Source organism: Viridibacillus sp. FSL E2-0187 (assembly GCF_038006425.1).
GTDB classification, from domain to species: Bacteria; Bacillota; Bacilli; order Bacillales_A; family Planococcaceae; genus Viridibacillus; species Viridibacillus arvi.
Genome location: NZ_JBBOVG010000001.1, coordinates 2,422,203 through 2,652,888, shown reverse-complemented (window position 1 = coordinate 2,652,888; position 230,686 = coordinate 2,422,203). Strand labels below are relative to the sequence as shown.

Annotated in this window: 217 protein-coding genes, 4 tRNA genes, 2 pseudogenes, 5 riboswitches and 2 other annotated features (2 of these 230 only partly in view); of the genes and pseudogenes, 174 read left to right on the top strand and 49 right to left on the bottom strand. The window is 34.2% G+C overall.

Features of this window, described 5'->3' with window-relative positions:
* The 7 genes from MHH85_RS13005 to MHH85_RS12975 all read left to right on the top strand — a co-directional run.
* Nucleotides 1–50, top strand: the 3' portion of a protein-coding gene (locus MHH85_RS13005; protein ID WP_340708170.1) for a M48 family metallopeptidase. It extends 1,216 nt beyond the left edge of the window; only the last 50 of its 1,266 coding nucleotides appear in the window; its start codon lies beyond the left edge, outside the window; it ends in the stop codon at nucleotides 48–50.
* Between the two features lie 260 nt (nucleotides 51–310).
* A complete protein-coding gene (locus MHH85_RS13000) occupies nucleotides 311–1,120 on the top strand; it encodes a YitT family protein (protein ID WP_193741195.1) in 810 nt (269 codons plus the stop codon).
* 470 nt (nucleotides 1,121–1,590) lie between these two features.
* Nucleotides 1,591–2,439 (top strand): MurR/RpiR family transcriptional regulator, encoded by an 849-nt coding sequence (locus tag MHH85_RS12995; protein ID WP_340707405.1) that lies wholly within the window; start codon nucleotides 1,591–1,593, stop codon nucleotides 2,437–2,439.
* A gap of 46 nt (nucleotides 2,440–2,485) precedes the next feature.
* Nucleotides 2,486–3,319, top strand: coding sequence for a GNAT family N-acetyltransferase (locus MHH85_RS12990; RefSeq protein WP_340707404.1), 834 nt, complete (start codon nucleotides 2,486–2,488; stop codon nucleotides 3,317–3,319).
* Nucleotides 3,316–4,464, top strand: coding sequence for an o-succinylbenzoate synthase (menC, locus tag MHH85_RS12985; RefSeq protein WP_340707403.1), 1,149 nt, complete (start codon nucleotides 3,316–3,318; stop codon nucleotides 4,462–4,464). The genes MHH85_RS12990 and menC overlap by 4 nt, the downstream gene beginning before the upstream one ends.
* Before the next feature lie 204 nt (nucleotides 4,465–4,668).
* A complete protein-coding gene (locus MHH85_RS12980; protein WP_340707402.1) occupies nucleotides 4,669–5,694 on the top strand; it encodes a dipeptidase in 1,026 nt (341 codons plus the stop codon).
* Nucleotides 5,695–5,804: 110 nt separating this feature from the next.
* Nucleotides 5,805–7,223: a serine hydrolase domain-containing protein gene (locus MHH85_RS12975; protein ID WP_340707401.1), complete on the top strand. Its 1,419-nt coding sequence runs from the start codon at nucleotides 5,805–5,807 to the stop codon at nucleotides 7,221–7,223.
* 297 nt (nucleotides 7,224–7,520) lie between these two features.
* On the opposite strand, the gene MHH85_RS12970 is transcribed toward MHH85_RS12975, so the two are convergent.
* On the bottom strand, nucleotides 7,521–7,847 hold the full coding sequence (locus MHH85_RS12970; protein WP_340708169.1) for a YnfA family protein: 327 nt from the start codon (nucleotides 7,845–7,847) through the stop codon (nucleotides 7,521–7,523).
* Between the two features lie 631 nt (nucleotides 7,848–8,478).
* Here MHH85_RS12970 and MHH85_RS12965 point away from each other — a divergent pair.
* Nucleotides 8,479–10,770: a bifunctional metallophosphatase/5'-nucleotidase gene (locus MHH85_RS12965; RefSeq protein WP_227752021.1), complete on the top strand. Its 2,292-nt coding sequence runs from the start codon at nucleotides 8,479–8,481 to the stop codon at nucleotides 10,768–10,770.
* 353 nt (nucleotides 10,771–11,123) lie between these two features.
* Here MHH85_RS12965 and MHH85_RS12960 read toward each other — a convergent pair whose 3' ends face one another.
* Complete coding sequence (locus MHH85_RS12960; RefSeq protein ID WP_340707400.1) at nucleotides 11,124–12,383, bottom strand: MFS transporter; 1,260 nt, start codon at nucleotides 12,381–12,383, stop codon at nucleotides 11,124–11,126.
* Nucleotides 12,384–12,715: 332 nt separating this feature from the next.
* Here MHH85_RS12960 and MHH85_RS12955 point away from each other — a divergent pair, with 332 nt between their 5' ends.
* A complete protein-coding gene (locus MHH85_RS12955) occupies nucleotides 12,716–13,324 on the top strand; it encodes a histidine phosphatase family protein (RefSeq protein WP_340707399.1) in 609 nt (202 codons plus the stop codon).
* 170 nt (nucleotides 13,325–13,494) lie between these two features.
* Complete coding sequence (locus MHH85_RS12950; RefSeq protein WP_340707398.1) at nucleotides 13,495–14,145, top strand: SIMPL domain-containing protein; 651 nt, start codon at nucleotides 13,495–13,497, stop codon at nucleotides 14,143–14,145.
* Nucleotides 14,146–14,304: 159 nt separating this feature from the next.
* On the opposite strand, the gene MHH85_RS12945 is transcribed toward MHH85_RS12950, so the two are convergent.
* Nucleotides 14,305–15,138: an aldo/keto reductase gene (locus MHH85_RS12945; protein ID WP_340707397.1), complete on the bottom strand. Its 834-nt coding sequence runs from the start codon at nucleotides 15,136–15,138 to the stop codon at nucleotides 14,305–14,307.
* Complete coding sequence (locus MHH85_RS12940) at nucleotides 15,110–16,327, bottom strand: MFS transporter (RefSeq protein ID WP_340707396.1); 1,218 nt, start codon at nucleotides 16,325–16,327, stop codon at nucleotides 15,110–15,112. The genes MHH85_RS12945 and MHH85_RS12940 overlap by 29 nt, the downstream gene beginning before the upstream one ends.
* A 167-nt stretch (nucleotides 16,328–16,494) precedes the next feature.
* On the opposite strand from MHH85_RS12940, the gene MHH85_RS12935 reads away from it, so the two are divergent.
* The 8 genes from MHH85_RS12935 (at nucleotide 16,495) to MHH85_RS12900 (ending at nucleotide 24,202) form a co-directional block, all read left to right on the top strand.
* Nucleotides 16,495–16,860, top strand: a complete 366-nt coding sequence (locus MHH85_RS12935) for a winged helix-turn-helix transcriptional regulator (protein WP_053418264.1) — start codon at nucleotides 16,495–16,497, stop codon at nucleotides 16,858–16,860.
* Between the two features lie 178 nt (nucleotides 16,861–17,038).
* Nucleotides 17,039–17,116: riboswitch (ZMP/ZTP riboswitch) on the top strand.
* Nucleotides 17,117–17,181: 65 nt separating this feature from the next.
* A complete protein-coding gene (locus MHH85_RS12930) occupies nucleotides 17,182–18,237 on the top strand; it encodes a solute carrier family 23 protein (protein ID WP_340707395.1) in 1,056 nt (351 codons plus the stop codon).
* Between the two features lie 17 nt (nucleotides 18,238–18,254).
* Complete coding sequence (locus tag MHH85_RS12925; RefSeq protein WP_193739071.1) at nucleotides 18,255–18,794, top strand: phosphoribosyltransferase family protein; 540 nt, start codon at nucleotides 18,255–18,257, stop codon at nucleotides 18,792–18,794.
* 90 nt (nucleotides 18,795–18,884) lie between these two features.
* Nucleotides 18,885–19,126 (top strand) — a binding site (T-box leader).
* A 38-nt stretch (nucleotides 19,127–19,164) separates the two neighbouring features.
* Nucleotides 19,165–19,405: a binding site (T-box leader), on the top strand.
* Between the two features lie 334 nt (nucleotides 19,406–19,739).
* Complete coding sequence (gene thrS, locus MHH85_RS12920) at nucleotides 19,740–21,677, top strand: threonine--tRNA ligase (RefSeq protein WP_340707394.1); 1,938 nt, start codon at nucleotides 19,740–19,742, stop codon at nucleotides 21,675–21,677.
* A 111-nt stretch (nucleotides 21,678–21,788) separates the two neighbouring features.
* A complete protein-coding gene (locus tag MHH85_RS12915) occupies nucleotides 21,789–22,541 on the top strand; it encodes an amidohydrolase family protein (RefSeq protein ID WP_340707393.1) in 753 nt (250 codons plus the stop codon).
* Between the two features lie 340 nt (nucleotides 22,542–22,881).
* Nucleotides 22,882–23,076, top strand: a complete 195-nt coding sequence (locus MHH85_RS12910; protein ID WP_340707392.1) for a hypothetical protein — start codon at nucleotides 22,882–22,884, stop codon at nucleotides 23,074–23,076.
* Between the two features lie 27 nt (nucleotides 23,077–23,103).
* Nucleotides 23,104–23,478, top strand: a complete 375-nt coding sequence (locus MHH85_RS12905) for a DUF2178 domain-containing protein (protein WP_340707391.1) — start codon at nucleotides 23,104–23,106, stop codon at nucleotides 23,476–23,478.
* 118 nt (nucleotides 23,479–23,596) lie between these two features.
* Nucleotides 23,597–24,202, top strand: coding sequence for a DUF2812 domain-containing protein (locus tag MHH85_RS12900; RefSeq protein WP_340707390.1), 606 nt, complete (start codon nucleotides 23,597–23,599; stop codon nucleotides 24,200–24,202).
* A gap of 1,432 nt (nucleotides 24,203–25,634) precedes the next feature.
* Here the strand turns inward: MHH85_RS12900 and MHH85_RS12895 are convergent.
* Entirely contained in the window at nucleotides 25,635–25,757 is a 123-nt protein-coding gene (locus tag MHH85_RS12895; protein ID WP_340707389.1) for a transposase, read from the bottom strand.
* 99 nt (nucleotides 25,758–25,856) lie between these two features.
* On the opposite strand from MHH85_RS12895, the gene MHH85_RS12890 reads away from it, so the two are divergent.
* From MHH85_RS12890 to MHH85_RS12880, 3 genes are read left to right on the top strand one after another with little or no spacing between them, the layout of a single operon-like run.
* Nucleotides 25,857–26,186 carry a PadR family transcriptional regulator gene (locus MHH85_RS12890; RefSeq protein ID WP_340707388.1) on the top strand — a complete coding sequence of 110 codons (330 nt, stop codon included), beginning with the start codon at nucleotides 25,857–25,859 and terminating at the stop codon, nucleotides 26,184–26,186.
* On the top strand, nucleotides 26,164–26,742 hold the full coding sequence (locus tag MHH85_RS12885; RefSeq protein ID WP_340707387.1) for an HAAS signaling domain-containing protein: 579 nt from the start codon (nucleotides 26,164–26,166) through the stop codon (nucleotides 26,740–26,742). Before MHH85_RS12890 ends, MHH85_RS12885 begins: the two co-directional genes overlap by 23 nt.
* Nucleotides 26,739–27,338, top strand: coding sequence for an NDxxF motif lipoprotein (locus MHH85_RS12880; RefSeq protein WP_340707386.1), 600 nt, complete (start codon nucleotides 26,739–26,741; stop codon nucleotides 27,336–27,338). Before MHH85_RS12885 ends, MHH85_RS12880 begins: the two co-directional genes overlap by 4 nt.
* Before the next feature lie 637 nt (nucleotides 27,339–27,975).
* Here the strand turns inward: MHH85_RS12880 and MHH85_RS12875 are convergent.
* The gene (locus tag MHH85_RS12875; RefSeq protein ID WP_340707385.1) at nucleotides 27,976–28,860 is read right to left on the bottom strand and encodes a helix-turn-helix domain-containing protein; all 885 of its coding nucleotides are present in this window, start codon (nucleotides 28,858–28,860) and stop codon (nucleotides 27,976–27,978) included.
* 485 nt (nucleotides 28,861–29,345) lie between these two features.
* Here MHH85_RS12875 and MHH85_RS12870 point away from each other — a divergent pair, with 485 nt between their 5' ends.
* The 12 genes from MHH85_RS12870 (at nucleotide 29,346) to MHH85_RS12820 (ending at nucleotide 36,029) form a co-directional block, all read left to right on the top strand.
* A complete protein-coding gene (locus MHH85_RS12870) occupies nucleotides 29,346–30,029 on the top strand; it encodes a trypsin-like serine peptidase (RefSeq protein ID WP_340707384.1) in 684 nt (227 codons plus the stop codon).
* A gap of 31 nt (nucleotides 30,030–30,060) precedes the next feature.
* Nucleotides 30,061–30,198, top strand: coding sequence for a class III lanthipeptide (locus MHH85_RS12865; RefSeq protein WP_340707383.1), 138 nt, complete (start codon nucleotides 30,061–30,063; stop codon nucleotides 30,196–30,198).
* 61 nt (nucleotides 30,199–30,259) lie between these two features.
* The gene (gene lanKC, locus MHH85_RS12860; RefSeq protein ID WP_340707382.1) at nucleotides 30,260–32,857 is read left to right on the top strand and encodes a class III lanthionine synthetase LanKC; all 2,598 of its coding nucleotides are present in this window, start codon (nucleotides 30,260–30,262) and stop codon (nucleotides 32,855–32,857) included.
* 136 nt (nucleotides 32,858–32,993) lie between these two features.
* Nucleotides 32,994–33,110, top strand: coding sequence for a class III lanthipeptide (locus tag MHH85_RS22290; RefSeq protein ID WP_368540147.1), 117 nt, complete (start codon nucleotides 32,994–32,996; stop codon nucleotides 33,108–33,110).
* Nucleotides 33,111–33,151: 41 nt separating this feature from the next.
* Nucleotides 33,152–33,271: a class III lanthipeptide gene (locus tag MHH85_RS12855; protein ID WP_340707381.1), complete on the top strand. Its 120-nt coding sequence runs from the start codon at nucleotides 33,152–33,154 to the stop codon at nucleotides 33,269–33,271.
* A 41-nt stretch (nucleotides 33,272–33,312) separates the two neighbouring features.
* Nucleotides 33,313–33,432, top strand: a complete 120-nt coding sequence (locus MHH85_RS12850) for a class III lanthipeptide (RefSeq protein WP_340707381.1) — start codon at nucleotides 33,313–33,315, stop codon at nucleotides 33,430–33,432.
* Between the two features lie 41 nt (nucleotides 33,433–33,473).
* Complete coding sequence (locus tag MHH85_RS12845) at nucleotides 33,474–33,593, top strand: class III lanthipeptide (protein WP_340707380.1); 120 nt, start codon at nucleotides 33,474–33,476, stop codon at nucleotides 33,591–33,593.
* 41 nt (nucleotides 33,594–33,634) lie between these two features.
* On the top strand, nucleotides 33,635–33,754 hold the full coding sequence (locus tag MHH85_RS12840; RefSeq protein WP_340707380.1) for a class III lanthipeptide: 120 nt from the start codon (nucleotides 33,635–33,637) through the stop codon (nucleotides 33,752–33,754).
* A gap of 41 nt (nucleotides 33,755–33,795) precedes the next feature.
* Nucleotides 33,796–33,915 (top strand): class III lanthipeptide, encoded by a 120-nt coding sequence (locus tag MHH85_RS12835; protein ID WP_340707380.1) that lies wholly within the window; start codon nucleotides 33,796–33,798, stop codon nucleotides 33,913–33,915.
* 41 nt (nucleotides 33,916–33,956) lie between these two features.
* Nucleotides 33,957–34,076: a class III lanthipeptide gene (locus MHH85_RS12830; RefSeq protein WP_340707380.1), complete on the top strand. Its 120-nt coding sequence runs from the start codon at nucleotides 33,957–33,959 to the stop codon at nucleotides 34,074–34,076.
* A gap of 41 nt (nucleotides 34,077–34,117) precedes the next feature.
* Nucleotides 34,118–34,237: a class III lanthipeptide gene (locus tag MHH85_RS12825; RefSeq protein ID WP_340707380.1), complete on the top strand. Its 120-nt coding sequence runs from the start codon at nucleotides 34,118–34,120 to the stop codon at nucleotides 34,235–34,237.
* A gap of 85 nt (nucleotides 34,238–34,322) precedes the next feature.
* Nucleotides 34,323–36,029, top strand: a complete 1,707-nt coding sequence (locus MHH85_RS12820; RefSeq protein WP_340707379.1) for an ABC transporter ATP-binding protein — start codon at nucleotides 34,323–34,325, stop codon at nucleotides 36,027–36,029.
* A gap of 277 nt (nucleotides 36,030–36,306) precedes the next feature.
* On the opposite strand, the gene MHH85_RS12815 is transcribed toward MHH85_RS12820, so the two are convergent.
* Nucleotides 36,307–39,090: a dynamin family protein gene (locus MHH85_RS12815; protein WP_340707378.1), complete on the bottom strand. Its 2,784-nt coding sequence runs from the start codon at nucleotides 39,088–39,090 to the stop codon at nucleotides 36,307–36,309.
* 389 nt (nucleotides 39,091–39,479) lie between these two features.
* On the opposite strand from MHH85_RS12815, the gene MHH85_RS12810 reads away from it, so the two are divergent.
* The 8 genes from MHH85_RS12810 to MHH85_RS12775 all read left to right on the top strand — a co-directional run bounded on the left by MHH85_RS12810 (nucleotide 39,480) and on the right by MHH85_RS12775 (nucleotide 48,884).
* Nucleotides 39,480–40,709 (top strand): right-handed parallel beta-helix repeat-containing protein, encoded by a 1,230-nt coding sequence (locus MHH85_RS12810; protein ID WP_340707377.1) that lies wholly within the window; start codon nucleotides 39,480–39,482, stop codon nucleotides 40,707–40,709.
* A gap of 178 nt (nucleotides 40,710–40,887) precedes the next feature.
* A riboswitch (cobalamin riboswitch) is annotated at nucleotides 40,888–41,075 on the top strand.
* Between the two features lie 153 nt (nucleotides 41,076–41,228).
* On the top strand, nucleotides 41,229–42,860 hold the full coding sequence (nikA, locus tag MHH85_RS12805) for a nickel ABC transporter substrate-binding protein (RefSeq protein WP_340707376.1): 1,632 nt from the start codon (nucleotides 41,229–41,231) through the stop codon (nucleotides 42,858–42,860).
* Nucleotides 42,861–42,896: 36 nt separating this feature from the next.
* Nucleotides 42,897–43,835: a nickel ABC transporter permease gene (nikB, locus tag MHH85_RS12800; RefSeq protein WP_340707375.1), complete on the top strand. Its 939-nt coding sequence runs from the start codon at nucleotides 42,897–42,899 to the stop codon at nucleotides 43,833–43,835.
* Nucleotides 43,832–44,683, top strand: coding sequence for a nickel transporter permease (gene nikC / locus MHH85_RS12795; protein ID WP_403977860.1), 852 nt, complete (start codon nucleotides 43,832–43,834; stop codon nucleotides 44,681–44,683). Before nikB ends, nikC begins: the two co-directional genes overlap by 4 nt.
* Nucleotides 44,680–45,657: an ABC transporter ATP-binding protein gene (locus tag MHH85_RS12790; protein ID WP_340707374.1), complete on the top strand. Its 978-nt coding sequence runs from the start codon at nucleotides 44,680–44,682 to the stop codon at nucleotides 45,655–45,657. The genes nikC and MHH85_RS12790 overlap by 4 nt, the downstream gene beginning before the upstream one ends.
* A 3-nt stretch (nucleotides 45,658–45,660) precedes the next feature.
* A complete protein-coding gene (locus MHH85_RS12785) occupies nucleotides 45,661–46,455 on the top strand; it encodes an ABC transporter ATP-binding protein (RefSeq protein ID WP_403977866.1) in 795 nt (264 codons plus the stop codon).
* A 643-nt stretch (nucleotides 46,456–47,098) separates the two neighbouring features.
* The gene (locus MHH85_RS12780; RefSeq protein ID WP_340707372.1) at nucleotides 47,099–47,845 is read left to right on the top strand and encodes an SDR family NAD(P)-dependent oxidoreductase; all 747 of its coding nucleotides are present in this window, start codon (nucleotides 47,099–47,101) and stop codon (nucleotides 47,843–47,845) included.
* A gap of 94 nt (nucleotides 47,846–47,939) precedes the next feature.
* Entirely contained in the window at nucleotides 47,940–48,884 is a 945-nt protein-coding gene (locus tag MHH85_RS12775) for a DMT family transporter (protein WP_340707371.1), read from the top strand.
* A 110-nt stretch (nucleotides 48,885–48,994) separates the two neighbouring features.
* On the opposite strand, the gene MHH85_RS12770 is transcribed toward MHH85_RS12775, so the two are convergent.
* The gene (locus MHH85_RS12770; protein ID WP_340707370.1) at nucleotides 48,995–49,312 is read right to left on the bottom strand and encodes a hypothetical protein; all 318 of its coding nucleotides are present in this window, start codon (nucleotides 49,310–49,312) and stop codon (nucleotides 48,995–48,997) included.
* A 79-nt stretch (nucleotides 49,313–49,391) separates the two neighbouring features.
* On the opposite strand from MHH85_RS12770, the gene MHH85_RS12765 reads away from it, so the two are divergent.
* The 17 genes from MHH85_RS12765 to MHH85_RS12685 all read left to right on the top strand — a co-directional run bounded on the left by MHH85_RS12765 (nucleotide 49,392) and on the right by MHH85_RS12685 (nucleotide 60,995).
* The gene (locus tag MHH85_RS12765) at nucleotides 49,392–49,916 is read left to right on the top strand and encodes a DUF6886 family protein (RefSeq protein WP_340707369.1); all 525 of its coding nucleotides are present in this window, start codon (nucleotides 49,392–49,394) and stop codon (nucleotides 49,914–49,916) included.
* Nucleotides 49,917–49,941: 25 nt separating this feature from the next.
* Nucleotides 49,942–50,640 (top strand): Type 1 glutamine amidotransferase-like domain-containing protein, encoded by a 699-nt coding sequence (locus MHH85_RS12760; RefSeq protein WP_340707368.1) that lies wholly within the window; start codon nucleotides 49,942–49,944, stop codon nucleotides 50,638–50,640.
* Between the two features lie 34 nt (nucleotides 50,641–50,674).
* Nucleotides 50,675–51,172 carry an NUDIX domain-containing protein gene (locus MHH85_RS12755; RefSeq protein ID WP_340707367.1) on the top strand — a complete coding sequence of 166 codons (498 nt, stop codon included), beginning with the start codon at nucleotides 50,675–50,677 and terminating at the stop codon, nucleotides 51,170–51,172.
* Between the two features lie 26 nt (nucleotides 51,173–51,198).
* A complete protein-coding gene (locus tag MHH85_RS12750; protein WP_340707366.1) occupies nucleotides 51,199–51,687 on the top strand; it encodes a DinB family protein in 489 nt (162 codons plus the stop codon).
* A 38-nt stretch (nucleotides 51,688–51,725) separates the two neighbouring features.
* Nucleotides 51,726–52,145 (top strand): GNAT family N-acetyltransferase, encoded by a 420-nt coding sequence (locus MHH85_RS12745; RefSeq protein WP_193739090.1) that lies wholly within the window; start codon nucleotides 51,726–51,728, stop codon nucleotides 52,143–52,145.
* Between the two features lie 67 nt (nucleotides 52,146–52,212).
* Nucleotides 52,213–52,806, top strand: coding sequence for a DUF1697 domain-containing protein (locus tag MHH85_RS12740; protein ID WP_340707365.1), 594 nt, complete (start codon nucleotides 52,213–52,215; stop codon nucleotides 52,804–52,806).
* An 11-nt stretch (nucleotides 52,807–52,817) separates the two neighbouring features.
* Nucleotides 52,818–53,228 carry an NUDIX hydrolase gene (locus MHH85_RS12735; RefSeq protein WP_340707364.1) on the top strand — a complete coding sequence of 137 codons (411 nt, stop codon included), beginning with the start codon at nucleotides 52,818–52,820 and terminating at the stop codon, nucleotides 53,226–53,228.
* A gap of 64 nt (nucleotides 53,229–53,292) precedes the next feature.
* Nucleotides 53,293–53,745, top strand: coding sequence for a GNAT family N-acetyltransferase (locus tag MHH85_RS12730; protein ID WP_340707363.1), 453 nt, complete (start codon nucleotides 53,293–53,295; stop codon nucleotides 53,743–53,745).
* 93 nt (nucleotides 53,746–53,838) lie between these two features.
* Nucleotides 53,839–54,723, top strand: a complete 885-nt coding sequence (locus MHH85_RS12725; protein ID WP_340707362.1) for a hypothetical protein — start codon at nucleotides 53,839–53,841, stop codon at nucleotides 54,721–54,723.
* A gap of 92 nt (nucleotides 54,724–54,815) precedes the next feature.
* Nucleotides 54,816–55,505, top strand: coding sequence for an aspartate/glutamate racemase family protein (locus MHH85_RS12720; RefSeq protein ID WP_340707361.1), 690 nt, complete (start codon nucleotides 54,816–54,818; stop codon nucleotides 55,503–55,505).
* Between the two features lie 71 nt (nucleotides 55,506–55,576).
* Nucleotides 55,577–56,107 carry a GNAT family N-acetyltransferase gene (locus MHH85_RS12715; RefSeq protein WP_340707360.1) on the top strand — a complete coding sequence of 177 codons (531 nt, stop codon included), beginning with the start codon at nucleotides 55,577–55,579 and terminating at the stop codon, nucleotides 56,105–56,107.
* A 182-nt stretch (nucleotides 56,108–56,289) separates the two neighbouring features.
* The gene (locus MHH85_RS12710) at nucleotides 56,290–57,441 is read left to right on the top strand and encodes an MFS transporter (RefSeq protein WP_340707359.1); all 1,152 of its coding nucleotides are present in this window, start codon (nucleotides 56,290–56,292) and stop codon (nucleotides 57,439–57,441) included.
* Between the two features lie 379 nt (nucleotides 57,442–57,820).
* On the top strand, nucleotides 57,821–58,036 hold the full coding sequence (locus tag MHH85_RS12705; RefSeq protein ID WP_340708167.1) for an NAD(P)-binding domain-containing protein: 216 nt from the start codon (nucleotides 57,821–57,823) through the stop codon (nucleotides 58,034–58,036).
* Between the two features lie 436 nt (nucleotides 58,037–58,472).
* The gene (locus MHH85_RS12700) at nucleotides 58,473–59,282 is read left to right on the top strand and encodes a DUF3100 domain-containing protein (RefSeq protein ID WP_340707358.1); all 810 of its coding nucleotides are present in this window, start codon (nucleotides 58,473–58,475) and stop codon (nucleotides 59,280–59,282) included.
* A 29-nt stretch (nucleotides 59,283–59,311) separates the two neighbouring features.
* A complete protein-coding gene (locus tag MHH85_RS12695) occupies nucleotides 59,312–59,755 on the top strand; it encodes a hypothetical protein (RefSeq protein ID WP_193739098.1) in 444 nt (147 codons plus the stop codon).
* Between the two features lie 151 nt (nucleotides 59,756–59,906).
* Complete coding sequence (locus MHH85_RS12690; RefSeq protein ID WP_340707357.1) at nucleotides 59,907–60,392, top strand: GNAT family N-acetyltransferase; 486 nt, start codon at nucleotides 59,907–59,909, stop codon at nucleotides 60,390–60,392.
* A gap of 156 nt (nucleotides 60,393–60,548) precedes the next feature.
* Entirely contained in the window at nucleotides 60,549–60,995 is a 447-nt protein-coding gene (locus MHH85_RS12685) for a hypothetical protein (RefSeq protein WP_340707356.1), read from the top strand.
* A gap of 145 nt (nucleotides 60,996–61,140) precedes the next feature.
* On the opposite strand, the gene MHH85_RS12680 is transcribed toward MHH85_RS12685, so the two are convergent.
* Together MHH85_RS12680 and MHH85_RS12675 are read right to left on the bottom strand one after the other, a co-directional pair.
* The gene (locus tag MHH85_RS12680; protein ID WP_340707355.1) at nucleotides 61,141–62,646 is read right to left on the bottom strand and encodes a succinate CoA transferase; all 1,506 of its coding nucleotides are present in this window, start codon (nucleotides 62,644–62,646) and stop codon (nucleotides 61,141–61,143) included.
* 509 nt (nucleotides 62,647–63,155) lie between these two features.
* Nucleotides 63,156–63,407 carry a GlsB/YeaQ/YmgE family stress response membrane protein gene (locus MHH85_RS12675; RefSeq protein WP_340707354.1) on the bottom strand — a complete coding sequence of 84 codons (252 nt, stop codon included), beginning with the start codon at nucleotides 63,405–63,407 and terminating at the stop codon, nucleotides 63,156–63,158.
* Nucleotides 63,408–63,691: 284 nt separating this feature from the next.
* Here MHH85_RS12675 and MHH85_RS12670 point away from each other — a divergent pair.
* A pseudogene (locus MHH85_RS12670) lies at nucleotides 63,692–64,077 on the top strand (transposase); the annotation flags it as partial.
* 416 nt (nucleotides 64,078–64,493) lie between these two features.
* On the opposite strand, the gene MHH85_RS12665 reads toward MHH85_RS12670, so the two are convergent.
* Nucleotides 64,494–64,997: a hypothetical protein gene (locus tag MHH85_RS12665; RefSeq protein ID WP_340707353.1), complete on the bottom strand. Its 504-nt coding sequence runs from the start codon at nucleotides 64,995–64,997 to the stop codon at nucleotides 64,494–64,496.
* Between the two features lie 653 nt (nucleotides 64,998–65,650).
* On the opposite strand from MHH85_RS12665, the gene MHH85_RS12660 reads away from it, so the two are divergent.
* The 3 genes from MHH85_RS12660 (at nucleotide 65,651) to MHH85_RS12650 (ending at nucleotide 68,078) form a co-directional block, all read left to right on the top strand.
* Nucleotides 65,651–66,232: a TetR/AcrR family transcriptional regulator gene (locus tag MHH85_RS12660; RefSeq protein ID WP_340707352.1), complete on the top strand. Its 582-nt coding sequence runs from the start codon at nucleotides 65,651–65,653 to the stop codon at nucleotides 66,230–66,232.
* A gap of 25 nt (nucleotides 66,233–66,257) precedes the next feature.
* Nucleotides 66,258–67,460 (top strand): MFS transporter, encoded by a 1,203-nt coding sequence (locus MHH85_RS12655; protein ID WP_053417041.1) that lies wholly within the window; start codon nucleotides 66,258–66,260, stop codon nucleotides 67,458–67,460.
* Nucleotides 67,461–67,898: 438 nt separating this feature from the next.
* Nucleotides 67,899–68,078 carry a hypothetical protein gene (locus MHH85_RS12650; protein ID WP_193739105.1) on the top strand — a complete coding sequence of 60 codons (180 nt, stop codon included), beginning with the start codon at nucleotides 67,899–67,901 and terminating at the stop codon, nucleotides 68,076–68,078.
* Nucleotides 68,079–68,543: 465 nt separating this feature from the next.
* Here the strand turns inward: MHH85_RS12650 and MHH85_RS12645 are convergent, their stop codons facing one another.
* Both MHH85_RS12645 and MHH85_RS12640 read right to left on the bottom strand, forming a co-directional pair.
* Nucleotides 68,544–70,340, bottom strand: a complete 1,797-nt coding sequence (locus MHH85_RS12645) for an ABC transporter ATP-binding protein/permease (RefSeq protein ID WP_340707351.1) — start codon at nucleotides 70,338–70,340, stop codon at nucleotides 68,544–68,546.
* Nucleotides 70,340–72,283 carry an ABC transporter ATP-binding protein gene (locus MHH85_RS12640; protein ID WP_340707350.1) on the bottom strand — a complete coding sequence of 648 codons (1,944 nt, stop codon included), beginning with the start codon at nucleotides 72,281–72,283 and terminating at the stop codon, nucleotides 70,340–70,342. Before MHH85_RS12640 ends, MHH85_RS12645 begins: the two co-directional genes overlap by 1 nt.
* Before the next feature lie 204 nt (nucleotides 72,284–72,487).
* Between MHH85_RS12640 and MHH85_RS12635 the strand changes: the two genes are divergently transcribed.
* From MHH85_RS12635 to MHH85_RS12610, 6 genes are all read left to right on the top strand, one after another.
* The gene (locus MHH85_RS12635) at nucleotides 72,488–73,168 is read left to right on the top strand and encodes a response regulator transcription factor (RefSeq protein ID WP_340707349.1); all 681 of its coding nucleotides are present in this window, start codon (nucleotides 72,488–72,490) and stop codon (nucleotides 73,166–73,168) included.
* Nucleotide 73,169: 1 nt separating this feature from the next.
* Complete coding sequence (locus MHH85_RS12630; protein WP_340707348.1) at nucleotides 73,170–74,345, top strand: sensor histidine kinase; 1,176 nt, start codon at nucleotides 73,170–73,172, stop codon at nucleotides 74,343–74,345.
* 257 nt (nucleotides 74,346–74,602) lie between these two features.
* Entirely contained in the window at nucleotides 74,603–74,848 is a 246-nt protein-coding gene (locus MHH85_RS12625; protein ID WP_409351181.1) for a hypothetical protein, read from the top strand.
* A gap of 120 nt (nucleotides 74,849–74,968) precedes the next feature.
* A complete protein-coding gene (locus MHH85_RS12620; protein WP_193739110.1) occupies nucleotides 74,969–75,154 on the top strand; it encodes a hypothetical protein in 186 nt (61 codons plus the stop codon).
* A gap of 105 nt (nucleotides 75,155–75,259) precedes the next feature.
* Nucleotides 75,260–75,451 (top strand): hypothetical protein, encoded by a 192-nt coding sequence (locus tag MHH85_RS12615; protein ID WP_193739111.1) that lies wholly within the window; start codon nucleotides 75,260–75,262, stop codon nucleotides 75,449–75,451.
* A gap of 352 nt (nucleotides 75,452–75,803) precedes the next feature.
* Nucleotides 75,804–76,025: a hypothetical protein gene (locus MHH85_RS12610; protein WP_340707347.1), complete on the top strand. Its 222-nt coding sequence runs from the start codon at nucleotides 75,804–75,806 to the stop codon at nucleotides 76,023–76,025.
* Between the two features lie 78 nt (nucleotides 76,026–76,103).
* Here the strand turns inward: MHH85_RS12610 and MHH85_RS12605 are convergent, their stop codons facing one another.
* Complete coding sequence (locus MHH85_RS12605) at nucleotides 76,104–76,247, bottom strand: hypothetical protein (RefSeq protein WP_340707346.1); 144 nt, start codon at nucleotides 76,245–76,247, stop codon at nucleotides 76,104–76,106.
* Between the two features lie 365 nt (nucleotides 76,248–76,612).
* Here MHH85_RS12605 and MHH85_RS12600 point away from each other — a divergent pair, with 365 nt between their 5' ends.
* The 8 genes from MHH85_RS12600 (at nucleotide 76,613) to MHH85_RS12565 (ending at nucleotide 83,496) form a co-directional block, all read left to right on the top strand.
* A complete protein-coding gene (locus MHH85_RS12600) occupies nucleotides 76,613–77,050 on the top strand; it encodes a BrxA/BrxB family bacilliredoxin (RefSeq protein WP_053417032.1) in 438 nt (145 codons plus the stop codon).
* Complete coding sequence (locus tag MHH85_RS12595) at nucleotides 77,038–77,829, top strand: class I SAM-dependent methyltransferase (protein ID WP_340707345.1); 792 nt, start codon at nucleotides 77,038–77,040, stop codon at nucleotides 77,827–77,829. The genes MHH85_RS12600 and MHH85_RS12595 overlap by 13 nt, the downstream gene beginning before the upstream one ends.
* 266 nt (nucleotides 77,830–78,095) lie before the next feature.
* Nucleotides 78,096–79,364 (top strand): helix-turn-helix transcriptional regulator, encoded by a 1,269-nt coding sequence (locus MHH85_RS12590; protein ID WP_340707344.1) that lies wholly within the window; start codon nucleotides 78,096–78,098, stop codon nucleotides 79,362–79,364.
* A gap of 1 nt (nucleotide 79,365) precedes the next feature.
* Nucleotides 79,366–79,497: a hypothetical protein gene (locus MHH85_RS12585; protein WP_340707343.1), complete on the top strand. Its 132-nt coding sequence runs from the start codon at nucleotides 79,366–79,368 to the stop codon at nucleotides 79,495–79,497.
* 73 nt (nucleotides 79,498–79,570) lie between these two features.
* Nucleotides 79,571–80,368 carry a PhzF family phenazine biosynthesis protein gene (locus tag MHH85_RS12580; protein WP_340707342.1) on the top strand — a complete coding sequence of 266 codons (798 nt, stop codon included), beginning with the start codon at nucleotides 79,571–79,573 and terminating at the stop codon, nucleotides 80,366–80,368.
* 697 nt (nucleotides 80,369–81,065) lie between these two features.
* Nucleotides 81,066–81,668, top strand: coding sequence for a YpjP family protein (locus MHH85_RS12575; RefSeq protein ID WP_340707341.1), 603 nt, complete (start codon nucleotides 81,066–81,068; stop codon nucleotides 81,666–81,668).
* A gap of 391 nt (nucleotides 81,669–82,059) precedes the next feature.
* Nucleotides 82,060–83,004, top strand: a complete 945-nt coding sequence (locus tag MHH85_RS12570) for a thymidylate synthase (RefSeq protein WP_340707340.1) — start codon at nucleotides 82,060–82,062, stop codon at nucleotides 83,002–83,004.
* A 12-nt stretch (nucleotides 83,005–83,016) separates the two neighbouring features.
* Nucleotides 83,017–83,496 carry a dihydrofolate reductase gene (locus MHH85_RS12565; RefSeq protein ID WP_193739119.1) on the top strand — a complete coding sequence of 160 codons (480 nt, stop codon included), beginning with the start codon at nucleotides 83,017–83,019 and terminating at the stop codon, nucleotides 83,494–83,496.
* A gap of 115 nt (nucleotides 83,497–83,611) precedes the next feature.
* On the opposite strand, the gene trhA is transcribed toward MHH85_RS12565, so the two are convergent.
* Nucleotides 83,612–84,247 carry a PAQR family membrane homeostasis protein TrhA gene (gene trhA, locus MHH85_RS12560; RefSeq protein ID WP_340707339.1) on the bottom strand — a complete coding sequence of 212 codons (636 nt, stop codon included), beginning with the start codon at nucleotides 84,245–84,247 and terminating at the stop codon, nucleotides 83,612–83,614.
* A 191-nt stretch (nucleotides 84,248–84,438) separates the two neighbouring features.
* Between trhA and MHH85_RS12555 the strand changes: the two genes are divergently transcribed.
* From MHH85_RS12555 to MHH85_RS12530, 6 genes are all read left to right on the top strand, one after another.
* A complete protein-coding gene (locus MHH85_RS12555) occupies nucleotides 84,439–85,278 on the top strand; it encodes a DegV family protein (protein WP_340707338.1) in 840 nt (279 codons plus the stop codon).
* A gap of 74 nt (nucleotides 85,279–85,352) precedes the next feature.
* A complete protein-coding gene (locus MHH85_RS12550) occupies nucleotides 85,353–86,123 on the top strand; it encodes a GDSL-type esterase/lipase family protein (RefSeq protein WP_340707337.1) in 771 nt (256 codons plus the stop codon).
* A 7-nt stretch (nucleotides 86,124–86,130) separates the two neighbouring features.
* Entirely contained in the window at nucleotides 86,131–86,706 is a 576-nt protein-coding gene (locus MHH85_RS12545; protein WP_193739122.1) for a YpmS family protein, read from the top strand.
* 12 nt (nucleotides 86,707–86,718) lie between these two features.
* The gene (gene msrA, locus MHH85_RS12540) at nucleotides 86,719–87,240 is read left to right on the top strand and encodes a peptide-methionine (S)-S-oxide reductase MsrA (RefSeq protein ID WP_340707336.1); all 522 of its coding nucleotides are present in this window, start codon (nucleotides 86,719–86,721) and stop codon (nucleotides 87,238–87,240) included.
* The gene (gene msrB / locus MHH85_RS12535) at nucleotides 87,240–87,665 is read left to right on the top strand and encodes a peptide-methionine (R)-S-oxide reductase MsrB (RefSeq protein WP_193739124.1); all 426 of its coding nucleotides are present in this window, start codon (nucleotides 87,240–87,242) and stop codon (nucleotides 87,663–87,665) included. Before msrA ends, msrB begins: the two co-directional genes overlap by 1 nt.
* 286 nt (nucleotides 87,666–87,951) lie before the next feature.
* On the top strand, nucleotides 87,952–88,926 hold the full coding sequence (locus MHH85_RS12530) for a hypothetical protein (protein WP_340707335.1): 975 nt from the start codon (nucleotides 87,952–87,954) through the stop codon (nucleotides 88,924–88,926).
* Nucleotides 88,927–88,954: 28 nt separating this feature from the next.
* Here MHH85_RS12530 and MHH85_RS12525 read toward each other — a convergent pair whose 3' ends face one another.
* The 3 genes from MHH85_RS12525 to MHH85_RS12515 form a co-directional block, all read right to left on the bottom strand.
* Entirely contained in the window at nucleotides 88,955–89,644 is a 690-nt protein-coding gene (locus tag MHH85_RS12525; protein ID WP_340707334.1) for a YoaK family protein, read from the bottom strand.
* A 211-nt stretch (nucleotides 89,645–89,855) separates the two neighbouring features.
* Nucleotides 89,856–91,034: a cystathionine beta-lyase gene (gene metC, locus MHH85_RS12520; RefSeq protein WP_445684126.1), complete on the bottom strand. Its 1,179-nt coding sequence runs from the start codon at nucleotides 91,032–91,034 to the stop codon at nucleotides 89,856–89,858.
* A complete protein-coding gene (locus tag MHH85_RS12515) occupies nucleotides 91,030–92,160 on the bottom strand; it encodes a methionine biosynthesis PLP-dependent protein (protein WP_193739128.1) in 1,131 nt (376 codons plus the stop codon). Before MHH85_RS12515 ends, metC begins: the two co-directional genes overlap by 5 nt.
* A gap of 71 nt (nucleotides 92,161–92,231) precedes the next feature.
* Nucleotides 92,232–92,336: riboswitch (SAM riboswitch) on the bottom strand.
* A gap of 171 nt (nucleotides 92,337–92,507) precedes the next feature.
* Here MHH85_RS12515 and MHH85_RS12510 point away from each other — a divergent pair.
* Nucleotides 92,508–93,437, top strand: coding sequence for a tetratricopeptide repeat protein (locus MHH85_RS12510; protein WP_340707332.1), 930 nt, complete (start codon nucleotides 92,508–92,510; stop codon nucleotides 93,435–93,437).
* A gap of 173 nt (nucleotides 93,438–93,610) precedes the next feature.
* Here MHH85_RS12510 and MHH85_RS12505 read toward each other — a convergent pair whose 3' ends face one another.
* Nucleotides 93,611–95,458 carry a methyl-accepting chemotaxis protein gene (locus tag MHH85_RS12505; protein WP_340707331.1) on the bottom strand — a complete coding sequence of 616 codons (1,848 nt, stop codon included), beginning with the start codon at nucleotides 95,456–95,458 and terminating at the stop codon, nucleotides 93,611–93,613.
* Between the two features lie 120 nt (nucleotides 95,459–95,578).
* Between MHH85_RS12505 and MHH85_RS12500 the strand changes: the two genes are divergently transcribed.
* From MHH85_RS12500 to MHH85_RS12440, 13 genes are all read left to right on the top strand, one after another.
* Nucleotides 95,579–95,800 carry a YozE family protein gene (locus MHH85_RS12500; RefSeq protein WP_340707330.1) on the top strand — a complete coding sequence of 74 codons (222 nt, stop codon included), beginning with the start codon at nucleotides 95,579–95,581 and terminating at the stop codon, nucleotides 95,798–95,800.
* Nucleotides 95,801–95,969: 169 nt separating this feature from the next.
* Nucleotides 95,970–96,674 (top strand): purine-nucleoside phosphorylase, encoded by a 705-nt coding sequence (deoD, locus tag MHH85_RS12495; RefSeq protein WP_340707329.1) that lies wholly within the window; start codon nucleotides 95,970–95,972, stop codon nucleotides 96,672–96,674.
* A 435-nt stretch (nucleotides 96,675–97,109) separates the two neighbouring features.
* Nucleotides 97,110–97,952: an alpha/beta fold hydrolase gene (locus MHH85_RS12490; RefSeq protein ID WP_340707328.1), complete on the top strand. Its 843-nt coding sequence runs from the start codon at nucleotides 97,110–97,112 to the stop codon at nucleotides 97,950–97,952.
* A 158-nt stretch (nucleotides 97,953–98,110) separates the two neighbouring features.
* Entirely contained in the window at nucleotides 98,111–99,886 is a 1,776-nt protein-coding gene (locus MHH85_RS12485; RefSeq protein ID WP_340707327.1) for an aminopeptidase P family protein, read from the top strand.
* 29 nt (nucleotides 99,887–99,915) lie between these two features.
* Nucleotides 99,916–100,362: a YtoQ family protein gene (locus tag MHH85_RS12480; protein ID WP_340707326.1), complete on the top strand. Its 447-nt coding sequence runs from the start codon at nucleotides 99,916–99,918 to the stop codon at nucleotides 100,360–100,362.
* Between the two features lie 558 nt (nucleotides 100,363–100,920).
* Nucleotides 100,921–101,667, top strand: coding sequence for a helix-turn-helix transcriptional regulator (locus MHH85_RS12475; protein ID WP_340707325.1), 747 nt, complete (start codon nucleotides 100,921–100,923; stop codon nucleotides 101,665–101,667).
* 110 nt (nucleotides 101,668–101,777) lie between these two features.
* Nucleotides 101,778–102,659 carry a DMT family transporter gene (locus tag MHH85_RS12470; protein ID WP_340707324.1) on the top strand — a complete coding sequence of 294 codons (882 nt, stop codon included), beginning with the start codon at nucleotides 101,778–101,780 and terminating at the stop codon, nucleotides 102,657–102,659.
* Between the two features lie 277 nt (nucleotides 102,660–102,936).
* Nucleotides 102,937–104,448 carry a lmo1851 family serine protease gene (locus tag MHH85_RS12465; RefSeq protein WP_340707323.1) on the top strand — a complete coding sequence of 504 codons (1,512 nt, stop codon included), beginning with the start codon at nucleotides 102,937–102,939 and terminating at the stop codon, nucleotides 104,446–104,448.
* A gap of 100 nt (nucleotides 104,449–104,548) precedes the next feature.
* On the top strand, nucleotides 104,549–105,442 hold the full coding sequence (locus MHH85_RS12460) for a CobW family GTP-binding protein (protein ID WP_193739137.1): 894 nt from the start codon (nucleotides 104,549–104,551) through the stop codon (nucleotides 105,440–105,442).
* A 199-nt stretch (nucleotides 105,443–105,641) separates the two neighbouring features.
* Nucleotides 105,642–106,379 carry a CAP domain-containing protein gene (locus MHH85_RS12455; protein WP_340707322.1) on the top strand — a complete coding sequence of 246 codons (738 nt, stop codon included), beginning with the start codon at nucleotides 105,642–105,644 and terminating at the stop codon, nucleotides 106,377–106,379.
* A gap of 123 nt (nucleotides 106,380–106,502) precedes the next feature.
* Nucleotides 106,503–107,921, top strand: coding sequence for a spore germination protein (locus MHH85_RS12450; protein WP_340707321.1), 1,419 nt, complete (start codon nucleotides 106,503–106,505; stop codon nucleotides 107,919–107,921).
* A complete protein-coding gene (locus tag MHH85_RS12445; RefSeq protein WP_340707320.1) occupies nucleotides 107,918–108,964 on the top strand; it encodes a GerAB/ArcD/ProY family transporter in 1,047 nt (348 codons plus the stop codon). The genes MHH85_RS12450 and MHH85_RS12445 overlap by 4 nt, the downstream gene beginning before the upstream one ends.
* Nucleotides 108,937–110,025, top strand: a complete 1,089-nt coding sequence (locus MHH85_RS12440; RefSeq protein WP_340707319.1) for a Ger(x)C family spore germination protein — start codon at nucleotides 108,937–108,939, stop codon at nucleotides 110,023–110,025. Before MHH85_RS12445 ends, MHH85_RS12440 begins: the two co-directional genes overlap by 28 nt.
* A gap of 28 nt (nucleotides 110,026–110,053) precedes the next feature.
* On the opposite strand, the gene MHH85_RS12435 is transcribed toward MHH85_RS12440, so the two are convergent.
* Nucleotides 110,054–111,430 (bottom strand): MATE family efflux transporter, encoded by a 1,377-nt coding sequence (locus MHH85_RS12435; RefSeq protein WP_340707318.1) that lies wholly within the window; start codon nucleotides 111,428–111,430, stop codon nucleotides 110,054–110,056.
* Nucleotides 111,431–111,553: 123 nt separating this feature from the next.
* Here MHH85_RS12435 and MHH85_RS12430 point away from each other — a divergent pair, with 123 nt between their 5' ends.
* Entirely contained in the window at nucleotides 111,554–112,630 is a 1,077-nt protein-coding gene (locus MHH85_RS12430; RefSeq protein ID WP_193739143.1) for an undecaprenyldiphospho-muramoylpentapeptide beta-N-acetylglucosaminyltransferase, read from the top strand.
* Between the two features lie 331 nt (nucleotides 112,631–112,961).
* Nucleotides 112,962–113,534, top strand: a complete 573-nt coding sequence (locus tag MHH85_RS12425; RefSeq protein WP_340707317.1) for a dihydrofolate reductase family protein — start codon at nucleotides 112,962–112,964, stop codon at nucleotides 113,532–113,534.
* A gap of 972 nt (nucleotides 113,535–114,506) precedes the next feature.
* On the opposite strand, the gene MHH85_RS12420 is transcribed toward MHH85_RS12425, so the two are convergent.
* Nucleotides 114,507–115,055, bottom strand: a complete 549-nt coding sequence (locus MHH85_RS12420) for a GNAT family N-acetyltransferase (protein WP_053416998.1) — start codon at nucleotides 115,053–115,055, stop codon at nucleotides 114,507–114,509.
* Nucleotides 115,056–115,407: 352 nt separating this feature from the next.
* Between MHH85_RS12420 and dapF the strand changes: the two genes are divergently transcribed.
* The 6 genes from dapF to odhB all read left to right on the top strand — a co-directional run bounded on the left by dapF (nucleotide 115,408) and on the right by odhB (nucleotide 124,838).
* Nucleotides 115,408–116,376, top strand: a complete 969-nt coding sequence (dapF, locus tag MHH85_RS12415; RefSeq protein WP_340707316.1) for a diaminopimelate epimerase — start codon at nucleotides 115,408–115,410, stop codon at nucleotides 116,374–116,376.
* A 13-nt stretch (nucleotides 116,377–116,389) separates the two neighbouring features.
* Nucleotides 116,390–118,423, top strand: coding sequence for a PAS domain S-box protein (locus MHH85_RS12410; protein WP_340707315.1), 2,034 nt, complete (start codon nucleotides 116,390–116,392; stop codon nucleotides 118,421–118,423).
* Between the two features lie 18 nt (nucleotides 118,424–118,441).
* On the top strand, nucleotides 118,442–119,116 hold the full coding sequence (locus MHH85_RS12405; protein WP_340707314.1) for a response regulator transcription factor: 675 nt from the start codon (nucleotides 118,442–118,444) through the stop codon (nucleotides 119,114–119,116).
* A complete protein-coding gene (locus MHH85_RS12400) occupies nucleotides 119,113–120,519 on the top strand; it encodes a HAMP domain-containing sensor histidine kinase (protein WP_340707313.1) in 1,407 nt (468 codons plus the stop codon). The genes MHH85_RS12405 and MHH85_RS12400 overlap by 4 nt, the downstream gene beginning before the upstream one ends.
* A gap of 245 nt (nucleotides 120,520–120,764) precedes the next feature.
* Nucleotides 120,765–123,563 (top strand): 2-oxoglutarate dehydrogenase E1 component, encoded by a 2,799-nt coding sequence (locus tag MHH85_RS12395; RefSeq protein WP_340707312.1) that lies wholly within the window; start codon nucleotides 120,765–120,767, stop codon nucleotides 123,561–123,563.
* A gap of 30 nt (nucleotides 123,564–123,593) precedes the next feature.
* Entirely contained in the window at nucleotides 123,594–124,838 is a 1,245-nt protein-coding gene (odhB, locus tag MHH85_RS12390) for a 2-oxoglutarate dehydrogenase complex dihydrolipoyllysine-residue succinyltransferase (protein ID WP_340707311.1), read from the top strand.
* Between the two features lie 539 nt (nucleotides 124,839–125,377).
* Here odhB and MHH85_RS12385 read toward each other — a convergent pair.
* Together MHH85_RS12385 and MHH85_RS12380 are read right to left on the bottom strand one after the other, a co-directional pair.
* Entirely contained in the window at nucleotides 125,378–126,199 is an 822-nt protein-coding gene (locus MHH85_RS12385) for a methyl-accepting chemotaxis protein (protein ID WP_340707310.1), read from the bottom strand.
* A gap of 182 nt (nucleotides 126,200–126,381) precedes the next feature.
* The gene (locus MHH85_RS12380; protein ID WP_340707309.1) at nucleotides 126,382–126,753 is read right to left on the bottom strand and encodes a potassium channel family protein; all 372 of its coding nucleotides are present in this window, start codon (nucleotides 126,751–126,753) and stop codon (nucleotides 126,382–126,384) included.
* Between the two features lie 319 nt (nucleotides 126,754–127,072).
* Between MHH85_RS12380 and MHH85_RS12375 the strand changes: the two genes are divergently transcribed.
* Complete coding sequence (locus MHH85_RS12375; protein ID WP_340708166.1) at nucleotides 127,073–127,915, top strand: CAP domain-containing protein; 843 nt, start codon at nucleotides 127,073–127,075, stop codon at nucleotides 127,913–127,915.
* A gap of 138 nt (nucleotides 127,916–128,053) precedes the next feature.
* Entirely contained in the window at nucleotides 128,054–128,833 is a 780-nt protein-coding gene (locus MHH85_RS12370) for an ABC transporter ATP-binding protein (RefSeq protein WP_340707308.1), read from the top strand.
* Between the two features lie 64 nt (nucleotides 128,834–128,897).
* Here MHH85_RS12370 and MHH85_RS12365 read toward each other — a convergent pair whose 3' ends face one another.
* Nucleotides 128,898–129,080: a DUF4083 domain-containing protein gene (locus tag MHH85_RS12365; RefSeq protein WP_340707307.1), complete on the bottom strand. Its 183-nt coding sequence runs from the start codon at nucleotides 129,078–129,080 to the stop codon at nucleotides 128,898–128,900.
* A 233-nt stretch (nucleotides 129,081–129,313) separates the two neighbouring features.
* Nucleotides 129,314–129,491, top strand: a riboswitch (cobalamin riboswitch).
* Nucleotides 129,492–129,713: 222 nt separating this feature from the next.
* Here MHH85_RS12365 and MHH85_RS12360 point away from each other — a divergent pair.
* Together MHH85_RS12360 and MHH85_RS12355 are read left to right on the top strand one after the other, a co-directional pair.
* Entirely contained in the window at nucleotides 129,714–131,522 is a 1,809-nt protein-coding gene (locus MHH85_RS12360; RefSeq protein WP_340707306.1) for an Ig-like domain-containing protein, read from the top strand.
* 511 nt (nucleotides 131,523–132,033) lie between these two features.
* Nucleotides 132,034–132,891 carry a patatin-like phospholipase family protein gene (locus MHH85_RS12355; protein WP_340707305.1) on the top strand — a complete coding sequence of 286 codons (858 nt, stop codon included), beginning with the start codon at nucleotides 132,034–132,036 and terminating at the stop codon, nucleotides 132,889–132,891.
* A gap of 136 nt (nucleotides 132,892–133,027) precedes the next feature.
* Here MHH85_RS12355 and MHH85_RS12350 read toward each other — a convergent pair whose 3' ends face one another.
* Both MHH85_RS12350 and MHH85_RS12345 read right to left on the bottom strand, forming a co-directional pair.
* Entirely contained in the window at nucleotides 133,028–134,119 is a 1,092-nt protein-coding gene (locus MHH85_RS12350; RefSeq protein WP_340707304.1) for a DNA alkylation repair protein, read from the bottom strand.
* A gap of 133 nt (nucleotides 134,120–134,252) precedes the next feature.
* On the bottom strand, nucleotides 134,253–135,671 hold the full coding sequence (locus MHH85_RS12345; protein WP_340707303.1) for a GGDEF domain-containing protein: 1,419 nt from the start codon (nucleotides 135,669–135,671) through the stop codon (nucleotides 134,253–134,255).
* 243 nt (nucleotides 135,672–135,914) lie between these two features.
* On the opposite strand from MHH85_RS12345, the gene MHH85_RS12340 reads away from it, so the two are divergent.
* The 3 genes from MHH85_RS12340 to MHH85_RS12330 all read left to right on the top strand — a co-directional run bounded on the left by MHH85_RS12340 (nucleotide 135,915) and on the right by MHH85_RS12330 (nucleotide 138,804).
* Nucleotides 135,915–137,897 (top strand): site-specific DNA-methyltransferase, encoded by a 1,983-nt coding sequence (locus MHH85_RS12340; protein WP_340707302.1) that lies wholly within the window; start codon nucleotides 135,915–135,917, stop codon nucleotides 137,895–137,897.
* Nucleotides 137,898–137,972: 75 nt separating this feature from the next.
* The gene (locus MHH85_RS12335) at nucleotides 137,973–138,128 is read left to right on the top strand and encodes a hypothetical protein (protein WP_193739163.1); all 156 of its coding nucleotides are present in this window, start codon (nucleotides 137,973–137,975) and stop codon (nucleotides 138,126–138,128) included.
* A 193-nt stretch (nucleotides 138,129–138,321) separates the two neighbouring features.
* Complete coding sequence (locus MHH85_RS12330) at nucleotides 138,322–138,804, top strand: GNAT family N-acetyltransferase (protein ID WP_340707301.1); 483 nt, start codon at nucleotides 138,322–138,324, stop codon at nucleotides 138,802–138,804.
* Between the two features lie 111 nt (nucleotides 138,805–138,915).
* Here MHH85_RS12330 and MHH85_RS12325 read toward each other — a convergent pair whose 3' ends face one another.
* From MHH85_RS12325 to MHH85_RS12315, 3 genes are all read right to left on the bottom strand, one after another.
* Entirely contained in the window at nucleotides 138,916–139,644 is a 729-nt protein-coding gene (locus MHH85_RS12325) for an amino acid ABC transporter ATP-binding protein (RefSeq protein WP_340707300.1), read from the bottom strand.
* A 15-nt stretch (nucleotides 139,645–139,659) separates the two neighbouring features.
* Nucleotides 139,660–140,322: an amino acid ABC transporter permease gene (locus MHH85_RS12320; protein ID WP_038189810.1), complete on the bottom strand. Its 663-nt coding sequence runs from the start codon at nucleotides 140,320–140,322 to the stop codon at nucleotides 139,660–139,662.
* A gap of 110 nt (nucleotides 140,323–140,432) precedes the next feature.
* Nucleotides 140,433–141,266, bottom strand: coding sequence for a transporter substrate-binding domain-containing protein (locus MHH85_RS12315; protein WP_340707299.1), 834 nt, complete (start codon nucleotides 141,264–141,266; stop codon nucleotides 140,433–140,435).
* A gap of 234 nt (nucleotides 141,267–141,500) precedes the next feature.
* On the opposite strand from MHH85_RS12315, the gene MHH85_RS12310 reads away from it, so the two are divergent.
* A complete protein-coding gene (locus MHH85_RS12310) occupies nucleotides 141,501–142,235 on the top strand; it encodes an SH3 domain-containing protein (protein WP_340707298.1) in 735 nt (244 codons plus the stop codon).
* A gap of 52 nt (nucleotides 142,236–142,287) precedes the next feature.
* Here the strand turns inward: MHH85_RS12310 and MHH85_RS12305 are convergent, their stop codons facing one another.
* Nucleotides 142,288–142,782 carry a DUF1648 domain-containing protein gene (locus MHH85_RS12305; protein WP_340707297.1) on the bottom strand — a complete coding sequence of 165 codons (495 nt, stop codon included), beginning with the start codon at nucleotides 142,780–142,782 and terminating at the stop codon, nucleotides 142,288–142,290.
* 155 nt (nucleotides 142,783–142,937) lie between these two features.
* Between MHH85_RS12305 and ade the strand changes: the two genes are divergently transcribed.
* On the top strand, nucleotides 142,938–144,689 hold the full coding sequence (ade, locus tag MHH85_RS12300) for an adenine deaminase (RefSeq protein WP_340707296.1): 1,752 nt from the start codon (nucleotides 142,938–142,940) through the stop codon (nucleotides 144,687–144,689).
* Nucleotides 144,690–145,086: 397 nt separating this feature from the next.
* Nucleotides 145,087–145,419, top strand: coding sequence for a GNAT family N-acetyltransferase (locus MHH85_RS12295; RefSeq protein ID WP_340707295.1), 333 nt, complete (start codon nucleotides 145,087–145,089; stop codon nucleotides 145,417–145,419).
* Nucleotides 145,420–145,539: 120 nt separating this feature from the next.
* Here the strand turns inward: MHH85_RS12295 and MHH85_RS12290 are convergent, their stop codons facing one another.
* Nucleotides 145,540–146,361 (bottom strand): exonuclease domain-containing protein, encoded by an 822-nt coding sequence (locus MHH85_RS12290; protein WP_340707294.1) that lies wholly within the window; start codon nucleotides 146,359–146,361, stop codon nucleotides 145,540–145,542.
* Nucleotides 146,362–146,512: 151 nt separating this feature from the next.
* Nucleotides 146,513–146,986, bottom strand: coding sequence for a low molecular weight protein-tyrosine-phosphatase (locus tag MHH85_RS12285; RefSeq protein ID WP_193739173.1), 474 nt, complete (start codon nucleotides 146,984–146,986; stop codon nucleotides 146,513–146,515).
* Nucleotides 146,987–147,402: 416 nt separating this feature from the next.
* Between MHH85_RS12285 and MHH85_RS12280 the strand changes: the two genes are divergently transcribed.
* The 3 genes from MHH85_RS12280 to MHH85_RS12270 all read left to right on the top strand — a co-directional run bounded on the left by MHH85_RS12280 (nucleotide 147,403) and on the right by MHH85_RS12270 (nucleotide 149,767).
* On the top strand, nucleotides 147,403–148,506 hold the full coding sequence (locus MHH85_RS12280; RefSeq protein ID WP_340707293.1) for a GGDEF domain-containing protein: 1,104 nt from the start codon (nucleotides 147,403–147,405) through the stop codon (nucleotides 148,504–148,506).
* A gap of 29 nt (nucleotides 148,507–148,535) precedes the next feature.
* Nucleotides 148,536–149,090, top strand: coding sequence for a DUF402 domain-containing protein (locus MHH85_RS12275; RefSeq protein WP_340707292.1), 555 nt, complete (start codon nucleotides 148,536–148,538; stop codon nucleotides 149,088–149,090).
* Between the two features lie 350 nt (nucleotides 149,091–149,440).
* Nucleotides 149,441–149,767, top strand: coding sequence for a hypothetical protein (locus MHH85_RS12270; protein ID WP_340707291.1), 327 nt, complete (start codon nucleotides 149,441–149,443; stop codon nucleotides 149,765–149,767).
* Nucleotides 149,768–149,901: 134 nt separating this feature from the next.
* On the opposite strand, the gene MHH85_RS12265 is transcribed toward MHH85_RS12270, so the two are convergent.
* Nucleotides 149,902–150,852 (bottom strand): MBL fold metallo-hydrolase, encoded by a 951-nt coding sequence (locus tag MHH85_RS12265; RefSeq protein WP_340707290.1) that lies wholly within the window; start codon nucleotides 150,850–150,852, stop codon nucleotides 149,902–149,904.
* A gap of 244 nt (nucleotides 150,853–151,096) precedes the next feature.
* Nucleotides 151,097–152,782, bottom strand: coding sequence for a methyl-accepting chemotaxis protein (locus MHH85_RS12260; protein ID WP_340707289.1), 1,686 nt, complete (start codon nucleotides 152,780–152,782; stop codon nucleotides 151,097–151,099).
* Nucleotides 152,783–152,989: 207 nt separating this feature from the next.
* Here MHH85_RS12260 and MHH85_RS12255 point away from each other — a divergent pair, with 207 nt between their 5' ends.
* Complete coding sequence (locus MHH85_RS12255; RefSeq protein ID WP_340707288.1) at nucleotides 152,990–153,469, top strand: GNAT family N-acetyltransferase; 480 nt, start codon at nucleotides 152,990–152,992, stop codon at nucleotides 153,467–153,469.
* Between the two features lie 72 nt (nucleotides 153,470–153,541).
* Here MHH85_RS12255 and MHH85_RS12250 read toward each other — a convergent pair whose 3' ends face one another.
* The 3 genes from MHH85_RS12250 to MHH85_RS12240 all read right to left on the bottom strand — a co-directional run bounded on the left by MHH85_RS12250 (nucleotide 153,542) and on the right by MHH85_RS12240 (nucleotide 156,337).
* Complete coding sequence (locus MHH85_RS12250) at nucleotides 153,542–154,303, bottom strand: glucosaminidase domain-containing protein (RefSeq protein ID WP_340707287.1); 762 nt, start codon at nucleotides 154,301–154,303, stop codon at nucleotides 153,542–153,544.
* A gap of 235 nt (nucleotides 154,304–154,538) precedes the next feature.
* On the bottom strand, nucleotides 154,539–155,099 hold the full coding sequence (locus MHH85_RS12245) for a cupin domain-containing protein (RefSeq protein ID WP_340707286.1): 561 nt from the start codon (nucleotides 155,097–155,099) through the stop codon (nucleotides 154,539–154,541).
* 272 nt (nucleotides 155,100–155,371) lie between these two features.
* Nucleotides 155,372–156,337 carry a DMT family transporter gene (locus MHH85_RS12240; protein WP_340707285.1) on the bottom strand — a complete coding sequence of 322 codons (966 nt, stop codon included), beginning with the start codon at nucleotides 156,335–156,337 and terminating at the stop codon, nucleotides 155,372–155,374.
* A gap of 160 nt (nucleotides 156,338–156,497) precedes the next feature.
* On the opposite strand from MHH85_RS12240, the gene MHH85_RS12235 reads away from it, so the two are divergent.
* The gene (locus tag MHH85_RS12235) at nucleotides 156,498–157,064 is read left to right on the top strand and encodes a helix-turn-helix domain-containing protein (RefSeq protein WP_193739182.1); all 567 of its coding nucleotides are present in this window, start codon (nucleotides 156,498–156,500) and stop codon (nucleotides 157,062–157,064) included.
* 102 nt (nucleotides 157,065–157,166) lie between these two features.
* Nucleotides 157,167–157,859: a PdaC/SigV domain-containing protein gene (locus tag MHH85_RS12230; RefSeq protein ID WP_340707284.1), complete on the top strand. Its 693-nt coding sequence runs from the start codon at nucleotides 157,167–157,169 to the stop codon at nucleotides 157,857–157,859.
* A 100-nt stretch (nucleotides 157,860–157,959) separates the two neighbouring features.
* On the opposite strand, the gene MHH85_RS12225 is transcribed toward MHH85_RS12230, so the two are convergent.
* Nucleotides 157,960–158,850: a LysR family transcriptional regulator gene (locus MHH85_RS12225; protein WP_340707283.1), complete on the bottom strand. Its 891-nt coding sequence runs from the start codon at nucleotides 158,848–158,850 to the stop codon at nucleotides 157,960–157,962.
* Nucleotides 158,851–158,973: 123 nt separating this feature from the next.
* On the opposite strand from MHH85_RS12225, the gene MHH85_RS12220 reads away from it, so the two are divergent.
* From MHH85_RS12220 to MHH85_RS12155, 14 genes are all read left to right on the top strand, one after another.
* On the top strand, nucleotides 158,974–159,717 hold the full coding sequence (locus tag MHH85_RS12220; protein ID WP_193739185.1) for an SDR family NAD(P)-dependent oxidoreductase: 744 nt from the start codon (nucleotides 158,974–158,976) through the stop codon (nucleotides 159,715–159,717).
* Nucleotides 159,718–160,515: 798 nt separating this feature from the next.
* Nucleotides 160,516–162,657, top strand: coding sequence for a penicillin-binding protein (locus MHH85_RS12215; RefSeq protein ID WP_340707282.1), 2,142 nt, complete (start codon nucleotides 160,516–160,518; stop codon nucleotides 162,655–162,657).
* 372 nt (nucleotides 162,658–163,029) lie between these two features.
* Complete coding sequence (locus tag MHH85_RS12210; RefSeq protein ID WP_038189766.1) at nucleotides 163,030–163,179, top strand: hypothetical protein; 150 nt, start codon at nucleotides 163,030–163,032, stop codon at nucleotides 163,177–163,179.
* A 364-nt stretch (nucleotides 163,180–163,543) separates the two neighbouring features.
* Nucleotides 163,544–164,059 carry a hypothetical protein gene (locus tag MHH85_RS12205; protein ID WP_340707281.1) on the top strand — a complete coding sequence of 172 codons (516 nt, stop codon included), beginning with the start codon at nucleotides 163,544–163,546 and terminating at the stop codon, nucleotides 164,057–164,059.
* A gap of 977 nt (nucleotides 164,060–165,036) precedes the next feature.
* Nucleotides 165,037–166,467, top strand: coding sequence for a MocR-like pyridoxine biosynthesis transcription factor PdxR (gene pdxR / locus MHH85_RS12200; protein ID WP_340707280.1), 1,431 nt, complete (start codon nucleotides 165,037–165,039; stop codon nucleotides 166,465–166,467).
* 364 nt (nucleotides 166,468–166,831) lie between these two features.
* Complete coding sequence (locus tag MHH85_RS12195; RefSeq protein WP_340707279.1) at nucleotides 166,832–167,278, top strand: YfmQ family protein; 447 nt, start codon at nucleotides 166,832–166,834, stop codon at nucleotides 167,276–167,278.
* Nucleotides 167,279–167,497: 219 nt separating this feature from the next.
* A complete protein-coding gene (locus MHH85_RS12190; protein WP_076035079.1) occupies nucleotides 167,498–167,677 on the top strand; it encodes a MarR family transcriptional regulator in 180 nt (59 codons plus the stop codon).
* A 573-nt stretch (nucleotides 167,678–168,250) separates the two neighbouring features.
* Nucleotides 168,251–168,337: riboswitch (cyclic di-GMP riboswitch) on the top strand.
* A gap of 129 nt (nucleotides 168,338–168,466) precedes the next feature.
* Entirely contained in the window at nucleotides 168,467–168,835 is a 369-nt protein-coding gene (locus tag MHH85_RS12185) for a hypothetical protein (RefSeq protein WP_053416945.1), read from the top strand.
* 57 nt (nucleotides 168,836–168,892) lie between these two features.
* The gene (locus MHH85_RS12180) at nucleotides 168,893–169,603 is read left to right on the top strand and encodes a hypothetical protein (protein WP_340707278.1); all 711 of its coding nucleotides are present in this window, start codon (nucleotides 168,893–168,895) and stop codon (nucleotides 169,601–169,603) included.
* Between the two features lie 39 nt (nucleotides 169,604–169,642).
* Entirely contained in the window at nucleotides 169,643–170,767 is a 1,125-nt protein-coding gene (locus tag MHH85_RS12175; RefSeq protein WP_227752029.1) for a methyl-accepting chemotaxis protein, read from the top strand.
* A 332-nt stretch (nucleotides 170,768–171,099) separates the two neighbouring features.
* Nucleotides 171,100–172,749, top strand: coding sequence for a pyridoxal phosphate-dependent decarboxylase family protein (locus tag MHH85_RS12170; RefSeq protein ID WP_340707277.1), 1,650 nt, complete (start codon nucleotides 171,100–171,102; stop codon nucleotides 172,747–172,749).
* Between the two features lie 1,193 nt (nucleotides 172,750–173,942).
* The gene (locus tag MHH85_RS12165) at nucleotides 173,943–174,557 is read left to right on the top strand and encodes an AmiS/UreI family transporter (RefSeq protein ID WP_340707276.1); all 615 of its coding nucleotides are present in this window, start codon (nucleotides 173,943–173,945) and stop codon (nucleotides 174,555–174,557) included.
* A gap of 403 nt (nucleotides 174,558–174,960) precedes the next feature.
* Entirely contained in the window at nucleotides 174,961–175,287 is a 327-nt protein-coding gene (locus MHH85_RS12160; protein ID WP_340707275.1) for a nucleoside triphosphate pyrophosphohydrolase, read from the top strand.
* Nucleotides 175,288–175,629: 342 nt separating this feature from the next.
* Nucleotides 175,630–175,929, top strand: coding sequence for a DUF3817 domain-containing protein (locus MHH85_RS12155; protein WP_193739196.1), 300 nt, complete (start codon nucleotides 175,630–175,632; stop codon nucleotides 175,927–175,929).
* 101 nt (nucleotides 175,930–176,030) lie between these two features.
* Here MHH85_RS12155 and MHH85_RS12150 read toward each other — a convergent pair.
* A pseudogene (locus tag MHH85_RS12150) lies at nucleotides 176,031–176,271 on the bottom strand (transposase); the annotation flags it as partial.
* Nucleotides 176,272–176,581: 310 nt separating this feature from the next.
* Nucleotides 176,582–177,313 carry an IclR family transcriptional regulator gene (locus tag MHH85_RS12145; protein ID WP_340707274.1) on the bottom strand — a complete coding sequence of 244 codons (732 nt, stop codon included), beginning with the start codon at nucleotides 177,311–177,313 and terminating at the stop codon, nucleotides 176,582–176,584.
* Between the two features lie 134 nt (nucleotides 177,314–177,447).
* Here MHH85_RS12145 and MHH85_RS12140 point away from each other — a divergent pair, with 134 nt between their 5' ends.
* From MHH85_RS12140 to MHH85_RS12105, 8 genes are all read left to right on the top strand, one after another.
* Nucleotides 177,448–178,317, top strand: coding sequence for a dimethylarginine dimethylaminohydrolase family protein (locus tag MHH85_RS12140; protein ID WP_340707273.1), 870 nt, complete (start codon nucleotides 177,448–177,450; stop codon nucleotides 178,315–178,317).
* Between the two features lie 13 nt (nucleotides 178,318–178,330).
* Nucleotides 178,331–179,092, top strand: a complete 762-nt coding sequence (locus MHH85_RS12135) for a dimethylarginine dimethylaminohydrolase family protein (protein ID WP_340707272.1) — start codon at nucleotides 178,331–178,333, stop codon at nucleotides 179,090–179,092.
* Nucleotides 179,093–179,116: 24 nt separating this feature from the next.
* Complete coding sequence (locus MHH85_RS12130; protein ID WP_193739199.1) at nucleotides 179,117–180,547, top strand: amino acid permease; 1,431 nt, start codon at nucleotides 179,117–179,119, stop codon at nucleotides 180,545–180,547.
* A complete protein-coding gene (locus tag MHH85_RS12125; RefSeq protein ID WP_340707271.1) occupies nucleotides 180,544–182,151 on the top strand; it encodes a M20/M25/M40 family metallo-hydrolase in 1,608 nt (535 codons plus the stop codon). Before MHH85_RS12130 ends, MHH85_RS12125 begins: the two co-directional genes overlap by 4 nt.
* 611 nt (nucleotides 182,152–182,762) lie before the next feature.
* A tRNA-Gly gene (locus tag MHH85_RS12120) sits at nucleotides 182,763–182,837 on the top strand.
* A gap of 6 nt (nucleotides 182,838–182,843) precedes the next feature.
* Nucleotides 182,844–182,936 (top strand) — tRNA-Ser (locus tag MHH85_RS12115).
* Nucleotides 182,937–182,966: 30 nt separating this feature from the next.
* Nucleotides 182,967–183,043 (top strand) — tRNA-Met (locus tag MHH85_RS12110).
* A gap of 3 nt (nucleotides 183,044–183,046) precedes the next feature.
* Nucleotides 183,047–183,119: transfer RNA gene (locus MHH85_RS12105), tRNA-Phe, on the top strand.
* A 175-nt stretch (nucleotides 183,120–183,294) separates the two neighbouring features.
* Here MHH85_RS12105 and MHH85_RS12100 read toward each other — a convergent pair.
* Complete coding sequence (locus tag MHH85_RS12100; RefSeq protein WP_193739201.1) at nucleotides 183,295–183,894, bottom strand: TetR/AcrR family transcriptional regulator; 600 nt, start codon at nucleotides 183,892–183,894, stop codon at nucleotides 183,295–183,297.
* Between the two features lie 220 nt (nucleotides 183,895–184,114).
* Between MHH85_RS12100 and MHH85_RS12095 the strand changes: the two genes are divergently transcribed.
* The 6 genes from MHH85_RS12095 (at nucleotide 184,115) to MHH85_RS12070 (ending at nucleotide 192,804) form a co-directional block, all read left to right on the top strand.
* The gene (locus tag MHH85_RS12095) at nucleotides 184,115–185,668 is read left to right on the top strand and encodes an AMP-binding protein (protein WP_340708165.1); all 1,554 of its coding nucleotides are present in this window, start codon (nucleotides 184,115–184,117) and stop codon (nucleotides 185,666–185,668) included.
* A gap of 24 nt (nucleotides 185,669–185,692) precedes the next feature.
* Entirely contained in the window at nucleotides 185,693–187,030 is a 1,338-nt protein-coding gene (locus MHH85_RS12090) for an MFS transporter (protein ID WP_340707270.1), read from the top strand.
* A gap of 221 nt (nucleotides 187,031–187,251) precedes the next feature.
* Nucleotides 187,252–189,357 (top strand): DUF2339 domain-containing protein, encoded by a 2,106-nt coding sequence (locus MHH85_RS12085; RefSeq protein WP_340707269.1) that lies wholly within the window; start codon nucleotides 187,252–187,254, stop codon nucleotides 189,355–189,357.
* A 341-nt stretch (nucleotides 189,358–189,698) separates the two neighbouring features.
* Nucleotides 189,699–191,402 carry a methyl-accepting chemotaxis protein gene (locus MHH85_RS12080; RefSeq protein ID WP_340707268.1) on the top strand — a complete coding sequence of 568 codons (1,704 nt, stop codon included), beginning with the start codon at nucleotides 189,699–189,701 and terminating at the stop codon, nucleotides 191,400–191,402.
* 291 nt (nucleotides 191,403–191,693) lie between these two features.
* Nucleotides 191,694–192,239: an AbrB/MazE/SpoVT family DNA-binding domain-containing protein gene (locus MHH85_RS12075; RefSeq protein ID WP_340707267.1), complete on the top strand. Its 546-nt coding sequence runs from the start codon at nucleotides 191,694–191,696 to the stop codon at nucleotides 192,237–192,239.
* The gene (locus MHH85_RS12070; protein ID WP_340707266.1) at nucleotides 192,229–192,804 is read left to right on the top strand and encodes a hypothetical protein; all 576 of its coding nucleotides are present in this window, start codon (nucleotides 192,229–192,231) and stop codon (nucleotides 192,802–192,804) included. Before MHH85_RS12075 ends, MHH85_RS12070 begins: the two co-directional genes overlap by 11 nt.
* 351 nt (nucleotides 192,805–193,155) lie before the next feature.
* On the opposite strand, the gene MHH85_RS12065 is transcribed toward MHH85_RS12070, so the two are convergent.
* Nucleotides 193,156–194,070 carry a LysR family transcriptional regulator gene (locus MHH85_RS12065; protein ID WP_193739208.1) on the bottom strand — a complete coding sequence of 305 codons (915 nt, stop codon included), beginning with the start codon at nucleotides 194,068–194,070 and terminating at the stop codon, nucleotides 193,156–193,158.
* 351 nt (nucleotides 194,071–194,421) lie between these two features.
* Here MHH85_RS12065 and MHH85_RS12060 point away from each other — a divergent pair, with 351 nt between their 5' ends.
* Together MHH85_RS12060 and MHH85_RS12055 are read left to right on the top strand one after the other, a co-directional pair.
* Nucleotides 194,422–195,216 (top strand): MerR family transcriptional regulator, encoded by a 795-nt coding sequence (locus MHH85_RS12060; protein ID WP_340707265.1) that lies wholly within the window; start codon nucleotides 194,422–194,424, stop codon nucleotides 195,214–195,216.
* A 109-nt stretch (nucleotides 195,217–195,325) separates the two neighbouring features.
* Nucleotides 195,326–196,159 carry a CPBP family intramembrane glutamic endopeptidase gene (locus MHH85_RS12055; protein WP_340707264.1) on the top strand — a complete coding sequence of 278 codons (834 nt, stop codon included), beginning with the start codon at nucleotides 195,326–195,328 and terminating at the stop codon, nucleotides 196,157–196,159.
* 186 nt (nucleotides 196,160–196,345) lie between these two features.
* Here the strand turns inward: MHH85_RS12055 and MHH85_RS12050 are convergent, their stop codons facing one another.
* The gene (locus MHH85_RS12050; protein WP_340707263.1) at nucleotides 196,346–197,581 is read right to left on the bottom strand and encodes a YhgE/Pip domain-containing protein; all 1,236 of its coding nucleotides are present in this window, start codon (nucleotides 197,579–197,581) and stop codon (nucleotides 196,346–196,348) included.
* A 209-nt stretch (nucleotides 197,582–197,790) separates the two neighbouring features.
* On the opposite strand from MHH85_RS12050, the gene MHH85_RS12045 reads away from it, so the two are divergent.
* The 11 genes from MHH85_RS12045 to MHH85_RS11995 all read left to right on the top strand — a co-directional run bounded on the left by MHH85_RS12045 (nucleotide 197,791) and on the right by MHH85_RS11995 (nucleotide 209,752).
* Nucleotides 197,791–198,441: a TetR/AcrR family transcriptional regulator gene (locus MHH85_RS12045; protein WP_340707262.1), complete on the top strand. Its 651-nt coding sequence runs from the start codon at nucleotides 197,791–197,793 to the stop codon at nucleotides 198,439–198,441.
* A 300-nt stretch (nucleotides 198,442–198,741) separates the two neighbouring features.
* Entirely contained in the window at nucleotides 198,742–199,977 is a 1,236-nt protein-coding gene (locus MHH85_RS12040) for a M20 family metallopeptidase (RefSeq protein WP_340707261.1), read from the top strand.
* Nucleotides 199,970–201,076 (top strand): tartrate dehydrogenase, encoded by a 1,107-nt coding sequence (locus tag MHH85_RS12035; RefSeq protein WP_340707260.1) that lies wholly within the window; start codon nucleotides 199,970–199,972, stop codon nucleotides 201,074–201,076. Before MHH85_RS12040 ends, MHH85_RS12035 begins: the two co-directional genes overlap by 8 nt.
* Nucleotides 201,067–201,813: an SDR family NAD(P)-dependent oxidoreductase gene (locus MHH85_RS12030; RefSeq protein ID WP_340707259.1), complete on the top strand. Its 747-nt coding sequence runs from the start codon at nucleotides 201,067–201,069 to the stop codon at nucleotides 201,811–201,813. Before MHH85_RS12035 ends, MHH85_RS12030 begins: the two co-directional genes overlap by 10 nt.
* Nucleotides 201,814–201,834: 21 nt before the next feature.
* Entirely contained in the window at nucleotides 201,835–203,280 is a 1,446-nt protein-coding gene (locus MHH85_RS12025) for an aldehyde dehydrogenase family protein (protein WP_340707258.1), read from the top strand.
* Nucleotides 203,281–203,301: 21 nt separating this feature from the next.
* On the top strand, nucleotides 203,302–204,333 hold the full coding sequence (locus tag MHH85_RS12020; protein ID WP_340707257.1) for an ABC transporter ATP-binding protein: 1,032 nt from the start codon (nucleotides 203,302–203,304) through the stop codon (nucleotides 204,331–204,333).
* On the top strand, nucleotides 204,330–205,367 hold the full coding sequence (locus MHH85_RS12015) for an ABC transporter ATP-binding protein (RefSeq protein WP_340707256.1): 1,038 nt from the start codon (nucleotides 204,330–204,332) through the stop codon (nucleotides 205,365–205,367). The genes MHH85_RS12020 and MHH85_RS12015 overlap by 4 nt, the downstream gene beginning before the upstream one ends.
* Nucleotides 205,368–205,398: 31 nt before the next feature.
* Complete coding sequence (locus MHH85_RS12010; protein ID WP_340707255.1) at nucleotides 205,399–206,388, top strand: P1 family peptidase; 990 nt, start codon at nucleotides 205,399–205,401, stop codon at nucleotides 206,386–206,388.
* Nucleotides 206,389–206,421: 33 nt separating this feature from the next.
* Nucleotides 206,422–207,960 carry an ABC transporter substrate-binding protein gene (locus MHH85_RS12005; RefSeq protein WP_340707254.1) on the top strand — a complete coding sequence of 513 codons (1,539 nt, stop codon included), beginning with the start codon at nucleotides 206,422–206,424 and terminating at the stop codon, nucleotides 207,958–207,960.
* 15 nt (nucleotides 207,961–207,975) lie between these two features.
* On the top strand, nucleotides 207,976–208,917 hold the full coding sequence (locus MHH85_RS12000) for an ABC transporter permease (protein WP_193739221.1): 942 nt from the start codon (nucleotides 207,976–207,978) through the stop codon (nucleotides 208,915–208,917).
* Between the two features lie 10 nt (nucleotides 208,918–208,927).
* Nucleotides 208,928–209,752: an ABC transporter permease gene (locus tag MHH85_RS11995; RefSeq protein WP_340707253.1), complete on the top strand. Its 825-nt coding sequence runs from the start codon at nucleotides 208,928–208,930 to the stop codon at nucleotides 209,750–209,752.
* Nucleotides 209,753–209,781: 29 nt separating this feature from the next.
* Here MHH85_RS11995 and MHH85_RS11990 read toward each other — a convergent pair whose 3' ends face one another.
* On the bottom strand, nucleotides 209,782–211,437 hold the full coding sequence (locus MHH85_RS11990; protein ID WP_340707252.1) for a PucR family transcriptional regulator: 1,656 nt from the start codon (nucleotides 211,435–211,437) through the stop codon (nucleotides 209,782–209,784).
* Nucleotides 211,438–211,584: 147 nt separating this feature from the next.
* Here MHH85_RS11990 and MHH85_RS11985 point away from each other — a divergent pair, with 147 nt between their 5' ends.
* From MHH85_RS11985 to MHH85_RS11975, 3 genes are all read left to right on the top strand, one after another.
* Nucleotides 211,585–213,051: a CoA-acylating methylmalonate-semialdehyde dehydrogenase gene (locus MHH85_RS11985; protein ID WP_340707251.1), complete on the top strand. Its 1,467-nt coding sequence runs from the start codon at nucleotides 211,585–211,587 to the stop codon at nucleotides 213,049–213,051.
* A gap of 20 nt (nucleotides 213,052–213,071) precedes the next feature.
* Nucleotides 213,072–214,430, top strand: a complete 1,359-nt coding sequence (locus tag MHH85_RS11980; protein WP_340707250.1) for an aspartate aminotransferase family protein — start codon at nucleotides 213,072–213,074, stop codon at nucleotides 214,428–214,430.
* An 82-nt stretch (nucleotides 214,431–214,512) separates the two neighbouring features.
* Nucleotides 214,513–214,668, top strand: a complete 156-nt coding sequence (locus MHH85_RS11975; protein WP_340707249.1) for a hypothetical protein — start codon at nucleotides 214,513–214,515, stop codon at nucleotides 214,666–214,668.
* 193 nt (nucleotides 214,669–214,861) lie between these two features.
* On the opposite strand, the gene MHH85_RS11970 is transcribed toward MHH85_RS11975, so the two are convergent.
* Nucleotides 214,862–215,896, bottom strand: coding sequence for a PTS transporter subunit IIC (locus tag MHH85_RS11970; RefSeq protein WP_340707248.1), 1,035 nt, complete (start codon nucleotides 215,894–215,896; stop codon nucleotides 214,862–214,864).
* A 206-nt stretch (nucleotides 215,897–216,102) separates the two neighbouring features.
* On the opposite strand from MHH85_RS11970, the gene MHH85_RS11965 reads away from it, so the two are divergent.
* Nucleotides 216,103–216,543 (top strand): hypothetical protein, encoded by a 441-nt coding sequence (locus MHH85_RS11965; RefSeq protein WP_193739227.1) that lies wholly within the window; start codon nucleotides 216,103–216,105, stop codon nucleotides 216,541–216,543.
* Nucleotides 216,544–216,595: 52 nt separating this feature from the next.
* Here the strand turns inward: MHH85_RS11965 and MHH85_RS11960 are convergent, their stop codons facing one another.
* Nucleotides 216,596–217,501, bottom strand: a complete 906-nt coding sequence (locus MHH85_RS11960; RefSeq protein ID WP_340707247.1) for an EamA family transporter — start codon at nucleotides 217,499–217,501, stop codon at nucleotides 216,596–216,598.
* Between the two features lie 248 nt (nucleotides 217,502–217,749).
* Between MHH85_RS11960 and MHH85_RS11955 the strand changes: the two genes are divergently transcribed.
* Nucleotides 217,750–218,115 (top strand): hypothetical protein, encoded by a 366-nt coding sequence (locus MHH85_RS11955; protein WP_340707246.1) that lies wholly within the window; start codon nucleotides 217,750–217,752, stop codon nucleotides 218,113–218,115.
* Between the two features lie 189 nt (nucleotides 218,116–218,304).
* Here MHH85_RS11955 and MHH85_RS11950 read toward each other — a convergent pair whose 3' ends face one another.
* A complete protein-coding gene (locus tag MHH85_RS11950; RefSeq protein WP_157059281.1) occupies nucleotides 218,305–218,751 on the bottom strand; it encodes a MarR family winged helix-turn-helix transcriptional regulator in 447 nt (148 codons plus the stop codon).
* 190 nt (nucleotides 218,752–218,941) lie between these two features.
* On the opposite strand from MHH85_RS11950, the gene MHH85_RS11945 reads away from it, so the two are divergent.
* Together MHH85_RS11945 and uvrA are read left to right on the top strand one after the other, a co-directional pair.
* On the top strand, nucleotides 218,942–220,465 hold the full coding sequence (locus MHH85_RS11945) for an MDR family MFS transporter (RefSeq protein ID WP_340707245.1): 1,524 nt from the start codon (nucleotides 218,942–218,944) through the stop codon (nucleotides 220,463–220,465).
* 99 nt (nucleotides 220,466–220,564) lie between these two features.
* Complete coding sequence (gene uvrA, locus MHH85_RS11940) at nucleotides 220,565–223,069, top strand: excinuclease ABC subunit UvrA (RefSeq protein ID WP_340707244.1); 2,505 nt, start codon at nucleotides 220,565–220,567, stop codon at nucleotides 223,067–223,069.
* A gap of 84 nt (nucleotides 223,070–223,153) precedes the next feature.
* On the opposite strand, the gene MHH85_RS11935 is transcribed toward uvrA, so the two are convergent.
* Nucleotides 223,154–223,600, bottom strand: coding sequence for a DinB family protein (locus tag MHH85_RS11935; RefSeq protein ID WP_340707243.1), 447 nt, complete (start codon nucleotides 223,598–223,600; stop codon nucleotides 223,154–223,156).
* Between the two features lie 104 nt (nucleotides 223,601–223,704).
* Nucleotides 223,705–224,220: a nucleoside 2-deoxyribosyltransferase gene (locus MHH85_RS11930; protein WP_340707242.1), complete on the bottom strand. Its 516-nt coding sequence runs from the start codon at nucleotides 224,218–224,220 to the stop codon at nucleotides 223,705–223,707.
* A 539-nt stretch (nucleotides 224,221–224,759) separates the two neighbouring features.
* On the opposite strand from MHH85_RS11930, the gene MHH85_RS11925 reads away from it, so the two are divergent.
* The 6 genes from MHH85_RS11925 to MHH85_RS11900 form a co-directional block, all read left to right on the top strand.
* Nucleotides 224,760–224,915 carry a hypothetical protein gene (locus MHH85_RS11925; protein WP_340707241.1) on the top strand — a complete coding sequence of 52 codons (156 nt, stop codon included), beginning with the start codon at nucleotides 224,760–224,762 and terminating at the stop codon, nucleotides 224,913–224,915.
* Nucleotides 224,916–225,165: 250 nt separating this feature from the next.
* Nucleotides 225,166–225,600, top strand: a complete 435-nt coding sequence (locus tag MHH85_RS11920; RefSeq protein WP_340707240.1) for a hypothetical protein — start codon at nucleotides 225,166–225,168, stop codon at nucleotides 225,598–225,600.
* A gap of 98 nt (nucleotides 225,601–225,698) precedes the next feature.
* Nucleotides 225,699–226,274, top strand: coding sequence for a DUF3841 domain-containing protein (locus MHH85_RS11915; RefSeq protein ID WP_340707239.1), 576 nt, complete (start codon nucleotides 225,699–225,701; stop codon nucleotides 226,272–226,274).
* Between the two features lie 256 nt (nucleotides 226,275–226,530).
* On the top strand, nucleotides 226,531–228,300 hold the full coding sequence (recQ, locus tag MHH85_RS11910) for a DNA helicase RecQ (RefSeq protein WP_340707238.1): 1,770 nt from the start codon (nucleotides 226,531–226,533) through the stop codon (nucleotides 228,298–228,300).
* A gap of 241 nt (nucleotides 228,301–228,541) precedes the next feature.
* The gene (locus MHH85_RS11905; RefSeq protein WP_340707237.1) at nucleotides 228,542–228,724 is read left to right on the top strand and encodes a hypothetical protein; all 183 of its coding nucleotides are present in this window, start codon (nucleotides 228,542–228,544) and stop codon (nucleotides 228,722–228,724) included.
* 674 nt (nucleotides 228,725–229,398) lie between these two features.
* A protein-coding gene (locus MHH85_RS11900; RefSeq protein ID WP_340707236.1) for a glutathione ABC transporter substrate-binding protein crosses the window boundary here: on the top strand, nucleotides 229,399–230,686 show its 5' portion. Its footprint extends 299 nt past the window's final position; the window shows 1,288 of its 1,587 coding nt (coding positions 1–1,288); it begins with the start codon at nucleotides 229,399–229,401; its stop codon lies beyond the right edge, outside the window.

The window sequence follows — 230,686 nt, the reverse complement described above, 5'->3', positions numbered from 1 at the left end:
TGCTAGAAAGAATTTATAAAGTTGCCGATCAAACAAGTGTAGAAGAGTAATGAAGGCTATACATGAATTGTTCATTTATTTATACTTTTGAACAATTCATGTTGTTACTGCTGGGCTATAGTTATTCCTATTTTTCAGAAAAAACTATTAAATTTTTTATTCGTTAAAACTCAACTATAATATAATTCAATTGCGCTTATGACATGGTCAACGAGTTAAGATTCGGAAGCGCTAGTATGAAATGTTGTGTGATTTTTTTATAATGAATAAAAAAATGGAGGCACAGGATTATTTGGTAGGGAGAGTAGCTATGCGCAATATTTTTATCATTACAATTGGTTCTATTTTAGTTGGGTTTGCTTATAACTTTTTGTTAATTCCTCATGAAATTCTCAGCAGTGGATTAAGTGGTATTGCAATCATGCTTGGTCTTGTAACGCCTTTAAATACAGGTCTGTTAAACTTTTTATTAAATCTGCCTTTACTTATTATAGGTGTAATGAAATTAGGCAAACGATTTATTGGATATACGATTCTTTCCGTACTAGTACTTTCAGTCAGTTTGTATGTGATTCCGGTTTATCAAGTAACACATGAGCCACTCCTAGCATCACTGTTTGGTGGTGTTATTACTGGAATTGGTATTGGAATAATTTTTAAAGCATCTGGATCATCAGGTGGCTTTGATATTATTGCGATGCTCCTAAATAAGAAAAGAGATTTTCCACTTGGAGCAATGATATCTGCAATGAACGCGATCGTTGTAATAATTTCAGGTTTTGTATTTAGCTGGGATGCAGCTTTATATACGCTTGTAACGATCTATGCGACTGGGAAAGTTATTGATACGATTCATACGAATCACATTAAACTCACTGTTATGATTATTACCGGTAAAGGTGACGAAGTGAAGGAGAAGTTACTTGCAAATCTTTATCGTGGAGTGACAATTATGGATGGTGAGGGAGCCTATACTGGTGAAGGTAGAAAAGTTCTTATTACTGTTATCACTCGTTATCAATTATCAGAAGTTAAAGAAATGATTAATGAAGTCGATCCAAATGCGTTTGTAAACATTACAGAGACAAAAGAAGTTATAGGGATGTTCCACCGTGGATAAGAGTTATTAAATATAGAAGCAGTTATCTCAGTGAATCATTTAGAATGATAAGAGGTAATTGCTTTTAATTTTTGAATAGAGGAAAAAATACAGACGTGTTAAATTTTAATGCCAGCAATATTATTAAACATCTGTATTCTTCAGGAAAACCTCGCGATGTAATTGAACATGATAAATTAAAGTGTCTTTAGAAGGAAGGTCATTCCTTTTATAGACACTTTTTTTATGAATACGTTCAATTTTTTATTTTATTTAGCCGTAAATCTCTATTTCAAATGAAACCTTGAATGCATTGTATGTTTTAAGATGGATGAAGATAAATTTGTATACGATTGAAATAAATCATTTCTAAATCAATGGGCAAATTATTTTATAATTTTCAGAATTTATTGTAATTTTAATTGAAAAGAAGAATAAACTTCATTATGATGAAAAAAAAGGAAATCCTTCGAGAAACAGGAGTTAGATAAATGGATGCATTAAAGTCTAAAGTTCAATCCAAATATGATGAATTTTCAAAAGGTTTAAAGATGGTAGCAAAGTATTTTCTTGCAAATCCAGAGGCGTTTGCGATGAACTCAGGTGTTCAAGTAGGACAGGAGATTAATGTCAGTGAAACTACGGTTATTCGATTTTGTCACGCACTTGGATATAGTGGCTACAGCGCTTTGCAAAAGGATGTTCAAGAACAACTGCTTAATAAGAAAAGTAGTTTGTTTGAATTCCACTATATGAAAAATTCCACTGAGATGGATCAAGAATTTTCAAAAAAAATGATGGTAAAGGATGCTGAGGTGATATTGCAAACAGCTGAGAGGCTAAATGGAGAAGATTTTACTAAAGCAGTTGATCATTTAGCACAATCAGAAAGAGTTCTTGTATCAGGTGTTCGATCATCTCATGCAATGGCTCAGTGGTTTTCGTTCACTCTCGATTTAATGCGTGGGAATGTAAGATTATTCAGGCCTGATACAGATGATATTATGTTGCGTATTAGTGAAATGAATGAGGGAAGCACTTTTGTTGCATTTTCATTTCATCGTTATACTTTGGAAACCATTTACATGGCGAAAGAAGCAAAGCGTCAAGGTGCGTTTGTCATTGGTATTACTGATTCAGAGGTTGCTCCAATTCGAGAACATGCGGATATCTTATTTACTGTACAGCTACCAATTAAATCTACATTAGATGTCGCACCTGCAGTATTTTCATTGATGAACGCTATAGTTGGTGCTGTAGCAGTAAAAAATTCAGAACAGTTTGCAAAAAGGACAAAAGTATACGAAGAGCTACAATTAAACCGTTTTTTTGGAGAATGAGAAAAACTCTGTTGATGCTTATATTGAGAAATAGGCGAGGTGTAGAATGTTGCAGATTAAAAAGTTAGTAGATATCGAAGAGATAAGAGCCACACAGCTTATTGAAGAACAGGTTTGGAACTTGCCAGTTACACCAATACACCAAACGTATACAGCATCTAAGAATGGTGGAATGATACTAGGCGCTTATGATAATGATGAATTAGTAGGCTATCAATATAGCTTCCCAGGATTTAAGAATGGCAAAGCATATTTATGTTCTCATATGCTCGGTGTTTTACCAGCTTATCAAAAGGGTGGATTAGGAGAAAAATTAAAAGCTGCTCAGAAGGAATGTGCGCTTAAAATGGGCTATTCATTGATTGTGTGGACATACGACCCTTTAGAAAGCGTTAACGCGTACTTGAATCTACATAAGTTAAAAGGCATTGCGGCCTCCTACTTGGAAGATCATTACGGGGTGATGGAAGATCCTCTGAATAAAGGAATTCCTACTGACAGATTTTTAGTAGAGTGGTGGATTTGTAGTGATCACATTCAAAGTGAACAAAAGAATGATAAAAAACAAAGCTATGAACCATTGATTGAAACAGAGCTCGATAAGAGTCAGTTTCCGATTATTAGAACCGAGACAGAGCTAATAAAAGATAAAGATGTGGTATTGATTCCAATCCCTGAGAATTTCCAACAAATGAAGCAGCAACAGCCAAATCTTGCGCTAGAATGGCGCTATAAAACGAGGAAATGGTTCCAAGAATTGTGTTTAAATGACTATGTAGCAGTGGATGTAAGACGTAATTCAAAAGAAAAAGTGAGCTATTATGTGTTTCGAAAACGTAATAGTTTAGCTTTAGTCGAAAATGAGGAGGGAAAACCATGACCTATAGTCCAATTGATATTCAAGAAGTAAGCCTACATCGACTCGTAATGAAATTAAAAGAACCATTTACCACAAGCTTTGGTACATTTCAGGAGAGAGAATTTTTTGTCATCGAAATGGTAGATGAACATGGACACTCAGGTTTTGGTGAATCCGTCGCTTTTGCAAGTCCTTGGTATAGTGAGGAGACTGTCAAAACGAATGAACACATGATGACAGATATTCTTATACCCTTGCTAATAAATGATCCTATCGCACATCCACAAGAAGTGTCAGAAAGGTTTAGATCTATTCGTAGAAATAATATGGCAAAATCTGCATTAGAGGGAGCGGTTTGGGATTTATTTGCGAAACGTAGCAATCAAACATTAGCGAATGCCCTTGGAGGCGAAAAGAAGCAAATAGAAGTTGGAATTAGTATAGGCATTCAATCATCTGTAAAAGAGCTTTTAGAAATTATAAGTAATCATGTAGATGAAGGTTATAAACGGATCAAAATTAAAATAAAGCCAGGTTGGGATTATGACGTTTTGAAAGAAGTTAGACAATATTTTCCTAATTTGGATATGATGGCAGATGCAAATTCAGCTTATACGTTGAAGGATATAGAACTGTTAAAAAGACTTGATGAATTAGATTTAATGATGATTGAACAGCCGTTAGCGCATGATGACATTATTGATCATGCAAAATTACAAGCACAGTTATCTACTCCCATTTGTTTAGATGAAAGTATTCATTCATTAGAAGATGCTAGAAAAGCTATAGAGTTAGGTAGTTGTAAGATTATTAATATTAAAATCGGTCGTGTTGGAGGATTAACCGAATCGTTAAAAATTCACAACTATTGTCTTGAGAAAGGAATCCCTGTTTGGTGCGGAGGAATGCTTGAATCTGGAATTGGTCGCGCTCATAATATTGCGCTAACAAGCCTTTCTCAATTTGTTTTACCAGGTGATACAGCATCTTCAGATAGATACTGGGAAAAGGATATCATTGAGCCAGAGGTCATTGTCAAAAATGGCATGATTACGATACCAGATAGTCCTGGTATAGGTTATGAAATAAACCGTGAAGTACTTGAATCGTACCTAGTAGAAAAGAAAACAGTTACGAAAAGCAATAAGATTTCTTTGAAGTCATAAATCATTAAAATTGGGCATTAGTCCCTCAAAAAACAATTCAAATAAACGATTGTAGATAAATGATGTTTATTCTCTTAATATTTTTCAATAAGTAAAGAGCTTATGACAAAATAGATTTGTTAGTTTAACTCAATTCTTTGAACAGTAATTAACAGAAATATACTTTACGGAAAATAAACCAATAATTATTGGAGGATGAGAAGAATGGAGAATCAGTTTTATAATCAAAAAAATCAGAATAGTCCGTTAGTTATTGACGGGCATTCTGATATATTATCTGATGTACAGATTCAACGTGAAAAAGGCAGAAGAAAGATTATTGAAACGGATTATTATGAACGTTTAGTAGTAGGCGGAGTAAACATCATAGTAGCTGCTCTATATGTTGACAGTAGTTTTCTTCCGGAAATGGGCCTTCGAAAAGCATTGAGTCAGATAAGTTACTTATATGAAGAGGTACAAGAATCTCCAGAAAAATTGATGATTTGCTATAACGGAGAGGATATGGAACGTGCTAAACAATTGGGGAAAATCGGATTCTTATTGTCTATAGAAGGAGCAGAGCCATTAGGAACGGACCTTAGTCTATTAAGAGTATTTTACGAATTAGGTGTACGGAATCTTGGGTTAGTTTGGAGTAGAAGAAATGCCGTAGGGGATGGGAGTTTCTTTCAGCCATTTCGTGAAGGAAGAAAAGGTGGCATCACAAGTTTTGGAGTCAAAGTGATTGAAGAAGCTGAGAAACTTGGAATAACAATTGATGTCTCTCATTTGAATGATGAAGGATTCTGGGATGTGATGGAAATAAGCAACAAACCAATCATTGCCTCACATTCAAATGCTCGCTCACTTTGTTCGACGATGCGAAATCTTACGGATGAACAGATTCTAGCCATAGCTTCAAAAAATGGTGTGATTGGAGTAAATGCAGCAAGCTTACTAGTTGCTGATGATGATGCTAATTGTAATATAGAGTATCTCATCAATCATGTCGATCATCTAGTAAAAGTTGCAGGTATTCAGCATGTTGGAATCGGGTTAGATCTTTGTGAGGATTTAATTAAATATATGTCACCAGCAGATTTGGCGAATATACCACGTAAGCCATTCGATGTCATTTCAGGTCATCAAGAGATGCCTCTATTTATCGAAGGTCTTTTAAATCGAGGCTATAAAAGAAATGAGATTGAAGAGTTATTAGGAGGGAATTTCCTTCGAATCTTTAAGTGATAAAACGAATGTTTAGATTTAACTGTTACAAGTATTTTAGAGATAAATTTTAATAGATATATTTTTTTGTTTAAAAAATATGAAAATTCGGAAATGGAGAGATGGACAATATGAAACAAGAAACAATGATGAAGGAATTCGATCAGTATGCCGGTGAGATGACTAAGAAATATCAAATTCCAGGCTTTGCAATGGGCTTAGCGAAGGACGGTCAATTATTTTATGAAAACGATTTTGGTTATCGAAATATAGAAAAGGAGCTTCCTCTATCTTCTGATACTGTATTTGGAATCGGTTCAGTAACGAAATCATTTACTTGTGTAGCTATTCTCCAGCTGCAAGAGGCTGGAAAACTGTCTGTACACGATGCTGTTGTGAAATATTTACCAGAATTCAAAACTAATAATGAAGATTATACGAAACAAATGACAATTCATCACTTTATGACTCATTCTGCAGGAATACCGCCTTTACCTGCATTAATAGGTGCAATGCGTACGAGTATGTTACTGGATCCAACATTTGAAGAAGAGGGAAAGCCAGACATGGATTTATCAAAGATACCTTCTATTGAAACATATGAGGAACTAATGAAAGATATAGCGAATGCAGATTTCACATTACTAGGTGCTCCAGGTACAGAGTTTAGCTATTCAAATGATTGTTATGCCCTATTAGGCACTATTATCGAACGAGTCAGTGGAATCAGTTACGAACAGTATATGAAAGAATATATTTTAGAACCAGCAGGTATGCACCAAAGTGTATTTCATTATGAAGAATTAAAAGGACACGAGGATGTTGCAACACTTTATAATTCACGAAAAAAAGATGAAGAAACGATTGTGTTTGAATCCAATAATCCATGGGATGCTCCAGCTATGCGTGCAGCAGGATTCTTGAAATCTACTATAAATGATATGGTTAAATATTCAGAAATCTTTAGAAACAACGGGAAAGTAGGTTCAGTACAAATACTGACACCAGAGAGCGTTGAATTAATGACAACACCTTATATCCAATGTGATCATGAGAAATATTACGGTTACGGTTTAATGATAACACCGGACTATTTTGGCTATCGATTGATAGAACATGGAGGCTCTATAAAAGGAGTAGCTGCTCAGTTGAATATGATTCCAGAATTAGGTTTAGCAGGTGTATCATTTACTAACTTAGCGGGAGTCCCTTCTACACAACTATTATATTGTGCATTTGCAGAACAACTAGGTAGGTCTATACATGATTGTCATTTTAGCATGAAGGAAATTGAAATATCAGCTGAAAAGTTAAATGAATTTGAGGGTGAATTTGTATCTGGTGAAGGATCAAAAGTGAAACTTCATGTTGAAGCAGGAAAACTTCATATAAATGTAGATGGAATTCAAACGATTATTAAGCCAATTGCTGAAGATACCTTTTTAGTTAACATAAAAGACTCGAATATAATACTGCGTTTTAAAAGAGATGAAGAAGGGACAATTGTAAGAATTAAATGCGGATATCGACAAATTCCAAAAGTGAATTAAAACGCGATGATTTATTTTATAAACAGGCGTCTATTAGAACCGATTACAGCAGTTGTATTTACAAATGAAAGAGAAGGTTAGATCACCTAAAATAAACAACCAGTTGTCGGTATTATGCCTGCGACTGGTTGTTTATTTTCGCTTATATTCGTATATAATAAAAATTTTTAAGATATTTTTGGTAGTTTGATTCTACATACGCTGTCATACTACTCCTTAAAATGTCTATGTAGGTCGCTTTAGCTTATTCTAGTAAAGTCCAAGTTACTTGAATAAGCTATGTGCAGGCATTATTTATTATTGACGTGGTGCTAATAACATTACTGCTACGCCAACTAAGCATATCCCTGCGCCTACCCAATCGTATAAATCAGGTGCTTTTTTATCAATTCCCCATCCCCACAGGACAGAAAGAACGATAAATACTCCTCCGTAGGCAGCATACACTCTGCCGAACGAAGGAAACGATTGAAATGTAGCAATAACACCGTATAAGGCTAAGGCTATTCCTCCACCTATCCCCCAATAATATGGTTTACCTTCTCTTAACCATAGCCATATCAAATAGCCTCCGCCAATTTCAGCTAATCCTGCAAGTATAAACAAAACAATTGCATAAAAAATTTAGACCACTTCCTAAAACAGTATTTATAAAACAAATTATAACTTAATCTTATTGGATTAACTTGTCTCGTTACATGAAATAGAACGAAATTTAACTCTTTAAGTGACATTCTCGTTAAAGTAATTCTATTAATTCAGAAGCTTGACGTACTTCACCAATAATTTTTATCAAATAGCCTCTTCAACTCTTTCCAACTATTCATTTACTAAAGTATTAAAAAGTTTTGATTGTTAAATTTGTAAATTGCGACCTGCTTTATCCAATATTGCAATTGTTCCTCGAGGATAATTCATTATTATATCGAGTGTATCTAGATAACCAACAGAAGAGTCTTGTTTTCCTAAATGGAGCAGTTAAGTAATGTTTTAAGAAAAAATACTATGTCGCGAATTACTAAAATAATAACCTACTAAGGTGATGCTATTTAGTAACTTATGTGTGAACTTATTGAACAAAGTTGCTAAATGATAGGTCATATTTTGTGGAGAAATGTAAAATTGATAAAAATTTAAGAATATTATGTATTTTAGGTAACAGAATTATACGATTTTATATATAATGATAGAAGGTAGAGTCATCTATTTTGGATTGTACAAAACCAATATAAGGATAATTTAAGGGGATGTTTAAATGGCGAAACATAATTATAAATTTGTAAAACCAGCTGCATCAATAATATTAGGAGCAACAGTTTTAATAGGATCTCTTGCTACGTCGGAATCAGTAGATGCTGCTTCTTCAAAATATCAAGTTTCTAATAGTAAATTAGTAGTTAAAAAAACAGGTAAAACTGTAAAAGGATATAAGCAATTTAATAGTAAACTTTACAAAGATGGCAAACTTTATACAGGATTAAAAGGCGGTATTTATTATAAAAACGGTAAGAAGGGCACTGCTAAATACAAAGGTGTCTATTATTCAAAGGGTAAGGCTTTTACAGGGGTAAAAAGCAATACCTATTATAAAAATGGTAAGGTAGCAACAGGATGGTATGGAAAAGATAGTGCTCAAATCTATTATGTGAAGGGAAAACCATTAACAGGAATCGGTGCTAATTCAGGTCGATACTTTAAAAAAGGTAAACTCAGCACAGGATGGTATGGCGATGGAGCAAAACGTACTTATTATGTCCAAGGAAAACCATTTACAGGTATTGCAGAAAAAACAGGTCGTTACTTTGTAAAAGGTAAGTTAAATGTAGGTTTAGCAATTTATAATGGAAAATTATTTAATGGTGAAAAGTTAAATGCAGGCGTCATTCAATATAAAAACGTTTGGTATAAAGATTCTACAATTGCGAACGGTAAAATCACAACTCCGGATGGCAAAGAAATTAATGTAATTGATGGTGTAGAGAAGAACTTTGCATTATCAATCATGCACACGAATGATACGCATGCTCATTTAGACAATGCAGCAAAAAGAACAACTGCCATCAAAAATATTAGAGCTAAAAATCCAGATGCATTATTACTAGACGCAGGTGATGTATTTAGTGGAACACTTTATTTCAATGAATTCAGAGGACAAGCAGACTTAAAACTGATGAATTTAATGGGCTATGATGCTATGACTTTTGGAAATCACGAGTTCGATTTAGGGTCAAGTCCAGAAGGGCATCAAGCATTAGCAGACTTCATTAAAGGAGCAAACTTCCCATTCATTAGTGCTAACGTAAATTTCTCAGCAGATGCGCGTTTTACAGGTCTCTTTACAGATTTAATTTCAAGTGAGCCTGAAAAAGGAAAGATTTACAATGGAATTGTTAAAGAAATAAATGGTGAAAAGGTTGGGATTTTCGGATTAACAACTGAAGAAACAGTAGATATTGCGAGTCCTGGAAGTATAGCGTTTGAAAATTACATTACAGAGGCTGAAAAAGCAGTAAAAGCCTTTGAAGGTCAAGGCGTTGATAAAATTATTGCGCTTTCACATATTGGATATGATGATAATGCAGCGGTAGACAATGATTTAACATTAGCTGCAACTGTAAAAGGCATTGACGTCATCGTTGGCGGACATAGCCATACAGAATTAAAGAAACCAGTTATTGTAGATCAAGATATCAATAAGCAGAAAAAAGATCCAACTGTTATCGTCCAAGCATATCAATATAGCGATTTTTTAGGTACGTTGGATGTAGAGTTTGATACTAAAGGTACAGTAGTGAAATCTGATGGCGAGCTAATTGCATTAAAAACTTTAACAGACGATCCAGAAGCGGTTGCCATATTAAAACCATATTCTGATAAAGTTGCAGAAGTAAACAGTAAAGCTATCGGAGCAGTAGCAAAAAGTGAACTAGATAACCCAAGAAAAGATAATTCAGCAACTGATAAGATTAGTGTACGTAGCAATGAAACTGCACTTGGTAACATCATTACTGACGGTATGCTAAGTAAAGCTAAGACTAAGAATAAAGATGTTATTATGGCGCTTCAAAACGGAGGTGGTATTCGAGCTGGTATTGATGCAGGTGAAATTACTGTCGGCGAAGTGATTACAGTACTACCATTTGGTAATACATTAGCAACAATGACTTTAACAGGTGCTGATTTAAAACTAGGATTCGAAACGAGTTTTAAAGAATATCCGGCAGAAAGCGGTGGCTTCCTTCATGTATCTGGTGCTAAAGTAGAATTTGACTCAAGTAAGCCAGTTGGCCAACGTGTAGTTTCCATTAAATACAAAGATGCAAGCGGCAATTATATTGCAATTCAAGACGGTGAAAACTACACAGTAGCAACTAATGCCTTTACTGCCAAGGGTGGAGACGGCTACGACATTTTTGCCAAAGCATATGCAGAAGGTCGAGTAACAGATTTAGGGCTTTCAGATTGGGAAAACTTAGCAGAGCAGTTAACTTCACTAAAAGAAATCACCCCAACTACAGAAGATAGAATTGTTGATATTGCCAAGTGATTTAATGCCAATCTGCAGCAAAATTATGAATTTCATGTTAGGTTAACCAATTAATAAAATGTATCCCCCTGATAGCTTTAAATTGGGGGGATGCTCTTAAACTATAGATATGTTACTAAATTGCAATCAATACAGTTATCGTAGAGAACATACCTTTTCACTTTGGATGGATAACTTACACTTGTAATCATTGAAAAAGCACCTACGAATTAAATTTTTGGAATACCAGAATTTAATATCAAAAGATGCTTTTTTTATTTGTCTTTATCTTAGAGACAGTCTCTATCCTTTTAAAACACTTTTGTAAGCATTGAATTTTAATCGAAATATGAAAACAGATGCTGTAAAAAGGGTTATATCACTTCTAATTTAGGTTGATGTTTTTTCAACATGATGACGAATGAACTAGCTAACACACACATGCTACCAGCTAAAATGAAAGCCCATTGATAGGAGCCAAATACTTTGAAAATAACTCCACCACCAAACGCTGCAACGCCAGCTCCAACCTGATGAGCAGCCATGATCCAGCCATACATCAAGGTGCTTTTCTTAAGCCCAAATTCCCTTCTTGCTAATCCAATAGTAGGTGGGACAGTGGCAATCCAATCTAAACCATAGAAAATAGAAAAAATAACTAGCCATACATATGAACCTTGAGCTAATGCAAACGGTAAAAACAGTAAGGATATTCCTCGCAGTGCGTAATACCAAAATAGCAGCCAACGATTATCAATTCGATCTGATAACCAGCCTGATAATGTTGTTCCTACTAAGTCGAAAACCCCCATAAATGAGAGCATGGCCGCCGCTGTTACAACAGGAATTCCAAACCCAATGCAATAAGAGATGAAATGAGTTCCAATTAGACCGCTAGTAGATAAACCACAGATGAAGAAACTTCCTGCAAGAAGCCAAAATTCTTTTAGTCTCAAGCCTTCCATAAGCGTACCTAGTGCTAATTTAAATGGATTTTGCTGAAGAGTAGGTTGTTCAGCAGATTGATCATTATTCTCCTGCCCATACGGTAGAAGTCCCTTGTCTTGAGGGAAGTCTTTCATAACCAGCAGGATTAATAATAAGATTAATATACTAAGAATGAAGATAAGTCCGGTAGCATAACGCCAAGAATATTGGTCGATTATTGTAGCTAAAACCGGCAATAATATTAATTGTCCAGTTGCTGTACTGGCTGTTAAAATGCCAACTGCGAGTCCTCGCTGCTTCACAAACCAGCGATTCGCAATTTGTGTACTTAATACGGTTAAGAATAAACCAGAACCAACCCCGATCATGACGCCCCAAATCAGTATTAATTGCCATTGTGTTTGCATAACGAAAGTCAATGCAAGACCAGTAGACAATGTTAGCATTGAATAGAGCATCATTCGTTTCAAGCCAAAAACCTCTACAAAAGCTGCCATAAAAGGTCCCGAGAAGCCATATAGAAATAGGCTCACTGCGAAGGCAAAGGAAATGGCAGGGCGACTCCAGCCAAACTCAATCTCAAAAGGATCTATGAAAACACCTGATGAGGACCTGATGATACCTGCAACAATAATAGAGAAGAATGTAACCGCTAGAATAATCCAGCTATAGTGAACCTTTTTCATTTAAGCACTTCAACTCGTTTCTAGTTATTAACCATTGAATTACCAGTTTCATATAAAAAAATAGGAAATGCTATATAAAAACAATGATTGCATTAGTTTGCTAAATAATACGAATTGTCTAATATATTGTCAATAGGTTGAACTCAGTTAATTAGGTTAATATCAATTTAAGATGTTAAATTCATTAGCAAACTGATTTAAAGATAGTCGTAAATTATAGAGAAGTATATTTATGAAATACGGGAAAGAGAAAGGTTCTTCCAAATAATAGAACTATTTAGTAGTATATTAATTAAAACTGACATTTATTATAGCTAAGGGGTGGCCATACATTGACTCAAACGATTTATTTACTCAGACATGGAGAAACTGTTTTTAATTCGCAAGGTAGGTATCAAGGAGAACTGGATTCACCATTAACAAATGATGGAATTGCACAAGTAAAAAGTATTGCTAGATTGTTAAAGATGTATATTCAAGACCCAAAAGAGTGGGCAATTATTTCAAGCCCATTAGGAAGAGCTATGCAAAGTACTGAGATTATCTGTAATACATTAGGATTAGATGAGGCAAAAGTAGAGACGGATGATCGCTTAAGTGAAGTATCCGTAGGTTGCTGGGCTGGTTTAACAATGAAAGAAATTGAAGAAAAATGGCCAGAGCTTCTAATGCATACAGATCACTACAATTGGTATTTTAATTCACCTAATGGGGAAAGTTATGCTTCTGTTGAGGAACGAGTAACAGATTGGCTAAAGAGTGTAGAAGGTCGTGAGAAAGTTATCGCTGTCTCACATGGGTTAACAGGTAGAATATTAAGAGGAGTATACAACAATTTAGAGAAAAACCAAGCTTTAAAACTAGAAGTATCTCAAGATACATTCTTTAAATTAGAAAATGATAATGTTGAGAGATTTAGTATAGAATATGATGAATTTTAATTGTATATCGATTCTAAAAGGCCATTTGATAGGGACTATTCAATGGCCTTTTTTACTTCTTAAGTGATTATTAGAACCTACTTTAAATTATCTATTTGACTTCTATTAACAAGTTTTCAATGTACAATGCATAGGATTAATAATATGAACTAAACGGAAGGTGGAATTCTATGTTTAATCCAAATGCTCATCAGCTATCATGTAACTCATTTCGCGTTATCACCGTCACGGGTAACGGGAAAATTGCCGTTCAACCAAGTTATGTGGAACTTCAATTAGAAGTAATCACAGAAGGAAAAGATGTAAGCAAAGCACAACAGGAAAATGCGAATATCATGAATCGTGTAATACAATCCATTTTGTCATTCAACATTCCAAGGGAGAATATTCAAACTGCTGCCTATAATATTGTGCCAAACTATGATTACATCGAAGGAAAACAGGTTTTTAGAGGTTATGAAGTGACTAATGCTCTTACTGTTAAAGTAAAAGATACAAGTCAAGTGGGCACTGTCATTGATACAGCCGTAAAAAATGGTGCAAATCGCGTTTCAGGACTTCAGTTTAAAATTGAAAATGGAGAATTTTATTATCAACAAGCACTAAGTATAGCTCTCCATGATGCCCAAATGAAAGCAAGAACAATAGCCGAGACCATGAGATTACCGATGCTTCCACAACCGATAGAGATTGTAGAAGAGAGTAATGCGGGACCTGTATTATATAAAACTGTTGCCTTGGCTGAGCAGAATATCTCCACCCCAATTGAACAAGGACAAATAACAATTAGTGCGACGTTAAGAGTCAAATTTCAGTACTAGTATATAGGGGATTTCTAGTTAGATTGAATAGGGAATAGTGGAAGAAAATAATTTGATTAGTAATAAATAAAAATAAAATCAATAGCCTTATTGTTTTTAAATAAAATAACCCCAGATGAGCATAAATACTCGTCTGGGGTTATATATGATTAACCTATATTAAAAGTTAAATTCATCTGGGTTTGGACCACAGCGGAAATTCTCATTTAATGCATCAATTTGAGCCATTTCTTCAGTAGTTAGTTCAAAGTCAAAGACATTAATATTTTCTTCCATACGTGACTCAGTCATTGTTTTTGGAATTGTTACAACTTGATGTTGTAAATCCCATTTTAAGACGATTTGAGCAGCTGTTTTGTTATGTTTAGCAGCAATACTTTGTATAGTTTCATCTTTTAACAGTTCACCGTTCATTAGTGGAGACCATGCTTCAACTTGGATATCGTGCTCCGTGCAATAATTACGCACCTCTTGTTGTGTAAGACGTGGGTGGAATTCAATTTGATTGATAACTGGTTTGATTTCAGTTTCTTTAAGTAAATTTTCTAAGTGGTGAACTTGGAAGTTACTTACGCCGATTGAACGAACTCGACCTTCTTTATAGATCGTTTCAAGTGCTTTATATGCATCCAAATATTGATCATGACCAGGCCAGTGGATTAAGTATAAATCTAAATAATCTAATCCCATTTTTGATAAACTGTCATCGTATGCAGCAAGTGCAGCTTCATAATTTAAGCCAGCATTCCAAACTTTTGATGTGATAAATAATTCCTCACGAGTAACTAAACCCTCAGCAATTGCCTCTTTAATACCTTGTCCTACCATTTCTTCATTGCCATAAATTTGTGCAGTATCAATACTACGGTAGCCTTTTTTTATAGCTGTTTTAACAGCTTCTGCAAGTTCTGCACCATTTTCTACACGGAAAACACCGTAGCCTAAGACTGGCATTTTGATTCCATTATTTAATGTTGTTGTTTGTAAGTTCATTTTGAACACTCTCCTCAGTTTTTTCTTGTTTGACACAGATTGCTGCTAAAATGACAGCTCCTGTTACCATAATTCCTGCAATCCATGTTGTATGGATTAATCCCATTGACTTGGCGATAACGCCTCCTGCATATGATCCAATTGCAATTCCAGCATTGAAAGCAGCTATATTAATTGCAGAAGCGACATCTACAGCGCTAGGGACAAAACGCTCAGCCAATATCACGACATAAGTTTGAAGCCCTGGGACATTCATAAATGCAAAGAGCCCCATAAATAAAATCGTAATTAGACCAGCTATTTTAAATGGTACGGTAAAGTAAAGAACAAATAACACAATCGCTTGAATCACGAACATATAAAATAATGCACGAATTGGATTGTTATTAGCTAGTTTACCACCAATAGTATTACCAATGGCAACTGTAACACCATAGAATAAAATAATTAGAGTCACGGTTTTTGCCGAAAAACCACTCACTTCTTGCAATAATGGTGATAGATACGTAAAGACGACAAATGTACCACCGTAACCTAGTGCAGTAATGATGAACACTAGCAATAATCGACCGTTTTTTACTAACTTAAGTTGTTCACCAAAACCGATTTTGGTACCTTTTTGGATAGAAGAAGGTATCAAAACCATATTGGCAATTAGTGCGAGAATGCCAATAACGACTATAAATGCAAATGCCATGCGCCATCCGAATTGTTGTCCAATTAATGTACCGAAAGGAACACCTGTTATTGTAGCAACAGTTAATCCAGTGAACATAATCGCTATCGCACTTGCTCGACGATTTGCTGGTACAAGACTAGCAGCAATTGTAGATCCAATTGACATAAATACACCATGCGCTAAAGCAGAAACTAGTCTCGCTACAAGTAATATGCCGATAGTTGTAGAGAACATGGCTATACTATTGCCGATGATGAAAATAAGCATAATCCCTAGTAATAGTTTCTTTCGAGGAATATGGGCTAGTAGAGATGTCAGTACAGGCGCCCCTATCATTACACCAATCGCATAAATAGACACGGTCAAACCCGTTACTTGAAGTGAAGTTTGTAAATCGGCCGCAATCATTGGTAGTAAACCAACGCTTATAAATTCTGTTGTCCCAATGGCAAAAGCAGTCACTGCCAGCGCAAGCAGAGCCTTTGTATTATTTTGTTGCTGTTTTTTCATAGAATCTCCTTCTTTTAATCAGTGTGCAATTACTTGCCAAATGTTCCGGAACAAATGTTATTATGGAGCATGTAAAACAGAATGGGAAGTACGTACTTTTTTGTTATATAGGAACCTTTTAGTATCTACAAACGAACGTTCTCATAAATAGAAAGAGGTAATTAATGATGGAAACGAAGAAAAAATACAATATATCGGTAGAAGCAACACTGGAAGTTATCGGGGGAAAATGGAAATGTGTAATTTTATGTCATCTCACTCATGGAAAAAAACGTACAAGCGAATTGAGACGACTGATGCCAAATATTTCGCAAAAAATGTTAACTCAGCAATTACGTGAATTAGAAAATGATGGTGTCATTAACCGTATTCTATATCATGAACTACCACCAAAAGTAGAATATGAGCTAAGCGATTACGGTAAGAGTTTAGAACCTATACTGACTTCACTTTGTAATTGGGGCGAGGAACATATTGTCAAAGTGTATGGTAGTAAAGAGGGTTACTTAGAGGATAATGGATTGAATGATTAGTTCTAATGAAAAATATGGTGAATATCCATATTACGGATGAACGGATGATAAAGTTCGTGTTTTGTTTTATTTAACGTGTGTTTTACGATTAATGTTCGTGATTAAAAGTTTATTACATTTATTTTATAATAAAACATATTGTATTATTCGTGTATTAGCGATAAGATAATATATATTCCAATCTATATGTAACTGGCGTAGCATGGATAACCATGAGGGAGCATATAGAAATTCGTCGTACGTCTGGGCAGGTATTTAGTAAGCGGAATGCTTACTGAATACCTTTTTTGTTGGAAATTTTTATCGGAAAAGGTGAAAAAAGTGGATTTTTTGAAAGACATTCTAGCAGCATTAGGTGTATTGCTAAACGGCTTACCGCAAGGATTACTAGCATTATCATTTGGTTTTGCATCTGTACCAACTGCCTTGGCATTCTTTATTGGAGCAATTGGTAACTCGGCTACAGGCTCGATTCCAGTAATATCTTATCAGGCAGAAACGATTACTGTAGCTGGAACTATGGGGAAAAATATGCGCGAGCGTTTATCGATGATTTTCTTCGGGGCAGCATTAATGACTCTTATAGGATTATTTGGTTTTCTAGAAAAGATTGTTGATTTTATCGGACCAGTTATAACAAATGGTATGATGGCTGGTGTTGGCATCATGCTCGTAAAAGTATCCCTTGATATGACAAAAAATCATAAAGCAGTGGGGGTTTCTTCTTTTATTGTTGCAATCATTACATATATGGTTACAAAAGATCTAGTTTATACAATTCTTTTCTCCGTTATTATTTCAAGTATTGTTGGTCATTTCACACAACAAGAGAAGACAACACAAGAACCAGTGAAAGAAAAATTCGTACTACAAAAACTAACGCTTAATGCGTCTGTTATTCGTGGTGCACTTGCGATGGTTACATTAAACATTGGCGCCAATATCGCATTTGGTAAAATTAATGGAGCATTAGCAAATCAAGAGGTTAATGTCGATCATTTAACAGTTATTAGTAGCGTTGCTGATATGGTCTCTGCTTTATTCGGTGGGGCACCGGTTGAAGTAGTTATTTCTGCAACAGCAAGCGCGCCACATGCGGTGTTTGCGGGTGTTTTGATGATGGTTATGATGGGTGTCATTTTATTAAGTGGTTTACTACCGAAAATTGGTCGCTTTATTCCGAGCTCAACAATTGCTGGTTTTTTATTCGTACTCGGTGCAATTGTTACATTACCAGGTAATGCGACAGCTGCATTTGCTGGTGGTGGTGATTCTGCTATTGTGGGTGGTATGACAATGGTTGTAACAGCGATATCTGATCCGTTTTTAGGTATGCTTTCAGGATTGATTATTGAATTTTTATTATCTATTTTTTAATATAAGGAGCTATTAAATTGACGAATACATACACTCTACAAGTAGCAGGTCTAAAAAGAGATTTACCAATCATTCGATTAACAGAAAATTTAAGTATTGCTAGCTTTGTTATTTTAGGGGATGCCGAACTTTTAAGAGAAGCTACACCATTATTAGTGGACAAACTTCCTGAGGTGGATGTAATTGTAACAGCTGAAGCAAAAGGTATCCCGTTAGCTTATGAAGTTACTAACCAATTAGGGTTAACAGCATATTATGTTGCAAGAAAAACTGTTAAACCATATATGCAAAATCCATTGATGAATGAAGTACATTCGATTACAACACAAGCAAAACAAACATTGTGCTTTGATCAAAAAGATGCTCAAGCGATTAAAGGAAAACGCGTTGCGATTATTGATGATGTGATCAGTACCGGGGAGTCTTTAAGAGCATTAGAAGAACTTGTTGAATTAGCTGGAGGAAATGTGGTAGCAAAAGCAGCTATCTTAGCTGAAGGTGATGCAGCTAAACGTAAGGATATTATTTTCTTAGAAGAACTACCACTATTTGATTGAGTAACTTTTTGATTTTAATGCTAATGTCGTAAAAAAATCTTTTTATTGACTAATGGAAAAAAATCTTATATAGTGGTAAAAATCATAATAATGAATGCAATGACAAGGATATGAGTAGTTCATAACGGTTTACAGAGAGGGAAGGCAAGGCTGAAAACTTCCTAATGCAGATGATATTATTTACCACCTTGGAGCAGTATTGGTGAAATAAGAGTAATCAATACCGTAGAAGCAACGATAAAGCTTACACAAAGCCATCAATAGGTAGCTTATTCAGTTATGAGATGGAAATTTGGGTGGAACCACGGGTATTATACACACTCGTCCCTTCATGAGGGATGAGTGTGTTTTTTGTTTTTAAAATTAAATATAGAATGCAATGATAAGGACACGAGTAATTCTAATCGCTTTACAGAGAGGGAAGACAAGGCTGAAAACTTCCTAATGCAGATGAATTATTTACCACCTTGGAGCAGTATTGGTGAAATAAGAGTAATCAATACCGTAGAAGCAACGATAAAGCTTACACAAAGCCATCAATAGGTAGTTTATTCAGTTATGAGATGGAAATTTGGGTGGAACCACGGGTATTATACACACTCGTCCCTTCATGAGGGATGAGTGTGTTTTTTGTTTTTAAAATTAAATATAGAATGCAATGATAAGGACACGAGTAATTCTAATCGCTTTACAGAGAGGGAAGACAAGGCTGAAAACTTCCTAATGCAGATGAATTATTTACCACCTTGGAGCAGTATTGGTGAAATAAGAGTAATCAGTACCGTAGAAGCAACGATAAAGCTTACACAAAGCCATCAATATGTAACTTATTCAGTTATGAGATGGGAATTTGGGTGGAACCACGGGTATATGACACGCACTCGTCCCTTTCTATAGGGATGTGTGCGTGTTTTTATTTTATAAAAAAAATAGGAGTGAAGTGTTATGAGTCAAAAGGAAGTTTTGATTAAGTTTCCAGATGGACATCAAAAGCAGTATATGCAGGGAGTATCATTAGGTGAAATTGCTAGTTCTATCAGTTCTAGTCTAAAAAAGAAATCGGTGGCGGGAGAAGTCAATGGCATACGATTTGATTTGAATCGTAGTATTACTCAGGATGCAGAAGTGGAGTTATATGATATTGCATCGTCAGCTGGTATAGAGATTATGAGACATACTTCAGCTCATGTATTGGCTCAAGCAATAAGACGATTATATGGTGATGTGAACTTAGGTGTAGGACCAGTGATTGACAATGGTTTTTATTATGATATTGATATGGACAGTACAATAACTGTCCAGGATTTATCGAAAATAGAGAAAGAAATGGCTAAAATAATCGCTGAAAATATAGAGATTGTACGTGTTGAATTGTCACGTGAAGAGGCGAAAAAGCTATTTCAAAAAGATCCATTAAAGCTAGAGCTACTAGAAGACATTCCTCAAGATGAAATAGTAACAGTATATCGCCAAGGAGAATTTGTAGATTTGTGTCGAGGTCCACATTTGCCAGCAACTCGATTTATTAAAGCATTTAAATTAACACATATTTCAGGGGCATATTGGCGAGGGGATAGTAACAATAAAGTACTACAACGTATATATGGTGTAGCGTTTGCTACAAAAGAAGAGATGGAAGAATATTTTCATTTTGTAGAGGAAGCGCAAAAAAGAAATCATCGTAAACTAGGGAATGAATTAGAGTTATTTATGTTCTCAGAAGAAGCACCAGGTATGCCATTTTACCTTGCAAATGGGCAAATTATTCGAAATGAATTAGAAGTGTTTTTACGTAAGCTTCAGCATCAATATGATTATCAAGAAGTACGCACACCCTTTATGATGAATAAAAGATTATGGGAGCAATCCGGACACTGGGATCATTACAAAGAAAATATGTATTTCACAGAAGTAGATAATCAAGAATTTGCATTGAAACCAATGAATTGCCCAGGTCATATGCTAATTTTCAAAGATAAACGTCGGTCATATCGTGAGCTTCCGATTCGAATGGCTGAATTTGGTCAAGTGCATCGACATGAATTTAGTGGAGCATTAAATGGTTTATTACGTGTTCGCACATTTTGCCAAGATGATGCACATATTTTTGTCAGACCTGATCAAATTGAAAATGAAATTTTACTAGCCTTACGTTTAATTGATCATGTATACAAAACATTTGGTTTTGAATATGACATTGAATTATCAACACGTCCAGAAGATTTTATGGGAAGTGTGCAATTATGGGATCAGGCAGAAGCATCTCTTGAAAGAGTATTAAAAAACCATGGTTATCCATACAAAATCAATGAGGGAGACGGTGCATTTTATGGGCCTAAGATTGATATCCATATAAAAGATGCGATTAAACGTAGCCATCAATGTGCAACAGTTCAACTTGATTTTCAACTACCAGAGAAGTTTGACTTAACATATATAGATGAACAAAATCAGAAGGTAAGACCAGTCGTGATACACCGTGCGGTTTTTGGATCAATTGATCGTTTCCTTGGAATATTGATTGAACACTTTGGTGGTGCATTTCCTATTTGGCTATCACCTATTCAAGTTCAAGTGATTCCCGTATCAAATTCAATTCATAAAGAGTATGTTGAAGAAGTTACTAGACGCTTAAAACAAGAGGGTATTAGAGTTCAACTTGATAAACGAGAAGAGAAATTAGGATATAAAATACGTGAGGCTCAAATGAAGAAAATTCCATTTATTCTTATTGTCGGGGATAATGAGGTGGAAAATCAATCTGTTAACTTAAGACAATATGGTCAGGAGAATTCATTGGAAGTTCAGCTTGATGATTTTATTTCTAAAATAAAGAATGTCATTGAAAATAAATCTTTGAATAATGAATATGATCTTGGTTGACTAATTACAATTTATTCAAATGTCATAAGAAAAACCGATGAGTAACATTAGTTTTTTATAAATTTAATTTATTCCTCTCCTTCTTTACAATAATAATAAAGGGGAGAGGGAATGAAAATATTTGATGCACATTTGCACATTATCGATTTTGATTTTCCAATTCAAGAAAATCAAGGATATATACCACCATCATTCTTAGTGGAAGACTATCAACATGCCACAAAGGAATTCGAAATTATTGGTGGTGCCATTGTTTCAGGTTCATTTCAAGGATATGATCAAGGTTATTTAATCAATGCTCTTAAGGAGCTGGGCCCTTCTTTTTATGGAGTTACACAGTTGCCATTTAATACAACGGATCAAAATATCCTTCAATTAAATGACCATGGTGTCAGAGCTCTTCGCTTTAATATCAAACGTGGAGGTTCTGAGGACCTATCTCAGCTAGATTATTTTGCAAGACGAGTATATGATTTAGTCGGCTGGCACAGTGAAATATATATCGATGCTAAAGATTTGATAGAGATTAAAGAAGTTATTCGTAAATTACCAGCGATTTCAATAGATCACTTAGGTTTATCAGAGGAAGGGTTACCGATTTTACTAGACCTTGTAGAAAGTGGTGTACATGTAAAAGCGACTGGTTTTGGAAGAGTTGAGTTAGATGTGGTCAAAGCGATGAAAGCTATTCATGAAGTAAATCATGATGCGTTGATGTTCGGAACTGATTTACCTTCAACGCGTGCAAAACGTCCATTTGATATTAAAGATATTCATGTAATACTTGAGAAATTTGATACAAAAAACGCTAATCGTATTCTTTATGAAAATGCAGTTAAATGGTATTCATGTAAAAAAGTTTGAATAATACAATGTTTAATAATAAAAATACTACAGCCCAATTGTTAAGAAGTACATAACAGTTGGGCTGTAGTTCATTATAAGTAATGAGACTTCAACTTAAAATATTCGTATAATGTTATAGATTATTATAAGTGTGTAAATAGGCTTAATATCTTTAATAAGATGGATATTAATTGTATTTGATGTTTTTTATTTCCACAACAGAAGTGAATATGACTAACTAAAAATTATATGTAAAGCTTGCTTTACAAGTCTGTTATGGATATTGTGGTAATATATGTTATGTTTCAACTAATTCTTATTAAAATGGTAGATAAATATTTTTAAGGGAGAGTTTGTTATGTCTAATGAAAATTTTATTTGTATGAAATGTGGCCATACAGAAACGAAGACAGGGAAAATCGGAAATAGTAATTACGATAAAGTGAAAAAAGTAGGTAAATTAATGTCTTTTGGTACTGGGATGTTCATCTCATGTTGTGCAAAATGTGGCGATGTATATTCATTGACAATTGAGAACCCTAATAGACTTTGAGCTCAAATTGGAAAGGGGTGAAGACGAATGAAACAAACAAAAATGGGCTACATCATTTTGGGTTGTATTTTTGGTGTTCTAGCTATATTTATGAATGGAGTTTCAATAAGTGTAAATAAATTTCCATCTTCGTTAATGCTAATTGCTATTTGTATTATGTGTTTCTGCTTATCCTACTTAGTGCCGCACCATACAGCAAAAGATGAACGAGCACAAAAAATAAGAGAGCGATCCATCTATGTTAATTATTTCATACTTATAGCGGTAGTTTTATTATTAATGATAGTTTTTAACCCAATTAGTAACTTACATATAGAAGCATACAATCTACTCTCAATAATGATGACGGTATATATATCATCGGTATTTTTAACAATGGTTTATTATGCTAAGAAATATTAATGCTAGATGAAAAAAAGAAAAAGGTAAGATAAAAGTGTAATCAAGTTGTTATTAGTGATCTTGATTAAATATCAAAATATTAATAAGAGCTAATCTTAACTTTAGTAGAAAAGGTGAAATGGTGAGAAAATATCGATGGTTTATAGATTTTGAAAGAGAGGAAAGTTGGTTGAATGACAATTTACAAAAGGGATATACACTAATCGCAAAGAATATGTTTGGTGTTTATCATTTTGTTGAAATGCAAAATAGTATGAAAATCATACGATTAGACTTCCAAAGAATAAAGTCAGAGCATGATTTTGAAAGTTATAAAAGTCAGTTTGAAGAGGTTGGATGGAAGCATATTGATGGTAAGAAAGGGAATTCGTTTCATTATTGGATCAAGGTAAAAGACAAGAATGAAAAAATCTCATCTGATAAGGAATCATTCAATAATATATATGCAAAGTTATCAAGCTACTACGCTACTTTAATGTTAATACTGTTTTTCTCGATTATTTTTGTGAACCAGACAATTGACCCTAATCCGTTTATACTGAATCCTTTAAAAGCCATTAATTATACAAATTTGCTAAGTATGAATGGATTTGAATTTGTATTTTACTCAGCCTGGTCGATAGGCATAATGATTTTTCGCGTTGTACCAATATGGTTGCTATTTTTAATAGCATTTAAGTGGTTAATACAGTTTTTGAAGTATAGAAGATTGAGAAAACATTGATTCTTGATAAAGAAAAATGATAAGTAAATGAAAATATAGGAGTGATAAAATTGGGATACATTATGGATTTGAGGAAGATAGTGGGCACCAGCTTGCTGTAAGGAGATTATAACATGGAAGATAAAAAACCACCGCTATGGGTATCGCTTGTAGTAACTATGTTAATGTTACTACTAGTTTTCATTTACATGTGGAAAATGTTAAAAGTATAGATTTAACTTCCGTAACAGAATTTATTACTGATGCAGGATTATATGCATTATTAGAAGATAGAAATAGATAATGTAGAAGAGATAAGAAGTTATCCCTATTATTAAAAAATGAGGAGGAACTATTGGAACAGGAATTAAGTCTTGAAAATAGAAGAAATACATACTCTAGTAAAATCTTTGGTTAGATTTTATTTTTCTGAATACCAATATTAGATTCTATTCTACGATTAGCAAAATAATTAGTACAGGAAAATCCTGTTGACTATTAGCTTAGTGTTTAACTAAGCGGTCATCAGGGCTTTTTTGTTTTAAGGGGAGAAAATATGCTCTGGTGAAATGAATGCAAGAATCTTGATATTAACGCAGCCACTTTGGACATTGCAATAAAGATAGATTATCATAATCATTTTTTTGTTATTTTTGTAGATTTGATTAGATATTTCTAGTAGGTAAATAGTGGATATAGTTCTTGGGAAAAGTAAAAATTGTTGCTTGTGAAAAGCTCTCAAAAACAAATAACTTTTAGTTTACCTATTCATGTACGCTTAAAAAGATTTCAGAGCTAATGTAAGTAGAACTATTTTGACTGAATGAATAGTTGGTGTACTTGGTGACAGCTTTTGGACAACATTGGAAGATGATCCAGTCTTCAGTGCACCAAGAAAAGGGATGGATAAAATGTAAAATATTTTATAGAATAGGCTATTTTTGGTGTTTCACCTAAGCAAATCCAAGCAGGCAATATTACATAAGATGCGTCCACGTCACCACAGCACATTCATACAAAACCTGTTTAGTTAATCGTATGTCTTGAATAAATGTAGAGTTAATTCACCTAGTTTTTCATATTGTAGAAAAATATTAGAATCCTTATATTCCGTTTCAATAAAATGTAAAAAGTGTATAGTTTTATATATAAATTATAAAAGTCAGGGGGGGATTCTTCGGAGTTGATAAGTATGAATTTTTTTTCTGTACAACCTGGTAATGTGTACTTTTAGGCAATTTTAAACGCGACACAGCAATTGAACAGGATAGTGTGCCTCTTCATTAATATGTTCGATAATTTCTTGATCCGTCACTTTTTCACGAATATGGTCATAGCCTTTTTTAAAATTTCTACCTCTTGTTTTAAGCGTAAGTATTCTTTCTGTGTGGCTGATATATCAGCTGGTGTAAGTGATTCTTCAACTTCAATTGGAGAATGTACTTTAATTCATTTATAGATAGTTACTTACTTCAGTGACACCATATTCACTGGCAAGTTGATAGATGAGTGTACCGGTGCGATAAAGTTCTACAATTGTTTCTTTAAATTCTTTGTTGTAACGTTTTTGTTTCATTACGGACACGTCCTCTCTTAATTTCTAGGAAAGGGACTTAACTTTAATGTGTCCATACATCTATACTAACTTAAGTCATTCAAATGTTGGTGATAAATTATGAACGCTCAGTTTAAAAAAGGTGTACTCGAATTAATAGTCTTATTGATAATAAACAAAGAGGATGAATACGGCTATGCACTAGTAAAAAAAATATCTAGTAAAATTACCATATCTGAAGGCACTGTTTATCCTATATTAGGAAGATTGGTAAAAGAAAAACATCTAACTACTTATCATCAAGAATCAACAGAAGGGCCATTTAGAAAATACTACAAAATTACAAAGGATGGAATGGATAAACTTGAAACGTTGAAGTTTGAATGGAAAGAGTTTTTCCTAATTATTAATCGCTTTATCGAGGAGAATGATAAACTTGAACAGGAATAATTTTTTGAAATTACTCAAAAATAGTTTGAAGTTTATGTCTGAAAAAGAAAAAAAAGATATAATAGATGAATATATTATGCACTTTGCTGAGGGAAAACATGACAATAAAAGTGAAGAGGAAATCTCAAAAGAATTGGGAAATCCTGTAGAGATTGCTAAAGAATTAAACGCAGTTTATTCTATTAAGAAGGTTGAAGAGAATAAGAGCATTAGAAGTATGTTTACAGCACTGTTGTCAATTATGGGATTAGGTGTCATGAATTCTATTATTATTATTATGAGTTTATTTGTGCTACTAATACTCTCACCATTTATATTAGCTTATATCATTGGTGTACCTATCATGATTCTATCTCCACTGATTTTAATTGTTATGGGATTTGTTAATGGATTTAGTACAATTGGATTTGGAGAAGTTTTCGAGTCCGTAAAAGGTTTTATTATAGGCTCTTTTTTAGCATTCCTAGGTTATTATATAGGGAAATCTTTTGTTAGACTATTTATTAAATACTTGAGATGGAACACGTCAATTGCAAAGGGGAGGCAATTATTATGAGAAGGCTTTTTTATAGCTTTCTAATTCTTTTGATACTAAGCGCGTGTTCGCAGGATAAATATATTGATGTTACAGAAGATGAAATGCTTCTTACTACTCAGGACGTAGTGATTCCTAGTATCATTTTCACCTCTGAAAAACAAGATAGTATAATAGGCGAAGATGAAATAAAACTAAGCATAAAAACATATCTAGATAGCTATGAAGAATTATCTATTGCTAGCGAACCATTTCAAGAGATTATATATGAAGATAAGGAATTTAATAAAAATGAATTAGAGAAATTCGACAAAATTAACAAGCTTACGAAAGAAAATGATAAGAATTTTTCTAACTATATTTTAAAAAATACATTGCCTGCAGGTTATCAAGTAGAGTCTGAAAGAATTAGCCAGTACATTACAGCGTTAAATGAGACTCTTTATGAAGTAGGTGAAATGCTAGATGACGTAAATAAAGAAGGGCTTCCAAAAGTAAACAACATTAGATCATTAATTGATAAGCGTGATGTAGTGAATGGAAGAGAACAGAAAAAAATAGAAGAATTCCTTGATAAGAAAAATATTGATACTAAAGCATTTGGACGACAACAATAAGAAAAATGACACAGTAATTCATTGAGCTCTATAAGATAGAAGCTGAAAAAGGCTGCCCTCAAAACTGGTTTTTGAGGGCAGCCTTTAGTATTAATGATTGTGACCGATTAGTTCAATGCTACAGAATGGCTAATATTCTTACGAGATTGTTACAACAAATCCTCTCAAACTTTCAAAATGGGGTATTGAGTCATAAAAGATCTATAAGTAATTAGAAATGGTTGATTTGGTAAAGATCAGAATGAGAAAAGATGAATAAAAAAATTTAATAAAAAAGGCCATCCATTTTAGGACGGCCTTTTATCATTTACGATATTTATAACCTTATGGTTGTCCTATTCTCACAAAATACAAATACAACAATAAAAATTAAACGTATTTTATAATTAACACTTATTTATCACTATTTTTAATTTGAAAAGGTTATATAAAATCGTATTTTTATATTACAAATAATAGTTTTAAATATACGTCATACAAAACCTGTTTAGTTAATCGTATATCTTGAATAAATGTAGAGTTAATTCACCTAGTTTTTCATATTGTAGAAAAATATTAGAATACTTATATAAGGTTACAATAAAATGGTAAAGATGTATAATTTTATATATAACTTATATGATTTGGATGTATTCTTCTAAGTCAAAAAGTAAGATTTTTCAGTTTGAATTATTTGTGTATATAAGTGTCTATTTAATAATTTAAAAAAGAATAGTGCATTTTTATAGCAAATTTTCACTTGTTCCATCTCTATATTTTGTTGTTCGTAGCACTGTCCAAGGTAATAATAAAAATTTCCTATAAGCGACATATTTTCATGTTCAATAGATTTATCTATACCGTTTTTACAAGAAAGTATAGCTTCTTGATAGTTCCTCATATCATAAAGTGTTTTTGTTTTATTATAAATAACTCTTAAATGATAAATCTTAGGATCTAATCTAGGTGAATCCGGTAAAGTGCTATTTATGTTAATTTTATTGTAATAAAACAAAGCATTAGTATGGTCGCCTTTCGTAGCGTATAAAAAGGCTATCGTGTTATGTATCCGATCGATTAGGTAATTTACATTTAGTATTTTTGATGGAACAGTAGTTAAAAGAGTCTTTATATTTGCTATAGCTTCATTAAGTTCCATTTTTTTAACATGAAAAGCACTTAGATAATATTGCCATTTTAAAAAGATCTGAAACCAAGGATCTTCGGGAGATTTTTCTAACTCATTACGTGTAACTTTATAAACAGTATTAAACTTTTGTTTTAATGTGAGTTCTTCAATTTCATACATGAACTTACGAGTATATGCATAATCGTCTGTAATTAATATGTCAATTAAGTAAGTGGTTTGTACTTTTAATTTTGAAGAAAGAGCATCAAGTATTTCTACGCCAGGGATTATTTCTCCTTTTTCAATCATACTTATCGTTGGTTGTGTACATATGCTCTCACATAATTCTTTTTGTGTTAGATTTGATAGTTTTCTTAGACGAGTAATCTCTTTCCCGAATTGATTATCTTTCATTTTTTCACCCTATTCTATTATTTATAAAGGAGAGTTTTATCCCATGAAAAAATTTTTATTATTCATTATTTTACTATTAACAATTACTATTATAGGTGATTTTTTAACACTACCCCTACTAGATTTACCATATGAAGTGTAAAATTATGTTTTTTTGACTATTTAATGGACCACAGGAAACAACAATGGCCCACAATTTACTGGAAATATAGAAAAACAATAAAAGTTCCAAAGAAAAACAATACGTTTTTCTTTGGAACTTTTTTTATTGGGACTACTTAACAGCCACTTTTTAAGAGTCAATCTTAATAAATATAATCGATTCTTATCCTTTTAAGCATTTTCGGCCATTATTGCCAAACATAGTACTATGCATAGAGATATATTATACATAAGACATTACTTTACAAACAAAATATTGAACCGTTCGTTTTTTGGTAGTATTGTTTATTTATACCAATTACCTGTCGAAGGAATGAGGAATAATGATTAAATTACCTATGAAGGAAATTAATAAAAAAACAGCAATGAACACAGGATTATTGAAAATAAAACAAAATAAAACCAAGTTTATAAGCAACGCTTCATTAATTGAGGGTTTGAGCTATCCATTAGTTTGTACTGCTGCACATTGTGTCTTTGATTGGTATAAGCAATTATATGCAAATGAAGTAACCTTTATAACTAATGATAATAAAGAATATGAAATTGAAGAAATCTACATTAGTAGTGAGTGGGTTAATAATGGCATAGTAGATTATGATACCGCTTTTTTAACTTTAAGGAAACCGCCTTTAGAAATGGACAATATAATTAAACCATTATTTAATAACGTATCAAAAAAACAGAATACAATAGTACCTTCTATTAAGAAAAAATTCCTTGGAAATAAGGAAATTGAAATAATTAGAAATATCACTTTTGAAGATCATATAAACAATTCAACATTGTTAGGATTAAATGGCAAATTGGGAGTGGGTAGTTCGGGGAGCCCTTGGATAACGGAAATGGACCATGAATATTTTCAATTTTCAAACACTAGTTTATCGTTTAATAGTGTTAAAAATATAGTTTGGGGACCCTATTGGGGAGAACATATAGAAAATTTATATCTGCAAGCAAATAAAAAAGGTAAGGACTTTGAAAATGTAAATATTTACAAACTATAAATAATTATAAAATTGAAAGGGGGTGTTATCTATGTCTAGATCTGCTGTTTTATCTTTGCAAAGTTTAAAAGCATATACGAGTGGCGATGAGCCAATTGGTTCAAATGTTAGCGTTAATTGTAAAACACAAAGTAGTCTAAGCCTTTTCTTCTGTGTTAGTCCTAAATAATAATTAAAATACATAAGCACAAATCAACTTAGTTAATTTGTGCTTATATGGGGGTATTCTAATGGATAATAGATATATAAAGTACATAAATAAAAACCTTTACTATAGTGTTGCTAGTGAAGTTAGTCAAGGGTTATTAAATATAGACTATCCCCTTGATAATTATGTATTAATTGATGGTGAGCATTGGACAAACATAATGGCAAAAAGTGCAAAACTCCCTAATCAAGGATGGAAAATTCATGTTAGTACGGATAGAGAAGAATCGCAAAAAACTTTAGACATTGTTTCCAAGTTAATGATAGAAAGAAACATATCTTTTAAATTTGTTAAAAGTAATAGGGAGCTAATGCTGAAGGATTCTAAATATGGAGATAGAGGTTCTTCAGGGAAGTTTATAACTATATATCCCGAAAATACTGATCAATTCATCGACTTATTGAGTTTATTAGAGACTAATTTGGCTCATTTAAAACCTGGCCCTTATATATTAAATGATAAAAGATGGTATAACTCCAATATATATTTTAGATATGGTGCCTTCATGTCCAGGTCTATATATATAGATGGGGAAAAAGTTGAAGCTATAGAAAATTTAGAAGGAGAACTTATTGAAGATAAAAGGGTTCCTTATTATTACCTACCTGATTTTGTAGAAGAGCCACTAGAAATTAGAAAAATGGATGAAGCATTGGATCAGTTCGATACTTCATCTCCTCTGGATAATTTTGATATAAATGAGGCTTTACATTTTAGTAATGGAGGTGGCGTTTATATCAGTGAAAATAAAAGTAGTAATATGAAAGTCATTCTAAAAGAAGGAAGACCTCATACTGCAGTAGACGCTCAAGGGCGTGATGCATTCTCTAGGATTGTTAATGAAAGTGAGATACTCGATAAATTAGAAAAGGCAAAATACCCAGTAAAAAAAATAAGTTCTTTCCGTGCTTGGGAACACTATTTTATAGAAGAAGAGTATATCGAAGGTGATTCTCTATCTGAATGGCTAGTTAGGAACTATCCTTTTAGTTCTGATTTAAAAAATGAGTCTTATACGGAATCATGTGTGAATATCCTTAATCAACTAATTGAAGCTATAGACGAAATCCACAGAAATAATATTGGTATGGGCGACTTACAACCTGCAAATGTCATAATCACCAAAGAAGAGCAAGTGAGATTAATTGATTTTGAAACAGCAGGTTCAACAAAGGAGTCTCTTTCTGGATTAATGACCCCCGGTTTCATAGGGAATCAAGAAATGAATAAAGAACAAAGTGATTGGTTTGCATTACTAAGGATAGCTAAACAGCTATTTGTACCAATTGGCTGTGTTCAAGATATTTCTTGGAATATGGACACTATTCATAGTGATTGGGTTCAAGTTGTATATGGAGAAAAGGCAAATACAATAATTGAACGTATTGAATCATTGTGTAAAATTCACCAATCACGTCCTATGGAAGAGTTACTGACTACAAATGGACACATGAAACAAGAATTTGACCTATCAGTAATGAAAATAAAACTACGCAATTCAATTTTAAAAGACATTAAAAATGAAGATAGACTTTTGCCTGGAGATATTCGGCAATATGAAATGGAAACAGGAATGATAAATGTGTTAACTGGTGGTTTTGGTATTGCCATGGCATTACATAGAACCGGAGGGATAAATCAAATAGTAAAGGATTGGATTGAAAATCAAGATATCAATAAACTCCTTCATTTAGAAAATGGTTTATTCACAGGTAAAATGGGCATAGCATCAGTTTTATGGGAGCTTGGTTATCATGAGAAAGCAAAGACTCTATTCGACTCATTTATTGATTTTAAACACATTGAAGATATTTCTTTTGCGACAGGTTTAAGTGGTATCGGATTCGCACATTTGGGATTTAGTTACGAAGTCGACGATCCTAAATACTTAGATATTTGTCTTTATATCGGAGACTTATTAATAGATAAATTAAATTCTGATGCACCAATTATTACTTTTGATTACGATGTTGTTGATAAAGGAATCATGACCAGTTGGGCTGGGGTTTCCTTGTATTTTACTGCACTGTATAAAAAAACAAGAGATAATAAATGGCTATTATTATCGGAACAGGCATTGGAAAAGGACCTAAAACTAGGAATGTTCGATGACACTGGCTTGTATCAAATTGATGATGAGTTTAGGATATTACCGTATCTTGCTGGTGGAAGCAGTGGTTTGTCTTTACCTATTGTTGAATTAGAGCTAAATGCAAAAATGAAGAAATGGAATAAAGAAATTGATGGTATTAGTAAAATATCAAAAAGCAAATGCTTTTACAATGCTGGATTATTCCAAGGAACTACGGGTATTTTAGCTGTTGCAAATCTATTAGAGTTATATACCCAAAAAAATAGTTTAGTTAGCTCGGCATTATTCACGCTAAATTTGCACTTATTCGAGGATGATGATTGTATATTTGTTCCTGGTGATTCTTGTTTTAGACTTTCTGGTGATATCATGTCTGGTTCTTCAGGTTTATTGTTAACAGTAAATGATATTTTAGAAAGTAAAAATCACTCGTGGATTCCTATACTCAATTTAGAAAAAGTATTTAGTTCCTCAAGTTTTAAAGAAGAAAGTTTACAAAGTACGACAGAATTGCCCTCTCATGTGTAAGGTGTCCTTTTAACCGTAAGGATACTGAAATTTGCGAGTACTATAGTCCAAAGAAAAGCATCAGATTTGTTTTTGAAATTATTAATATAGGTGAGGATCGTAAGGAAATGACCTTATATAGAAGGGAGGTGATAAAATGAAATCTGTTCTAGCATTACAGAAAATGAATAAAGTAGGTAAACCGGACCCAGTAAAGTCAAGCGTAAGTCTGGGGTGTTCCCCATCGAGTAATACTAGCTGGTTCTTTTGCTAAGCTTTAAAACATTAAATTTGAACAAACTGGAGGTGTATTAGATGAATAAGGTGCTATCTTTACAAAAAGAATCTATCTCTAAAGATGTTCAACTGAAAGCGAAATCAGCTCAAAGTGTTCAATGTAAAACAAGTAGCAATGCAAGCTGGTTCTTTTGCTAAGCTTTAAAACATTAAATTTGAACAAACCGGAGGTGTATTAGATGAATAAGGTGCTATCATTACAAAAAGAATCTATCTCTAAAGATGTTCAACTGAAAGCGAAATCAGCTCAAAGTGTTCAATGTAAAACAAGTAGCAATGCAAGCTGGTTCTTTTGCTAAGCTTTAAAACATTAAATTTGAACAAACCGGAGGTGTATTAGATGAATAAGGTGCTATCTTTACAAAAAGAATCTATTTCTAAAGATGTTCAACTGAAAGCGAAATCGTCAGGTAGTATTCAATGTAAAACAAGCAGCAACGCAAGCTGGTTCCTTTGCTAAGCTTTAAAACATTAAATTTGAACAAACCGGAGGTGTATTAGATGAACAAGGTGCTATCTTTACAAAAAGAATCTATTTCTAAAGATGTTCAACTGAAAGCGAAATCGTCTGGTAGTATTCAATGTAAAACAAGCAGCAACGCAAGCTGGTTCCTTTGCTAAGCTTTAAAACATTAAATTTGAACAAACCGGAGGTGTATTAGATGAACAAGGTGCTATCTTTACAAAAAGAATCTATTTCTAAAGATGTTCAACTGAAAGCGAAATCATCTGGTAGTATTCAATGTAAAACAAGCAGCAACGCAAGCTGGTTCCTTTGCTAAGCTTTAAGACATTAAATTTGAACAAACCGGAGGTGTATTAGATGAACAAGGTGCTATCTTTACAAAAAGAATCTATTTCTAAAGATGTTCAACTGAAAGCGAAATCGTCTGGTAGTATTCAATGTAAAACAAGCAGCAACGCAAGCTGGTTCCTTTGCTAAGCTTTAAGACATTAAATTTGAACAAACCGGAGGTGTATTAGATGAACAAGGTGCTATCTTTACAAAAAGAATCTATTTCTAAAGATGTTCAACTGAAAGCGAAATCATCTGGTAGTATTCAATGTAAAACAAGCAGCAACGCAAGCTGGTTCCTTTGCTAAGACTATTAAATAATTATTTCTGTACAAAGACAATAGAGTTTGATCAGTCAAACTTTATTGTCTTAATTTAATGAGGTGAATATAAATGAACGCATATAAAGTGCTCCTTCTAGCAATTAATGATAAAAGGAAAAAATTACTTCTAAGTACAATAATAATTGTATCAATTCTATTTACAGCCGCCGCCCTAGTATTTCCACTTTTAGTGAAAGATATTATCGATAAATTTTCAGTCAATAAGGTAAGTCTATGGATGGTAGGAGGTTTGGTCTTATTCCTAATAATAAAGTCCATAATTGAATCCGTACATCAGTACATAATATCTAAATTTGGTAACATGATAATCCGTGATTTACAAAAAAATGTATATAATAAGCTAATCCATTTTAAAGTTGATTTTTTTGATGATTACCATAGTGGAGAATTATCCAGTAGAATTGTTAATGATACAGAAATTATAAAGGATCTAATAACGTATCACATCCCTAAATTAGTTACGGGTGTTATTATGATACTTGGTGGATTAACATTAACAATTATCTTGGATTGGAAATTAACGATTGTTATACTAATAATTTCTCCATTTATATTTGGTATCATATTTCCTCTTATGAGAAAAATGGAAAAAACAGGAGATGTTCAACAAAAGGAAATTTCTGTTTTTATTTCAAAAACTCAAGAGACTTTTAAAAATATTAAAATGGTTAAAGCTTCTACGGCAGAAAAGCATGAAAAATCATTAATGTATAAGTGTATTGACAGGCTGTATAATGCAAACTTATATGAAAGTAAAATTTTCGCCATGGTAGCACCATTAGTGAACTTTTTACTTATTCTAGGTTTATTAATAGTGGTGGGGTATGGAGCTTATAGAATATCAGTAGGAACTTTATCTATAAGTACATTAATTGCGTTCGTTATTTATGCATTTCAAATGATGACCCCAATGAGTTCAATTAGTGGGTTTATTGGAGAGTATCATAAAGCAAATGGTGCTATTAAGAGCTTGAATAATATAATGAATAATAATGAAATTGAACATAATGGTAATACTAAATATGAATTCCAAAACGAATTATCCTTTAATCAAGTCAATTTTGGGTACAAAGATAAACCGATTCTAAGTAATATCACTTTCAATATAAAACGCGGGGAATCTTTAACTATTGTTGGTCCGTCAGGCTCAGGAAAAACAACTTTAATCAACCTATTGGAGAAGTTCTATTTTCCAGTAAGTGGTGAAATAACAATAGACAATATCAGAATTAATGAATTGGACACTTATGAACTTCGAAAAAACATCGGTATAGTAAGTCAAGGTTCCTCCTTAATTAGTGGTACTATTTTAGATAATTTGCTGTATGGTCTTGATGAAGAGCATATTGATAAAGCTAGCATAAGAGAAGCTTTAAGATATGCAAATTTAGAAGAATTTGTTGATAAGCAAAAAGATAAACTTGATACGAACATAGGGGAGAGTGGTGATAAATTATCAGGAGGTGAAAAACAAAGATTAAATATAGCCAGGTTATTCTTGAAAAACCCAGATATAATTTTGTTAGACGAACCTACATCTAATCTAGATATAGAATCTAGGAATTTAGTCTTAGAGTCAATAAAGGCACTTACAAAAGATAAGACAGTAATTAAAGTAACTCATAATTTAGAAGAAGTAAAACCGGGTGATAATATATTATTCATTGAAGATGGAGAAATTGTGTGCAAAGGCTCACATGAAAGAATTAGTGAAGTGAATAAAAGGTATAAAGAGTTTATATCTACAGCGATGTAATTATGAATATAGTGGTGAATTAAAAGAGGATCTATCGGAAGTTAAGGAATTGAAATTCTTTAAATTAAATTCATTACCTTCAAGGATTAGTCCTCCGGATAAACAAGCTATTGCAGATTTTAAAACTGAACACTTCATTAAATAAAGAAGGAATTGATAAAATCTTACCGAGGTCAACGAATTTACCATCTAGGTGCAGAGTACCGAAAAAAAGTGAAGCTAACAAAAAATAACTCCAAAATCAACTTTTATTGTTGATTTTGGAGTTATATTATTTTTACTCTATGTTTGTTTCTAAACTTAAATCAGTATAGGAATTATCATCACCTATATTTAAGATTACTTCACATTGACGTAATCTCAATTCAAAGAGCGTTATAGAATCATGATAAACTTCAGGATTTGATTTCATTATAAGAAGTGTATCTTGTTTTTCTTGTATTTCTATATGAATATTTTCTACAGCTTGTTCCAATGCGTTATATGGATTTCTAAAGAACATATTAATATCCCGCTCTTGTGCGTTTTCAAATAGCTCAAATTGCAAGAAGAATTTGTTTATAATAGAAGCTGTTACATCGGTATAATCTTCATTTTCTAAATACTGTTTATATTTGTTATACAGCATCGCATTATTTTTAGGAAGAACTCCAAATAACTTACCTGCACTTTTCAGTAAAAATTGTGCTGGAGTAAATCGGCGCAAAATATTTACTTCTTCCATTTGTATTCTAGTTGTCATTCTATCAGTATCTCTGTGCCAGTCATCAAGCACTTTAAAGTCACATTCTAACTGTATTCGATTTTCTCCACATAAAGAATTAAGTCCTTCACTGATTTCTTCTAAATACGATTGACTTTGAAGGAACTCGTTATTTGAAATTGCAATCCAATTTTGCATAGAGCGAGCCAGGTTAGGTAACACAGTTTGTTCTAGATATTTTTGAACTCTTTCGTTCATCGCTGTATTTAGTTCGATGTCAATTTGCCCGAAATCACTCTCTTCACTAATTAAATCAGAACAACTCTGCAATATTTTTGGAATATTTTCTGTTAGATCATTAGCAATTTCGTATTTCATTGTACGATATGATTCTGTTATTAATTGAATTTTTTCCTTCTCAAGAGCAGTAAGGTTATTAATAAAACCATTTAGTTTCACTAACATATCTTCATTCCACTTAATAGAGTCTACTATGCTATTTTCCATCTCGACGCGTTTGTCTAAAAGATATTTAATTGTTTTTCGAATGAAAAACAATAGCTTTTTAGTTCGTTCTGTATCGATATTTTTATGGTTAAAGTTAAAATGAATAAACTCAGTTAAATCGTTTAGTTGTTGACGATTTGTATATAACGAAGAGTAAGGGAAAATGCTCGCATTAGGGAAATATGCGTTTATTCTCATTTGTGTATCATGTAAAACCCTTTTTATTTCAGCTTCACTGTAAATGTTGTCGATTTTATTTAATAAGAAATGAATTTGTAGATTTGGTGTATGTTCTCGAATACTTAATAGAATGTCACGTTCCTTGTCAGTAAAAGGCGAGTCCGCATTCAATACGAATAATAATTCGTCTACAGAATTTAAATATTCGAATGTCTCATCTCGATTGTCGTTGTTTCTATTAAAACTAGGAGTAACAACGAATGTAAGTTTATTTTTATTTAAAAATTTACATGGTAATTTAAATTCAACACATGCTCTATCTCCATATGTTTGGCGTTGTAGAGACATCATGGTTTGGTAATCAGAGAAATCCTCAGTTGTTGTAATTGTTGAATCTGTTATAGCATTAATTTCTGTATGAGATTCATTTTTAAAGACAACTACATTTGAAGTTGAATTTTCTAATATATTTTCTCCAAGTATAGAGTTAATAAATGAAGCTTTTCCGTTTCCTGAAGTTCCAGTTACTAAAATGCGATTTGTTCTTAAATCTACAAGCTCCTCAACTAACCATCTAAATCGATTACTCATTTCTAAATCATTTTTTTGTGCCCACTGTGTAATAGATTCAAACAGATGTAAACTATACTCTAAGCCATTCACATGATTAATAGAATATGTCAGTAGGTTTTCCGCATGTTTTAGATGTTCTGAATCTATTTTGGAAGGGAAAATTTCATTCCATGCCAATACTGCTGATGATGGAAATACCGAATGAGACGGATTGACTACTTTTAACCAATTTGTTAAAAGATTTGGAATGATATCGTGTAATTGATTTAGCATATATTGACCTTGAATTAATTCAAAGTACGTTTCCTCGTAAAGAGAAGAAATTTTGTCCCATATATCGGACGAATGTATTTCGATCTGTAAGAAAAATTCATTTATTGTTTGAAGCCATAATAAGTAATTTTGTTCATTTTTATAGCTGTGCCAAAGTGATGAAACAATTTGCGTGAATTGTACTTGATCTACATTATTTAACGTAACTAATACTTGATAAAAATAGTCTGGTGAAATATTTTTAGTAAATCCGTTATCGATATATTCTTTTAGAACCTCAAACCAGGGTAAAGATTCTGTTCGAATTAACTCATTCACAGCAAGCTCTACTGCACTGTCAAAATCTTGCTGTTCTTCATAAAAGGAACGTGCTATTGTTGTGACGTTTGGATAATCGGGATTTAAAGAAACCGCTTCTTTAATAACTGCGAAAGCTGAATTAATGTTATTTTGCTCGATGTAAAGAGACAGTAATTGCAGAATAATTTCGGTCATAAGTATTTTGTTATCAGTAGTAATGGAGGTATATACATTTTCAGCAACTGATAATTGGTTAAGTTCGAAGTAAGCATCCGCAATATTTTTTTGTGCCCATGGTGCTAATTCATTACTAACTTTCTCCCATTTAAAAATAGCTGATTCAAAATCTTGATGGTGATAATAAAATTCACCTTGTGCAAAACGTATATAAGATCCATCAGATATCTCATTTTTTTGTTCGTTTAAATAAACTTCTCCAAGTATTTGAAGAGGTGGATGTGTTTCATTCTCTATTAGGAATGTTTCATAATATATCTTTTTGATTAATTGTTTTTCTAATCTCATTTTTTCCTCCACTATATCTTGAAGAATACATTTTCCTCCAAGTGTAAATACTTTTTTGTATTTATGCTTTTTATATTAACAAAGAATGTGTCTTGAAAAATTTCATTTTCCTTTCATTTTTCAAGTAAGATTGTGTTTTAATGAGAAAAGTTTCAGTTTTTTTTCAATTTCACTTCCAAGTTGAGAAACAACATGATAACTTAATGCGAATATAATATTCTACATTAAGTTGTAACATTCCATGTAGAGTTCGGTTTAAAAACAATGTATAGTGAATAAGTATTAGGTATTGTGATAGGGTGATACGAAATTTAGTTAGTAAGTATATGGGAATCTGTCGATAATATCCTAAAATATTATTACATTTTTGAGAAGGAGAATTTTACAACATGATTATGCAATTCAAGAGAATGGGTGCGTTAGTGGCGGCTACTGTGTTGATGCTGAGTTTATGGATAGGGGTTACGCCTAATTCTGTAGAAGCTGCCTCAAAGAGCGTTTATACAATTTCACCAAAAACAGTACCGGTGGATAAAACGATGTTGAAATACACTACATATAACAGTAATACCAAGCATTATTATGTTCTACGTTCCTATCTAGAGAAATTGGAGAAAAAAGGTGGCGGAACGCTAGTATTAAAAAAAGGAACTTACACAATTAGTAATACGCTATATGTTCCATCAAATGTAACTATAAAAATGTATGATGGTGTAAGTATTGTCAAAGGTCAGAAAACTGGCACGAGTAAATTTAAAGCTTCAAAATCAATTTTTCAATTCATAAAACCATCAAAAGCCAATAAATCGGGTGTATATGGCAAGTATAATGGTGAAAAGAATATTTCCTTCATAGGAGAAGGTAAAGTAACGATTGATATGAAATACGAGAAAGATAGCATTGCCTTGATCATGGGGCATAACCAAAATATAAAAGTGGAAAACATCCAATTTAAGAATATGTATTCTGGACATTTTATTGAACTAGATGCTTCTAAGAATGTTGTGATACGAAAAAATACGTTTACAAATTCCAAAGCATCAGCAAACAAGAACAAAGAAGCGATTAATATTGATACACCGGATAAAACAACAGCAGGGTGGAGTCAAAAATGGAGCAAGTATGATAAAACGCCAAATCAAAATATAACAATTGAAAACAATAAATTTAAGAATCTTGATAGAGCTATTGGTACCCACAAATATTCAGGTAAAATGTATCATGATAAAGTGATCATTCGTAATAATCAAATTGACAAAACACGCTTGGATGCTATTCGTGTCATGAATTGGACGAATGCTGTTATTGAAAAAAATCTAATCCGGAATGTAGCAAATGGAAATGCTAGTACCCGTGGAATTTTAGCTAGTGGCGCAATCAACCCAACTATTAAAAACAATACTTTTGAGTCAGTAGGAAGAACGATTCAGTTTATGGCTTGGAAGAACAGTGGTCCAGGCTCACAATACGATATTACGTACAATAAGCTAAATGAAGCTAACAAAAAAGCACTTTTAACAAATAAAGCCGTTAATACTTCTGAAACAATTATTCGGATTAACAATACTTACAATGAATTCATAAAAAACACAGAAAAATTACAACTTGCATCAAAGTGATTTTCTGGATAGAAGAGACCTTCAACAATAAGAAGGTCTTTTTTATGCTGAAAGGTCTGGGACAGTAATTGATTCTTAGAAGTTAAAAAATAACAAGACTTAAAATTGATATGGCTTTAAGTTGTAATAACGAATATACTTTATATTAGGAAAACTTTTATTATTTTCATAAAAAATCACATATAGTATTGGAATAGGTGTATTTGTTTAATAGCGAATACTTAAAAGGGAAGTCGGTGAAAATCCGACATGGTCCCGCCGCTGTAAGGGTGAGCCTCATGCACATAAGTCACTGGATAATATCCGGGAAGACGCATGCAGGCGATGAACCTAAGTCAGAAGACCTGCCTGTTCTAAAAATGCTGTTAACCTACGGGAGATAGGGAGGTGTTAGAGTGCTAGGAGACAAATTTGTTCTGAAACTATAAGCATTTCTGACCTTTTTAATTGGGTTAGGAATGCTTTTTTGTATTTGAGTATATTTAATAGTGAAAATTCCGAAAATGAAGGTGAGTAAATATGTTTATAAAAAAATATAATAGACTAAGAAATTTCCCTATTCTACTAGTGATTCTCGTGATTTTTATTACTGGTTGTAGTAACAAAGCAAAAGAACAAGACAATACTGCTGATAAAGATCAATCAAAAGTTGTTACTTTTTCCATGACTGGAGATATAGGCGACTTAAACCCACATACATATTTTCCAAATGAGTTTTTTTCACAAGCTATGGTATACGAATCTCTTGTTTACTACGGGAAGGGTGGGGAAATTCAACCTTGGCTAGCGGAAAGCTGGGATATTTCGAATGATGGTAAAGAATATGTATTCCATCTAAGAAAGGATGTTGAGTTTTCTGATGGTTCGAAGTTTAATGCGGCAATTGTTAAGAAAAACTTCGATACAATTTTAGATAATCGGAAACAACATGAATGGGTAGAGTTAATCAACCAAATCAAAAATACAGAAGCAGTGGATGAATATACATTTAAACTTACTCTTCATAATTCTTATTATCCAACGCTTCAAGAATTAACATACATAAGACCTTTGAGGTTTGTTGGAGAAGCTGCTTTTCCTGACAGCCAAGACACATTTAAAGATGGACTTAAATCTCAAATTGGGACAGGTCCATGGGTACTTAGCGAATATAAAAAGAATGAGTTTGCAGTTTTCACAAGAAATGAAAGGTATTGGGGCACTAAACCGAAAGTAGATAAGGTAGTTGTTAAAGTTATTACAGACGGAGAATCTAGAGTATTAGCATTTGAGAAAAACGAACTCGATTTTATTTTTGGAAATGGCGTAATAAGTCAGGATTCCTTCCAGTTCTTAAAGGATTCGGGGAAATATGAAACTAAATTATCAGAACCTACGGCTACAAGAACATTATTATTTAACACAAACAAAGAAGCAACTAAAGACCATAAAGTGCGATTAGCACTCAATTATGCTTTCAATAAACAGGCTGTAATCGATAATATTTTTTATGGTATGGAAAAAAAGGCAGATACTTTGTTCCCACCTGTTTTGGAATACACAAAAATTGATATAAATCCATATGACTATGACGTTGCGAAAGCAGAACAGTTATTAGATGAAGCAGGGTGGAAAAAGGTAGAGGGTAAACCGTTTAGAGAAAAAGATGGAAAAGAGCTTCAACTAGAGTTCCTATTTAATAGTACGGATAACATCCAAAAGTCGATTGCTGAATTTGTCCAAGGTGATTATAGAAAACTAGGAATTGATATTAGGTTAACTAGTCAGGAAACGAATACTTTCTGGACAACGGCATTCCAAGGAAATTACGATATATTATTTACATCGACATGGGCCGTGCCTTTTGATCCACATTCTTATTTAGCCTCAATTACAACAGATTCGGAAAATGGTGGTCCAGATTATACTGCATTATTGGGTTTGCGAGAAAAGAAGGAAATTGACGAGAAGATAAAAAAAGTACTTTTAACTACAGATGAAAAAGAAAGAAAAATGCTGTATACAGATATTTTATCAACGTTACATGATCGAGCGGTATACTTACCGATTTCTTACCAATCAAATGTCGCTGTTTATCACAAGAATATTAGTGGTTTAGATTTTTTACCTCAAGAAGCTGAGGTACCTTTAACTACAATTGATGTCGAATGAAGCAAGCTTTATTAATAACAACTTAAGGAGTACTACATGAGTTGGTTTATATTGAAACGTCTAACAAGTCTAGTTCCAATATTATTAGGAATCTCCATCATCACTTTTATATTATTGCACTTAATTCCTGGAGACCCAGCAGTAGCTTATTTAAGATTATCGAATATTCCGCCAACCGATGTGGCTGTGGCTGAGCTGCGACTTAAACTCGGATTAGATAACCCTTTACATATCCAGTATCTTGAGTGGTTAGGAAAGGTAATTCAATTGGATTTAGGAATGTCCTATGTATCCAAAAATACTGTATGGGACGAGATATTGTTGCATTTAATACCTACAATTCAGCTTACATTGACTGCGCTCTTCTTTATTGTAATTATAAGCTTACCAATTGGAGTGCTTTCGGCAATATACAAAGGAAAATGGATAGATCAATTTAGTAGAATAATAGCTTATATTAGTGTTTCAATGCCTACATTTTGGTTTGGTTTTCTCGTGATCTTTTTTTTATCCGTAAAATTAGATTTATTTCCTGTTTTGGGGAGGGGGACACTAGCGCATTTAATACTCCCTTCCATGACTCTAGCTTTTGGCTATATCGGGACGTATATACGATTACTTCGAGCTAGTATGCTAGAAAATTTGAATGAGCCATTTGTTGTATATGCAAAAGCGAGAGGTTTGCGGCAAAGGCAAATTATGAGTAGGCATGTTTTAAAAAAATCTATCCTGCCTGTAGTTACTGGACTTGGTATGAGCTTTGGGAATATGTTGGGCGGAGCAGTAATTGTTGAAACTATTTTTGCTTGGCCGGGTATGGGACAATTGTTTGTCTCCTCTATTTTAAATCAAGATTATCCTATGATTCAGGGCTGTGTATTATTTATGAGTGTAATTTTCGTGTCTTGTAATCTCCTTGTGGATGTTACTTATTCCTTCCTGGACCCACGTATACGATTGGAGGGAGGGAAATGAAAATAAAGATGAAGATGAGGCGATTGCTGCTAAATTATAAGCTCATGATAATTAGTAGTATCATTATTTTAGGTATGATTGGGTTGGCACTCTTTGCTTCTTTTTTGGCTCCTAATGACCCTAACTTTGTTGATATTGCTCAGAAACTGCAAGGTCCTTCATCACAGTTTCCGTTAGGGACGGACCATTTAGGGAGATGTATATTATCGCGTTTAATCTTTGGAACTCAGACCTCGCTCGGCACAGCTATCCTTGTTATGGGGTTTATGATGTTCATTAGTATTCCACTTGGCATATTTGCAGGTTTTATAGGTGGTAAGGTAGATTACCTATTTATGAGAATCTGTGACATTCTAATGGCATTTCCAAGTTTTTTGCTTTCATTAGCATTAGTAGGGATTTTGGGACCGGGTCTTTTTAATCTTATTTTAGCGATGGTTCTTGTTCAATGGGTTTATTATGCACGTGTTATTAGAGGTATGGTGCTCGGTGTTAAAGAGCAAAATTTTATAGTAGCTGCTAAAGTGTGCGGTACACCAAAGTTTATCATTATTTTGAAACATATTTTACCTGCAATCATTTCTCAAGTTGTTGTATTGGTCTTTATGGACATTGGAGGAGTTATTTTAGCTATTTCTAGCCTTTCATTTTTAGGTCTTGGAATTCAACCACCAGAGGCAGAGTGGGGTATGATGATAAATGATAGTAAGCCATTTTTTAGGAATTATCCGTCCTTGATGTTGTACCCTGGGATAATGATCTTCATTGTAGTTATTGCATTTAATTTGTTCGGTGAAGCTTTGAAAGATGCATTAGACATTAAAAGGGCTGGAGGGGGCATAGGATGAGGCAGCAACCTATTCTAACTGTAAATAATTTAAATATATCCGTATCTACACCTCTTGAAGTGGCTGAACCAGTACGTGAAGTTAGTTTTACGCTCCAGTCAGGGAAAGTGTTAGGCATTGTTGGAGAAAGTGGATCAGGTAAAACGTTAACGTGCATGTCTATATTAAGTCTTTTACCTGAAAATGCAAAAGTAGAGCTTGGAAATATTAATTTTAGAAATCAAAACCTTTTAGAATGTTCAGAAGAAGATATTAGGAAAGTACGTGGCAAGGAAATTGCTATGATCATGCAAAATCCTATGATTGCCTTTAATCCGGTAAGAACAATAGAAAGCCATTTTATTGAAACTATTAGAACTCACTTACCTATTACAAAGAGACAAGCGAAAATAATGGCTGTAGAGTACCTTGAAAAAATGGACCTTCCTAATCCAAGGACAGTATTGAAGCAGTATCCATTTCAGCTAAGTGGTGGAATGCTGCAACGTGTAATGATTGCGATTACTATGTCTTTAAACCCTTCTATCCTCATTGCTGATGAACCGACTACTGCCTTAGATGCGACAAATCAACTTCAAGTTTTGCAACAATTAGATAAGTTAAAGAAAGAATATAATACAGGCATTTTATTAGTATCCCATGATTTAAGGGTGGTGGCTCAATTGGCTGACGAAGTTGCTGTGATGTATGGTGGCTATATTGTGGAGCAGGCACCAGTATTGGAGTTATACAATCATCCGAAGCATCCTTATACTCGAGTCTTGTTCGAATCTAGGTTCGGATTAACACGAAAAAAGATACAGAATGAAAGTCCTTCAAGTACTAATTCAATTAATAAGGAAAATAAATGTCCCTATTTAGATAGATGTGAGGATGCAGACCATACGTGTACAAATTATAATCTTGAGTTTGTTGAGTTTGAAAAAGACCATCTGGTCAGGTGTGTAAAAGTACTAGAAAGCATAGGTAATTAAAGAGTGAGTATACTTGTATTGAAAAATATAAAGAAAACATATTTGCTCAGAAACTCAGTTTTTGAGAAGCGGAAATCGATTGCAGCCGTTAAGGATATCTCCCTAACTTTAGAACATGGAGTTTGCTTAGGCATTGTTGGAGAAAGTGGTTCAGGTAAAAGTACATTAGGCAAAATTATTTTAGGACTTGAAAAGCCTGATCAGGGAGAAGTTTGTTTTTTAGGGAAGAATCTACATAAATTGAACTCCAAAGAATTGAAAGAGTTACGCCAAAATCTCCAGGTTGTCTTTCAGGATTGTTATAGTGCGGTTAATCCACGACTTACTATAGGTGAAATTATTGCTGAACCAATAAGAAATTATAAAAGGCTATCCTCGGTAGAAGAGGAAAATCAAGTGCAACAGCTATTGAAGAAAGTAGGATTAAGTCCGGAAGATGTGCATAAGTATCCCTCTCAGTTCAGTGGAGGACAGCTACAAAGAATCAATATTGCTAGAGCCATTGCCCTTAAACCAAAGTTAATCATACTTGATGAGGCTGTAAGTGCATTAGATGCTCTCGTTCAAATACAGATTTTAAATCTTTTGGCACAATTAAAGGAAGAATTTCAACTTTCATATCTATTTATTTCTCATGATATACAGGCGGTCAATTACATAGCAGACTGTTTAGTAGTGATGCATCAAGGAGAGATTGTAGAATCGTTAGATGATATGGAGCAGATTGAACAATTAGAACATCCTGTTTCTAAAAAGTTGTTATCCTCTATTCTACCTCCATTTCCGAAGCTCTTTTGATGAGATAAATATATTAGTAATAACTCGAATTGAAATTTAATAAGCTTACTTTTTTACATTCAACTCTTTATATAGTTGGAAAAGATAAAAAAGGGCTATCCCAATAGGTTTAGATTATCCATAAAGAAGAAAATAAAAAACTCAAGAATGTTAGTAAATCAACATTTTTGAGTTTCAAAATGGTGCGTCAATGAGTCTAAAAGAGACTTATTTGACAGCCCCTTTTTTATTTGAATTCAGACTAGGATTTTTTAAAAGTTAAAATGTATTTTAACGAGCGTATTTTGTTAAATTTCAACATTTTAGAAAGTACATATATATCACTTTATTAATCTCATACTTATGATATTCTAATAATATAAAATTGAATATTCTGAGTTTTTAAATAGAGATTATTATTTTGAGCATCTTTTACGTACAATATGATATTTGCAGTAAGCAATCGGATTATTTACTCAGCCGGTAGTTTTGAATTTATATGTGGCATCCAGTTTTCTGAAAACAAATAGTATTGGAATTTTTGAGGGGGTATACCATTTATCGAAGCATCAATCATTGTGTTGATGCTGATTACATACGTCCCTGTAATATCGACATTCTTACCAGATTTACTAGGAGTAAAATAGTAAAGGAGGAAGTAGATATGAAAATGAAAGATGAAGTAGCCATTGTAACAGGTGCAGCGAGTGGTATTGGTCAGGAAGTCGCAATACAACTCTCACGTGAAGGTGTGAATGTTGTATTGGTGGATCTAAATGTTTGTGATAAAACGATTCAACAATTAGAAGGCAGTAGTTATTTGGAATGCATTGGTGATATAAGAGATGAGCAATTTGTCAAAGATACAGTTCAGCGTACGATAGAAAAGTTTGGGGAAATTCATATATTAGTGAATAATGCAGGCACTTGTTGTCGCTTGGATATAGAGCATATGACAATGGCGGACTGGGACCGAGATTTAGATACCAATCTAAAAGCCGCTTTTCTATTTATCCAAGCATGTATTTATCCATATATGAAGGAAGCTGGATACGGACGAATTGTAAATATTAGTTCAGTATCAGGCATTAATGGAGGCGTAGTTTCGGGAGATGAAAAGGATGGACGCTCAGGTCCAGCATATGCTGCTTCAAAGGGTGGCGTAATAGCTTTAACGAAATGGGTTGCAAAGGAAGTCGGCAAGTATGGTATTACTTGTAATTCAGTGGCACCTGGAGCAACGGCAACCGGCATTACTGCAGGAGTCGATTATGATACAAGTAAGCAAGTTATTGATCGAATGGGCCAACCAAGCGATATAGCAAATGCAGTTATGTACTTTGCTTCAAAGGAATCAGGATATACGACTTCTCAAGTATTAAAAGTTGATGGGGGAATTAGTATCGGATAACAGTCGCATTAAATTATATGTAAGATTATTCCTTTGCTTAAGAAAAAGGGATCATCTCGGTGAATGAAAATATTGTCTACAGAAGGGAATCGCTATGGGGAATACCAAAGTATACAGTATTTTAGTAATGATTATGTTGGCTTGGGGCTTAAATGTGACGGCATTAAAAACTTTAGTCGATCATTTAAATCCAATTACGATGAGTGCTGTAAGAATTTTTATCGCTGGAACAACAGTGTTGATTATCTGGGCTCTGTTGAAAAAAACATTGTTTCAGAGAGATTTTCCATGGAAGTATATAGTGATAATTAGCTTGTTGGGTGTAGTTTGCCACCATTTATTTTTGGCAGTAGGTATACAACGCACTTCAGCTGTAAAAACGAGTATTATCCTTGGTTTCGGCCCTCTATTGACAGCTCTTTTGTCGATGGCTTTTAAGCTATCTCAATTAACATATCAAAAATTTTCTGGTTTTGTATTAGGAACAGTTGGAGTTATTTTAACTGTGTTAAATGGTGCAGAAAAAGTAGGAGAACTTCAACTGGGAGACTTTTATATTTTTTTATCCATATTGCTGCAAGCTTTTAGTTTTATTTTTATTAGTAAAGCATCAAAATTGATAAATCCTATGATCTTAACAGGTTATATTTTGATTATTGGATCAATTATTTTATTCGCCATCAGTTTAATTATGGAACCAGGTGGATTTAAAGATTTTCAAACAATAAACTCTAATGTGATACTCGTCTTATTTGCCTCTGCCATTTTTGCTACAGCAATTGGTCATATGCTGTATAATACTTCGATTAAACTAATTGGGCCTGCAGAAGCAGCTATTTTTGTAAACTTCAGCACTATATTTGCATTAATTGGTGCATATTTTTTATTAAATGAGCCGATTACCTTGTTGCAAATGGTAGGTTGCTTACTGATAATGATTGGTGTTGTTGTAGGGACTAGTGGATTGAAATTTAGAAACATTCTACAAAGTGTTTTTAGTCGTATGAAATCGTGGGTAGGTACTAACACAATCAAGTGAAAACGTAGCTAGATAGGGGTAAAAGACATACCCATCTAGCTACGTTTTTTGTTGGAATAAACGATAAAATGAACCGTACTACAGAGTAATATAGCTACATGTTTTTTTGCTTATTCTTGCTTTTTAAAGTCTGGTTTAACGTTCATGAACAGTGTAAAACCATCATTCACTTGTACTTGCTTTCGTAACTCGTTGAACTTATCCGTTAATTCTTGACCTGTGTAACCTGCTTTTGTCAGCTGCTCCATAATGAGCGTTTTATATTTCTCGAAAACAGGATCAATAATTGGCGTAATAATTAGTGCCCCATTTACCTTAGAAATTTGAACCTCATCAATTAATGAAAACTCTTCATAGAACTCTTCTGGAATTTTAATCTCTCGCTCTGTGGAAATTTTTACTTTTTTTGAATGGGCATCATATCCCAACTCATTCACCCCCGTATTATGATATTCTAATAATAGGTCAAAATAGAATATTTTTACTAAAATTTAATGGGAGGTTAATATGAGACTTTTTCATGTAAGTGAAGAACAAAATATTGAGGTCTTTGAGCCTAGAATACCTTCTCGTCAGGATTTAGATCAGGCAAAAAGACTTGTTTGGGCAATTAATGAAAAGTGTTTACCTAATTTTTTGACGCCAAGGAATTGCCCTCGTGTTTGTTTTCATATTAATGCAGACACAACAAAAGCAGATAAAACTAGATATCTTTCATCAAGCCCAAGCAATCATGTGGTAGTAATTGAAAACAAATGGCTACAAAAAATGAGGAATACAAAGCTATATTTATATGAATTTGATTCAATTGAATTTCAATTACTTGATAAAAATGCGGGATATTATGTTAGCGAAAAGAAACAAGTTCCGATTAACTGTGTAGAAATAAACGATTTGATTGAAGCACTTTCCGATCGAAATGTAGAACTAAAAACTGTAGACAGCCTATGGCAACTTCATGATGATGTACAACATTCATCATTAAGTTTCTCAATGTGCCGGATGAAATTTGCTACTCCTAGAGGTTACTAACAATAGTAGAATGGAGGATGAAAATATGAAACAAATTATTGCACTTGGTGGCGGTGGATTTTCAATGGAGCCTGAAAATCCCTTGTTAGATTCATACATTCTCACGCAATCAAAAGAGATTAACCCTAAAATCTGCTTTATACCTACAGCAAGTGGCGATGCTGATAATTACATAGCACGGTTTTATGATTTTTTTAAGACTCAAAATTGCAAGCCAACGCATTTATCATTGTTTAACCCACCAACGAGAGATTTAGAAGAATTCATATTAGAAAAAGATATCATTTACGTAGGTGGTGGGAATACAAAAAATTTATTGGTTTTATGGAGAGAATGGGGTCTAGATAAAATCTTAAAAAAAGCATGGGAAAAGGGTATTGTTCTTGCTGGTATTAGTGCAGGGGCTCTTTGTTGGTTTGAAGAGGGCATTACAGATTCGTATGGAGATGGACTCGAACCACTTCAATGTTTAGGGTTTTTAAAAGGAAGTAATTGCCCACATTATGATGGAGAAAAAGATAGAAGACCTTCTTATCATCAGTTAATTGAAACACAACGCATCAAAGCAGGAGTAGCAGCTGATGACGGTGTAGCGATACATTACATTGATGATGAAATTGCCAAAATTGTTAGCTCAAGACCGAAAGCAAAAGCGTATCAAGTCTTTCTTGAAAATAAAGTGGTTGAGAAGCAATTACCAACTGAATTTCTAGGTGGATTTTAAAGATTAAATTATTGTAACTACTTGGGAGGAGCATATGAAGACAGTTATAGTTAATTGGAACGAACATAGAGTGAAACTCACATGGAAACCAAATTTTCAACTAAATGATTTGTGCATAGTAACTAGTGTTCATGCAATCTGTATACAAAATAACAAAGTACTTCTTTCTAAAATTAAAGATAGAGGATTTAACTATCCAGGTGGTCATATTGAAAGTGGTGAATCTGCTGAAGAAGCGATGCATCGTGAAGTGTATGAAGAAGCATATGTTAAAGGTAATATTACTTACCTAGGTGCAATTGAAGTCAATCATGAAGAGAATCGACTATTTGTCCCAGGTGGTAAATATCCAATGATAGGTTATCAATCTTTTTACCGAATGGATGTTAAAGAATGCTTTCCATTTTTACGTGAAAATGAAGGGATTGCACGTATATGGGTAGAACCATCAGAAATTCCATTTATCATTGATGATCATGAATTAGCTACCATTATTTTAGATGAAGCAATTCAGTTTGAGAGCTCCAAATAGCAATAATTAGTGAAAAGTATGTTTCTATGGAGATGAGTGAAATAGAATCAAAACAACTGATATTGAAACACTATAAAAAATCGATCCAATATATTGAGAGTTTTAAAAGATTATCTGATGACTGCTGGCTTACACCTATAGAAGAGAGGAAATGGTCAGTCTGTGAAATTATAGGGCATTTAGTACCATGGGACAATTTCATATTGGAAAACAGACTACCTTACTTGATAAACCTAAAACAAGAATTAGAAAGTCCAAATGTAAAAGAAATGAATCATATTGCAGCATTAGAAAGTAGAAATATAACTAAAGATGAAGGAATTAAAAAATTTAGACTAATAAGAATAAAATTAGTGAATGAGATAACAAAGATACCTGCAAGTCAATTTAACAGAGAAATTAATATAGGCACGAGTAGATTGACTATTACTGAATATTTTAAAGGCCTAATAGAACATGATTTACATCACTTTCAACAAATTGATGAGTTTTTAAATAAATGTAATAAATATTAATATTGCAGTCATGTGTCTTGTTAAAAAGGAGTGATTACTTGAACTCTGTTAAAACAGCAAAGGTAGAAGATATAGAGGCAATAGTAAAACTCGATTCCGAAATCATAGGCAATATGAGTAGAAGGAAGCAAATCGAAAAAATAGTTGGAGAAGGCAATTGCTTAATTCTAAAAGAAGAAGAGTCAGTTCGAGCGTTTTTACTATTTGATACGAATTTTTTTGAATGTAGTTTTATATCGTTAATCATAGTTTCAAAGTTAGCAAGACGAAAGGGATATGCAACAGCTTTAATTAACTATTTTGAAAGCACTGCACCAACTAAAAAAATATTTTCCTCCACAAATCAATCGAATATTAAAATGCAGAAGGTGTTTGAGTCTCAAGGATTTGTACGTAGTGGCTTCGTTGAAAATTTAGATGACGGGGATCCTGAGATTATTTATTTCAAGTCAATCTAAGTGAATATAAAAGATGGCGAATAAAAGAAGTATAATATGGTTTTAAGCAAGGTAGGAGGGAATACAGATGACAATTTATATTGCTTTTTTACGGGGTATTAACGTAGGTGGCCACAATAAGATTAAAATGGCGGAACTAAAGCAAATGTTTGAGGGAATGGGTTTTACGCGAGTAAAAACGTATATACAAAGTGGCAATGTCCTTTTCGAGTCGGGTGAGAAAGAACCATTTATACTAAAGTGTATTGAACATGAAATTAAGGAAGTTTTTGGATTTACGATAAGTGTCGTTTTAAGAACTTCCACCGAGTTAGAACGGATTACGGGAGAATGTCCTTTTACGAAAGAAGAGATTTCGGTTGCGGAAGAATCGTCAGAAGGGGAGAGCCTTTATGTAGCTTTATTACTCGAAGTTCCTTCACAGGGAAGAATTGAAGGTCTGAGTGCCTTTATAACCGAATATGAAGACTTTCGATTTGAAGGCCGTGAAGTGTATCTCTTATTCCGAAAAAGTATTCGTAATTCCAAGTTGGCGATCAAGGTGCAAAAGCTTGGTGTTCCAGTAACAATACGTAATTGGAAAACAATGAACAAGCTGACGACTTTAGCAAAAGAAATCGAGAGAAAAACTGGAGTGAGTACTGTAATTGAGGGCGACTAGGGGGGATTTCAATGAAAAGAGTAGATGTTGTATATGCCGCAATCTGTAAAGAGGAAACAGATGAAATATTAATGGTACAAAATGAAAATATGATATGGACATTACCTGGTGGTGCAGTTGAACAAAACGAAACACTTCAGCAGGCACTTATTCGTGAAGTAGATGAAGAAACGAATCTACAGGTTGAAATGGGTACACTCATCGATGTAAGAGAAAAGTTTTTTGAAGATCGGAATCATCATGCATTATTATTTACGTTTAAAGTAAAAGCATATAGCGGGGAGATAGCGGTAAATTTCCCAGATGAGATACAACAAATTAAATGGATGTCCTTTGAAGAAGCAGATCAACATATGACCTATCATCCACAGGGAATAGCATCAATTTTAGGACTTAAAGGATTATTTATTTCTCAGGGGTAAAAGTAAATTGATTTAGAAGGCAATGATTATTTGTAGGAAACTAGATAAAAAACGGGGTAAAGTAATGATAAAAAAGATTGATATAACTGATCCAAAAGTTGCTATAGAAGTTTTATTTATTCAAATTCCTTCTTATAAAGTAGAGGCAGAAATAATTGGCTACTATGATATTCCGCCATTAAGGGATACCCCTGAAAAGTTGCAACAATGTGGAGAAACTTTCTTCGGATATTACCTAGAGGGAGTGTTATGTGGAGTCATTTCTATCAAAGTAAAAAATGATGTAATTGATATACATAGATTAATTGTTCACCCTAAATATTTTAGAAAAGGTATTGCTCAGATGTTATTGGATTATATTGAAAGCAATATAGAGAGTATTGAAACAATAATCGTGTCAACGGGTTCCAAAAATATACCAGCAGTAAGATTCTATGAAAAAAACGGATTCTCAAAAATTGAAGAAACTAAGATAAATGAACATTTATTATTAACTAATTTTAAAAAACATCTTTGAGGAACTGGTACTGAGAAATCATAAGAATTCACAAAATTAAATTGGATATTCTTATAACGTCTAATATCCTTTTTGAACAAAGGAGAGAGAAAATTGATTATTACACCATCAGATGAGATCTTACAACAATGGGTGGAAGACTATGTACCGAAGAAAGATATATTCTTTTTAGCAGAAGGAGATATCGATAAACTTCAAGGGCATTTGAGAAATGTACTTGTGATGCCAATAGATGAGTTTTTTCAGCATTCGTCTTATACACAAATCGAATTGATGAATAGCTATGAATATTGGAATATTAAAAATGCATCACACGTAATTGTGGCTCAGCAAGCCTGGATTGTCAGCTTAACTGAAGAGATTTGTACGTTCTTGTTACAATGTCAAGTTAAAACAGAACGGGGAATGGTATTGCCAACAACTTTTATTGCAGATTTATCTGATGTACCTAATGCTTACATAATAGATGATTCAGTCGTTTTACAGCGTAGTATGTGGGAAGGCATGTCTCAAAGTAATAAGAAAATGACAATTATAAAAATGGTTGCAGAGTGGTGGGAAGATGGTGTTTGTGAAGAGATACCAGAAAAACTACCTCCGCATTTACTGCCATATGCGAATACTTATGCGACAACTGCAGGCGCCAATTGTTTAGCAGCTACTTTATATGCAGTTAGTGGTGAAGAAAACGATTGGTTATTGCAAGAATGGGTCCACCAGCAAGCTTTATTGAATGGATTGAAGCAATTTGGATATGAGGCGTACGAGCAGAATAAAAAGCTAATTCCAGGTGATGTAGTCGTATGGATAGATAATGATAAAGTAATCCAACATGCATCATATTATGTGGGAAATGGTCTATTTTTCAATAAACAAGGACAAACAATATTCAATGCATGGAAAATTAGGAAGAAAGCAGATTTGATGAAAGACTGGGAATCTACGCAAATGAAGATATATCGTTATTTGAATAAATAACAGCTATAAAACTTGAAGTAGATTCTTAGTAAAGTAATCTGCTTCTCATCTTATTTTTACAAAATATTTGACTTAGAGAGGGAGCTTAATATATGAAAACAATTGGATTAATAGGCGGCATGAGTTGGGAATCGTCAGCAGAATATTATAAGCTCATCAATGAAGAAGTGAAGCATCAATTAGGTGGTTTGCATTCAGCTAAGTGTATATTATTTAGTGTTGATTTTGAGGAAATAGAGAGATTTCAATCAATAGGGGATTGGGAAAGTGCAGGGCGTGTTTTAGCAAATGTAGCAATTTCTTTAGAGAAAGCAGGAGCTGACTTTATTGTTATATGTACGAATACAATGCATAAAGTCATTGATTTGATAGAAGAAAAGATTCAAATACCAATCTTACATATTGCGGATACAACTGCAAATCAGATTAAAGCAAATGGTATTCAGAAAGTTGGTCTACTTGGTACCAAATTTACGATGGAACAGGATTTTTATAAGTCACGTGTGGAGACATATAATATTCAGGTCATTGTACCAGAAGAAGAAGAACGGGCTATTGTCCATCAAATTATATATGATGAATTATGTTTAGGGATTTTAAAAGAATCCTCAAAGAAAAAGTATTTAGATATCATCGATCGACTTGTCGAAAAAGGAGCAAAAGGCATTATTCTGGGCTGTACAGAAGTAGGTCTACTCATAAAACAACAGGATACTAAGATACCTTTGTTTGATACTACTAATATTCATGCAATTGAGTCAGTCAAACGGGCATTGCAATAAGAGTATGCAATTTGAGACTATACTGTAATAAAAAAACGCTTAGCACATGAATGAAATTAAGGAGAAATCGAATGGAAAATAAAGCTTTTATTCTTGAAACCGAAAGATTATATGCGAGGGAACTAGTACAAAATGATTTTCAAGATCTAGCGGATATTTTACAAGATGAGAGAGTAATGTATGCATATGAACATACATTTAATGATCAAGATACACAAAATTGGCTGGATAGACAGCAATCAAGATATCAGGAAAATGGATTTGGATTATGGGCGATTTTATTAAAAGGAACAGATACAGTGATTGGACAAGCTGGATTAACTATGCAACAAGTTGGAAATAGAGAAGTGTTAGAAATTGGTTATTTGTTTAAACATGATTTTTGGCATAAAGGGTATGCAACTGAAATGGCAGAAGCTTGTAGAAAATATGCTTTTAATATTTTAAAAGCTCCAGAAGTATATTCAATAATAAAAGATGATAATATTGCTTCTCAAAAAGTAGCTATGAGAATTGGTATGCACATTGAAGAAGAGTTTATTAAGCAATATTACAATGGCGATATGGTGCATTATCTTTATAAAGTTGAAAATAAGTTGTGACTCCTAATTTGTAGATTAGGAGTTTTTCTATTTTTGTATAAAAATGTTTAAAAAGGTATAACTTCGTGACTATAAATATGATATGATAGCATTTCTCGGTAAAAGGAACCTATCTTTTGAACGATAGTGATAAGCCTCAAATACCTAGTAAAACAAAGATTTAATTTGAAAGGATGTTAAATATGCAATTACATCATAGACTAAAAGTATTTAACTTTTTGTTCTTTGGCATGCTTGCGCTATTTGTTCCGTTTTTACCAGTTTATCTAGGTGAGAGAGGTTTATCGCCAAGTGAGATAGGGCTTGTGGTAGGTACGGGTGGATTTGTAACAATATTTACGCAGCCATTATGGGGATTCATCAGTGATAAGACGAAGACGATTAGAAAAATATTATTATTGTTATTATTTTTAGCTAGTTTATTTGGCTATTTCTTGTTTAGCGTTGATGGATTCTTGCTATTAGTCGTATTTGCGATGTTCGTCTACTTCTTCTTAATGCCGATCGACCCGTTAATGGAAAGTTTGAATTTTACAGTAGCAGAAGCAGCAAAAATTAGTTACGGTTCAATTCGTACATATGGAGCATTAGGTTATGCGGTATTAGCACTTGTTACCGGATATATTATGTCTTACTTTGGCAATAACAGTGTCGGTATCCTTTTTGTTATATTAGGGATTATTGGATTCCTTATTATATGGAAAATGCCCGATGCTCCAACTTCTTCTAAACCAGTTACCATTGCAGGTTTGAAGAGTTTTTTAAGTAATAAACAAACATTATCGTTTTTATTATTAGTATTTATCTGTTCGGTACCTGCTCGTATGAATGAAACGTTTTTAGGCGTTCATATTCTGTCATTAGGTGGAAGTACAAAACTAGTTGGACAAGCATTTTTCATCTCTGCGGCAAGTGAAATTATCATCTTTGCTCTTAGCTTTTGGTGGCTTCGTAGTGGAAAAGAACTACTAATAATAACGATTGCAGCATTTTTCTTTTTTGTACGATTCTTTGTATCAGCGTGGATTACAGACCCGCAAATGTTAGCACTTGTACAATTACTACAAATGCTCACTTTCCCAATTTTTTATACAGCAGCGATTCAGTATTTATATCGTATTGTACCGGTAGAGTGGAGAGCGACAGGGCAAACGGTTTTGGCACTATTATTCTTCGGAATATCAAGTATCGTCTCATCATATGCAGGTGGCTTCCTATATAACTCTCTAACAGGTCAACATTACTATCTAGTGGTCTCTGGGATATCTCTGATAGGTACGATATATGGTTTAGTGTCGTTATTTGTTAATCGTAAAAAGATAACGCTTGATTAGTGAGATGAAAACCTCCCTTTATCTTTTGGTAAATGGAGGTTTATTGTTAAGGAAGTTACTATATTTGATGTAGTAGTAGAAAGAACAATATTTTCCGGTTGCTTTTTCTTTGAAAAAAGAAGTAGCTACTCTTCTCGCTGAAGCACAGCGTGAAAGGAAATATCCAAAAAAGTTGAATTAGTAGGCTAGAGCAATTTGGTCTACTAACCGAACAATCATGTGTTCTTTTAATTCATAAAATAGGCTTTTTTCTCTCTGAAACTTTAAAAAGCATTGCCGAAATAGTGAATATTGTGGTATCTTCATTATCTACGACTGATATTGTACGTCAATCATACATAGGGGAAAATGGAGTTTTTAAAATAAGAAAAAAGGTTCCATTATTATGGATATGAGTACAAGAGATGCAGAAACTGCAATCGATTTGGCAATACCAGCTGATGAATTAGGTTTGTTATTTGATGATTGTCCGACTAGTGGCGAACCTGCTGGTGCTGATAACGGTACACTTACTATTATGGTAGGTGATAATATTCAAAAATGCGAGAAAATTCGTTCAATATTAAAAGTGTTAGGCGAAAAAATTATTACATAGGTGAAAACGGTTTCAGATAAATTGCGAAATTTGTCATAATATGGCGAATCCTTCGAGTGAAGAAAGTTTAGTAGAAGCTTAGATTATTACTAAACAAGTTGGGGTCAAACAAGGAAAAGTAGCAAAATGTTTATAATAAACTAGCTAACCGTGTATTAAATATATTCGAGTAAGATATTTGAACAACCAATATGATAATGCTTTATTTGTATATAACCAAATGTTAGAGGACATTTGGTTATATGCAAGAAAAGAATATCTGAGGAGTACTATCGTTTATTTGATCTACCGACTTTCAATTAAATGAATCTACTAAAACAACAGTAAAATGAGATCTAGATGCAACAGCCGTATGTCAAATACTTGAAGAATGAGCATCTACGGCTATCAGTAGTGGAGATTCAAAGGTGATAAATGAGAAATAGAGGTGGATAACTTGAAAAAATTATTAAGTTGGAAAATACAGTTGATTGTATTAGCACTTGTAGTTGTAGCTGAATTTATAGGGATAAAGAATTTTGACCTTGGTATTGGAGTAGTTGCACTTTTCCCTATGCTTTACGCATTAATAATCGGTGCAGTTATTAGTTTACCTAAATTGAAGTTGTTAAGCGAAAAAGATATGAATATTGCAGCTAACATTTTAGGTATTTCATTTATGTTGTTTGTGGCTAAACTTGGAACTTTGATGGGTCCTTCATTGCCGCAACTAATGGATGCGGGATTGTCGTTAACTCTACAAGAAGTAGGGCATTTCTTTGGGACAATCGTGTTTGGTTTACCAATTGCATTGTTAATCGGGATGAAACGTGAAGCAGTAGGTGCTACATTCTCTATTGACCGAGAGCCAAACCTTGCAATTATTGCTGAAAAATATGGTGCAGATTCACCTGAGGGCCGTGGAGCATTAGGCGTTTATGTGTGTGGTACATTATTTGGTGCAATTTATCTAACTATTTTAGCTAGTGTTCTAGCTAATTCCGGCTGGTTCCATCCAATTTCACTAGCAATGGGTGCCGGTGTAGGTTCAGGAAGTATGATGGCAGCAATGACTGGAGCGCTTGCTATTATTTTCCCAGAATCCGCTAATGATATTGCGCTATTTGCTGGTGCTGCAAACTTAATTACAACAATTGTTGGAACTTATGTATGTATCTTCTTTTCACTACCAGTTACCAATTATCTATACAGAAAATTGGAACCAGTTTTGGGCAGAAGATCTAGAAAAGCTGAAAACAAAGCTTAAGTTCTTTAGAAGTGGGGGAACGGATGTTCATGTTAGATAAAATATATACATTTATTATCATTGGTGCAATTGCAATTATAGGAAACTGGGTAGGCTATGATGTATCACCGATTGATGCCTTACCTGGTATGCTAATAATTGTTGCAATTACAGTATGTGGTTTTGCAATTGAAAAATTATTACCAATTAAATTGCCAGTAGTTATTTGGGTTTCATTTCTTGCGTTGTTAGTGACTTCACCAATTTTTCCGGGAAATGAAACGATTGTAAAAGCAACAAGTCAAATTAATTTCATGGCATTAGCAACACCAATTCTAGCTTATGCGGGTTTATCTTTCGGTAAAGACTTGAAAGAGTTTAAACAGCTTGGTTGGAGAATCGTTGTTATTTCTTTAGTTGTTTATACAGGAACATTCTTATTAGCTACTTTAGTTGCTGAAATCGGCTTTAGAGTTACAGGGAAGTTTCATTAGTAGAAAAAGACCTTTCAATTATCGATTAATCGATAATTTGAAAGGTCTTTTTTTATGAACTAGTAAAAAAGAAAATAGTCGTATAAAGATAGAAATTTCGTTATAGAAATATATACCAATTATTGATACTATTTGATTGGGAGGGGTAGAGATGAGCGTTTATTTAGAAAGATATAGCAATAGATATAAGTCACAAATTGAGTGTTATCAATTAACTGATGAACAATTACAATTTACAGGATCACCAGTAGAATCTATTTTCGTTGCAAAAAGTGATGAGGATCGTTATCCGATTTTAGTTTTAGATGATGAAGAAATAGTGTCTTACTTTGTTTTACATATGAATGAAGGGGTCACTCCTTATTCTAATAATCAAAAAGCTATATTACTTAGAACCTTTTCTACAGATTATCGCTACCAAGGAAGAGGTTATGCGAAACAGTCATTATTAGAACTACCAAAGTTTGTGAAAATGAATTTTCCGGATATAACAGAGGTTATTTTGGCTGTAAATGTAAAGAATATTGCCGCTCAAAGCTTATATCTTAAATGTGGGTTTATTGATGAAGGGGCTAGAATAATGGGGAGTCATGGTGAATTAATCATTATGAGTTTAAAAGTTAATGGAGTAATATGAGATAAATTCAAAGATTATTAGTCTTATTTCAATTACATTTCTTCTTTTTTATAATGGCTCCGAGTAATTTCACTGTAGAGTTTGTTTAATAATTTTCTGTGATAGAAGAGGAACCGCTTGCTTTTAGCTAAGAAAAAAGTAGAAAGAGGAATTCATATGAAAAAAATAATCGTTGGGCTCGGTTTAGTATTGCTCATAGCATATATTAGTCGTGAATTATATGTCACATACCTAACCAAGTCATTATATGAATACACAGATATAACTGGAATTATAGACGAACAATCGCTTGACTACATGTTACTAATAGAGTATCCAGAATTGACTTTATTTGAAACAAGGGATAAACAGCAAGTACAAAAGTCTCTAGAGCAATTACTACAGATGGAAGTTAGACCTGCTGAGCTAGACATAAAGGAAACAGAAAAACATTACAAACTTGTTTTCAGAAATGATGAAAACGATGAAATAATGACGTTTATTTTATATGATAATAAATATGCAGAAATGCGGAGTTACATGGGCGCTATCGGAAGTACGGCGTATATTCGAACGGTAGATGATGCATTTTTTGAACAATTTTATCCGTTAATGTCTAAATGAGGCCAATTAAGAATCGAGGGCTATTCTTACTTACTCGCCAATTGAAAAATAAGCACAAAAGCAAAGAGCACCTTTCCAATTACAGGAAAGAAGCTCTTGCTTTATTTAAAAGATAAGCAGATTAAATGTGTACTTAGCAGAACAATTACTCAACCATTGTTCCGTTCTTAGCATAGTTAACATACCAAGAAAATGCTTTTTCTAGATTATGAGGTGTTTGGCTATTACCTGTTTTTTCTACGGCATCATTATAATACGCCCATAGTTGTTCTTTGAAATCAGGATGTGCACAATTTTCAATGATTAAAGGCACGCGTTCTTTTGGAGCTAAACCACGTAAATCAGCTACACCTTGCTCAGTAATCAAAACATCAACATCATGTTCCGTGTGATCTACGTGTGAGACCATGGGAACAATAGATGAGATAGTACCACCTTTAGCATAAGATTTCGTTACGAAAATGCCTAATCTTGCATTTCTGGCAAAGTCACCAGATCCGCCAATACCGTTCATCATACGGGTACCAGAGACATGTGTTGAATTGACATTACCGTAAATATCAGCCTCTAGTGCAGCGTTAACTGAGATTAGACCCAAACGACGGATTATTTCAGGTTGATTAGTAATTTCTTGTGGTCTTAAGCATAGTTTATCAGCGTACTTGTCCATATTTTCAAACACTTCTTTACCTAATTCCTCAGATAATGTAATTGAAGTAGCCGATGCAAATGTTACTTTTCCTGCATCGATTAAATGAAAGACAGCATCTTGTAGAACCTCAGAATATATTTCTAAATCTTCAAATTCTGAATCTTGGAATCCTTGTAAGACAGCATTTGCTACTGAACCAACACCAGATTGAATTGGAGCAAGTTTAGAAGTTAATCTACCGGCCGTAATTTCATCTCGTAAGAAATTAAGTAGATTATTGGCCATAATATCTGTTTCCTCATCAGGCGGCACAATTAAAGAAGGAGCATCAGTATTTTCTGAAATGACAATAGCTTTAATTTTTTTAGGGTCAATTTTAATACCAATTTCTCCAATACGATCTGTAGCACTTATCACTGGGATTGGACCACGCTCACCTTGCTTTTCAGGCACATAAATATCATGAATACCAATGAAAGAATCAGAGCATGAGATGTTTAATTCTACAATAATATTTTCTGCATAATCTGCAAGAATCGGTGAGTTTCCAACTGAATTTGTAGGAATTAAATAACCATCCTTCGTAATAGCACATGCCTCAATGATAGCAAACTTAATTGGTCCATAAATATTTTGTCGGACTAATTCAGCAACATGAGAAAGGTGACCGTCAACATAAAGAACTTCACCTTTATTAATGAGGTTTCGTAAAACAGGTTCTCCTTGATATGGTCCACGTTTACGAATAACGCCAGCTTCAGCCAAATAACGGTCTACTTCAGGGCCAAGAGAGGCTCCTGTATAAACATCGATTTGGAACTTTTCGTTTTTGGCACGTTCTACTAGTGCTAGTGGTACAACCTTTGCATCCCCAGCACGAGTAAATCCACTCATCCCAACTACATCCCCGTCTGAAATTAGTGCTGCAGCTTCTTCAGCAGAAACAACTTTGTCCGCTAATTCCTTCAAACCTAACCGTTTCTCAATCGTTGCTTTCATCTTAACTCCTCCTAAGTGCTTCATTTTCTACAGTCTTTATCCATAGCAAGGATGATTCAAAAACCACCATATGATTCATATATTCGAGACAAGAGTAAAATATGACTAAAAAACAGAAATAAATTAAACTTTTTTGAAAAGTATATTCTTTATTCGAGAATTTGCTTTACTATAGATGACATAGGGAATATATACGAGATATTAATATAAAGGTTATTGATATAGTTTATGATAAGTTCGCAAATGCTATACTGTAATGGAAGAGGAAAAGATTACAATAGATGTGGAAGAATCTCTTTAATTCACATTCAATTGCTGAATTGTTTACATTATTGGTGATTGGCTGGAATGCTGGATATCTTTTTTCTTTCTATATTGATAAAAAAAGAAAAGCTAAAACATAATGAACTTACAATTTAACCTTAGAAAGTAGTCAAGTCTTAATAGTGCTAGAAATGTACCTTCTAGTAAAAATAAAAACCTGAGCAATGAGCCCAGGTTTTTATTTATTATTTATTCATTAACCTCATGATGAAACTCACAAAGAAAATTAATATGATAGAACCAATTAAAGCTGGGATAATATAGAAGTCACTTAGCGTTGGACCCCATTGCCCTAATAAAGTTCCTCCTATCCAGGCACCAATAATACCTGCGATAATATTACCTATAACTCCTCCTGGAATATCCTTACCAAGAATTAAGCCTGCCAACCAACCTAAAACCCCACCAATTATTAGATACCAAATAAAACCAAACATATATAAACCTCCCTATAATCATGGTGTACTTATTCCCGGTAAAATAAATATGAAACATAAATTGTAATACTTGAATGAAATATTTTAATAGTAGTTGAATGAAGTAGAGTGGAAAAAATTAGTGATAACTAGGAAAGCGAAAATGGTACATAGAAAAAATGGGGGAAAAGTGCTGTTTTATCTAAAGAAGTGTTTTTAGTCTAGGCTGTTTTCCTATATATTGTTGCTCTCTTGAAAATACTGATTATGGTTGAATATAATGCATTTTCAGGAGGCGTTCAATAATGTGGAGATATGTCTATGAAGCAGTCGGAGAATTAAAAAAACAGATCAACTAGCCTTATTTAAGGCGATGAAACAAGACCTATATCCAAAAGAAGAAAATAAAATGGAAAAATTACTTCCTAAGATCAAGGAGTCTCGTTTTTAGTTTGGTTTAGGTTGTCTTCATTGTGGAAGTACTGCCATAAAAAGTAATGGGAAATACCGTTCTAGGCAAAGATATTTATGTAAGGATTGTGGAGAAACATTTAATGATATGACAAATACGCCTTTTTCAGGTTCGCGTTATCTGGAAAAATGGATTAAATACATTAAAATGATGATAAAGGGTGTTACATTACCAAAGATTGCAGGCTCTTTAAAAATTCATATATCTACCGCATTTTATTCATTAAACACACCACTTTTTGATTGATATAATCCCCTTAATGATGGAGTTTATCCTTGTGTATCGGAAGAATATATTCAGGTTCTTTAGTTAAACTTTTGATTCACGAAATACCAAATCAAAAATACAGAATTTAATCTACACGTTTTGTAGATTAAATTTTCCTTTTAGTTAAAACAGCAACAATCTTTGAGAAAATAGCCTTTCTCAAAGATTGTTGCCATTGATTTGGCTATCTGATCCAACTCTAGGTATTGACCAGATTATTTAATAATGGAAGATGTTGTTAGTAATGAAACTCTCAGTTATTCTATCTACTAAGCAATCGAAGATGATAAAAAAAGCCGACAAGTTTTTTAATAAAACCCATCGGCTAAGCAAGATAATTTGTGGTGTGTTTTCAAAATGAAATTTTATTATAGTTTTTCAGTCACTAATTTACTTCGCTGCTTTGCGTGCAATTTTTTCATTACAAGTCTTGCTATAGGTTGTGCAACTAGCAACTCAATCCAAAATGCTACACCAAAGTTTCTAAACCAACTGTGAAAGAAGTTTTGGAAAGGTTCTATGTTTATTTGTTTCGTACCAACCCAAGCTCCTATGATAGTCATAAGAATAGATATGACTGTAACATTCAAAAGGGTATTTAATAGAACTCTGGCATTAAATCCATCTGTTGGTCCTACGAATTTCGGCAGAATTTTGCCAACTAAAGGTCCTGCAACTAATCTAACTATCAAAACAACAATAATCCACAAAAATGGAATTATTTTTAGAGTTTCTAAATAAGTTTCTTTACTGAATCCTAGTTCCAGCCCTACAATTATCGGGCCGATTGTGTTTGCTGAAATAATTGAGATAATCAGTAGAAACACTATTCCTTCTTTTGGATTTTGAGGAAGTCGATCTTCTTTATACATACTAATACCCTCCGAAAATAATATTCAAGATGGTAGACGTATCTTTCGACATATATTTTCAGTGAAAAATTAATTCACCAATATCTCTACACACTTACTTTAATAAGTTTAACTCGTTTTCAGATGAATTCCAGTCTTGTATTATTCACATATTTGTGAGCAAAATCATTGTCGAGGAAATTGATTCTCCTACATTTTTGGCAGTATTAGATGTTGTATTATCGCCCGTTATGTGATTAACAACAATCTTTGCGAAAACAGCCTTAGTCTAAGAGTGCTAGGTGATTTTAAATACTTTGGCATTTTTTAAAAAGTGGAAAATACAAAATTATCCAAAATGGACACATTTCTATATATGCCACTTTGTGCGTTCTTGTCATTTGCCTTTTTCATCGCATAATATGAAGTTGTGTTTTTTGCCTTTTTATTAATAACTACCTTTGCAGTTTGAACTGCAATTATATGACTTCGGAATTTCTCTACAGATACACAAAATGGACCATTTTCCCTCAACTATTTTCCTTTGCTTCTTCCTTATAAGATTTACACCAAAACTTCACAAGTTTTGAGTCTTTTCCACTTGCATTTATTTATTTGATTTGCTAGTATAACTAACGACCGTTCGTTCGGGTAAATTAATTGAGGTGACATTATTGAAAAGCGATGAAATTAAGGAGGCAGCTCTTAAATATTTCACAATTCATGGTTATGAAGGAGCATCCCTTTCTATAATAGCTGAGGAAGTCGGCATGAAAAAACAATCTATTTACTCCCATTTTAAAGGAAAAGATGATCTTTTTTTGCAAGTTTTACGAGATGCGAAAGAGACAGAACTATCTTCAAAACTTCAATATTTCAGTAAAGGTGATAAAAAAAATCCCGAAAAAGTTTTGTACGGATTTCTAAAATTGATCATCAATCTTTTCCAACAAAATGAGCAGTTAAAGTTTTGGCTACGAATGTCTTTTTTTCCACCAGCCCATCTTGAAAAAGTAATCGAACAAGAAGTTATTGATATCGAGGAAAAGGTGCAGAGGGTACTGGAAAGAAATTTTCAGGATTGGATTAATGATAAATTAATCATTGGTGAGTCAGCTGAAACGCCGACTTATGCTTTCTTAGGAGTAGTCGATTCCATTTTGCTGGAACTTGTTTACGGCAATGATGAAAAACGGCTAAAGGATAAATTAGAAGCCTCTTGGACAGTGTTTTGGAGGGGAATATCACATCATTGAATCATACAGAAAGAGGTGTTATTACATGAAGAAACCAATAAAAGATCAAAAAGCAGTATTAATAATTCTGCTTAGCAATATATTCATTCCGTTTCTTGGAATAGGGCTTATCATCCCCGTTATGCCGTCCTTTATGAATATCATGCATTTATCAGGAAGTACGATGGGCTATCTTATTGCTGTATTTGCGGTAGCACAACTGATTATGTCACCATTTGCAGGGCGTTGGGTTGACCGTTACGGCAGAAAGAAAATCATTACACTCGGATTATTCCTTTTTGGTATTTCAGAACTAATCTTTGGTGTAGGTACTCACGTATCGGTACTTTATTTATCAAGAATCCTAGGGGGGATTAGTGCCGCCTTTATTATGCCAGGTGTTACTGCATATGTTGCAGATATTACATCAGTTCAGGAACGGCCAAAAGCAATGGGCTATATTTCTGCCGCTATTAGCACTGGTTTTATTATAGGACCTGGTATTGGTGGTTTCATCGCTGAATATGGTATACGCTTGCCATTCTTCTTTGCGGCAGGCATTGCTTTTTTAGCATGCATTTCATCAATGTTTATTCTAAAAGAGCCGTTAACAAAAGAACAACTTGCTGAAAACTTCGATAATAATAAGCAAACAAACTTTATAGGCGATTTAAAAAAGTCACTTAATCCGGTTTTCTTTATTGCATTTATCATTGTATTTGTGCTGGCGTTCGGTTTATCAGCATATGAAACAGTTTTTAGCCTATTTTCTGATCATAAATTTGGCTTCACGCCGAAAGACATTGCAGCAATTATTACTATAAGCTCAATCTTTGGTGTAGTTGTGCAAGTATTTATGTTCGGAAAATTAGTAGATATTCTTGGTGAAAAGAAATTGATCCAATTATGTTTAATTGTAGGTGCTATACTGGCGGTGGCTTCTACCATGATCTCTAGCTATTTGGCAGTACTGACAGTTACTTGCTTTATCTTCTTAGCATTCGACTTGCTTCGCCCAGCATTGACGACATTTTTATCCAAAGCAGGCGGAAAAGAGCAAGGATTTGTTGCTGGAATGAACTCAACCTATACGAGCTTAGGTAATATTGTCGGACCAGCAATGGCCGGAATACTATTTGACGTAAATATAAACTATCCATATCTTTTCGCAGCTGTTATTTTGGTCATCGGTCTAGGTTTTACATTTATTTGGAAAGAAAATAAATTAGCAGAAAGCTTAGCCGAATAATTAGATAAGCTTGAGGCACCTTCTGAAGATGTGAACTGAACCTCGAATAATGGACACTTAATAAGTGATCCTATTCGGGGTTTAGTTTATGTCTTTTTTATTTACTTATATGGACAAACTGTACTTGTTGCAGTTGTCTGTATGAAGGCAAATATAGGTTAGACATTATCGATATTAAAAAGTTTTTTGTAATCTTGGAGTTACTGCCCAATGAAAAATGAAAACTTTAGATTGCAAAATCAAATAGCAGCTCAAAATTGAGACTGAAGTAAACGCTTGAACAACTATAACAGAGTACTCACATCTGGCAAGTGATTTAGAGAAGTTACGACATGACATTTTAGTTTTATTTAATGCTACAAAAGGGATTACCAAACGTTAAATTGGCGAAAATAGATATGAATAGCTAAACGATTCTATCTATTAGGAGTGTAGCGTATGACACATGAAGAGCACGAATTTATTGTGGCACTGCAAGACGAATATTTCAGAAGTATGGAACGCAAGCATGAAAACGGACAGCTAACGTATGAACAATTTGCAAAATTATCCTTGAAAATAGCCGAATGGACTCAGCGGCTATATGAATTTGAGGTATTGGAAGATGAGCCAGATTGAAATAGAAGTAAAAATCATTTAGGGCACCATTAAACGTTTCGATTTTACGACAACGTTGGAATCACACCTTGAATCACACTTTGCTGATTTTATTGAAGGCCTTTGTTATATATCTTTCTACATATGTTGCTCGATAAAAAGTATTGTCTCTTTTACTTTATCCATAGCATCTGACTCAATAGAAGTTGCAGCTTTCATAGCGGTTTCTAATTTTTTTAAGACACTGTCGCTAAATTTTCGCTATCTTCCTTTTCCTGTAAATTGAGTAATGCGCTGAATTTTTTGTTGTATGCTCTCTCGCATTACTTTCGTTACATGTAAATATATTTCCGTTTTGGTTTAAGAGATGACATACCATACGTAAAAAATTCGCTGTTATATTCCAACTCAGTCTGTATGTTACTATCTCAGAAAACAAAGAATACCACAACCAGAAAGGCTGTGGTATTCAATACATAAGATATATTACTTTCTCAACGCGACAGCTGGCTCAGTAGAAATTAACTTGTGGCTTGTTATTATACTTATTACAATTACAACAACAACTGTGGAAAGTATTGAAAGTAAGATTTGTAATGGGGTAATACTAATAGCCAAATTGAAAATCATACCGACTAAATAAGTACAGCCCAAAAGGACAGTTTGAAAAACAGCTGACATTGTTGCTAAAAGTAAATTTTCACTGACAAACATTTTTCGAATTGTTCCTTTATTATATCCCAAAGCGGACAGTAGCCCTATTTCCTTGTATCTTGAATTTTGTAGTTTAATCAGTAATACGGAACTGATAAACAAACCAATTGATAAGATTAATATAGAAACGATCAAGAACAAACGGCTAAGATTGTTAAATGTATTTTGCAAAACTTCTACTTCTTTGGCTGCAGTTTTACTATCTACTTTTTTGTTAGCAAGCATTTGACTGACTGAAACAATATCTTCAAAGTTCTTAACATCATAACTAATTGAGTAGTTTTTTTCTTTCTTAATATTTCTATAAAATTCCTTTTCGATATCGGAGCTTACAAAGAAATCATCGTAGTCTGCGTTAAAGATGCCGCTTATCGTAAGCGTATATTTTTGATCGCCATAATTTAAGGTAACTTCTTTACCAAGCATATTACTAATATCATTTTCAAATTTTTTAGCGAGGCTCGGACTAAGTGCTATTTCCTTTTCACCTATTTTGGGCATAGCACCATATGACATCTTTTCAGTAGCCTTTGCCATTGGGTATTTTTCTGCTAAAGCTTTAGTTTTATCGCCTATCAATAAAGTAACATCCGTAATTTTGTATTGGTAATACACATTTTCGATACGCTCATCGGATTTCAACAATTTAATAACTGTTCCATCATCCTCACCTTTAATATAACCGTTGTTAAAGGCAGTGTTTTTATCTTGAAAATCCGAAATATTCTTGTCCATTATATTCCCAGAAGATAAAGACAACATAAATACTAGTATACCGATGGAAATTGCCAAACTGACAGCCATATAGCGTGTAATATGCACTTTGAAGTTTTTAAGCCCTCGCTTGAAAGCAGATACTTTAATGGCGTTATTTAATCTGAGTTTATCATCACTAAAAATATCTTTTTGAGAGTCGGTATCTTTTGCAATAATTTTCCCTTTCTCAATATGAACGACTTCATCTGCAAAGCTACAAATCTTTTGGTCATGCGTAATCACAATCACCAAACGTTCTTTTGAAATCTCTTTTAAAAGTTCCATAATTTCAATGGAATTTCTACGGTCTAATGCTCCTGTTGGTTCATCCGCCAAAATTATACGAGGATTACTAATCAAAGCTCTTGCAATAGCAACTCTTTGCTTCTGACCACCCGAAAGATTTTCGATTTTTTCATCAGTCTTTTGAGATAAACCTATTTTATTTAGTAGCTCTTTGGCATTTTCTCTATTTTCCTCTTCACTTAAAGTATTTAGTTCACAAGAAAGCAAAATGTTTTCAAGAACAGTATATCCACTTAAAAGATGGTAGTTTTGAAAAATAAACCCTATATTTTCTCTGCGATACGCACACAATTCATCGGCATTCATTTTGCTGATAGAAGTACCACAAACCGTAATATCACCGCTGTAATCACTGTCAAAGCCTGCAACCATATTAAGCAGAGTGCTTTTACCGGAACCCGATGCACCTAAAAGGCAAACAAGTCCTTGGCTTGGAAAGTTAAAACTTGTATCATCAAAAATAAGTGAATCACCATAGTTTTTTGTTAGATTTTTTATTTCGATCACTATCTGTCACCTGACTTCAAAGCTGTGGTTGTCTTAGTCATTATGAAGGTAATAGTAGTTGTAACGTAAGCAGCAACGCCTACTAAAGCAATGAATAGCACGCCCGAAATAAACATCTTAGAATTTAAAATACTTGCGTTGAACAAGTTTTTGGTAGCTATATTTATAAGGGGGGATGTAACAAGCATTAATAGAATTGCTGTCATGAATTCTGTTAGCTTTTCCGTCAAGTTAAGCAGACTAAAATGAGCAGTATTAAAGCCGCTGACCTTATAAATTGCATATTCTCTCTTTCTCATAAAACCTGTAATCAGAGAAATAGCAATCACCATAACGACAGCCAAAATCCCTATGAACATACTTGCTGATCCTGACTGTTCTGTTGTTTGCTCATTTAATCTAACAATATCCTCGACAAGTTCAAATTGACCAAGAGGTACAATGCCTTTTTCGTTAAGCTCGTCTTTAATGGCGATCATATCAGCTGGTGCCTTTGCTCGTATAAGAAAATTCATTGCATCATTTTCAATTCCTGCTTGTCTTCTCAAATCATCAAGTGCAGTTTTGCTGAAGAAGAATGAGTCATCAACGGTAAACTCTGTCATTTTCCCTTCATATTCAGAATAGATAGTATTATCTGCAACACCTACGATTGTTACGGTAATGGATGCTTCTTTTATAACAGGTTCACCTGTATCCCAATTGTATATACCGCTGCTAAAATCAATTTCTTTGCCAATTGCTTGCTCGTTTGATATGCCCATTGATTTAACAAAACTTTCTGGTACAACAACCTCGTTGTCTTTGCCAGTAGGCATTTTCCCTGCTAACAACTTATTGATTGACGGGGCTTGACCTGTTCCTTGTATTGGATATTCATTCCCGCTAACAGTTATTTTTATATTATCAAACGCTTGTAAAAAAGCAGTGAAATCAACACGCTCATCGCTTACATATTGATCATATAAGCCATCAATATCCTGTGATACATCTGCGTTCGGCTTTTCTTCCTGATTATCGTCGGTGCCTCCTGCACTGGTAAAACTGCCAACTATACTAATATCTTTAAGTCCTTCGCCATAAGTATCAATTAGTTTGTCAAAATCACCTTGACTGCTACTCACGATTGTCCCACTTACAGTTGTAAGCAGAAGGATACCTGCAATCATTAGAGAAAGGGCTGATACTAAAAATCGACCAAATTTACTTTTAACATTCGATTTAGTCATTGAAAAAGCGTTTTTAATTGATAAGCGATGACTTTCATCGTATGTGAGTTTTTCTGTTTTCGTTACATTTTTTTGTGGTGATGCAACAAATTCTCCCTCATCTAAATCTATAACTTTTGAGTCATTGTCAATTAAATTGACATCGTGGGTTACAACGATAACTGTTCTGTTTTTAGAAATTGCTTTTAAAAGATCCATTGTTGTTTCAGAGGTTTTTTCATCTAGTGCACTTGTTGGCTCGTCAGCGATAATCACCTTTGGGTTTTTCATGAGCTCTCTTGCGATGGCAACACGTTGCTTTTGACCGCCCGAAAGAGAGTTCACTTTTCGATGTGCAAGGTCAAATATTTTGAGTTCTTTTAAAATCTTATTTGCGTTTTTTTGATTTTGTCTATTTTTTAAGTACTGAGGCAACAATACATTCTCTAAAACCGATATATCTTCTAGTAAATTAAAATCCTGCCAAACAAATCCAAAGGTATTATTGTAAAAATAGCTTTTTTCACTAGATGTTAATTCTTTAATATTCTTGCCGCAATAGTAAACCTCTCCATCAAAATCTTGTTCCATACCGCTGATAATTTTCAAAAGAGTCGTTTTACCACTACCTGATGCACCAACTATAAAATTTAGCCCTTTTCCCATTGTAAAGGAAATATTATCCAAAGTGAATTCGCCGTTGTATTGTTTCGAGACATTCTTAATTTCAAACATTTGTTTACTCCTATCTACTATGTTAGTTATTTATTAATTAATTACTTTTTTAGAACATACATTTTTTGTTCAACTGAACTTGTGTCACCATTGTATAAAAAACGATGTTAAATCTTAGTTAAGTGGATTTCTTAGTATTGAAGTAAATGCTTAACAGAGATTTAACACACACTTACAGTACAATATAAAGAGAGGTGATATTCGATGAGAATACTTATTGTTGAAGACGAGCTTGATTTGCAAGAAGCGATTGCAGATGGGCTTAGAATAGATGGTTATGCAGTTGATACCTGTGACAACGGTGGAGATGCTTACGAACTTTTATATGAAGTAAATTACGATTTGGTTGTACTTGATTTAAATCTCCCGAAAATGGATGGGCTAGAGGTTTTAGAAAAGATAAGAGATGAAAAACCTGAATTAAAGATACTTATTCTCAGTGCAAGAAGTAGTGTTAATGACAAAGTGAAGGGCTTAGACATAGGAGCTAATGATTATTTGGCGAAGCCATTTGATTTTGCCGAGTTGGAGGCAAGAATACGAAATTTGTTAAGACGAAAATTTGTACAAGAAAGTAGTATGCTTTCATGGGGTGAAATTAAGGTGGATTTATCAAAGCGTATAGCAGTTGTTAACGAGAATGAAATTGCACTTACAAAAAAAGAATTTGCATTGTTTGAGTATCTTTTGCTTAACAAAGACAGGGTGGTTAGCCAAGAAGAACTGATTGAACATGTTTGGGATCAGCATGCAGATAGCTTTAGTGGTGCTATTCGGGTTCATATTGCCACTCTCCGAAAGAAGCTAAAAGCTGTTTTAAAATATGACCCCATTGGAACTAAAATTGGGGAAGGTTACTTTTTATCTGAAAAGAGTGATAATTAAAATGCTTAAAAAAATGCCAATTCGTTTACGGCTTACTGTTATGACTGTTGCTCTCCTAACTGTTTGTTGTGTAGGACTTACCTTAATATTAAATTTTTCTGCTATTAAAATGGCTACAATAATAGATGCAAGTGCCGTATTACCGGCACAAGAGGTCGGCGAAGAAGGATGGATTGATGAAAGCACTCCAGCAGTATCGAGCGGTATGGCCCCTAGCATTTCATCAGAGGCTTCTCAAAAAGCAAAAATAGATTTTAGAATTCAAAGTATTATTTACATGCTTTTAGTTATTGATATCGGGGGATTATTAACCTATTATCTTTCGGGGAAGGCATTAAAGCCTCTTAATACGCTAAATGGTCAAGTGAAAAACATAAATGTGCATAATTTATCTGAAACATTATCTGTGCCACCTACAAAAGATGAAATTGCAGAGCTTTCTCTAACATTCAATGAAATGACGGATAAGTTGAATAATGCTTTTATGATGCAACAAAGATTTTCTGCAAGTGCCGCCCACGAGCTTAAAACACCTCTTGCTGTGTTACAAACAAAAGTTGATGTATTTAAGAAGAAAAAAATACATACAACCGAAGAATATGATGCTCTTATTAACGTTATTGAGAAGCAGACGAAACGCTTGAGAGAACTCGTCGGTAACCTTTTAGATATGACGAATATGGACGATGGCGTTGAGCAAAGTAGCATTTGCGTAAAGGATATTTTTGAGGATATTATTTCCGAGCTTTCACACATCGCTAAAGAAAAGAATATTACAATGACCTTAGATTGTGATAATTGCGTTGTTTTTGGAAACACCGAACTATTGTATCGTGCTTTTTACAACCTTGTGGAAAACGGAATTAAGTACAATATTGATGGCGGCAAAGTTGAAGTCATTGTAAACAGATTAAGTAAGGAACAGGTTTCGATCAAAATTATAGATACTGGCATCGGCATTGCCGACGAATACAAAAAGAAAATATTCGAACCTTTTTATCGTGTTGACAAATCACGCTCCCGTCAACTGGGTGGTACAGGCTTAGGTCTTTCCACTGTTGACAGCATTATCAAAAAGTATAACGGTACGATTACTGTTACTGATAATGAAAGTAACGGAACTTGCTTTAATGTAATTTTGAACATAGGATCTAAAGCAAAAAAAGTACTTGATTAAAATCACCTCACCTCTAGAGATTTCTAAGAGTGGAGGTGATTTTTAATTGGATATTTGTATTAATGTCAGTAAACAGATATATTTCAGTTGTAGTTTTGAATTACGATGGCCTACACTATTCATAATGTAGGTTAAATCAACACCGGGGTAACAGAAATAGTTTTAAACCCTCATGAAAGATTCAAAATTGTACTTGACCCGCAAATCTATGAATTTACGAATTACTCGAAGTATCCTTAACTTTGGAAAATAGTGAAGTGCTATTAGATGCAGAACACGTAGCCAAATGTTTAGGTTTTAGACAATTCAAAAATTACAAACAGTATGTCCGATTTGAAACCATTAATAAATTAGCATTTATAGCATCTAACGAAACTGCAGAACGATTTCAAGAGTGGTTAGCGATCGATGTTATTCGATCTATCCGAAAACACGATGCATACATGACACCTCACACTATTGAACAAGTGTTATTAGATCCCTACACAATCAGCAAAATCTGATAGATAAGTCTTAAGAAATATCCCATTTTTATTGATGGAATATTCTAAAAACAGTCTATATGTAATAACTTCAGTTATTACCATTTGTGCTATAATTAGCTCTAAGAGAGTTGGGTGCTTATGGGAGAAAATATAAATAAAGCATTGTCAGATGAGCTAAATAAGAAGTCTCGAAAATTAATTGAGTTAGCTAAGAAAGAATTGAAGTTAATTGATAATAGCGAAGTAATTGAATTAGAAAAGATTAGAGAAGAAAAGATTAAACTACAACAAGAAATCAAAGCATTAGAACAAGTGTTATTTTAAATAACTAAGTCACATCAAAATGGTGTGGCTTTTTCTTGTATCAAAAATATATTAATGACAGACATTTTCTTATCACGATATGATTAAAAGGTGGAGGTGATATTTATGAAGTGTAAGTATTGTAAAAGTTCGATGGCGGAACAAGAAAACGAAAGAATAGGAAATCGTTACTGTAAACAACATGTATGTGTGAATGATGAATGCAAAGCAGCTTTCAAAGAAATTAGAACTATTAGAGGTGTACGAGTACCTGTAGAAGATTGTTGGCTTAAGCAAGAAACAGCTGAAGCTGAATAGTTATTATAAGAGCATCCAATGGGATGCTTTTTATTTTGCTCTGACACAAACGAATGCTTAGTTGACCAAATCCCCTTATTGGATGGCGATCGTTTGTTTTAGGGTGAAATTTTGAAAAATTATTGTTATTAAACATATAAATAATGTACAAACTTCTAATGCTTCACATTCGTATAGGGAAAAGAGAAATGGATTAAAAAAATTCATATGTAAAAGAAGTCAGTAAGGTTTATGAGATAATAAATCAAATTAGAAATGATCTTGAAAATGAAGAAGATATGAACGTTCGTACAAATAAAGTTATCAAAAAATCATTGCAAAATATGCTTTAATTTTAGTAGAGGTAAAACAAATGCATAGCTATTTTAATAGATTAGATTCTCCTTTTTGTTTTGTACATGAGCATCAATTTATGCTTAAAGCACTTTCTGAGTATGTAAAAGCGACCGAGGATATAGTTGCTGCTATTAAAGTGGAATCGCGAGTTTTTACAGAAGAACCATATTTAATTGCTCTTAAGGAACAAAATAATGCGACTGAAAAAATATCTAAAGTTGCAAAGCTTTTAATCTAATTAACCAGATAACTAGCATGAAATAAAAAAACCACTATAAAGTGGCAAATGATTAAAACCATTATCTCTAGTATAATTTTAGTAATCGCATGCCCATGCCGTACCTAACCATACACAATTTACTCCTAAAGTAGAGGTATCAGTTGTAGTTGCGGACACAGATGCAGATGTTGCACCGAAAAGTGCTGCAGCAAATAGAAGCATACCTAGTTTCTTTTTCATATTAATCACCTCCCTTGTTAGTATTATACATTATTATTTGGAAAAATATAGAATAAATTTGATTGTTCTGTTTTTTAGAGAGTGAAATAACGTTTATTAAATATGTAATATACTTACTTCTTACTATTGCTAATATGGAAATTTAGAATAATTTATAAAAATGTATTTTCGATTGCCTATCGTTCTTTATCGTGTTCCGTTGCATGTTATGCACAAAATTGTATTGTAATCTATTTCGGAAAAATCACAAGAAAATCACATGAGAAGTGAAAAAGGGTGAAATAAAACGAAAGTACATATACAATAAGAAGGTGAAAACCCTTATAAATCAAGGAAAATAAATAGATATGAAAGAGGATGAAAATATGAATGCTTACGAAGAATATATGTTAGGTATTGTAAAACCAATGCGTGAGGAGTTAGTTAATGTTGGATTTACAGAGTTAGTGACGCCTGATGAAGTTGCTGATCATGTACAAGAATCTAAAGGTACTTCATTAGTAGTGATTAACTCAGTTTGTGGTTGTGCCGCAGGTTTAGCAAGACCGGCTGTTGCAGCAGCTCTTGAAGCAGCTGAACATAAGCCAGATCATTTAGTTACTGTATTTGCTGGACAGGATAAGGAAGCTACTGCACAAATGCGTAGCTATTTTGAGGAAGTGTTACCAAGCTCTCCTTCTATTGCACTATTAAAAGATGGTCAGTTAGCTTATTTCATCCCACGTGAACAAATCGAGGGATTCGCGATGGAACAAGTACGTGATCATTTAGCAGGTGTGTTAGATCAAGTATGTGCGAAATAACAACGATTGTTACCACTGCAGCAAGACCGGATGCATTATTGAAGCAACTTGCTGAACGAGCATGTACCACGTTAAATGTACGTTTTGTTGAGCGGAAAAAGCGTGGTATTGCGAAAATGGCAACATTATATAATGCAAACGTTATAGTTGCGGGGAAAAATCGCTATGAATATCATGCGTTAGGGGCAGATGCTCCTTTCTTTTTCCATCCTAGTTCTGCTGCATTTCGTTTGAAACGTGCAGCTAGAGGGGAAATAGATACCTTTTTAGCAGCATGCCAGTTGAATGAGGGCGATACCTTTCTTGATTGTACATTAGGGATGGCAACAGATAGTATGATGGCGGCCTTTGCGGTAGGTGAATCAGGCAAAGTCATCGGTTGTGAGGGTAATGCAAATGTTGCATTCATCGTAAGCGAAGGGATGAAGCGCTACGATATAACGGATTTACCACTTCTTTCTTGTATGGAACAAATTGAAGTCGTTCATTCGGTAGCATTGGATTATTTGAAATTACAGCCGGACAATAGCTTTGATGTAGTCTATATGGACCCAATGTTCGAAGAAACGATTGAAGAGTCTACAAGCTTTCAACCTCTTCGACAAGCAGGTCTTCACGAAGGTTTATCAGATGAATGGATGGCACAAGCAGAACGTGTTGCTAATAGAAGAATAGTATTAAAAGCGCACTTCCGTTCTGATTTATTTGAGCAATATGGCTTTGTTCGAGATACCCGTTTGTCGTCAAAATTTCACTATGGAATTAAGGAAGTAACATAAAATGAGCTGTTATTCACGGAATCAAAATCGGTGAATAGCAGCTTTTTTATAATAAAATATGTCTAATATTTACCTATTAATCATGAATTATTTAAAGAGAAATGTTAATTTTTATATACTAAATGCCTATTAAATAATAAAATGTAAATAGGGAATGGCACTAAAATATCACCGTAATTAACTTTTTTGGTATTTTTTTCAATAGAAATCAAAAAACAATATTTTCTTTGAAAACACTAGCTCTTTGTGAAGTGGGGGAGAAAGATTTGAAACTTGGCAATAGAATTAAACGAATCAGACTTTTAAAGGGGTTAAAACAGGCGGATATTTGCCACGGAATCATCTCGCCAACCCATTACAGCAATATTGAGAATTGCAGATATACCCCTTCTATTGATACACTCAAGTTACTAGCCGGTAGACTTGAAGTGCCGGAAAGATATTTTCATAATATTTATGAAGATACAACTGAAATGCAAAATATCTTATCCACCCTGGAATCTAAAATTGAAAAGGAGAGTGTTGAAGAAGTCCGGCAATTTTTGGACTTACATCAAGTTCAATTTCGATACATAGCTTCCATCCGTCAAGAATTTTATTTCTTGTTGCTAAAGTTTTTGGCATTGGTGAAGTTTGGAGAAGACGAACAAGCGTTTGAGTTATATGAAAGTGGAATAGCAACAGTAGATATTGATGAATCCCAGCTTTATGTAGCAACACGTCAACTATATTCATATGTAACTGCTGTTTATCATTATTATATTGGGAATTATAGAAAGAGTGTTGAGTATTTTAAAAAGATATTACAACTACATGAAGACCCTTACATGATTGCACGAACGTCATTTAATTTAGCTTTGTCTCATTATCATTTATGCTTATTTGAAAGGTCTTTGAAATACGCTAATGATGCGAAAAATATTTATTTAACTCTTCATGAATGGGAGAAAGTTGGAGATTGTTATAATATCATTTCAGCTTCATATCGAGAACTGCATGAGTATTCTGAAGCTGAAACTTATATAGAAAAGGGATTTAATATTTGCCAAGAAGAAGTTCTAGGTTTGAAATCACTTTTACATCATAATTACGCAGTAGTTCTCTTTGATAAAAAACAGTTAGAAGATGCATTAACCCAAGTTAATAAATCAATTGAAATAAAGAAAACACTCGATTATTCGGACTTATTTGTTTCCTTGAATTTAAGGTTAGAAATATATTTGGAGCTAAATAGAATATCCTTAATAACAAATGAACTTGATACAGTGAAATCATATATTCGGAATAACAAAAATGAGGCAAGTTTTCTCCTATTAAGAGCAATGATGGAATATAAATTAGGGAATTTATCTAAATATGAGGAAAATATCTGCGCAAGTATTGAGATTTTTAAACAGTATACAGATTTAAAACAAATGAAGTTTGCCACAGAGCATTATGCAACTTATTTAGCAAAGAATAAAAAATATAAAAAAGCATTTGAAATGCAAGTTCTATGCACAGAATGCTATAAAAAACACTTAGGAGAGATTTGAGATGAAAAAATTAAAATTCGCTTTACTAGGTTTATTATCTTTTGGTCTATTTTATGGAGCACAAGTGATGACGATGGCGCAAATTGATACAGGCCGTCTACACTTCATCACAACTATTTTTAACATTTTCTAATTGAACATCACGCCTTATTGTTCAATCAATAAGGCGGTCTCTTATCTATTACTTGAAGGAAGTGAGCAAGGACATGGTCAAAGTTTATATGTTTGAAGTGAGAAAAAGTGGCCATATGGGTAAGTCAAATATCGGAGTTGTTTTTGACGGAAATGCACTGACTACTTCTGAAATGCAAGAAGTGGCAATGAAAACTGGATTCACACAAACAATTTTTATCGTCAAGTCAAAGTTAGCTGATATTAGACTTCGATACTTTACGCCAATTAGAGAAGTGAATGCAGGAATTGATGGAACGATGGCGATTGTTCATGCGTTAGAGAAATCTCCATTTTCTATTAATAAAGAAGTCATTAGCACTGAAACAAATGTTGGTATTTTCCCCTTACAGTTATTTAAGTACGCGAAAAAGGAGAAAAAAGCTAAACAACTAGCTTCACATTCATTCAATGAATGTAAAAGTGCATCGTATTCTTATGGTGCAACTCGTGACCCAGTTTTACAGGTATTGAATGGCTGTGCAGTTGATGGCGTAACAGAATCTGGGCTCCCGAAAAGGAATATGGTTCAAAGTCATGAAAAAACTTATCCAGCTGTGGATCAGGCTGTCCATTATTTAAATATAAAAGAGGCAAAGGTTCCTACTAGCCTTTTTGCATCATCATTTTTCTTAATTACAGCTAATAATATTAGGCGCTATAAAAATGAGATGTTCACTGAAAAGCTTAACATGAAGGCGGAATGTAGATTGAGAAATGAAAATGTCTCAATCGTCCGCATATTAATGAATGCCCCCCACATTGCTCGTCCTATTGAAACAGAAGGAATGACGTTTTATTTAGGGCAGCGTTTAATACCAATATCTAATTAACAAAAAACACGAGTACTTTTTGTACTTGTGTTTTTTGTTTGCAAGAAAGAATATCATTCAAAAAAATGTATATTTTATAATGAAAAACCGCCTTGTTCAAAAAGAACAAAGCGGCTTGCTAAATATTAGTCCGTGAAACATAAAGAGCATAAGTATCCTATTAAACATAAAAATCCAATACCAATAGCAACTGAAGACATAATTTTGTCCCTCCTTTATTACAAAAAGCGAACATGTTTATTCATTATTATTGTACAATGAATAATGCAAAAAATCTATACAATTCCTTATACATCAAGGATTTGTGAACAAATTTTTACAAATACGTCCACATAACTGTTATAAATGATGATAGTTTATTTCAAGCATATCAATTAAATAGTGAGACATACAATTTATGGAGCGTCTTAAGTATGTGTCTAATTGTACTTACAATAAACATAGATTTCCTGAAGATACTTCTGTAATAATGTTTTGGTTCAATAACTATAGTGTATAGTAATAGTGTGAACTATTTATATAGTTCAGTTAATTATGAAATAGATTTAATTTTAATAGTTTGTATATTCCTAATAGTATCTTTATTGTTATAGTTTTTGTACAATTAAACTATAAATGTTGAAACTTTTACTAGTGAGATTCGTATATATATTATAGAGATAGAAGATTTTAAAATGTTCGAAAGTAGGTAATGATTATGCAAAAGTGGATTCAAAAGTTCCTTGTTGCATCCGTAGCGGTAATCACATTAGGTGTCATTACGCCGAGTCATGCAATATGGGAAGGTTTACTAGATCACAGTTCCAATGCTAAAGCACAATTTTCAGGAGATACTACTAGTCAACTAACGAAATACATAGAAACGCAGAATGAGTCAGTTATTTCAACGGAAGAGGAACAGTCTTTTGAAGAGTATGCCTTTTCAGTAGCGAAGGAACAAGCCTATTTAAAATTCGGTTCACGAGTAGGTCCGAAGATTAGTAATGAATTTGATGATGTCATTTTCCCTAAAATGCAAGAAGCAATTGAAATGACAGTAAATCGTCTCGATAACGAAACAACAAAATCATTGGCAATTACCGAGAACCCAAGTGGTGATTATGCGGAGAAGATTTTCCACGTCTATAACACTGGAACTAAAGAAGACGTCATACGCTTCCATGTGCGTACTGAAAATCGTCCATTTGATGGCTATTACTACAATTTCCATTACCACACGTATGAAGATCAATTCACAGCTCATTATGACCTAGGTGAGATCTACTGGTCAAAAAATACTCCTCCTAAATGGTTATCTTGATTCTAATCTACCTAAAAGGACTGACCACATAAGTTGGATAAGCAAATTCAATATTACTAACAGCTGATAAAGTAGACTCTTCCGCTAAAAAAAGTGCGGGGGAGTCTTTTATTTGCTCTCAGCAAATATTAAATGAGATAGTAAAAAAATATTGGCGGGTATGTTTGAGAACTGTAGGTTAGTTTGAAGATAATGCATTATATCAAGGTGAAATCTATTATTTCCTACAACATGAAATATCTGAATATTACCCAGGAAATATTCAGATATTTACGAGCGTCATTGTAATCATTTCTTTCATCATTTTAACTAAATTCCGTTAGCTTTTAAGATAATAGTGGGGAATATTATGATATAGTTAAAACTATATAAATTTCTAGGAGGCAGTTCCGTGCTACAATATTTACAACTTTGCCAACATATTTTAGACGAAGGAAATGATAAAGGAGATCGTACTGGAACAGGTACGCGCAGTGTCTTTGGTTATCAAATGAGATTTGACTTACAAAAGGGTTTTCCTTTATTAACAACAAAAAGAACTGCTTTCCGTCTTATTGCGACTGAATTACTGTGGTTTTTAAAAGGCGATACAAACGTGCGTACACTTATCGCGCAGAATAATCATATTTGGGATGAATGGGCTTTTGATAAATGGGTGAAAAGTGACCAATATGAAGGCCCAGACATGACGAATTTTGGGTTACGAGTTAATAAGGACCCTGAATTTAAAATTCAATACGAAGAGCAAATGGCTATTTTCCAAAACAAAGTATTAAATGATGATGAATTTGCTCAAGAATATGGTGATCTTGGACCTGTGTATGGTAAACAATGGCGTTCATGGCCAGCAGATAATGGGGAAACAATTGATCAAGTGAAAAATGTCATTGAATCGATTAAAAACAATCCTAATTCACGTCGACATATTGTTAGTGCTTGGAATCCTGCAGAAGTAGATGATATGGCATTGCCACCATGTCATACACTATTCCAATTCTATGTAGCAGATGGGAAACTCTCTTGTCAGCTTTATCAGCGTAGTGCAGATGTATTCCTAGGTGTACCATTCAATATCGCTTCATATGCGTTATTAACGCATCTTATCGCGAAAGAATGTGGCTTAGAAGTGGGTGATTTTGTCCATACTTTAGGTGATGCACATCTGTATAGTAATCATTTTGATCAAGTAAATGAGCAGTTATCACGATCTCCACGTGAATTGCCACAGCTTATTATTAAAACTGAAAAAGAATCCATTTTTGAGTATGAAATAGAGGATTTAGCAATTGATGGATATGATCCATATCCAAGAATTAAAGCGCCAATTGCTGTATAAGGGGGATAATAAATGATTTCATTAATCGTTGCTCATGATGAAAATAACGTCATCGGCTTAAATAATGCAATGCCATGGCATTTACCAGGGGACTTAGCATATTTTAAACGAACAACGATGGGAAAACCGATGATTATGGGACGTAAAACGTTCGAATCTATTGGTAAGCCTTTACCAGGGCGTACGAATATCGTTATTACACGTGATGAAGAGTATGCAAGAGAAGGTATTGTTATCGTGCATTCTATAGAAGAAGCATTAGCTCAAGCTGAAAAAGAATCAGAGGAAATAATGATTATTGGTGGCGAGCAGATTTTCCGTATGACATTGCCAATGGCAGATCGTCTTTACGTTACGAAGATTGAAAAACAATATGAGGGCGATACATTTTTCCCATCATATGGGGATGAATGGCAAGTTGTATCACAGTCTGATGTAAATGAAACAGAAGATGGCTTGAAGTTTACGTATTTAGTATATGAGCGTAAATGAGTAAATGAAAAGGTTGCCACTGGAAAGTAATCAGTGGCAACCTTTTATTTGGCTTGACTATATTCATGATAATTAAGTGACAAACCAATAATGGAAATTGATGTAAGAAAGTCAATTATACATAGAACAATATGCAAGAGTACATCATGGCACTACCAGCAATGACGAATAAGTGCCAGATTGCATGATTATAAGGTATTTTCCGATAGGCGTAGAAAAAAGCACCAATCGTATATAAAATCCCGCCACTTAGTAGTAGTGAGAAACCTGCACCAGTAATATGTGCATATAATGGCTTAATAGCGATAATAATAAGCCATCCCATTAAAATATAGAAAATTACTGATACAAATTCAAAACGGTGGATAAAGAAGCACTTAAAAAGAATACCAAATAACGCTAACGCCCAAATGATACCAAATAAAGTCCATCCTAATGCTCCGTTTAATGCAATTAACAGAAAAGGTGTATATGTACCTGCAATTAAAATGTAGATAGACGAATGGTCTAATATAGCAAAGATTTTTTTATATTTTTCAGGCATGCTGTGAAGTAAAGTTGAAGCTAAAAATAGAATTAACATTGAAACGCCAAAAACGATGAAGCTAACAACATATAGTGTAGAGCCTTTATCAATTGCTTTCATAATGAGTAAGACAAGCGCTGGGATACATAATAAGAAAGCTATGCCATGTGTTATGGCATTCCATATTTCTTCTTTCGTGTTTTTATAATCAAAAGCTTGTTGCATATGAATTGCCTCCTTGTTGCGGTAAGTTTTTTGTATATTTCTATTATGCGACTGATTTTAATGCATTTGAACTGACAAATGTCACGTGTATCATGTGACAAAAGCTAGTAATATAGAATAAATAGCTAACGGTTTACAATGACCTTGCTTTAAATTTATAATAAGAACAATGAAACAAAGGATGTGTCAATGTGAGACGAATTCATATAGTAACGGATTCAACAGCAGATTTAACAAAAGAAGAAATTGAAAAATACGCAATACATATCGTTCCACTATCAATTCATATAGAGGGTCAAACATATACTGATGGTGTCGATATTACTCCAATCGAATTCCTCGATAAAATGAGCAAAGCAAAGGAATTACCAAAAAGTTCTCAACCTGCTGCAGGTGTATTTAAAGAAGTATTTGATGAACTAGGAAAAGATGGCGATGAGATTATTGCTATCATGATGACTGGCGGAATGAGTGGTACTGTAAAATCAGCAGAAGCTGCTGCAAGTATGACGGATTCAAAGGTAACAGTTATTGATTCTCGTTTTACTTCATTTGGCTTAGGGTTCCAAGTACTTGAAGCTTGCCATTTAGCGGAACAAGGTAAATCAGTTGAAGAAATCGTTGAAAGATTAAATATCGTTCGTGAAAATACGAATTTATACGTCGTTGTTGACGTTTTAGATAATTTAATTAAAGGTGGCCGTATCGGTAAAGGGAAAGGTATGATTGGTTCTTTACTTAATATCAAACCAATTGCTTCACTTGAAGGTGGAGCTTATAACCCAGTGGCAAAAGTACGAAGCCATAAACAAGTAGTTAAATATTTATTTAATCAGTTTACAGAAGATACGCAAGGGAAAGTAATAAAAGGAGTAGGTCTTTCACATGCTGAAGGTTTAGCAATGGCAGAGCCGCTTAAAAAACAACTTGAAGAATCAGGTTATATGGATACGAAATTTGCCTATACTTCACCAATTATTAGTACACATACAGGCCCAGGTGCAATTGGTTTTATGTACTATACTGATTAATATGATGAGCAGGGGATGATTTCATTCCCTGCTTTCTTTCATTAGACGTACTTAACGAAAGGAAGAAATGGAACGTGAAGAAATTAATAATTTTCATGCTTGCACTTCTTTTATTAAGTGCTTGCAGCAAAGAAATAAAAACGCCAGTTACAGAAGAAGTCATCCCTAAAGACATTATGTATGTTGCTTTAGGTGATTCTTTAACAGAAGGTGTTGGTGACGAGCTGAATCAGCAAGGTTATGTCGGTAGATTATCGGATCAGATGCTTGGCTGGGAAGGCGTTAAATACGTCGAAGTTGAAAACACAGCAAAAAAAGGTCGACGCAGTGATCAACTCGTAGCACAGCTTGAGAGCGGTAAAATTGACGAACAATTAAAAAAAGCTGATTTTATAACGCTCACTATGGGTGGAAATGACTTAATGAAAATTGTCAGACGTGATTTGATGAATTTAAATAAAGAAGCATTTGATACGGAACGCATCGAATTTCAAAAGCATTATGGTAAAATTATGGAGTTAATTCGAAAGAAAAATAAATCTGCGCCCATAATTTTAATAAGCGTTTATAATCCTCTTTCCATCTTTACGAAGGAAAAATCGGACTTAAATACGATTTTGTATGAATGGAATACAGATATTCAAGATTTTGCAGAGGCAGATAAAAACGCATGTTTTGTAAATGTAGAGGATTTATTCGATTCGAACGAGAATATGGTTTATCATACGGACTTTTTCCATCCTAATGCAAGAGGCTACGATGAAATGACTGACCGTATAATAGGGACAATCAAGTCATGTGGTTTGAAAAAATTAACCAACGGGGAAATGGACTTCAAGGAGTGATGTGACGGTGAATAAGTGGAAAATAGCTTTTTTCTTTTTAATTGCATTAATGTTATCAGTAATCATTGGTTTGTTTGTGTTCATTACGAAACCGGCAACCGATACGCCGATACCTGAAACAACCGCTATGCCTGATGGTAGTAAACTATCAGTTCAAACTACACCAGCGGATTTTGAAGCCATTGCAAACAAGTACATTCAGGACGCGATGAAATCAAAATCCATCCCTGTACATATGTACATTAATGAGGAAGTTTCTTTAGTAAGTGAGCTTAGTGTTTTTGGTATGGAGCTACCTATTACGATGAAATTTGACCCAACAATTGATGAAGACGGCAATCTTATATTAAAACAAACCAATGTAGAAGTTGGTATGTTGAATATTCCTCCAAGCACAGCGTTAAAGTTATTAAATGACTCAGTAGATTTACCTTCATGGATGGTTATTCGCCCAAACAAAGAGGAAGTATATATGGGTTTAACAGAGATAGCAGTACTTTCTGGTTCTCGCATGCAAGCAAAAGAATTTAATTTAAAAGAAGGTAAGATTATACTGGAAGTAACAGTACCCGTTCAAGAATAGGAGGAGTGGCATATGGCTATAGCAACATTTGCAGGTGGATGTTTTTGGTGTATGGTAAAACCATTCGATCAGCAAGAGGGCATTGAGTCCGTCATATCTGGTTACACTGGAGGACATACAGAAAATCCTACTTATGAGGAAGTTTGTAGCGAGACAACGGGACATTTTGAAGCTGTACAGATCACTTTTGATCCAGCGATTTATCCTTATGAAAAGTTAGTAGATCTTTACTGGACTTTAATCGATCCAACAGATGCTGGTGGTCAATTTTATGACCGCGGACAGTCTTATATGACAGCCATTTTCTACCATGACGAAGAGCAGCGTAAAATAGCTGAAGCATCAAAAAATGCATTACAAGAATCAGGTAAATTTAAAGCGCCAATCGCTGTACAAATTCTACCAGCAACAAAGTTCTACCCAGCAGAAACTTATCATCAACATTATTACAAAAAGAATCCAGCACATTATGAGCGCTATTCAATTGGCTCAGGACGAGTTGCATTCCAACAACAGCATTGGGGGACAAAATAATGAATAAAGAAGAAAAGTTGAAAACATTAACACCGATGCAATATCATGTCACGCAAGAGCATGGAACAGAACCACCATTTCAAAATGAATACGATAGCCATTTTGAAGAAGGCCTGTACATTGATATCGTTTCGGGGGAACCCTTATTCCACTCAAAAGACAAATTCAATGCAGGCTGTGGTTGGCCAAGCTTTAGCAAACCTGTTGAAGGTGCTAGCATACAAGAGAACTTCGATACAAGCTTTGGCATGCGCCGCACAGAAGTGCGTAGTGGAGAAGCTGATTCACATTTAGGACATGTCTTCCCAGACGGTCCTCAGCCAACAGGATTACGTTATTGTATTAATTCTGCAGCTTTGAAATTTATTCCTAAAGATAAATTACAAGAAGAAGGCTATGGAGAATATTTAAAATACTTTGAATGAAAAAGAAAAATGACAATCCACATTTTGTGGGTTGTCATTTTTTTGTAGTAGACAGTGAATAGACTACAAAGTGTAGTTTGTTGCTGGTTAAATATAAGAATATTTTCATTGTATTAGAAAGTTTTCTTTTAAAGTACCTTTTTTTGTGGGAAAACTACTTATTATTCCCACTTATTAAAATAACAAAGCACATATTGGAAAGATAAGGTAAAATTGTGATGTGATAATTATTAATAAATCTATGTTAAATAGTGAGTGAATCATAAATTTATTGGGGGAAGGTATATTGAATATAAATGATAATGTTTCATCATTTGACCTTGCACAACAATCTGTTAATTTTGTTATATTATGTCCATTTAATTTGCCAAATGGCTGTTTTGTTAAGAATATTTCTCTAAAAAATGAATCAAGAAGTACTCGTTCTTCGATACGTTTTGAAATTATAAGTAAAAATAGAGTAGTAAGAGTAAAACAGTTTTATTATGATTGGGGGATTCCTATTGTATATGCAGATACTAATCTTATTTCCCCTGGTAAATCCTTTGAAATTGATGGGATTGTTGGTTTTATTGGTATAGATTACAAAGGAAACCAAGCGGCTTGTTATGCTAGATGGTTCACGAATGTAGAATTATCCGTTTTAAAAGGAAGATTTGAAGAGGATGAGCTAATAAGTATTATTAAATCACTTACCCCCCTTGATTCGTTAATTATTGAAAAATGGGGCAAAAAGTCATTTACAACAACGAGTTATACAGCAAGATATGGTATACCAAAGTGGCAAGAAGATGAGATTTCTAGGGTGATATGGTATGAAAATAATTTCGACATCAACAAAAGAATTTCTTCGCAAAGCATATTTATACCTGCATTTGAATATCAAGAATTCTTCCTGGATTCAATCGGATTTGATCAAAATAAATTTGGAGTAGAAACTCATTTCCTATATAGGTCAAAGATTAATTATACTGATGGGATTTGGTTTTGGTTAGCTCCAGAAGAAATGATTGAAAATCTCTCGTATAAAGTGGGGGAAAATATTGGAGTAAGACAAAGTTGGAATGTAAAAAAAGAAAAACTCTTGATTGGTAATACAGAAATAACAATGTTATTACATAAACAAAATGCACACTATTATGGTTGGTATGCTCATTGGAAGATTGGAAAATATATTTATCAAGTATTTATTCGTCCTTCAGTAAATTTTAATATAGAAAAGTTAACTGGATTTATAAAAACATTAAATGAAGTGAAATAAGTAAATTCAATTACTAAAAAGCGACTGTTCATGATTTCACAAGAGTTTCTTTCGGATTTTCTTTGCTTCTATTGTATAAGATTACGGTAATCAGTATAATCCCAGCTGCTATCCATATGGATGTTTTTCCTAGATAAGTACAAAAGAAGGTCCCAATTAAAGCACCACAAATAAAGGAAAGAATAATAGCAGTAAAACCCTTAAATTTTCGCATCGATTCTGGATCATTTTTTACAAATGCAGCATAGGAAGCTTGAGCTGCGGTTCGTAAATTCCCTGTTGTTATGGTTGAATTGTAGCTCCATCTTTCCAATTTGTTGAAGGTAGCAATTTGTAAGGAAGACACAAACGCAATGCACATGGTGATAAGCATATTTGGCACACTAGCAGGTAACCATCCGACTATAAATAAAATCGCGAATTCCAAAAGTAAAACAGCGCGCCTGTGGCTAGTATGTTTATCTTTTATATACTCTGCAACCAAGACGCCAGCTATAAAAGCCAAAAAAGGCGGTATATTAAGGGTGGCACCGTTATATTCCGTACTTGCGGCTCTCACCGCAAATAAAACCATATTTCCTGTTTGTGCTGTCGCAAATACTGCGTCTCTTGTGATATACGTATAAGCATCTAAAAATCCCCCCACTAAAGCTAATATCATGCCCATAATCAATGAATTAGGCGATAAAGCGAGTAAGTTTTTAGTTTTATTTCCCATTTGGTTTATCTCCTTATTAACAATACCTTACTGTCCCAATATGTAAATTCATTTTCTATTTAGAAAAAATTTTAAGAGTAATAATAGCTTTACCTCACAATTCTCATTTATTCTGTTTCAGAAATATTTTCATTTAAACTGTTGAGTACCTAAAAGACTTAATAAAGAAAAAACCACTCCACCAAATCAGTGGAGCGATTCATACAATCATCTATTTATTGCCTACAACAGCAAGTTCTTTCACTTTTGAAAATGCTTGCTCAAAATCAGCTATTAAATCGTCGATATTTTCAAGGCCAACAGAGAAGCGCAAAAGACCGTCTGTAATACCACGTTTTTCGCGTTCTTCTTTGGGAATAGCTGCATGACTCATTGTGGCTGGATATGAAAGAATTGATTCTACGCCACCAAGACTAACTGCGAAAATTGGAATTTGAACATGTTCAACAAAGGCTTTAGTAATTTCGCGGTTGGGTAGTGTAAATGACAATACAGCTCCAGCACTTTTTGCCTGTTTTGCGTGAATATCATGACCTGGGTGAGATTTCAAGCCTGGGAAATGAACTTCCTCTACCAGTTCATGAGCATCTAAATAATGAGCAAGTTTGGACGCAGATGCTGTCGATTGCGTTAAACGGGCATTTAACGTTTTGATCCCTTGAATTAATGAGAAGGAATCTTGTGCACCTAATATGGCACCAAATGAGTTTTGCATGAAGTAGATTCGGTTACCAAGCTCTACGTCTTTTGTTACTGCAAGCCCTGCAATGATATCGCTATGTCCTCCTAAAAACTTAGTGGCACTGTGTAAGACTACATCAACACCTAGGTCTAATGGACGTTGGTATAGAGGTGTCATAAATGTGTTATCTAAAAATGTTAGTGCTCCATTTGCCTTTGCAATAGCTACAACACCTTCAATATCAGTAATACCTAGAAGGGGATTTGCAGGAGTTTCTATATATAATACTTTTGTATTTGGACGTATTGCAGCTTCTACTGACGCTAAATCCGAAAAGTCAGCAAATGTATGCTCAATCCCAAATTTGGTTAACACTTGGGTCACAAAACGGTATGTTCCGCCGTATACTTCAGATGTTACAACGATATGGTCTCCGGCTTCTAATATCATAAAGGCAGATGCTATAGCGGCAATGCCTGAAGAGAATGCAAATCCGCGTGTTCCTCCCTCAAGTTCAGCAATCGTTTTCTCTAATGCATCACGAGTAGGATTGCCCGAGCGACTATAATCATATGGACCAAAGGAATCGAAATGTTTCTGATCAAATGTAGATGACAAGTATATTGGTACATTAACTGCACCAGTTTTTTGCTCGTAATCACCTCGAGTAGAAGCTGTGATTAAAGTTGTTTCAATATTTTCATTAATTGAACTCATATGATGACACCTCTTTTTCTAAGATAGAAAAAACTTGTTGTAAATCCGCGATTAAATCTTCTGCTTCCTCAATACCGACAGAGAAACGAAGTAAGGAGTCATCTACACCGCGAGCAATTCGTTCCGCTTCAGGAATATCCGCATGTGTTTGTGTAGTTGGATATGTGATAAAACTTTCAACACCACCAAGACTTTCGGCGAAAACAATTAATTTCAAGCTTTCTAAAAACTTACCTACCCATTCACCTTTTTGTAATCGGAAAGAAATCATTCCGCCTTTACCAGCAAATAGAACGTCTTTTACTAAAGGTTCTTGTTCTAAATAAGCCGCGATTTGCTTAGCATTTTCGGTATGTTGTTTCATGCGAAGATGTAATGTTTTCAATCCTCGTAGGAGTAACCAAGAGTCGATTGGAGCGAGTGTTGCACCTGCAGCATTATGGTTTGTGAATAGTTTTTCGCTAAGCTCTTTTCCTTTACTTACAACAAGACCAGCTAGAACATCATTATGACCACCAATGTATTTAGTTGCACTATGTAGAACTATATCAGCCCCAAGCTCGATTGGGCGTTGATAATAAGGTGTTAAGAAAGTATTATCAACGATTAATAATAAACTATGCTTTTTCGCAAGATTAGCATAAAGTTCAATATCAAATTCCTGCATTAATGGATTGGTTGGTGTTTCAATGAAAATAGCACGAGTATTTTCATTAATTAAACTTTCAACCTCTGTTACAGAAGAGAATTTTGCATAATGAGATTTGATTGCATATTGTTCTTGGTATTGCCCGAGTAGGCGGTATGTGCCACCATAGATATCCTCAGGTAAAATAATTTCGTCACCCGATTTAAATAGGGATAGGACTAACTGAACAGCCGCCATCCCGCTACTACAGGCGAAGCCAGCGTCACCCGATTCTAATTTAGCAAAACCTTCTTCTAGAACGGTACGTGTCGGATTTTTTGTACGTGTATAGTCATAACCAGTTGATTGCCCAAGCCCATCATGAGTATAGGCAGTCGAAAGATAGATTGGTGTGTTTACAGCACCTGTTTTGGAATCGGTATGATTTCCTAGCTGAACTAATTGTGTTGCAATGTTTTTGTTTGTCATCATGTCATCATCCTTTATTAAAAAGTAAAAGGCCCTCTAAGGAAGAGGGCCTTCAAAATATGAAGTCAATCTCCTTATCTACAAGACTATGTCTACTGGAATTAGCACCTTGCCCGTATTTAGGGTGGTTGCTGAGATATCAACGGGCCAAGTCCCTCCATCTCTCTTGATAAGTAAGTATATTCAATTGTTTGAAAGTTAATAATAATGAAATTTTATCATGTGAAGATGATAATATCAACCTTATTATGAAGCAAAGATAATTTGAAAAGTTTATAAATTCCTATAAGTGGTACAATTTTATATGAATATGCTATTATTGCATAATTGAATTGGAAGGTGACAGGATGAATTTAAATAACATAGCTGTTAATCAGTTATTACTAGAATTTAAATTTGACGAAGCTCAATTGATGCTAGAACAAGCAGTAATGGAAAAAAGAGACATACAATCTCTTCATAACTTAGCATGTTTTTATATAAAAGACACAGAAGAATATTACAAAACTTTACCTCTTTTAGCTGAAGCAATTGAAAAACAGCCAAAGCATTATTTTCCTTTTGCTTTACTTGGTGAAATTTATTTGCGAATGGAAAAATACATTTCAGCCATTAGAATTTTAGAATATGCTTTAAAGATGAAAGATACCGAAGTAGTTCATGCGAACTTAGCAGCAGCATATTTTAATATGAACAATTTTGAAAAAGCAGCAGAACATTATAAAAAGTCCGCAACTGATGGCGATTATTTGAAATATGCTGAAATGGTTTCATACCTACAGTTAGATGATCACGATTCGGTACTTAATACACTGAACAAAGTTAATGCAAATGATGAAAATTATATGGGTGAAGTAAACGAGGCTGAAATTTATGCTCAAATTAACTACTTTGATGAAGCGATTCCTCTATTTGAAATAGGATGGAGAGAAATTATTAGGTCGTATGATTGGGTAGAACATTATGTTTATGCACTCATTCAATTAGGTAGAGTAGAAGAAGCCGCAGATATTATAGACCAGATGAAAACAGAAACGACTAATGAAATTGTAGAAAGTAAAACAAGGGCAATGGATGAAAAGTGGATAGAGGGAAATCTAGAAGAATCCATTATGGACTTGCAACATACAAATGAAAAATATAATACACTGATTGGCCGAATTTTGAAGGGCTACCGTCCTAGAGTTTTCTTCGAGCCATATTATGTTTCTCAATGTTATCTTTTCGGCTGCAAATTACATGGAAATAAGACGTATGATGAATATGTAAATATGTAACTGACCGAGAGAAATGATAACTTCTCCGGTCATTTTTGTTTATTAAGTGTATTTGGTGTGGGGTAGGGAATAACGGAATGAACTTAGCAATTTCTAATTAATCGAAATCAATAGTCGGGAATAAAAAAAACTTGCAACCTCATTAGAGTTTGCAAGTCATTTAGTGGGAAAAACTATACCTTGAATTCCCCAACCACTTTTCTTAACTCATCTGCCTGATGAGAAAGTTCTATCGCTGAAGCTGTAATTTCTTGCATTGATGCAGAGCCTTCTTCTGCAGAAGCAGCTGATCGCTCGGTACTCATAGCTGTATTTTCAGCAATTTGATTTACTTCTATAAAGGATACAGCCACTTCTTGGCTATAGCTTAAAGTTTGTTCAATTTGACTCACCATCTTGTTAATAATGGCTACAGTTTCGTTTGTTTGTTTGACAATTTTATCTAAGGAAGCATTTGTTTCATTTGTCACTTCAACACCACGGATGACGTTTTGTACACCATCATGGTTTTGTGTGACAATAGCTTGTACTTCTAATTGAATTGATGAAACGATTCCGGTTACTTCACGTGCTGCTTTTTGAGATTGTTCAGCTAGCTTTCGAACCTCATTTGCAACGACAGCGAATCCTTTACCATGTTCACCAGCTCTGGCCGCCTCAATGGCTGCATTCAGGGCAAGTAAGTTTGTTTGTTCCGAGATATCAGTAATTGTACGAATAATGGAAGTGATTTCGGATGATTTTTTGCCTAGTGCTTCAACGGTTTCTGTCGTATTGGCCATAGTTTCTTCTATTAACATCATAACAGTTGATGACTGTTCGACAGTTTTACCTCCATGCTCAGCAGCGACCTTCATCTGATCAGTAGCTGTTTTTACATGTTCAGCATCAGTACTTAAATGACGAGCCGCCTCTTCTAATAAATTCATCTTTTGAACTGCGTTATTCATCCGTAGCATTGTTTGTTCGCTACCTTCAGCGATTTCGCCTGTTGTATCAGCAATTGATTGTATAATATTCGAATTTTCATCTGCTGAAGCCATTAATTGTTGTCCACTAGCTGAAACATTCTCGGCAAGTGTACTCACGCGTTTTACTAATGCTGAGATAGATGCGATTAACACATTTGTACTATTGGCAATTTCTGCGAATTCATCTTTTGTCTTTACTTTTACGCGTTTTGTCAAGTCACCATTAGCTTGTGCGATATCTAAAATAGATGTATTAATTGCTGATGTATTACGTTTAATTGAACGGAATAAGATGGTACCCGTTACAATAGTCAAAATAATAGATGATATTGTTAAAATTAAGAAAATTATCATTGCAATTTCTGTTTGTTGTTCGAGTGATATGATTTGTTCGTTGTTTTTCTTAGTTAATACTTCATTAATCATTTCAATATGCACATCTATATAACCCATTGCTGTCTTGCCATTTCCAGCGAGAACAAGTTTTTGAGCATTTTCAAGGCCTGATTTTTGACGTGTATCAATCAGTCGCTTCGAATACTGAATATAATTGTCATAAAATTGATCGATGGAAGTAATTCGGTCTTGCTCTTCTTTACGATCAGAGAATATTTTTTGTAGATCTAATAAATTTGCTTCAATGCGGTCTTTATCCTGACTATATTGTCTTAAGAAATTATCTTTTCCCGTAATAATATAACTTTGTTCAGAGTTTGATAGTTTCGCAATATCCGCTGCTAAACTATTTACTTTCATCTGCTCTACTAGATTTTTCCCTGTGAATACCTTTAATTCATTTTGGAGGTTAGACATATTTGAATAGGAAACAACAAGCATTGCTGATAGAATAATGATGAGTATAAAGAAGTTAATAATGATGCGGCCGCGAATCATTCGGAAAAAGTTCGATTGTATAGGTCCTTGAACTTCAATGTTTTTTTGCTTCTTTTTCAATTTGAAAAATGAAGCCATTGAAACTGATGACTTATTAGTGTTTTGATTTTCACTTTTATTTACATTTTCACTACTTTTTTTCGATTTCTTAACCAATTTGTCACCAACTTTCCATATTTCTATTGAATTATGTTCATTTTACTTCTTTGTGAGGGAATATTCTATACTTTTTGAAAAATAAATCATTACTAAGTAACTATTAGGAGGGAGATATTTATGAATCAATCGTTCTACAGTTTTGTACAAACATATCGTGGCGGTGGAAAACATGATGAGAAATCTATGTTTGCAGAAGCGGCTTTTCACGATCATAGCTTTCCTAAACAATCAACAGATTTTCATATACTTTCGAGATATATCGAAGAAAAAGCAGATGAAGAAATGAGTGCGCGCGTTTTTGATGAACTTTGGTATTTATATGAGTTAAAATATAACTAAAAAAGTAAGTTAAAACAAAAATTGGATTAATTGATAAATGTAAGTTTTTTAAATTATATTTAAGATAATATTTGTCAGAGGTCAGACTTTCTTGGTACAATGCTTGTAACATCATAGGCAAATTATAGAAATATGATGAATAACTAAACTATTGAAAAGAGTGATACTAATGAGTGTTCATATTAACGCAAAACAAGGCGATATCGCAGACATCGTACTACTTCCTGGCGATCCACTTCGTGCAAAGTACATTGCAGAAACTTATTTAGAAGATGTTACACCTTATAATGAAGTACGTAATATGTTAGGGTTTACAGGTACATATAAAGGTAAACGTGTATCGGTACAAGGTACAGGTATGGGTGTACCTTCAATCTCTATTTATGTAAACGAATTAATGCAAGAATACGGTGTTCAAAAGTTAATCCGTGTAGGTACTTGTGGAGCAATTCAAAAAGATGTTAAAGTTCGTGACGTCATTATTGCTCAAAGTGCTTCTACTGATTCTAAAATGAATGAAATTATTTTCAATGGTTTAGATTTTGCACCAACAGCTGATTTTGATTTACTTTTAAAAGCATATAATGCTGGGAAAGAAGCTGGCCTTAATTTAAAAGTGGGTAACATCTTTACTGCTGATATGTTCTATAGTGAGGAAAACCAAAATGAAAAGTTAGCTCGTTACGGTGTTTTAGCAGTTGAGATGGAATCTGCGGCACTTTACACTTTAGCAGCTAAATATGGCCGTCAAGCACTTTCTATCCTAACAGTAAGTGACCATATCATTACTGGTGAAGTAACAACATCTGAAGAACGTCAATTAACATTTAATGACATGATGGTTGTTGCATTAGAAGCAGCTATTCAAGACTAGTCGTATCAAAGATTCATAGTTCGGAAGAAATTTGCAAGTGACCCAAAGTGACCAATCTAATTTTAGAAGTCATTTTAAAGGTTGCTTGCTTTTTCTTTTTGTCTTAGTTGTTCTTTAAGAATTTTTTATACAGAAATACTAATTTTACAATTGATTTTTTGATTAGGGTAGTTGCTATCGTAGAAGGTCGTTGATCAATTATTAAAAGCTTGTTAAAGGGGGCGTTAATCCAAGAAGGATTAACGCTATTTTTGTGGAACTTATTGTACTAAAGCGCAGTGTAGTGTAAGAAAAAGGCTGTTTGTAGTAAACAGGCGTTGAGGAGGTTAGTTAAATAAGAAAACTAATTTAAATAGTTTTACGCAAAGGGTGAGTAAAATTCGTCAATTTATAATAATTAATCAAAAAAAGATTGAGATACTTCTAAAAGGAGAAGTGGGCACACCAATAATTATCCTTACAGGAATGGGTTGCTCATTCGATGAATGGTACGAAGTGACAGAGTCATTAAGTAAATCAAATAGAGTAATAATGTTTCATAGACCAGGGCTAGGTGCAAGTGAAATTCGTAATGAGGTCCGTAATACACAGACTGTCGTAAACGAATTATGTGAGATGGTACAATTACTTAAAATATCTGAACCAGTCATACTAGTTGGTCATTCCTATGGCGGGTTATGTGTACAGCATTTTGTGAAAGAGTATCCTAAAAGGGTTGCTGGAATAGTATTAGTAGATTCAACTTCTGTTGATTTAAAGGATTTAGATGATTTGGATTTACCTGTGTTAAATGAAGGGGCAACCGATGAATTTTGGATGGAAAAATGTCATGCTTATTCTCAAATGAAAAGTGTAGAATTAAGTGAAGTTATTAAGCCTACTCTAACTGAAAAACAAAGGCTACTACCGAATGATATTCAACAACGCTTAATAAATTTCCAGATAAGTCCTTCTTTATACAAAGCAATGCATTCTGAAATTAGCAACTGGAAGAAGGACGGAGATATTATTAAGAATTTGGTAGAATACCCTGATATACCTTTAATCGTTATTTGTCGAGATAAAGAGCATAACATTCAGTTAGGCACAATGGAGGATTTACCAGAGTCGGAGTTAAGGTTATTTGAAGAAAAGTGGCAAGAACTTATTATGAACCAAGTTAATCTTACTTCAAAAAGTAAATTTATAATAGCAAAAGAAGCAAGTCATTCAATACATTTTGATAGACCCGATATTATAGTTCAATCAATTAAAAAAATAAATTCCATTTTCAACTAGCTCACTTTAGTAGGCCTCATTTAAGTTAGGACTTTGATCTAATTTAGATGTATGATTATATTTAGTGAATTCTGAAAAATAGAACTACTGAATAGTTTACGAACTACATAGTTATATAATCGTGAAGACACAAAACTAGACTGATGGAGGTATTAGAAATGAATATTAAAGATCGAGTAGCCTTGTTAAGAAAAAAAATGTTGGAGCATCAAATAGATGCGTATATCGTCCCGAGTTTTGATGCTCATCTAGGTGAGTATGTAGCAGATCATTGGAAATCTAGAGAATGGATTTCTGGTTTTACAGGTTCAGCGGGTACGGTAGTAATTACTTTAGATGATGCTGGTCTATGGACAGATGGTAGATACTATATTCAAGCTGTGAGCCAATTAGCCGACTCTGGAATCAGATTGTTTAGAATGGCTGATCCTGGTGTACCAGCGTACTCAGAGTGGCTTGCGGACGTTCTAAAAAAAGGAAATACAGTAGGTTTTGATGGCACTGTATTCTCTATTAATATGGTTAGAAAAATGGAAGCTGATTTTAAAGCGAAAAATATCGAATTAAAAATGAATCAAGATTTAGTAGGAGACTTATGGGCAGACAGACCAGAAGTTCCTACAGGCGCAATTTTTATGCATGATGTGAAATTCGCAGGTAAAACTCAAATAGAAAAATTAACTGAAGTTCGAAGTGAAATGGCGAAAAAAGATGCAAACTATTATATCTTAACTTCACTTGATGATATTGCATGGCTGTTAAATATAAGAGGCGTAGATGTTCCAAACAATCCAGTAGCCATTGCGAATGTAATTGTAACGGATAAAGATTGTTTCTTATTCATTGAAGCGAGCAAAGTATCTCCAGAGGTTAAAGCAGAACTTAAGGCGCAAGGTATTCAAGTGAAAGCAACGGAAGAAATCCATGCAGTACTAGGTAAACTTTCAAGCGAAGATACAATTATTTTAGATGCGAATAAAACAAATAGTAGCTTCTACTATGCGATTAACAGCGCTACTAAAAAAGTTGAATGTACAGATATTACAACAGATTTAAAAGCTATTAAAAATGATATTGAAATCGAGAACATGAAATGGTCTCAAATTAAAGATGGTGTAGCGATCGTTAGATTTATTAAATGGTTAAAATCTGCGGTTAGTACTGGTGAGGTAACAGAAATTGCTGCAGAGGAAAAACTAGAAGCTTTCAGAAGTGAGCAAGAGGGCTTTGTTGGACCGAGCTTTGATACGATTGCAGGTTATAAAGAACATGCAGCGATGATGCACTATAAAGCGGCTGAAGAAACACAGTTTACGCTTGAAAATGAAGGGCTGTTCTTAATCGATTCAGGTGGCCAGTACTATGATGGAACAACTGATATTACGAGAACGATTGTTTTAGGTAAACTTACAGACGTACAAAAAAGAGATTTCACATTAGTATTAAAAGGATTTATTGCATTGAGTGCAGTGAAGTTCCTACATGGCTCTTCCGGTGCTAATCTAGACGTTTTGGCGAGACAACCAATATGGCAACATGGTATCGATTATAAATGTGGTACAGGACATGGTGTAGGCTTTTTCTTAAATGTACATGAAGGACCTCATAGCATCCGTAATACGAATCATGTACGTTTAGATAGAGGCATGATTATTACGAATGAACCAGGTATTTACCTTGAAGGTGAATATGGTATTCGTACGGAGAACTTATTAGTCGTTGTTGAAGACGAAAAAACAGAGTTTGGTCAATTTATGAAATTTGATACGATCACATATTGCCCAATCGATCTAGCGGGTGTTAACACAGAACTGTTAGTTGAGAGCGAAAAACAATGGTTAAATGATTACCATGAAGAAGTATTTGTAAAACTGTCACCTTACTTAAATGAAGAAGAGTGTGCGTGGCTAAAAGAAGAAACAAAAGCAATCTAAATTAGTTCATATTATGAGGAGGCTTTAACATGGAATTAACAGTCTACTTAGCTGGAGAAATTCATTCTAATTGGCGCCAGGAGTTAAAGGGAAAGGCGGAAGTATTAGGTATTCCTCTAAATTTCGTCGGTCCTATGGAAAATCATGATCGTTCTGATTTTATTGGAGAAGAAATATTAGGTGAACAGCCGAATGCGATTTATCGAGATGAAGCGGCATCTAAGATTAATAACTTAAGAACGCAGATTTTAATACGAAAATCGGATGTCGTAATCGCCTTGTTTGGAGAGAAGTATAAGCAATGGAATACAGCGATGGATGCAAGTGCAGCTGTTGCTCTAAACAAACCCTTAATCGTGATTCGCCCAGAGAATCTGCACCATCCTTTAAAAGAGCTGTCGAATAAAGCCAATGTTACGGTTGAAACGGTTGATCAAGCAGTAAAAATATTAGCTTATATTTTTGATGAAAAATAAATAAATAAATCTAAACTGAACCCCGAAATATTTCAATTTTGGGGTTTTTATATTTAATAGAAGACAATCAATTTATATAACATCTGTTTGACATAATCACTTGTTACGATAAATTGCAACAAATGATTAAGGGAGCATGATGGATGAAACTAAAAATGGGTGTTGTTATTGGTTTTTTAAGCGCGATTATATTTGCGATAGGCACGATTATTATTTAGGTGGCAGTAGCTTAATTAATCACTCAATCAGGATTATATAGTCCTTTTTTGTTTCTTTTTCAAAGTAGAATCTTATTTCATTGTTAAGTGGCACAAAGGTTATTTATTACAAAGGTGGAATTAGAAATGAAGAAAAAAGCAAGTAACCTTAAAATGACCATAAACGAAATGGTATTGAAAAGGTCGCTTGCTTTTTTTAATTTATATCAGTAAATTGAACATACGTATTTATAGGAATAGAACCATATGATATATTGATGGTCTTTTTGTTTACTTGAAAATATTGTAAAAATATTCTTACTTGTAAAAATGTAGATTGGAAAGAGTGGAGGAATTGATATTGGAACCAATTAGAGAAATTGTAGTAGAGCGAAGAACTTATACTTCAATTCAAGAAAAACATTCTCATCGTTTTGCACAGTTGATTCTCCCTCTCCAAGGAGAACTTTCTATAGAAACAGAGTCGAAAAAGCTTTTACTGGATCCTGAAACAATATTTTTTCTTCCTCCTGAATGTCATCATACATTTCATTCAGTTGAACGTAATGAATTTTTAGTATTAGATATCCCTCATTTTATGCTTAACGAGAGGCAATTGCAAAATAGGGAGTTATCCTATGAACTAAACAATCAATGGAAAGGAATTCGCTATCTCTTACTAAATGAGCTTGAACAACAGTCATGGAATGGATCTGCTGTAAAAGAACTGTATCCTTATATTTCTAGATGTTTAATACAAGAACAACAAGCTAAATCCATTACATATATCCATGAACATTATAATGAAAATATCTCAGTGCATGACCTTGCCGCTCTTGAACATTACAACCGTTCATATTATTCTGAATGGTTTCTAAAAGAGACTGGTCAATTACCTACAGTATATATACAAGATGTACGTATGAAAAAAGCTAAAGAATTACTGAGAGATACAGAATTACCTATTCTACATATTGCTATTCAAGTTGGTTTAGAACATCAATCCTCCTTTACGCGATTATTCCAAAAACATGAGGGGGTTACACCGAGTCAGTATCGAAAAAATCAGAGACAAAAAAATAGAGAATGCTCAATATACGACATCTAGTTAAAAAAATCTGATATTCAGAAAAAATCGCTCATCAAATGTATGTAAAACTTAGTTATGGTCTTGATTTAAGGTCATTTCAAAGATTATTTGTTTTAAGGAGCGAGAAGATGAAAACAGCAGTGGGTTTATTTTTTACATTTTTATGGTCGTCAGCAGCTATAGCGACAAAATTTGGTTTATATTCTACAACCCCAATGTTACTGGCTACTAGTCGATTTTTAATCGCAGGCATATTACTATTTCTGTTTGTTTATTTAATTAGTAAAAAGTATCCTTGGCCAAAAAAAAAGGAATGGAAAACCTTATTTGTTTTAGGACTATTGAATACTACAATTTATTTAGGTGCATCGTTCTGGGCGTTAAACTATGTATCTGCAGGTTTGTTTAATTTGTTTGTTACTACTAATCCTTTTATCGTGGCTTTTCTGTCCTACATTTGGCTGAAAAGAAAAGTTGCTTTACAAGAATGGATAGGGATGATTGTTGCTGCTGTTGGTTTATTAATAGCTATTTGGCCATCAATCTCACATAGTGAAGTAAAAGGAATAGGCTTACTTATTCTAGGGGTGGGTATGATATCAATGGCAATTGGGAGTGTTTATTTTAAAAAAGCTAATTTAAACTTACCGAATATTGTAATTAATACATGGCAAGTGCTTATAGGGGGAGTAGTATTAATTCCTATAACATTTATACTAGAAAAAGATACATACTTTTTGAATTTGAATTATTATTTAGTCGGATCGTTAATATGGTTAGTGTTAGTAATATCAATCGCTACGATGATGCTATGGTTTTACTTGTTGAAGCAAGATGCAGTTAGGGCAAATAATTGGTTATTTCTTACTCCGATTTTTGGTTATGTACTGGCGGCCATCTTTCTAAATGAAACTATTACATTTTATGATATTATTGCAACAGTATTAGTACTATCAGGCTTATTACTTTCGGGTAATATTGCAATCAAATCTATCAAAAAATTTAATTAGAATGTAATCAGACCACCTTTTGAAGGTGGTCTTTGTGAATTACTGTCCTGGATAAAGGATATTGAAGGGCACTTAACCAATGTTCATCAGGATATTTAAATCCAAAGCCACCAAATTCGCCTTGTAAAATTAAATGTATATTTCAAATAAGTTAAATGAAGTAATACAAATAATGATATTTTACCCTCTATGAAAGGGCTTGATTGACGTTGAAAGAGCCGTACTATATTATGGTATTAGTGTTATAAACACTTGAAGATTGAAAGTGGTGAAATGAATGGACGAGCAAAACAAAGTCGAACCAGAAAAAAATGAATTACCTACGGATGAACAAGAAAAATTAGAAGATGTAAAGCCCGCTGGCAAATACATACGTATTAAACCTTTTGCGTTAATCATGATGGTAATTGTTTTAATATTATTTACTTCTGGTTTAACAATCTTTGCGCTAACATTTGGAGAGAAAAAAGTTGTAGAAGTCCGTACGCCGACTCATACAGAATTCCAAAAACTATTTAACGCATTTGATGAATTAAAAGCAAACTATTACAAAGACATTGATACAGAAGAAGCAGTAAACGGTGCAATCAACGGTATGATTGAGGCACTTGGAGATCCTTATTCAGATTATATGAATGTTGAGGAAGCTTCCAATTTCAATGAAAGTATCTCTTCTAGCTTCCAAGGTATTGGGGCTGAAATTCAAGAACAAGGCGGCAATATCGTAGTTGTTTCACCGATTAAAAACTCACCAGCTGAAAAAGCAGGGATTTTACCAAACGATATCATAGCTACAGTTGATGGTAAAAGTATTTCAGGGATGACATCTTCTGAAGCTGTATTATTAATTCGTGGTGAAAAAGGAACATCAGTAACACTTGAAATTGTTCGTGGTGATAGTGAGAAAAAAGTTAAGATGAAAATTGTTCGTGACGATATTCCGATTGAAACAGTTTATAGTGAAATGTTAAGTGGAAAAGTTGCGCATATTCAAATTACAACTTTTTCTAATAACACATATAAAGAACTATTAACAGCACTTGATGACATGGAAGCTAAAGGGATGAAATCACTTATAGTTGATGTGCGTCAAAATCCAGGTGGTTTACTTGATTCAGCTGTTAATATCGCTAGTTTATTTGTTAAAACAGGAGAACCTGTTATGCAAATAGAAGACAAAACTGGAGAAAAAGAAGTAATTGAAGCACAAGGTGGTCGTAAAGTAACAGTACCAGTGTCATTATTAATCGATGGCGGTAGTGCCTCTGCTTCTGAAATTTTAGCTGGTGCCCTTAGTGAATCTGCTAATATCCCATTAATTGGGGAGAAGTCATTTGGTAAAGGAACAGTTCAAACTGCTAGCAACTTAAAAGATGGTTCAAACTTGAAATTTACAACTGCTAAATGGTTAACACCTGAAGGTAACTGGATTCATGAAAAAGGTATTAAACCAACTATTAAAGTAGATTATCCTTCTTATGCTTCATTACCATATCTTGATCCTGAAAAAGTTATGAAAGAAGGTTCTTTATCAGAGCAAGTGAAGGCTGCTGAGAAAATGTTGAAAGCAGTAGGTTACACACCAGGTAAAGTTGATGGACTATTTGATGCTTCAACAAAAGCTGCAGTTTTGGCATTCCAAAAAGACCAAAAGCTTAAAGAAACTGGCGTTTTAAAAGGTCAATCAACATACGCATTAATGGAAGAGCTTCGTCAGAAAATCAAAAAAGACGATCCACAGTTATTAAAAGCTAAGCAATTAATGAAACAAAAGAGCAGTTCAAAATAATTTATAATCACATTTAGTGACAAAAAGAAATGTATGAAGAGCTGACCGTCTTAGGAGGTCAGCTTTTTCATGCGTTCATATAGAAGAAAGGATGATTTACATGGTTGATGTATATCTATTTAGTGGATTTTTAGGAAGCGGTAAGACATCTATGATGACTGATGTAATCCGTCAATTGAAAGAACAAAATATTAAACCAGCAATTATTATGAATGAACTAGGTAAATTAAATTTCGATTCACAAGCAGTGGAAGAGGATGTTCCATTAAAAGAAATGTTAAATGGCTGTATATGTTGCTCGGGATCAGAAAAGACAGAAGCGCAAATACAAACATTATTAGCAGAATCAGAGTTTGATGTACTCATTATTGAAACAACAGGGGCAGCACATCCGGTGGAGGCATTAGATGCGGTATATTCGCCTCTTTTTGCCGATCAATTGAATATAAAGGGAATCGTTACAGTGGCAGATAGTAAACGCTGGTTAGAACGAGATCAATTATCACCTCAAGTACGATCACTGTTTTTAGAACAAATCCGACACGCGCATCTAATCCTAGCCAATAAATCAGATTTACTAACAGAAGAAGAACGAGCAAAAGTCACATTTGAAATTCAATCTTTAAATCCGCATGCGCAGTTATTACAAACAACTAATGGACGAGTACCTTTAAAGTATTTACAAAGCCTTCATGCAACAGCTCGCCCAACTAACATTGAATCAGCACCAATAAGTCATATGCATTTAAGTTCTCGCTTAGTGACATTCACTGAACCAGTAGAACAAGAAGTTTTTGAAGAGTGGCTTCGAACAATTCCTTCAACTATTTATCGTATGAAGGGGTATGTTCCTATTAAAGGTATGAAAAATCCAATGCTCTTTCAATATGCATATGGTTTAACTCAATGGATGCCTGAATATATGCAGATGCCACCTAACATCGTTATCATTGGTGAAAATGTGAATGAACTCGAAGTTGTTGGTACTTTGTAATATAAATGCCTATTTTTTTGGGTGTCAACCCAATCCTCCTAGTAATAAAACGATAGATTGCTAAATTTGCACAATTTCATAGCCTATTCTTGACTGTAATCAAGGCGTTTTTATTCTTAATTGGGCAATGTAGCAATAATTGGACACTTTATTACAAAAATCCCGCGTTACGATATTTGCAGACAAGGAGGAATAAAACATGAAAAAATGGTTATTACCAATGAGTCTCGTTATGCTAATGGGCGTACAGGCGGGAACAGCGGAAGCTTCAGCTTCTACAAACTCATCCGATACAGTGAAGCAAACGCAAACAACATATAAAGGGGCTAAGCCTTGTAAGGTAACTTATAAGTATGATAGTAAAACAAATAAATACACTTATAAGTATAATTGCAATTCAAGTAAACCATCAGGTGGCACTACTTCAAAACCAGAAAACAAACCATCAAATGGTAACTCAAATAATTCGGGCAACAATTCTTCAAATGGTAACACAGGTAACTCAGGCAACACAGGAAACGGTTCATCAAATTCAAATAACTCTACATCATCAACAGTAGATCAATTCGAACAAAAAGTTATTGAATTAACTAATGTTGAGCGTCAAAAAGCTGGACTAGCTGCTCTTAAATCAGACAAAGCTTTGATGGGTGCAGCACGTGAAAAATCACTTGATATGCAAAAAAATAAATATTTCTCACATACAAGTCCTACATTTGGTTCACCATTTGACCGAATGAAAGCACTTGGTATTAAATACAGTGCTGCTGGAGAAAATATTGCTATGGGCCAAAAAACGCCAGAAGAAGTTGTAAAAGGTTGGATGAACTCACCTGGTCACCGCGCTAATATTATGAGTACATCATTTACTCATATTGGTGTAGGTTATGCTGCTAATGGTAACTATTGGACACAACAATTTATTAAAGCAAAATAAAGAATAGTATATATAGTAAACCAGCTCTCAATTTTGAGAGCTGGTTTTTTTATTCTAAACTCTATAAGGTAGATTAAATTCATTTGAACTTTCCTATACTAATTCAAAAAGGGGGGAGACTTAATGCAACAAATTGAAACATTTATATCGCAACTACAAAAGACCTTTTATAACTCAGCAGATTTTGTAGCTCGCGAAATCGATTGGCCAGGTGAGCCATTCGCTGTTATTTGTTATTACAGTTCCCTGCTAAATAAAAAAGATGTTCAAGAGCAACTGGATGTTGTTAAATTTCAAGCTGAGCAAGAGGAAGCGAAATGGCCAGACTCCGTTTCTTCCACTATAGAAGTTTTTAATATGGAAAAAGCAGTTGGTTATGTTTGTGGTGGGGAAACACTTATTATTTTACTTAGCAAAAATAAAGTAGTTCGTATAAACTTACCAGAAATTGCACATCGTACACCGGATGAGCCTGTCAATGAACACATTATAAGAGGATCTCATGAAGGGCTAGTAGAAAACTTTGATACGAATATGGCACTTATTCGAAAGCGTCTACATATTCCAGAATTAGTCGTAAAGCAAATGAGAATTGGTAAGAAAACTAATACTGGTATGTATTATATGTATATAGCTAATGTTGTAAAAAAAGAAACGCTATTAGAAGTAGAAAAAAGGCTAAACGAAATAGATACGGAAAATTTTTATAGTGTTGGGTTATTAGGGGATTATTTAGAAGATTCAATTTACTCTCCATTTCCTCAGCTATTAAATACTGAAAGACCAGACCGAGTTGTAGGTAATTTAGTAGAAGGTAAAGTAATTATCATTAGCGATATTTCGCCGACTGCTCTAATAGCTCCGGTAACATTTTTTTCATTTTATCAATCACCTGATGATTACAATTCACGTGTATTAGTAGGTTCTTTTTATAGAGTTGTACGCCTGCTAAGTTTTTTTACTGCAATTTTCTTGCCTGCGTTTTATATATCCATTATTAGTTTTCATTTTGAAGTACTCCCATTAGAGTTAAGTAAAAAGGTAAAGATGGATGTTAGTGAAATACCATATCGCCCTTTTATTGAGGCACTGATATTAGAAATTATAATTGAATTGATTCGAGAGGCAAGTATTAGGTTACCGCAATCAATAGTCCAAACTATTGGTATCGTAGGTGGCCTCGTTGTAGGTCAAGTTATAGTAAATGCGGGATTGGTATCTAATATGATGGTTATCGTTGTTGCATTAACGGCAATATCAAGTTTTGTTGTCCCCTCAAATGAATTAAATACATCAGTGCGTATATTAAGGTTCCCATTCATGTTAGCAGCTTCTTTGTTTGGTTTTTTTGGCTTGACAATCGGAATACTCATTTTGTTTATACATTTATTAAATTTAAAATCATTGAATCAACCATACTTTTCACCAATTGTGCCTTTTCAACCGTCAGAACTAAAGAAATTATTTTTTAGAGGCCCATTCTATAAAGCGAATCCACAAGTTACCTCTTTCCAACCAAAAGGGAATGAGAAGAAAAAATGAAATTACAACTTTCACGCGTTCAATTTTTCTTAATACTATTTATTGTTGAGACAGGTGTTGTTTTTATTTCATTTCAAACAGAACTAATTAATAAAGGTGGAAGAGACTCTTGGATAATTTTCACTGTGTTAACGTTAGTACATTTTTTACAATTGTTATTTTACGAAAAATTCCATGAAAATTTCCAGTTGAATACCTTATTTGCTTTCCTTTATAAGTTTTGGTGGATTATTTTGTGTATCTGTTATATAGCTTATATTGATTATACATTAGCTACATGGGGCTTTCCTAATACACCTACTTATTTAGTAATTAGTCTTATTGTATTAGTTTCACTTTACGCTAATTTGAGTCAACCTGAAACAGCTGTAAATATTGGCGTTATATTAATCCCCTTAATTGTTATATTTATTATCTTTATTTTAATGAGTACATTTGATTTAGTTTGGACGAATATTTTTCCAATTGGTACTAGCACCCGTGAACAATGGATAGCAGGTTTTCAAAGAGGTCAAACTGCATATTTGGGAATTGAATTATACTTTATTTTTAGGATATTTGTTATTAATAATCAAATTATTAAATGGAAACCCTTATTCATTTATCAACTTATAGTAGGTATATTTTTTATCGCCTCTGTTATTGGTTCACAGTTTTATTTCTCATTAGAAGAACTTAAGCTTATACCTGAACCAATCATGTATATTTTGAAGTCTGAGGAAGTTACTTTTGTTAAACGTCTTGATATTTTCTTTATATATATTTGGTTAACATGGAGCATTGTTAGTATTACGCTAATAGTGTTATCCATTAGAATTGTTCATTTTTCAAAGAAACGCAAATATCCTCAGTTTCAAATTATTTTATTGCATTTAGCTTTTATTATATTGCCTTTACTACTATTAAAAGTGAATTATATTAATAACATTCGCGATTATCTACATTATGGCTATATTCCTTTCTCGATTGTATTTCCGATTATTATTGTCTTTATGAACAGAAGGAGGAAACAAGCATGTTCAAACGAGTCTTCATCATCATAGTAGTAAGTTCACTGCTCGTTGGCTGCTGGGATGAAAGACTTTACAAAAATTTGTCAGTTGTTTCACTTGTTGGTATTGAAGGGCAAATTGGCGAAATGAAAGCCTATTATGCTTACCCAACCTCCCCGGATGATCCTACACAATATGTAGTTATTGAATCAGCTGGATTATCTCCAAGGGATTTGCGAAATAATGCAGATTTAAAAGTAGAGCAGTCACTTGATTTGTCAGAGTTATCAACGATTTTAATTTCAGCAGAGACTGCTAAAAACCCTATATATAACTTTCTTGACATCTATTATCGAAATCCTCAAAATCCAATCACTTCAAAGATTGCGTTAACAGAGGGCTCTGTTAAGCAATATATAGATATCAAACAAAAATTACCTAGTGATGTAGGGGAGTATTATCAACGATTTATTGAAAGCTTTGAAAGAAATACAATCTTTCCTAAAGTAACGCTTAAACGAACAGCTTCACTGCTCTTCGATAAAGGAAAGGACTTAGTCTTGCCTTATATAAAGAGAGATGAGGAAAAAGGTACTCCCATAGCCGCAGGACTTTCACTTTTTAATGATCAAGTATTTACAGGCACAATTCTTGATGTAAAAGAATCATTATTACTTGTATTACTATCTTCAGGTAAGGCGACTAATGCTAAGATATCTTATCTATGGGAGAATGGAGATAAGAAGTCACCAGTTTCAATTGATGTAATTAAGGTTAAGAGAAAATGGGAAATTGAGGAAAAGGGTTCAACGGCAACTATACATTTAAATTATAAATTAAATGTAAATATTGAAGAGTTTCCTCATGATAGATTATATGAGGATAAAACAAGGAAAGAGTTGCAAGGGTTTTTGACGAAAAAGGTTCAGGAAGACGTTGAAAAATTGTTAGTTAAACTTCAAGAAGCACCATCTGATGCATTAGGAATTGGACGAAAGATACGTGCATTCCATCCAAAAGTATGGGATGAAAAATGGGGAGAAAAGTTTGCCACATTAACATTAAAGCCTAAAATTACTGTTTCAATTACAAGAACAGGGATATTAGAGTAGTTGGAATTTTAGAAGAATAAAAACTCCTCTATATAGCAATAGAGGAGTTTTCTTGTGACTCTTTTTTCGCTTTCCGTTGAACAATAATAAGACGGAAGCTCAATGTAATTGCACCAGCTGTAAGACCACTAATAAGACCGATCCAGTAACCGAATGGACCTAAATCTGTATAATTTGCAATAACATAGCCAAGAGGTAACCCAATTACCCAATAGGATATCATTGCCATTATGAAAGTAATCGTCACGTCCTTATACCCACGTAAAGCCCCTTGTACCGGCGCTTGTATTGCATCCGACAATTGAAAGAAAGCTGCGTAGATTAAAAACTGTGTTGCCAGAGAGAGTACTTGTGGATCAGTTGAATACACAGCGGCTATTTGTTCCCTGAAAAAGATTAAAATAGTGGCAGAAATGAAACTGAAAATAACTGCCGTCACTACTGATATATAGCTATAAATACGCGCATCTTTGAATCGTTTAGCACCAACTTCAAAGCCTACTAAAATAGTTGCACCCATTGCTATACTCAAGGGCATCATATAGGTAAGACTTGCGAAATTCATCGCAATTTGATGGGCACCAATAACAGCAGTGCTGTAATTACTCATCATTATTGCAACAACAGAGAATATACTTGTTTCAGCAAAAATAGATAAGCCAATAGGTACCCCGATTTTGCATATTTCGAGCCATTTTGCGAAGTGTATTTTTGGCCAACTAGCATATAATTTAAAGTTTTTAAATGGTTGTCCTTTCATAGTAATGACTATAGCCACAGCACAAATAATCCAATAAGTGATGGCTGAAGCTACCCCGGAGCCAACTCCTCCAAGCTCAGGAAACCTAAATTTACCAAATATTAATAAGTAGTTAAAGAAAATGTTGACAGGTGTAGCTAGTAAAGTTATGAACATTGATATTCTAGTTTTTCCAAGAGCATCGATGAAACATCGTAATACACTATAAACAAATAACGGAATTAATCCAAAACTCATAGCAATCAAATAATCATGTGCAATGCGTTGTACTTCAGGCTCTAAAGTCATCGCATTTAGAAGTGGATTTATGCAGGCCATTAATAGTCCAAAAATAATAATTGCTAATACAAAGGCAACGTAAAAACCTTGTTGAACTGAAAATGTCGCTTCTTTCTGCCTTTTTGCACCGACAAATTGTGCTACAATAGGTGTTATGGATAGAAGAATTCCTGATAAACCTGTGTAAACAGGCAACCAAATTGAAGAACCAATGGAAACACCTGCTAAGTCAGCAGTGCTATATTTACTTGACATTAAGACATCGAAAAACGACATTAAATATAAAGCAATTTGGGTGATTAAGATCGGAAACACAATTTTCAGCATGACTGTCCATTTCGCTCTCATCGTAGTTGTTTCATGCATGTAATTCGCCTCCAAGTATTAATTGACATCTTTTCTATTGTGATTTCGTATAGTAAAATAAGTAGCTGTTCTAATAAATCCAAAGCAGTTCATACATTGTTCTAGCAGAATAGGAGAATAATAATGACGAACCAAACAATAATATTAACTGGTGGGGGTACAGCTGGCCACGTTTCACTCAATCAGGCAATAATACCATCTTTCCTTAAAAAAGGCTATGAGGTACACTATATTGGCTCTAAAGAGGGCATTGAAAAAGAAATTATCGGCCAGGCATTTCCTGACCTCCAATATCATGCAATTTCAAGCGGAAAATTAAGACGTTATTTTTCAATGAAAAATTTTACAGACCCGTTCAGAGTTTTAGCAGGTGTTGCACAAGCATTAACGATTATTCGTAAATTAAAACCAGTAGCGATTTTTTCTAAAGGCGGCTTTGTATCAGTACCTGTTGTTATGGCAGCAAAAATGGCTGGTGTTCCAGTTATTGCACATGAATCTGATGTTACACCAGGTCTTGCTAATAAATTATCATTACCCTTTGCTTCGCATATTTTCACTGTATTCAAACAAACGCTTAAGCATTTACCAGCAGAAAAAGCTTCTTGCACTGGATCAATTATTCGTCCGGCTTTATTTGAAGGACGAAAATCAACAGGCTTAGCATTATGTGGATTTAAAGAAAGAAAAGAAGTAATCCTGATTATGGGTGGTAGCCAAGGGTCTAAATTTATTAACGATGCAGTACGCGCTAATATTGTGCAACTTTTAGAAAACCACAATGTTATTCATCTTTGCGGAAAAGGGCATATAGATGAAGCTTTAGTGAATATGCCTGGCTATAAGCAGTTTGAATATGTAACGACAGAACTGCCAGACCTATTACACGCTTCCGATCTAATCGTATCAAGAGCGGGTTCAAACTCTATTTTTGAGTTTTTAGCTTTAGAAAAACCAATGTTACTGATTCCTTTATCTCTTCAAAAATCACGTGGCGATCAAATTCTAAACGCTAAGCTATTTTGTGAACAAGGTTTAGCTGAAGTTTTACAAGAAGATGATTTAACGAATAAAACATTTATGGAAGCTCTACTTAGCCTTAAGCAACATAAAGAAGGTTTAATCAAGCAAATGCGAGAAACAGAATCTCCTAAAACACCGGATGAAATGGTAGAGTTGATATTAAATTATGCTAAATAACGAAAGTATCTTTAACTGAGCTAGCTTAATATGAAGGGCATTAACTTTTAAATAAAGTTAATGCCCTTTTTATGTAGATATAAGTGGGGGTGAATTCAATAGCGTATGGGATTTTTAAGAGAAAGGCTCTGTTAAAGGTTAATGTTGATATTTGATACCTTCCTGAATACTTGTTAAAATCAGAATGAGAACAAGTATTCGTTGTGCAAACCTTATTCAACGAGGCAAATTATTTTAGTGATTTCAGTAAATCTTAACATGCAGTCAATAATGAAATATTGAATATCGATGCATAAGAAATACTATCTGAATGATAAAAGGAGAAAGAGTTATGTCTAATAACATAAAACAGAGAAGAATAATTTTAGATTTAGCAGTTACATTAGACGGTTTTATTGAAGGGAAAAATGGAGAAGTAGATTGGTGCATTATGGACTCAGATATGGGGTTCACTAATTTCTTAAATCAAGTTGATACTATTTTATATGGTAGAAAAAGCTACGATTTATGGGGACAATATATTCCGGAAACTGAAGATTCTGATAGTGAAAAAGAAGTTTGGGAATTGGTTCACAGTAAAGAAAAATATGTGTTTTCCAGAACACAAAAAAAGACTGATAATCGAGCAATATTTATAAATGAGAATATTCTTGAAGAAGTAAATAAGTTGAAGAATAAGCCTGGTAAAGACATCTGGCTATATGGCGGAGCAAGCCTCATTACAACTTTTATAAATTTAGGGCTTGTTGATGAATTTAGATTATCTATTCACCCTGTTATTTTGGGAGAAGGAAAACCGATGTTTATTGATATAAAACAGAGGTTGAATTTAAAAATGGTTGAAACAAAAACGTTTTCTTCGGGTGTTGTGCAGCTAATCTATCATTACAATGGTGAATTATAAAGAATATCAAAAGGTAATACTCGATCGGAGCTATCACTTATTCTACTAATTTAAAGTGTGAGTTATTGCATTATTAACAATAAATTTTAATAGAGTTAAAATAAAAAAGAAGCTTTCACGTTTGTGAAGGCTTCCTTTAATGAAATACCATTATGTGGTTGAACGAGCGTCATCAGCGGCCAGCCCCTCGAGGCCACTTCCACTTTCTCGGTCGAAAATTAAAAAGATATTTTCGATTCGAAAGTTCCAGTGCTTGTCGGGGGCCAACAGGAAGTTGATCAGGTAGCAGTTGCCACAGGACGTGGCGCACTTAGGCTATCTTCCCCTTTAAACGGGCCGCTTCAGTATTTAGGGATATCCAGCTTCAGGCGCTAGACTCTCGGGTCGTTTCGGTCTCTCGACACAAGACAAAAAGCGTCTTGTGTTCGAGCCCTCCAACGCCTGTCGAGTCTGAACGAGCGCCTTCAGCATTTAGGGATATCCAGCTTCAGGTGCTAGTTGTTCGGGTCGTTTCAGTCGGGCGCTCAAAGTCAAAGAGCGACTTTGGCTTCCGTCTTCCAACGACCTCACAGCTGAACGAGCGCCTTCAGCATTTAGGGATATCCAGCTTCAGGCACAAGCTGTTCGGGTCGTTTCAGTCGGGCGCTCAAAGTCAGAGAGCGACTTTGGCTTCCGCCTTCCAACGACCTCACAGCTGAACGAGTGCCTTCAGCATTTAGATAAATATCCAGCTTCCGCGGCCATCCCCTCGAGGTGACTTCCACTTTCTCGGTCGAAAATTAAAAAGATATTTTCGATTCGAAAGTTCCAGTGCTTGTCGGGGCTAAACGGGCCGCTTCAGCAATTAGGGATATCCAGCTTCAGGCGCTAGACTCTCGGGTCGTTTCGGTCTCTCGACACAAGACAAAAAGCGTCTTGTGTTCGAGCCCTCCAACGCCTGTCGAGTCTGAACGAGCGCCTTCAGCATTTAAGTTACATCGCTTGTTCTTCTTCTTCTTTGTTCTGACTAGCTGTATATAAATAAAAGAAGTCTTTTTGGATTTTCATTAATTCGAAGTGCTTGTCACCTTGGTTGATTTGTTCGTACAAGGATGGGTGGCTTTCTTTGGCATCCATTATATAGCCAATTTTTTCGGCAGCACGAAGGGATTTCGTGTTTTCGGTGCGAATGCGCAAGAAAACGGTATGAAAATCTAGTTCAAAGAACAGTTCGTTTAAGAAGAGTTCTTTTGATTTCTGGTTGTATCCCTTGCCTTGGTGTGGGGTACCGATCCAAGTGCCTAAAAAGCCTGCGCCGTCTTGCACATCATAGACGGTAATTGTGCCGATGGGTTGTCCCCAGTCATCGGTTATCGTACGAGAAACGGCTTTACCGTTCTCCTCGTCTTCCATTAGTTGGTTAGTCAAAAACCAGTACTCATCGGCACTATTAGCTTTCTGACGCACAAAAGGGAAGACAGATGGGTGTTTTAGTAACTCATAAAGATCGTTACATTCGTGTAATTCACGTCGCTTAATCAAGCGAAACGCCTCCTTTACGGGGGTGAACGTCCAAATTAATGGCAGGTCCTAGCCCCCTCGAAATTTTTCATATAATGTTGCATAAAAAATTTCGGGGTGGGAATCGAACCCACTAGAACCAGCATGACTACTGGTGGCGCACCATTTGCCTTCCCTATTGACTCTATAAAAAATAGGAATCATTTTATGAAATTATTTTGCAATTTAACTATACTAAGTTTTACCTGTTTTGCAAAGAAAAAAACATGAAAAAATAAATTTGTAATATTTACTAGCATTAAATGGAACATATACAGTTGTATGCTTGACAAAATAGAATTATGATATATACAGAGAATACGGGGGGTTGCATATGTTAATGCAGTTACATAAAGTTCATGGTTCAGGGAATACTTTTTACATATTTGAAACAAACAATGAAGAAAGTATGGATTGGTCTAAACTTGGCATTTGGCTTTGTCAAAAAGACAATCTTGGAGGAGCAGATGGCCTACTGCTTGTCGCTCCATCTAAAATAGGACTCGCAAAAATGCGTGTCATTAATGCTGATGGATCAGAGGCATCTATGTGTGGCAACGGTTTACGCTGCGTTGCTCGTTACATTTGTGAAAAGCATAATGTTTCAGAGGCACTCATCGAAACAATGAAAGCCGTCCTAAAGGTACAAAAAGAAGCATCAATTTTTGGTGGTATTCCTACATATTCGGTTGAAATTGCACCAGTATCTTTTGATATTACTTCTTTACCGATGTTTTACAAAAACAAACAACAAATTCGCAATGAAGTAATTGAAGAATTTGCTGATGATATATCATTCACAGCTGTTTCAGTTCCAAATCCACATTTAATCGGAATTGTACAATCAGATAAAATAATCAATACACAACATCAAGAAAGATTATCTAGTAAATTAAATGGAGATAATGAATATTGTCCAGACGGCGTAAATGTGAGCTACGTATACCCGATGGATGAGGACTCAATTTACGTACGTACATATGAACGCGGAGTTGGTTTTACTAACGCTTGCGGCACGGCGATGACAGCATCTGCATTAGTTTCTTCTATAGAAGGATTAGTTTCAGCTAGTAAAGTAACAGTCTATAACCCTGGTGGCTTTGTTCAATGTCATGTGCAACATAATGAAGGGGATAATGTTTTAAAACTGATTGGTAATGCAACATTTGTAGCTGAATTAGAGTTGAACACAGAGAAAGAATGGTTGTGGCAATCTGTAAAGGAAACAGACGAACAAAAAGCTTATGAATCTCTAATTTCTTATGCAGAGACTAAAACAGCATCTATTTATTTAACTTCTTGAAGAGGTGGCAATATTGAATGGCAATCTGATTACTAAAGAGCAGTTTGATGCGCTTTATCAAAATTGTTTAGATTTTGTTTTTTTAATGGAAAAAGTCAGTGATGAATATAACTACGTATACATAAATCGTGCAGCTGAAGATGTTTTTGACGAGTCGCCAATAGACAAAAGTTTATCTGCTTGTTTAGAAACAGAAGTCGTTGAGATGATAGTTAAATATTACAATGAATCTATCGAGAAACAGCAACTGCTTCAATACCGTGATTTCTATTTATTCTCTGACACTAAACGCACCAATGAAACAACCGTTACGCCAATTTATTATGGCGGAAAGCAATATATACTTGCTGTTACGAAAGAAATTTCACAGCAAAAAGTGATGGAGGAAAAAATCTTATTTCTACAATCACTTTTTGACATGAAAATGGATCCGACTATCGTATTAGCAAATGATTTAACCTTTTTTGATGGTAATCCGAAATTTGAGCAGTACTTTAACTGCAAAATTGAAGATTGGAAAGGGAGGATGTTTTTTGATTTTCAGCTTGTTTCACCAGAAGATCATGAATCATTCGCAGAGCATCTCCAAGACGCATTAAATGGAAGAGGGCATCCATCCGTTTTATATACACATAAAAAAGCGGATGGCATTGAGAGTCAATTCCTTGTCAGTTTTTCACCAATCACTACTAATAATCAAGTTGTAGCTATTTATATTCAATGGTTAGAATTAACGAAAAATATTCAATTAAAAGAAGATTTACGTCAAGTAAATCACATGCTCAACAGTTATAAAGGTGCTCTGAATTCAGCGGCAAATATTTGTATTACAGATAAAAATGGAGTCATCAAATTTGTAAATGAGCGTTATGCGCAATCAAGTCAATATAGTGCAGATGAGCTAATCGGAAATTCGACTAAGATATTAAATTCACGAACTCAGCCTTCTTCATTTTATGAAGAAATGTGGAAAACGTTACTGAATGGTCAAATTTGGCGCGGGGAAATTTGCAATCACTCTAAATATGGTAACCGGTACTGGATGGATACTACGATTGTTCCAATCTTCAGCGATAATGGAGAAATTGAGAGTTTTCTTTCGGTCTGCTTTGATGTATCTGATAAAAAAATTATGATGACCAACCTTAGGAATATTGAAAAAACATTTCGACTTATAACGGAAAATACGAATGATTTGATTGTCATTACGAACGATGATGGAATAATCATTTATGTTTCCCCGAACCATATAAATCGACTTGGCTTTGAAAAGGACGAACTACTTGGGCGTTTCTATTTTGATATGATGTCTGATGATAGTAAGGAATTGTTAAAGAGTGAATTTTCATCGACTCTATTAGAAGAAGGGGACGTACAGATTGATTTACAAATTAAAACGAAAAATGGAGAAACTTTTTGGGCTGAAACCTATCTTACGGCAGTAAAGGATGCTGAACTTGACGAAGTGTTCCAATATGTAAGTGTCGCTAGGGAAATTACTCATCGTAAGAAAAGGGAAGATCAGTTGCGCTTTATGGCCTATCATGATAGCTTAACGTTGCTACCAAATCGACGTTACTTATTAATGGAATTTACTAAGTTGGTCAAAGAAGCGATCGCTCTCAATTATGCTATTACATTGCTCTATATTGATGGCGATGATTTTAAAAAGGTGAATGATGATTACGGTCATGATGTTGGGGATGATTTTATCCGTAATTTTGGACTTGCGCTTGTTGCCAGTGTTCGCGATTTAGATATAGTTAGTCGAATAGGTGGAGACGAATTTATTGTTGTCTTAACTAATATGTCTAAAGACCAATACATTCGAAAACAACAAGTAGAAAATACGATTAAACGTATTCAACAAACATTAAAAGATGGCTGGACAATTAATGAACAACACTTTTCACCTACATCGTCAATTGGAATTGCTTGTTTCCCTGAGAATGGTCATTCAATTGAAGATTTGCTAGATAAAGCAGATGAGGCACTATATATAGCGAAAAAAACAAAAGGGAAAAACTCATATCATTTTTCAAGTTAAAGATGGAAGGTGTTTTCAATGCAAAAGCATATTCTATTAGTAGAAGATGAAAAAAATATTGCGCGATTTATTGAATTAGAACTGAAGCATGAACAATTTAAAGTGACAGTTTGTTCTGACGGCCGTGTTGGTTTAGAGACGGCTCTAGAGCAAGAATTCGATGTCATTTTACTCGATGTTATGCTTCCTGAATTAAATGGGATTGAGGTATGTAGGCGCATTAGAGCCATTTCGGATGTGCCTATTATTTTAATAACCGCACGGGATGCTGTAATTGACCGCGTAGCGGGTCTAGATGCGGGAGCAGATGATTACATTGTCAAACCTTTTGCTATTGAAGAGTTATTAGCAAGAATTCGCTCTATTTTAAGACGATACACTTCGATCGAATCAACAGGTCAACAATTAATATTTAAAAATATTACAATTGATTCAGCCGCATACACTGCATATGTCAATGAGGAAATAGTTAGTTTGACTAAAACAGAATTTGATCTACTCAGTTTATTAATTGAAAATAAGAATCGTGTTTGTACCCGTGATCAAATTTTAGAGCAGGTATGGGGTTATCAATCCGATGTGGAAACAAATGTAGTAGACGTTTATATCCGTCACCTGCGGTCAAAACTACCAAAAATAGAAAGTGGTTACATTGAAACAGTTCGTGGAGTCGGGTATGTGATGCGAGAATGAATAGAATACAGTATTATTTATCGAACCAGTCGTTAAAGGGGAAGTGGGCACTTACATCTGCTGCTGTCATTTTCGTTAGCTTTGCTGTTATTTGTTCAGTCCTTTATATTGCTATTCATTCATGGCTTTTAAATGAGCAGGAGCAGTCAGTAAAGCGTACGATGGATGATCTAACCGTGTTCTTTGAATCTCAAGGTAATTTCTTAACCATACATGATATTCAGTCGAATAAGGGGCTTATGAATTCTATTGTAGATAAGAATCAAACAGTCCGTATACTGAATCAAGATAAAATTGAAATATTACGTATTAATGATTCGACGGAAATCATGCCTTTAGTACCAGATGATTTACCAAACCACGGTTATGCAATTTCGAAAGAAAAAGTAGAGAATGTAGATACTTTTTTGGCTGCATCTACAATTAGGATTGGACCTTTTTCCGGGTATATACAATTGACGCATCCCTTGACTTCGTTTGAATCCCTTATGCGCTATATTTTAACAGCTATGTGTATTTTGGGATTAGGGGCCCTTATAGCATCTGCAGGAATAGGCTATCTTTTGGCGACAACATTATTGAAACCACTAGACGACTTAAGACTAGAGATGACAGAAGTAGCAGAACAAGGTTTTACCGCGCCTATTAAACTCCAATATGATGCAAAGGATGAAATTGGTGACTTATTGACCGTCTATCGATCGATGATGGGGGAGCTAGAGCAATCATTCCTTAGCCAGCAACAATTCATTTCTGATGCCTCTCATGAGCTGAGAACCCCTATTCAAGTAGTAGAAGGACATTTATCGTTAATCAAAAGGTGGGGAAAAGATGATCCAGCTGTTTTAGAAGAATCATTAAATACTTCCTTACTGGAAATTACACGCATGAAAAAGCTTATAGAAGAGATGTTAGAACTTGCAAGAAGAGAACAGAACGATTTACAAAACAATGCTGATATTCTAATGATTACTACCGATATTATGGAGGAAATAAAAGTGCTATCTCCGGATGCAACGATTGAATTAGAAGTTGATCCAGAAATTAGTTTCAGGGCAATTATTTCTGAAAATGCCTATGGCCAGATTTTACGCAATCTTCTGCAAAACGCTATACGCTATTCGGAAAATAGTCCAAAGATTAAAATCCAACTTTCAAAACAGCATGAAAGTGTGCAAATTGAAGTGTCAGATCAAGGTATTGGTATCGCAGAGGAAGATCAAACACGTATATTTGATCGTTTTTACAGAGTTGACTCATCTCGTTCACGTGATGGTGGGGGGACAGGATTAGGATTGAGCATTGTAAATATGCTGGTAAATAAATACCGTGGAACGATAAAAGTTAAAAGTAAACTTCATTTTGGCAGCACTTTCACTATAGAATTGCCGGCTGGAAAATGACGTTTTTATCAAACTTTATTCTATTATTAGTTCGTTCAAGAAAAAAATTGCTAAATTTGTTGAAAACGATTGTATTTTTTGTGAAGAGTAGTAAGATTGAAGGGGAAAAATGTTCTTCTTGATTTATTAATACAGTTGTTTCACTTAAGCAGGAAGAATGGTAAGATAGTTAGTGGATTTTCAAATTATTAATTAATTTAATTAATGGAACTGCCACTTGGCAAAAAAGTTGGAGGTAATTCTACATGTCAAACAATGTTTCACCTGTAAGCTCACCATGGGCAGCTTTTTCAGGTCCCAACCTTGGCTATGTGATGGAAATGTACGATTTGTATTTAACATCACCAGAAGAAGTTGATCCAGAACTTGTATCATTATTCGAACAATACGGAGCACCAGTTCAAACTAGTGAAGTATCAAACGTTTCAAACGTTGAACCAGGTAACTTTGCAAAAGTTTTAGCTGCCGTTCAATATGCGGATGCCATTCGTGTATATGGTCACTTAGGAGCAGACCTATATCCTTTAAAAGACCATCCACGTGACACTACTCGAATCGAAGCAAAAACTTACGGTTTATCTGATCAAGATCTAATCGAAATCCCTGCTTCGTTATTATTAAAAGACATTCCTGCAAGCGTTAACAATGGATTAGATGCTATTAATTACCTAAAAGCGATTTACACAAGTAAAGTTGCTGTAGAAATTGCACACGTTGTTAACAGTGAAGAGAGAGTGTGGCTTCAATCTAAAATTGAAAGTGGCGTATTTAACGCAGGACTTTCTAATGATGAGAGAAAAGCAGTTTTAAACCAATTAACAAAGGTTGAAGGATTTGAGAAATTCATCCATAAAACATTTGTAGGACAAAAACGTTTCTCTATCGAAGGTTTAGATGCATTAGTTGTTCTAATGGATGAAATTGTTCACCGTTCAGAAGACAAAGGTGTAAAAAATGTTATGATCGGTATGGCTCACCGTGGTCGCTTAAATGTGTTAACACATGTATTACACAAACCATATGATATGATGTTTGCTGATTTTGCGCACGTTCCAAATGAGTTATTTATTCCAAAAGACGGTTCTTTAGAAGTAACTAAAGGCTGGTTCGGCGATGTTAAATATCACATGGGTGCTACATATAACAGCAAAAAAGGTACAACAATCAAATTAGCGTATAACCCATCTCACTTAGAAGTAGTGAGTCCAGTTGTTACAGGTCAAGCACGCGCGGCTCAAGATAACACTTCTAAAGCAGGTGCTCCAACTCAAGATGCTAAATCTGCTCTAGCGATATTAGTTCATGGTGATGCAGCGTTTGCTGGTCAAGGTGTCGTAACTGAAACGATGAACTACTCTCGTACAAAAGGATTTAACACAGGTGGTTCAGTTCATATTATTGCTAATAATATGATTGGATTTACTACTGAGCATTATGATTCACGTTCAACTGTATACTCTTCAGACCCTGCAAAAGGTTATGAAATTCCAATATTACACGTTAATGCGGATGATCCAGAAGCAGTTGTACAAGTGGCTCGTTTTGCAGTAGAATATCGTGAACAATTTGGTAAGGATATTTTAGTAGACTTAGTCGGTTACCGCCGCTATGGTCATAATGAAATGGACGAACCAATGATTACAAACCCAACAATGTACACAGGTGTTCATGGACACGATACAGTACGTGCATTGTATGGTAAAGCACTTGCAGACCAAGGCATTATAACAGCAGAAGAAGTCGCAACTTTAGATGCCGATACACAAAAAGAAATGCAAGCAGCTTATGATCATGTGAAAGAAGTTGGCGATGGGCAACATGTTGAAAACGAAATGCCAGAAGCTGTGAAGAACGGTTATGATATCGTAGAAACTGGTGTTGAACGCGAACGTCTAGAAAAAATGAACAAAGAATTATTAACATGGCCACAAGACTTCAATGTCTTCAAAAAACTAGGCAAAATCCTTAGCCGTCGTGAAGATGCATTTGTAGGTAAAGGTAAAATTGACTGGGGTCATGCTGAAACATTAGCATTCGGAACAATTACACAAGAAGGTAATTCGATCCGTTTAACAGGTCAAGATGCACAACGTGGTACATTCGCACACCGTCACCTAGTGTTACATGACGAAAAAACGGGTGCAGAATTAACACCTTTACACCACATTTCTGGTGCAGATTCTTCATTTGTTGTATATAACAGCCCATTATCTGAAGCCGCAATCGTAGGTTATGAATATGGCTATAATTTAGAAAACGAGAAAAACTTAACTATCTGGGAAGCTCAATACGGTGACTTCGCAAACATGGCTCAAGTAATGTTTGATAACTTCATTTCAGCATCTCGCTCTAAATGGGGTCAAAAATCTGGTCTTGTTATGTTATTACCGCATGCTGCTGAAGGTCAAGGTTCAGAACATACAAGTGCTCGTTTAGAACGTTTCTTACAATTAGCTGGTGAAAACAACTGGACAGTTGCAAACCTATCAAGCGCTGCAAACTACTTCCATTTATTACGCCGTCAAGCTAAGATGTTAGGTACAGAAGCAATTCGTCCATTAGTTCTTGTATCACCAAAATCACTATTACGTAATCAAATCGTAGCAGCAGATGTTGAGGAATTAACAACTGGTCACTTCGAAACAGTTATTGAACACCCGACAACTGGTTCAGCTGCGAAAAAAGTAGAGCGTATTCTATTTGCTTCAGGTAAAGTAGCTATTGATATCGCAGAAAAAGTTGGAGATGGCAAAGATTTCGATCACGTACACTTAGTACGCGTTGAACAACTGTACCCATTCCCATCTGAGAAAATTGCTGCAATCATTAAGCGTTTCCCTAACGCAAAAGAACTTGCTTGGGTACAAGAAGAACCTCAAAACATGGGTTCATGGACATTTGCAGATCCTTATATGCGTGAAGTAGCAGAAGACAAAGACGTTCGTTACATCGGTCGTATCGTACGTTCATCTCCTGCTGAAGGTGATGCAGATTCATACAAAGCTGAACAAGCACGTATTATTGAAGAAGCTGTAACTCGCTAAAAAGCGAATACTTTGAAGGAGGAAATTATAGTGGCTGAAATTATTGTCCCGGAATTAGCAGAATCTATCACAGAAGGTACGATTGCACAATGGGTGAAAAAACCTGGTGATAAAGTAGAAAAAGGCGAGTTCATCGTTGAACTTGAAACTGATAAAGTAAATGCTGAAATCATTTCTGAAGAAGCTGGTATTTTGAAAGAAATCCTTGCTGAAGAAGGCGATACTGTACTAGTAGGTGCTGTAATCGCAATCGTTGAAGCAGGTGATGCTGCTGCAACACCAGCACCAACACCAGCAGTTGAAGAGGCTGCACCGGCACCAGCTGTAGAAGCACCAAAAGCGGCACCAGCACCTGTAGTTGCTGAAGAAGCATCATCAACTGAGCGTGTAATTGCTAGCCCAGCTGCTCGTAAATTAGCTCGTGAAAAAGGAATCGACTTAGCATCTGTATCTCCAGTAGATCCTCAAGGTCGAGTTCGCGTACAAGATGTAGCTGCACATGGTACAGCGCCAGCTGCTCCTGCTGCAAAACCAGCTGAAGCACCAAAAGCTGCTACTCCTGCAGTTGATGAATCTCGCGTGACAGTTGAAAAAATGTCTCGTCGTCGTCAAACAATCGCAACTCGTTTACTTGATGTAAAACAAAGTACAGCAATGCTTACTACTTTTAACGAAATCGACATGACAAACGTTATGGCACTTCGTAGCCGTAAAAAAGATCAATTCCAAGAAAAGCATGATGGTACTCGTCTTGGTTTCATGTCATTCTTTACAAAAGCAGTAGTTGCTGCACTTAAAAAATATCCATACGTTAATGCTCAAATCGTAGGTAACGAAATCCACTTAAATAACTTCTATGATGTTGGTGTTGCTGTATCTACTGACGATGGATTAGTAGTACCAGTTGTTCGCGATTGCGACCGTAAAAACTTCGCTGAAATCGAAGATGCAATCGGTGGTCTTGCTAAAAAAGCACGAGACAAAAAATTACAAATCGCTGACCTACAAGGTGGTTCATTCACAATCACTAATGGTGGTGTATTCGGATCATTAATGTCTACACCAATCATGAATGGTACTCAAGCTGCTATCTTAGGTATGCATACAATCCAAAAACGTCCAATCGCTGTTGGTGATGAAGTACAAATTCGTCCAATGATGTACGTTGCACTATCTTATGATCACCGTATTATTGATGGTAAAGATTCTGTAGGATTCTTAAAAACTGTAAAAGAATTACTTGAAAACCCTGAAGATTTATTATTAGAATCTTGATTTATATGAACTTAATGTAAGAACGTAATAAGCCCTACACACTTTTTGAGAGTGTGTAGGGCTTATTTTTATTAGGTGTAAAAAGAATAGAAATGGATGAAAAGAACCTAATGCAGAGACTTCAATTAAGTTACATTAACATTTTTTTAATGAAGTGCAATGTTGCTTTTGTGAACAGGCGTAGATAGACAAAGTAGATAGTATGGTTTCCTTTGAAGCAGTACTTAGTAGTTCTGTCGCTATACGCTGTAATTGATAGGTTTCAATAGTAGTCAATTTTTGTGGATTAATATGTCGTTCCATGCGATTCACCTCTTATATTCATTATAAGAACATTCGTTCCTTTATTCAAGGGGGATATGACAATAAAATCGGACAAATGTAGTAAATTCTTTTATGTACAAAGGAAACTATATAGGCGTGAAGGTGAATTTGAAGCAAGGTAAACATGTAATAGAGGGTAAACTTAAGCCCATTGATTACATAACATCAATGAGCTCGAGTGTAATGCTTTCTATTAACTCATGGAGTGATAAAAATCATCGTAATGTTTCTTTCATTAATTGCCCCATTTGATTACTGAGTGACCCTAGTTCTTCTATAATTGAGCTGAAGTCTTGTACTAGCTCAGCTTGTTCATTAGAAGCGGAATTAATCTGACTCATGCTACCCATTAAACCTTGTAAATTTTGTGTGATATTTTTCAGTGAATCTTCAATTTTTTCGGTAGCCGACTTTGTTTCTAGAGATAGTTTTCGTACTTCTTGAGCAACAATATTAAATCCAGCACCATGCTGACCTGCTCGCGCTGCTTCAATAGAAGCGTTTAACCCTAGCAAATTCGTTTGTTGGGAAATTGATTTGATAAAGTCTGTAACGCTATGAGAAGCTTCTGAATCAGCAAGGGCTTGGCGAGATTGAGCAGTAATTTCAGTACTTGTTGCTGCTAGCTCCTCTGAATGAGAAGCAACAAGATGTACTTTATCCTGTAAACCCATGACAGCATTTTGTAGATGATCCATATAAGATTGTAATTTTTCTTGTTTTTCCATAGAAAATACTAAACTAAAAGCTCCAATTACATGACCATTTTCTTTAATTGGATATATGTTTGTGTGAAGTAAGACTCCATAAAATTCGGCAGGTATATCTCTTTTAACGTTTTTCCCTGTAAAGGCTTGTCGTAATTCTTCAGTATCTTCCATCGTATCACCAGTCTTTACTCCTAGATCAACTTTAGTTCCTGGTGATGCAAAGTAGACTTTGTTTTGGTTTCGCTCAACAATACTTACAAAGATTTCATTATTGAATGCCATTTGTATGTATGGTGTAGCCTGTTTTAAAACTTCTAATAAACTCAAATAAAAAACCTCTCTTCTATATACTAGTCATCAGATATAAGTAATTTGTATCTACAATTAATTTTTATATAGATAAAATTAACTATGTTCATCATATCTTATATTACATATAGAGTAAATATTTTGATTATTCTAAAGAGGGAAAATGAATAAAAATAAAAAGGTCGTCATTTAAGACAACCTTAAAACTTACTATTTTTTTTTACTTTTTTAATCTCAGTAGTCGAATCATCTGTAGATTTTATCATCGTTTTACCAAGAGTCAGTAATGTTAGAAACATAACCCCTACTCCAACCGCTAAATAAAACATAGTAAACACTTTACCCAGATTTGTAGTTGGTGTGAGCGAAGTATCTACACCACTAGGAATCAGACTGACAACACAAAAGTATATGGCGTCAAGAATAGACCATCCTTCTACCTTTGTATAAAACATCGTGCCTGACAAAAGGATGAGTAATAATGTAGTAAACAATGAAATAAATACTGGTTGCTTAAAAGCACGGATTAAAGCCTTTATAAGACGTTTTGTAGTTAATATAAATGAAATCATAGATTCTCTCTTTCTGTTGCAATATGAAACTAGTATATAACAGATGGAGGATAAAAGAACAGTTTAAAATAGTAGTTCTATGTATCTGTAAGATGTTGAAAAATTAATAATATCAAACTATTTTTGGACTTTAAGAGCATAAAAAATTGATAATATGATATAGTGAGTACGAATTGTAGTCTATACGATTCTTTTTTTATTGATATTAATAAAACGACTATATTTTAATGTCGAACTCTCCGAAAAGAATATTGAGAGTGTTAATTTCATTGGAAATATCGTTTTAAAAATTAGGTTTGGAGGAATTAAGGTGAATAAAATGCTGAAAAAACTAAGTGTCATTTTCATGGCGATGATCTTATTAGGTAGTTTAGCTAGCCCGATATATGCTAAAGCAAGTACTTCAAAAACAAAACAGGTAACACTAACTGAAAAAAGTAGGTTGTTTACTAAGCAAGGTGGATATGGAAGAAAATCTACAGTTGCTGCAAAAAAGAAAGTAACGATTATAAAAACAACTAAAGACAAATGGATGCAAACAAAAGATAAAAAGTGGATAAAGAACGGTTTCACTGGTGATTATATCTATCTTTCAAAAAAAACAACAACATATAAAAAAGAAAAAGGATCTAAATCATCTACAAAGCTTGCAGCTGGTATTTATAAAGTGAGCGTTGCCAATACAAATGGTTGGATTAAAGTTAAAAAAGGTAGCAAGACATACTGGATTAAATCTGGAAAATTTGTCGACAGTTACATTGATTTAGGAAATAAAAAAATGCAAGATCAAATAGTTACTATTTTAAATAAAGAACGTGCAAAAAAGAATTTGAAGCCTTTAAAGCAAGATCCAAAACTTACAAAGTTGGCGATAATTCGTTCATTAGATATGGAGAAAAATCGTTATTTCAGCCATACAAGCCCAACTTATGGAAGCTGGTCTAACCTCCTAAAAGGATCAGGTTATAACACAAATGCTTCAGGAGAGAATATTGCAGCAGGTTATCCAACAGCAACAAGTTTCATGAAGGGGTGGATGAATTCTCCTGGCCATAAAGCAAATATTCTATCACCAAATTATCAAAAAGTTGGAATAGGTATTGTGGTCTCTGGTAAAGGCACTCAATATCCAACATATGGAACACAAATTTTTGCTAAATAGCCATACAACCCCCTCTTGTCCAAGAACATGAGGGGGTTTACTATTTTGACAGCTTCTGAACCTTATTCTCTTTTACTATCTCTTGTTTTATGAATATTCAGTTATAATAAAGTGAATATATATAAAGGGGTTTTCGATATGGTATTACATATGAAAGAGGTATGTTTAAAAAGAGAAGGCCAATGGATTCTAGAAAATATTAATTGGCAAGTAGAAAAAGGAGAGCATTGGGTACTTTACGGTTTAAATGGCGCTGGCAAATCAGCTTTGCTGAATATGCTCTGTTCTTATTATTTTCCGACTAAAGGTAGTTTAAAAGTAGTAGGAAGGACATTTGGGAAATCTGTTTTAGGTGAAGAACTTAGAAGGAAGATTGGCCTCGTATCTTCAGGACTTCAACAAAAATTAAATCCCTATGATAGTGCATTTGAAATCATTCTTTCAGGTGCCTTTGCTTCAATTGGTTTATATGAAAAGCCAACACCAGCCATTCGAGAAAAGGCAATAAGCATATTGAAAAAACTAGGGAGTATTGAATATGCTGATCGTGATTATCAAACTTTATCGCAAGGTGAAAAGCAAAGAATATTGATCGGTCGTGCATTAATGGATGATCCAGAGCTACTCATATTAGACGAACCTGCGACAGGGTTTGACTTCATAGCAAGAGAACAATTGTTAGAAACCATTGGTGAAATTGCAGCTTTAGAAAATGGACCAACTATAATATATGTCACACATCATATTGAAGAAATTCTACCTGTTTTCCAGAAAACATTATTATTAAAAAAAGGACAGGTATTTGCTTCTGGAAGTACAGTGGATATGCTAACAAGTGAAAAACTTTCTTCATTTTTTGATATTCCAGTAGAAGTTATTTGGCAAAATAATCGTCCATTATTATCGAAGTTGAATTAAATTAAAAACTAGCTGATAAATCTTATATTAGATTCGGCAACTAGTTTTTTATAACGAATAATAATTATTTAGATTGTTTTTCCAATAACATGATAATCCTATCCAATTTTTCATTTAGTTCGTTAGATTCATTCTTTGGTGTTGTATTTATAATGATTCTTCTAACAAATAGCATAAAAGAAATCGTACCTAATAAAATTAAAGCAATGACAACAAAAAGTATAAGCATATCTCCAAAATTAGCCATCTAATGCCTCCTTTATTAATACTATTAATATAGTATTATTTTCTATTTTAACATGTTTATTAGGAGTCATGGTGGTCATAAAATGATAGAGTAAATCCAATTTTGAGATTAAGATATATACATTCCTTTTTTGATTTATGTAATTATTTGATGTGAAATGGATAAAATATCAAAAATAAATCATTATTTAATAGATTAATTTTTAATATTATGATAAATTGATAGTAAGTGAATATTGTATGCCAGAATTAGGTGTAGTACATACATAAAAGGGAATTCGGTGAAATACCGAAGCTGTATCCGCAACTGTAAATGCTGATGAAATAAGGGAATACCACTGTTTTATACGGGAAGGTCCTTAAAGTAAATTGATGCATAAGCCAGGAGACCTATCTAATTCAAAGCGTATATCTACTCTTCGGAATAAAGTGAGATTACGGCAAAACAATCTATATTAGACAATACTGTTGTCCTATATTTCTTTGTATTTATGCTATTTCTCTATGGAGAAATAGCTTTTTTCATTGTTAAGAACTTTTAAATTTCATCAATAAGTGAAAGTTATATAGTCGATTAGCATGAAAAAGCCGAATTCCGAATCCAATAAACCTTAATAAAATCGGAGGAATTCAAATGTTGAAACGTTCATTCAGTATGATGCTAGCTTTTGTTATGCTACTTTCATTACTATCGCCGTTTACTGCTCAAGCTGAAAGTATTACTGTAGTAAACAATGACAATGCATCTCAAACAACATCACCACAAGTAATCAAAGAAAAACTAGTGAACTCACTAGAAAAGGCAAAACAATATTATATTACTAACAACCAAACTATTAGTTCTAGGGTAAATAGTTCACACAGTGGCTACTGGTCATTATCCGCAATGTATGCATTAGGTATGGATATTAAAAACTACAAATGGGCAGAGGGCTCAGAAGTTACAAACGAAAAATCTTATTGGGTGAAACCTAAAACGGCTGCTTCAAGTACTTCAAATGAAGATGCAGGTACTATTATAGGCGCCTATATTCTAGGGTTAGATCCAACAAACCTTGGACAACGCAACATTGTTGAAGATTTACAAAACAAACAAAAAGCTGATGGTAGCTTTTTTACTGCATACGGTGAATCTTGGGCATCAATAGCGCTAGGATTAGCAAATGCAGATTATGATAAAGCCAAACATTTAGAAGTGATTTTAAAGAAACAAAATAATTCAGGATTATTCTCTGGATTTGGTTCATCTGATGATTTAGATGTAACAGGTTGGAATTTAACTGCATTAACGTTATTAAATAATGCTGATAAGACCAATGAAACAATTAACGAGTCAATTAAAAAAGCAGTAGATGGTATTCATGCAAAATATCAAAAAGATGGTTTTGTAGATAATACAAACTCAATGGCAAGTATTATTATGGGACTAGCTACAGCTGGAGAAGATTTAACAGCTAACAAATGGAGCTATGAAAAAGACGGTAAAAAAGTTAACATCCTTGAAAAAATGATTGATGATTATCAATTAGAAGACGGTTCATTTAAATGGATGATTAGAGACACTAAAACAAACTTAATGGCTACTGAACAAGTAATCATTGCGTTAGAAGACGCATTGAATGGAAAATCAACATTTGCAAGATTAGCAGCTGGTGAAATACCAGATACAAATCCACCAGTGGAAAATCCAGATACTGAGGGCCCAACTGAACTTACAGTGGGAACAATTTCAAACAAAACAACTTCCGTAACAGGAACAACAGAAGCCAATGCAACAGTTTCAATTTACAATGGAACTAAATTACTTGCATCAACGAAAGCTAACAGTAAAGGAACTTTCACGTTAAAGATTCCTGCGCAAAAGGCGAATGTGAACTTAGTAGTAAAAACTACTGATGAAACTGGCAATGCTGGTGTAACAAAAACAATAACTGTATTAGATAAAATTGGACCAACAAAACTTACAGTAGGAACAATTTCAAACAAAACAACTACTGTAAAAGGGACTACAGAAGCTAAAGCAACCGTTTCTATTTATAAAGGCTCTAAACTACTTACATCAACAAAAGCGAGTAGCAAAGGTAACTATACTCTGAAGATTGCAAAACAAAAAGCGAACGTAAAATTAGTCGTAAAAACGAAAGATACAGTAGGTAATAAAGGCGTATCAAAAACAATTATAGTAAAAGATAAAATTGCACCGAAAAAACCAACAGTATCTAAAATTACATCGAAAACTACAAGAGTAAAAGGTAAAACTGAAGCAAAAGCAACAATTACAATCTACAATAGTAAACACAAAAAAATTGGCTCAGCTAAAGCAAGTAGCAAAGGCAATTTCAGTGTGAAAATCAAAAAACAAAAAGCAAATACTAAACTATCAATTTACGCTAAGGATCTAGCAGGAAATAAAAGTAGCAAACTTAGCGTGAAAGTGAAGTAATGGTCATGTGAAAAAGGGCAGTCCCAGAAGTCGGTATAAACCGGCCTTTGAGGGCTACCCTTTTTCTTTTTATTTGGATCTATCTAACTTGATTATTGTTTTGAATAAGCTTAAATTACCTAAATACAAAGGGTTTTTGAAATATTTACAGAATAATTCTCTTAGTGAAAACCTAAAAGAAGCTGATTATTTGATTACCATTTTAGAAAACATTAAGGATTTTGCCTTTTTATTAATATTCATTTCAAGCGCTATTTATTGTAGGTAGCTTAAATTAACTAAGTGGAAAAGAAAACTTTCTAAAGGCGAGATGACAATGTATCTAATTACATCTATTGCAATTCCTGTTTACGCAGCTATTTATATGCTTCTTCTTCTGGGAACATAAAATATGTTGTGCTATCTTATATTTGGCAATTACATCAATCAGAGTTTGAATTTAACCTCGTTTAATTCTAAGTGATAGTGATATGATAAAATAATAATAGAAATATAGTGAGAGAGTGATTCAATGCAGGTCAATGTGAAGGATACAAGTTTAGTGCTTGAGGGTGGGACATTCCGTACGTTATTTACGTCAGGTGTACTCGATGCTTTTTTAGATGAAGAGATTATGATGCCACATGTTGTAGGTATTTCGGCAGGGGCTATTAATGCCTGTTCGTATGTATCGGAGCAAAAAGAGCGTTCACTTCGCGTCCTTGTTAATTATCGTCATGACAAACGCTATATTGGCATTCGTAATTTTTGGCGAGAAAGAAGTTTATTTGGATTAGACTTTGCTTACAATATAATTCCAAATGAGTTAGACAAATTTGACTGGGATAGATTCCAACAATTCGAGGGAACAGTAAAATTTGGTGTAACAAATGCGTATACAGGGGCCATAGAATATATGGACGCACTTGAAATGGATAAGGAATGTACGTTATTGCGCGCTACTTGTGCGATTCCAGTATTGTTCCCAGAAATTAAAATAAATGATATTCCATACTATGATGGGGGATTAGCGGATCCAATTCCTATTCAGCATTTAATAGACGATGGTTTTGAAAAGCATGTGCTTGTGTTAACTCGACCAAAAGGATATCGAAAAGTAACTGATCGCCAAAGTAAATTAGTCATGAAGCTCCTTCGTAAACGATATCCCAATTTAGTGAAAAGCATGGAACAACGTGTGGAGCATTATAATGCCTCGCTCGATTATTGTGAACGCTTGGAAAAAGAGGGAAGAGCTTTTATTTTCAGGCCAGATGCACCGTTAAATAGCTTCGAAAAAGATTTAACCCAAATGCGAGCAAATTATGATATGGGCTATAAGAAAGCCGCAAAACAAATGGATGAATTAAAAGCATTTTTAAATATATAAAAGAGCAAAAAAACAGATTCTCAGTTACGAGGATCTGTTTTTTTATTAAAAGAAATTATTAATTAATAGTCTAAAGTATAATTGGCTATGCGTGTAAATAATCAACTATGAGTATAAGAAAGTATTGAAAAAAATCCTAGTTTTTTTCTTCCGTCAATAAAAACTCAATTCCAGTCATTTCTACGCCATTAATAACGATTGCTAGTCGATGTCCACCTGGATAATGCTTTCTAGTAGATAGCTGTTTAAAGGAATGGCTTCTAGTATAAGTATATTCACCAGGTAGATACGTATTTTCTGTTATCTTAAAGAGCTTTCTACGTGTTATACCGTTTGCTTTCATAAAATCAATGCCATACTCAATCCTAAGTTTTGCTGCATCTGTAGTGGGATTAGTAAACATAAACTTAAATGTTAACGCTTCCCCAATAGCTAATTGATCTGTTGAAAGGTTAAATTCTTGTAATTCAATAATAGGATTGTTATGGAATCCGAATAATGCGAGTGTAGTTGGGTCTGCTTGTCTAAGAAGTGTTCTACAAGCATGTTTGATGATCCAATCTGTTTTAGGGTTATGACCTATCCAATTCTTACCTAAAGACTTTACTAATTCAGGATGATCCTTTGTTATATCATTTAAATTATTTGCTACACTTTTACGGACATATTCACTTTCATCTGCTTTTAATAACTCTAGAATAGGAATAATGGGAGTAGGGTCTTTTTTAAACATTTTCAAAGCTGTGCCCCAAGGAAGGCGCGGACGACACCCTTCACTCGCCAATCTACGCACATGCTCATTTTCATCTCTTGCCCATTCTTCCATAATGGGCATCATTTTCTCCGGATCTTTTTCAATAAAAGGGCGTACAGCAAACTCGGAACTGGATGTAAGTGTAAAGAGTTTTAATGCTTCAATTGAAGTTTCCCAATCCGATAAACCATAAGCTTCTATAAAATCAGGGAAAAATAAGTACTCAAAACCTTTGCAATCAGGAACAAGTCGACTTAAGACAGCGATAGCATCTGGATAAGTAGGGGGTAAGGTAGCCCTTAATGTATGAGTAATATGTCGAGTTCGTTGTTTTAACTCGCGTTGTTCCCATTCTTCATCAAATAAAAGTGTCATGAATTGCTGTTCATTAAATGCTGGATAGACGCTTTTTACCTTCTTACAAAATTGATCAAAAAAAGCTTTATTATAAACATCTTTTAGTAGTTCTGCCATAATTCTTATTACTCCTTTAAAAAAGATAATACGTTCAATAAAAAAATAAACTTCTGACTCAAAACTGAATTAGAAGTTTAAGTATACCTTATTTTGAAAAGTGGTATGAAGTAGTGATGCCTTTAATAAAAGTTCACTCGTACTGCCTAATCTGATTTCGTCCATTTTCTTTTGCGTTATATAATGCGATATCTGCATTTTTGAAGATTTCATGGAAAGAAGTAACTTCACCTTTAAGGTTGGTCGCCATGCCCATACTAACTGTAAATGTAAGTATAGAATCTTCTATAGGAATCTTCATGGCAGCTAATGTATGATTAAGAGTATTTGCAAATTCCATTACTTCAGTGGATGTTAGGTGACGGAGTAAAATGACAAATTCATCACCACCAAAACGAGCTGCGAACGTTGTTTCTAGATTGGATAATTCTTTGCAAGTGTTTGCGACTAGCTTAATGACATCATCGCCAATTAAATGGCCATATTGATCGTTAATTGATTTGAATTTATCGATATCAAATACTAAACAAGTAACATTCGATTTTTCATTTGCTGCTTCTAATAACCACTTTTTTGCTACGTTTTCTAAATGATAACGATTATAAATATTCGTTAAGCCATCTAAGTTGGAGCGTTCTTGAATAGCTGCCACACGATGTTGAATTTCAAGCTGAAGGGTTGTTTTATAAATAGCGGCTCGTTTTAATTCTTGTAAAATATCAACGTATTCTTTGTAATAATAATAACCGTCTTCAAATTGATTTAACCGTTCACAAAGCTCTATTAACAGTGAGATAATTCTAATTTTAGCGGCTAAATTTCCTGCCTTTGACGTTAGTTCTTTGCAAGTAGTTGCGGCTTTGTAACTTACTTCAAATTGACCTTTTAAATAATACAACTCTCCGACATATTGATAATAAAGGATTTGCCACTTGATTGAATTAGAGTCGTCTAAACAAGCTGATAATGTGCTTAAATACTTGGTAGCATCATTTACTAGATTTAGTTTTAACGATGCCTCAACAAGGTTACATAATGCTTGAAACGTTAGCTGAGGAATATCCGCATGTTTTGATAATGCTAAATCCAACCCTTGCAAAGCATATTCATGAGCCTCGTCATATTTTTGCTCCGCAATCGCAACCTTGCTTAAATTACAAAAACAATTGCTCATCATATCAGTAGCATATAGCTTTTTTGCTAAATCCATATTTAATATTATTGTTTCCCGAGCTTTTTCCCAGTTCTCATTATATTCATAAAGAAAAAATAGAAGAAGATAAAGGTTTTCTTTCTCTTGGTCACTCAGATCCTCTTTGTTTTGTTGACAGTACTCATCGAATAAAAAGGTATAGTGGAATGCATTTTTTAGATCAGCCAATGCATGGTATGAAATTGCAAGGTACATATAGCCATAACGAATACTAATCCGATCTTGTTGTAACATCGCTTTTTCAACTAGTTCATGCCCGAATTTAATAGTCTCTAGAAGTTTTCCGGATAGATAAGTAGCGTGCGTTGTATTTTTTAGTTCTTCAATTGTTAAAAGCATTTACACAACCACCTTTATATTAACTCATTAGAAAAATAGAACAAAGGTCAGGGGAAAAAGTACTTAAGAACTATTTTAACCTATATGTTTAAAAAATGTCAGCTAATAACTAAAGATTGTAACAAATAGGAAAAAACATATATGAGCTTTGTTTGAATAGTTAATATAACAATGGGAATATACTGTCAAATAGAGAGTTCTTGTAATTGCAATAGTTGTACATACATAAAGGAGTGCATTTATATGGATAAACTAGATGGCCAAACTTTTCATACTGTACAGCACAATATTGAAAAAATGAAAGAGCTTTTTCCAGAAATTTGTACAGAAAATAAAATAGACTTTGCAAAGCTTCAATTGTTATTAGGTGAACAGATAGAAACTGGAAAAGAACGGTTTGATTTTACATGGAGTGGTAAAACAGAGGCGATCCAATCAGCTCAAAAGCAAACGACAGGAACTTTAAGACCTGATATCGCAGGGAGTTTAGATTGGGAAACAACAAAAAACCTTTATATTGAAGGTGATAACTTAGAAGTTTTGCGAGTACTTCAAAATAGTTATCATAATCGAGTAAAGCTTATCTATATTGATCCTCCTTACAATACGGGAAATGATTTTGTTTATAAAGACAACTTCCGTGACCAGATGAAAAACTATAAAGAACATACAAATGAAAGTTTAGAATCGAATGCAGTAACAAGTGGAAGAGTTCATACAGAATGGTTAAATATGATGTATCCGAGGTTGAAAATTGCCCGTAACTTATTGTCTGATGAAGGAGTGATATTTATCTCTATCGATGATAATGAAGTGGATAATTTAAAACGTATTTGCAATGAAATATTTGGGGAAGAGAATTTTGTCACGACCATTGTAGTCAAAATGTCTGAACCAACAGGTGTAAAAATGACGCATGTTAAAAGAAAAATTCCTAAATTAAAGGAATATGTACTTTGTTATAAAAAAAGAAATGTTACATTTGAAAAAATAAGAATCCCTAAAAGTACATGGGATAATGAATATAAAACAATTCTCACAAATATTAGTAAAAAAGAAATAGAAGAATTAAAAGCTATTCGTGATAATGAAGATAGAACAATAGAAGACATTAAAAAAGGTGATGCCATTTTAGCAAACATACAAATGGTCCCAGTTTCTGAATTTGCTAAAAAGAACAATATTGAAAAAAGAGATCTTGCAGGATTCTTGTTTACTAATGCTTGGAGAATTATTAGAACCGTTTCAGTGGCGGCTAGTGCAAAAACTATTGCTGATGAAAAGAGAAAAACAAATCACAATCAAGCATTTGTAATAACTACACCAAACAACAAGCTGTATTTTATAAACAATCACTATAATACAACTGTAGAGTCACCACGTATTAAAATACTCTTTGCCGATGATTATTTGACCGTACATCCTTGTGATTTCTGGGCAGATATTAAAACAACCGGTTTAGATAAAGAGGGATTCGTAGATTATCGAAACGGTAAAAAACCTTTAAAATTAATTAAAAGAATTTTGAGTATGGTCGCTTTAAAAGACGATGATATAGTGATGGATTTTTTCTCTGGGTCAGGGACGTTTGGTGAAGCGACAGTACGATATAATATTGAAAGTAATTTATCCCTGCGTTATATACTTGTGCAAATTAATGAAAACCTTGAACAATTACAAATGAAATTATCTAGTGAAGCTAGAAGAGACACAAAGAAACTTATAGATTATTTAAAGAGCGTTGGTAGAAAGCCGTTATTATCTGAACTTGGTAAAGAGCGGTTGGTATGTATGAAAAGGGAGATACATCATTCCACACACCATGATTTAGGTTTTAAAAATTTCAAACTAGATACGACGAATTTAAAAAAGTGGGAAGAGTACCTATCAAATGTAGAACAGATGCCTATAAATTTAACTCAACCTGTGAAACAAGGAAGAAGTGAAGAGGATGTATTATTTGAAATACTTCTCAAGCAAGGAATAGATATAGTACTACCGATTGAACGATTCATATTAGGTGAATGTACCGTTTTTTCAGTCAATGGAGGCACAGTATTCATCTGTCTTGAAAAGGACCTATCACTAGACCAAATTAATATCTTAGCAAGCAAAAAACCTAACCGTATGGTACTCTACGAAGATTGTTTTCAAAATGAAGAAGTACGTAACAAGGCACAGCAAATATTAAATCAAAATGGTGTAGAAGAAGTTCTAGTAATATAGCTAGGTATTAATCTGAAACCAATAATCCTCTTTATCCGTATAAATAGTAATTAAAAAGGAAAGCCGGGATAAATAATGGATAATCAATATGTAGTCGGTTGGGGTACTCTTATGCTCATAAATGCAGGTATTGCACAGGGGAAGAATCGTTCAGGATTCAACTGGTTTCTACTATCTTTAATTTTAGGGCCAATAGCTACCCTTGCATTAGTACTTATGGATAAAAAATAAATGAAGTGAATAGATTGCTTGTTTAACATGTTGCAGATTTTTCTAGAAAGTACACCACAATACTAGTTGTGGTGTATTTTTTTGTTTTAAAATCTTTGTTATATCCATCAATAAATATAAAGTCGGAATATTAAATTTATTCTCTGTGTTAAAATGATAAAAGTAAAAATTAGAAAATGGGGATGATACATTGTTGAATGAATTAGTTATAAAGACATTTAAAGAAAGTGATTATCCAGCAGTAATTAAATACTGTTTACCTGAAGAGCAAGAAATTTATACTTCGTTACCAATTGATGTTATCGAGGAATTTAAGAGGGATCAATATAATCAGCCATTTAGTGTAGTTTATGAGGGGAATTTAGTGGGCTGTTTTGCACTATATACGAATAACAGAGGAAATATATATACGAATAATGAAAATAGTATTATTTTTAAATCATTCTCTATTGACTCACGTTTCCAGAGAAAAGGATTTGCTCTAAATGTATTGAAATTATTGCCTACAATAATAAAACAGCACTACCCTGAAAAGAACGAGATTATTTTAACAGTTCATCATACAAATATCGCAGCAATTAATTTATACATAAAAGCTGGATTTAAAGAACAAGAATTAAGATTTGAAGGTGAATACGGAGAGGAAATAATATTCCATTTTGATTTGACCGTTTAAAATAGTAAGAAATCTAAACTGTTTTATAAAAAGGATGGATAAAGGTTCTTTGCTTTATCTATCCTTTTATATCTTTTAATATAAATTACAAGATTATTTGGTGTATCGATATTAGTGATTTAAAACTTTTGATAAAAATGTCTTTGCACGTTCAGATCCAGGGGCAGTGAAAAACTTTTCAGGTGAATTGACTTCTACAATTTTTCCTTCAGCCATAAAAACAATTTTGTCGCATATTTCGCGTGCAAATCCCATTTCATGTGTCACAACAATCATCGTCATTCCTTCCTTAGCAAGTTTCCGAATGGCATCCAATACTTCTTTTACCATCTCAGGGTCTAGTGCAGAAGTAGGCTCATCGAAAAGCATGATTTGTGGATCCATTGCCAAAGCTCGTGCAATGGCCACACGTTGTTGTTGTCCACCTGAAAGATGAGAGGGATGGACATGTATTTTGTCAGCTAAGCCAAGGGAACTAAGTAACTCAGTACCCATTTTTTCTGCTTCAGCTTTTGCCATTCCTTTTACTTTAATAGGAGCTATTGTGACATTTTCAAGCGCTGTTAAAAATGGGTACAAATTAAAGCTTTGAAATACGAAACCGATATTTGTACGGGCTTTATTGATATCCGTTTTTTTATCATGAATCGAAGTCCCATCTACTATAATTGCCCCACTATCAATTTCTTCAAGAGCATTGATCACTCGGATGAGAGTGGATTTTCCTGCACCACTTGGTCCTATTAATGCAATCACATTTGATTTTTCTACCTCTAAGTTAATATCTACTAAAACTTGATTATTGCCAAAGCTTTTATTAACACTGTTAATGGAAATCATGCAATCAGTCCTTTCTTAATACTCGCTTTTTAGCCAATGTTTTTCAAACTGTCGTATGATTAGAGATAATGTAAATGTCATTGCAAAATATAACAGAGCAACGAATGTCCATATTTCAATGTAACGATAGGAGATAGCGGCTAGATTTGTCGCCTTTAATGTTAAGTCTACAGCTGAAATGGTTGAAACAAGAGATGAGTCTTTAATAAGAATGATGAATTGCGATGCCATAGGAGGTAATGTTTTTCTAAAAGCTTGAGGCAATATGATTAAACGCATTGCTTGAAAATTGGACATGCCTGATGAACGCGCAGCTTCCATTTGTCCTTTAGGAACAGATTGAATTCCCCCACGAACAATTTCTGCAATAAATGAACCAGAGAAAATAGCGAGAGAAACAATAGATCCCCAATAAGCACCCAGCTTTAAAAACTGACCCAGAACGAGATGAATCCAAATCAATATAACAAGAAGGGGAACACCACGCATAACTTCAACATATACGGAAGAAATAAAACGAATGATAGGATTTTTTGATATCCGACCAACTCCAAAAAGAATCCCAATAGGTATAGCAAATAGTAAAGATAGTGCTGAAATCTCGAGCGTCAAATACATCCCTTTAAAAAAGATATCGAGATTATTTGTGATAACACTCCAATCAGGTTGATATCTCATAGTGTAGGAACTCCTCCATTGATATGACTTATATAAGGACATTAAAATGATTGAAGATCTTATACGTACAAAGCATAAAATAAGATCTTCAAAGTATTAGACATAACCTATTATTCTGCTTCTACTTTTGTATTAATATCTCCGTACCAATCATCACTTTCAAACCAGTAAGAACGTGAAGCTAACTCCTGCGGTCCACCTAAATAACTATAAAGGAATGAATTTAACCATTGAACTGTTACTAAATCATTGTGAGCTACGGCAATACCTAAATTTTCTGCAGAAATATTCTCATCTAAAATATGAGATTTTCCATTTTGCTTTTGCCAAATTCGGACTGAAGACTCGTCATAGATAACGGCATCTAATTGACCTGATAACATTGCTAAAGCCGCAGCTGGCATTTCTCTGTAATCTTTGAATTCTGCATTTTTGAAGTTTGCTTTTGCAAAAATTTGGCCAGTGGTTCCAATAATAGTTGCGATTTTCTTTCCTTTTTTATCAAGTTCTTTCCAAGATTTTGTAGTCGTATCTGTATCAGGTAATAACATAACTTGCTTAGTTTGATAATATGGATTCGGGAAACTAACAGACAGAGCACGGGGGCCAGTAATTGTCATTCCTGAAACGATCATATCAATTTCACCAACTTGCAATGCAGCTATTAATCCATCAAATGAATATTCTTTAAATTCTACTTTTACATCTAATGCCTTCCCAATTGCTTTCGCGGTATCGATATCATAACCTACAAACTCGTCTTTCAAATTGACCATTTCAAAAGGTGCATATCCTGTAGCAGTACCAACAACCAATTTTCCAGCCTTCTTTACACGATCAATTGTGGACTCACCTGCATTACCAGCCTTATTACTGTCGCCACCACCACATGCTGTTAAAATCATACTCGTTAGCAATAGCAATATTATTAAACTCTTTTTCATCCTTTCTCCTCCTTTCAATTAAATAGCTATAACTAGTAAATCTTTAAACTCAATATATGGAGAGCAAGGTAGTAAATATACCAATTAAAATAGTAAATTTAATAGTTGGTAGAAAATTCTGTTTATTAAGATTTAAAAAAATGATTAAATTGGATATTTTCGGGTACTTAGTTTTATATAATGGTTTGTATGGAAGTAATAGGTTTTTGATCTGAATAGGAGGAGAGTTCCAAAATGAAGCGGTCTAGATATATATTGGCTATTGTGATTTTAATCAGTAGTGTATGTTTCATTAACCTGCCGAAGATAGAAGCAAAAACAAGTTTCACGACACAATATGTACAAGCAGATGTATTAAATGTTCGTATGAAAGCTACAACAAATTCAAAAAAGTTGGGTCATTTAAAGAAAAATGAGACAGTGAAAGTGATTAGCACCTCAAAAGGTTGGTCAAAAATTCAATATAAAAAAGGAACAGCATATGTTTCTGCCTCCTATCTAAACTCTAAAAAAGCTGTGCAAAAAGTGACGGGGGATTTGCTACCTAAAATAGGGAAGTATACTTACAAAAATTACGAAGAGAATATCTATTATGGAAAGAGTAGTGAAACCTATGTAAAAGTAAAAGGCGGTGTTAAAGCAAAGTCAAAAAATGGATTGGATACGTCGTATTTGGAAAATAGTAAGTACTTCACATATCTATCTCCAACCGGGCATACAAGTTTTCGACTGAATTACCCATTAACGAAGGGAAAGAAATGGAAAAATGAGCAAGATGAGGTGCAAATCCAAGATGTAAATATGTCAGTTAAAACTGCAGCGGGTTCTTTTAATGAAGTTGTCAAAGTTCGAATAGATCATAAAATCTATGATACGTATTCCCATTACTACATTGCTCCAGGGAAAGGGATTGTCTTGTGGAAACTAAACGGTAAGAAAAAATTCCAATTGGCGAAGTATACAAAGTAAGAAAATACAAAAAAGCTCAAGCCGAATTTGCATGGCTTGAGCTTTTAAACTATTATCTGAGCTTGAAAAAGCGTACGACAAAGAAAATAATCGTACCGAATAAGATAGCAAGGAAAAGTGGCATCTCATAGACACCAAGTAAACTATCACCACCATGAGCTACTTGCACATCAGTCCACATATTAAATGCGAAAAACAATAGAATTTCATTTTTCACAAAATTTAATAGTAACATGGAATTCTTATAAAGCCTTTCTGTATTGTCAGCTGTTAATGTACTATAGTTATGCAAATGTGGTTTTTGCTCCAGTACATGACAGAATAACCATAATACTACTCCTATAATTGGTGGTAAAAAGAACATCCATCTCGGGCCCCAGTCATCTGGTACACCCAATGCATTATAATGTGTTGGAACTTCAGAAGGTAGACTAGACCATTGTGTAATTCCATAAATAATTGCTACTACAAATAACCCAATTGCTAAAATATCAAATGTCGTTCTCACAGCAGAACGGGGAATAGTTATTTTGGGTTGATTGAACATGTGATAACCCCCTTTACTTGTTTACGAACGAAGAAAGAGAAAGTTTCATAATAATTACTAAAATACTCCATTTTTAACATTAGTAATTATTGTTGCAAGTATATTTATGGTATAAATATAAAAAGGTTACTACAGAACAATTAGGAGGTATCTTGATGAATCCCCAAATAACTAGTAGGCAACGCAGAATTTTATGTTCACAAAAGAAAGTAAAAGCTGATTTTATATTACGAAATGCTCAGGTAGCTGATGTATTCAACTTACAATGGAGAATGGCTGATGTTGTTGTCTCAGAAGAATACATTGTGGCAATTGATCCTGATGGTCAATTTGAAGCAGAGCATGAAGAAGATGCGCAAGGAAGATATGTTATTCCAGGCCTTATTGACGGTCATATCCATATTGAATCATCGATGTTAACGCCATCTGAATTTAGCTGTATTTTACTACCACATGGAATTACGACGGTGATTACAGATCCACATGAAATTGCTAACGTCTCTGGGGTAAATGGGATTCAATACATGTTAGATAATGCTAAAAATGCAGCGATGGATATTCATGTAATGCTACCATCGAGTGTCCCTTCAACATCATTTGAAAATTCTGGAGCAGTGTTAGAAGCTAAGAATTTAGCGCCATTCTTAACTCATCCAGATGTACTTGGTTTAGCTGAAGTTATGGATTTTCCAGCCGTATTAGAAGCTAATGAAAAGATGCTTGCAAAAATTGAACAAACTGAATCTACTAAGAGAATTATCGATGGCCATGGTGCGGGATTATCCCCTCAGCAAATACGAGGATATCGTGCCGCTGGTATTCAAACCGATCATGAATGTGTAACGGCAGATGAGGCTAGAAATCGTGTGAAGCAAGGTATGTATGTACTCATTCGTGAAGGTTCTGCAGCCAAAAATCTTCGTGCATTACTACCTGCAGTAACACCGACAAATGCTCATCGCTTCCTATTTTGTACAGATGATAAACATCTTGACGAACTCATGCAAGAGGGTAGTATTAATTATGACATTGCACTCGCAATTGAAGAGGGAATGGAACCGCTACAAGCAATCCAATTAGCCACACTTAATGCAGCCAATTGCTATCAACTACTACATAAGGGTGCTTTAGCGGAAGGATTTATTGCAGACTTTATTCTACTCGAAGATCTCAATAGTTGTGAGCCAAAAACTGTATGGAAAAATGGCAAAAAGGTTGCAGAACATGGTCAGATACTACAAAAGAAGCAAAGAGAAAATTATGTTCCAACTGATATTCTGCAATCTGTTAATATTCCCGCATTGACTGAATCCGATCTGGCGATTCCTTTTATTAAAGGCTCAAAAGCGAATGTTATTGAAATTCAACCAAATCAGATTATGACGACGAAGTTGATAGCTGATGTTACTGTTGAAGATGGTGTTTTCATACCCTCAGTAGAAAATGATATGTTGAAATTGGCTGTTATTGAACGTCATCATCAACTTGGGAATATTGGTCTTGGTATCACACATGGCTTTGGACTTCGAAAGGGAGCTGTTGCGACTACTGTTGCTCACGATTCTCACAATGCACTTGTGCTAGGAACAAATGACGAGGATATGTTACTTGCTGTTGAAGCATTGCAGAATATGCAAGGGGGCTATGTTGTTGTAGCAGAAGGACAAATATTAAGTGCTCTTCCTTTGCCAGTTGCAGGGCTAATGACAGATCAACCAGCTCCTATTGCAAAAAAACAACTGTACGAATTGCATGAAGCATTATTACAGCTCAACCCAGATTTAGACTTTCATCTATTTCTGACACTATCGTTCATTAGCTTACCTGTAATACCAGACATAAAACTAACAGATACCGGATTATTTGATGTAGTAAATTTCAAACACATTGCTGTTGAAGTAGAGTAGACTATCAAAAAAGCTAGTTTGAATAATAATTTGTTTTATTACATGAGTAGTTGATTGGAGCGTAGCGACGAAGCGACTTGGCGCCCGCCCGCGGAAAGCGTCCACCGTAGCGGAAATCAACGGTCTTATATATTTATATTTATTTAAAATAAAAAAGCTATATATAAATCTAGATTTTTTCGAGTTTGTCTACAGTAAATAATTAAATTGGGGGCTGCTGCCAATAATAAATACCTATTTATAATTTTACTTATGAGTTTATATAAGTGACGTCAAAATTATGATAGGAGTGTAAGAATGGTAGAATTAAATACTAAAAGACTAAAACTAATTCCATTAAATCCAGAAAACTTTTGAAGAGCTTAAACTAGCTCTGAAATTCAGGCTATCAAAAGTAATGGAAAATCAGCAAGATTATATATGGTGCACCAATTGGCTAATTATATCGAGAGATAATAACTGTACAGTTGGTGGTATCATGTTAAAAGGTCGCCCAAATGAAGATGGTGAAGTAATTATTGGTTATTACACTCTTCCTCAATATCAGGGAAAAGGCTATATGACTGAAGCCGTTAATAATATTAAAAGTTGGTTGTTAAATCAGCCTGAGGTTAGGTTTGTGATAGCAGATACTGATAAAACCAATATTGCTTCACACAGGGTGTTAGAAAAATCTGGAGCAGAAATCTATAAGGAAACGGAAGACCTCTACTTCTGGAGGTTTTTTTAAAATTCATTGCAAGATTAAGAAGCTAAGAGCCAGCATTTTTATGCTGGCTCTTTTATATTGGGAAATAACATATATCACGTTCGTTAGACTAAATTTGTTTAGTAGTGCTTAATTCAAACTCTATTTTAATTTTTCTATAAAAAGTTCTTCATGCATAAGTTGAATCGAGTGTCCTGTGGCTATTAGCTGTTCAGCTTTCTGAAATTTACTACTTTTATGACCGGACTCAGAGCGTTCAATACTATTACGACTAATGACTAAATAATCGGTCTGTTTAGATACTATATTGCTAAAGATACCGCCAGCTTGCCGTAATTTTTGTGCAGCAGAGGAACGAGTCATACCTTTTAAGCCACCTGTAAAGACAACTGTTTTTCCTTTGAAAAAAGGCGCATTCATTCGTGCAGTTTTATTTTGACTATTTTCGAAAGTAGAATCAAATAATCTATTTATCTGTTGAATATTTTTCATCTTACTAATTGTAAGTACAATGCCAGCAATCAAGTCAGCATTTTCCATAGATAATAGGATTGATAGATTAGATGCAACAGAGGTTAATTTATAATTTGATAGATTTGGGAATGCTTTTTGTGCTAATTCGAATGAGCATCCGTATTGACAATAAGGGGGAAGTTGTTGAATACTCTCGCATGATTCTTGAATGACGTTTTCATCATATTTGACATAATGCGCAACAACAAATTGATTGTTTAGCCAACGACATAATGTTGGATAGAATTCTTTAAAAGTCGGCGCATGTTGTACCATTTCTGCTGTTAAGCCATGTTGATGTGTATGATATTCATCAAATGGTTGTTCTGGATTGATATATGTATATAGGGTATCTTGGATTTCTCCATTCACCACTTTTACTAATCCGATCGAACAAATACTGTCGCGCCATTGGTTGGCAGTTTCTATATCAATGGCTACAAAATCCATATGTGGTCCTCCTAAGTTGAAAAAAATTTAAATCTATTATAACAATTAATATTGAAAGAATGGTTTAGTACAGTAAAAAGATTGATTGTTCTTTATCTCTCAATTTCTATAAAAATGAAATCCCGCCAAATGATAGATTGGCGGGACTTTCTTATGAATTAGTTAAATTGTGTTCACTACGAATTTTTTCAAGTAATGCGTGGCAACCGTCAGTAACAAGGTCATATGTCTCCTGGAAGTCTCCAGTGAAATATGGATCAGGGACATCTTTTTTATGATCCGTTAAATCGAGTAGACGTATGATTTTCGGATGATTAGGTTGACCCGTCATTTCGTAAATATTCATGATATTACTATTATCCATACCTACTATATATTCAAATTGCTCGAAATCTTCTTTTTTCAATTGACGACCAGCCATACCAGCAGAAGAAATATTGTTTTTCTCCAAAATAGCAAGCGTACCTTCATGGGGGCGTTCTCCAATATGCCATGATCCAGTAGCCGCAGAATCAACTGTCACTTTGTCATTTAAGTTTTCTTTTTTTAATAAGTCTCGGAATAATGCTTCAGCCATCGGTGAGCGGCAAATGTTCCCGAGGCAGACAAATAAAACGTTAATCATATCTATATCTCCTATAAGAAAGAATATTTTTGATACTTCGAGAGAGCTAATGGGCTTATATAATCAATTTTACGACGTTTATGGATTGAAGACAAGTTTATAGTTTATTTATAGTTAAAAAGGTGATAATTGTTCTTAAATTAATTATAGTTCAAAGGTACTAATTTTATAGTGTGATAGAAGGGGGTTTATGGTATCATAATAGTGTTGATTGAAAAGTTAAATAAATTGTTAAAGAGTATTTAATAAATCAATTAATTAATAAAGTGAAACGAAATGCAAATAAATTATTTCTTTGTCATTGAAGAATCAGTATTTTTCATATGAATAATGTTGTGGTATAAACACCTAATGTAGCTAAAAATAATATTTGTGCATTCGTTTTTTTGCAGTTATTTATAAAAGGGGTAGTAAATATGCTTCAATCGATTTTATCGAATCTATCGATTATTTTATTAATGCATTTAATCATCCAGGCACTTAAAAATTACAGAAAACGCTTACCGAATATGCTATATCTTTTTTTACTCGTTATGACAGTTTCAGCATCTGTTATAACAATGTTTTATTTACCAATCGAATTTGAGGGGTATCGAGTAGATTTAAGAATGATTCCGTTAATTTTTTTAGCTTATTTTGGTAATTGGAGATTGACACTTCCCATCTTATTGATTGTTTCGGTTTGGCGTGTTTTGATAGGGGGGGTGGGTACTATACCGGGTATCTTATTTGGCTTGATTGGTCCTACCTTATTAACATTAGCTGTCTATAAAAACAACAAATTTTCTAGTAGTTATTTAGATAAGATTCTTCTTCTTACGGCATGTTGGTTTATCTCAGATTTTCCTATTATTTTTATTATTCCAAACGGCCTAGAAATATTTAAAAGCATATTTATTTTACGATATACTTCATTGCTAGGAGCAGCATCTGTTTTGTATTATTTTGTTTTGTTGGAACGAAAACGATACAATTTGAATAATCAACTAGAATTTATAGCTTGGCATGACTCATTAACGAAGTTACTAAATCGAAATAAGTTCTTTGAAATTGTAGAAGAAAAGAGAAAAGCAACAAATGAAAATCACTTTTTAGCGATGGTTGATCTTGATTATTTTAAGAAGTTAAATGATACATATGGTCATGTAGTAGGTGATCAAATTTTAAGTGAAATTGGAAGCATATATAAAAACTATGAAAATGAGTATGTAAAGGTTGGGAGATATGGTGGCGAAGAATTTATCATATACCAAGGACATACTAACTTTGATCAAGCTGTTCAGTGCCTTGAGTCAATTCAAAAAGAGATACGTACTACCCCATTTTATATTGATGAGGATTTATCAACATATGTAACGGTCTCTATTGGTATTGCGGAATTGAAGAAAGATATGAATTTACAAGAAGCAGTGAAACTTGCAGATCAGAACTTGTATATCGCAAAGGAAAAAGGAAGAGATCAAATCGAAGCATCAGAGGTTCATACTAAACGCATTTCGATAACTATAGGTGCGGAATAGAGTATTTATTGAGAGGGGAAACTAAAGTTATGGTCAATTTAAGAACAGCATCTATTCAACGAGGGGATAAAATAATAGAAAGAAAAATAAGGTATGACTCCACAGTTGTAGAGTATAGTTGTATGCTGTTACAAGCACAAAATCATAATTTCGTACTTTTTCATGAAATATTGGATTCCTTTACGATGATAGCAAATCACCAAAAAAAGTTAACTATATCTAAAGGTAGTTATACAATTGCTTATTACTGGAAGGATCGTCCATATAATTTATATATCTGGAGAGATAATAAAGGAAATTATATAGGTTCTTATTTTAATATCGTAAAAAATACATATATGATTGATAATTTGGTATCGTTTGAGGACTTGATAATTGATATTTTGGTCCTACCTAATGGAGACTACTTTATTTTAGACGAAGATGAGTTACCTAAGCCGTTAGATCAATTTGAGGATGGTTTAGTTCAACAAACCTTAAACTCATTAACGGATTCCCTTGATATTCTCCTTACTCAAATTATTTCAGAAACTGAGAATCATTATAAACATGAAGAACTTCTTCTTTGGTTGAACAACAGATAATATTAGCTGATTATTTTTACAATCCACAAACTAGCATGCAAATTTATAAAATGCTGTTTCTATTTGTTCATTAATAGGAGTCCCTGTATTAATTTGATTAAAATTTATATCAAAGGTACAACTTCATAGAAAGTTAAACGGTATATTTACGTCTTCTTCATCATAAATATAAATAGATTATATTAACTATTAATTAATTTACTATTCAGAAAATAAGTGATAAAATATAGTAACACTAAAAACTAAAATTATCCGCTAAGCTTATTGAAATCATTTTAGAAGGTAAAAATTCTGAATATGAAGTCATGTACATGCAAGCGGATTTTTTTGTATTTTCTAGAAGCCAGCAAATGAATCTATACAAATTCGAGCTAGTGAAAGGAATGATGCAGATGGAATTAATGAAAAAGGATATTGGTAAATGGGTGATTTCTCAAAACCTTGATGGTTATATTTTATCTATTGATCAAGAGGGAAGAGCAGCAGTTGTTAAATTTTTTGATGGTGTTCAGCAAAAAGATCGGATTGTTCAATTCGAAAATTTAATACTAAATGACGAAGACAAATTGCAACTACAAGATTTACTAGCACTACAAGAATTAGCATTAGATACTAATGATAAAAAGTGGTTCATTGAATTAAGTGACCAAATAGCGAAATTTAAAGTAGAGTTTTAGATGAAAAGCTTAAGCAATTGTTATTTAATAGTGAAAATTAGAATACTAGAAAACATCAGATTAAAAGTAAACAAATATATACTGATAAAGAAGCAGGACTGCAACTTAAATTGCAAACCTGCTTCTTTAATATCTTATCCTTCTAATTTCACCAAATAATCAATGATTCCCATAGCAGAGACTGCCGTATCTAGAGGTATCACTTTGAAAACAGGATGACTGAGCAATAAACCATGTTGTAACACATAATCATTTACATGTGCATTCAAACGTTTTTCTAAATCGCGTGATCTAGCATAAAATTCCTCTTTTGCCGCCATTGCTTTCTTACCTTCTTCTAAGAAGATTGGTAACCAGTAACGAACTTGCTCATATGCCATATCTGGCTCATAGTAAACACCATAATGGCCAAAGTATAGCTGACTTGGCGCAAGCTTTTCATAAAACTGAATTGACTGTTCCATCGCATCAGGGTCGAATTGATTTGGTGACGTAGAAGGAAGGATTAAGTCGAAGTCTTCTTCCAAAAGTTCCGGATAATAAACTCCAGTCGTATCTCCAACAAAAACCCCATTACTTTTACTATCATGGATAGAGATATGGTGATTCGCATGACCTTTTGTATGATAAAAAGTCAAAGTTGTTTCACCGAGTACGAGTTGATCTCCATCTTCAACAGTTCTCATACGTGATTCTTCTACAGGTAAAATAGGGTCAAATAGAGTATCAAATTGATCCCCATAAACAGATTTTGCACTGGCGATGAGGCGACTAGGATCCACTAAATGACGTACTCCTTTTGGATGCACAATTAGTTCTGCATTTTTACATTTCTCCATAAATAACCCAGCTCCACCTGCATGGTCCAAATGGATATGTGTCAATATTAAATAGTCAACATCTTCAGGGGTCACTCCTAGCGCCTCAAGTCCTTTCATAATATAAGGTACAGAAGGACTTGCAGATGTTTCGATTAATGCAATTTTTTTATCTTTTAACAAATATGAACTAGTCCGATTTGGTCGTCCTAAATCATACGTATCGATGCAAAACAACCCTTCGCTAATTTGTTCGATCTTTTCCATCTGACTCGCCTCCAATATATGTAGTTTATATTAAGTGTAAATAGATTGAGAGAAAATGTAAAAGGAAAAGATTGATACTAAAGAATTAATGGAGTTATAGACACATATAAGGATCTACTAAGATGTAGACAATCATGTAAATTACAATAAAGTGAGTTTGAGTAAAAGGCTATAAACTATTTACATAGTATTAGCAAGAATCAAAAAAGCCCATGGAAAATTACGATTTCCAAGGGCCCTATTATCATAACTTAAATTGTTGAATTTCTTTTTGAAGAGATACCGATTTTGCATTTAAATCTTGAGCAATGCTATGGACTTCCTGCATTGAAGCTACTTGTTCTTCAATGGAGCTAGATACTGCCTCAATTTGAATTGAAGTACCATCTGAGTGGTTTGCGATTTCTGATATAGAAGCGGCTACTTCTTCAGCGCTAGCGGAAATTTGTTCGGAAGCAGCAGAAATGTCCTCGATTTGGGATGTCATTGAACGTACAGCGCCTGTGATTGAGTGGAATGAGACATCAGCTTGCTCAATGATTTTGACACCTTCTTCAACAGTCTTCAAACCTTGTGAAACACCGGTTTCCACATTTTTTGTATCTCGTTGAATAGTAGCTGTTAAGTTAACTATCTTGTTGGCTGATAATTTCGATTCCTCTGCTAATTTTCGAACCTCATCTGCTACAACAGCAAAACCTTTACCATGTTCTCCAGCACGTGCAGCTTCGATAGCTGCATTTAAAGCTAGTAAATTCGTTTGCTCAGTTATTCCTGTTATAACTTTTGTAATATTTTCAATTTCTGCAGTTTGTAAGCCGAGTTGTTTAGTTAATTCTGTTACTAGTACAGTTGCATCGTAAATATTTTGCATTTGTTCCTTAGCATCAATCAGTTTGTTCTGACCTTCTTCTGCAATAGTCAGTGTATCAATTGCGGTTGTGTGTAAAGTTTGCGTTGATTCAGTAATACGTTGAACTCCAGAAGCTGTTTCGTCCATAGCAATAACACTTTCTTTAGCTGCTGCAGATGACATAGAAGCATTTAATGAAGTTGTTTCTATACTAGTCGAAACATTTTCTGAAGTTTGTGATACTTCTTCTGTACTTGCAGATAACTCCGCTGCAGAAGTGGATAAATGTTCTGCACTATTATTCGTTGCAAGAATTAGATGACGTAAGTTCTGCTTCATCTCGTTAAATGAATCAGCTAGTTCACGAAGTTCATCCTTCGTACGAATTATGATCTCAGGCTGTGATAAATCGCCTTTTGCTATTAGCTTAACTCCTTCATTTAACTTACGAACAGGGGTAGAAATCATTCGCGTAATAATGATACATATGACCGTTGCAACAACTAGATTTACTATGAAATTAATAATTGCCGAAAGAGTTGCGTAATTTGTTTTATCTATAGCATCAAGTTGAATTTTCTCTAATTGTTCGTTTTGGTATGTAAGCATATCTTCAGCATTGTTTAAAATTTTGTCATTTATAGGTTGTATTTGTTCATTCATCAATTGGGTTGCTTTAATTGCATCTCCTGTTTGATGTGCGTAGATCGTTTCTTTTGTATAACGATCGAACTCTTGTTTAGCAGTGATTGAATCTGCGACTATTTCCTTCATCGTATCAGATTGGGCTATTGATTCTAGTTCGGCTAATTTTTTATCAAAAATGACCTGATGATCTCGTAATGATTCCAATGATTTACTATGTTTTTGTAATAGATACCCACGTAAATAAGAACCTTGTAGAGCCATTTCATATTGAATATCATCCACTAATCTAATTTGAACAAATCGTCTATCTACCAATTCATCTAAACTTTGATTAATTTCACGAGTATGTTTTACTGTAAAAATAGAGGAGATTCCAATCAGAATAACCATCAAAGTAAATCCTAATAATATTTTTTTCCCAATCTTCAATAATATCACTACTTTCTATTTGTATTTAGTGAAAACAATTGACAATAATACTTTTAACTTACATCTCTTTACATATTATAAGGAATATTGATATAAATTTCACCTAATTTATTTCGGTTTGTGAATCTTTTTACCTGAACTATTGTAACTACTTACTTGGATTATTACTAGGATAAGATAATTTTAATAATATAAGATAGTGATTTAATGTCGATTAATAAGAGAGAATACAAGATTTATAAGGTTTCTATAGAGAATATTGAAAGTGTAATTAGTTTGTGTTTAGCTTTGTTAAAGGAATTAGGTGAGATCAAATCTCATGAAGAGGAGCTAATAATTGTAAAATCTACAAGGGAGTACTTAAAAAAAGCACTTGTTAATAAAGAATTTAAATATTATGTTGCTGAAATAAATGAGGAAGTAATGAGTATCGGTAGCCTGATCATATTTAGAAGGCCACCATATTTAGAAAATCTTCAAGGAATCGCAGCATATATTTTGAATATGTATACTGTGTCTGAACATCGTGGAAATGGATTTGGAAGAAGAATTCTTGAGAATAATACTGAAGAAAGTAAGCTCAATGGGGCTAAAAGGATATGGCTGCATGCTTCAGAAGATGGCAAGTATCTATATGAGAAAATGGGATATACCATGAAAAATAATGAGATGGAGTTATTTTTATAAATTTTTCTTCTTAAATAGTTGATGAGATAAAGAAAAAAGAAGATGATCCACATAATTCGGGATCATCTTCTTTTAATATTGAAAAATTTCTAACTGTTGACCAGCTTCAATATTTTCTGTGTTTAATTTATTCCACTGCTTAATGGAGGTAACTTTAACATTATAGGTTTCTGCAATATGATTCAGTGAGTCGCCGTCTGCTACTTTGATAGTAGTTTTATTTTTTACTGGTTTATCATATTGAGTAAGATCATATTCAGCGATTAGTTTGTTTAGTTTTTTGTTATATTTTGAATCAGTCGCATAAGATCCAGTTAAATGCTTTGTGGCATCTTTATAGGATTTTGTATTACTTTTGAAAACGCCTGTGTAAAACTTTTTGTTCCAAGAAAGACCATTACGTAGTAAACGCACATAATCCTCCAATGATTCTTTATAGGAAGGGTATTTGCGGAATTCAGCCATTACTGTTGTCATATTACCTTTGCCATCATCTTCAGACGTTTCAAGTTTCACTGAGTCGTTTTTATATTTTCCCTTAATGCCAAATAGATTATTGTTAGGTGAAGAACCAAGGCCGCTTTGTCCATATTGGCTCTCTAAAGTTGCTTGAGCAATCATTACAGAAGCGTAAAGGTCATTTTTTGCTGCAAGTGTACGAGCAGTTTCCGAAATGGAACCGATAAACTCTTCGACACTTTTTGTTTCTTCAACGTATTCTGGTTCGGAATCGTCATATGAATTCTCAAATTGCTGCACTAGTACATAAATACCTATGCCGATAATCGCGAAAAATACAATCATACCTGTTAGTAATTTTGTTAGTAGTTTCATTCATTTAATGGTATTGCAAATCTGCAAAACCTTCCTCCTTCCATATAATATCAAAAAATATTAAAGTCTTACTATTCCTAACTATTGTAAAGCAATTAGATAAAGGAAAGCAAAGATATCTTTCCATTGAGCATATAATTAATAGGACGAATCAGGAAATTAATAGTTCCTATAGTAAATTTATTTAAGTACTAAGTAATAGCGTTTTATAGAGGTTATTTATATATATAACTTTTCATTTAAATACAATTTGTAAATAACCTTCTTTATTCAAAATATATTCCGTTGTTTCAGTAGGGAAAATGATTTTTTTATTTTGCCAGTCATACAAGATGCAATTCTTTATAGCTAGATCACCTTGCACAATAGAAAATTTAATAAAATTTGATTCCATTGTATTAAAGTTATTTGTTAAGTTTTGGACACGCACTTTTTCATCAAAACAAGTTTTATTTTCAACCTCATTATAAATACTTGGATTATTCTCGGGTGTAGCAAAAATGATGATATGTAACGGGAAATTGCTGCGATTGTGATATCCATGAACAAAATGTTGCCAGCCAAATGCAATCTCATTTTCAGATACGGTTATTTGTGTATCAAAACTAATGTCGTAAAGCATCTCGCCATCTACTACAATCGCATAATCTTCCCCTAATGGATGAAAATGAGCTGGAATTCCATCGTTTTGTGGGTCAATTTGAAAATATAATAGGCGATGATTTTTATCTTTACTCTCCCAAAATTTAAGGGATTTTGTTGTCGATTGAATTATTTCATTTAAATATAGTTCCATTTTCTATCACCTCTTATCAAAACATAACAAAATTTAAACTTTATTTAATACAGATCAAAGAATGAAATTTCAGGAAGGTATATGCGCTATCTATTATTTTATTTTCCATCGAATATAGCGGTAAATTATAAAGAAAGCGACCAACTCAAAATAGAGTCGATCGCTCATTAGTATAAAGATTATTTATTTCCAATAATTCCATCCAATTTGCATCTATCAATCAACAAAATAGATAGAAAGAATAAAACAAAGAAGGTGGGAGAATTCAATCATTATCCAAGTTTTCTTTTACTAATGCTTCTTTGCTTTCCATTGGCTAAACTATTTACAACCATTCCGACTATTACAAGAATCATGCCGAATAATGAAAGACCTTTCGGGAAAGATCCATTTAGTAATATCACTTCACCTATAACAGTAAAGATCATTGCACCAGCTTGCGTTGATTCAACAGCTGCAAGTAAGCCCATATTGTTTTTTGCCATATCTGTAGCTAAGAAGAAAAGAAGACTTGCAATCACACCGGAAGATAAAGCTAATAGTAATGCTTGTCCAAATTGTGAGCCAGTCGGTAATCCAACTGTAACAGTTCCATAAATACCAAATATAATAGCAACTGGTAAACTACTAATGGCCATACCTAATGTACGTTGGAAAGTATCGATTCTTCCTTGACACATCTCCATCATTTTACGATTGCCTAATGGATATAAAAAGGCGGCAATGACAACAGGTATAAACCCTAAAATAAATTCTTTAACACTTATATGCCCCGCTTGATTTACTTGCATTAAAATTACACCAATTAAAATAATGACAGTTACACGTAAACTTTTAAAAGGAATCTTTTGTCGGACCTTTTTATCTCCATCAACGCTCGGTACCGTTACAAAGAATAAAGGAGAAAGTAATGCACCTGCTAAAATAGTAACTTGCCAAGTACCGGATGTTAACCAAGATGGACCATAAACGGCTGCAAAGCTTAATAATGAATAAAAACCTACTCCACCGAGTGTTCCCCATAATAACCATTGAAAAGGGTTTTTACTCATTTCACGAAATAATTGTCCTAAATTTTTTCTGAATGCTACGATGAGAAGCAGAAATGGAATGGCAAATATAAATCGTAAAGAAGCTGTCCATGCCCAACTTGTTCCATCAAGATTCATTGCTCGATTTATTATAAATGTAGCTGAAAAAAATAGGGAAGACAAGATCCCAACAACTACTGCTTTCATAATTTATCACCTCAATTTGATTTCTATTTCGGTAATAAATACTATACCTTTATTTAGATAAAGTAAAGTATAATATACTTTATTTTAATTCATAAAGGTATGTTATAATTTATTAAATATTGTAAAAAGTTAAGTATATATAAATAAGGAGAGAAGAAATATGAGTTCAAATAAGGATGAGACACAACAATTGATTCAATTTGTGGGAACAAAACTACGTGAACTAAGAAAGGAACAAAAGTTAAGTTTAGAGGACTTGGCAGCTAAAACTGGAGTAAGTAAATTAACATTAGGTAACATTGAACGTGGTGAAACGAATCCAACATTAGGAATGATTTGGAAAGTTGCGAATGGTCTTTCAGTACCTTTAATGGCTCTGTTAAAACCGGAGAATAATATCAATATTTTACGTGCAGGAAAAGGGCCAAAATTATTCGGAAACGATCAGGAGTGGGTAATTGAGCCCTTATTTAATGATCTTCGAGGAAGTACGGAAATGTATCGTGCATACTTGCAACCTCGTTGTAAGTATGAACCAGAAGCCCATCATCCAGGGGCTATAGAAATTGCGACGGTTATGGCAGGAGAAGTTGAAATAACGATAGGAGAGTCATCTTATACACTTAATAAGTTTGACTCAATTCAATTTGTTGCGAGCGAACAACACTCTTACACAAACTTAACAGATGAACAGGCAGTACTCCATTTAGCGATCAATTATAAATGATTGATGTACATAATTGTATAAAAAAACTTGGCTGTACGAATATCATCGTAAAAATAAATAAGGGTATACTGTTAATACATTAACCGTGAGAGGCTGTGACGTATGAAAAGATCACTTACTATGGTGTGTAGTTTACTTATTGCGATGGTACTAATATTTACATTGAGCCCTTTAACAATGCATGCTGAAACGAAAAAAGCAGTGACGGTAAAAACTCACAAATTTATGTTTAATAGCAATATAAAATACCCGCAAATCAGTGGCATGAAGAATAAACTAAGACAAGAAAAAATCAATTCGAATTTTAAGAAGTTAGCCCAGCAAGATTATAAAGAGCGAAAGAAGATATTAAAAAGATATGACAAAGATCGAAAAGAACTTGGTTTATCAAAAAAAGATTATGCTTCATATGAGTATAAAACCTTTTTTACAGTCAAATACAACCAAAATAACAAAGTTAGTATTGTGAGAACAAAGTATTACTATACTGGCGGTGCGCACGGTGAGTATTACAGCGAAGGCTATAACTATAATACGAACTCTAGTAAAGAAGTAACACTGAAACAAAATTTTAAAACTACTGCTGCATATAATAAAGCTGCCACTTGCACAGTTAATAAAATCCTTGCCGATAAAGAAAAATACCCTTTAGCTGATAAAAATTTGAATTTAAATTTGACACCATATTACTGGACGAATTCAAAATCAGGGATTAATCTTATTTTCCAAATATACGAAGTCGCTCCTTATTCATCAGGTCAAATAGAATTGCCAATGGAAAGAACATGTAAATAAGAGTTAGTAAATCTGAATTGATACTGAATTTAAAACTAAAGCCATTCAATCACTATACAGGATTAAATGGCTTTTAAAATTATTGTCTAATAAATGCACATCATATCTTTTCTTGGAGCAATTTAATAAATTTACTCACTGCTGGAGACATATAACGATTTTTCATATGAACAATACCTAATTGAATGAAAGAAAAGTTTGCAATATCCAAATCAATTGTCACCATTGAAGTTTCGTTCATTCCACCATGGTCTTGAAAAGAGTAATCCAAGCCAAAAGTTAGTGCACCATCTTTAACAGCATTGTGAATTGCTACGGTATTATTCGTATTAAAGAGAACATCAGGTTTACCATAACGGGCAATGATGTTGTTTAAATACCATAAGATAAAATCATCTCGATAAACAACGAGTGGATATTGAAGTAGCTGCTCAGGGGGAATGCTTTTTTGCGATGCTAATGGCGAATTAGAAGGTACACCCACAACCATTTTACAATCACGAAGCTTTTCAATAGTTAGACCATTTAGTTTGTCGAGTACTTTTTCATACAAAATCAGGACGCCAATATCAATTCGATCTTGTAGTAAATCTGACAGAATATCCTTTGAACCACCTTCGAAAATATCTATATCTACTTTAGGGTACACCTTCTTAAAATCAGAAACAGCACTTACAAATAGGTGCATTGGGCTTGGAATTGTCGCAATTCGCAATTGTCCTGTAAGCTCGTTCTGTATATTCTCCACTTCTGATTCCATTTCTTTCATAAGTTGAATAATTTGGTTCGCTTTTTCTAGTATCTTCTTTCCTTCCTCAGTTGGGATAGTACCTTGGCGAGAACGGTGGAAAATAGTGATTTGTAGCTCGTTCTCTAAAGTAGATAACGACTGACTTACAGCAGAAAGCGTCACATGTAGCTTCTCCGAAGCCTTAGTCAAAGATCCACAGTTTGCAATTTCCACTATGTATTCCAATTGTTCTAATTTCAAATTCCACACATCCTTAAGAAATATTAAAGATAGATTAAATATAATTAAATTTTACTAAAACAATTCGAGTGTTACAATAATGCCATATTACACAAGTACAAATTGAGGAAGAGGGTAAAAAAAATGAAATTAGAAAATAAAGTAGCAGTAGTGACTGGTGGAGCAAGTGGTATTGGTGAAGCAACTGTCCGTTTATTTGCACAAGAAGGCGCAAAAGTAGTCATTGCCGATTTCTCTGAACGTGGCGAAGAAGTAGTTGCCGATTTAAAAGCACAAGGTTTTGAAGCTTTATTTGTAAAAACAGATGTGACAAGTGAAGACGACGTAAAAAATATGGTAGCTAAAACGGTTGAAACTTTTGGTTCATTAGATGTCATGTATGCAAATGCAGGTATTGCTCAAGATGGACCGATTCACGAATTATCAGTAGAAAAATGGCAAAAAACAATCGACATCAACTTATCAGGCATTTTCTTAAGTGATAAATTTGCTATTGAACAAATGCTAAAACAAGAAAATCGAGGCGTAATCGTTAACTGTGGTTCAATTCATAGCCATGCCGGTAAAGCAGGTGTAACAGCTTATGCATCAGCAAAAGGTGGCGTTAAGCTGTTAACTCAATCACTTAGTCTAGACTACGCTAAAGAAGGTATCCGCGTAAATGCAGTATGCCCAGGTTACATCGATACACCACTTATTAAAGGACGTAATGAAGCAACTAACCAACATCTAATCTCTCTACATCCAATGGGCCGCCTTGGCACACCTGAAGAAGTAGCAAAAGCAGTACTATTCTTAGCAAGTGAAGATTCTTCATTTGTAACAGGTACGACATTATTAGTTGATGGTGGATATACTGCTCAATAACAATCGATGGTAGAAATATTAAAAACGTAGTTAAAAAGACAAGATTTAATGTCTCTTTTGACTACGTTTTTTGTGTATATAAGAAAAAAGGCGTCTAATAGTACTTTAACTCTGAAAAAAAAGAAATCTTATATATATTAAGATTTAAAAGATAAATGGGAAAAGATTGATCGTTTAAAATAAAGTTTATAAAAATCACCTCTTTAGTTTTTCTAAGAGGTGATTTTTTTATTGGATATATATGTTAAAATTAATATATTATAACCAAATGAAAAAGAGGGAACTGTAATTAAACATTTTCACAATAAGCGTTATTGGATACTTATGCCACAATTCTTAATAACTACAATACTACTAATTGCTTTTCTTCCAAATGAATATAGACATTATTCACTATTAGTAGTCATTATTTTTTGGGAGGTATTTAAAATCGTGGAGAAGAAAAACAATAATTAAAAAGAGAAGTAGTCTTAAATACTAGGAGCGTTTCTACGCTTCAACCAAGATGGAGTGTTTATCGAGTTCGCTCTGCAAAAATAAGAATAGCAGAAAAAATCAAAGAAAAGGTGATTAAATGGCATTACATAATCAGTATCAACAAAAGTATATCCAGCAGCCAACACATAGACCTTCTAAAAGAATAATGTCAAAGGAAAAAAGTGTTCTCCATGCCATAGTGCTCTTAATTGAATTATTGTCAGTTTCGAACTCATTAGGCTTGAAGCGAAACGAAAAAAACGTGAAAGTAGTGTTTGGATAATGAAGAGAAAGTTTCGATTTCAATGGGGAGCCTTTTTAATGTTAATCCTTTATGGAGGACTATTTTTCGCTATGTTTTTCCGTATCTTTTTTATTCAAGCTTCAGGACAGGTAGAGGGAGAAGCTTTGGCGGCGAAAGCGGCCGCAAAATATGAAAGATCAAAAGTAATTTCAGCTAATAGAGGTAAAATTCTAGATCGGCAGGGACAAGTTATAGCAGAAGATACTATTAACTATCGCTTGGTAGCTGTAATTAGTCCAAAGGCTTCTAAGGGAACTAAAAGAATTATGCATGTTTCTGATAAAGAGAAAACCGCCAAAGTTTTAGCGAAATATCTTACTATTAGTGAAAAAGATATATTTGATAAATTAAATACAAAAGCGAAGAATGCGCAAGGTAATGAAATTCGCCAAGTAGAATTTGGTGCTGCAGGTCGTAATATTAGCCATGGCGTAATGGAGAAGATTAGTAGTGAAAAGTTACCAGGCATCATTTTTATAGAAGAATCAAAGAGATTTTATCCAAACGGTATCTTTGCATCGAATTTAATAGGCTTAGCTCAAAGGGATACTCAAGAAGGCGGACAATTTAGAACGGTAGGTAAAATGGGCTTAGAATCCATCTATAACAAAGAATTATCCGGTACTGATGGATGGGTCCAATATAAGAGTGATTTATGGGGTTATTTATTACCTAATAGCGATAAAATGGTAGAACCTTCAAAAGATGGAGCAGATGTGTATCTAACGATTGATAAAACTATACAAAACTTTTTAGAAGATTCAATGTCTAAAGTTAATAAAGAATATAATCCTGAATCGATGGTAGCAGTCGTTGCCAATCCGAAGACGGGTGAAATACTTGCTGTATCGCAAAGGCCAACATATAACCCGCAAGACGGTACTGGACTTGAAAATAGTTGGTTAAACCAGTTAACAGAGTTGACGATAGAGCCAGGTTCTACAATGAAAACTTTTACATTAGCAGCTGCAATCGAAGAAGGGAAATGGTTTCCAAACGCTAAGTTTCAATCTGGTCAATACATGGTAGGAAATGTACCAATTGGAGATCATAATGACAGAAAAGGTTGGGGAACGATCACCTACTTAGAAGGAATTCAGCGCTCCTCCAATGTAGGGATGGCTCATCTTTTGAAATTAATAGGTGATGACAAATTCATTTCTTATGTAGAAAAGTTTGGTTTTGGTGAAAAAACAGGAATAGATTTACCAAATGAAGCTACAGGTCAAATTTTAGATAAATATCCTATTAACCGTGTAACAACAACTTATGGACAAGGCTCTACAGTCACACCGATACAATTAATACAAGCTGTTTCAGCTATTGCGAACGATGGGAAAATGATGCAACCATATGTTATTGAGAAAATTGTGAATCCAAATACGAAGAAAATTGTAAAAGAAAACAAGCCGGCTATTATAGGCAAACCCATTTCTAAGCGAACGTCAAAAGAAGTTAGAGAGATTTTGACTACTACTATTACTTCTGAATTTGGAACCGCTAAAGATTTTGCAAGTAAGGAATATGAAGTATCAGGTAAAACAGGTACTGCGCAAATGCCAGACCCATCAACGGGCGAATACGATAAAAGAGGAAAAAATTATTTTCTGTATTCGTTTTTAGGTATGGCTCCTGTAGATAATCCTCAATTAGTGATGTACATTGCCGTAGGAAAACCTAAACTTGGCCCAACAGAAGTGGGCTCTGAGCCAACATCAAAAGTATTTAATACAGTTATGGGAAGTAGTTTAAAGTACTTAAATATTAAACCTGAAAAAAATAAGAAAACGAAATCTCAAACGATGGAAAACTTAAAAGGCAAACTCGTTGAGGATATTGAAAAAGAACTTGAGGGAAATGGCATTAAAACAATTATTATAGGTAATGGTGATACAATTACGGATCAATACCCTACAGAAAAATCAGAAGTCTTATCTGGCGGTTTTGTATTTTTGAAGACAGATGGAGATTCAATAGTACCTGATTTTACAGATTGGTCACTCCGTAACGTATTAACTTATCAAACAATGGCTAGTGCAAATATAGAAATTATCGGCGAAGGCTATGTACAAAAACAAAGTGTTAAAGCTGGTACTGTATTAAATGGAAACAAGAAGATTATTCTGAACATGAAAAAACCGGAGGAACATTACAAGTAGTTAAAAAATTATTGAGAATAAGACGACTACGTAGTTTGTTAAGAACTAAATCAATGATTAATGTACAACTATTTATATTTTAAAAATTAAACTCTCTTTTAGTTATTTATAACAAATAACTGGAAGAGTTTTTTTGTTTTAGTTAAAATTAGCGACTTGATTGATTACTTTAAAATGAATCAGCAAATTTAAGGTAGTAAAGATAAGTATAATGAATACCATTTGGCTATGAATTATTTTACTAAGTTTTTACTGATAAATGCAAGGTTAGGCAGTATACTAATAAAGTAAAAAGGTTTACTTCAGTAAAATAAGGTATATTATATTTGTTGAATAGATTCTCTTTAAAGACAAGAAAAGTAGGTGAACAAAGTGGGGAAATATCAATTGGATACCAAAGGTCAGGTGGCTGTGGCAAAGTATCATGAAAAACTTAAACCTGCCAAATTTGATAAAAAGCAGCAACTTGAAAAAATACGTGCGGAGTATTTGAAAAAAAAGCAAAAACAAACAGATAAATAATATGAATGAAAACATAGGGAGACTAAAATCTCCCTATGTTTTTTTATTCGAAGTTCTTTTTCAAATTGATGAAAGAGTTTATTATTCTACTAAATTTCAGATTCGGTGACAAAAACTCGTCAATAGATATCCATTCCTCACTAATTGATTTTGACATTGAAACGACATAACCATTATTCAAAATAATAACGTTGTAAACAGGGGGTTACCAGCTACAATTGATGACAAGAATTACATGATTTTAACAGTTTTTTTTTCTGTTTTGATAAAAAGTGTGAAACCCTTATATATCAATGGTTAACCGCGTACTATATGATATTACGAGTAAGTCATTATAACAGATAAAGCGAAAAACCCTGAAGCAATGGTTCGCTGGATGGACTACTTCTATAGTGAAGAAGGTTCGAAGATGTTCTTTATGGGCTTTGAGGGCGTTACGTATGAAGAAGATAAGGATGGTAACTTCAAGTATTTAGATACGATTACAGATAATCCTGATGGAAAAAATCTAGACCAAGCAATTAGTGAATATTTAACTTGGCCAGGTGGATATTACCCTGGAATGGTTAGACAAAAATTCTTCCAAGGTGCTGAAGGTAAAGAACCATCTGCACTAAATGCCAAGAAAGCTAAACCATACACTCTTAAAGACGAAGATATCCTACCTGGACTGAACTACACGCTTGAAGAAAATGACAAAGTTAGTGCGGTTATGACAGATGTTCAGACATATATTGATGAAATGACTGCAGGTTTCATTACTGGTAAACAAGACTTCAGCAAGTGGGATGAATACAAGAAGACCCTTGATAAAATGGGTTTACAAGATTATCTTAAAACTGCTCAAGCAGCATATAATCGCTCTAAAAATGAGAAGTAAATTTAAAATTGCTCATACAAGGATCTCCTTGTATGAGTTTTACTTTTTAAGGTTCCTCACAATTTCTGAGTAGGATTTAAATTTCTATTTGAAACAACCAACAGTTATCGACGTAAAGAGGTTATTTCAGCAGTCTAAAAAAAGGAACGTAGTCTTTTTAGGATCGTCCCTCCTTCATTTATTACTGCTATTTACCGAATTATAATAGTATTGTTCTACGTAGTAACATCGTTCTGAGCTCCTAAATAAGTCCCAATCACATTTTGGTATCCCGCCAGTTGATCAGCAAGCAATTAGAAATACGTGAAGATTAGTCATTTTGTATTCCTCCCTTAAATAATTAAGACACCATAGTACATAAATTAATTTTCATTACAGCTTAATGTTTATTTCTTAAAAAGGTTTCAATTTATTTGGAACCTTTTTTCGCATTTTCTCACTGGGTGTAATACTAGGGTGTTTTATTTGGTTATATGTGGTTTTAATTTTTGCTCAATTGAAACAATGGACTTTGCTTTGAGGCAGGGAATTTAATTAATATTTTAGCTAAAATAATAAGAATGATAAAGGACATAATCCCTATCGATAGCATAATGTCTTTAGCTTGTCTTTAAGCTTGAGGTTCTTTTGGATCCAAAACTAACAATGGATCACATTCAGTAAGATTGATTAAAATGATACATCTTTTTTCATAAACAAAACCCTTTTAATTATTCTTTGAACTATTTTAGGCTACTATAGGTTTGTATGGGTTTGGATTCACAATTGATTTTTATACTAGTTGCACAAAATTTTAAACACTAGAAGTTTTAAAATATAACACAAAATGTTCTAAAACTATAATAAAACTAGAAAAAAATTTTTAGTATAATTTAATTGAAATAAATAGGCATCAAATCAGTGTTCTTATATGAAAATGAGTAAAAGATAAATGGCGAATTTAAGCAAGTTTAGTAGAAATAATGAGGTGAGTATATTTGGATTGGAAACCTGATAGAAAAGCAAAAAAAGCTATCTATAAACAACTCGCAGAATATATTGAAAAGGGAATTGCAGATGGTACATTTCCACCTGATAAACCATTGCCATCAGAGAGAAGTTTAGCGAATATTCTAGAGATAAATAGAAGTACTGTGGTTAATGCATATGACGAATTAGAGTCGATTGGTCTAATTGAAAGAAATAGAGGAAGTGGTACTACCATTAGTAAAGATATATGGGGTATAACAAAAAAAAGGATTCCTAGCTGGAATAGGTATATTGAGGCGGGTTCTTTTTTACCTAATCTACCTGTAACACAAAAAATAAGAAAAGAAGCTGTTGAACATAATTTAATTAATTTGGCTGCAGGTGAATTGTCAGAAGAACTTTTCCCAAAAAGCTTTTTAAGTGAGATAACCTCAACTCGCTCTTTAATTGGAAGCTTAGGATACGATCATCCACAGGGGAATGAAATCCTAAGAAAAACCCTTACAAAACACATAAATAAAAGTCGGGGAATTGAAACTAATCCTTCTTCAATACTTATAACATCAGGAGCGCAACAAGCATTACATTTAATTGTACAATGTTTGTTAAAGCCTGGAGATGCAATAGCAATTGAAGATCCTTCTTACAATTATAATCTTCCGATTTTTAAATCAGCAGGTATACAAATACATTATCTACGAGTCGATAGGGATGGAATTAATCCTGAAGATTTGCAGTCATTATATAAAAAACACCGGATTAAAATGATTTTTTTAAATCCAGATTTTCAAAATCCAACAGGTTCTTTAATGAATGTAAAAAAAAGAGAAGCTATTTTAGATATATCCTCAAAGCTTGGGATTCCAGTAGTTGAAGATGATCCTTATAGTTTAACAGCTTTTTCAGGAGATAAAATACCTACCCTTAAATCAATGGATAAGAACGGAAACGTATTATACATTAGTTCTTTGTCCAAAATTGTTGCCTCAGGATTAAGAATAGGGTGGATTATTGGCCCAACATCGGTGATTGAAAGATTATCCGATGCAAAGCAGCAAATAGACTTTGGACATTCTATCTATACACAATGGATAGCGAATGATTTTTTAGAATCAGAAAATTTCAATTTTCATATAAAAAGTTTAATTAAGGAGTTAGAAAAAAGGAGAGATAGAATTATAAAAAGCCTTGATATTTATTTAAATGGCCAGGTGGAATATTCTATTCCTCAAGGTGGAATTCATATTTGGTGTAAAATACTTAAAAATTTCAATGAAATCCAATTACTTGAAGAATCAATTAAAAGAGGGGTCATTTATGTTCCTGGTTCTACAATGGGATCTAGAAATGGATATGTTCGTTTTACTTTCGCAAGAGAAGATGAAGGTTTGATTGATGAAGGAATCAAAAGGTTTGCAGAAGCTCTTAATTGTTTGTAAACATTTCCTTCTGGAAAAGCATCTTTTATATTCTAAGAAAATTTGTTAATAACTTTAATTTTGAATTTTATTCCTAAGATAAATGGATGGTCAAAAAACAATCCAATTGGATGGTTATTTAAAAAATAAATCCTTTATTATTGAGAGGTAGTTAATGAAACATCTTAAAGGCTAATTAATAATTATTTGTGGCTATGAATGTGAATTGATTTACAATTTAACATTTGTATACAAAGGGCTACCGGATGTTTTTTACGTTGTTTATAAAAAAACCTTTGTTTGTAAATTACTATTTTTTAATAGTATACTATTAAAATAAAGGTCTATAGTAACCAGATATTATTATTGAAGGAGCTGATATAATATGACATGGACAGTTGCTATTATGATAGTGATTGGGATTTTTTTTAAATTGTTAATGAGTCCTCCAAATGCACTTGTGGCATGGTTTTTAGATAAATTCGAACTTCATCAAAAACTTGATTCAGAAGATGTCACTGTAACATTTAACGGAAAGAATTTAGAAGAGGAAGAAAAAATTAGATTTATTGAGTATTTTAATGAAGCTAACTTTTTAAAAAAACATTATATATTTCCAGGTAATGAAAAATTATTTCTATATCCAGAGACTGATGTAACTCCATTTGTCATCAACTTGAAAAAGGGCAAAAAAGATGTTAATTTCTTTGTTTATAATCCCGATAATCACGTTGATGTAGTTAAGCAGTGGAAGAAAAAAGTAGTTTCTTATAGTCTTAGGTCTGATGGTCTACAAAAATTTAATATTTCAACTAATAGAACAGTCGAGTAAGTATACTTTTAAAGGTATATACAATAACTTCATGAATTGTATTTTCCAAATTGAGATCGCCATTATAATGAAATTAAATCTTCCTTGTAATTTTGATTTCCGAAACGCCTCATACTGCATTTCCAACGGCAATGGGCACCCCATACTATGAAGGTATTTATCTGACTTACATTGAAAAAGCATATCATTTTTATAACCAGTCCATTAAAGGAGCAAATTATGTTCAATGATAAAGATTTACTTAGTGTAGATGTAGCAAAGATGTATTACGATTTAGATAAGACTCAAGGTGAAATCGCTAAAGCTCTCGATCTGTCTAGACCTACTGTTTCGAAGTTATTGAAGAACGCCAAAGAAAAAAATTACGTGAACATCGTTATTAACGATCCTAGAGATTAGACTTTTAACCTTGAATTAGCAATACAAGAAAAATATCAATTGAATGCTGTCCCCATAGCATTCGCTCCAATAGATGGAGAACAGCAAATTAAAAAGTACATTAGTAAAACAACAGCTAAAAAATATCTCGACTGTATTTCAAACAGTACAAATTTGTTTTAAGTCGACCGTAAAGTGATAATAAATTTATTTAATTTTAATATAAAAGTATGAGAGCCTTGCTACATTTTATTGTAGTAAGGCTCTTATATTTTGTTTAATTCTTATTTAACTATCGTACCTGTAAATTGAAAAAGGCAATAATAATATTTTGTTTATTATAGCCATAACAAAATCTTTTTTATTATCTGCATATTTCCCTTTTAGTTATTAACGAAAGTTAATTCTATAATTTAAATTATGATGTTAATTTCCATTTAACATCATTTATTTGATTACAGTTTAGAAATCGGGCCTTACTGTGGAGCAGACTCTTTCGTAAGTAAAGCAAGAAAAATTCTAGTTCGACAAAAAATGACAAGTAATATATAATGTTATAGTAATATATGAGCATGATATTAGTACTATCTTTTACAATTGAAAAGGCAAACTTATCGAAAGGTAAGGACGCAAAGCTACGAGTCTAAAATCCTCTTGGATAATGATAGTCGGGTCGCCAAGAATAAAACGTTTTTTTGGCTATCCTTATCTATATCTGGGATAGCTTTTATTTATAACATTCATACGAAAAGAACGTGCAAATGTCAACAATGAAGTATTACAGATTATAGAGAATAGGGAGGTTAAAAGATGATAGTCGTAGATAAAAAGAAATATAAAATGGCAATTAATAAGGACTCGAAGGAAGTTCATGTACAGGTGCATGGATTAATGAAAGAGGAAGATGCAGAAGGTTATATGATAGATTTACAGGATACGATTAATAAAGTATCAAGACAAGAATATACGTTTGTTGTCGATGGAACTCACCAAACAACTGTCCCATCAAAAGTTGTACCGCAGTTGGAGCAAACGATGCAATTTTATTCTAGCTTAGGATTTAAGGATATCCTTGTAGTAAAACCTTCATCTAAAATTGCTCAAGTACAAATTAGGAATGCACTTGAAAGAATTAAGTTCACAGGTACATTTATCGATAAAGTAAATCATCCTATGTAATGTTAGGTCAAATAGAAACGGAGTTTTTATTTTTTAATTCGAAAGGGAGATCAATAAATGCTAATAACACAAGAATTGTATACATATGAAATTATAACGAAGGATCAAACAGCATTAATTCAGAAAGCAGCTGAGTGTCTAGCTCGCTCATTTATTGGACTGGATGTTTCAGGAAAATGGGTTCAGGAACCGATGGTAGGTCAATTAAATATCAGTTATGAAGATTTTTATCATTTTACCAAAGATTATTTAGACTCCACAATAGAGCAGGGATATTGCGCTGTCGCTCTGGATATTAATAATAATGTTGTTGGTGCGCTTGCTGGAGATATAAATGCACCAGAGATTATCGGAGAAGATATATTTGAAGGTTCTTTTTCTGATATGAATGTAATTCTGCGTGTTCTGGAGGATGTAGATAAACGTTTCATGGAAGATTATAAAAAACGAAACGGAAAAGAAATTAAATACGGAGAATTTTTACACCTATTCATGTTAGGAGTGACAGCTGAACATGGCCGTCACGAAATTATTCAGCAATTAGGAAATAGTTTGTTAACAAAGGCATCATCACAAGGTGTGAAGGCTGTTTTAGGTGAAGCAACAAACCCGAAGTCAATACGTGTAATGGAAAAATATCATAATATGAAAAAATATGAAGATATAGAAGGAAATTATATTGTTCATAAATATAGCGATAATAGTAAGTTGAATGGTATTCCTGAAAATGTAGCGGATGGAACATATATCCTTATAAAAGAGCTTTAAAATATTCATAATTAATAGGAGTTAGGAGATATATTTATCATGGATGCCATTATGCTAGGAATAATTGTTATCTTAGTGGGGGTAGCGGTGTATTTTGCTTACCGTTATTTTTCACTAAAACATCATCTTCATATTAATAAAGAAATAATAAATGGAATGAAAGAAATATCAGCAGGTAATATTACAAACAAAGTTGATGAAAGAAGTTCTAATCATGCTGTGTTTAACCAACTAATTGATTTTTTCAGCAGTACAAGGAAAAGAATTTTGTCATTTTCAAAAAATGTACATGAAAAAGGAGAAAATCTCGCTGAAATCGGTGAATATGCTTCTGAGAAAGGCGATATTGTTAGAGCGGCTATTGATGAGGTAGGTAGAGGATTACAGAAACAATTAGTAGCCACAGAAGAAAGTGCTGAATCTATGGAAGAAATGGCACAGGCTGTCGAAGATCTTTCAGTGAGATCAAGTCAAATTTCAGAACAATCGAATACAACTTTAGAATTGACACAAGAAGGAAACGAGAAGTTAAAAGATTCCTTAGAAAAAATGGAACAGTTTAATCAAACGGTAAATACAACATTTGATGCAATAAATAAACTCGGAGAAAAATCTCACGAAATCGGCACTATTGTAAAAGTGATTTCAGGGATTGCAGAACAAATCAATTTATTGGCATTGAATGCAGCAATAGAAGCTGCGCGTGCGGGGGAACATGGTAAAGGATTTGCGGTTGTTGCTGATGAGGTTAGAAAATTGGCCGAACAATCACGCCAGTCTTCTTCTGAAGTATCAAATATTGTAAAGAATATACAAGAAGAAACTGAAAAAGTTGTCAAGTCAATGCAACAGGGAACAGAAGAATTTAAAGATACAAATGCGAACATTGTAGAGGTTGGAACCATGTTTGATGAGATTCTATCTACTACAAAGATCATTGCTGAAAATAATGAATATTCTTCAGCAAGTACAGAAGAATTATCTTCTGCTTCTCAGCAGATAATGGCAACAATTGTTGAAATTGCTTCTATCTCTCGAGAATCTGTAGAAATGTTCGAGGAACTAATAGAGATTAGTGATGATGAACTACAAACAATGGAAAAACTTGTTCAGGAAGCAAAAAATCTTGTAGAGTTAAAAAATGATTTAGACAAATTATTATAAACATGAAATCATGGTTTAGAAACTGCGGAAGCTAAAGTGGGTCAAGATGCTGAAAATATGGTCAATATAGCAGTATAAATATAGTTACCTTGCTGGCTGATAAATAAAAGAGTGCTTCTCATAGGTTGATCCAACTTGTGGAAAGCTTCTTTTTTATACGGGGCAATTATCGAATATAGGATATATATTCTTTTACAATTGTTATTTTTTCTTAAAATATGTAATTCAAATTGCTATCATCGTCGGTTTTTTATGCAACAGATCTATCCGAATGGATTCTAGTTTTTAAAAAATAAAACTACTACTAGTAAAAACATCAAGGAGCTAAAATAATGAAGAAAGTACAAAAATTGTTTCCTAGTATGGACGGGAATGACTTTCAAAGAGAGGAAATATTGTCCTACTTTCGGACGATTTTAACAAAAATAGATGAATTAAAGGATCCTAACAAACTCACGCTAGGTGAAATGCCCGAATACACAGAGGATTACTATAATCGTATCATTCAAAATGCAGATGTTCCGAAAACGGGTGTGCCGATGGAGGAAGTGATTCAAGAGCTTCTAAAATTGGTAGAAGGACACCGGTTCGTCAATCGAAACTATGTAGCCAATGCAGCACCCCTTCCGAATATCGCTAGTATTATCGGAAATTTAGTAATGGTGCTAGTCAATGGGAACAATATTTGGGATGTGGAAGGCCCAGCAGCAGCTACAGCAGAAGTCGAAATAACTAGTATGCTATCCAAACTTATAGGATACGATGCAAGCATCAGTGCTGGATATACAACTTGGGGAGGACAAGGGGCTGTCTTTAACTCTTTACGTCTTGCCATTGCCCGTTACGCGCCGTCCTCTAATCAAAATGGTGTACCACAAAATCTCTATTGCTTCTGTTCGGAGCTATCACACTATAGTCTGTATAAATCTGTAGAAGCAACTGGGATTGGCGTAGAAAACATGATTCGTGTGAAAGCTAATGCTGATCATTCTATGAATCTAGAAGATTTAAAAGAAAAAATGGAGTATGTTATTGCAAAAGGAGGCATCCCTCTTTATGTCCTTGCCACAATGGGAACTACTGATACATTTGGGGTTGATGACATCGAGGGAATTAAGCGGATAGCGGAAGAATTGGAACGCACAAATGACATATATCCAATCTATATTCATGCAGACTCTGCTATGGGGGGCATGTATACTTTCTTTAATAATTATGACTTTGAAAGCAATCCTCTTCGATTTGAAGACAATGTTAATGAGGTATTGAAATCCTATCAACATAAGTTCAAACATATCAAGCTAGCAGATAGTATGGTCTTTGATTTCCATAAGCTTGGACAAACGCCATACATCACGAGTTTATTTTTAATCAAAAATAGAGAGTATCTTAAGTATGTTGATTTAGATGCAGAGGAAACGCCGTATGTAGGGAATCGCGGTTATGGTAGCTATCATACAGGCTACACGCTCGAATGCTCGCGAATGGGAAGTGCTTTGACGATTTATGCGTCTTTATTAGCATTTGGAATTGAAGGCTATCAAGAGCTTTTAGCCAACTATATTCGTGTCAATATTACATTTAGAGAGATGTTAATAAAAGAAGTTCCGAATATGGTGATCACGAATGAAGTTTCGCCGATTACAACATTCCGTTTTTATCCTGAAAATACAAAATGGAATGATGAATTGAACGGACTTTTAACCTTAGAAGAAATAATGGAAATCAATCAATTCAATGACGAGTTTGCAGAGGTAATTGGTGAAGAACGAGATACTGTCTTCTTTGGTAATACAAAAAAGCAGCGTCTCGTGGAAGCAGTAAACTCAAACAAACGTATATCCGTATATGCACATAAATTTTTTGCGATCTCGCCATACACAACAATAGAAGAAGTCGAACGTTATGTTGGATTTCTAAAAGAACACCAAGAATATTTTATTAAAACAAGAAGTAGTGAAAATTTAATTATTAGAGCCTAAAGAGGTAAACTGAAAGGTTTAGGACAAGGGTTTCTGATCATGTAGTAGATAATGTTAGAAAATAGTTTAGCCATAAACTTCTAATGGTATCTACAAATAACTATATAAATGTCTACTTATAAAGACACTTAAATGTTTAATGGTTTACGTTATTACTAAACATGGAGGTGTCTTTTTTGCGTTCAGAATTTGAATTACAGGTAGATTCATTAATGTTGCATTACGAATCTAAGCAATTATTCTATTGTATGATGCAAGAAGATTTGAATTTTTAATAAAATCGATTTTGATAAAGAACCTTAATTCCTAATAATGGCAAAGAGAGGTATGTATTTTTCGGTCACAAATTAGCAGAAGACTTTCGAGATTGGTTAAAGTAAAGGCACTTTAGCAATATATGTGGTTCAATATGAATTGAGAAAGTGAAAAGTAAAAGTGAAAAATAAAACTTATCTCTATGTACTTTAATAATCTTCAGGATTTTTCCTACTGTTTCTTTAAGTTGGCACCTTGTATGTAATCAGACTATATAAAGTCAGTAGCTCAACCTGAAGAAGTTGATTAGTTAGTTGCTTGTTTATTATACAACGGTCGATACGGCCGTGTTGAAAACAAAGAGCAGTTTTGAAGAGTTATTGCTAGAAGTACTATATTGACATAGAAGAAAAAAAGATATATAAATAACGGGCATATTAGTTGAAAAACAGGGTGGATACTACATGTACTGTAGATCAAGCTCTGTTTTTTTTTTGACTATTTTCTCAAGGATTGTTTTTGTTCAACTCACATGAAAGAACGTAATTATCTTTCATTTATGTGGTGTAGTGTTAATTTTACGCAACATGGATGGCTAACGGAGTAGTTTAGTTTAATAAGTACAAACTGAACTTATATATGTAAACTTTAAAAGTAAATGCAGTTCCACAGGAATTGAAAGTGAGAAGCATAAGTGAAAAAAACTTATCACTATGAACTTAAAAAACCTAAGGATTATCAAGGGTTTTTTCTACTGTTTCTTTAGGTTTGAAGTGTATTCTAAAATCGTAGAAAAAATTCAAACCTATGGAGTGGTAGTGTGCATGAAACCTTTCATCCTTACTTGTAAATATCTATAAAATTCAAAGAAAAAAGGAGATAGAACGTAATGACAACAAACCTTCAACTTGTACATTACGGTAAAGGAGATTTTTATTATGAGTAACGTTGGATTATTGTACGTAGGATCTGTCTTATTTCTAAATGGATATATGTTACTAGGAAAAATTGATGGAAAAAGCGCGGGTATCTTTAATTTATTTGTAGGTGTTCTTCAAGTATTTACACCGAGTTACTTGATTGTAACTGCAAATGGAGACATTTCGACGATTCTTTCAGCATCTGGTCTCTTTTTATTTGGATTCAATTATTTGTATGTTGGTATTTCTAATTTAACCAATACTTGTAACAGCGGGATTGGCTATTATTCACTATGGGTTGCTATTCTAGCAATAGGGTTTGCTTGGATTAACTACTTTCACTTTCATGACATCCCTTTCACGATCATCTGGCTTATGTGGTCCTTCCTATGGACATTATTTTATCTACTTCTGGCAAGAGGAAAAGACATCGAAACATATACCGGTTGGATTGCCATTATTCAATCATGGGTGACCGCAACCATTCCGGCTTTTTTAAATCTAACTGGCGTATGGCAAGAAATCAATACAGCTGTTATTGTTATCGTGGAAATAGGATTCTCTTTCTTCTTTATTGTCCTCTATTTTATCCTACGAAGAAATACGAATAATAACTTAAGACACCACCAATAAGATATTGGCGGTGTTTTTTGTAGTTCACCAATAAAGGTATACTTATTTAATACTGGGACAGAAAGCTTTATGTATAGTGTTCGAATAGAGGACGATGAAAGTAGGGGAGGCAACTTGTGTCTTAAAGAAGAGTGGAATTTATGAATAGGTATGTGATAATTCACTAGGTAAAAATAGCTATATTTTTTTTGCGTGGCCAGAACATCTGTCAATTGGCTGTCAATTAGTTAATATGGATAATAAGATTGATCGATATAATAAGTACTGCAAGGCTTTAGGAAATAAAGCAAAACAAAGACACCAAAACAAAGGCAGCTCTTATATGGAAAAGAGGAATTGTTTTATAATTTAAATGATCAGTATGGATAAAGTACCATTCTAAAAGTAGGAGGATCAATCGAAAATGCCCACATACAACAAACTAGTACGAGATTTGATCCCTCAAATAATTGAGGAGTCTGGAAAAGAATGTACAACTAGTGTTCTAGCACCAAATGAATATTTAACAGAATTAAAATTAAAAATGCTAGAAGAAGGGCTTGAATTTAAAGAAGCAGAAGAACAAAAAGACGCTATTGAGGAGCTTGCAGATATATTAGAGTTAGTTCATGCTTCCCTAGCTGTTTATGGGGTCTCTTACGAGGAGCTGGAACAGATTCGTTTATCGAAAAAAGAAAAACGAGGTGGATTCTCAGGGGGGATCTATCTAATAGAAGTAGAGGATGAATAAGTTACAAGTGATTGCTTCCAATTTGGTTAAATTTTAAGTGACATCCAGAGTATTTGTTTTAATAAGTGGGGAGATATATTTCTCCAAGTAGAATAATGACATCAGTACATAGTAGGTTGTTTTTAAGAAAATCTCACAATAGTGTAAGGTATAATATAACGATTCAAATTTTTTTGAAGTCACTTGCATTTTCGTCTGTAAACTAATCTAAACTCTTTCGTCAATAATCAGACACAACATTCTTTCTTTTTAAATAAACAATATTGTACGGTACCATAAAATTCGATAAGCTAGTAGTAACTTCGGATATTATCTTAGTAAATTGTTTGTAGGAGAGAAATTATGCTTAAAAATCCTGTTGGTCAGCTGAGATTAGCTGGCTATTTTGACGGCATTTCGCTATTGATATTATTATTAATCGCGATGCCTATGAAGTATATGTTAGATATTCCAATGGCTGTTCGCATTGCTGGCGCAGCGCATGGTTTCATTTTCGTCGCTTACGTTTTAGTTATTTTATACGTAACAATTCGTGTTCGCTGGAATGTAATTTGGTCATTACTAGCATTTGTTGTAGCATTTATACCATTTGGAAATTTCATTTATGATATCAAATTAAAAAAACTAGAACAGCGTTATTAAAAGAGGCTGGGACATAAATAGTTTCAGTTCACGTAAAATATCGAGACTGCATGTTGCAATCTCGATTTTTGTGTTTGATTTTGACAATATGTGATGGGGAATTATCCTCGTACCGCATATTTTCTTAAGTTTACGGCCATTAATGAGAGACCAATATCGTTTTCAACTTTCGATTTTCCACGAACAGAAAATTACTGTTTTTTCTTCTGAAAGCTTTGCTCTTATATAATCTTTTTGTTGCTCCCACTTTTCATTAAACATGGGCTTACGATTTGTACCTTCTCTCGCTTATGTACATAACTCATGCAATGGACAACCCGTACAGTCTTCACGTTTATAGATTTAATTGAAATAGTTGTGTTTCATTAGTTGTTCGAAGCGAAGGCTGGAGCCGTGCCCGCGGAAAGCGTCCGCCGTAGCGGAGAACAACGGCTACGAAGTAGACTAAAAAACAAAGCCTCGATGATTTTACTAATCGTAAAATTTTCGAGGCTTTTCATTTTTGAGGTTAGTTGTTTTGTCTCAGCATCTATTTGGTTATTTTTAAACAATATGAATTTGAGAGACTTTAAAAAACTTAAACGAAATGTCTTCTGTTAACACAATTGTGTAAGAAAAGGGGAGCATAAGGTTTATTTCTTAAATTTAATTCTTATAAAAAACCAAGTTGTTGCGAAATTCTCGTTGTAGTTTGCAACAATTCCTGTTTTAAAAATTCAATACGTTCCTCAGTTAGTGTAAATTGTAGAACGCCTATACTTACTGCGCCTAGTACTTCACCATTTCTTTGGCGGATTGGTGCTGCTATGGAAGCTGTACCTTCTGTTTTCTCCTCATAGCTGATTGCATAACCATTAGCCTGAATTACTAATAATTTTTCAAACAATTCTTCCATTTCTTTTTGTGTTAGTGTTTTCTTTACACAGTCATGTATTTGTGATTTTGACATACAGGCAAGCATAGATTTGTTAGCGGCTCCAATATGCATCGGTATTCTCATACCCAATTGATCGACAATTCGTATTCGATTATTAGGCGCATCAATCCTTTCAATCACCATTGCTTCAGTTCCAATTGGTTTACTTAAATAAACGCTTTCATTGACGATATTGGCCAATCGATCTAATTCAGGACGAATGGTCGCTACATAATCGAAGCGATCATAGAGTTGAAGTCCAAATTCTAACCAAACATTACCTAGTTGATATTTTTTTGTTTCGTTATCTTGAACTATTAGTCTATGTTCAATTAATGAAGAGAGCATACGGTGCAGAGTTGCCAGTGGTAATTTTGTTTGTTGTGTCAATTCGGTAATAGAAATGCCATCTTCTTTTACATTGGATACTATGCTAATTACTTGCATTATCCGATCAATCGTTTGCATTAAATTCACCTCAAGTTATATTTTCAGATTTATTAAAATATATTGACATTATACTATATTTTTCATATATTCTAAATATATAGTTTCCTTTTAACGGAAAAATTTTCCGTTCAACGGAAAGAAGGAGGGTAAGTATGTTTTGTGATTCAATGTATGCACCTTTGAAACGAGTCATTGTGAAAAGTCCCGAAGCTGCGTTTATCAACCAACAGCATCTTCAAGGGAATTGGGAGAAATATTTTTATCTTAGTGAGCCGAATTTTAATGAAGCTATAAATGAGTACGAATCGTTTCTAGATATTCTAAAAAAGCATGTTGAAACGATAGATTTCTTGCCACAAAACGAAACTGTCGGTTTGGATTCTTTATATGCACATGATCCAGTGAAATTCACACCGCACGGAGCTATCATCTTACGTTCAGGAAAAGAATTGCGACAACCTGAAGCAGATGTGTTTAATGAGTTTTTGACAGAAAAGAATATACCAATCATCGGTAGCTTAAAAGGGGAGGCTATTTCAGATGGTGGAGATATCGTTTGGTTAAATGAGCGGACAGTAGCGATAGGGAGAGGCTACCGTACGAATGATGAAGCGATTCGTCAACTTACAGAAATCTTCAAGCCTTTTGTAGATGAAGTGATGATTGTTCCTTTACCACATGATTTAGGTGAAGAGGCTTGCTTACATTTAATGTCTTTCATCAGCATTGTGGACAACGATTTAGCGGTTGTACATTCAAGATTAATGCCAGTCTTCTTGCGACAATGGCTATTAGAACAAGGCTTTACTCTTCTTGAGGTACCAAATGATGAATATGATTCACTTGGTTGTAATGTTTTAGCACTAGCACCAAGAGTATGTGTATTACCAGCTGGCAATCCGGTTACAGAACAACTATTGAAAGAAGCAGGCGCAACAGTTTATACGTATAAAGGCGATGAAATCACAGTAAAAGGGACAGGCGGGCCAACGTGTTTAACTTGCCCAGTCGAAAGAAACTAAGGGGGATATATAAATGTTTTCAAATGTTATTGTAAAAAAACCAGGTAAAAGTTATGTAGAGGGATTAACAACTTCTGATTTAGGTACACCAAATTACGAAGAGTTATTAGTACAACATGAAGCTTATGTTGAAGCGTTAAAAACTTGTGGAGTAGAAGTTACTTATTTAGAAGCAGATGAAGCATTCCCAGATTCTACTTTTGTAGAGGATACTGCTGTCTTAACAAAAGATTTTGCAGTTGTATCAAACCCGGGAGCAGCTAGTCGTAATGGTGAAATTGTCGAAATGGAACAAGTATTAAAAGGTTTATTTGAAAAAATCTATTACATCGAAAGTCCAGGCACATTAGATGGTGGCGATGTATTGCAAGCAGATAATACTTTTTACATTGGTATTTCAGAGCGTACAAATCAACAAGGTGCTGAACAATTAAAATCTATATTAGAAAAAGAAGATTACGTGGCTCATATTGTACAACTTAAAGAATTCTTCCATTTGAAAACAGGAATTGCTTATTTAGGTGACAAAAAAATGGTTTTAGCTGGCGAATTTGTTGAGGACGAATTATTTGCTTCATACGACAAAATCGTTATTCCGAAAGAAGATGAATATTCAGCGAACTGTATTCTTGTTAATGATTTTGTCATAATTCCTGCGGGTTATCCAGCGACAAAACAAAAAATTGAACAAGCTGGATATAGCGTTATTGAATTATCGATGAGTGAGTTCCAAAAACAAGATGGTGGCTTAAGCTGCTTGTCACTTCGCTTTTAAAAACATACATGGGGTGGGATGGGTATGAAAGATCAACAAGGGGTGAATGATTCAAACCAATTAAAGAGATCCATGAAAAGCCGTCACTTATTGATGCTTTCACTTGGGGGAGTGATTGGTACAGGCTTGTTTTTAAACGTTGGTTATACGATTAATCAAGCAGGTGCTGGAGGTGCCATTATTGGTTACTTAATTGGTGGATTTATCTTGTATATGGTGATGACTTGTTTGGGAGAGCTTGCCGTGCATATGCCTGTAACAGGCTCATTCCAAACGTATGCAACAAAATATATACACCCATCTGCAGGTTTTTCTCTTGGCTGGATGTACTTTGTAGGTTCAGCTGCAACCGCAGGTGTTGAATTTACAGCTGCAGGAATATTGATGCAACATTGGTTTCCAGATGTAGCAGTTTGGATTTGGTGTGCACTCTTTATGTTACTGCTGTTTTCTTTGAATGCCTTGTCTACAAGAGGATTTGCTGAAACAGAATTTTGGTTCTCTGGTATTAAAGTAGTGGCAGTTGTGATCTTTATTATTATTGGTATTGCTGTCATTGTCGGCTGGGTTCCTATTGCAGATCGTCCAGCTCCGCATTTAACAAATTTAGCGCCAACACAGTTATTTCCAGCTGGGATTGCGATTATTTTTGTCACGATGATGAACGTAATATTCTCATATCAAGGTTCTGAATTAGTCGGGATTGCAGCAGGGGAAACAGAAAACCCTCAAAAGAATATTCCGAGAGCTATTCGTACGATTTTAGTTCGTATTATTCTTTTCTATATTGCTTCAATTATTGTACTATCTGCTATTTTCCCATCTAGTGAACTTGGTTTATTAGAGAGCCCATTTGTAACGTTATTAGATTTAGTAGGGATTCCATTTGCAGCAGATATTATGAACTTCATTATCTTAACAGCTATATTATCTGTTGGAAATTCATGTCTTTATGCATCAACTCGATTACTTTGGGCGATGTCAAATGAAGGAATGGCACCAAGAATTTTCGGAAAAGTCAATAAAAATAAAATTCCTTTTAACGCTCTTGTATTTACAATGGTATTTTCATTGTTATCACTTTTAACGAGTGTTATGGAAGCAGATACAGTATTTGTATTGCTTATGTCTATTGCTGGAATTTCAGTTACGATTTCATGGATGGGTATCGCATTATCGCAGTTAATGTTTAGAAAGCATTATTTAAAAAACGGTGGGCAACTGAAGGATTTAGGTTATCGAGTAAAGTACTATCCATTTATTCCTCTTTTTTGTATCGCATTTTGCGCGTTGATTTTAGGGTTTCTTGCATGGGATTCCACTCAAAGAGTTGGTTTAGCTTATGGGGTAGGGTTTTTCATAGCTTGTTTAATCTTTTATCAAGTAAGGCTAAAAGGGAAGTCCTTTGCACCTGAAGATCAAAAAGTGATTGTTGAAAAAGGGAGCGAGATATGATGTGGGGTACATCCAAGCAGTTACGAGAATTAATATGTGAACTAGTTAGTTGGGAAAGTCAGACATTGACTACCGGAGAACAGCAATTTTCAAGGAAGTTACAAGCTAAATTACAGCAGCTACCTTATTTTGAACAGCATCCACAGAATATTGAATTATGTGATGTTGATAAAGGCCGCCAAGTTGTATCTGCTTTATATAAGCATCCTGATGTACAAGAAACGGTAGTTTTAATCAGCCATTTCGATACGGTACAAATCGAAGAGTACGGTTCATTAATGCCACTTGCAACAATGCCTGAAGAGCTAACAAAAGCCTTTTTAGCAAATCCAAATTTATTACCTAAATCAGCACAGAAGGATTTACAATCAGGTGATTATTTATTTGGTCGAGGCGTAATGGATATGAAGATGGGACTGGCACTTCATATGCAATTGATGGAGCGTGCAATTGAAGAAAAATGGAAATTGAATTTATTGTTAATAACAGTACCAGATGAGGAAGTAAACTCTGCTGGTATGCGACAAGCGGTAAAACATATTACACATTTACAAGAAAAAGAGAATTTAGAAATAGTCTTATTTTTAAATAGCGAGCCATCATTTTCACAAGGACCAGCAGATTTAAAGGAATATATTTATTCTGGAACGATTGGCAAAATCATGCCATCAGCCCTTTTCTATGGCAAAGAGACACATGTTGGAGAACCATTAAAAGGTATTACAGCCCCTTATATGAGTTCTTTCTTAACACAGGAAATGGAATGGAATGAACGATTCTGTGAAGAAGATTACGGTGAAAAAACACCACTCCCAGTTTCGTTGCAGCTAAAAGATTTAAAAACGCAGTATTCAACGCAAACACCTTATCGTGCTGTAGCTATGTATAACGTTTTCTTATTGAAACGTAGTGCGGGTGAAATCATGTCGATCTTTGAATCTGTTGCAAATGAAGCGATGGCTAATTGCCAGAAGCGATATGATGAACTTTGTCAAAAACAAGGTATTGCCGGTGTAGGTAACATTCGTGTTATCAAATTTGAAGAGTTGCAAAGCCATGCACTTGAAAAGCTGGGTGAAGCAAAAGTGACTTCAATAATCGAGGAAGTAATTGGGCAAGAAGAGTGGGATGATCGTGAGAAATCATTGCGCATTGCAGATCAATTAATGATTCACTGCCAAGAACTTGCACCAGCAGTTGTATTGCTGTTTGCACCACCATATTATCCGCCGGCGAATTCTTCTGAAAATCCGTTGATTAATGGTGCAATTTCATTATTGCTAGGAGAAGCCAAGAAATATGATATTCCATTAGAACATATTCATTATTTCAATGGAATTTGTGACTTGAGTTATTGTCAATTTACAGCGGATAAAGATTGGAAAACGTATGAAAAAAATACACCAGTTTGGGGACAAACATATTCAATACCATTTAAAGAAATGGAACAATTCACTGCACCCGTATTAAATGTAGGACCTTTTGGAAAAGATGCACATCAAATTTCAGAGCGTCTACATGTGAAAAGTGCTTTTGAAGAAATGCCAGAATTATTATACAAATTATTACAATATGTCAGTTCAAGCAATAAGATAAAAAGTTAAAGAATCCAATTAGATACATTAATTAGTACTGGGGATTTTGCCGCCTATTCTGAACTGGCTCCTGCTTCACCCTAAATTTAAAATCGATGAAGAAGCGCTAATTTATGACGTAAAGTATTTTGAGGAACTTGCAAATCGCTTATGTCCTTAAGTAATAGCATAATAAAAGATACGTCTCGTCATCAGAAAATTGATGTATGAGACGTTTTTTTGTGGGTAAAATAAATGAAAGCTATGTAGTGATAAGTTGAAATTTAATGCATTAAATGACGCATGCAAAGTAATTTATTCAGAAATTGATATAGGTACATTTAGAGGTTTTGCTATACAACAATAATGCAGTTATGAGTAGATGTCTTAAGATCATACTAAAAAGTATAGTCGAGAAGAATAAAATAGAGATTTAGAATAAAAGAAAACCATCTAGAACTATAGTAAACATGACGATAATCTAGATGATAATAGGTTTGTAGTAGCACAAATGGAAACGCTGTATATTTGTTATTTTAGTATACCTTAAAAATTAAATATTCTAACATATTATTTATGTGTTGACGGATAAATGTAATATGTGTTAAATTAATTTATGTACTAAAGAGCACATAACAAATGCGGAAGTAGTTCAGTGGTAGAACACCACCTTGCCAAGGTGGGGGTCGCGAGTTCGAACCTCGTCTTCCGCTCCAAAGTACGGAGGAATACCCAAGTCTGGCTGAAGGGATCGGTCTTGAAAACCGACAGGCGGGTCATACCGCGCGGGGGTTCGAATCCCTCTTCCTCCTCCATTTTTTAAATAGGGCTTTCAATAATATTATCGCGGGGTGGAGCAGTTCGGTAGCTCGTCGGGCTCATAACCCGAAGGTCACAGGTTCAAATCCTGTCCCCGCAACCAATCGGGTCAGTAGCTCAGTTGGTAGAGCATTAGATTGAAGCTCTAAGTGTCGGCGGTTCGATTCCGTCCTGACCCATACATAATTAAGAGTTATCCTAATAGTCTAATTGACTTGTAGGGTATCTCTTTTTTGTTGTTTAATTTTGAGAGTGATAGCTACCTATGTAATGAACAATAGAGAATAGTAGTTACAGACAGTGATGTTGGTAAAAAAATCCATGACTAGATCCCATTATCCTTGTCTATTCTATTTACTTTTTTAATCCATTTAAGAAAATCCGAATAAATTGATCACTCTCTTGAACAAGGTCGTAATCTTCTCCGAATAGCAGCCAGTCGTATAGTGTACCACGCATACATCTACTAATTAGTAAGGATGTCCTTCTAATTTGGAGATTGTTAGAGAGCTCATTTTGCTCAATTCCTTCTTTTATGTAACCCTCAATAATTTTGTAAAGTGTACGTTCCATATTTACAAAAAAGTTGTGTTCGTTTTCAATAAGTCCACTCATATAAACTGTACGCATTAAATCTTTACCAAGTGATTCTTGTAAGTAAATCATTTGACCCTCGAAAAGCCTTAGAATTTTTTCGTTAAAAGAAATGTTTGATGGAAGTGACTTCGTAAAATTCTCATAAAATTGATCAATTTCTTTAAATTTCTCCAAAAAAACACCGTATTTAGAATCGAAATGAACATAAAACGCACCTTTGGATGTGCCACTATTTTTAGCAATTTCATCGATTGTTACGTTGTTGAAACCGTTTTTGCTAAATAACTCTAGTGCTGATTTTAAAATTTTTTTCTTAGTTTTAAGTGCTTGATGTTGCCTTTGTGTCAGTTGGTTCATAGTTTTCTCCCTTCTTTGTCTGAAATGAAAGTATATAACCTCAATTTACCCTATTCAAAAATAAAAATAAAGTTTAATTAGAAAATTCAGAAAATTGTTGACATTACAAATATATGTAATTAATATAAAAACAATAGTCAGTGACCGTAGTCTTTGAAATTCCAACTTACGAATGAAAGCGCTTTAAAGTATTTAAAGGGAGGGAAATAATTTGGATATTATGGGTCATATCACATTAAGAAGTTTACTAGAAGAAAGAACACAGATGTATCCCGAAAAGACCTTTTTATTATTTGAAAATGCTTGTGGAGAGCAAGAAGAGCTTAGTTACATGGATTTTCAGAAAAGGGTGACGAAACTCGAAAATGTATTGCTAGATTTAGGTATTCAAAAAGGGGATCATATTACACTACATTTGCCAAATAGTATTGATTTTATGGTTGCATGGTTTGCAATCGGAGGGATTGGTGCCATTATGGTACCAACAAATATTCTATCCACAAGTGATGAAATGGAATACATACTGAGCCATTCTGAATCAGTACTTCTCATGACTGAAATGGAATATATACAAAAGTTTGAAGCGGTCAGAAACAAGTTACCTTTATTACAAAACATATTGTTAACCCGATTTGAAGGAAATCATGAGCATGCTCTTAATGCTACTGCATTAATGGAACAGGCTTCTGAAAAAATGGAACGGGAAATTGAAATCTCTTCTGATGATATAGCTGGAATGCTATATACATCGGGTACGACTTCAAAGCCAAAAGGCGTTCAAGTGACGCACGCTAATTATATTTTTGCAGGAGAGATGATAGCGCAATCAATTTCCTTGCGTCCAGAGGATCGTCAGTTCGTTGTGTTACCACTTTTCCACGGTAACGCTCAGTATTATTCGACAATGTCGGCTCTAATTGTCGGGGCAAGTGTGGCATTAACAGAAAAATTTAGCGCATCGAGATATTTCAAGCAGGCTAAAAGGCTAGGTGCTACGGTTGGCTCACTGTTTGCAGCTCCAATTAGAATGATTTTAGCGCAGCAATATGATTTAGAGGATCAAAAAAATAGTTTACGTTTAATCATGTTCGCTCAATCTGTTGCTGAGCATCAGCTTGATGAATTTGAGCAGAAGTTTGATATTCGATTACTTCAAATGTACGGTATGACAGAGACTATTGGAGTACCCTTGATCAATCCGATACATGGCATACGGAAAAATATGAGTATTGGTAAGCCGAGTATTGGGTATGAAGTAAAAATTGTAGATGAAAACGGTGTGGATTTACCTGAAGGTACGGTTGGACAAATTGCTGTTAGGGGCGTACCCGGCAGAACGTTGATGAAGGGGTATTTTAAAAATGAAGATGCAACAAAAGAAGCGCTACAAAATAACTGGCTACTGACTGGAGATAATGCTCGAATAGCACAGGATGGTTATTTTTACTTTATCGATCGTATGAAGGATATGATTAAGCGTTCAGGAGAAAATGTCGCCGCAAATGAAGTTGAGAGCGTACTAGTGGAACATCCCGATGTATATGAAGTGGCAGTCATTGGTATTCCAGATGAAATGCGTGATGAGGCAATTAAAGCCTTTGTTATTTTAAATGATGGTGCACTGGTGAGTGAGGATATACTTATAGAATTTTGTAAATTAAAGTTAGCGAAATTTAAAGTGCCAGATGAAATTGAGTTTGTGACAGCTTTTCCAAGAACACCTGTTGGTAAAATTCAAAAGCATATATTAAGACAATCAATACGTACGAGCTAATCGACTAATTGAGGGAGGGTTTATATGAAAAAGAGACGAATACTTTTTGCAAGTCTAGCAGGGTCTGTAATAGAGTGGTATGATTTCTATCTTTACGGGACAGCAACAGGGTTAGTGTTTTCAACATTATTTTTTCCAACGGGAGATCCAGCGGTTTCCATTTTAATTGCCTTCGCAACATTTGGAGCAGGTTATGCAGCCCGTCCGATTGGTAGTGTTATTTTCGGACATATGGGAGATAAAATAGGTCGGAAAGCTTCTCTAATGTTGACCTTAATAGGTATGGGAGGGAGTTCTTTTTTAATTGGCTTATTACCGACTTATGCACAGGTAGGGGTATTAGCACCAGTACTATTGGTTGCATTACGTTTGATACAGGGTATTGCCCTAGGTGGTGAATGGGGGGGAGCTGTATTATTAGCGACTGAATCTGCTCCAAAAGGTGTGCGTGGCTTATTCGGCTCGATTCCACAATTAGGTGTTCCTTTAGGGTTAGTTGCAGGGACCTTTAGTTTTACATTAATCAGTTCGTTAACGACAGAGTTGCAGTTTATGGCTTGGGGCTGGAGATTACCGTTCTTGTTCAGCGCAGTTTTAATAGTGTTAGCAATTTGGATTCGAAGTGGTATTGAGGAAACACCAGAGTTTCAACGTCAAAAGGATCAGGGAGAATTGGCGAAGGTGCCGATTGTTGAAACATTCAAATACAACTGGCGTGATGTGTTACGCATTATTGGCTTAAAGCTAGGTGATGGCTTTTTCAATGTATTCTTAATGTCCTTTATATTAGTGTATGCGACAACTTATTTAGGCTACTCAAGAGATACAGCATTAATGGCATTAACGATTAGTTGTGCAACTATGATAATAACGATTCCTATTGTCGGTTATTTATCTGATTTTATTGGTAGAAAGACTATTTATATTGTTGGCTTAGTTGGCATGCTTGTACTATCGATTCCGTATTTCATCATGATTCCTCAAAGTGTAACGATGTTCTACTTTATGCAGGTTGTACTGTTAGGAATTCTTTGGGCAACAATTTTTTCAACTCAAGGGACACTATTTTCAGAGCTATTTCCAGCGAAAGTACGTTATACGGGCTTGTCTGTCGGTTATCAAATTGCAGCTGCCATCGTTGGCTTTGGACCAATGCTATGGGCTTCAATGAGTGCAAAATACGGAGCTGCTCCTTATATATTCGGAAGCTTTATGATAGGTGGTTTATTATTATCACTAATTCTAGCGATTTTCGCGCCTGACACGAGGAAGGTCACACAATATGAAGATCATGTAGAAATAAAAGTAGATAGTGATGAAAGAATAATTTTAACTTCTGAAAAGCCATTAGAAATTGACTAAAACAAAATCCAATATTTATTTTATTTTGAAAAGCTTCCGATATAACTTTGGAGGCTTTTTCATAGGTTAAGAAGAGGCTTTAATTAAGCTTAGAATAGATTTATAAAGTTATATCATTTTGTATTAAAAGTGTAATTTTACATCTTTTTTAACTAAAGTCATTGTTTTGTGTAAAGGTAATGTGTATAATGACGTGTATATTAAGTAGGAGGTGAGTGTGGGTGCATTCAAATGATTTAGAGAAACGACTAATTGAGTTAGAGCAGGAAGTTTCCATATTAAAGAGTGATATGGCTCAGCTACAAAATCAAATCAATCCACGAACCAAAAGAGTAGAAAAAGCTGAAATCATACATACAGAAATAAAACCTGCTATTAAGAAAGAGCCACTTAAACAGGACCCTGTGCAGAAATTGAAAGTAAATAAAACACCACTTCAAGAAACTAAAAAAGAAATGTCTATAGAAGAGATGCTAGTTTGGTCATTGCCAAAAGTTTTTATGATTATGATTATATTTGGCGTTTTATGGGGATTAAAGTTAATCAGTGATTATGGCATTCTAGCTAATGGTTTTAAAATTGCATTAGCGTACGTATTCTCACTTGTTTTAGTTGGGTTAGCATACTTTATGGAGTATAAAAAGAAACGTCAAAAAGCACTGTATATTACGCTTTATGGTGGTGCATTTATCATCGGTATTTTGACGACGGCTGCTGGAGCAATTTTGTATGATGTATTGTCATTACTTGTTGCTCTGTTCGTTGCAATGTTATATATTGCATACGGAATTGTTATTAGTTATATGAAAAAGAGTGAAGTACTGACTGTTTTTGTAGCATTCACATCGCTACTTTTGCCATATTTACTTGAGTATATGGCATTTGGTGAAACAATCATATTAGGCTTTATTGTTTTATTATTTGCTTGTTTACAAATTGTTATTTGGAAGCATCAACAAATAATTGCACTGTATACAGGATTACTCTTTTCGCAAATGGCAGTATTAATTGTTGGTTTTATGAATAGTTATCAAGAGATTGCATTTGGTTGTACTTTTTTAATTGTATTAGGAATCTTCTTGTACAGTTGGATTCGATTTTATGAAGCTGAACAAAAAATATCAACATTATATGAGAGTCTACTATTTGGTATTAGTATGATTAGTTTATTTTTCATTAACCTACTAGCAGTTAATTATAATAGCTTTTTCTTATTAGTTTACATGATTGGTTTCATCGGACTTGGAAGTTACGCTTATTTGAAAAAGCAGAGAAGACTTTTGGATGTTTTCAGTACTGTGGCATTAGTTGCTGCGATGAATTTCGTTGTTCAGTTAGAATTGGCAACAAATTTGAAAGAGTTCTTATTACCATTTACCGCATTTGTCAGTTTGCTTTTAGCTTTGCGTTTACGTGCCAGCTTAATGAAAGTAACAAATTCGCTCATATTCACTTTTACTGTTTTGTTTGTCTTTTTAGATAGTTCAGTCGATCCATTTTGGCGCTTCGAAAATATCAATCAATTACTCATTATTGTATATATGCTGGTCTTATTTATAATTGCAAATCGTCCAAAAACTAAATTAGGGCGCTTTGAAAAAGCAATGCAAGAGTTTGCAATATTAGAAATTGTACCGATATTAATTAGCTTCTATGTATTCGCCTATATTGCCAAGATAGATTATGGCTATTTTCATATAGAAGGTGAATTACTATACTTCTTGTTAATTGTCTTAGCTGTTACAACTATTACAATGCTATTTATAAAGGAGAAATTTATCGGAAGATTTTTACCGATTGTATTCCTATTTAGCTTTTGCTATTCAATGATCTATGTTTTACCATTAGAGGAATTATCTGACCAAGTAGTTGCCAAAAATATTGTCTTGAGAATAGTTTATGTAGTTATATTTAGTTACTTACTATATTCAATTTATAAAGGGAAAAATTACTTTGGAAAATGGCAAGAAATATTAAGGAAATCCGTGGGACCAATTATTTCAATCGGACTTCTTGTAAATATGATTGCAGTTATTACATTGGTATCACAAATTCATTCAGTACATTATTTCGGTGAAAGATTCCTATATACAGGGCATACGATTATTATTCTTATTACTGCATGTATTGCCCTATGGATTAGTTCGAAAGGACAGAAAAAATTCATCCGGTATACTGGATATAGTTTATTAGTTTTTGGAATAGCGAAATTAATATTCTTTGACCTTTCGTATTTAGATTTACTTATTCGTGCAATTCTCTTTATTAGCATTGGTGGATTTGGCTTATGGTTGTCGAATAAGTTATTACAGAAAGAAGATTTGTAGTAGTTGGTTTGTTTCATTAAGTAACATATTTATACTAAAAATTTGGCTAACTCATGATATGTATTCATGAGTTAGTTTTTTTAGTTTTTGCAACTTTATGTTCATATCAGTCGCCCTGTAATAGGGTTAATGGTGTATTAATTTCTGAATAAACTGTATTTTATGAGCGTAAAGTTGTGGTAAAATAATACTATTATTTTTGATATTATAATGTATAATGCTAGATGGAGGTTATTTGACGAAAATTGATTTAAAATCATATATTTACTTATTTTGTATTTTAATAAATAAGTAAAATTTTAATAAAATTACATAAAATTAACTAAAGGGTGAGAGTGAAGTTGAGGAAAATACAAGGTTTTAAAAACTTCAAAACAGTAAGAGCGAAAATATCAATTGGCTTTATGATCGTAGTACTTATAATGACAGGGTATAATGTGTATAGTTATTTAATGCAGCAAAACTCCACGAAATCAACGAAGGAGATTGTTGATTTTGAGTTAGAAATATTAGCAGCAGATGATGAGTTGGCTACTTCATTTGCAAATCGAACGGCAGCAGCTAGAGGTTATATTATTTCCGGTGATAAAAAATATAAGGAAAAATTTGATGAATATACAGATATCGCTGAAGAAAATGCGGCGATTGTTGAAGGATTAACTTCTTCGATGAAATTAGATGAATTAGTTGAAAAAGCAAGAGTGTGGCGTACATATATAAAAGAAGATGTATTTGAAGAATATGATCGTGGAAATAAGCAACTAGCTGCAGATAACCTGAAGTTGATAGATGAACAAGCCAGTGAAATACAGGAAGGTTATGAAGAGTTAGCGAACACTCGAGAAGAGGCTATTAAGAAAATAGGTAAAGAGATGATTGAGAATGGAGAAAATAATCAATTAATAAGTATTATTTCAACTATATTACTTACTATCATTTCAGTGATTGTAGCGTATATAACTGCTCGAATGATCGTAAAACCAATCAAACTCGTGGCAAAACGTATGACGGAGATTTCGCAAGGTGATATAAGTCAGACAGACCTTCCAAAAACGTCTGAAGACGAGATTGGACAATTAATTGAAGCGACCAATTTAATGAGTAAAAATGTTCATGAAATTTTGAGTAATATTAAAGATGTGTCCAATCAAGTTGCTTCAAATAGTGAAGAACTTGCACAATCTGCATTAGAAGTAAAAACGGGTAGTACACAAATAGCGTTAACAATGCAAGAAATTGCTGAAGGAACAGAATCCCAAGCAAGTAACGCGAGTGATTTAGCGACTGTGATGGACTCATTTACTCAAAAAGTAAAAGAAGCAAATTATGAAGGTGAGAAAATGAATAATCATACTTCGAATGTTCAAAGTCTTACACATGATGGCAGTAAACTAATGATAGCTTCAACTGAACAAATGAGTAAAATTGATAGAATCGTTCAAGAATCGGTGCAAAAAGTAGAAAATTTAGCAGTGCAATCTTTAGAAATTTCAAAATTGGTATCTGTCATTACAAGTATTGCAGATCAAACAAATTTACTTGCTTTAAACGCAGCGATTGAAGCAGCACGTGCTGGTGAACAAGGAAAAGGTTTTGCTGTAGTAGCTGATGAAGTACGAAAGTTAGCTGAACAAGTAACGTTCTCAGTAACTGATATAGCTGGTATTGTTCAAAAGATACAACAAGAAACAAAAAATGTAACAACTTCACTTCAAAGTGGTTATGAGGAAGTGGTTCAAGGAACAGAACAAATCGCCACTACAGGTGAGACATTTAACAATATTTCAAATGCAATTGGTGATATGATTGATAATATAAATGTCATTTCTAATAATTTAAGTGGTATTTCTCAAACAACAATACAAATTAACGCCTCAATTGATGATATTGCATCTATCTCTCAGGAGTCTGCAGCGGGAGTAGAAGAAACTACAGCAACTGTTCAACAAACAACAAGTTCGATGGAAGAAATTTCTAACAGCTCAGATCATTTAGCTCAACTTGCAGAAGAACTTAATTTACAAGTACAGAAATTTAAATTGTAATACAATGCCCATAAAAACCAGAAAAGAAAGCATTCTGAACAATCTTTGTTTAAAATGCTTTCTTTTTATTTACTATAAAATATGACTTTAGAGTTCCTATTTATCAAACTTTATTCTAAAATAACTTTCTTTGTTATTAAGAACTGTATTTTGATTGACAAAGTGAAAGTTCCTAGTTAGTCTAAAAAGTAAGGAATTTCATTGTAAAAGTAAGGAGATATGAGCGACTTCCAAGGAAAAACATATTCAATTTAGTGCTTGCTGAGTCTAGTAAGCATAGGGGGTAGAACGATGAAACTTGAAGAAGAAAGTACAGTTACATCTAAAGGTCAAGTAACAATACCCAAAAAAATTCGGACATTTCTTAAGATAAAAGAAAAAGATAAATTAAAATTCACAATAGATCTTTCTACGAGGAGAGTCTATTTAACCAATGATAATCAGGTAAATATTTGTCCTCTATGTGAAGGTGAAAAGGTAGTAGATTTAAACCAACCTTGCTTTATTTGTTGCGAGGAGGGGCGTATTGATTTAGAAATTAATCCTTACTCCATATTTAGTATATGGTTTGAGAAGTACTTAGTTTCGATTACATATATACAAACAATTGCAAATGGAACTTTACAGCCAAAAGTTGAAGTTATAGCTCCTAATTATCGTGAAGACACACTACATAAAGCCGCAGGGATATTAGCATTATGGTTGTTAAATCAATCTTCTTTTGAAAAGAAATTCATTACTAATATTGAAGGAATCAATGAATTAGAAAAGCAACTTCCATATTTTAAACAACTAGTAGAAAAAATAATTAATGAAGGTGAATTAAATGAACTATAAAGAGATAGCACTAGCGTTACAGGCTCCTTTTCCTAATGGTACAGTGCAATTTTCATCATCTAATAAGAGACAAGCACATATTCCAGTACAAGTTTATATTAATCGTCTGGAAAAGGTAGCAGGAGAGCATTGGTCTTGGTCTGTAATAGGAGAACCTACAATTGTAGAAGCTGATAGTGCAGTAATTGTAAGAGGTGAGTTATCTATACTTGGAGCAAAAAGAAGTGGTATGGGGTTTAGTCATTATGACCGAGGTAAGGATATAAAAAATGTTTCAGCTTTTAGAAATGCAGTAAATGCTGCTGAAGCAGATGCAATACGTAGCGCTTGTGATAAATTCCTTATCGGATGGTCTGATCTGGCACCATATCGTGATTGTAAGACTGACGAAAGTTTAGAAATAAATATTAGAAGCGAAGATATACGAGAAACGGATGTAGAACGAGTGTGCCAGCGTTGTGCTAAGAAGCTAACAGATATTGATCAATTATTCTTAGAAGTAAATAGGATAAAATTACCTTACTGTACTGAGCATGTACCTAAACACTTAATTAAGAAGATATAGAAATAAGAGAAAAGATATTAAGGTTTATTTAATGTATTCAAGTTCCGTTTTTTAACATTTACTTTTCAAGGGAATCAACTATATTAACTCTACATAAAAATCTCCCCATTACTTTATTAGAAAAAAGATAAGCTAAAACTCTTACTCGATTATGAGTAAGAGTTTTAGAGCTTTTCTTTGAGAAATCTATCCCCGGATTTCATCAGCAATCTCTTAAATAAGTCGAAGTTTCTCTCTTGGCAGTTCTTCTGTAGAAGAAAAGTGACATTGTGGACTTATGTAAACTTGCTTTAAATCAATATAGTAGTTAAAACATAACAACTAAAACCTGTCATTTGCTATAGTTAAAAGCTATACCGTTTTCATTTCTGCTGCGATACTTTCTTTTAAATAATCAAGGTAAACATGTGCAAGTGGACTTAGATCCACATGTTTGTGTGTAATATAACCGACATGCATTTTTTCATCGACATGTAGTGGAACGGCTACAATATCGTTATTGAGCTCTTCATTTATGACTCCACTAGAAATGGTATAGCCATTTAGGCCAATTAATAAATTAAATAGTGTGGCACGGTCACTGACACGTATATTTTTTGGACGTGATAATGTACTCAAAATTTCCTCTGAGAAATGAAAAGAATTATAATCTCCTTGCTCAAATGACAAGTATGGATAAGGCAATAAATCCTCGAGCGTCACAAATGGTTTCTCCGCAAGTGGATTTTGACGGCATATAAACACGTGTGCATCTGCTTGAAATAACTCATTAAACTTCAAATTACCTTCGCGTAAAAACTTCTCAATGACTTGTTTGTTAAATTCATTTAAATACAAAATACCAATTTCGCTTCGTAGTGTTTTGACGTCCTCAATAATTTCATATGTTTTCGTTTCACGTAGCATGAAATCATACTCATTACGGTCATAGTTTTCGAGTAAGCGTACAAAAGCGCTTACCGCAAAGGCATAGTGCTGAGTAGAGACCGAGAATTGCTGTTGCTTTACTTTTGTTGATAAATAGCGATTTTCTAATAGTTCCATTTGCTCTACAACTTGGCGAGCATATTGTAAAAATTCTGTACCTTCCTTTGTAATAATAATTCCTTTATTGGTTCGTGAAAAAATCGTGATGCCCATTTCATTTTCGAGTTCCTTTAGCGCTTTTGAAAGACTAGGCTGGCTAATGAATAATTCTTGTGCCGCTTTGTTAATTGAGCGATTACGTGCAACTGCAAGTACATATTTTATTTGTTGGATCGTCATACAATCTACCTTCCCTTTTCTGAAAATTATAACGTTTTTCTTGTGCGAAAAGTATGTTTTAGCGGAAATGGAGGGTTTTATCAATAAAACTATTAATAAAATGACGAGTTCCATTAAATTAATATAAGGTATTATATTATCAAAGTCGTATATTCATTTGTGAACTGCAATTTTGAATAATGATATTTAACGATGTATTTTGAAACATTTCACTTGTATTCTAATTTTGTTAGTTATTTACTTTTTATTCGTTAACTTTGTTATTATTATAAAACTTATATTATTATTTTTTGATGGACTGAAAATGAGAAATATCATAAAGAATATGTAGTAATAATAAAGGAGAATATAATGTACACTATTGGACAAGTTGCTCAATTTTTAGGTGTATCTAGAGATACCTTGAAATTTTATGAAGAAAAGGAATTAGTAAAGCCGAAGCAAAATATTGAGAATGGGTATAGAAAATATAATCGTTTTGATATATATGATATAACAACAGTAAATTTCTATAGAGAAATGGATATTGAAATAAAAAAAATCCAGGAGCTAAGAAAGAGTAAGAGTATAGAGGGCATAAAATCATTATTGGAAGAGAAAGAACAAGAAGTATTAGAAGAAATAGAATATAAAAAGCTACTTTTAAAAAAGCTTAAGATCGTAAAAGAAGATTGCGAAAAAATTAAACAATTCTTAGGGGAATACACAGTAAAAGAAATGAAGCCTTTAGAAATAAAAGGAGAAATAGAGCATTTCACTGCGTATGATGAATATGAAACTCTTAAAGAGAACACGGACAGCTTGAAAAAAGCAGTTACTCTAAATTCTTTAAGAAGAGTCATAAGATTCAATGACGAAGGTATTCTAGAAGATAAGTTTATAATTGTAAGAAAAGTAGAAGACTTTCATAAAGAAATTGAAGGTGAAATTCTATCTCATCCAAAATGTATGTATACCGTTATTGAAGATGGAAGATGGTCAACAGGTGGAAAAAATATTGACCATAACGTGGAAGCTAGTTTAAGAAAAGTAGCAATAGAAAATGGGTATGAACCGTTGGGATTAGTTTATATAAATCTATTACTTACCACTTATGAAGATGGACTTGAACGTGTATTTTTAGAAATGTATGTACCTATAAAATAATGCAGACATGTATTGACCTGTGAGTAACCCCTAGGTTTAAGCTGAATATATTCGTAAATATGAGCACTATGATTTTTACGAAATACTTAGTTTGAAAAGGGGATTTTACATGAATAGAGAAAAGAAACTAAAAAAACCAGTAGCAAGTTTTATTTTACTAACCAATATCATTTTTTTGCCACTTTTTTGTCTTGTAGGAGCCATAAAGTTGTTAGGATTTCCTGAATGGTTCTTTAATGTAATGCTCTGTATATCAGCTTGGTCCTCTACATTTGCTTTTGCAGCGTTATTTAAAAAAATCTATCCTGGGCAAAGTTTTATACAATTTGTAAAAGATAAATTCAAGAATAAACTTAAACTCTCTATGATTCTTACTGTAATTATGATTCAAGCCTTCATATTTTTAATGATTATGTTTTTCGTATCTAATAACAGTAAAGCAGACTCAATTTTTACGATATCTTCATGGGGAATGCTGATCTATTTCTTTTTGAAAAATCTTCTGTCAGGGCCACTAGGAGAAGAATTAGGGTGGAGAGGTTTCGCTCTAATGGAGCTCCAAAAGAAACATTCACCATTAAAAGCTTCGATTATCATCGGATTTTGGTGGGGGGTGTGGCATCTACCCATATGGTTTACTACAGGATTTATGGGTATTGATTTAATCAAATACATTCTTTTCTTTATGATTTCAATCATGTCCATTACGATCATCATGACAGCATTTTATAACTTAAATCAGAATTTAATCATCCCAATCATCATCCATCAATTCTTTAATTTTTTTATTGGCATAATAAACGGAAACTTAATCGATTTAATCATGTATAACGCAATTTTTTATTTAGTAGTAGCACTTTTAATCATCGTTATAAATCCAAAGAAAGTATTGTATGGAAGGGAAGATACAAACATTATTAATGGAAAGTATTTCATGACTTAGTGCTTTTTTGTCCAGCAATACACTTAAACTATCGGGAATGTTAGTTGATTAAGGCTTAATAAAATTTAAAACTTTTTATAAATAAATGAATTTATTACATTAAAAAAGAGCATGTTTTGAACAGTTTTGACGTTCATAACATGCTCTTTTATTATCTTAGAGGTTTCCCCAGTGCTATTACATAAATTACTCTGCAGTAGACACCGCGGATTGATTACGATTATCTTTATTGAATTTTATTCGACTAATGGCATAGCAAAGTACAACACTAACTACCAAAAAGATTGATAAGGCTATTAGTGAGGAAGACAGGCCAGATGCCATTCTTCCATCATAATAAATCAGTGAGCGCATACCGTCTACTAAATGATGAGTTGGTAAGATATTACTAAAGATTTGGTGAACAGATGGTAAAATATTAACTGGAATTGGTCCGCCACTTGCGAATATCCCCATTATATTGATGGGAAAGGCGATCAATAAACTCCATCTTCCAAAGAATAGATTGAATACTTGGAAGAACATGAACATCGTCATAGATCCAAAAATAAGGAATCCTAATATAGCAATTAAATTTGCCGTATGCCCTACTTTATAAACTGCAAATGTACAAATTACTAATAAAATTGACATCAGTACAGTCATACAAATTCCAAATATTATTTCTGCATTTAAGACAGCATGTTTTTTCATTTTCAAGCCATGTGTTTTTAATGCTGTATGCATAGAGTCTACATAACCATTTACCATTTGAGATCCCATCATACCTGTAATCATGCATAATAATGCCATTATAAAAGGTGTCATACCATTATCATTTTTGACTACAGATATATTTTTCTCATTGATTTGAATAGGATTTGCTAAGACGAGCGCATTTTCTGGCGAGAGGGTAGATTTTGAGCTATTCAATGTCCCTGAAATTTGCTCAGTTACACTTTTGGAAATGCTTGTTGCCACTGCTTGTAAAGATGATTGTGCTATTCCAGAAGCAAATTGACCTCCTGCTTTATTAACGATTAATTCAAGTTTTGCTTGTTTTGTATTCTCTTTGTTTTGTAATAAATGACCTTGTAACTTTAGCATTGATGCAGTGTAATTCTTTGGAATGATTAATGCAGCATAGGCTTTATTATTTTTTAAAATTTTTAAGCCGTCAGCACGGGTAGATGCAGTTTGCCATTTAATTGCAGTACTGTCTTTTGAATTAGCAATATTTTTACTAATGATTTTGCCCATATCTACTTGCTGCCCATTCACTTTACTCCCTGTATCTTCGTTTATAATAACGATAGGGAAATTTTGAACATTTGGCGTGGCTTTAGAAAAAATTGGGATGTAGATGACGGCCATAACGATCATCAAAATAGATACCATCCAGACAGGCGTCCACATACTTTTAGTCTTTAAAAATCTTTTCATACTTATACTCCTCGGTTTCAAGTTAAAAAATTTAGTTACTGATATTATGAATATCGTAATGATAGTATAACTATCAATATGATAAATACAATATCATGATAGTTAAAATATTACAACGAAAAGGTATAGAATGACGATTTTGACTTTCATCATCCTATTTGATAGAATCACAAGCGTCTAGAAGAACGGTAAAAGGAGTGTGTACTACTATGGATCCTAAATCTCGATTAGAAAAAGAACGATTAGAAGGTAAACAAAAAAGAATTATTGAAATGGTAGAAGCAGCTGATCGAGTATTTGCAAGAAAGGGTCTTGAAAAGACTACTATGCAAGACATTGCAGATGAAGCAAGTATTGGCATAGCTACTTTGTTTCGCTATTTTCCGAAAAAAGATAGGATTATTGTCGCAGTAGCTGCAAAAGCACTTGAATCAAATTTAGTTGTCTTTCAAGAAGTTTTAGAAAAACCTGGTACTTGTTATGAAAAGATAGAGCATTTATTTGATACATTTATTGTTTTTAACGAACAGAAAGAAAGCCGGATTAAGTTTCTTGAAAGTTTTGAAACATATGTGGCCCAATCTACCGAACCTTTTGAAGGAATGGAGGTCTATAATGCTGCTTCCAAGCAACTTGTAGATATATATTATCAAATAATTGAAACTGGTAAAACAGATGGCTCTATTCGAACAGATATACCTATTACGGATACACTCTCAACATTGTCAAATGTGTTCGGTATTTTCGCGAAGAAATTATCACTTCATAGAAGCATACTTTTGCTTGAATCAAATGTACCATCTGAGACACAATTACTTATTCTAAAAAATATTTTCCTCAGCTATATTAAGAATAACTAAGCTATTATTTATTTTTCATACTTAATTCAGAATCCTTCATTTTGAAGGATTCTTTTTTTTATTTAGAATGTTCCTTTCCTCAGAAAACCACTTGAATTCCTTCATATTTGAACTTCCTAATTATAGACAAGTAGAGATAAGACATCTTGTCTATTCTTGCATAAGAAGTACACACATATTGTCCAATTAATAGAAAACGTTTTCAAAATATAATTAATATCAGAATATTCATAACTATTATTTAGTTTATATTCGCTTTCCTTATGAACATTTGAAAAACAATAAAGAAGGGGAGATTACATGAATTTAAAATTAGAAAATGAGACGTATTTACGAGACCGAGAAGCTGTCATTCAATTAACACGGGAGCTAGTCCAAATTCCAAGTGTATATAGAGAAGGTATAGCAGATGCAAATGAAACAAAAGTAGCGTTATATGTAGCCGAATATTTAAAGAATATAGGCATTCAAACACATATTGAAGAAGTAGTACCTGGTAGACCAAATGTAATTGGCATCATTGATTCAGGTAAACCTGGTAAAACACTTCTTTTTGAAGGGCATACGGATGTTGTAACAGAAGGAAATGTTGATGCTTGGACGTACGGTCCTTTCAGTGCAGAAATTGTTGATGGGCGGATGTACGGAAGAGGAACGAATGATACAAAAGGTAACTTGGCGTGTATGATCACCGCTGTTCAATCAATTTTAAAAGATAAAGAAGAGTTTTGTGGAAAGATCATTTTGTGCATTCCTGTTGATGAAGAAGGCATGATGCTTGGCATTAAGCACTTCATCAAACAAGGTTGGGCAGATGGTGTAGACGGGGCTATTATTTGTGAACCTGAAGAAAATAATGTCTGTATCGCTCAGCGAGGGGCAATGCGCATTAGAGTAGACGTATACGGCAAGATGGCGCACGGGGCAATATCGTGGAGTGGCATTAATCCAAATTGGCGAATGGCAAGATTTATTGTAGAACTCGAAAAACTTGAGAAGGAAGAGCAAGCAAGATTAGGAGAGGACCCTTACTTAAAATGGCCTTCTATCACGCCAACTATTTTACAAGCACCGGTAAAAGGAGATGCTCAGATTAATGTTATTCCTGATCATTGTATGATGACACTCGATATTCGTACCGTTCCACAACAAGATCATGATGAATTATTAAATAAAATTAATGCAATTATTGCAAAATTAAAGAATGATGACTCCGATTTTAATGTAGAATTAACGATTTTAGATAACCGTCCATCTACATTTACTGAAAAAGATCATCCAGTTGTTCAAGCGGTTTATGATGCTGTCAAGGAGGTAACAGGAGAAGAACCAATTTATAATGGGGTACCTGGAGCGACAGATGGGACGTTTTTACACATGCATGGTGTACCGATTGTCACAATTGGGGCAGGAGATAGAGAAATTCCACATCAAATCAACGAGTATGTAGATATTGAGGAATTAGCGGTTACAACGGCTATTTTTAAAGATGCAGCATTACGCTTTTTAAAGGATGGGAGTAATGTAAATGACTGAATTTAAAATTGCGGTAATTCCTGGAGATGGTATCGGTGTCGAAGTAATGGCGGAAGCATTAAAAGTGTTGTCTGTCCTCGAAGAACATGAACAGAATTTTGTGTTGAATAAGGGAAATTTCGAGTGGAGTTCGGATTTTTATTTGGAACATGGCAGAATGATGCCGGAGGATGGACTTTTAACACTACAAAGTTATGACGCTATTTTATTTGGTGCTATTGGTGACGCTAGAGTACCAGATGACGTAACAATATGGGAATTAATAATGCCAATTCGTAAGCAATTCCAGCAATATGTAAACTTTAGACCTGTGAAATCATTACCGGGCATTACATCACCACTTAGCAATGGGGATAATATCGATTTTGTCATTTTCCGTGAAAATGCAGAAGGTGAATATTCAAATAGTGGCGGTCGTATGTTTGAGACTCAACATACAGAGATGGCCATTCAAAATACCATTATGACTACAGCCGGTATTGAAAGAATAGTTAAAGCTGCATGTGAATATGCAGAGAAAAATGGTAAGAAGAAAGTAACGAGTGCTACGAAGTCTAACGCAATCATCCACTCTATGAAACTATGGGATGAACATGTTAAGAGAATAGTAAAAAACGAATATCCAAACCTTGCATTAGAATCGATTTATATTGATGCCCTTGTTGCATATTTTGTGCAACGACCACAATCATTTGAAGTCGTTGTTGCTTCCAATCTATTTGGTGATATTTTATCAGATCTTGGTTCAGGAATTGTCGGGGGGTTAGGCCTTTCACCTTCGGCAAACATTAATCCAGAAAAACAGTTTCCTTCTATGTTTGAACCTGTTCATGGCTCTGCACCGGATATTGCGGGGAAAGGAATCGCTAATCCAATTGCACAGATTTGGTCAGCAGCCTTAATGCTAGACCATCTGGGGAGAACGGATCTTTCTACAAAAATTATTAATGCGATTGAATCGATACTCCTTGAAGGGAAGATAAAAACAGCAGATATTGGTGGGAATGCAACTACCGAACAAATGGGCTCAGCCATCTCAGCGAAAATAATAGAACAGTACGCAATTAAAGAAAATGAGGAGTCGAAAATATGGACTTAAACAATAAAGTAATAGTTGTGACAGGTGCGGGTGGAGGAATGGGGAAAGCAATTGTATCTCAACTGCTCGAGTTAGGAGCTTACGTTATTGGGATTGATTTATCTACAGATTCATTACAATCAATCCAACATCCTAACCTTCACACGCATGCAGCGAGTGTCTTAGTTGAAGAACAGATTGCTGAAATTTTCTTTCAAGTTCACAAGGACTTCGGCAAAATAGATGGTTTGGTAAATGCAATAGGCATTGCTCAAGCAGCAACACCTATTGAAGAAGTGACTTTAAGCCAATGGCATAAACTCATGGATATTAATGCGACTAGTCTTTTCATTTCATGTAAAGAAGCAGTCAAATATATGAAACCGAATCGCCAAGGTTCAATTGTCATTATTGCCTCGATTTCAGCTGTAAGGCCACGACCAGGTTTACAGTCATATATTGCTTCAAAAGGGGCAGCAGAAAGTTTTTCAAGAGCGATGGCAATTGAATTAGCTCCTTATTCTATTAGAGTAAATACCATTAATCCTGGACCAGCTGATACCAATATGCTAGGTCAATTTGCTGCAAAAGATGCTGATATCAGCACTGTGAAAGAGGAAGTATTTAGAAAAAGTGTTCCTCTTGGTGAATTAATCGAACCTGAAGATATCGCTAACGCAGTGACTTACTTATTATCCGATCGCGCGAAAATTGTAACAGGGGCTACATTGAATGTTGATGGTGGAAGAGGCCTGTAAAGAAGAGAGGTTGTGAAGAAGATGAAACGTATACCAATGTTAATCAATGGGGAATGGATTGGTGACGATTCTAATGAGTGGTTACCAGTCTTCAATCCATCAAATGGAGAACTGATTGCTGAGATAGTAAAAGGTCAAAAAGAGCATGTTGATGAAGCAGTACATGCAGCCCAAGTGGCATTCGAAAGCGATGAATGGAAAAAGGTAAAGCCTTATGAACGAGGACAACTGTTAGTTAGCCTAGCTGCGCATATTAGAAATAATGCTGAGCAATGGAGTAAGTGGGAATGTGAAGATGTGGGGAAACCTATTTCACAAGCCAAAGCTGATGTAGAAGCTGCCGCTAGATATTTTGAATTTTACGGTGGAGCAGCAGACAAAGTGATGGGAGACACGATACCGATTGAAGAGGGGATATTAAATGCGACTGTTTTAGAACCTGTCGGTGTGACAGCACATATCGTCCCTTGGAATTATCCTCTTCAAATCACTGCGAGAAGTGTTGCTGCAGCAATTGCAACAGGGAATGCGGTCATTGTAAAAAGTGCGGAAGATACGCCTCTTACTACACATGCAATTGCAGATTGGTTTGCAGAAAGTGAGTTACCTAAAGGGATATTTCAACATATTACAGGTCTAGGTGCTGATGTCGGTGGGCCATTAGCGGGACATCCAGGAATTCACCATATTACTTTTACTGGCTCCGTTAACACTGGTATTTCTGTAATGAAAGCTGCTGCAGATAACGTCGTACCCGTGACGCTAGAGCTTGGCGGTAAATCTCCAAATATCGTATTTGCTGATGCAAATGAAGAATTAGCGCTAGAAGGCGTAGTTAGAGCTATTATTCAAAATGCTGGGCAAACATGTTCAGCGGGTTCTCGATTACTTATTGAAGAGAAATATAAAGAACATTTTTTACATGAATTAACAGCGAAGTTTAACGAATTGACGATTGGTCCTGGTGTCGACGACAAAGAGATTGGACCAATTTTAAATAAAAAACAATTCGATCAAATTATGAACAAGATACAGGAGGTAAAATCAGCAGGGAAAATAATCGCAGGTGGAGAAACAGTTACTATTAGTGGTTCTGAAGGTGGCTATTATATCCAACCAACGATTATTGACGGGCTAGACAATACACATGCATTAGCGAAGGAAGAGATATTTGGACCAGTATTAACAGTTTTCACATTTGAAACAATTGAAGAAGCAATAGAGTTAGCGAATAGCACGGATTATGGATTGGTCGCTGGTATTTGGACTCGAAATATCGATGTCGCTCACTATGTCGCTTCCAAGGTGAAATCTGGCCAAGTATTTATTAATAATTATGGTGCTGCAGGTGGCGTCCAGATGCCTTTTGGTGGCTATAAAAAAAGTGGAATTGGAAGAGAGAAAGGTTTCATCGCGTTAAGAAACTATACTCAAGTGAAAAACATAGCAGTGAAGTTTTCTATTTGAACTTAAAATTGAGGTGAACTTATGGAAAGTCCACAACTGCACTTAGAGCCTTCAAAAAGTACTAATGAACAACTATTAGAAGTCAAAGGGTTAAAAACGTATTTCCACATTGGTAAAGGTAAAATAGCTAAAGCTGTAGATGATGTAAGTTTCGCCATCAAGAAAGGTGAAACTGTTGCGTTAGTCGGTGAATCTGGCAGCGGAAAAAGTATCACTTCCTTGTCCATTATGAGGCTCATACCTAGTCCTCCAGGTGAGATTGTAGAAGGTTCTATATCCCTTGAAGGAAGAGATTTACTTACATTGTCAGAAGATGACATGACGAAAGTTCGAGGGAATGAGATAGGAATGATTTTCCAAGAACCGATGACCTCTTTAGATCCAGTTTTTACGATAGGAAATCAAATCGTCGAATCGTTAATGAAACATCAAAAACTGAAGAAAAAAGAAGCTTATGAAAAAGCTGTCGATTTATTGAAAATTGTTGGATTTGCTAGAGCCGAAAAAATTATTAAAGAATATCCGCATCAATTATCAGGTGGAATGAGACAACGGGTTATGATTGCCATTGCAATGTCCAATAACCCGAAGTTACTTATTGCAGATGAACCGACAACAGCTCTAGATGTTACGGTTCAAGCTCAAATACTTAACTTAATGATCGATATGAAAGAACAATTTGGATCCTCAATATTACTCATTACACATGATATGGGTGTTGTAGCCGAAACAGCAGATCGAGTACTTGTCATGTACGGAGGGCAAATTGTTGAAGAGGCACCGGTTAGAGATCTCTTCTTGAAAACTAAGCATCCCTATACAACAGCGTTATTAAGGACTATTCCAAATATTGATGTGGATTTAAAAAGGTTAGAATCAATACCTGGGAATGTACCGCCTGCACATTTATTTCCAAAAGGCTGTCGCTTTGCTGCGCGATGTACACATGCTATGACAAAATGCCAAGAAGAAATGCCTCAACTTTTAGAGTTTGAGAATAATCATAAAGTTAGATGCCACCTCTATGCCAGTGAAGGGGGAGCTATAGAATGAGCGAGAGAGAAAAAATACTTGAAATTAAGCATTTAAAAACCTATTTCCCGATTAAAGGCACTCTTTTTAAAGGGAAAGCAGGGCTTGTAAAAGCAGTTGATGATATTAGTTTTGATGTATTCAAAGGGGAAACTTTAGGAATTGTAGGAGAGTCAGGGTCTGGTAAATCGACTTTAGGAAGAACCATTCTACGTTTAACTGAACCTACTGATGGCGAAATTATTTTTGAAGGAAATCATCTAGAACATTTAGGAAATCGTCAACTACAGAACCATCGCCAACATATGCAAATGGTTTTTCAGGACCCTTTCGCTTCATTGAACCCTAGAATGCGTGTAGAGCAACTTATTGGAGAACCGATAGCTGTTCAGAAAATACTATCAAAAGTTGAAAGAACTAGAAAAGTAGAGAGCTTAATCGAAAAGGTAGGATTACCAAAAGAAGCGCTCGCAAAATTCCCTCATGAATTTTCTGGAGGACAAAGACAGCGTATTGGCATTGCGAGAGCATTGTCGATGAATCCAAAATTTATTATTGCAGATGAGCCTGTATCAGCACTCGATGTATCTGTGCAATCGCAAGTGTTGAACTTAATGTTAGATCTACAAGAAGAATTCAATTTGACTTATTTATTTATTTCTCATGACTTAAGTGTAGTGAAACATATTAGCGATCGTGTAGGTGTTATGTATCTAGGAAGAATTGTTGAAATCGGACCTAAGCATGATATTTATAATAATCCGCTTCATCCATATACACAGGCATTACTATCTGCAATTCCTATAGTAAATTTCGAAAAGAAAAGGGAGAAAATCCAGCTGAGCGGAGAGCCACCAAGTCCCTCTGATCCTCCAACGGGATGTGCGTTTCATACGAGATGTCCAAAGGCATTTGATCGTTGCAAAGTGGAACGTCCTGAACTTATTCATAACGAAAGCGGACAGCAAGTTGCCTGCCATTTATATTCACATGAAAATAATAAAAAGCTTTCGATTGCAGAAAGTAAAGTGCTCCAATTAACTAAACAAAATTAATTGAATGTTTTAAAAATAAGGAGGCGTGTACATGAGCTTTGGCAATATAACAGATGTGCCAGGTATAAAGGTTGGTAACGTAGAAAATGTAGAAGCGTTAACAGGTTGCACGGTTATCCTTGCAGAAGGTGGGGCTGTTTGTGGCGTTGACGTACGAGGCTCAGCCCCAGGTACTCGGGAAACGGATTTACTCGATCCTATTAATAGAATTGAAGAAGTACATGGTATTTGTTTATCAGGAGGAAGTGCATACGGTTTAGATGCTGCATCAGGTGTTATGCAATACCTTGAAGAACAAGGGATTGGTCTTGATGTAGGTGTCGCTAAAGTTCCAATTGTTCCTGGTGCAGTACTTTTTGATCTACAAATAGGTAGTCCAAGTATTCGCCCTGATAAGCAAATGGGCTACGATGCTGCTTCGCAAGCAAAAAAGGGAACGTTCTCTTTTGGAAATGTGGGAGCAGGTTGTGGTGCTACAGTAGGGAAAATTACAGGACCTGATCATTGCATGAAAGGTGGTTTAGGTAGTACTTCAATTGAATTAGAAAATGGTTTCGTTGTAGGTGCACTAGTCGCTGTTAATGCAGTTGGAGATGTCAGAGATCCACTGACAAGAGAAATACTAGCAGGTCCAATAGATGCTAATACTGGGCTTATTATAGATAGCCTTAAGTTTATAGAAGAAAATTTATCCGGAAATGCCCTACCGGGATCTAATACTACAATTGGTTTAGTGGCAGTCAATGCAAAATTGACAAAAGCAGAAGCAAAAAAGGTTGCCCAAATTACTCAAAATGCCTTAGCAAGAACCATTTTCCCAGTACATACTATGCTGGATGGGGATACGGTTTTTGTGTTAGCTACTGGAGGAAAGTCTTATCCTGTAGATTTCGTTGGCAATATGGCAGCAAAAGCGATGGAAGAAGCGATAATTGTCGCTATTAAAGAAGCAAATGAAGTTGAAGGTGCACCGAGCTATAAAAGCTACAACAGCAAAAAGAAATTAGAAATGCCGACATAAAAATATCTTTATTCAAAGAGGGGGGATTTGAACATGAAGAGTACAAAGAGGTTAATGATTGTCGCAATGATTGTTATCTGTATGTTTTTAATCAGTGCTTGTTCGGGAGGAAAAGAAAGCGGAGAGGGAAGTTCAGGTAACGGGAAAACACAAGAGATCAAAGTAAGGGTAAATGATGATCCCGATTTTCTTGACCCGCATTTAGCTACAGCTTCCATTTCATTTCAAATGATCTTAAATATGTTCGAAGGGTTATTTGCTCCAGAAACGGACGGATCATTAAAACCCGCAATTGCTGAAAGCTATGAATTATCAAAAGATGGTTTGACTTATACATTTAAAATCCGACAAAATGTGAAATTCCATAATGGTAACGTTTTAAAAGTAGATGATATCCTCTATACATTTGAGCACTTAATGGGGACAAAAAATGGTAAGCCTCTTTCAGGTAACTTTGGCAATGTAGAATCTGTTAAAGCTCCTGATGAGTCGACAGTTGTTATTAAGCTAAAAGAGCCAAACTCTAATTTCCTTTACTCTTTAACAGCTTTACAATCTGCAATCGTGCCTAAAGATAATGATGGCAAACAAAATGAAAATCCAATTGGAACAGGTCCATTCAAATTTGTAAAGTACACACCAGGCTCTAATTTAGTATTAGAAAAAAATCCAGATTATTGGCAAGAAAACATTCCTTATTTAGATAAGGTAACGTTCGCATTCCAATCAGATGATAACTCTGCAGTAATGAGTTTGATAGCTAAAGAAGTAGATTTAACAGGAGTTCGTGGGCACCGATTATCTGAGGTTGAAAATGATTTTAACATCAGTCACCAAAATAACAACTCAGCATTAGTCATTACGTTTAATGAAGAAAAAAAGCCGTTTAATGATGTAAAAGTTCGTCAAGCTATCAATATTGCTATTAACAAACAGGATGTTATTGATTCTGTCTATTCTGGATACGCAACTCGTCTTGGTTCTAATATGAGTCCAGCAATGGGAGATTACTATCTTGATGGATTACAAGATGTCTATGCACGTGACATTAACAAAGCTAAAAAGTTATTGTCTGAAGCAGGCTATCCAAAAGGTTTTAAAACAAAAATCACAGTATCTTCTCATAATGACATGTACTCTAATATCGCTCAAATTGCTGCTGAGAACTTAAAAGAAATTGGCATCGATGTTGAGATTGAAGTAGTAGAATGGGGGATTTGGCTAGAGCGTGTGTATTTTGGAAGAGATTATGAAATGACAACGATTGATTTAACGGGAAAACCGTCAGCATATGAAGTTTTAAATGATTATATTTCTACAAATGACAAAGAAAACTTCTTCCGATTCAACAATAAAGAGTTTGATAAAGTCATGGCAGATGTATTAAAAGAAACGGATCAGAAAAAACAAATTGAGATGTATAAACGTGCACAAGAAATATTAAGTGAGCAATCTGCTGCAGTATATATTGCTGACTATCAAGTACTATGGGCTGCAAATAAAAAAATTGAAGGACTAAAAAGTTATCCATTCTGGTTCCACGACATGTCAGAAGTGAAGTTTACTGAATAGAGGGGAAGAATAGACATGGCCTATATCATCCGAAGAATTATATTATTTGTTGTGACAATGGCAATTGTATCTTTTATCACTTTTGCAGTTTTTCAAATTTTACCGGGTGATCCGATTCGTACAATGTTAGGAACAGAGGCAGATGAAGTGCAAGTAGAGACCCTAAGAAAAGAACTCGGCTTGGACCAACCGCTTTATGTTCAATACTTTGAGTGGGCAAAAGGTTTAGTTACAGGTGATTTAGGAGAATCGATACGATTTTCTATGCCAGTAAAAGAATTGCTCATGGATCGCTTACCGGTCACGATTTCATTAGCTGCGATTACACTGCTTATTGTAATAATTGTGGCTATCCCTTTAGGTATTTTTGTTGCTAAAAGACAAAATAAAATGAGTGATGTTGTATTTTCTTCCATCACTCAGGTAGGTATGGCTATCCCTTCTTTCTGGTTGGGAATGTTATTAATCTTATACCTAGGAATGAATTTTAGTTTCTTCTCAATCAGTGGATATGTTCCTTGGACTGAAAGTATAGCAGGTGCGTTAGGCGCGATATTATTACCTGCTCTGACAATTGCTATTCCTCAAATCGCTGTAAAATTTCGCTATGTTAGGAATGCGATATTGGAACAGCTAAGGTTGGATTATGTTCGAACAATACGTAGTAAGGGAATTACAGAAAAGTTTGTAATGTATAAACATGTTTTAAGAAATTCGATGATTCCAATATTAACGATATTCGGATTAATAACAGCTGAAGTTGTTGCAGGAACAATTATTGTAGAACAGGTTTTTGCTCTTCCAGGAATTGGACAATTATTAATCACTTCGATTGGATATCGTGATTTTCCGTTAGTACAAGGTATCGTAATGTACATCACATTTGTAGTAGTATTTATCAATTTCTTTGTAGATATTTTATATTCTGTCTTAGACCCAAGAATACGGTTAAATTAAGGAGGTCCATATGAAAACATTAATGGGTAATGCTAAAAATATTAATTTAATAATTGGCCTCCTCATTTTGATATCTTTTTTACTATTAATGATAGTGAGTTTTTTCTATACGCCACATGATGTGACTGCTATGAATGTCGCTAATAAGTTAAAGGGACCAAATAGTGAGAATTGGTTTGGAACCGATGAATTCGGCAGAGATATCTTCAGTCGCATTATGAAAGGCACTCAAACAGCCTTTTTTGTAGGCACATTAACGGTAACGATTGGTGTTGTATTTGGAACACTTATTGGTGGGATAGCTGGATATGTTGGTGGCTGGGTAGATGAGGTTTTCATGAGAATCATGGATGCTTTAATGGCTTTTCCAGGTATTATCCTAGCATTAATGCTAGTAGCTGTGTTTGGTTCAGGCATTGTCAATACATCGATTGCACTTGGATTAATCGCCATTCCTAGTATCGCCCGAATTGCTCGTAGTGGTTTTGTACAACACAAAGAATACGAATATGTTTTATCAGCAAAGTTAATCGGGGTCAAACCATTCAAAATTATGTTCCGTCATATACTACCTAATGTTTCGTCACCTTTGATAGTAGCGGCATCTGTTAGTTTTGGAGTAGCAATGTTGGCTGAAGCTGCACTAAGTTATTTAGGACTAGGGGTTAAACCGCCAGATCCTAGTTGGGGCCGGATGTTAAAAGACTCTCAAGCTTTTCTGAAAAGTGCACCATGGTACACATATGCACCTGGTATTGCCATTACATTCATGGTATTAGGGTTTTATATGTTAAGTAATGCAATCCGAGATATTTTAGATCCAAGGTCAAACTAATCCAGCGAAAATAAAAAAACCGGTTTTCTCTATACGAGAAAAACCGGTTTTCCTTCGTTATTATTTTGTTTAAGCAGTATCTGATAGGCTTTAATAGCAACCTCAAGTGCAAGACGGTTAGAAGGTTCCATAAAATTCGAACCAAGAAGTGTTTCTAGTTTTTCTAATCTATTATATAACGTTTGTCTTACGATAAAGAGACGATCAGCTGTTTCATTCTTAACTCCGTTACATTCTAAATAAATGCAAAGTGTTGTAAATAAATCACTTTCATACTTTTGATCATAGCTTAAAATAACGTCTAAGTAATCGTGAACGTAGTTTTCAAGTTGTTTACTCTCAATTAACAATAATAGCAGTCGGTTTACACCAAGATCATTGTAGAAATAAGTGTTGACGATATCAGATTTTTTCAATGTAATGGTTTTCTTTGCTTCTACATAACCTTCCCTTACTTGAGCTATGTCCTTATATACTCTACTCACGCCAAACTTACATTCATCTCCGCAAAATGTACTTGTATCTTTCATATCCTTGATACTTTGTATGATTTGTTCAAATCTATCAGTTTTCTCTTTCAAATGATCTGCTGCAATAAAAGATGCAATGACCGTTATTTCAGTCCTTTTAGAAGAAACAGCTGGAAAAAAACCAAGCCTTTTGAAAATGGAGCGGACTAACATTGAGCGTTGCAACTTCATTTCTTCCCAGTCTTCCTCGACGATATTGACTTCTGAGGAATCTAACTGCATAACAAAAATCCTAAAGTACATATTGCGACTTGCAGCTGGTAAATAAGTTTGAACGTCATCTTGTTCATAGTCTCTGCCTTTTATAAGGTTTTGTACAAGTTCATCTTCCATGTTTTGTTTTCGTTCTTGAATAGTTCGATTGCGTAAAAGGATTTGTGCAATGGCAAGGGCTGCTCGATCTAAAATAAGAAAGAAGAACTCATTAGACATCGGTTGTTGTACTTGTAAGCAGAGATGCCCCCAAACTTGTCCCAGTCCTTTAACCGGCATGAGGGCAAATGTTTCATTGGAAAGAGTAAAATTCCTTTGTACGGTCATATCAGATTGTGATTTTTCTATAAAAGACCGAATAGAAGTTTCTAACTCTTTTATTTCAGATGGATAATAATATGATTTTGAATTATCCGTTATAAACAAAACACCTTGTCGGAAGTAATGATTCAATTCTTGGAGAATTTTTAGGATTCCGTTAGGGCTTAATGAAAGATCAATAAATTTTGTGGACAGCGTATCAAGTTGGGAAAGCCATTGGTGATGTTGGTTAATAATTAGTGTATGTAAATCTTGAGTAATGTCGACAAAACGTACAACCTCTTCAAATATAATCAGAGGAAAATCATGTTCATCCGCTAATTTTATTAGTTCAATTGGAATCTCTTTAAAATAAGGACCGATTTCAATACACATACCGGCGGCGTTTTTTTCTATTAGATTTTTTAAATATTTGAGTTGAGTTGTAAGGTCGAGTTGAAGGCCAACACCAGTTGTTAAAATTAATTCTCCACCATTAATCAGTGTTTCGAATTCCTTTATTTCTAAAATATGTGACCATTTCACTTGATTATTTAAGCCTTTTGAACCTGCTATTACTTTTGCTGATTTAAACGATTTTCTTTCTAATATGTCTTGTATGGTTAAAACAAATTCAATCATTCCAATAGCCCCCCAATAAGTTAAAAAAAATCTAACATGAGTGTACTTTATGTAAAGTGCAACTATTCTAAATAATCTGTAAAATAAATTATGAGGTTAATTATTAATAACGTCAACTTTAAAGAAAAGTAGAATAGGAGGACGAATATGAATAAGGTAATCACAGAAAAGAAAACGCTTTCAAATTTTATTAATGGACAATGGGTAAAATCGTCCACAGAAAGCTACATTGAAGTGCCAAATCCTGCAACTGGAGAAATATTAGCCGAAGTTCCAATTTCAACTCAAGAAGATTTGGAAAAAGCTGTAGAGGCTGCAAAGCAAGCTTTCACTTCATGGAAGAAAGTTGCTGTTCCTCAGCGTGCTAGAATCTTATTTAAATATCAGCAATTATTAATAGAGAACTGGGATGAACTAGCGAAAATTATAACGGTCGAAAATGGTAAAAACTATACCGAAGCATATGGCGAAGTACAAAGAGGGATCGAGTGCGTAGAATTTGCAGCAGGTGCTCCTACACTTATGATGGGCCATCAGTTACCTGATATCGCAACAAATATTGAATCTGGTATGTATCGCTATCCTCTTGGAGTAGTAGGGGGAATTACACCATTTAATTTCCCAATGATGGTACCATGCTGGATGTTCCCTTTAGCAATTGCGAGTGGTAACACGTTCATCTTGAAACCTTCTGAGAGAACGCCACTTCTAGCAAATTTCCTTGCAGAATTGTTACATGAAGCAGGTCTGCCAGCAGGTGTATTTAATCTTGTCCACGGTGCTCATGACATCGTGAATGGCATTCTTAGTCATCCAGATATTCCAGCAGTGTCATTTGTTGGATCACAACCGGTTGCAGAATATGTCTATAAAACTGGTACATCAAATGGTAAGAGAGTTCAAGCACTTGCTGGAGCCAAAAATCATACCATTGTTTTGCCAGATGCAGATATGGACTTAACAGTAACGAACATTATTAATGCAGCATTTGGATCAGCAGGAGAAAGATGTATGGCTTGTGCAGTTGTTGTAGCTGTAGGTGACATTGCAGATGAACTAGTAACAAGATTAGTAGAGGAATCAAATAAGTTATCAATAGGGGATGGATTGAAAGAAGGGATATTCCTTGGTCCGGTTATTCGAGATTCCCATAAAGATCGAACAATTCAATATATCGAATCTGGCATTGAAGAAGGTGCAACGCTATTACGAGATGGGCGTAATGATCAGCCTACTGAAGGTGGTTATTTTGTTGGACCAACTATTTTCGATCATGTAACACAAGAGATGAAAATCTGGAAAGAAGAAATATTCGCTCCTGTTTTATCAATTGTCCGAGTAGATACATTAGATGATGCAATTTCATTTGCAAACAAATCTGATTTTGCAAATGGAGCATGTATTTTCACTGATAGTGCAAAAGCTATTCGTCAGTTTAGAGAAGAAATCGATGCAGGAATGTTAGGTGTCAACCTTGGTGTTCCAGCTCCGATGGCATTCTTTCCATTCTCAGGTTACAAAAAATCATTTTATGGAGACCTTCATGCGAATGGTCGTGATGGAATTGAGTTTTACACACGTAAAAAGATGCTAACAGCTCGTCATGAATTCTAATATAGAAGGGAAGCGAATGCATGGAAACTGTAAAACAACCAACTCAATCTTTAGTTGAAAAAGATCTTCAAAATGTTTGGCACCATATCTCAGCTTACAATGAAAAAAGTCAGCCTATGATCGTCGATAGTGGTGAAGGCGCATGGATCATTGATCATAATGGCAATAAATATCTCGATGGCATGTCCGGGTTATGGGCTGTAAATGTAGGGTATGGTCGTGAAGAATTGGCACAAGTGGCATATGATCAAATGAAAAAATTAGCCTATGTGCCGATGACACAAAGCCATGAACCAGCAATCGAGCTGGCAGCTAAGTTAAATGACATGCTTGGTGGAGACTATATGTTCTTTTATTCGAACAGTGGCTCAGATGCAAATGAGGTAGCATTTAAAATTGCTCGTCAATATCACCAGCAAAACGGTGAAGGAGCTCGCTTTAAATTCATCTCTCGTTATCGAGCTTATCATGGTAGTTCAATGGGGGCATTGTCAGCTACAGGGCAAGCGATTAGAAAATATAAATATGAACCACTTTCACACGGTTTTTTACATGTAGCACCACCAGATAATTATCGCCGACCAAAAGGGCAATCCATTAAAGAATACAATCTCCAACGTGCCCAAGAACTTGAAGATAAAATTATTTGGGAGCAAAAAGAAACAATTGCAGGAATTATTATGGAGCCGCTTATTACAGGTGGTGGTATTTTAATCCCTCATCCTGTCTATCTCGAGAAAGTTCAAGAAATTTGTAACAAACACGGGGTACTCCTAATTATTGACGAAGTAATCTGTGGATTTGGAAGAACAGGTAAAGCGTTTGGGCATCAGCATTTTAATTTAAAACCGGATATTATTACAATGGCAAAAGGACTGACTAGCGCCTATTTACCACTTTCAGTGACAGCAGTTCGAAAAGAAATCTATGAAAAGTTCAACACTGGAGAAGAAAATAGTCATCTACGTCACCTTAATACATTTGGAGGAAATCCAGCTGCATGTGCAGTAGCGTTAAAGAATATCGAAATCATGGAGAGAGAAAACTTATTCGATCGCTCGGCAGAACTAGGTGATAGACTTCAAAAAGAGCTGAAAGAATTAAGTAACCATCCTTATGTAGGCGATATTCGCGGCCTTGGATTCTTACTAGGAATTGAAATGGTAGAAGATAAAATAACGATGGAACCAGCATCTAACGAACGTGTATTGAAAATCGTCTCTGATTGTAAGGCTAATGGTTTAATCATCGGTAAGAACGGAGATACAGTAGCAGGCTATAACAACATCTTAACTATTAGCCCACCGTTGTCTTGCACAGATGAGGATCTCGAGTTTATGATAGCCGTTCTTAAAAAAGTTTTTAAAGAGAATGAATAAAATATAATGCTGGAAAGCCACTCCGCTGATTTGGGGTGGTTTTTTTTGGGTTTGATGGGGTTAGGAGTTAGGAGTTAGGGTTTTGGGGATTGGTGCTACTGGGAGAGGGATTAGCGCTACTGGGAGGGGGATTAGCGCTACTGGGAGGGGGATTGGCGCTACTGGGAAAGGGATTAGCGCTACTCGGGGAAGAATTATCGCTACTGGGAGAGAAATTGGCGCTACTCAGGAAGATTAGCGTTGCTCGGAGAGAGATTGTCGCTACTCGGGGATGGATTATCGCTACTCAAAGCAAGATTATCCATACTCACCACTAACAACAAACCGAGATCACATATAACAAATACCAACAACCTATCTATTCACAAAATAACTAATCCTATCAATAAATCAAAATGCCATGTGAAAAATATTCTTCACATGGCATCAATTTATTCAATATGGATTTTATAATCTTCTGATTTAATCATTTTAAGATTTGTTGAGAAGATACGAAGTAAGATCACGTTTAAAACGGTTGGTATGACGAAGAACATTGCAATCATGACTGTAATATTCGAAGTTGTCCAGCCATCTGGTGTTAAGTTGATATAGTTTAATGGTCCAATAAGTCCAGATAGACCAAACCCGGCGCTCATAGACGTTCCTTGAACATTTAATACACCAGCAAGTGCACCTAAAATCGCAGCTGTAATAAGCATTGGAAAAGCTATTTTAGGTTTCATAAAGAAATTACGCATTTGAATTTTGGGTGAACCAAGTACGTGGGCTAGTGCTGTGCCCAATGAATTTGATTTGTAGCTAGCGATACATAGACCAATACCGGCTGAGACAATACCTAAATTGGCCGCGCCAGCACCAATACCAGAAAGCATAATGACCGTTGCTACTCCTACAGTCGAGAGAGGGGATAAAATAAGTACGCAGAAAATAACAGCGATAATTGCTCCCATTAGAATAGGTTGAAAATCTGTAACTTGTTGAATCCCTACCCCAATAATGCCTGTACCTGATTTGACATAAGGCAAAATCAAATAACCAAATAATCCAGGGATGAAAATTGTTAAGGTGGGTAGCAAAAGAATCGTGTAATCTTTTAATTTTGCCCCTATATATTTAACAAAAAGTACAGCTAAGCCGGCTGTAACACCTGTGTTTAAAACGACACCAATACCTTGTAATGTCATAACACTTTCATTTATTTGCACTACTCCACTACCGACAACAGCTGCTAATCCAATACTAGCTGTCTGAATAGGTGTTAATTTAAATGTCATACCAACAGTAACACCAATCATTATGGGTAACATACTCATCACTAAAACGGATATATCTAATATTTGTTGTAAAGCTGGAAAATATGGAATGAGTAGTTTTAATAGTTCACCTACAAGAGCGTTTGGAATTAAAGATACAACAATCCCAATACTCATTCCTGTTAACAGCTTATTAATGAATTCTTTCAAGAAAATCTTCCTCCAGTAAAATCATGATATCAATATAGTTTATCGCTTTAAAGTAACGAAGTGAATAGAAAATTCTATATTGTTACTTAAATTGTTTTGGAAATATAGTTAAATGAAGTTTTGTAAGACGTAATATTTTTAGTGGAATTGGGAAACATAATACAACTACGGTAAAACTTTTCAGACCTTTAAAAGGGGATAGTGTGATGAAGAAACTTTTAATGTTGTGTTGTATTATGTTTGTTCTAACAGGTTGTATGAAATCAAATAATGTAATTGAGTTAGGCAATATCACTGAGGAAGGCGATGTAGTTGTAAAAAAATCGATTGAAACCGAACCGAAGTACAATGAATTAATGGAGATTTTCAATAATGGTACAAATTTAAAATTAAGCGATGAAGAAGTGAATCGTTTACCATATCAATATATTCAATTTAAGGATAGAACGCAGAATCTAATTGTAGTGAATTATAATATGTGGTTAGATGAAGAAAATGAGCGTATTTTATATTCTGATTATATAGCGAGAGTGCCGCTTTATTATGTAATCGAAGATGAAGAGTACAATAAGTTATTAGATGTATTTGAAAAAGATAAGATGCAAACCTTTGCCGATCAATTTGAAAATTTTGATCAAACGAATTAAAAAAAGTACATCACTTTTAAGAAGTGATGTACTTTTTTTGGCCGATTATACTTTAAGAGTCCGCAATTCCTAATAAAACAATCCCTAACATTACAATCATAATAACAATATATTGTTTTGGCGATAGTTTCTCTTTTAAGAAAATACGTGAAAGAATGATAGAGAAAATGCTATAAGATGCGATCATTGGGGCTGCGATAATCGCATATGATGACATGGCAAATACATAAAAGAATTGACCGATTGTCTCTAAAATTGCTGCACATGCTTTGTCACGTTCTTTGAAAATTGTGAATGTCTCTTTTTTTATTACTTTTAAATAAATATAAGAGATAACTGCACAGATGAAAAATGTATATTCATAAGCAAGTAATGCAGCATCTTCAGTCATTAATTTCAGCTCATCTAAATAGACTGCATCAGCAAATGTACCAGCACCATCGATCAACGCATAGGCAATAGGGAACAATATCGCCATAAATCCAAGCTGATATTTTTTGTCGATTTCAGTATTGTTTAATCGCAATGTTGCATTTTCGATTTGCTTTTCAACTATTGCGATACCAATAACGCCAAGTGAAATAATAATTATTCCAATAATATGTAATGTATCAACTGGCTGAGGGAAGAAAATGAAGACAAGAACAGCTGTAATAGCACCAGATGAATTTTGTACAGGAGAGGCGATTGATAATTCTAAGTAACGTAACCCAATGTAACCAATTGTCATAGATAAAATATAAAGAGAAGAAACAGGTAAATATTTTAGCATGTCGGAAGGACGGAAAATTAAACCTTCATACAGCATATAGCCAGTTGCATGGATTCCCATCACAAGACCGACCATAACGACAATTTTTAAATGACTGTATTTATCCTTGCTGTCTGAACCTTTTTTATAAAATAAATCTGCACCACCCCAAGCTAAGGCAGTTAGTAAAGCAAAGAAAAACCACATAAGAGTGCTCCTTTAAACGGGATTTATTGGACCTGTTCGTAATAATAATTTCCTATACAAATATATATGGATGATCTTTGTGAAAAATACCGGTTCATCTATATTGATAAAATTTATACATTTATACAAAATATGTTAAAATTATTCAAACTCTTTCATGAGGGTCAACATAATGCTCTTACAGTCAAAATAGAATCTGGCTATGTGGAGTTTAATAGGAATGCAGAATAAATCGAGAGTGTGGTTACATGATGACTCCAATAAAATATTGTATCTTATTGTTGAGCATTTTTGTTGTATTAGTAGGTTGTTCAACAGCTACACATAATCCGACCGCAAAAGAGCTATTAAAAGAGTATCCAGATATAGATATTTTGCAATATCAAGATATTATTTATTCGAAAACAGAAATGATTGAGCTTAAAGCAGGGAAGGGCAATCTTTTAGGTGAAATCAAAAAGTGCAAAACTACTGGTTCTATGTTTAAAAATTTCTATGCAAGTAAATTAGCTAAAGGAACTAAGATATTTGCGGTAGGGGATGACAATACCTTCATGCTGATTGCAGAAGTGGATGGCGAATTAATTTATTATAAAGCGTTATTGGAAGGATAAAGTAGATTGGCATAAACGGCAGGTTTGTGAAGTTATAGGTAATTTCTCAAATGGAAACTAATATTTCCATGGACTGAATGAATCAAGCAAGCATATATCTTTGGATTCCTTTCGATTGTGATTAACTAAAAGTAAAAAAGGACGGTATTCCTTAGCCAATTGACTATAAGGATACTGTCCTTTTCATTTTTAGCGTGTAGTTTTAGAAGATTTACTACGTGTAGTGGAGCTGAGATGTTGAATCTGCTCTTCTAATACTGTACTCGCATTTCCTATAAACTGCGAAATGAGAGCAAGCTCTTCCGGTGTATAGGAGGAGGCTAGATTAAGCATTGCTTTATGAAGCGGTTCGTACGTGTTACGGATTTCTTCTTTAGATTCATACTCAGGGACTATGATGACTCTGCGACGGTCATTGGGATCATTTTGTCTCCGAACATAGCCGATTTTTTCAAGTCGGTCTACTAAGGAAGTTATGCTACCCGTAGCGAGCCCAGTTTTTTTGGATAGCTCGCCAGCAGTAATTGGACCTGTTTCACGTAGGATATCTAATGAAATAAAATCATTATTGTATAACCCTAAAGAGGCAGCAACATTTTGCTGATGTAATATCGTACGTGTTCCTAGACCGCGCATTAGCGAAGTGAAATGTTCTTGAGGATCTAGAGTTTGATCATCTTGATGACTTGACAAAGGATAAACCTCCTTTTAAAATAAGAAAATATCTTGATGGTCGAGATATTAGTTTATCGAGATATTTGATGACTGTGATATTATACAAGTTCATTCTATCGAAATCATTAATAATTTGCAAAGGGGTTTATAAATGGAAGCTTCAAAAAGTAACATAAAGCTAGTTGTAACGGGCTTATTACTAGCGATTTTCATGTCGGCAATTGACAATACAATTGTTGCGACAGCTATGGGAACCATCGTTTCTCAACTAGGTGGGATGGACAAATTTGTTTGGGTTACATCCGCTTATATGGTTACAACAATGGCAGGTATGCCGATTTTCGGGAAATTATCCGATATGTATGGCAGAAAGAGATTTTTTATTTTTGGATTAACAGTATTCGTAATTGGTTCTGCACTTTGTGGCGTTGCTCAAACGATTGAGCAACTTAGTATTTACAGAGCTATTCAGGGAATTGGTGCCGGCGCTTTAATGCCAATCGCATTTACTATTGTATTTGACATATTCCCACCCCAAAAACGAGGGAAAATGACGGGTCTTTTGGGCGCGGTATTTGGTATTGCTAGTGTTGTTGGACCGCTTTTAGGTGCCTATATTACAGATAATATTGGTTGGGAATGGGTATTTTATATTAACTTGCCAATCGGTATCGTTTCATTTTTATTAATAATGAAGAATTATAAGGAATCTCCAGTACATACGAAGCAAAAGATCGATTGGTGGGGAGCGGCAACGCTTGTGCTTGCGGTCATCAGCCTTATGTTTGCACTAGAACTGGGCGGTAAACAGTATGATTGGAACTCAGCACCGATTATTTCATTGTTTGTTAGTTTTGCTATTTTCTTTATTGTGTTCTTTTTCGTGGAGCTAAAAGCAGAAGAACCAATACTTCCGTTCTTCTTATTTAAGCGTCGTCTATTTGCTTCTTCGCAAATGTTGGCATTCTTATATGGTGGTACCTTTATTATTTTGACAGTATATATTCCTATTTATGTTCAGGCTGTATATGGCGCTTCAGCAACAAATGCTGGACTTATCCTCATGCCAATGATGTTGGGTTCCGTTGCAGGAAGCGCATTTGGTGGTATTTTCTTAACAAAAATAAGCTACCGTAACTTAATGATTATTTCTGTTATTTCGTATTTCGCAGGTATGTTCCTACTTAGTACACTCACACCAGATACTGCTCGAGTTCTTCTGACGCTGTATATGATTCTCGTAGGTTTTGGCATGGGCTTCTCATTCTCATTGTTACCGACGGCTTCTCAGCATAATCTAGATGCTCGTTATCGTGGAACTGCGAATTCAACTAATTCATTCCTTCGTACGCTAGGAATGACGATGGGAATTACGATTTTTGGTACGATCCAAAATAATGTATTTACAAATAAACTAGCTGAAGGATTCAAAAGTTTGGGTGAAAGCGCAAATTCAGCAATGTTTAATGTTGGTGATATAAGACAAATTTTTGAACCTAGTGTACGCGAGAAAATACCTGCTGAGATTCTTGATGTCATTGTTAATGCAATGTCCAACTCAGTTACGCACGTCTTTCTACTTGCACTTATTCCAATTGTCATAGCAGTGGTTTTCGTCTTCATGATGGGGAATTCAAGAGTAATTGTTACAGATAAAGATGAACCAAAAATTTAATCAATGTATAGTACGTATACATTTCAGTTAGAAGTAATCGATATGTATTAGATTGTCTCGGCATTACCGAGTGGATGTACTATAGTGAGGAGGATATTCATGAAAGATACCATTTTTATTAAAGGTGCTTGGGAAAACAATCTAAAGAATGTGTCACTTTCGATTCCAAAATACAAACTAGTTGTTCTAACAGGACCTTCTGGATCAGGAAAGTCAACATTAGCTATGGATACTCTTCAAAGGGAATGTCAGAGACAGTATTTAGACTCCATGGGAATGATGGCTGACACAATCAGCAAGCCAAAAGTCGAGTCCATTCGAGGACTGTCTCCGTCCATCAGTGTTGGACAGCATGTAACGAATCGTAATCCACGCTCGACGGTTGGTACCGTGACGGACATTTATATGTATATTCGTTTTATTTTTGCCCGATTGGGAGAGCAAGTTTGCTCTTCTTGTAATGGCAGTATTCCTCCTTCTTTTGAACCAACAGGAGTTTTGACAGCGGAAGACCAGGAGATAGAAGCACAATCAATCAGCTGTCCGCATTGTGGAGAAGTGCAAGAGAAGCTTGGAATGTTGCACTTTTCTTTTAACAAGCCGGAGGGTGCATGCGAAACTTGTAGTGGACTTGGTCATGTAGCAAGTATAAACGAGGCGATGGTTTTCAATCCTGAGCTCAGCTTGCGTGATGGGGGTGTTACCTCATTAAAAGGTGTTCATCGTGACATTCAAATGCGTATTTTAGTAGCGGCAGGGAAGCATTATGGATTTGATTTCGACCCTGATCTCCCTTTGAAAAATTACAATGATATTCAGCGCGATTTGTTATTCTACGGAGTCGAGAGTGAGGAATTTAAACGTCATTATCCGAATGTTAAGCCTGCTGCAGGGACGAAATTTGAAGGAGTAATCCCAGGTTTATGGAGACGTTATAAAGAGAAGGAAGGCGACTCAGGTTCTAAAGCAAAAGAGGGTAGCTTCTTTCATGAACAACTTTGCCCGGATTGTCACGGAGCTCGTCTAAAAAAAGAAGTTCTTCTAGTGCAAGTAGCAAATGCAACTATTTCAGATGTTTCTGAGTGGTCGCTCGAAGATGTATTCGAATGGACGAAAAGTTTGCAAACGGAGTTACCACAGGATGGTCTACATTTGGTCGAGCCCATTCTTCAAGATATGCTTACAAGACTTCAACGGCTTATTGATGTAGGACTTGGCTATCTTTCATTAAACCGTCAGACAGTATCACTTTCTGGAGGCGAAACACAACGACTTCGACTTGCCACGCTGCTTGGTTCAGCTTTAACTGGAGTACTATATATTCTGGATGAACCCACAACGGGTCTTCATGCAAAGGATACAACCGGCCTAATCCGCGTACTTCAGGAATTGCGTGATTTGGGTAATACAGTACTCGTTATAGAACATGATGTAGAGATGATGCGTGCAGCGGATCATATCATTGATATCGGTCCAGGAGCAGGAGTACATGGCGGTACTGTTGTAGGCGAAGGGAGTCTGGAGGACTTGATGTCTAGTGAGCTGTCGGTTACTGGAACCTATTTGAGAGAAGAGAGTTTCCCACCTCCAACTCGCGTTCGTAGGAAAGGGAACGGACAGAATATCGTTATTCAACAAGCACAGCTTCGAAATGTCGATATCCCGACTGTTTCTATTCCACTTGGTTGTCTAGTGTCTGTCACAGGTGTTTCGGGTTCTGGAAAATCAACTCTTGTATTTGATATTCTTGCACAAGGAAGTCCTAAAGCACAGGAGCAAACGGGATGCAAGGAAATAACTGGATTAGAACATGTTGGCGATATAGTTATTTTTGACCAATCACCAATGGGAAGAGTACAGCGCTCTAATGTGGCAACTTATACTGATATGTTTACACACTTGCGTAAGTTATTTGCAGGATTGCCAGAAGCAAAGGAAAGAAAGTTAACTACTAAGCATTTCTCATTTAACTCCCCGGGTGGGCGTTGTGAAACATGTCAGGGGTTAGGCGTACTGTCTGTTGACATGAACTTCCTACCCGATTTAGAAGTGAAGTGTACTGACTGCAAAGGGAAAAGGTTTACTGATGAGGTATTGCAAGTTAAATATGAAGGTTACTCCATTTCTGATTTGTTAAATATGTCTGTTGAGGAAAGCTTGCCGATTCTCAAATCGGAGAAAAAGATTTCAGTCATGATAGAGATGCTATGTGAAGTTGGACTTGGCTATCTACAATGGGGGCAATCGGTTAAAACTTTATCTGGAGGAGAAGGGCAACGGATAAGGCTGGCAAAAGAATTAAGTAAGTCGTCTAAAAATCATACGTTGTACCTGTTGGATGAGCCGACGACGGGCCTCCACCCAACTGATATTAAACAGCTTCATTCTCTATTAAATAGACTTGTCGATGCAGGTAATACTGTTATCGTTGTAGAGCATAGTTTGGAACTGATACGTGAATCTGACTGGGTTATCGATATCGGTCCAGAAGGTGGATCATCAGGCGGTAAACTTGTAGCTGAGGGCACACCTGAGCAAGTAGCCGAAGTTCCAATTTCTCATACAGGGAAGTTTTTGAAACAAATTTTGACTGAAGGACTGTAAATAGAAAATCACTAGTTATCTTTTGACTTAAAAGGTGCTTTAAAAGCCAGTTAGTTGGCTTTTAAAGCACCTTTTTTTTATGTGTTACTTGAAAATCTGTTTCTTAAGATGATGTTCCATATGATCGTAATAATCTTGAATAAGCCACTCTAATGTTTTAAGTTCCTTATTTCCAATGTCACATAAGTAAGAGCGTTTTTCATCAGGAATATTATTGATAATGGCGATGATTTGTTTATTTAAAACGTAAAATAAGGTCAAAATTTCCTCGATAGGAGTATCTTGATAATTTTGCTTAGCTACCCATTCATTTTGATTGTAAGTGGGAAGTACATATGGTTGTTTTTCATATTGAATTTTAATGAATCGTTCAATGTTCATAATAGCTGAATCACAAAGGTGTCCTAATATTTCCTTTTTTGACCATTTTGTTGGCGATGGTTTTTTAGTCACATCTATATCTGACATACGTTTGATTTCTTTAGGAACGTAATAAATCCAATAATTGATACCATCTATCACATTTTTCACCTCTATCATCCTCCAAAATAAATCTTTATATGTATATTCAATTGAATGAAGGATATTCCTGTAATAGATTGATTTTTATATTAATGTGATAGGCTTCAATTCAGTTACTTGTTAACCGATTGAACTTCTTTTATTGCTATGTTTCTTTCTCGCATTCCTTCAATCAAATCTTCAATTGAAGAAGCAATCATGCCGTTTTGTTTGATTAACCCAATGACAAACAGATTGCGGTAGGCAAACTGGTTTTCTGTTCCATCTGCAATTAAAGCATCGATTTTCTTTGTATTATCTCTGCCTTGTTGGCGTGTATCAGAGTATAGTGCGAAAATAGGGCGGTCTAGCATCGAAAATGCACCAATTTCTGCAGCAACACCAGAGTCAATTTCAACACCATCAATGACAGCGATTAAGAAATCACTTGCTTTTAGAGCCTCAATATCAGCACCTGCAATTGCTAAACTATTGGCGTAAGATGACTTATCATTAATCGCCATATTTTCTTGAGGTACATATAAATCAACACCTGGCACTGCCTCGCGTACTGCTTTTGCGACCATCTCATTTACTAAGCGATCGCCTAATCCAAATAATCCATTTGCTAAATAACCTTTTGTAGTCAAAGTAATTCCTCCCATAAATCATTTCATTCTTATATAGTATAACCATTTGAAGGAGAGATACATATTGTTTATCTGAATATACGTACGGCAAGTAGTTTTCTATTGATAATTTGTCAGTGACTCTATTAAAAATGAGGGCTTTTAAATTTGAGAACTCACAGGAATAGAAAGCGAGATAAAAGAATATGACAAGTGTAATTTCATACTTTAGAAAAGTAAATTAAGAAAAATGATTAAAACGGCACTGATTAGAGTTTTATTTAGAGCTAAGCAAGTGAAGTAAGATCTTTCTTTTTTATGGAGCTTTTGTTATGGTGTTGATTTAACAGTACAGCATACTACAGCTTATTCCGTTCGTTTTACAAAAAGTGCATATAAATGTAAAATAATAGATATAATAGTTGGTCTCTTATTGAGGAATTCGGTTTTCTTTATGGAGAAGATTATGTACACCCTTGATGAGAAAATAAATGGTTTTGTAAGTACCCTTGTCCAAAAGTTGATATTTGCAAGATTTAGAAGAACAGGAGTAGAGTATAATGAATAATTTGAAAAACAATGAAACGAGGAAAAGATCACGTATAAGAAATTTATGGCCATTTCTTGCGGGAGTTTTTGTTGCGGTATTTATCATTAATCCTCTTACTGGTGCTGATAATTTAGTTGCAAAATTTTTACCGATGATTTTTGGTTAACAATTGAATTAATATTTTTAGTGGTTAAAAGAGAGTGGTTTATAACACTCTTTTTTTGTTTTGAAATTCTCTTTTAGCTAATCAAGTTGTAAGATTTGTTTTAAAAAGTATATCAAATTGGAATATTGCGAGTAGATTAGGAAAACATCAAAAACTATATATAAGGCTATTCAGTGAACCCTATTACGTAAAGAAGCTATCTGTACTACAATTGTGTAAGCGCTTAGTATTTGAAAAGGGAGACACAAAAATGCCTACTCAACTCGAAACAATACTTGCAGGTAATGATATAACGGAAATTCAACATCAATTACGGATTTATTTAATGAACCATCCACAAGATAATGACGGAGAATTAGCAGAAGCGATTACCAAAATCAACGAACAACAGTTAGGTGTTTGGATGATTCATGATGGCAAAGTGTTTATAGAGGATGAAACTAAATGGAATCAAAGCTATTTAGCAGAACAGCAAATTGAATTACATAATAATTTTTCGCAAGAACGCTTTTTACATATGATGAAAGTAGCGGATTTTTTAGCGAGGGATCCGTCAAATGAGGCGCCACCAGAACCTTTTAAATTGTACGGTGCATCTATGGGAACGATTATGACGGTGGGGGTTATTATTTTCTGTATTATTGCTATCACGATGGTCGTTGTCATACGGAATCAATTTATTTAATGAAATCTTTTAATAGCTAGTAGATTTCTGGAGCTAATAAATATTGAACTTGAATCATCTTAAATAAGACAATCGGAATTAAGAAAGGGAAATAAATCATGATAGTTTATACCGTACATCCAGAATCAATATACAAGATGATGCGAGAGCAAGGGTACTACGAAGGGTCTAGGACGCATTCTGATCACGCGGATTGGTTCGAGAGACAATATAACTGGATGGTTGCGCAAATGAAAAAACGATTGCCTAACTATGCAGGCGATGAATATCCTGTTTGGGTATGGAAACGCCATCCCGACAGAAATGGACCAGCTAATTTACGTAGAGGAACTCGTGGGGTTATTCTTAAATTAGAAATTCCAGATGAAGATATTCTTTGGTCTGATTTTGAGTCTTGGCACTTTCCATTAAACGAAGGTCCTTGTACGTCTAGTGAAGAAGAGTGGAAAGAGGCTGAGAATTGGTCTACTAAGGAAATTGAAAAATCATGGGAAATGATTTTTGATTTTGAAAAACTTTCGAATCGAGACCCTGATTGGAGCGGTACATTTGATCCAGAATGGATACAAGGTGTGACACCACGAATTACCATGGATCAAGTGAAAAAAGTTACTCGCTTTATTGCGAAAGGGCCAAAGTTAGAAAAATACGGTCCACCTAAGAAAAAGAAATAGCGCAATTTGAAATATAAAGCGGCTGAGGGCTTTATTGAAGATATACAAATACAAGTCTAGTAATGTTCTATCATATTTTATTACTTTTAACCCTTGAACTTTTTTTTGGCAAAGTAACCTCATGAAATAAGTGTATTTAAGTGAAATGAAATCAAAAGATTTTTCTTCCTTGCTTATCTTCGACTAATTAAAAGCCTTTCAATCTATTAAATGATACAATGGAAAGACATATATACGTATTGAAGGGGGTAGGTGAATGTTTGAAGAAGCACAACATCTGCTAGGAAAATATTTTGGTTATGATGATTTTCGTGAGGGACAAGCACAAATAGTTTCGAATGTTTTAGAAAAGAAATCCAGCTTGTGTGTAATGCCAACAGGTGGAGGGAAGTCAATTTGTTATCAAATTCCTGCTCTGTTACTAGAAGGTACAACTATTGTTGTTTCACCTTTAATTTCCCTTATGCAAGACCAAGTAGATACGCTACTTGAAGTTGGTATTTCTGCGGCTTTTATTAATAGTACATTATCTGCAAGTGAATTACGTGAAACAATGGAAAACTTACATGAAGGAAGATACCAGCTATTATATATCGCTCCTGAACGACTAGAATCGCCTCAGTTTTTGTCTGAGTTAAAGAATATAAAAGTGCCATTGATTGCCGTAGATGAAGCACATTGTATTTCACAATGGGGGCATGATTTCCGCCCTAGCTATCGTGCTATTAATCGATTGATGACTGTTTTTGAAGAGAATCCTGTTGTCTTAGCACTAACAGCCACTGCAACACCGGAAGTACGGGAGGACATTTGCCGCATTTTACAAATAACTGATGATAACACAGTTATTACTGGGTTTGCTCGTAGTAATCTTTCTTTTTCAGTTGTTTTAGGACAAGACAAAGACCGTTACATTAAAGAATTTGTAAAGAAAAACATTAATGAAGTTGGTATTATATACGCTGCAACAAGAAAAGCAGTGGATCATGTATATGATGTGTTGGTGAAAGCTGGTATTTCCGTCGCAAAATATCATGCAGGTTTACCAGAGGCTTTTCGTCAACAGGAGCAAACACGTTTTTTAAAAGATGAAGCACAAGTAATGGTCGCAACAAATGCCTTTGGGATGGGTATAGATAAATCCAACGTCAGATACGTTATTCATTACCAATTGCCAAAGAATATGGAAAGTTATTATCAGGAAGCAGGGAGAGCTGGTCGTGACGGATTACCAAGTGAATGTGTTGTTTTATATGCTTCTCAAGATGTGCAAACACAACGCTTTTTAATCGACCAATCGCAGGACCGTGAACGTATTCCTGGAGAACTCGCTAAATTGCAAGGAATGGCAGATTATTGCCATACTGAGCAATGCTTACAGCAATATATTGTGAAATATTTCGGTGAAGAAAATGCGGAAGTTTGTGGGAAGTGTGCAAATTGCAAGGACGATCGAGAGATTTTTGATGTTACTGAAGATGTACAAAAGGTACTGAGTTGTGTAATCCGCATGGGTCAGAAATTCGGTAAAACAATGATTGCTCAAGTATTAATCGGATCTCAAAATCAAAAAGTCATCAGCTTTGGTTTAAATAGACTTTCCACATATGGCATTATGAAAAATATGACTGTTAAAGAAGTATCCAATTTTATAGAGTTCATGATTGCTGAAGATTTACTATCTGTGAAACAGGGGAACATGCCAACTATTTTTGTTTCTGAAAAAGGTAAAGACGTACTCCTCGGTAAAGTGAAAGTGCAACGTAAAGGTGTTGTTGTCACTAGACAAATTGCTGAAAACGATCCATTATTTGAGGAACTACGTACAATTCGAAAACAATTGGCAGATGAGGCGAATGTACCTCCATTTGTTATCTTCTCTGATAAATCATTACAAGATATGTGTGCAAAACGACCAAAAACAGCAAACGAATTTTTAGAAGTAAACGGCGTAGGAGCAAACAAGCTAGAGAAATACGGTGCTGCTTTTATGGATGTCATTATCAATTTCGAAGTAAATGTATAAAGATTTATAAAGAAGTGTCCTGAAAAAGGACACTTCTTTTTTTCGTTTTAATGCAAGCGCACCCATTAATGAAGGAATAATTTGCTTTCAATTAATAGACAAATTATGTGTTGAAATTGAATTAAAATAGTGGAAGTAGGATGTCTGACGTTATAAAATAAATAAAGATAATACATAAATAGTCCATACACATCTTTCGCTTGGGTAGTGCATTTAATATAATAAAAGGAGTTTTTTCATAATGGATCAGAAAATCATATTTTACGTTGAAAAACTTCAAGAGGAAGTAATGTATGCTGTTGCTTCTGGAGCAGATTCAAATTTATACGATTTTACATGTGAGATGCTAGTAAGTGAATCTGCAGATAACAAAAATGCAATTTGCCAAGCTTATGAAGTAGTGAAACATGCTTTAATTGGTTAAAATACTGCCTATTGCAAAGGCATTTAATATAGATTAAAACAGATTCTTTTAGAATGAAAGAATCTGTTTTTTTGTAGTATTGTTAATCAATAAACAGAAGAATGTGGGGAATTATTTAATGATTAAATCCAAATTACTGTAAAATAGGGTAATTTAATCTGTTAAATCACTTTATTTAAGTCATATAAGCGTATTTTTTTGATAAATAGATAGATATTTACTATAATGATAGAGAAAACATTGTTTATAAATCCTTGTCTTTATCGAATCAGTTTTATGCAGAAAAAGAGGAGGGTTACTATAATGGGAATTACAATTTTAGGAATCATTTCGTTAGTAGTTATCAATACTGTTATCTCTATTATTATGAGTAATACAATTTCAGATTAATTTATTTAATCATTATTGCGGGTTCTTCTTTCAAAAGAAGAGCCCGCTTTTTATTTTTTTCACCATTGGAGTAATTAATATGAAAATCTATATAAATATGCTCAAAAATAACTGAATTATATAATATTTATTTTCATGGTGTTAAAATCATTTTTCCATGCATAAGCTTTGTTAAGAAATTATTTTATAAAATTTCTCACATATCCAAGACTATTCATTTCGAAATCGTTCATCTTTTTATTAGACATTGTCTTTGAATTTGTGAGAACAAGGGGGATGGGTTAATGCTGCAAAGGAAAGGTTGGAAAATTCTGTTGTTAGTCGTTTTTTGCGCCATTTTTATGGTCGCTTGTTCTGATGACAAGAAAGAAACAAATAGTAGTGAAGGCAAAGGGGAGAAAGAGCCGACTACTGAAAAGAAAGAAGAACTGGTTGTCGCAGTAAATGAAAACTTCATTTCAATGGATCCTCATAATACAGGAGATACAAATTCTAACTCAGTACAATCGGCTATGTTAGAAGGCCTGCTTGGGTTCGATGATGAAGGCCAAATAATAAATGTTCTAGCTGAAGACTATTCAGTAAGTGAAGACGCACTTGTTTATACATTTAAATTACATCAAGGTATTAAATTCCATGATGGAGAAGATTTTAATGCTGAAGCAGTTAAAGTGAATTTTGAACGGATAATGAAAGACAAGAGCTTACGATTAAATTCACGTGGTTTTAGCTTAATTAAAAAAATAGAAACTCCAAGTGAATACGAAATAAAAATCACTTTAAAGGAAACATATAGCCCAATGCTAACTCGTTTTGGAGTAGCTAAAATTATTAGCCCTAAATCAGTGAAGGAAAATCCAGCAGATATTCCAAAAAAACCTGTAGGTACGGGCGCTTATAAATTTGGTGAATGGGTTCAAGGTGATCATTTAACAATCGAGCGTTTCGATGATTATTGGGGTAAAGGTGACCGAGTCAAGAAAATTACATTCAAGCCTGTACCAGAGAGTGGTTCGCGTGTAGCGATGTTAAAAACAGGAGAAGCAGGAGTTATCTATCCTGTTCCATCTCAAAATATAGCCCAAGTGGAAGGCGATAAGAACATTCAAGTATTTAAAGTCCCATCCACAATCGCTCATTATGTATCGATTAATACGTACAAAAAACCATTTAATGATCCAAAAGTGCGTCAAGCATTTAACTACGCTGTCGACAAAGATGCTTTTATCAAAGTAGTGAATTTTGGTTTAGGAGTACCACTTGATTCTATCATTTCTTCGAAAACGATTTATTATAAAAAACAAGAGGCTTATGCGCAAAATATCGAAAAGGCAAAACAATTATTAAAAGAAGCTGGATATCCAGATGGCTTTGAAACTGAGATTTGGGGTAATACAAACTCTGATACGATGAAGGGTATGCAATTTATCCAACAACAGTTAAAACAAATTGGCGTAAAAGTAGAAATTAAATCAATGGAGGAAGGTACTCTTTCTGATGAAATTTATGGTGCCCAAACGCCTGATGATGCAAAACTACAAATGTGGTATGTAAGTTGGTCTTCATATGCTT

Coding starts and splice junctions, on each gene's coding strand:
- MHH85_RS13000 (WP_193741195.1), top strand. CDS start 311: ATGCGCAATATTTTTATCATTACAATTGGTTCTATTTTAGTTGGGTTT.
- MHH85_RS12995 (WP_340707405.1), top strand. CDS start 1,591: ATGGATGCATTAAAGTCTAAAGTTCAATCCAAATATGATGAATTTTCA.
- MHH85_RS12990 (WP_340707404.1), top strand. CDS start 2,486: ATGTTGCAGATTAAAAAGTTAGTAGATATCGAAGAGATAAGAGCCACA.
- menC (WP_340707403.1), top strand. CDS start 3,316: ATGACCTATAGTCCAATTGATATTCAAGAAGTAAGCCTACATCGACTC.
- MHH85_RS12980 (WP_340707402.1), top strand. CDS start 4,669: ATGGAGAATCAGTTTTATAATCAAAAAAATCAGAATAGTCCGTTAGTT.
- MHH85_RS12975 (WP_340707401.1), top strand. CDS start 5,805: ATGAAACAAGAAACAATGATGAAGGAATTCGATCAGTATGCCGGTGAG.
- MHH85_RS12965 (WP_227752021.1), top strand. CDS start 8,479: ATGGCGAAACATAATTATAAATTTGTAAAACCAGCTGCATCAATAATA.
- MHH85_RS12960 (WP_340707400.1), bottom strand. CDS start 12,383: ATGAAAAAGGTTCACTATAGCTGGATTATTCTAGCGGTTACATTCTTC.
- MHH85_RS12950 (WP_340707398.1), top strand. CDS start 13,495: ATGTTTAATCCAAATGCTCATCAGCTATCATGTAACTCATTTCGCGTT.
- MHH85_RS12945 (WP_340707397.1), bottom strand. CDS start 15,138: ATGAACTTACAAACAACAACATTAAATAATGGAATCAAAATGCCAGTC.
- MHH85_RS12940 (WP_340707396.1), bottom strand. CDS start 16,327: ATGAAAAAACAGCAACAAAATAATACAAAGGCTCTGCTTGCGCTGGCA.
- MHH85_RS12935 (WP_053418264.1), top strand. CDS start 16,495: ATGGAAACGAAGAAAAAATACAATATATCGGTAGAAGCAACACTGGAA.
- thrS (WP_340707394.1), top strand. CDS start 19,740: ATGAGTCAAAAGGAAGTTTTGATTAAGTTTCCAGATGGACATCAAAAG.
- MHH85_RS12915 (WP_340707393.1), top strand. CDS start 21,789: ATGAAAATATTTGATGCACATTTGCACATTATCGATTTTGATTTTCCA.
- MHH85_RS12910 (WP_340707392.1), top strand. CDS start 22,882: ATGTCTAATGAAAATTTTATTTGTATGAAATGTGGCCATACAGAAACG.
- MHH85_RS12905 (WP_340707391.1), top strand. CDS start 23,104: ATGAAACAAACAAAAATGGGCTACATCATTTTGGGTTGTATTTTTGGT.
- MHH85_RS12900 (WP_340707390.1), top strand. CDS start 23,597: ATGGTGAGAAAATATCGATGGTTTATAGATTTTGAAAGAGAGGAAAGT.
- MHH85_RS12895 (WP_340707389.1), bottom strand. CDS start 25,757: ATGAAACAAAAACGTTACAACAAAGAATTTAAAGAAACAATTGTAGAA.
- MHH85_RS12890 (WP_340707388.1), top strand. CDS start 25,857: ATGAACGCTCAGTTTAAAAAAGGTGTACTCGAATTAATAGTCTTATTG.
- MHH85_RS12885 (WP_340707387.1), top strand. CDS start 26,164: ATGATAAACTTGAACAGGAATAATTTTTTGAAATTACTCAAAAATAGT.
- MHH85_RS12880 (WP_340707386.1), top strand. CDS start 26,739: ATGAGAAGGCTTTTTTATAGCTTTCTAATTCTTTTGATACTAAGCGCG.
- MHH85_RS12875 (WP_340707385.1), bottom strand. CDS start 28,860: ATGAAAGATAATCAATTCGGGAAAGAGATTACTCGTCTAAGAAAACTA.
- MHH85_RS12870 (WP_340707384.1), top strand. CDS start 29,346: ATGATTAAATTACCTATGAAGGAAATTAATAAAAAAACAGCAATGAAC.
- MHH85_RS12865 (WP_340707383.1), top strand. CDS start 30,061: ATGTCTAGATCTGCTGTTTTATCTTTGCAAAGTTTAAAAGCATATACG.
- lanKC (WP_340707382.1), top strand. CDS start 30,260: ATGGATAATAGATATATAAAGTACATAAATAAAAACCTTTACTATAGT.
- MHH85_RS22290 (WP_368540147.1), top strand. CDS start 32,994: ATGAAATCTGTTCTAGCATTACAGAAAATGAATAAAGTAGGTAAACCG.
- MHH85_RS12855 (WP_340707381.1), top strand. CDS start 33,152: ATGAATAAGGTGCTATCTTTACAAAAAGAATCTATCTCTAAAGATGTT.
- MHH85_RS12850 (WP_340707381.1), top strand. CDS start 33,313: ATGAATAAGGTGCTATCATTACAAAAAGAATCTATCTCTAAAGATGTT.
- MHH85_RS12845 (WP_340707380.1), top strand. CDS start 33,474: ATGAATAAGGTGCTATCTTTACAAAAAGAATCTATTTCTAAAGATGTT.
- MHH85_RS12840 (WP_340707380.1), top strand. CDS start 33,635: ATGAACAAGGTGCTATCTTTACAAAAAGAATCTATTTCTAAAGATGTT.
- MHH85_RS12835 (WP_340707380.1), top strand. CDS start 33,796: ATGAACAAGGTGCTATCTTTACAAAAAGAATCTATTTCTAAAGATGTT.
- MHH85_RS12830 (WP_340707380.1), top strand. CDS start 33,957: ATGAACAAGGTGCTATCTTTACAAAAAGAATCTATTTCTAAAGATGTT.
- MHH85_RS12825 (WP_340707380.1), top strand. CDS start 34,118: ATGAACAAGGTGCTATCTTTACAAAAAGAATCTATTTCTAAAGATGTT.
- MHH85_RS12820 (WP_340707379.1), top strand. CDS start 34,323: ATGAACGCATATAAAGTGCTCCTTCTAGCAATTAATGATAAAAGGAAA.
- MHH85_RS12815 (WP_340707378.1), bottom strand. CDS start 39,090: ATGAGATTAGAAAAACAATTAATCAAAAAGATATATTATGAAACATTC.
- MHH85_RS12810 (WP_340707377.1), top strand. CDS start 39,480: ATGATTATGCAATTCAAGAGAATGGGTGCGTTAGTGGCGGCTACTGTG.
- nikA (WP_340707376.1), top strand. CDS start 41,229: ATGTTTATAAAAAAATATAATAGACTAAGAAATTTCCCTATTCTACTA.
- nikB (WP_340707375.1), top strand. CDS start 42,897: ATGAGTTGGTTTATATTGAAACGTCTAACAAGTCTAGTTCCAATATTA.
- nikC (WP_403977860.1), top strand. CDS start 43,832: ATGAAAATAAAGATGAAGATGAGGCGATTGCTGCTAAATTATAAGCTC.
- MHH85_RS12790 (WP_340707374.1), top strand. CDS start 44,680: ATGAGGCAGCAACCTATTCTAACTGTAAATAATTTAAATATATCCGTA.
- MHH85_RS12780 (WP_340707372.1), top strand. CDS start 47,099: ATGAAAATGAAAGATGAAGTAGCCATTGTAACAGGTGCAGCGAGTGGT.
- MHH85_RS12775 (WP_340707371.1), top strand. CDS start 47,940: ATGGGGAATACCAAAGTATACAGTATTTTAGTAATGATTATGTTGGCT.
- MHH85_RS12765 (WP_340707369.1), top strand. CDS start 49,392: ATGAGACTTTTTCATGTAAGTGAAGAACAAAATATTGAGGTCTTTGAG.
- MHH85_RS12760 (WP_340707368.1), top strand. CDS start 49,942: ATGAAACAAATTATTGCACTTGGTGGCGGTGGATTTTCAATGGAGCCT.
- MHH85_RS12755 (WP_340707367.1), top strand. CDS start 50,675: ATGAAGACAGTTATAGTTAATTGGAACGAACATAGAGTGAAACTCACA.
- MHH85_RS12750 (WP_340707366.1), top strand. CDS start 51,199: ATGGAGATGAGTGAAATAGAATCAAAACAACTGATATTGAAACACTAT.
- MHH85_RS12740 (WP_340707365.1), top strand. CDS start 52,213: ATGACAATTTATATTGCTTTTTTACGGGGTATTAACGTAGGTGGCCAC.
- MHH85_RS12735 (WP_340707364.1), top strand. CDS start 52,818: ATGAAAAGAGTAGATGTTGTATATGCCGCAATCTGTAAAGAGGAAACA.
- MHH85_RS12730 (WP_340707363.1), top strand. CDS start 53,293: ATGATAAAAAAGATTGATATAACTGATCCAAAAGTTGCTATAGAAGTT.
- MHH85_RS12720 (WP_340707361.1), top strand. CDS start 54,816: ATGAAAACAATTGGATTAATAGGCGGCATGAGTTGGGAATCGTCAGCA.
- MHH85_RS12715 (WP_340707360.1), top strand. CDS start 55,577: ATGGAAAATAAAGCTTTTATTCTTGAAACCGAAAGATTATATGCGAGG.
- MHH85_RS12710 (WP_340707359.1), top strand. CDS start 56,290: ATGCAATTACATCATAGACTAAAAGTATTTAACTTTTTGTTCTTTGGC.
- MHH85_RS12695 (WP_193739098.1), top strand. CDS start 59,312: ATGTTAGATAAAATATATACATTTATTATCATTGGTGCAATTGCAATT.
- MHH85_RS12690 (WP_340707357.1), top strand. CDS start 59,907: ATGAGCGTTTATTTAGAAAGATATAGCAATAGATATAAGTCACAAATT.
- MHH85_RS12685 (WP_340707356.1), top strand. CDS start 60,549: ATGAAAAAAATAATCGTTGGGCTCGGTTTAGTATTGCTCATAGCATAT.
- MHH85_RS12680 (WP_340707355.1), bottom strand. CDS start 62,646: ATGAAAGCAACGATTGAGAAACGGTTAGGTTTGAAGGAATTAGCGGAC.
- MHH85_RS12675 (WP_340707354.1), bottom strand. CDS start 63,407: ATGTTTGGTTTTATTTGGTATCTAATAATTGGTGGGGTTTTAGGTTGG.
- MHH85_RS12665 (WP_340707353.1), bottom strand. CDS start 64,997: ATGTATAAAGAAGATCGACTTCCTCAAAATCCAAAAGAAGGAATAGTG.
- MHH85_RS12655 (WP_053417041.1), top strand. CDS start 66,258: ATGAAGAAACCAATAAAAGATCAAAAAGCAGTATTAATAATTCTGCTT.
- MHH85_RS12650 (WP_193739105.1), top strand. CDS start 67,899: ATGACACATGAAGAGCACGAATTTATTGTGGCACTGCAAGACGAATAT.
- MHH85_RS12640 (WP_340707350.1), bottom strand. CDS start 72,283: ATGTTTGAAATTAAGAATGTCTCGAAACAATACAACGGCGAATTCACT.
- MHH85_RS12635 (WP_340707349.1), top strand. CDS start 72,488: ATGAGAATACTTATTGTTGAAGACGAGCTTGATTTGCAAGAAGCGATT.
- MHH85_RS12630 (WP_340707348.1), top strand. CDS start 73,170: ATGCTTAAAAAAATGCCAATTCGTTTACGGCTTACTGTTATGACTGTT.
- MHH85_RS12620 (WP_193739110.1), top strand. CDS start 74,969: ATGGGAGAAAATATAAATAAAGCATTGTCAGATGAGCTAAATAAGAAG.
- MHH85_RS12615 (WP_193739111.1), top strand. CDS start 75,260: ATGAAGTGTAAGTATTGTAAAAGTTCGATGGCGGAACAAGAAAACGAA.
- MHH85_RS12610 (WP_340707347.1), top strand. CDS start 75,804: ATGCATAGCTATTTTAATAGATTAGATTCTCCTTTTTGTTTTGTACAT.
- MHH85_RS12605 (WP_340707346.1), bottom strand. CDS start 76,247: ATGAAAAAGAAACTAGGTATGCTTCTATTTGCTGCAGCACTTTTCGGT.
- MHH85_RS12600 (WP_053417032.1), top strand. CDS start 76,613: ATGAATGCTTACGAAGAATATATGTTAGGTATTGTAAAACCAATGCGT.
- MHH85_RS12595 (WP_340707345.1), top strand. CDS start 77,038: ATGTGCGAAATAACAACGATTGTTACCACTGCAGCAAGACCGGATGCA.
- MHH85_RS12585 (WP_340707343.1), top strand. CDS start 79,366: ATGAAAAAATTAAAATTCGCTTTACTAGGTTTATTATCTTTTGGTCTA.
- MHH85_RS12580 (WP_340707342.1), top strand. CDS start 79,571: ATGGTCAAAGTTTATATGTTTGAAGTGAGAAAAAGTGGCCATATGGGT.
- MHH85_RS12575 (WP_340707341.1), top strand. CDS start 81,066: ATGCAAAAGTGGATTCAAAAGTTCCTTGTTGCATCCGTAGCGGTAATC.
- MHH85_RS12565 (WP_193739119.1), top strand. CDS start 83,017: ATGATTTCATTAATCGTTGCTCATGATGAAAATAACGTCATCGGCTTA.
- trhA (WP_340707339.1), bottom strand. CDS start 84,247: ATGCAACAAGCTTTTGATTATAAAAACACGAAAGAAGAAATATGGAAT.
- msrA (WP_340707336.1), top strand. CDS start 86,719: ATGGCTATAGCAACATTTGCAGGTGGATGTTTTTGGTGTATGGTAAAA.
- msrB (WP_193739124.1), top strand. CDS start 87,240: ATGAATAAAGAAGAAAAGTTGAAAACATTAACACCGATGCAATATCAT.
- MHH85_RS12525 (WP_340707334.1), bottom strand. CDS start 89,644: ATGGGAAATAAAACTAAAAACTTACTCGCTTTATCGCCTAATTCATTG.
- MHH85_RS12515 (WP_193739128.1), bottom strand. CDS start 92,160: ATGACAAACAAAAACATTGCAACACAATTAGTTCAGCTAGGAAATCAT.
- MHH85_RS12510 (WP_340707332.1), top strand. CDS start 92,508: ATGAATTTAAATAACATAGCTGTTAATCAGTTATTACTAGAATTTAAA.
- MHH85_RS12500 (WP_340707330.1), top strand. CDS start 95,579: ATGAATCAATCGTTCTACAGTTTTGTACAAACATATCGTGGCGGTGGA.
- deoD (WP_340707329.1), top strand. CDS start 95,970: ATGAGTGTTCATATTAACGCAAAACAAGGCGATATCGCAGACATCGTA.
- MHH85_RS12485 (WP_340707327.1), top strand. CDS start 98,111: ATGAATATTAAAGATCGAGTAGCCTTGTTAAGAAAAAAAATGTTGGAG.
- MHH85_RS12480 (WP_340707326.1), top strand. CDS start 99,916: ATGGAATTAACAGTCTACTTAGCTGGAGAAATTCATTCTAATTGGCGC.
- MHH85_RS12470 (WP_340707324.1), top strand. CDS start 101,778: ATGAAAACAGCAGTGGGTTTATTTTTTACATTTTTATGGTCGTCAGCA.
- MHH85_RS12465 (WP_340707323.1), top strand. CDS start 102,937: ATGGACGAGCAAAACAAAGTCGAACCAGAAAAAAATGAATTACCTACG.
- MHH85_RS12460 (WP_193739137.1), top strand. CDS start 104,549: ATGGTTGATGTATATCTATTTAGTGGATTTTTAGGAAGCGGTAAGACA.
- MHH85_RS12455 (WP_340707322.1), top strand. CDS start 105,642: ATGAAAAAATGGTTATTACCAATGAGTCTCGTTATGCTAATGGGCGTA.
- MHH85_RS12450 (WP_340707321.1), top strand. CDS start 106,503: ATGCAACAAATTGAAACATTTATATCGCAACTACAAAAGACCTTTTAT.
- MHH85_RS12445 (WP_340707320.1), top strand. CDS start 107,918: ATGAAATTACAACTTTCACGCGTTCAATTTTTCTTAATACTATTTATT.
- MHH85_RS12440 (WP_340707319.1), top strand. CDS start 108,937: ATGTTCAAACGAGTCTTCATCATCATAGTAGTAAGTTCACTGCTCGTT.
- MHH85_RS12435 (WP_340707318.1), bottom strand. CDS start 111,430: ATGCATGAAACAACTACGATGAGAGCGAAATGGACAGTCATGCTGAAA.
- MHH85_RS12430 (WP_193739143.1), top strand. CDS start 111,554: ATGACGAACCAAACAATAATATTAACTGGTGGGGGTACAGCTGGCCAC.
- MHH85_RS12425 (WP_340707317.1), top strand. CDS start 112,962: ATGTCTAATAACATAAAACAGAGAAGAATAATTTTAGATTTAGCAGTT.
- dapF (WP_340707316.1), top strand. CDS start 115,408: ATGTTAATGCAGTTACATAAAGTTCATGGTTCAGGGAATACTTTTTAC.
- MHH85_RS12405 (WP_340707314.1), top strand. CDS start 118,442: ATGCAAAAGCATATTCTATTAGTAGAAGATGAAAAAAATATTGCGCGA.
- MHH85_RS12400 (WP_340707313.1), top strand. CDS start 119,113: ATGAATAGAATACAGTATTATTTATCGAACCAGTCGTTAAAGGGGAAG.
- MHH85_RS12395 (WP_340707312.1), top strand. CDS start 120,765: ATGTCAAACAATGTTTCACCTGTAAGCTCACCATGGGCAGCTTTTTCA.
- MHH85_RS12380 (WP_340707309.1), bottom strand. CDS start 126,753: ATGATTTCATTTATATTAACTACAAAACGTCTTATAAAGGCTTTAATC.
- MHH85_RS12375 (WP_340708166.1), top strand. CDS start 127,073: ATGCTGAAAAAACTAAGTGTCATTTTCATGGCGATGATCTTATTAGGT.
- MHH85_RS12370 (WP_340707308.1), top strand. CDS start 128,054: ATGGTATTACATATGAAAGAGGTATGTTTAAAAAGAGAAGGCCAATGG.
- MHH85_RS12365 (WP_340707307.1), bottom strand. CDS start 129,080: ATGGCTAATTTTGGAGATATGCTTATACTTTTTGTTGTCATTGCTTTA.
- MHH85_RS12360 (WP_340707306.1), top strand. CDS start 129,714: ATGTTGAAACGTTCATTCAGTATGATGCTAGCTTTTGTTATGCTACTT.
- MHH85_RS12355 (WP_340707305.1), top strand. CDS start 132,034: ATGCAGGTCAATGTGAAGGATACAAGTTTAGTGCTTGAGGGTGGGACA.
- MHH85_RS12350 (WP_340707304.1), bottom strand. CDS start 134,119: ATGGCAGAACTACTAAAAGATGTTTATAATAAAGCTTTTTTTGATCAA.
- MHH85_RS12345 (WP_340707303.1), bottom strand. CDS start 135,671: ATGCTTTTAACAATTGAAGAACTAAAAAATACAACGCACGCTACTTAT.
- MHH85_RS12340 (WP_340707302.1), top strand. CDS start 135,915: ATGGATAAACTAGATGGCCAAACTTTTCATACTGTACAGCACAATATT.
- MHH85_RS12335 (WP_193739163.1), top strand. CDS start 137,973: ATGGATAATCAATATGTAGTCGGTTGGGGTACTCTTATGCTCATAAAT.
- MHH85_RS12325 (WP_340707300.1), bottom strand. CDS start 139,644: ATGATTTCCATTAACAGTGTTAATAAAAGCTTTGGCAATAATCAAGTT.
- MHH85_RS12320 (WP_038189810.1), bottom strand. CDS start 140,322: ATGAGATATCAACCTGATTGGAGTGTTATCACAAATAATCTCGATATC.
- MHH85_RS12315 (WP_340707299.1), bottom strand. CDS start 141,266: ATGAAAAAGAGTTTAATAATATTGCTATTGCTAACGAGTATGATTTTA.
- MHH85_RS12310 (WP_340707298.1), top strand. CDS start 141,501: ATGAAGCGGTCTAGATATATATTGGCTATTGTGATTTTAATCAGTAGT.
- MHH85_RS12305 (WP_340707297.1), bottom strand. CDS start 142,782: ATGTTCAATCAACCCAAAATAACTATTCCCCGTTCTGCTGTGAGAACG.
- ade (WP_340707296.1), top strand. CDS start 142,938: ATGAATCCCCAAATAACTAGTAGGCAACGCAGAATTTTATGTTCACAA.
- MHH85_RS12295 (WP_340707295.1), top strand. CDS start 145,087: ATGGAAAATCAGCAAGATTATATATGGTGCACCAATTGGCTAATTATA.
- MHH85_RS12290 (WP_340707294.1), bottom strand. CDS start 146,361: ATGGATTTTGTAGCCATTGATATAGAAACTGCCAACCAATGGCGCGAC.
- MHH85_RS12285 (WP_193739173.1), bottom strand. CDS start 146,986: ATGATTAACGTTTTATTTGTCTGCCTCGGGAACATTTGCCGCTCACCG.
- MHH85_RS12280 (WP_340707293.1), top strand. CDS start 147,403: ATGCTTCAATCGATTTTATCGAATCTATCGATTATTTTATTAATGCAT.
- MHH85_RS12275 (WP_340707292.1), top strand. CDS start 148,536: ATGGTCAATTTAAGAACAGCATCTATTCAACGAGGGGATAAAATAATA.
- MHH85_RS12270 (WP_340707291.1), top strand. CDS start 149,441: ATGAATCTATACAAATTCGAGCTAGTGAAAGGAATGATGCAGATGGAA.
- MHH85_RS12265 (WP_340707290.1), bottom strand. CDS start 150,852: ATGGAAAAGATCGAACAAATTAGCGAAGGGTTGTTTTGCATCGATACG.
- MHH85_RS12255 (WP_340707288.1), top strand. CDS start 152,990: ATGTCGATTAATAAGAGAGAATACAAGATTTATAAGGTTTCTATAGAG.
- MHH85_RS12250 (WP_340707287.1), bottom strand. CDS start 154,303: ATGAAACTACTAACAAAATTACTAACAGGTATGATTGTATTTTTCGCG.
- MHH85_RS12245 (WP_340707286.1), bottom strand. CDS start 155,099: ATGGAACTATATTTAAATGAAATAATTCAATCGACAACAAAATCCCTT.
- MHH85_RS12240 (WP_340707285.1), bottom strand. CDS start 156,337: ATGAAAGCAGTAGTTGTTGGGATCTTGTCTTCCCTATTTTTTTCAGCT.
- MHH85_RS12235 (WP_193739182.1), top strand. CDS start 156,498: ATGAGTTCAAATAAGGATGAGACACAACAATTGATTCAATTTGTGGGA.
- MHH85_RS12230 (WP_340707284.1), top strand. CDS start 157,167: ATGAAAAGATCACTTACTATGGTGTGTAGTTTACTTATTGCGATGGTA.
- MHH85_RS12220 (WP_193739185.1), top strand. CDS start 158,974: ATGAAATTAGAAAATAAAGTAGCAGTAGTGACTGGTGGAGCAAGTGGT.
- MHH85_RS12215 (WP_340707282.1), top strand. CDS start 160,516: ATGTTAATCCTTTATGGAGGACTATTTTTCGCTATGTTTTTCCGTATC.
- MHH85_RS12205 (WP_340707281.1), top strand. CDS start 163,544: ATGGTTCGCTGGATGGACTACTTCTATAGTGAAGAAGGTTCGAAGATG.
- MHH85_RS12195 (WP_340707279.1), top strand. CDS start 166,832: ATGACATGGACAGTTGCTATTATGATAGTGATTGGGATTTTTTTTAAA.
- MHH85_RS12190 (WP_076035079.1), top strand. CDS start 167,498: ATGTTCAATGATAAAGATTTACTTAGTGTAGATGTAGCAAAGATGTAT.
- MHH85_RS12185 (WP_053416945.1), top strand. CDS start 168,467: ATGATAGTCGTAGATAAAAAGAAATATAAAATGGCAATTAATAAGGAC.
- MHH85_RS12180 (WP_340707278.1), top strand. CDS start 168,893: ATGCTAATAACACAAGAATTGTATACATATGAAATTATAACGAAGGAT.
- MHH85_RS12175 (WP_227752029.1), top strand. CDS start 169,643: ATGGATGCCATTATGCTAGGAATAATTGTTATCTTAGTGGGGGTAGCG.
- MHH85_RS12170 (WP_340707277.1), top strand. CDS start 171,100: ATGAAGAAAGTACAAAAATTGTTTCCTAGTATGGACGGGAATGACTTT.
- MHH85_RS12165 (WP_340707276.1), top strand. CDS start 173,943: ATGAGTAACGTTGGATTATTGTACGTAGGATCTGTCTTATTTCTAAAT.
- MHH85_RS12160 (WP_340707275.1), top strand. CDS start 174,961: ATGCCCACATACAACAAACTAGTACGAGATTTGATCCCTCAAATAATT.
- MHH85_RS12155 (WP_193739196.1), top strand. CDS start 175,630: ATGCTTAAAAATCCTGTTGGTCAGCTGAGATTAGCTGGCTATTTTGAC.
- MHH85_RS12145 (WP_340707274.1), bottom strand. CDS start 177,313: ATGCAAACGATTGATCGGATAATGCAAGTAATTAGCATAGTATCCAAT.
- MHH85_RS12140 (WP_340707273.1), top strand. CDS start 177,448: ATGTTTTGTGATTCAATGTATGCACCTTTGAAACGAGTCATTGTGAAA.
- MHH85_RS12135 (WP_340707272.1), top strand. CDS start 178,331: ATGTTTTCAAATGTTATTGTAAAAAAACCAGGTAAAAGTTATGTAGAG.
- MHH85_RS12130 (WP_193739199.1), top strand. CDS start 179,117: ATGAAAGATCAACAAGGGGTGAATGATTCAAACCAATTAAAGAGATCC.
- MHH85_RS12125 (WP_340707271.1), top strand. CDS start 180,544: ATGATGTGGGGTACATCCAAGCAGTTACGAGAATTAATATGTGAACTA.
- MHH85_RS12100 (WP_193739201.1), bottom strand. CDS start 183,894: ATGAACCAACTGACACAAAGGCAACATCAAGCACTTAAAACTAAGAAA.
- MHH85_RS12095 (WP_340708165.1), top strand. CDS start 184,115: ATGGGTCATATCACATTAAGAAGTTTACTAGAAGAAAGAACACAGATG.
- MHH85_RS12090 (WP_340707270.1), top strand. CDS start 185,693: ATGAAAAAGAGACGAATACTTTTTGCAAGTCTAGCAGGGTCTGTAATA.
- MHH85_RS12075 (WP_340707267.1), top strand. CDS start 191,694: ATGAAACTTGAAGAAGAAAGTACAGTTACATCTAAAGGTCAAGTAACA.
- MHH85_RS12070 (WP_340707266.1), top strand. CDS start 192,229: ATGAACTATAAAGAGATAGCACTAGCGTTACAGGCTCCTTTTCCTAAT.
- MHH85_RS12065 (WP_193739208.1), bottom strand. CDS start 194,070: ATGACGATCCAACAAATAAAATATGTACTTGCAGTTGCACGTAATCGC.
- MHH85_RS12060 (WP_340707265.1), top strand. CDS start 194,422: ATGTACACTATTGGACAAGTTGCTCAATTTTTAGGTGTATCTAGAGAT.
- MHH85_RS12055 (WP_340707264.1), top strand. CDS start 195,326: ATGAATAGAGAAAAGAAACTAAAAAAACCAGTAGCAAGTTTTATTTTA.
- MHH85_RS12050 (WP_340707263.1), bottom strand. CDS start 197,581: ATGAAAAGATTTTTAAAGACTAAAAGTATGTGGACGCCTGTCTGGATG.
- MHH85_RS12045 (WP_340707262.1), top strand. CDS start 197,791: ATGGATCCTAAATCTCGATTAGAAAAAGAACGATTAGAAGGTAAACAA.
- MHH85_RS12040 (WP_340707261.1), top strand. CDS start 198,742: ATGAATTTAAAATTAGAAAATGAGACGTATTTACGAGACCGAGAAGCT.
- MHH85_RS12035 (WP_340707260.1), top strand. CDS start 199,970: ATGACTGAATTTAAAATTGCGGTAATTCCTGGAGATGGTATCGGTGTC.
- MHH85_RS12030 (WP_340707259.1), top strand. CDS start 201,067: ATGGACTTAAACAATAAAGTAATAGTTGTGACAGGTGCGGGTGGAGGA.
- MHH85_RS12025 (WP_340707258.1), top strand. CDS start 201,835: ATGAAACGTATACCAATGTTAATCAATGGGGAATGGATTGGTGACGAT.
- MHH85_RS12020 (WP_340707257.1), top strand. CDS start 203,302: ATGGAAAGTCCACAACTGCACTTAGAGCCTTCAAAAAGTACTAATGAA.
- MHH85_RS12015 (WP_340707256.1), top strand. CDS start 204,330: ATGAGCGAGAGAGAAAAAATACTTGAAATTAAGCATTTAAAAACCTAT.
- MHH85_RS12010 (WP_340707255.1), top strand. CDS start 205,399: ATGAGCTTTGGCAATATAACAGATGTGCCAGGTATAAAGGTTGGTAAC.
- MHH85_RS12005 (WP_340707254.1), top strand. CDS start 206,422: ATGAAGAGTACAAAGAGGTTAATGATTGTCGCAATGATTGTTATCTGT.
- MHH85_RS12000 (WP_193739221.1), top strand. CDS start 207,976: ATGGCCTATATCATCCGAAGAATTATATTATTTGTTGTGACAATGGCA.
- MHH85_RS11995 (WP_340707253.1), top strand. CDS start 208,928: ATGAAAACATTAATGGGTAATGCTAAAAATATTAATTTAATAATTGGC.
- MHH85_RS11990 (WP_340707252.1), bottom strand. CDS start 211,437: ATGATTGAATTTGTTTTAACCATACAAGACATATTAGAAAGAAAATCG.
- MHH85_RS11985 (WP_340707251.1), top strand. CDS start 211,585: ATGAATAAGGTAATCACAGAAAAGAAAACGCTTTCAAATTTTATTAAT.
- MHH85_RS11980 (WP_340707250.1), top strand. CDS start 213,072: ATGGAAACTGTAAAACAACCAACTCAATCTTTAGTTGAAAAAGATCTT.
- MHH85_RS11965 (WP_193739227.1), top strand. CDS start 216,103: ATGAAGAAACTTTTAATGTTGTGTTGTATTATGTTTGTTCTAACAGGT.
- MHH85_RS11960 (WP_340707247.1), bottom strand. CDS start 217,501: ATGTGGTTTTTCTTTGCTTTACTAACTGCCTTAGCTTGGGGTGGTGCA.
- MHH85_RS11955 (WP_340707246.1), top strand. CDS start 217,750: ATGATGACTCCAATAAAATATTGTATCTTATTGTTGAGCATTTTTGTT.
- MHH85_RS11950 (WP_157059281.1), bottom strand. CDS start 218,751: ATGCGCGGTCTAGGAACACGTACGATATTACATCAGCAAAATGTTGCT.
- MHH85_RS11945 (WP_340707245.1), top strand. CDS start 218,942: ATGGAAGCTTCAAAAAGTAACATAAAGCTAGTTGTAACGGGCTTATTA.
- uvrA (WP_340707244.1), top strand. CDS start 220,565: ATGAAAGATACCATTTTTATTAAAGGTGCTTGGGAAAACAATCTAAAG.
- MHH85_RS11925 (WP_340707241.1), top strand. CDS start 224,760: ATGAATAATTTGAAAAACAATGAAACGAGGAAAAGATCACGTATAAGA.
- MHH85_RS11920 (WP_340707240.1), top strand. CDS start 225,166: ATGCCTACTCAACTCGAAACAATACTTGCAGGTAATGATATAACGGAA.
- MHH85_RS11915 (WP_340707239.1), top strand. CDS start 225,699: ATGATAGTTTATACCGTACATCCAGAATCAATATACAAGATGATGCGA.
- recQ (WP_340707238.1), top strand. CDS start 226,531: ATGTTTGAAGAAGCACAACATCTGCTAGGAAAATATTTTGGTTATGAT.
- MHH85_RS11905 (WP_340707237.1), top strand. CDS start 228,542: ATGGATCAGAAAATCATATTTTACGTTGAAAAACTTCAAGAGGAAGTA.